Origin of the sequence: Yersinia kristensenii (assembly GCF_900460525.1) — a bacterium.
Classification (GTDB): Bacteria; Pseudomonadota; Gammaproteobacteria; order Enterobacterales; family Enterobacteriaceae; genus Yersinia; species Yersinia kristensenii.
This window is the reverse complement of the sequence record NZ_UHIY01000001.1, coordinates 1,382,326-1,613,011: the sequence shown is the minus strand read 5'-3', so window position 1 is coordinate 1,613,011 and position 230,686 is coordinate 1,382,326. Positions and strand designations below refer to the sequence as shown.

Genomic DNA, 230,686 nt, shown 5'->3' with positions numbered 1-230,686 from the left:
CAAATCAGAAGCATACATTTCTGGCTTGCCACTGTTCGGCGGTAAATCACCGCGCAGGGCAACAATATGGCGAATACCACTATTCCAATAATCGGTGGCAATCTCACGTAATTGAGTCGGAGAAGCATCAATGCAGGTCAGATGCGGCGCGGCTTCAAGGCCAGTGCGCTCTTTAATCCCCTTGATGATGCTGTGGGTACGGTCGCGCTCACCGGAGTTAGCACCATAAGTCACTGAGACAAACTTCGGCTTCAGCGTGCTCAGACGGTCAATAGAGCTCCACAGGGTGTCTTCCATCTCGCTGGTACGCGGCGGGAAAAATTCAAAAGAAACATTAATCTGGCCTTGCAGCTCTGCCAAACTTTGATTCAGCGCTTCCCGCTGGTTTGCGTGGAAAAAACTCATACCCTGTTACTCCATTGCCTGTTGTCATCATTTTGATGACTTATGTTTGTTATCTGTCATTTTTATAAGCGTCTATACGTTTAGACGTCTAAATAGAAAATGACCGAAGTTGGCTAAAGAGTCAACTTTTAAATAAGTTTAGAGCGATGATTAATATTCACACGCAATGTGCGGAAAATTCATGTGCTTTGGGTCCAGGAGGGAATATGGCGGTTGCGCCTCCCCTGTGGCGGGCAGAGGAGGCGAATAAGTGCGAGTTACAGCAGTTGAGCTAAGCGGTTTAAATCTGACTGAATAGCACCCGCAGTCACATCACGTCCAGCGCCAGGGCCGCGGATGACCAATGGGTTGTCGCGATACCAACGGCTCTCAATGGCAAAAACGTTATCGCACGGCAGCAAAGAAGCCAATGGATGGTCAGCACGTACCGCTTCAACGCCCACCCGCGCCTTACCATTAGCATCAAAGCGCGCGACGTAACGTAACACCAGACCCATTTCATTCGCGGCTTCTAAGCGCTGAATCATTTGCTGATTCAATGCCTCGCCATTTTCAAAGAATTGATCCACGGAACCAACATCGGCACCCGCAGGTACCAGCGATTCCACCCGCACCTGATTCGGTTCAATGTCGTAACCGGCTTCACGGGCTAAAATCACCAGCTTGCGCATCACATCTTGGCCGGAGAGATCCACGCGCGGATCAGGTTCTGTCAGGCCCTGCTGCCAAGCTTGATCCACCAGCTCGGTAAAGGGCACCGTGCCATCAAATTGCAGGAATAACCAAGACAGAGTGCCGGAGAAAATACCGCTGATCGCCAGAATACTGTCGCCACTATCACGCAGGTCGCGGACTGTGTGGTTCACTGGCAAACCCGCTCCCACCGTGGCGTTATACAGCCAGTGGCGGCCTGTTTTGGAAAAAGCATCACGGATTTGGCGGTAGTTATTGCTGCTGGAAGCGCCGGCTAATTTATTGGCGCTAATAACGTGGAAACCGTAGCTGGCGAAGTCCAAATATTGCTCGGCCAGTGATTCACTGGCGGTCACATCCAGCACCACCAAATCATCAAATGGGTGCGCGCGCATCCACAAGAACAGTGACTCTTCATCCTGTTCTTGGGCTTCGTCATCATAAAATGCTAACGTCCGGCTGGCATCCAGCCCGTCATAACTCAACAGACTGCGGCGGCTATCCACGACACCGGCTAGCACGAACTCAAAACCACTGCGCGCCGAGATATTTTTTTGCTCGCGGGAGAACAGTTCCAACCAACGCGCGCCAATATTGCCTTTGCCGAACAGCATCAAGCCAATGCGTTTTTCGGCGCGGAATAATGACTGATGCAGCCCCTGAATCAGGTGCTCAGTCGGCCCAAGACGCAGCACGGCGACCATGCTGATGCCATCTTCAGCTTGCCAGATAAACTCGACCGGCTGATCTTTCAGCTGTTGGTAGAAACGGTGGCTGTGCAGTGGGTTCTTACTGACCCCCGCCCCCACCAACGCTACCAAGGCCAACCCCTCACGCAGAGATAATTTCCCCGGTAACGTGGCATCTTCCAGCACTCTTAGCGCGCTATCGACCACTTCTGAGGTATAGCAAAGTTGCAATAAGTTACGATCAGGGTGAATACCGGTCGCCAATGGCTTGATTTGCGCGCGTTTGAGCAGTAAATCGATCTCTTTCTGCGCCAGCGAGAAATCATGGTGACTGGCAATCTGTAATTCGATTAGGCAAACATCATCATGGCTGGTGACAATTTTGGCACCCGAGCCTGAAGCCAGCACCCGCTCAATTCGGGTTGAACCTTGTTCTGGTTGATAGCTGCAACGCAGTTGCAAATCAATATCACTGCCGGAAACCGGCTGTAATGTGCGGGTATGCAGCACCGGTGCCGCCAGGCGGGCCAGTTCACTGGCTTCATCCAAGCGCAATAAGGGCAGCAAACAAGCATCTTTCACTTTGCGCGGGTCTGCACTGTATACCCCCGCCACGTCACTCCAAATAGTAACGCGTTCGACTCCCGCCAACGCCCCGACCTGAGTGGCCGAGTAGTCACTGCCGTTACGCCCCAACAACACGGTTTCGCCGGTGTTATTGCGCGAGATAAACCCAGTGACCACCAGACGTTGGTGGGGATACTGCGCCATCAATTGTTGCAACAACGGATAAGAACGGCCTTCGTCGATTTGTGGCTGCGCCGCACGTTCAGCACGTAAGAAGCTGCGAGCATCAAGCCAGGTAGCTGCCATATCGAGTTTGTTCAATACCGCAGACATCAAGCGAGCAGACCAAATCTCACCATGGCCGACCACTTCAGCATAAATTGCATCGTCGACTTTGTTATCTAACAGGCCCGCCAGGCGTTCCAAATCATGGATAAACTCACTAATCAACGGTTCAGCCATTTCTGGCGATAATAAACCGCTAATCAGGTCATGTTGATAACGACGCAAATTCTGCTGTACCTGATGGGCAGAAAGACGATCACTCTGGCTGAGTTTCAACCAACTAATCAATTGGTTAGTGGTGCTACCTGCCGCAGATACCACCATGAGATCGCCGGGATGGCTATAGTTGGCCATAATATTGGCCACCCGCAGGTAACACTTCACATCCGCAAGACTACTGCCACCAAATTTATGCAGTTGACGGCCAGTCACCGCCGCTGCTACCGCTGTTGCATTCATACTTACCTCAGTCTCTCGCCAACCGGAAAGCATTGTCCAAATCGGCAATCAAATCTTCGCTGTCTTCGATACCCACGGAAATTCGCAATAAACTATCAGTAATACCTGCGGCAGTGCGCGCTTCTGGCGCCATACCAGCATGGGTCATGGTGGCGGCATGGGAAATCAGGCTTTCAACGCCCCCCAAGGATTCTGCCAAGGTAAACAATTCAAGGGCAGAGAGGAAACGGCGCAATACCTGTTCATCACCATCCAGCTCAAAACTGAGCATCGCACCAAAACCAGACTGCTGACGGCAAGCAATTTCGTGGCCGGGATGTTGTGGCAGAGAAGGATGATACAGCTTTTTCACTAAAGGCTGCTGCTGTAAATAGCGAACAATTTCATCTGCGTTGCGCTGCTGTTGAGCCATACGTGGGGATAATGTGCGTAACCCGCGTAATAACAAGTAGCTATCGAATGCAGCGCCAGTCACGCCAATATTGTTCGCCCACCATGCCAACTCAACTGCCAGCTCAGGATCTTTGGCAATGACCGCGCCGGCGACCACATCTGAATGGCCATTCAGATATTTGGTACAGGAATGAACCACCAGATCCGCGCCTAAAGCCAGCGGCTGCTGCAACGCTGGGCTAAGGAAAGTGTTATCGCACACGGTTAATGCGCCGACGGCATGGGCGGCTTTGCAGATAGCGGCAATATCCACCACTCGTAACAGCGGGTTACTCGGGGTTTCAATCAATACCAGTTTAGGTTTTTCGGCCAGCGCCTGACTCAGCGCCACTTCATCGCCCTGGTCAACAAATAGCACCCGATATGCACCGCGCTTGCTTAAACTATCGAATAAACGGTAGCTGCCGCCGTAACAATCGTGGGGAGCCACCAGTAAATCGCCCGGTTTAAGGAAGGTGGTACAAACCAAATGAATCGCCGACATCCCGCTGCTGGTCATTACCGCACCCGCGCCCCCTTCCAGCTCAGCTAATGCGCGCTGCACCACATCACGCGTCGGGTTGCCGCGACGTGAATAGTCATGGGTACGTGGCTGATTAAAATCGATAAAATTATAGGTACTGGAGAGGTGAATCGGGGGGACAACGCAGCCGTATTGCTCGTCATCGTTCAACCCGCTACGGACTGCTATTGTTGCCTGTTTACGCGTCATATTGATTTCCACCAGCCGGATATCGAGAAAATGTTACGTCAGAGTAGACGCACAAATTACGGACGTCAATACATCTGGACATCTAAACTTCTTTGCGTATAGATTGAGCAATGGGATAATAACCGCTAAAATTATAGAGGTTTTAGATATCCTCATGATGTCAGTCAGGTTTCAGTAGTGCTTTGTTTAATCGCAAAGATGATAGAGAAAGGTAATAGCTATCAATAAATAGCAAAAAAGGTTATTTCAGTGACATTAGTCTAGTAAAATCGACATTTATTTAGTGAGAACAGTGAAGATCGGGCATAATTAGCCGGTTTTCAGAATTTAGTATTTTTCCGACAAATTTAAGGTGTCCCATGGCTGAGTGGAACGGCGAGTATGTCAGCCCTTACGCTGAACACGGTAAGAAAAGCGAACAGGTCAAAAAAATCACGGTGTCCATTCCGCTGAAGGTGTTAAAAATCCTCACCGATGAACGGACCCGCCGTCAGGTGAACAACCTGCGCCACGCCACCAACAGTGAATTGTTGTGTGAGGCTTTTTTGCATGCATTTACCGGTCAGCCGCTGCCGAATGACGAAGATCTGCGTAAAGAGCGCAGTGATGAAATCCCGGAAGCCGCGAAGATTTTAATGCGTGAGTTGGGTGTTGATCCCGATACTTGGGAATATTGATTTCCCACAGCAGCTCAGTTTACTCAGAACATAAACCGGGCTGTAGAAATGAAAAAAGGCGCCTAAGGCGCCTTTTTCGTCTGACGGGCAATTACGCTTTGGTAGTACCCGGCACGCTGAAACGCTTGTTAAAGCGGTCAACACGGCCACCGGTCGCAACATCACGCTGCTTGCCAGTGTAGAACGGGTGGCATTCGCCGCACACGTCCAGATTCAGGTCATGACCAACAGTTGAGTTGATCTTGATAACGTTACCGCAAGAGCAAGAAGCAGTAACTAAATCGTATTTAGGGTGGATACCTTTTTTCATGGAAAACCTCTATATTTAGGCCGTGTCGCTATCCAGCCCTACTCCGCCAGACACCACACGATTGATAAATAACAATTTATCGTTAACGAATAGTTGATTACTAACGAACAATCGCCGATAAAATAAACAACGGTTGTTAGCAGAATTTGATATCGAATTATATCAAAGGTGGCAAATAATACAGAATTCGACCAAGCCGCGCAATCGAATCCGCACATTGTGTAGCATGCGGTGTAAACTGTTCAATCTTTATTTATATCCGTCATACTTCAAGTTGCCTATACGTTGGCTTGCTCAATAACCCGAATCGCTTACTTGTAGTTAATCTTACATAAATAAGCTCATCGGGGTTAATGAGCCTCGTCCTTGAGGCTCACCCTGCGGGCTAGCATAAATGCTGTTCAAATCGGTTCCCGACCGCTTTGTTACTCGCTTGCCGCCTTACTGCAACTCGAATTATTTAGGGTATAGGCCGATTGTACTTATTTAGACCAACTTTAGTTATCAGGATGAAAACACATGCCCGTTGTTCAAGTGGCGTTACCCGTACCGCTAACTCGCACTTTCGATTACCGCCTCGACAGCGCTATGGCCTGCCCGGTAGTCGGGGCCCGCGTCAGTGTGCCATTTGGTAAACGTAATGCCATTGGGATCGTGGTGGGCATCAGTGATACCAGCGCATTCCCCCTTGATCAACTCAAAGCCATTGATGCGGTTTTGGACAATGACAGCTTATTCCCACCTAGCTTGTGGCGTATTCTGTGTTGGGCAACGGAGTATTATCATTATCCGATAGGCGAAGTGCTGTTCCACGCGTTGCCCATTTTATTGCGCCAGGGAAAACCCGCGAAATCCGCACCCTTGTGGCAATGGTTTGCCACCGAACAGGGCCGCGCCACGCCGCCAGAAAGCTTAAAACGTGCTCCGAAGCAACAACAGGCCCTAGCTGCGTTATTACAAAAACCGGTTTATCGCCATCAAGTTAATGAAATGGCGTTAACTGAAAGCGCGTTGCAAACATTACGGAGCAAAGGGTTGATTGACTTGCGGGCGCAAGAAGTGGCGGCCACAGACTGGCGCAACGGCTTTTCGGTGTTGGGCGAACGCCTGCGGCTCAATACCGAGCAAGCCACTGCCGTCGGGGCTATTCGTAGTGAAGATACCCAGTTTGCCGCCTGGTTGCTGGCGGGGGTGACCGGCTCCGGTAAAACCGAAGTTTATCTCAGTGTGTTGGAAAATATTCTGGCGCAGGGTCGTCAGGCCCTGGTTTTAGTCCCTGAAATTGGCCTAACCCCGCAGACCATTGCCCGTTTTCGCGAGCGTTTTAATGCGCCGGTTGAGGTGCTCCATTCCGGTTTAAACGACAGCGAGCGCTTATCGGTCTGGCTACGAGCGCGTAACGGCGAAGCCGCGATTGTGATTGGGACTCGCTCTGCGTTGTTTACCCCATTCTCTCGGCTGGGCGTTATCATTATTGATGAAGAGCACGACAGCTCCTATAAACAGCAGGAAGGTTGGCGCTACCACGCCCGAGATTTAGCGGTGTTCCGCGCCCGTGAAGAAGGCATTCCTATTGTGATGGGGACGGCAACTCCTGCGCTGGAAACCTTACATAATGTGCAAATGGGTAAATATCGCCAGCTAACACTGTCAAAACGGGCGGGTAATGCCAAGCCAGCGGTGCAGCACTTACTGGATCTCAAGGGGCTGCCATTAAAAGTTGGCCTTTCTCAGCCGCTGCTAAAACGCATGAAAGCCCATTTGCAGGCTGACAACCAAGTGATTTTGTTTCTCAACCGCCGCGGTTATGCACCCGCGCTACTGTGCCATGAGTGTGGTTGGATTGCAGAATGCCAACGCTGTGACCACTATTACACCCTGCATCAGAATCACCGCCAATTGCGCTGCCATCATTGCGACAGCCAGCGCCCAGTGCCGCAACAATGTCCTAAATGCGGCTCGACCCATATGGTCTCGGTAGGTGTCGGTACCGAACAGTTGGAAAACGAATTAGCGCCTTTATTCCCAGACACCCCAATCACCCGCATTGACCGCGATACCACCAGCCGAAAAGGCTCGCTGGAGCAGCACCTGGCGGATGTGCATCAAGGAGGAGCGCGGATATTGATTGGTACCCAAATGTTAGCGAAAGGTCACCACTTCCCTGATGTCACTCTGGTGGCATTGCTGGATGTCGATGGCGCGCTGTTCTCGGCAGATTTCCGTTCTGCCGAGCGCTTTGCGCAGCTTTACACCCAAGTATCAGGCCGCGCAGGCCGCGCGGGTAAGCAAGGCGAAGTCATTTTACAAACTCACCACCCTGAGCATCCGCTGCTGCAAATTCTGCTGCAACAAGGCTACGATGCCTTTGCCAAACAAGCATTGGCGGAGCGAAAAAGTGTATTTTTACCCCCCTATACCAGTCATATCATTGTGCGTAGTGAAGACCACGATAACCAACAATCAGCGCTGTTTTTGCAACAATTACGCAATTTGTTGGAAGCCAGCCCACTGAAAGACGAGGCATTATGGATTATGGGGCCGGTTCCGGCATTGCAGGCTAAGCGCAGCGGGCGCTTCCGCTGGCAATTACTGTTGCAGCACCCTTCACGACAATTCTTGCAACGGCTGATTAAAACCTCTCAGCCACTTATCAATACTTTGCCGCAAGCACGGAAAGTGAAGTGGACATTGGATGTTGACCCAATAGACAGCTAATGGACGAGTGTCACCGTGATGTTAGCGGTAATGCCAATGATTTTGGGAGTGAAATCGCATCATAAAGCAATCGATTACCCCACTTTCTGCGAGTCAGTTCGAAAAAACCTACTTATGTCACACTTTTTATGCAAATTAGGTAACAAATTGCCCCCACGATCTGTATAGAATGACGGAAAGCCTGCATAAGCATTAGTGCTGACTCGGAGTCAGAGCAAGGAGAAAGGCGTTGGAACATAAGAAAGAATTCACGATGGCCACCATGAAGGACGTTGCCGAAATGGCCGGTGTTTCAACTGCGACGGTATCGCGCGCATTGATGAATCCGGAAAAGGTTTCAACAATGACTCGGCAAAAAGTGGAGCAAGCTGTTCTGGCTGTCGGTTATTCTCCCCATGCTTTATCTCGCAATATCAAACGTAACGAATCGCGCACTATTCTGGTTATTGTACCGGATATCAGCGACCCCTTTTTTGCTGACATCATCCAAGGCATTGAACATGCCGCTGCCCAACAAGGCTATCTGATATTAATTGGTGATTGCGCACAACAACCCCAGCAAGAGCGTAGCTTCGTTAACCTGATTATCACCAAGCAGATTGATGGCATGTTGTTGCTAGGCTCCAATCTACCTTTCGATGCCAGCAAGGAAGAACAACGTAATTTACCGCCGATGGTGATGGCAAATGAGTTTGCACCCGAGTTAGAACTGCCCACCGTCCATATTGATAACCTTACCGCGGCCTATGAAGCGGTAGAATATCTGATTAGATTGGGTCACCAGCGCATTGCCTGTGTTGCGGGGCCTGAAAACTTTCCGCTATGCCAATATCGACTACAAGGCTATATCCAGGCGCTACGCCGTAATGGTATCGAGGTCGACAGCAACTATATTATACGCGGTGATTTTAGCTATGAAGCGGGTGTTGATACCTTTATCAAGCTGATGGACCTGCCAGAACCCCCTACCGCAATATTCTGTCACAATGATGTCATGGCGATAGGCGCGATGTGGCAAGCGAAGAAAATGGGCCTGCGCATCCCGCAGGATGTCTCTGTCGTCGGCTTCGACGACTTAAAATTGTCACAGTATTGCGATCCCCCCTTGACCACCGTGGCACAACCACGTTATGAAATTGGTCGGCAAGCCATGTTACTATTACTCGAACAGTTACAAGGGCATCCAGTACAGAGTGGCTCCCGCTTGTTAAATACCGAATTAATTGTCAGGGAAAGTACTGCTGCGCCTAAACGCTAGGCAAATATTCAGGGGTTCAGTAACATGACGGGCTTATTCCATCATCACGACGCAGCGAAACGATAGTGGCACAAAGAGATTATGTAAGCCGAGGGCGCTCAGGAGCGCGGCGCAAAAGCACCAGCCGGAAAAAACGCAGTGCTCCAGCAGTATCCAAAACCGTGATGGCACTGGCCGTCGCGCTATTAGTGGTATTTGTTGGTGGCCTTTATTTCATCACCCACAATAAGCCGGGCGAGCTTCCGTTACTGCCCAGCCATGATCCGCGTACCGGCAATGGCTTGCCGCCGAAACCCGAAGAACGCTGGCGTTATATTAAAGAGCTGGAAAACCGTCAGATTGGCGTCCCAACACCTACAGAGCCCTCTGCTGGTGGCGAAGTCAATTCTAAAACGCAACTGACCAATGAGCAGCGCCAATTGCTTGAGCAGATGCAGGCGGATATGCGGCAGCAGCCAACCCAGCTGTCAGAGGTGCCGTATAATGAAGGGATGCAGGTGCCACGCTCCGCTGTGACCATCAAACCCCCGGTCACCAATATGCAGCAGCCATTAACGCCACCACGTCAGACGGTTGCGCCAGTGCCAGCACCGCAGACACAAGTGCAGCCACCGGTCACGACACCACCGCGCACTCAGCAACTGGTGACTCCAGTCGCGCCAGCAGTGACACCGCCGAAACCGGAAAAAGAGAAAGAAAAAGCGCAACGCTGGATGGTGCAATGTGGTTCATTTAAAGCCGCAGATCAGGCGGAATCTATTCGCGCCCAATTGGCGTTCGAAGGGATAGAAAGCCGCATTACCGCCGGTGGTGGCTGGAATCGCGTGGTACTCGGCCCTTACAGCACTAAGGCTGCGGCAGATAAAGCCTTACAGCGTTTGAAAGGTGCGGGCCAATCAGGATGCATCCCCCTCGCAGTTGGGGGTTGAAAAGCAGTAATCCTCCCCCATTTATAATCTCAATATACCCCGTGTTGTTTTGCTGCAAGGCAATACGGGGACTCATTCAGTCCGCAACGAGGGTCCGCTCGTGACAACAATTGTAAGTGTACGCCGTAATGGTCATGTAGTTATCGGTGGTGATGGCCAGGTCACTCTGGGCAATACCGTAATGAAAGGCAACGCCAAGAAAGTACGCCGCCTTTATCACGATAACGTCATTGCAGGTTTTGCTGGCGGTACTGCCGACGCCTTTACGCTATTTGAGCTATTTGAGCGAAAACTGGAGATGCACCAGGGCCACCTGACTAAAGCGGCGGTTGAATTAGCCAAAGATTGGCGCACTGACCGCATGTTACGCAAACTCGAGGCGCTGTTGGCTGTCGCGGATAAAACCGCATCACTCATCATCACCGGTAATGGCGATGTGGTTCAGCCTGAAGATGACCTGATTGCTATCGGTTCCGGCGGGCCTTATGCCCAGTCTGCCGCGCGCGCACTGCTAGAAAATACTGAATTGGGTGCGCGGGATATCGTGGAAAAATCACTGAGCATTGCGGGGGATATTTGTATCTACACCAACCGCTTCCAAACCATTGAAGAATTAACGTACGAAACGTTATCAACACATAAAGCGTAAGGATAGAGTGACATGTCTGAAATGACTCCCCGCGAGATTGTCAGCGAACTTGATAGCTATATCATCGGCCAAGATAAAGCTAAACGTGCAGTGGCCATTGCCCTGCGTAACCGCTGGCGTCGGATGCAGCTTAACGAAGAGCTGCGCCACGAAGTTACTCCTAAAAATATTCTGATGATCGGCCCGACCGGTGTGGGTAAAACAGAAATTGCCCGCCGCCTGGCAAAATTAGCCAACGCGCCGTTTATCAAAGTAGAAGCCACCAAGTTCACCGAAGTTGGCTATGTTGGTAAAGAAGTGGATTCTATTATCCGCGATCTAACCGATGCAGCAGTGAAAATGGTTCGTCATCAATCCATTGAGAAAATGCGTTATCGGGCGGAAGAATTAGCCGAAGAACGTATTCTGGATGTGCTGATCCCACCGGCCAAGAATAACTGGGGCCAACCGGACGAAACCCAAGAGCCATCCGCGACTCGTCAGGCTTTCCGCAAAAAGCTGCGCGAAGGTCAACTTGACGACAAAGAGATTGAAATCGATCTGGCAGCATCACCGGTCGGTGTTGAAATTATGGCTCCTCCGGGTATGGAAGAGATGACTAACCAGCTGCAATCGATGTTCCAGAACATTGCTGGTCAGAAACAAAAACCGCGTAAAATCAAAATCAAAGAAGCATTTAAACTGCTGATTGAGGAAGAAGGCGCGAAGTTAGTCAATCCGGAAGAGCTGAAACAGCAGGCGATTGATGCGGTTGAGCAACACGGCATCGTGTTCATCGACGAAATCGATAAAATCTGTAAACGTGGCCAGACTTCAGGCCCGGATGTGTCCCGTGAGGGGGTACAGCGTGACTTGCTGCCATTAGTTGAAGGCTGCACTGTATCAACCAAACACGGCATGGTGAAAACAGACCATATCCTGTTTATTGCCTCCGGTGCATTCCAGGTCTCCAGCCCATCCGATCTTATCCCGGAATTGCAAGGTCGCTTGCCAATCCGTGTAGAATTGCAGGCGCTGACCACCGATGATTTTGAGCGCATCTTGACTGAGCCGAGTGCTTCGTTGACTGAACAGTACAAAGCACTGATGGCAACTGAAGGGGTGACGGTTGAGTTTACCCGTGAAGGTATTCGCAAAATCGCGGAAGCGGCATGGCAGGTTAATGAGCGCACCGAGAATATTGGCGCACGTCGCTTGCATACCGTGTTGGAACGTCTGATGGAAGATATCTCTTATGACGCAAGCGAAAGTAATGGTCAGTCCATCACTATTGACGCGGCATATGTGGGTAAACATCTGGATGAACTGGTAGCTGATGAAGATTTGAGTCGTTTTATCCTATAATTCGCTTTATAAGCCTTTGCTGGATAAAATAGTTCGCCAAATTAATATTGAGTGGGAGGCGATGCCTCCCACTCTTATTTTTATTAACTCGCCGATATGGGCGGACCAGACTCCTATAAAATGAAGCAGAAAATGAGCCTATCAACTAATACCAGCCAGACCCAGGCTTGGCTGGAAAGCCTGCGGCCAAGAACACTGCCACTGGCCTTTGCCTCTATCGTTACCGGTTCAGCGTTGGCTGTCTGGCTCGATAGTTTTAAGCCCGCTGTCGCCTTGCTCGCCTTATTAACCGCTGGCCTACTGCAAATTTTGTCCAATCTCGCCAATGATTATGGCGATGCTATCAAGGGCAGTGATACCGAAGAACGTATCGGGCCATTGCGCGGCATGCAAAAAGGGATGATTACGCGTCAGCAAATGAAGGTTGCGCTGATAATCACTGTTAGCCTGACCGTCATTTCGGGTATCGCGCTCATTGCCGTGGCCTGCGAAAAACCCAGCGACATTTTAGGTTTTTTACTGCTGGGGCTGATGGCCATTGTAGCTGCAATTACCTACACTGTGGGTAGCAAACCCTATGGTTATATGGGGTTGGGTGATATTTCAGTGTTGGTTTTCTTCGGCTGGCTGAGTGTCGCCGGGACTTACTATCTTCAAGCCGGGCACTTTGACAGTATCGTTATGCTACCCGCCACCGCCTGTGGTTTACTGGCGACAGCCGTTTTAAATATTAATAATTTGCGTGATATCGAAAATGATAGAGCCAATGGCAAAAACACACTGGCAGTGCGTTTAGGCCCGGTGGTTGCTCGTTATTATCATGCCCTGCTGATCGCGGCAGCTATCTTCTGTCTGGCATTATTCAATATTCTGTATCTGCATAATTGGGCGGGTTGGCTCTTTATTCTGGCGGTTCCCTTGCTGGTCAAGCACGCGCTATTTGTGCTGCGTGAACCCACCGCAGCGGGTATGCGCCCTATGCTCGAGCATATGGTCAAAGCTGCGTTGCTGACCAATATTCTGTTTGCTATCGGCCTGGTGCTCAGTTAACCCCTCCGATTTCTTTCTCCGGGCAACAGTTGATAACCCTGCCCGGAGAAATTTAACAATTGATGATTTTGCCAACAGCGGCCAGAAAGGGATATACTTAACATCCCAGCCGCAACCAGACGTTAATCCTATGAAATATGATACTTCCGAACTCTGTGACATCTATCATGAAGAGGTCAATGTGGTAGAACCCCTGTTCTCCAATTTTGGCGGACGCACTTCATTTGGTGGCAAGATTACTACTGTAAAATGTTTCGAAGATAACGGCTTGTTGTTTGACCTACTGGAAGAAAATGGTCTTGGCCGTGTGTTAGTTGTCGATGGCGGTGGCTCAGTACGCCGTGCATTAATCAACGCCGAACTTGCTGATTTAGCATTAAAAAATGAGTGGGAAGGTATTGTTGTTTATGGTGCCGTGCGCCAGGTAGATGATTTGGCGGAATTGGATATTGGTATCCAGGCGATGGCAGCGATTCCAGTCGGTGCTGCAGATGAAGGGATTGGTGAGAGTGATATCCGCGTTAACTTTGGCGGTGTGACATTCTTCTCCGGTGACCACTTGTACGCCGACAACACCGGGATCATCTTGTCAGAAGAACCTTTGGATATTGAATAATATCTCTCTGGTTTATCGACTATACCCTGAATAATTCGAGTTGCAGGAAGACCGGTATAGAAAGGGCGATATCAATATCGCCCTTGTTGCCTTTCGTACTCGAAGAAGCTGCGTAACTAGCGGCTTTCAGCAATATATTGTTGATGCTTTAAGCCCACTGGCACTCAGACTTCTTCCATCTTTCCCAACAGAGCACGCAGACGATCCTGCCAAACATGCTGTTCTTGTTTCAATTGCTCATTTTCGCGCACTAGCGCTTCACGGCCACCTGCCGCTTCCTGAACTTCTTGGGACAAGGTGTTATTCTTCTCTTTCAGCTCTTCAATTTCCATCTGTAACAAAGTGATGGTATCAATCGCCTGCTGAACTTTAACTTCCAATTTCTCAAATACTTCAAATGACATTCTTCGGTCCCCTTATGAGTCGCAAGGCGTACATCTTTTGGTCGCAGTTATCATTTCTCACTTCAGTTACCGCGTAAACCGCAGTCACTATCGGCAAATGAAACTGCTGTGAATACTTATCGCGCTATATATCCATCGAACAACTATAACAAGCGCTATGTTTTAGGCGTCCCATCACACAGGTGACGCAATATGATAAAAACGATAGTCTTAGGCGATGCCCTTGTAGAGCGATTGTATGTAGCCAGTCTCCCCCTGTCTAGCGCCATACCGGTACAAACCACACTCTGTAGCAATTTCGTGTCAGTAACTATCAGTGAATACCGAAAAACTATCAGTGAATACCGAAAAAACATCAGCAAAAACCGAAAAATCCCTACGACCTATCCTGCTAAGTTATACACAGCTTTAACAACTGGGAAAGAAAGCACTGGTCTGATCACACTTTCAAAGTCCCTTAACATCCGCAAATAACGCGAAATCGCTCATTTTTATGACACACCACACACATTTCGATTTCGCTATTTCTCGTTTGTGCTCGTTAACGATAAATTTACATCACCCCCTCCGTACTCCGGAGGGCAAAAATAAGAAATACCCTATAAATCTCTGTCTCTAGGACATCTACTATGAGCCAAACCGCTAGTTCGACCTTGAAGGGCCAATGTATCGCGGAGTTTCTCGGTACTGCTCTACTTATCTTTTTTGGTGTGGGCTGTGTCGCTGCATTAAAATTGGCAGGGGCCAGTTTTGGGCAGTGGGAAATTAGTATCATTTGGGGCCTGGGTGTTGCCATGGCTATTTATCTCACAGCAGCAATTTCAGGTGCTCACCTTAATCCAGCAGTGACTATCGCCTTATGGCTATTTGCCTGCTTTGATCGCAGTAAAGTTATTCCCTACATTTTGGCACAGATTGCCGGTGCATTTTGTGCTGCGGCCTTAGTGTTCGGCCTCTACTACAATCTGTTCATCGATTTTGAACAAACTCATCAGATAGCACGCGGCAGTGTGGAAAGCCTGAATCTGGCCGGTATTTTCTCTACTTATCCAAATCCACACATTTCTGTTTTCCAGGCTTTCTTGGTTGAAACCGTCATAACCGCTATTTTGATGTGTCTTATCTTGGCGCTGACTGACGACGGTAACGGTATTCCACGCGGCCCACTGGCACCACTGCTGATTGGTATTTTGATTGCCGTTATCGGCGGCTCAATGGGGCCACTGACCGGGTTCGCATTAAACCCAGCGCGTGACTTTGGTCCAAAACTATTCGCTTATTTTGCAGGTTGGGGCGAAATCGCCTTCACTGGTGGGCGTGATATTCCTTACTTCTTAGTCCCTATCTTCGGGCCAATCGTCGGCGCATTGGTGGGTGCATTCGGTTATCGTGCTCTGATTGGTCGCCATTTGCCATGCGATGTGTGTGCCATTGATGATGAAGAAACCACGGTTACGACCACAGAACGCAAAGCGTAAATATTAGATACTGTCACTTAAAAAGTAGGCTAACTATGACAACTGAAAATACTACTCAAAAGAAATACATTGTCGCGCTTGATCAGGGTACCACCAGCTCCAGAGCAGTGGTGCTGGACCACGATGCCAATATCGTGAGTGTTTCTCAGCGTGAATTTACCCAAATCTACCCGAAAGCGGGGTGGGTTGAGCATGACCCAATGGAAATCTGGGCCACACAAAGCTCCACCTTGGTTGAAGTACTCGCCAAAGCCGGCATCAGTTCTGACGAAATCGCCGGTATCGGTATTACCAACCAACGTGAAACCACCATTGTTTGGGACAAGGCCACTGGCAAACCGGTGTATAACGCCATTGTTTGGCAATGCCGCCGTACCGCTGAAATCTGCGAGAAACTGAAAAAAGAGGGGCTGGAAGAGTACATTCGCCACAATACCGGGCTGGTGGTTGACCCTTACTTCTCCGGCACCAAAGTGAAGTGGATCCTGGATAACGTAGAAGGCGCTCGTGACCGTGCTGAGCGCGGCGAGTTGCTGTTTGGTACCGTAGACACCTGGCTGGTGTGGAACATGACACAAGGCCGTGTACACGTCACGGATTACACCAACGCATCACGTACCATGATGTTTAATATTCGCACCAAAGAGTGGGACGAACGCATGTTGAAAGCGCTGAATATCCCGCGCGCCATGCTGCCAGAAGTTCGCCCATCCTCAGAAATTTACGGCCAGACCAACATTGGGGGCAAAGGCGGGACGCGTATCCCTATTGCCGGTATCGCCGGTGACCAACAAGCCGCGCTGTTCGGCCAGCTTTGTGTCCAACCGGGCATGGCCAAAAATACTTACGGAACAGGCTGCTTCCTGCTGATGAACACCGGCACAGAAGCGGTTCAATCCAACCATGGCTTACTGACCACCATTGCCTGCGGCCCACGCGGCGAAGTCAACTATGCGCTGGAAGGCGCGGTATTTATTGGCGGCGCATCCATCCAATGGCTGCGTGACGAGCTGAAACTGATCAGCGATGCCACCGACTCCGAGTATTTCGCCACCAAAGTAAAAGACAGCAACGGCGTGTATGTGGTGCCTGCTTTCACTGGGTTAGGAGCTCCTTATTGGGACCCGTATGCCCGTGGTGCGATTTTCGGTCTGACCCGTGGTGTCAACAGTAACCATATTATCCGTGCAACTCTCGAATCCATTGCTTATCAAACTCGTGATGTACTGGATGCTATGCAAGCGGATTCCGGTGCGCGCCTGAAGTCACTGCGTGTTGATGGCGGGGCGGTCGCAAACAACTTCCTGATGCAATTCCAAGCCGACATTCTGGGCACGCGTGTTGAGCGTCCGGCAGTGCGTGAAAGCACGGCGCTGGGTGCCGCATTCCTCGCAGGTCTGGCGACGGGCTTCTGGAATGATTTGGATGAAGTGAAAAGTAAAGCAACTATCGAGCGCGAATTCCGTCCAGGGATCGAAACCACCGAGCGTGACTTCCGCTATAAAGGCTGGAAGAAAGCGGTGGCCCGTGCTCAAGCTTGGGAAGATCACGAAGAATAACGGCCCGCCGGTAAAATCGAGTCTGTTTTAAGCTATCTATAACGCGCCATCATCCCCCGACGGCGCGTTTTTTATTGTGAAAAATCTCATCACACCCAAAGACACCCTACGGCTTCACGCCACAAAGATGATAGAATTCCCGCTTACATTCTTCTTCTATTACCCTAAATAGTTCGAGTTGCAGGAAAGCGGCAAACGAGAGAAGCGCCAGGAGCTTACATTAAGTAAGTCATTGGGGTGACAAATCTGTCGGGAGCAGTTGTGAACACTGCTTGCAGCGGCCTCGGAAAGACGAGGCCCAAGGATGGGCCGAATCATGAGCCCAACACATATGCAGCTTGAAGTATGACGGGGATACAGGTCTAACCATGAAACGTGAATTAGCCATCGAGTTTTCTCGTGTCACTGAAGCTGCTGCGCTGGCAGGCTATAAGTGGCTGGGTCGGGGCGATAAAAATGCTGCCGACGGCGCTGCTGTTCGGGCCATGCGTATTATGCTCAATCAGGTCAATATTGATGGGCAAATTGTTATCGGCGAAGGTGAAATCGATGAAGCCCCGATGTTGTTTATTGGTGAGCACGTCGGTACTGGCCAAGGCGATGCAGTTGATATCGCCGTTGACCCTATTGAAGGTACCCGCATGACGGCAATGGGTCAGGCCAATGCACTGGCCGTGCTGGCGGTGGGAGATAAAGGCACATTTTTACATGCGCCTGATATGTATATGGAAAAACTGGTAGTTGGGCCCGGAGCTAAAGGAGCAATCGACCTAAACCTGCCGCTGGAACTCAACTTGCGCAATGTTGCCATCAAGTTGAATAAACCGCTGACTGACTTAACTGTTATCACGCTAGCCAAACCGCGCCATGACGGTATTATCGCCGAAATGCAGCAACTTGGGGTCAAAGTGTTTGCTATTCCCGATGGCGACGTCGCGGCCTCTATTTTAACCTGTATGCCAGAAAGTGATGTGGATGTGATGTACTGCATCGGCGGCGCGCCGGAAGGGGTAATTTCTGCGGCGGTGATCCGCGCATTGGACGGCGATATGCAAGGCCGTTTATTACCGCGCCATCAAGTCAAAGGTGATAACCAAGACAACCGCCGCATCGGCGAACAAGAACTGGCGCGCTGCAAATCAATGGGCATCGAAGCCGGTAAAGTGCTGTTATTGGGTGATATGGCCCGTAATGATAATGTGATTTTCTCAGCCACTGGGATTACCAAAGGTGACTTGCTGGAAGGCATTTATCGCAAAGGAAACATGGCGACCACCGAGACACTGCTGATTCGCGGTAAATCCCGCACTATCCGCCGTATCCGCTCGACTCATTTCCTTGATCGCAAAGACCCGGCATTGCATGAGTTCTTACTGTAACTCGGCTCACCAATTCTTTAGCAAAAAATAAAAATATTGCCGGCTGATAAGATTAAACGAAGGGGAAGCGTGCCGTTGGGGTCGTAGCGACGCCAGTCACCGGAGCGCCCCTAGGTACGTTAGCCCCTTCGCTCACAAAAGATTTATCATCTTTTAGCGGTTAAACACGGTGTTCTTGCGGTTGCATCCGGTGAGATAGCGGCCACCAGCACAACAAAATCAACACCGCCATGGCAAACATCAACAGCCCCAAGCTGAATTGTCCTGTTTGTGGCAGCATGGCTGATAACCAAGTCACCAGGCCTGACCCGACATTCTGTAGCCCGCCAACCAATGCCCCCGCCGCACCGGCCAGATAAGGGAAAGGCTCCATCGCCCCGGTGGTAGCTAGCGGGAACAACATCCCGGCACCAAAAAAGAACAGCGCAGCCGGTATCACCAGCGTCCAAATATTCATAATGCCAAACCAGCCGGGTATCCACATCATCAAGCCAGCCAACAGACAGCTGATCACCGAGTGCCACATCAGGTTATGGAAAGTTTTACTGTCACGGCCGGCATACCACGCGCCAAAGAATGCCGCTGGAATCGGCAGGATAAATAAAATGCTAACCGTCACCCCGCTCAGCCCCAGCACGCCGCCCATCAATACGCCCGCACTGGCCTCAAACACCGCAATACCCGCCAATGCACCAATCAACATCACCAAATAACAGCTAAAAGCGCGGTCAGATAACAATAAGCGGAAACTGGCGAGCATTCGCCGTTTTTCGGTTTGTTGCGGGCGAGTCTCCGGTAACCAACGGAATATGCAAAATGCCACCCCGCTACATAAAAAGAGCAGAAAAGCGTAGCTTGCGCGCCAGCCAAACAGACTGCCCAGCACCCCACCGATAACCGGAGCCAGGAGGGGGCTGACCAAAATCCCCATATTTAACATGCTATTAGCGTAACGCAGTGCTGTGCCCGCATATAAATCCCGCGGCATAGTTCGCGCCATCACCCCCGCAACTCCCGTCCCCATGCCCTGCAAAGCACTGGCCGCGACCAGTAGGGGCAAGCTATTGGCCAGCCAGGCCCCCAATGCGCCCAACATGAATATCATCATGCCCGCCAGAATGACGGGGCGACGCCCAATGCGATCAGACAATGGGCCATAAATCAGTTGCGAGAAGCCATAAGTCAGCAGATAGGCCGCCATCACGCGCTGCACCGCACCGGTACGCACTGATAAATCGCGGGCGATATCCGCGATAACAGGGACATAAATGGTTTGTGCCATTTGACCGACGGCCACCAGCAGAATCAACATCACCAACAGGTGTAAATTCTCTATTTTTCTCATAATCTTAGTTAGTTGTTAGCTGGACTTCATGCCACATCAACTTGGCCGTTAAACGCGGTATTGTGTGACACACCTCACTATTGATGCATAAGCTAACAAATTCATATTTTTTAGCGAGCCAGCACGACATATTGCAAAATGGCTAACTGGCAGATAAAAACACCATTCCCGTAAAGTTAACTGTCCAGATGTGTCTTTCCCGCTCTCGAATAACACCGTAGCGCTCATGGCGTCATGAGATAACATTTAATCGATAATATTTTCTATTAAGATCCCCTAAAATACCGCCAGCACTTTAGGACTACTTCGATAAGTATTTGAATAAAGGGAGTCAGAATTATGGCTGAATGGGTTAGTGGCAAAATTACTCACATTGAGCACTGGACCGACTCGTTGTTCAGTATTCGGGTCAATGCGCCAATTGATCCCTTTACCGCCGGTCAATTTGCCAAGCTGGCATTAGATATCAACGGCGAGCGGGTACAACGGGCCTATTCCTACGTCAATGCGCCAAGTGACGACAACCTGGAGTTCTATCTGGTCACCGTACCAGAGGGGAAACTCAGCCCACGACTTGACCAACTGGCGGTGGGTGGCGAAGTGATGGTGACCAAGCAAGCGGCGGGCTTCTTTGTACTGGAAGAAATTCCGGATTGCGACACGTTATGGATGCTAGCAACGGGTACCGCCATTGGTCCGTATCTGTCTATTTTGCAGGAAGGGCGCGATTTAGATCGCTTTAAAAATCTGGTGTTGGTTCATGCTGCACGCTTTGCCCGCGACCTCAGCTATCTGCCATTGATGCAGCAACTTGAGCAACGTTATAACGGCAAACTACGGATTCAGACAGTTGTCAGCCGCGAAGAGTCGCCAGGGTCATTGACCGGCAGGGTTCCGGCACTGATTGAAAATGGCTCTCTGGAAACCGCTGTCGGCTTGAAAATTGACGCGCAAGATAGCCATGTCATGCTGTGCGGTAACCCGCAAATGGTACGAGATACCCAGCAATTGCTGAAAGAACAGCGTGAAATGCGTAAACATTTACGCCGCAAACCGGGGCATATGACCAGCGAGCAATATTGGTAATAAACAGTATTAGCAACAAACAGTCTTGGTAAAACTAACCTACTAATAGTAAAGGGCCATATGGCCCTTTTTGCTTTATCAAACTCTGTTCACTGTGGTGTTTTATCAGCCAGAAACTTCACTGGCACCGCTTCTGGGCCAAAACGATTGTCACCCTCGGTACCGAGAAATGCGCCGCAATCAATAAACATCATGACAATAATTAGTGTGGGAATAAACCGCCCAACACCCCATTGCCAGATGGGTGTTAGCATCTCCCAGTTACCCGCCATCAGCATCCAAGCTAACACCACCAATAGCGCCCACCAACCGGCTTTATTGCGGTCATGTAGCCGTTTGACGACCACGGTTGCCGTGGGCCACAGTAAAAAAACAATAGCAAAAGCGGCGGTCTGAGTGGAAAGCCAATTCTGCCCTGCCAATGTAAAGATAACCAGCATTGCCAGTAACCACAGCCCAATCCAGATCCAAAAATCACGCCGCCCGATACGGCCTTTTAACGAGAAACACCACTGCTGTATTGTCATCAATAACCAGATCCATTTAACTGATATATGTAAAGTTGGTATATACAATAGAGTAACCCAACGCCACAACTAACCTATACTCTTTGCAGTGAATTTTGACAATCACCCCCAATTACCGCTTTAATCCCCTACACAAACTGCAAACAACGGCATAAGTCATGAGAAAAGAAATAATCGCAATGCTGACAATACTGCTGCTAATAGCAACAGTTAGCCGCGCTCATGCCGACCCGGACGCTGGCGATGATCAGCAGGCAGAAAACACTCAGCCAACGGCTCCTTATCTGCTTTCCGGCGCGCCAACCTTTGATTTAACCCTGGTTAAATTCCGTGAAAGTTATAACCACGCCAACCCGACACTGCCTATCAGTGAGTTTCACGCCATCATCGTAAAAGATGATGTGCCGCCGCTGACCCGTGCTGCCAGTAAGATTAACGAGAATCTCTATGCTTCAACCGCATTGGAGAAAGGTACGGGTAAGATTAAAACCTTACAAATTACCTATTTGCCAATCAAAGGGAGCGAGGAGAAAGCGGCTCGGCTGCTAGCGGTTAATTACATGGCAGCCCTGATGCGCCAGTTTGAACCCACACTCACACTCGAACAAAGTGTCAGCAATGTGCAACAATTGCTGACGCAAGGCAAAGGTTCGCCTTTCTTCGCTCATCCTGTTGGCGCAATTCGCTATGTTGTGGCAGATAATGGCGAAAAAGGGCTTACCTTCGCTGTTGAACCGATTAAGCTGTCACTATCTGAAGCATAATCTCGCCGCAATTAATGACGAAAAGCAAAGCCATTGCCGCTAATCATCTCTATACTGTTGGACAGGTAAACTGCCTGTCGGGCAGTCATTATTATTGACCCTCGCGTCCCCTTGTTGGAGGAAGAAACATGCGTCATCCATTAGTTATGGGTAACTGGAAGCTGAACGGTAGCACTCACATGGTTAACGAGCTTATCGCTGGCCTGCGTAAAGAACTGAGCACTGTTGACGGCTGTGGCGTTGCTATTGCCCCACCGGCTATCTATCTGAATCAAGCTAAACATGAGCTGTCAGGTAGCCGCATCGCGCTGGGCGCACAAAACGTGGATGTGAATCTGTCCGGCGCATTCACCGGCGAAACTTCTGCTGAAATGCTGAAAGATGTTGGTGCTCAATACATCATCATCGGCCACTCTGAGCGCCGTACTTATCACAACGAAAGTGATGAATTCATCGCGAAGAAATTTGGCGTACTGAAAGAAATCGGCCTAATCCCAGTATTGTGCATCGGTGAAACTGAAGCAGAAAACGAAGCAGGTCAAACTGAAGCGGTCTGCGCCAAACAACTGGACGCCGTGCTGAATACCTTGGGTGTGAAAGCATTCGAAGGTGCGGTTATCGCTTATGAGCCAATCTGGGCTATCGGTACCGGCAAATCAGCTACTCCAGCACAGGCACAAGCGGTTCACAAATTTATTCGTGACCATATTGCCAAGCTTGATGCCGCGGTTGCAGCACAAGTTATCATTCAGTACGGCGGTTCCGTGAATGATAAAAATGCAGCAGAACTGTTCACCCAGCCTGATATCGATGGCGCGCTGGTTGGCGGTGCATCACTGAAAGCGGATGCATTCGCCGTTATCGTGAAAGCCGCTGCAAAAGCTAAAAAAGCCTAATTCAGGTTCTAAGCTACCGATTAAGCTGGGGCAGATGATGCTCCGGCTTTTTTATTATCTGGCTGTTTAAAAATTTTCTCATATAAATCGATTCCATCCGTTCCTACCGAACCAAAGAATTTACTTATCTGAGCTTTCTGGCGTATCTGACTAGACAGCCTTATTTGTTCTTCACAATCTGCAATCTCTTCCTCCTTATAAAGACTGAGATCGTATTTTATATATGTCTTCTTCTGAGTATCGAGAAAATGGATAAAATTACTGCCTTCAAATTTAATCACATTACAGGCGTGACCTTCTGTCACCCATGGCAATATGCTCCATAAAGCTGGACGTTTAATCACAAGAACACCATATAAGGCTTCATCACGCTGATAGCTTTGTAGCTGAGTCACCAACTGAGTAACCGATTTTTTTTCATAAATAAGCCGGTCCATATTTCCTTTAACATCAGCCCCCCTTAGATATGGCAATGCTAGATGTAGCTTATTTTGCTCTAATGTATCGATAACCGCTGTAGCACAAGAAGCACAGTTAGTTTGACCAAAACCATGGATACCAAATAACGCCAGCAAAGCGGCCAATGGCCGTAGCCATAAAGGTGCTTTACCATCACAATTCACTTTATCTAATAAATAGTCTGATAAGTAATTTTCCAGACTTAGGGGTGATTCTCCATTTTTATCAACAGGATAACTTTTCGGTCTTAAAGCGTCTTCAACTTGCCTGTTTATTATTTTAGGTGGTGTATAGCTCTCAGTAATACCTGCTGAACCGATATCCCATTCATCATTTTCATATATAATTGACGCGTTACTATGCAGTGATTCAAAACTGCCACTGCGCGATAAAGATCTTAATGGCGGAGTGTGTGAATCCCCCGAAACTTGCCCGCCCCCTGAATCCGTACCAGACATGCTACTAATATTCATAATCTTTTCCCCTGACTCACTAAGTTTTATTATTCCGCCACGATTCAATAACGCATTTGACACGCGCTGGCGAATTAGGCGGTTTTTATCTGTAAGAAAGAGAAGAATTATAAAAATAATCAGAGGGTTAAAATGGCTAATAAAACAAAGCGCCCGTAAGCATTCACTGACGGGCGCTATCGTTTCTTATTTGATTGCGGACTTCTTTATCGCTGACTTCTTTATCTCTTACTGATTTCGTCAAACACGCCGCCAGTCGCGAAGTGCACCTGCTGGGCTTTGGTCCAGCCACCGAACACATCATCAATGGTAAACAATTTTAGTTGCGGGAACTCTTTGGCAAACTTGGCAGCCACAGCCGGATCACGTGGACGATAGTAATTCTTGGCGGCAATAGTTTGGCCTTCTGGTGAATACAGGTATTTTAAATAAGCATCAGCCACTTCACGGGTGCCGCGCTTATCAACCACTTTATCCACCACCGAAACCGTCGGCTCAGCTAAAATAGACACACTCGGCGTAATGATATCAAACTGGTCTTTACCCACTTCATTCACCGCCAGCAGAGCTTCATTTTCCCAGGCAATCAATACATCGCCAATCCCACGCTCGACGAAGGTATTAGTCGCCCCGCGCGCGCCAGAATCCAAAACTTCCACATTTTTATACAACTGTTTGACAAATTCTTGTGCCTTGGCCTGGTCGTTATTGTTGTGCTCTAACGCATAGCCCCATGCCGCCAAGTAGTTCCAGCGCGCACCACCGGAGGTTTTCGGGTTAGGCGTAATGACCGAAATACCCGGCTTCACTAAATCTGACCAATCATGAATCTGTTTTGGGTTCCCTTTACGCACCAGGAAGACGATAGTTGAAGTATAAGGCGCGGAGTTATCAGGCAGGCGCTTAATCCAGTCTTTATCAATACGACCACGTTCAGCAATAGCATCGACGTCATAAGCTAAAGCCAGGGTCACGACATCAGCTTCAATACCATTAATCACCGAGGTCGCCTGTTTACCAGAACCGCCATGTGATTGGCGCACCGTCACCTTATCACCCGTTTTCTCTTGCCAATATTTGCTAAATGCTTGGTTATAATCTTGATAAAATTCACGTGTCGGATCATATGACACATTCAGCAATTGAACATCTTTTGCCATGGCACCTGATGCCAGCAGCAGTAATGAAAGACCTACACCCCATTTACGCATTGACCCGCTCCCCAGAATTGTTGTTATTAACTTAATTAGTTGGCTTGATACTGAGCGTGCCAGAAACTTTCCGGTCAATTAAAGAATAAAAAAGTTTTTATTATATCAATACGGAATATATGAGTGACTGAAAATAAAAAACCCCCGCAATTGCGAGGGTTTAGCGATCAAACGAATAGCTGTTTTAGAACAATTTCTTCGCAGTATCGTACCAATCTTCTTTAAATTTACTTTTCTTATTTTCTGGCGCGATACAAACGGAGATTAATTCATGCACCATCTTCTCGTTTTGTACCCCAACGCAGAAGCCGCCGCGCGAATAATCATGATTTTCCAACAGCAGATCAACAGCATAAGCGCCCATACGGGAAGCTAGAATACGGTCATAGGGAACTGGTGCACCACCGCGCTGGATATGGCCCAAGACAGTACCACGGGTTTCGCGACCGGTTTCTTTCTCAATGTATTTAGCCAGCTCGTCGATATTGTCCAGTTTTTCAGTAATTGCCACAATTGCGTGCTTTTTACCTTTCTCGATGCCCGCTTTGATTTCAGCAACCAAATCTTCACGTTTGAATTCAACTTCAGGGATAGCAATAAACTCGCAGCCCCCGGCAATAGCAGCCGCCAGTGTCAGATCACCACAATACCGGCCCATCACTTCGACGATAGAAATACGCTGATGCGAAGAAGAGGTATCCCGTAAGCGGTCAATTGCTTCCACCACGGTACCCAGTGCGGTGAAGAAACCGATGGTATAGTCAGTCCCAGCCACATCGTTATCGATAGTGCCCGGCAAGCCGATACAGTGAATTCCACCTTCTTTGGTGAGTAAGTCTGCACCCGCATAAGAACCGTCACCACCGATAACTACCAGGCCATCAATACCACGGTCTTTCATATTCTGTAGGGCGATTTTACGTTTTTCTGGATCTCGAAATTCAGGGAAACGCGCAGAACCCAAGAAAGTACCGCCGCGGTTAATCATATCTGACACGCTATAGCGGTCCAGCTTCCTCATTCGATTCTCAAACAAGCCAAGGTAGCCATCTTCAATACCGTAAACTTCTAATCCTGCTGACAAAGCTGCACGAACAACCCCACGAATGGCTGCATTCATACCTGGCGCATCACCGCCGCTTGTTAGTACACCGATTTTCTTGACCATGACTACCTCTGAACTTGTAGATGCGATTTTTTAAAATTCTTTATTTGCCGATTATGTCTTGCACAGGCGAACAGTACAGAAAATCAGCTTGATGAGCTTAATATTGAATATTATAGCAAAAACACCAAGCTGAATTGATTCAAGTCATACCATTTAGCGGTATTTTCTTCATGGCTGAACCATAATGTAACCACAGTTTACCTGTAGTTGATGTAGTAATAGTTAATGTAGCAATAACGGATGAATAAATTATAACTCCCAATGCGCATGGCGTTCTTTGGGTACCACAGCAGTAGGGTCTTGATGGATAAGCACATCTGCGCCAGGAAAACGGTGCAATAATGCCCGCTCCACTTGATCAGCCAAAATATGCGCCTCCATCAACGGCATCATATCCTCCATTTCAAGATGAAGTTGAATAAAGCGTGTTGGCCCCGACTGGCGAGTACGCAAGTCATGAGCGCCAATCACACCCGGCCATGACGTCACAATATTGATAATTTCCTGCCGCTCATCATCTGGCAAAGCGCGATCCAGCAAAGCTTGCACCGCTTCATAACCCATACGCAATGCGCTATAGAGAATATAAACCCCAATCCCCAATGCAAACAACGCATCCGCACGATGAAAGCCATACCAACTTAATGCTAATGCAATAAGAATAGCACCATTCATCATGACGTCAGATTGATAGTGCAACATATCGGCACGAATGGCCTGACTCTGAGTTTTTCGTACCACCCAGCGCTGAAAAGTGACTAATATCATTGTACTGAATAATGCAATTAACGTTACCCAAATACCTATACCAGGATCTTGCAGCGGCGTCGGTGATGCCAAATGTTGGAAACCCGTCAGGAACAGAAATAATGCCGAGCCGGAAATAAACATACTTTGCGCCAGCGCAGCCAGCGACTCCGCTTTACCATGGCCAAAAGTATGTTCTTCATCAGCCGGTTGCAGCGAGTAACGCACCACAAAAAGATTGGTTAAAGAGGCAGCCAGATCCACCAGTGAGTCAACTAACGCAGCCAACAAACTCACTGATCCGGTATGCCACCAGGCAAAAATTTTAATTATCAGTAAGATTGATGCCAGCACAGTGGCGCTGAGCGCAGCAGCTTTTACCAGGCGCGCATATTGCGGATCCATAACTCATTCCGAATAATATTCAGGGGTTATGAGTATAACGGAAAAGAGACAAAAAAAAGCCCTCCATCATGGAGGGCGAAAGACAGGGATGGTGTCTATGGCAAGGAAAACAGGGTATTACAGGGTACTACTTACTTCTGGGCAGAAGAGGGTTGTGCTGCTGGCGCCTGCTGCATTTGTTCAATACGCTGCTGGTGCTTTTGGTTCAAGACAGCTTTTTGCTCTGGAGTGAGCAAGTTAAACATTTGGTTACGAACTTTGGCCATTTCGACCTGACGATCAATCTGGTCTTTGGACATTTTCTCGGCCTGCGCTCTTACCGCAGCTTCGTCGAATTTATCCGCGGTGACCAACTTGTGCATGGCTTCGCGTTCAGCCAGATTGACGCGTGGTTGCTCTTGGCGAGACTGACGCATCAGGTCACGCATTTGCTGGCGTTGCTGTTCTGTCAGATTGACGCCATCAAACATGTTATGGTGACCACGGCCATCTTTCTTGTTCATCATCGCACCGTCACCGTGGCACCAGCCATCAGTGGCCCCGGCCTTATCGGCAGCGAAGGCGGCTTGAGAGCCGATAACTAACATTGACGCCATGATTAACGTTGCTACTTTAGTTACTTTGCGCATCATTTAACTCCTGGATTCTGTTTGCTAAGCGGTTTACTGCTCTGCGATTCAATAAGGAGCAGTCTACGGGCCCGGCTGCAAACTAGCGTCAGTGGATGTAAAACTGGAGTCAGGGCATGTAAAGCTAAGTAAAGTCATGGAATACCGGCAGTTGATAACGTATTTTGCGTCAAGAGGAGAAACAATCATGCATAAAATCCTATTAGTTGATGATGACCGTGAACTGACAGCGCTGTTGAAAGAATTACTGGAAATGGAAGGTTTTAATGTTGTTGTTGCTCACGATGGCGAACAGGCATTGAACCTGCTAGATAGCTCTATCGACTTGTTATTACTCGATATTATGATGCCGCGCAAAAACGGCATCGAAACCTTGAAAGAGTTACGCCAGCACCACCAGACCCCGGTGATTATGCTGACAGCTCGGGGTAGTGAGCTGGATCGGGTACTCGGTCTGGAGCTGGGTGCGGACGATTATCTGGCGAAGCCCTTTAATGACCGTGAGCTGGTAGCCCGCATTCGAGCTATTTTACGCCGCTCGAATTGGAGTGAGCAGCAGCAAAATGTCGACCAAGGCGCGCCAATACTGGATGTTGATTGCCTGCAATTGAACCCAGGCCGTCAGGAAGCCAGCTTTGAGGGCCAATCGCTGGAATTAACCGGCACGGAATTTACCTTACTCTACCTGTTGGCTCAGCATCTCGGCCAAGTGGTCTCGCGCGAACATCTCAGCCAGGAAGTGTTGGGGAAACGATTAACACCTTTTGACCGTGCCATTGATATGCATATTTCAAACTTGCGCCGCAAGTTGCCGGATCGCAAAGACGGGCTACCTTGGTTTAAAACGCTGCGCGGTCGCGGGTATCTGATGGTCTCGGAAACATGATTAACAGTTTAACGACGCGAATTTTTGCGATTTTTTGGTTTACCCTGGCGCTGGTATTGATGCTGGTGCTGATGTTGCCAAAACTTGACTCGCGTCAAATGACCACCTTGCTCGACAGCGAACAGCGTCAGGGAACGATGCTGGAGCAACATATTGAAGCCGAATTGGCCAATGACCCGGCCAATGATCTCATGTGGTGGCGCAGACTTTATCGCGCCATCGAAAAGTGGGCACCTCCCGGCCAGCATTTAGTATTAGTGACCACCGAGGGCCGCGTTATTGGTGCCCAGCGCCACGAAATGCAAATGGTGCGTAATTTTATCGGCCAGTCGGATAACTCCGATCAACCGAAAAAGAAAAAATATGGCCGCGTTGAGATGGTCGGCCCCTTCTCCATCCGTGATGGCGAAGATAACTATCAACTTTATCTGCTGCGCCCAGCGAGTAGCCCACAATCTGATTTTATCAATTTGATGTTTGACCGGCCGCTGCTGCTCTTGATTGCGACTATGTTGATCAGCGCGCCACTGCTGTTATGGCTAGCATGGAGTTTGGCAAAACCGGCGCGTAAGTTGAAAAATGCCGCTGACGACGTAGCGCGTGGCAACCTGAAACAGCACCCTGAGTTGGAATCCGGCCCACAAGAGTTTTTAGCCACCGGTGCCAGTTTCAACCAGATGATCAGTGCGCTCGACCGAATGGTGGTGGCCCAACAACGGCTGATTTCTGATATCTCCCATGAGTTACGAACGCCACTAACCCGCTTGCAACTGGCCACTGCGCTGATGCGCCGCCGCCATGGCGAGGGGAAAGAACTGGAGCGTATCGAAATGGAAGCGCAGCGGTTAGATAGCATGATCAATGATTTGCTGGTGTTATCTCGCAGTCAGCATAAAAACGAGCTACATCGCGAGCCGATTAAGGCCAATGAACTTTGGTCTGAAGTGCTGGAAGACGCGCAGTTCGAAGCTGAACAAATGGGGAAAACACTGGAAGTGACCGCCCCTCCAGGGCCATGGACCTTATTTGGCAACCCGGCAGCCCTCGACAGTGCGCTGGAGAATATCGTGCGTAATGCGCTGCGTTATTCCCATCATCACATTGCCGTGGCGTTCAGCTCGGATAATCAGGGGATAACTATCACTGTCGATGATGATGGGCCAGGTGTCAGCCCAGATGACCGTGAACAGATATTCCGACCATTCTACCGCACCGATGAAGCACGAGATCGCGAATCCGGCGGGACAGGTTTGGGGCTGGCGATTGTAGAAACGGCGGTTAATCAGCATCGTGGTTGGGTAAGAGCCGAAGACAGCCCATTAGGGGGCCTGCGCCTGATTATCTGGTTGCCGCTGCATCCACTTAAATCTTAATGAAATAAAAGGCTTAGCTGCCCGATCTTGTAGGATCGGGCAGATCACCGGCGGCCTATTTCTGGCTTTCTTTCTCCAGCAAATATTTTTTGCGCTCAACCCCCCAGCGATAGCCTGACAATGCGCCATCCTGACGAATGACTCGATGGCAGGGAATCGCGACCGCCAATATATTGGCAGCACAAGCACCCGCCACCGCGCGCACCGCTTTTGGCGAACCGATTTTAGTGGCAATATCGGCATAACTGGCGGTCTCGCCTGCCGGTATTTCCCGCAATGCCTGCCAAACCCGTTGCTGGAAAGCTGTGCCACGGATATCCAAGGGCAAATCCAGCCCAAGCTTAGGGGCCTCTACCAAGCCCACCACCTGCGCGAACCATTGTTCGAACTCGGCATCCCCACCAATTAACTCAGCCTGTGGAAACTTATCCTGCAATTGCTGCACCAGCAGGGCCGGTGAGTCGCCTAATAAAATGGCGCATATTCCCAGTTCACTTTTCGCCATTAAGATAGCCCCGAGAGAACTTTCCCCCACAGCAAAACGCAGTGTGACATCGCGGCCACCTTGGCGGTAGCGGGTCGGCGTCATGCCCAACAACTGATTGGATTGCTCATAAAAACGGCCATTGGAGTTGTATCCAGCGTCAAAGATGGCGTCAGTCACCGAGCCTTCACCCGCCAATTGGGTGCGGACTCGTGCACTACGGGTCGCGGTGGCATACGCCTTGGGCGTTAATCCGGTAATAGATTTAAATAATCGATGGAAATGAAAAGTGCTGAGATTAAGCTCTGCCGCCAATTCACTGAGTTTGAGCGGTACTTCAGCTTGCTCAATTAAACGACATGCTTGGCTAATTTTTTCTACGTGCTGCTGCGCTTGGGATAGCTGCGTGGGGCGGCAGCGTTTACAGGGCCGAAAACCAGCAAGTTCAGCGGCGACATTATCAGCAAAGAATTCAATGTGTTCTGCTTTCGCCTGACGGGAAGAACACGAAGGCCGACAATACACACCGGTGGTTTTCACCGCATAAACAAACTGACCATCAGCGGTTTTATCACGATTAACAACGGCGGCCCAGCGTGGATCTGACGAGTTGTCTATTATGCCCCGAACTGATGTCATGATGAATACTCCATGAATACTAACTGTGGCGATCAGCATATAAAATCACCACATTTGGCGCTCTCCGCTCCTTGCTTTCAAATTTTTATTTTATCGCCCCATTTATTTTACAGTTCTATGTTGTGGCCGACAAAAATGGGTAACCGCTGCACAGAAGCGGGGTTTCTGATATCCTGCGCCCCTCATTATTGGGGGACATATGCTTAATATCGTTTTATTTGAACCCGAAATCCCGCCGAACACCGGCAATATTATCCGGCTATGTGCAAATACGGGTTGCCAGCTCCATCTGATAAAGCCTTTAGGTTTCACCTGGGATGACAAACGCTTGCGCCGTGCGGGTCTTGATTACCATGAGTTTGCCAACATCAAACATCACCATGATTATCAAGCATTCCTCGACAGTGAAAAGCTTGATGGCGCGCAATCTACCGGTGCAAATGCTGCCCGCTTATTTGCCCTGACCACCAAAGGGACACCCGCCCACAGTGCCGTCGAGTATCAGCTAAATGATTATCTGCTGTTTGGCCCAGAAACTCGCGGCTTACCGCCCAATGTTCTGGAGGCATTGCCTGCCCAACAGAAAATCAGAATTCCAATGCTAGCCGCAAGCCGCAGCATGAACCTGTCAAATGCCGTATCCGTGGTGGTGTATGAAGCCTGGCGGCAATTAGGTTATCCGGGTGCGTTACTGAAAGAGTAGTTGTTTTAGCCGAAATATGCCGACGGCTGGCAACTCAATAAAAAGGTGTATCCCCAAAGGCATTGGAGTTGCAGGTAGGCGGCAAGTGAACGAGTCCCGATGAGCTTACACGAGTAAGTGATTCAGGTGACAAATCTGTACGGAGCAGATTTGAACGCTGCTTGCAGCGGCCTCGCAGAGGCGAGGCCCATGGACGGGCCGAGTAATGAACGTAGCCAACAACCCTGCGGCTTCAAGGACAAAGGGGATTAGATGCCGTCGCCGTACTCAAACCCGTGGCTAACCCCATTGAAATGCTGATCCATATCCAATGAAGGCTTATCACTCTCTGGCTTGCCGACAATGCGAGCGGGGACACCGGCGGCTGTGGTGTGGGGCGGCACGGCTTGCAACACCACTGACCCGGCACCAATTTTGGCACCACGTCCGACCTCAATATTCCCCAGAATTTTTGCACCCGCACCAATCATTACACCTTCGCGAATCTTCGGATGACGGTCACCGCTGGTTTTACCGGTCCCACCCAAAGTGACGGATTGTAGAATGGAAACATCATTTTCAACCACGGCGGTTTCACCAATGACAATTCCGGTGGCGTGGTCCAGCATGATGCCGCAACCAATGGTTGCCGCTGGGTGGATATCTACACCAAAAGCGACAGATACTTGATTTTGCAGGTAAATAGCCAGTGCTTTACGATCCTGTGCCCATAGCCAATGGCCAATACGGTAAGCTTGTAAAGCATGAAAACCTTTCAGATACAGCAACGGCGTGGAGTATTTATCCACCGCGGGGTCGCGCAATCGCACCGCCAGAATATCGCGAGCAGCAGAGATAATCATCTGTTCATCAGCACGATAAGCATCTTCAACCACCTCACGGATGGCGATCGCGGGCATGATAGGATTGGCCAGTTTATTCGCCAGAATATAGCTCAGCGCACTGCCTAAATTCTCATGCTTCAGTAATGTCGCGTGAAAAAAACTTGCCAGCATCGGTTCACACTCGGCCAGTGCTCTCGCTTCTGATTTAATGCTACTCCAAACCAGCTCTAACTCTTCTGACGACATTGCATACTCCTGCCCATAAACAAGCAGCTTCGGGGAACGACCGAAGCAACTGACACCCTAATTCCTTGACGCGGCAACGCCAGGGATTGTGGTTATACCCTTCATACTTCAAGCTGCATGTGCGTTGGCTGCTTTCGCTACTCAAATTATTTGGGGTATATATATTTATTATTTTATGACCGCTGAACAACCTAAATGCCGCTTTTTTCATCTTTTTTGGTCCGACCCAGTAAGGTCAGCGCCGCTTCACGGGCATTCTTGTGGCTGTACAACACCTGATAAATTTGTTCAGTAATAGGCATTTCAACACCGTAGCGCTGTGCCAGCGCCAGAACTTCCTTGGTGTTGCGATAACCTTCGACCACTTGACCAATTTTATCCTGTGCTTCTTGTACGCCCAACCCCTGCCCAAGCATGATGCCAAACCGACGATTACGAGATTGGTTATCTGTGCAGGTTAGCACCAAATCCCCTAACCCCGCCATGCCCATAAAGGTGGAGGGGTCAGCGCCTAATGCCGCGCCCAAGCGGGTCATTTCCGCCAAGCCACGGGTTATCAATGCGGTTCGCGCATTGGCACCAAAACCAATACCATCGGACATCCCAGCGCCAATCGCAATCACGTTTTTAACCGCACCACCGAGTTGGACCCCGATAAAATCAGGATTGCTGTATACCCGGAAACTTTTGCCACAGTGCAACAACTGTTGCAGGTCTTCACTAAATTGCGCATCGGTCGATGCCAGTGCAATTGCAGTAGGTAAACCAGCAGCCAACTCTTTGGCAAAAGTCGGGCCAGAAACCACTGCTAGCGGAATACTCTCGCCCAGCACTTCCCGCGCTACATCCGCCAGCAAACGGCCTGTTTCTGCCTCAAGCCCTTTGGTCGCCCAAACAATACGCGCATCTGGCCGTAAATGTGGTTTGAGCTGATTTAATACTGCGCCGAAGACATGACTGGGCACCACCACCAGCACATCACGGCTGGCCGCCAGCGCACACGCCAAGTCGGTTTCCAGTAACAGAGTGTCGGGAAAAGGGACATCGGGCAGGAAAGCTTGGTTACAACGGTCTTGTTGCAGAGTTTGAATATGCTTAGGGTCGTGGCCCCATAACACAACTTGATGGCCATTACGCGCCAGCGTAATGGCTAATGCGGTGCCGTAAGATCCGGCACCGATTACAGTCATTGAAGCATGGGTGGTGTTCATCAGGCATCCTGACGTTGTTCAGCACCTTCAACTTCACCTTCAGCCTGCTGTTGCAGATAGTTCATGAACAGGGCATCAAAGTTAACCGGTGCCAAATTCAGCTGTGGGAAAGTACCGCGAGATACCAAGCTGGTGATGCATTCACGCGCATACGGGAACAAAATGTTCGGGCAGTATGCACCTAAGCAATGCGCCAGTTGGGTGCCATCGATACCAGCGATGGAGAAGATGCCGCCCTGCTGTACTTCACACAGGAATGCAGTTTCTTCGCCCAAAGAAGCCGTGACAGTCACACGCAGTACCACTTCATACACATCTTCAGCCAGCTGACTGGAAGCAGTATCAAGATCAAGTTTAACTTCTGGCTGCCAATCCTGCTGGAAAACCTGCGGAGCATTAGGTGCTTCGAAAGAGATATCTTTGGTGTAGATACGTTGGATCTGGAAAGCCATCTCGGTGTTATTTTGTTCTGACATGTGTATAGATACCCTAAAGTTAGACGTCCTTATTAAACAGCACTTCCGCCGTGGGCTCTTTCCATTAAAATCATGGGGCCCACTGACGAGTTAAAGCAGTGGGTCGAGCCCACCGCGCGCATCCAGGGCATGTAAATCATCACAGCCACCGATATGCTGCCCATCAATAAATACCTGAGGCACCGTCGTCCGGCCGCTACGAGTCATCATCTCTTCACGTTTGGCCGGGTCATTATCAATTGCGATTTCATGAAAAGCAGCACCTTTGCTGTTCAGCAGTGCTTTAGCACGATGGCAAAACGGGCAGGTTGCTTTGGTATAAATCTCAATCTTCGCCATGGATACACCTCAAATTTACATTTCATTGATATAGCGATTTTTATAACAATTACTTGCCGCGCGCCAGTGGCAGATTCTCACCACTCCAGCCAGAGATGCCGTCTTTCAAGGTAAGCACTCGCTCAAAACCGGCTTTATTCAGCAGCTCAGCGGAAGCACGGGAGGTCGTCCCTGTGGCACAAACTACAATAATAGGCTGTGCTTTGTGCTTTTCCAATTCAGCCAGATTGCCGCTTTTAATATCACTTGGCAGTAAATTAATAGAGCTGGCGATATGACCTTTGCGGTAATCATCACGTGTGCGGATATCAACCACCACCGCATCTTCTTTGTTAATCAGACGCGTCGCTTCACCACGAGTGATTTCTTTCACTTTTGACAGCGAACTTTTGAAAGTGGTGAAAATTACGGCGACGAACAACGCCACCCAAGCCAAACTCAAAACCGGATGCTGGCTAATGAATTGCATAATTTCTTGCAACATGGGGGTAAAAACTCCCGTTAGTTAGGGGATAATATTCAAGGTCACAGAGTATACCTGCGCGTTGCGGCAAATACAGCCAATATGCAAGTGCCATTGCAGAAACTGCGAACAATCTCTGGAAGTTTTGTCGTCTCTTTGATGATTTTTACGCAAAACCCCACACCAATGTTGATCTCTTTGGGCTATTTTTAACCGGTTCTGTAGTAAATTACCGCCTTTCTAATAAGAAAGAGGTTCTGCAATGTCGAGCACTAAAAAACCGCTGGTTCTGACTATTCTGGATGGCTATGGCTACCGTGAAGAACAGCAAGATAATGCCATTCTGAATGCCAATACACCGGTTATGGACCGTTTATGGCAACAACAGCCTCATACATTGATTGCCGCTTCAGGTCTGGATGTCGGTTTACCCGATGGGCAAATGGGTAACTCTGAAGTCGGTCATGTCAATCTGGGGGCTGGCCGTATTGTTTATCAGGATTTGACCCGTCTCGACAAAGAAATCAAAGAGGGTGACTTTTTCACGAACCCAACGCTGACCGCAGCCATTGATAACGCGGTTAAAACGGGCAAAGCGGTTCATATTATGGGCCTGCTGTCTGCTGGTGGTGTCCATAGCCACGAAGAACATATTCTGGCAATGGTTGAACTGGCGGCCAAACGTGGTGCGACTGCTATTTACCTGCATGCATTCCTTGATGGACGTGATACCCCGCCGCGCAGTGCTGAATCCTCACTGAAACGATTCACTGAAAAATTTGCCGAATTGGGTAAAGGCCGCATCGCATCTATTATTGGCCGTTATTATGCTATGGACCGCGATAACCGCTGGGATCGGGTACAACTGGCCTACGATTTGTTGACTCAGGCAAAAGGCGCATTCACAGCCGATAACGCAGTTGCTGGCCTACAAGCTGCCTATGCCCGTGATGAAAATGACGAATTTGTCAAACCAACCGTAATTAAAGCCGCGGGCGAAGCTGATGCTGCCATGAATGATGGTGATGCATTAATCTTCATGAATTTCCGTGCAGACCGCGCTCGCCAAATTACCCGTACCTTTGTGAATGCCGACTTTGACGGCTTCAAACGCGATAAAGTGGTTAACTTCGGCGATTTCGTGATGCTAACGGAATATGCGGCTGATATTAAAGTCGCTTGTGCTTATCCACCGGCATCACTGACCAATACTTTCGGTGAATGGTTGATGAAGCATGACAAAACACAGTTGCGCATTTCTGAAACTGAAAAATATGCTCATGTGACTTTCTTCTACAACGGCGGCGTGGAAGAGCCCTTTAAAGGTGAAGATCGCATTCTGATTAACTCACCGAAAGTGGCAACCTATGACCTGCAACCGGAAATGAGTTCAGCAGAATTGACTGAAAAATTGGTCGGTGCTATCGCCAGCGGTAAATATGATGTGATCATTTGTAACTATCCGAATGGCGATATGGTCGGCCATACCGGTGATTATGATGCCGCGGTGAAAGCAGTAGAAACTCTGGATAATTGCATTGAACAAGTCGTTGCCGCAGTGAAGGCTGTTGATGGGCAATTGCTTATCACCGCCGACCACGGCAACGCTGAGCAGATGAGTGACCCAGCGACCGGCCAGGCACACACCGCCCATACCAGCCTGCCTGTGCCACTGATTTATGTCGGTAATAAAGAGGTTAAAGCCCTCTCTGGTGGCAAACTTTCCGACATCGCACCCACCATGCTGTCACTGATGGAAATGGAAATCCCGCAAGAGATGACTGGTAAGCCGCTGTTCATCGTGGAATAATCCTTCGTTATGAAGGAAAAGGCGTCATTTGCTATATCAATGGTTACGGAAGATAGCATCAACGGCAATACAGGGAGCTCCTCTGCATTGCCGAATAGGTTGGTGCCTCGCCCGTGGTCAGCACTGTACGCCAGCGTTTTTTGCGCTGGCGTATTGCTGTTTCCATTATCCAGCTATGCCGCTGATGCCCCTGCTGCTGCCTCTTCTACTATAAAAACAGCAGAGAGCAAAAGTCAGTTGAAAACACTTCAGCAAGATATCGCTGAGAAAGAAAAAAGTGTTCAGCAACAAAAACAGCAACGCAGCGCCTTGCTCGACCAGTTGAAACAACAGGAAAATACCATTGCTCAGGCTAGCCGCAGCCTACGTGAAACCCAAGGTACCCTGACTGAACTGGACAAAGAAATCTCCAGCCTTACCGCCTCGATTGGCAAGCTACAAAGTAAACAATCTCAGCAACAAGATATCCTGTCAAAACAGCTGGATGCGGCCTTTAAACAAGGTCAGCACAGTGGCTTACAGCTTATTTTAAGTGGTGAAGAGAGCCAGCGCAGTGAGCGAATTTTGGCTTATTTCAGTTATCTCAATGAAGCCCGCCAGAAATCCATTGAAGCACTGGAGCAGACCCGCACCAATCTCTCTGCTGAGAAAAAAGTGCTGGAGCAAAAGAAAAACCAGCAAAAAACCTTATTGGATGAGCAGAAAACTCAGCAGCAAAAGCTGGAAGAAGCGCGGACTGCGCGCAAGAAAACGCTAACGTCGTTGGAAGCCTCGCTGGAAAAAGATCAGCAAGGTCTGGCGGAGCTAAAACTGAACGAATCCCGTTTGCGCGATCAAATCGCCAAAGCCGAACGCGAAGCCAAAGCCCGTGCAGAGCGGGAAGCTAAAGAAGCAGCCCGCGTACGCCAACAAGTTAAAGCCAAAGAACAGCAAGCCAAGAAAACCGGCTCTAGCTATAAACCCAGTGAAAGTGAGCGCTCATTAATGGCGCGAACTGGCGGTCTGGGTCGCCCGGACGGCCAAGCTATGTGGCCAGTTAGGGGGAATGTAACTCACCGCTTCGGCGAGGCCTTGCAAGGTGAGCTCCGTTGGAAAGGCATGGTTATTTCCGCGCCAGAAGGCAGCGAAGTCAAAGCGATTGCGGATGGCCGGGTGCTACTGGCGGACTGGCTACAGGGCTATGGACTGGTCGTTGTCGTTGAGCACGGCAAAGGGGATATGAGTTTATATGGCTACAACCAAAGCGCTCTGGTTAATGTCGGTGCTCAGGTAAAAGCCGGCCAACCCATTGCGCTCGTTGGCACCAGTGGCGGTCAGGGTGAACCTTCACTCTATTTCGAAATCCGCCGTCAGGGACAAGCGGTTAACCCACAACCTTGGTTAGGAAGATAGAGAACAACGTTAGGGAACACCTATTGCGCTATTTCAATACACGTCGGTTTATCATAGTAAGCACCCTACTCATCGCCAATGCCGTACAGGCGGGCAAACTTTCAATCGTTATTGATGACTTTGGTTATCGCCCGCAGAACGAAAACAAGGTGTTACAGATGCCGCTGCCAATTTCAGTGGCTATCTTACCTAATGCCCCCTATGCCAAAGAGATGGCCATCAAAGCCCATAATCAAGGGCGTGAAATTCTGATTCACCTGCCGATGGCCCCGCTGAGCAAGCAACCGCTGGAGCGCGATACATTACAGCCATCAATGAGCAGTGAAGAAGTCCAGCGAATCATTCGCCAGGCGGTGAGTAATGTTCCTTACGCCACCGGCATGAATAATCACATGGGCAGCGCGATGACTTCCAGCTTTCCGGGCATGCAGAAAGTGATGCAAGCGCTGGAACACTATCAGCTCTATTTCCTTGATAGCATGACGATTGGCAACAGCCAGGCCAGTAAAGCGGCCGAAGGTACTGGCGTCAAAGTGATTAAGCGCAAAGTTTTTTTGGATGATTCACAAAATGAAGCCGCGATTCGCCAACAATTTAACCGCGCAGTAGAATTAGCCCGTCGTAATGGTTCGGCCATTGCCATTGGGCACCCGCATCCAGCGACCATTAAAGTGCTGCAACAAATGTTGCCTCAATTACCTGCGGATATTGTTTTGGTCAGACCTAGCGCGCTGCTGAATGAACCAGTACGCAATAATAGCGGCAGCAGCACTGTCTCACCGGGCAAATCAAAACCGCGTGACCCGACCAAAGGCGCGCGCTTGAAAGCTATCAAGCAATGCAACGCGAAAACCAGTTATGTTCCGGAAAAAATCTACGCCGATAAGATGTTTATTGTGTTAGGTGAGAGCTTGATGCAAAGCCCGGCAGTAACATTTGTTAAGAAGCATTGGCAGCAATATTTCCCGCCAGCCGTGCCCGTGACCCCAGTTGAGAAACCGCCTGTCGAGAAACCTAAAGCTGAAAATCCGTAAAAATGAGGCAGTCATCACCTGACTGCCCAGACTGCTGACAAAGTCAAATGAAGGGGAAACGTGCCGTTGGGGTCGTAGTCGCGTAAGCGACCGGAGCGCCCCTAGGTGCGGTCAACCCTTCACTCACTGAGCTTATTATAAATCGCTTTGTCATTCACCTCCGCAGTCATTACCTGACTGCCCCACTTTCATTCCTGCAACTTAAAGCACAAAAGGCAATACCCAAAGTCATTGGAGCTGCAGGTAGGCGGCTAGCAAACTCATCCCGATGAGCCTATTTATTTTAAGGTCAATAGGTAGTAAGTGATTCGGGTGCGCGCGCAGCCAACCCCCCTGCAACTTCAAGGCCGAAGGGTATTTTAATCCCAGTTTAATATGACCTTACCTGATTTCCCCGAGCGCATAGCATCAAACCCCTGCTGGAACTCATCGATGGAGAAACGGTGGGTGATAATGGGGGTTAAATCTAAACCAGATTGAATCAATGCCGCCATTTTGTACCAGGTTTCGAACATCTCACGGCCATAAATCCCTTTGATAAACAGCCCTTTGAAAATCACCTGATTCCAGTCGATAGACATATCCGATGGCGGTATCCCCAGCATTGCAATACGCCCACCGTGATTCATTGAGCTGAGCAATGTACGGAAAGCTGGCGGCGCACCGGACATTTCCAGACCGACATCAAACCCTTCAGTCATGCCCAGCTCAGCCATCACATCATTCAGGTTCTCTTTGCTGACATTAACTGCGCGGGTAACTCCCATTTTACGCGCCAGATCTAGACGGTACTCATTCACATCAGTGATAACAACATGGCGAGCACCGACATGTTTACAGACCGCTGCGGCCATGATACCAATCGGCCCCGCACCGGAAACCAGCACATCTTCCCCAACTAAATCAAAAGATAAAGCGGTATGCACGGCATTACCGAAGGGGTCAAAAATAGCAGCGAGTTCATCAGAAATATTGTCAGGAATTTTGAACGCGTTAAAGGCCGGAATCACCAGATATTCGGCAAAAGAACCCGGACGGTTTACGCCGACACCCACAGTATTGCGACAAAGATGGGTTCGCCCACCACGGCAGTTACGGCAATGCCCACAGGTAATATGACCTTCGCCAGACACCCGGTCACCTATATTAAAACCTTTAACTTCCTGACCGATAGCCACAACTTCACCGACATATTCGTGACCAACGACCATAGGAACAGGAATAGTTTTTTGTGACCATTCATCCCAGTTATAGATATGCACGTCAGTGCCACAAATCGCCGTTTTACGAATTTTGATCATGATGTCATTGTGACCCAGCTCCGGCTGCGGCACATCGGTCATCCAAATACCTTCTTCTGCTTTTAGTTTGGATAGTGCTTTCATAGACAATGCTTTCATCAAAATCCCTTACGCAATAACGTTAAGCTGTTTGCCAATACGGATGAAGGCTTCAACAGCCCGCTCAACCTGCTCTGGCGTATGGTCTGCTGACATCTGAGTGCGGATGCGCGCCTGACCTTTCGGCACCACCGGATAGAAGAAACCAGTGACGTAAATACCTTCTTTCAGCAATGCATTGGCAAATTCTTGCGCCAGTGTCGCGTCACCGAGCATCACAGGAATGATGGCATGATCAGCACCGGCCAAGGTGAATCCGGCGGCACTCATTTTCTCGCGGAATAAACGGGCATTCGCCCATAAGCGATCGCGCAGTTCAGCGCCGTCTTCCAATAGCGATAACACTTCAATAGAAGCCGATACTATTGCTGGAGCCAATGAGTTTGAGAACAAATAAGGCCGTGAGCGCTGGCGCAACCACTCAACCACTTCTTTACGGCCGGCGGTATAACCGCCCGATGCCCCACCCAGCGCCTTGCCTAAAGTGCCAGTGATGATATCAACGCGATCCATTACTTCGCAGTATTCATGAGTACCACGGCCATTTTCTCCCACAAAGCCCACCGCATGGGAGTCGTCGACCATCACTAGCGCCTGATACTCATCCGCCAGGTCGCAAACTCCTTTCAGGTTGGCAATCACGCCATCCATGGAAAACACGCCGTCGGTGGCGATCATGATATGGCGCGCGCCATCTGCTTTGGCTTGTTCTAGCTGGGCTTTCAGTTCGCTCATATCATTATTGGCGTAGCGGTAGCGCTTGGCTTTACATAACCGCACACCATCAATGATTGAAGCATGATTCAGCGCATCGGAAATAATGGCATCTTCTGGCCCCAACAGGGTTTCAAACAAACCGCCGTTGGCATCGAAACAGGAGGAATAAAGAATGGCATCTTCCATACCGAGGAAACTGGCCAGCTTCTGTTCCAGCTCTTTATGGGCATCTTGAGTGCCACAGATAAACCGCACCGAGGCCATACCAAAGCCATGAGTATCCATGCCTTTTTTAGCCGCCGCGATCAGCCGAGGGTGGTTTGCCAATCCTAAATAATTGTTGGCGCAGAAATTAATCACATGGCGGCCATCCGCCACAGCAATATCAGCTTGCTGCGCGGAAGTAATTATCCGCTCATTTTTATACAGCCCTTCAGCACGGGTTGTTTTGAGTTGTTGTTCTAATTGCTGATAAAAGGCATTTCTATCAAAAGGCAGGGACATGCGGTTATCTCCAGAATGAGCATTTTCACCCTACATTTTACTGCCTGATGGGTAAACTGACGAGAAACCTTGTCTTATATTGTAAAAAATGCAGCACATATCACGGTGAACATTCCTAAAGCCGCATAGAAACAGAGAGATTAACCCCCTTCCGGCTGTGCGCTATCCTATGAAATGTTATGATAACGGCAAATAGAGTGTGGGGCATTGTGCCCGACCAAGAAGATTAACAAGGGTGAACCTGATGATTATCGTCACTGGCGGCGCCGGTTTCATTGGCAGCAACATCGTTAAGGCACTGAATAACATCGGATATAAAGATATTCTGGTGGTGGATAACCTCAAAGACGGCACCAAATTCGTCAATCTGGTTGATCTGGATATCGCCGATTACATGGATAAAGAAGATTTTGTTGCCAGCATTGTTGCTGGTGATGACATGGGTGATATCGACGCGATTTTCCACGAAGGTGCCTGTTCTTCCACCACCGAGTGGGATGGCAAGTACATGATGGATAACAACTATCAGTATTCTAAAGATATCCTGCACTTCTGTCTGGATCGCAGTATTCCGTTCCTGTATGCCTCTTCTGCTGCTACCTACGGCGGGCGTACTGATAATTTCATTGAAGATCGTCAGTATGAACAACCACTTAACGTTTATGGCTACTCCAAATTCCTGTTTGATCAATATGTGCGCGAAATTTTGCCAGAAGCTGATTCACAGATTTGCGGGTTCCGTTATTTCAACGTTTATGGCCCACGCGAAGGCCATAAAGGCAGCATGGCGAGTGTGGCTTTCCATCTGAATAACCAGATCAATGCGGGCGAAAACCCTAAATTGTTCTCCGGCAGTGAAAACTTCAAACGCGACTTTATTTATGTCGGCGATGTCGCTGACGTTAACCTGTGGTTCTGGAAAAACGGCGTATCCGGCATTTTCAACTGCGGTACAGGCCGTGCGGAATCTTTCCAGGCAGTTGCCGATGCGGTGGTGGATTTCCATCAAAGCGGGCCAGTGGAATACATTGAATTCCCAGAAAAACTGAAAGGCCGCTATCAGGCATACACGCAAGCTGACCTCACTAATTTGCGTGCTGCGGGTTATGACAAGCCGTTCAAAACCGTCGCCGAGGGCGTCAAAGAATACCTGGCCTGGCTCAATCGCTCAGTCTAAATAACTTGCTGCAAGGAATTGATAAACGGTATGAAAATACTGGTCATCGGCCCTTCTTGGGTTGGCGATATGATGATGTCGCAAAGTCTTTACCGCACCCTGAAGGCCGAATATCCGGCAGCAGAAATTGATGTGATGGCACCCGCATGGTGCCGTCCGCTTTTGGCTAGAATGCCAGAGGTTCGCCATGCAGTCCCGATGCCATTAGGCCATGGGGTTTTTGCTTTCGAGGAGCGCCGCCGCTTGGGTCTGGCCTTGCGTGAAACAGGCTATGATCGCGCTTACGTGTTACCAAACTCGTTTAAATCTGCCCTAATACCTTATTTTTCAGGGATTAAACAGCGAACTGGCTGGCGCGGTGAAATGCGTTATTTTTTGCTCAATGATATGCGTATTCTGGATAAGCAAGCTTTCCCAATGATGGTTCAGCGCTATGTTGCATTGGCCTACGATAAAGAGCGTATTCACTCAGCCAGCGATTTACCGCAACCTTTGCTTCGGCCACAATTACAGGTTCAGGATGAAGAAATTGCCGAGATTACGGCATCATTCAACTTGACGGATAACCGCCCAATTGTTGGTTTCTGCCCTGGCGCAGAGTTTGGCCCAGCAAAACGCTGGCCACACTACCATTATGCCACCCTAGCCCAGAAACTGATTGATACCGGCTATCAAGTCATCTTGTTAGGTTCAGCCAAAGATAATGAAGCTGGCGAAGAAATCCGCCAGGCGCTAAACGAAAGCGCCCGCGAATATTGCCTCAATTTTGCCGGCCAGACCTCGCTGGATCAAGCCGTGGTCATGATTGCCGCCTGTAACGCCGTGGTCAGTAATGACTCCGGTTTAATGCATGTCGCAGCCGCATTAAATAAGCCGTTAGTAGCTTTATATGGCCCAAGCAGCCCGGATTTCACTCCGCCACTGTCTGACAAAGCCACTGTCATTCGCCTGATTACTGGCTATCACAAAGTGCGTAAAGGTGACAGTGCGCAGGGTTATCATCAGAGTTTAATTGATATCCAACCTGAACAAGTAATGGCTGCTCTTGAGAAGCAGCTCTCGGCACAAACCTGTTCAGAGAAAGAGGCTGATTAATGCATGTATTGATCGTTAAAACCTCTTCAATGGGTGATGTTTTACATACCTTGCCCGCGCTGACTGATGCCATGAATACCATTCCCGGTATTCGTTTTGATTGGGTGGTAGAAGAAGGTTTCAACCAAATTCCCAGTTGGCATCCGGCGGTGGATAAAGTTATTCCGGTTGCCATTCGCCGTTGGCGAAAAAATTGGTTCGGCAGCGATACCCGGCAAGAGCGTTGTGATTTTAAACGTGTGGTACAACAGCGCAGCTATGATCTGGTGATCGATGCTCAGGGGCTAATTAAAAGTGCGGCCTTGATTACCCGCATCGCTAAAGGGATAAAACATGGCCCGGACAGCAAAAGCGCCCGTGAGCCATTTGCTAGCTGGTTTTACAATTGCCGCCATCATATTGATATCAAACAACATGCTGTCGAACGCATCCGCCAGCTGTTTGCGAAGAGTCTCGGCTACAATAAGCCAGAAAGTTATGGCGATTATGCTATCGCATCGCGTTTTTTAAACCACTTACCAGCCGATGCTGGCCAATATCTGGTTTTCTTACATGCAACGACCCGCGACAGCAAACACTGGCCTGAGAACCATTGGCTAAAACTGATCGAGTTAGTTGCTCCGACCGGTTTAAAAATAAAATTACCCTGGGGGGCGGAACATGAGTATCAACGTGCTTTGCGGTTAGCGGAGCATTTTTCTCATGTTGAGGTCTTACCTAAACTCAGTCTCCAGCAGGTGGCTGAGGTGCTGGCAGGTGCAAAAGCGGTGGTTTCCGTTGATACCGGTCTTAGTCATCTGACCGCCGCACTGGATCGCCCCAACATCACTTTGTTCGGCCCAACGGACCCTGGTTTGATTGGTGGCTATGGCAAAAACCAGATTGCGGTAATCTCCGAGCAAAAAAGTATGGATACCATTACGGCTGAAAGCATTATGACGCAATTGGAACCGCTTATTTCATAAGCAATTATTATTCCTCGTCAAGTTATGCCCGCTTAGAAGATCCGTTAGTCCACATTGATTGTGTAATAACAGCCAGCGCTGGTAATTATCAGCGCTGGCTGTTATCAGAACTGATTATGGTAAGAATGAATTGTGGTAAGAACTAATTATTGCCAGCATTTGGATAGTTAAACATCGTTAATCTGTTATTCAAGTTATTAACGGAGCCCATTAATTCACTTTTTGCTAATAACAGCCCATTGATTTCTCGATGTTCTTAATTAATGACTCAATACCATTCCAATAAAACTTAAATTTGCTGAGTTCGTGATAAACCGCTAAATAACAAAGTATTATCGGTTGAAAATATCACCATTGAATAAGCTGAGGATATCTACCACTACCGCATTCACTTCATCTTCGTGTAATGAAAACCATTCTCATTTTTAAACAAGAAAAATCAATTTCCTCTCTCTCATTTGTTGAAAGTTTATATTCTTTTTTATGAATCACCTGACTCTACTCGGGTTATCAAGCAGCCCCAGTGGAAAAGAGCCTTTCTTGCTCAAATATGGTATTATTCTTAATAATCCATATAAATGAAATTGATAGAATGTTGCTGCGTTTATATCAGGTATTACTCTACCTTATTCAACCTCTGATTTGGCTACGGTTGCTGTTGCGTAGCCGTAAAGCCCCCGCTTATCGCAAGCGCTGGGGGGAACGCTATGGTTTTTGTGCCGGTAAAGTTGTTGCTGGCGGTATTATGCTGCATTCAGTTTCAGTCGGTGAAACGCTGGCCGCAATCCCCTTAGTCCGGGCATTGCGCCATCGCTACCCGTCATTGCCCATTACCGTGACTACCATGACGCCCACCGGCTCTGAGCGTGTTCAATCCGCTTTCGGTAAAGATGTTCACCACGTTTATCTGCCCTACGATCTTCCCGGCTCTGTGAACCGTTTTCTTGACCAGGTGAATCCTAAGCTGGTCATCATCATGGAAACTGAACTGTGGCCGAACCTTATCAATGCGCTACATCGCCGCAAGATACCGCTGGTGATAGCCAATGCGCGCCTTTCTGCGCGCTCTGCCGCTGGCTATAAGAAAATCGGTAGTTTTATTCGTAATATGCTGCAACGGATCACTCTGATTGCCGCGCAAAATCAAGAAGATGGCGATCGTTTTATTGAATTGGGCCTTCGTCGTTCACAGCTTACAGTCACCGGCAGTCTGAAATTCGATATTTCTGTCACCCCTGAATTAGCCGCCCGAGCCATCACCCTACGCCGCCAATGGGCACCACATCGCCCTGTCTGGATAGCGACCAGTACCCATGACGGCGAAGAAACTATCTTGCTGGAAGCCCATCGCCAATTATTACAACACTTCCCGACATTATTGCTTATTCTGGTACCGCGCCATCCAGAACGATTCCCAAAAGCCGTTGAATTAACACAAAAAGCCGGGCTGAGTTATACATTGCGTAGTAAAGGCGAAGTGCCTTCGAGTAGCACACAAGTGGTGATCGGCGATACCATGGGCGAGCTAATGCTGCTGTATGGCATCGCTGATTTAGCTTTTGTTGGCGGTAGCCTGGTTGAGCGCGGCGGCCATAATCCATTGGAGGCAGCAGCGCATGCTATCCCAGTGTTGATGGGGCCACATACCTTTAATTTTAAAGACATTTGCGCCAAGCTGGAGCAGGCGGAAGGGCTGATTACTGTCACTGATACCCTGTCGCTGGTGAAAGAAATCACCATGCTGCTAACTGATGAAGATTGCCGCCTCTATTATGGCCGCCATGCAGTTGATGTATTGCATGAAAACCAAGGCGCGCTACAACGGCTATTGCACTTGCTGGAGCCTTATCTACCGCAACGGAGCCACTAAATGAGTGTCAGAAAACGCCTGTCAGTGGTGATGATTGCTAAAAATGAAGCCTCACTACTGGCGGACTGTTTGGCATCCGTTATCTGGGCTGATGAAATAGTGGTATTGGATTCAGGCAGTGAAGATGAAACCGTTGCCCTGGCCACCCAATATGGCGCAAAAGTCTACAGCAACACCGAATGGCCGGGTTATGGTAAACAGCGGCAATTAGCCCAGCAATATGCCACTGGCGATTATATTCTAATGCTGGATGCTGATGAGCGAGTGACTCCCGAGCTAAAAACCGCGATTGAAAGCGTGTTATTAGCGCCAGAAGAAGGCGCGGTTTATAGCTGTGCGCGGCGGAATCTATTTTTAGGCCGTTTTATGCGCCATAGCGGCTGGTATCCCGACAGAGTGATCCGGTTATATCCACGCGAACAATACCGTTACAACGATGATTTAGTTCATGAATCACTTGATAGCGGCTCCGCTAAAGTTATCCTGCTAGCAGGGGATTTACTGCATCTGACCTGCCGCGACTTTTTCACCTTTCAACGAAAACAACTTAACTATGCGCAAGCTTGGGCGAATCAGCGCCATCAACAAGGCAAAAGTTGCAGTTATTTTTCAATTCTCAGCCATACTCTCGGGGCGTTCTGTAAGACATGGTTATTACGTGCCGGTTTCCTCGATGGTAAACAAGGGCTATTGCTGGCGGTAGTCAACGCGCAATATACCTTTAATAAATATGCGGCTCTGTGGGCATTGAGCCATCAATATCAGAAAAGCGAGAATTCATGACCACCAAAGCCATCTATCCGGGGACCTTTGATCCTATTACCAATGGGCATTTGGACTTAGTCACCCGCGCCTCAGAAATGTTTAGTCATGTTATCTTGGCTATCGCCGACAGTTCCAGCAAAAAACCGATGTTTACCTTGGACGAACGGGTCGCCTTAGCAAAACAAGTGACTGCGCCACTGAAGAATGTAGAAGTCTTGGGCTTCAGTGAACTGATGGCGGAGTTTGCCAAAAAAAATAACGCGAATATTTTGGTGCGGGGTTTACGCTCGGTATCAGATTTCGAATATGAATGGCAACTGGCCAATATGAACCGCCACCTAATGCCAAAACTGGAAAGTGTATTTCTGATGCCATCAGAAAAATGGTCATTTATCTCTTCGTCATTAGTGAAGGAAGTGGCACGCCACGGTGGTGACATCTCGCCATTCCTTCCTGAGCCCGTAACCGTAGCGCTGATGGCTAAACTGGCCTGATTATCTATTTAAATACTATATAGCCAAAATAATGCGCGTTGCGGGTAGGCAGCATGTGAACGAGCCCCGATGAGCTTACTCATGGTCAACTACATAAGTCAGTGATTCGGGTACATGAGCGCAACAACCCCCCTGCGGTATCAAGTACAAAGGTATAGGTTAATGCTGGCAGTGGCGGCAAAAAAACGTGCTACGCTGCCCATGCTTAGCAATTTCAATTACATTCCCACAGCACCGACATAACTCACCTGCCCGCCCATATACCTGTAATTCTTGCGCAAAATAACCCGGTTTGCCATCTGACTGTAAAAAGTCGCGCAATGTAGTACCACCCTGCTCAATAGAGTGCAATAACACGGCTTTGATTGTTGCCACCAACTGTGTGACCTCGGCTTCGGTTAATGAACCAGCTGCGCGCTCCGGCAGAATACCCGCAGTGAATAGCGATTCACTGGCATAGATGTTACCCACCCCGACTACCACTTTATTATCCATTAGCCACTGTTTCACTACCGTACGTTTGTTACGTGACTTTTCAAACAGATACTCAGCGGTAAATTCATTACTCAGAGGTTCTGGCCCTAAGTGTGCGAGTACGCTACTGGTTTCAAGGTCTTTTGCCCATAACCAGGCACCAAAACGGCGCGGATCGGTATAACGCAGGATTTTGCCATTACTGATAACCAAATCGACGTGATCATGTTTTTCCGCTTCGGTTTCTTCCGACAAAATGCGCAAGCTACCTGACATCCCTAGATGGACGATAATCCAGCCTGTTTTCAGCTCTATCAGTAAATATTTAGCTCGGCGTTGGACACTGAGTACCTGCTGGTCACTGAGTGCCAGGATTTCATCAGACACTGGCCAGCGTAAGCGGGCATTTCTGACCACCGCATAAAGAATAGTCTGGCCGACAAGATAAGGTTCGATCCCGCGTCGGCTGGTTTCAACTTCTGGTAATTCAGGCATGCGCTCTCCCTCAACGTGTCTCACTGGACTTTATATAATAAAAAACCCGGCCGAGGCCGGGTTTTCTTAATCCACCAAAATTAAAACTACTTAATTTTAGCTTCTTTGTAGATCACGTGTTGACGGACAACTGGATCGAATTTCTTCAATTCCAATTTTTCCGGCTTAGTACGCTTGTTCTTCGTGGTGGTATAGAAGTGACCAGTACCAGCAGAAGAAACCAGCTTGATCTTCTCGCGAACACCTTTAGCCATGATTCAGTTCCTTAATACTTCTCACCGCGGGCACGAATTTCGGCCAAGACCGTTTCAATACCCTTCTTATCAATAACACGCATACCTTTAGCAGATACACGCAGAGTTACAAAGCGCTTCTCGCCCTCAACCCAAAAACGGTGAGAGTGAAGGTTCGGCAGAAAACGGCGTTTGGTCGCGTTCATTGCGTGGGAACGGTTGTTACCGCTCACCGGGCGCTTGCCAGTAACTTGGCAGACTCGGGACATGTCTATTCTCCAAAAATCAAATCAGCTCGAGCTTCGTATAGGATTTGGCCGCCTCGTCAGGCTTTAGAGCCCATCTCAGCAAATTCACTGAGAAGACTCACTGTCATCAGGTCAGAAACCCCTGTCACCAGGCTATAAACCTGTTGAGATAGGCTCTTCACGCCAAACCCAAGATTCTCAAAGGTGGCGTAGTATACGCTCTGAAGCGTAAGTGCTCAAGTCCCGAACAGCTAAAGATCCCGAAAGGATCAATTATTATTTCTCTAAAGCCATCCGCGTTCGGCAAATGAGACACATTCACCCCGTCCAACCACCAAATGATCGAGCACTCGAATATCTAATAATGAACAGGCTTTTATCACCTGCGTAGTCATCAAACGGTCAGCTTGGCTCGGTTCAGCCTTACCCGACGGATGATTATGCGCCAGAATCAGCGCGGCGGCATTAACCTTCAACGCTTCACGCACAATTTCCCTCGGATGGACTTCAACACTACCGATGGTACCAGTAAACATCTCCTCATGGCGAATAACACGATGCTGGTTATCCAAAAACATTACTAAAAAAACCTCTCTTTCACGGTGGGAAAGGATATTTTGTAGAAATTTTTGTGTGATATCGGCATTAAGCAGGGCACTTTCCCGCATCAGATGAGATGAAAAGCAGCGACCAGCCAGTTCTGCGATAGCCTGAATCTGACTATATTTCGACACACCTATTCCCTTTTTGGCACATAACACCTGATAATCCGCCGAGATAAGCTCATGAAGTGAGCCAAACTCCTCAATCAAATATTCAGCCATTCTCATTACATGCATGCCCGGGATACCCGTGCGCAAAAAAATAGCGAGTAATTCGGCGTCAGTCAGTACCGCTGCGCCATATTTCAGTAGTTTTTCTCTTGGGGCGATATGCCCATACCACTCATCCATTTCTTAGCTCCTGTTTATCCCTGAACAGCACAAGCAGCATGACAGAAGGCTTTATGAGCCGCGACTCCATGGTGAGTAGCATGCGTAACGCCTCGCAAATTTGATGATTGATGGCATCAGGAGATGCCCTGATAGCTAATCTACCCGGCGATTATGCTAAAATATCGCCTCTTATGACTTTCATTCGGACAATCATGATGACGGGACTTTCCGGCGAACATCTTTCTGGTAAAAAGATTGTGCTCGGGATTAGCGGAGGTATTGCCGCATATAAATCTCCAGAGCTGGTACGCCGCTTACGCGACAGAGGTGCAGAGGTGCGAGTGGTGATGACCCACGCGGCCAAAGCATTCATTACGCCACTCACGTTGCAGGCAGTCTCGGGCTATCCCGTCTCTGATGATTTACTCGACCCTGCGGCAGAAGCGGCGATGGGCCATATTGAGCTGGGTAAATGGGCTGATTTAGTGATAATGGCCCCCGCTACAGCAGATTTACTGGCACGAGTGGCCGCCGGTATGGCGAATGACTTGCTAACAACAGTTTGCCTGGCAACGGCATCGCCTGTTGCTGCCGTGCCCGCTATGAATCAACAGATGTATCGCGCAGCCGCTACCCAAGCAAATCTACAAACGCTAGCCAATCGTGGAATGCTATTGTGGGGGCCTGATAGCGGCAGCCAGGCTTGTGGGGATGTTGGCCCAGGCAGAATGCTGGACCCTTTGGAAATTGTCGCGCTGGCGCATGATCATTTTGCTGCAAAACAAGACCTGAAACATTTGAGTGTCATGATTACAGCGGGGCCGACGCGTGAAGCCCTTGATCCGGTGCGCTTTATCAGCAATCAAAGTTCGGGGAAAATGGGTTTCGCGATTGCTCAAGCAGCCGCAGCCCGAGGGGCAAAAGTCACTCTAATTGCCGGGCCAGTGAACCTTCCCACGCCTGCTGCTGTAAATCGCATTGATGTTGTCAGCGCGCTAGAAATGCAGCAAACAGTTCAGAGCTTAGCCGCCCAGCAGAATATTTTTATTTCTTGTGCTGCGGTAGCGGATTACCGCGCCGAGCAAGTTTCTGACGAGAAAATAAAGAAACAGGGTGACGAAATTACCCTTAAGTTAGTGAAAAACCCGGATATTGTCGCCGGGGTGGCTTCGATGGCTAAAAAACGTCCATTTGTTGTTGGATTTGCTGCCGAAACCCAGAATGTGGAAGAATACGCGCGACAAAAACTAGCGCGGAAGAATCTGGATCTTATTTGCGCTAATGATGTATCGCTCGCAGAGCATGGTTTTAACAGTGATACCAATGCCTTGCACCTTTTTTGGCCGGCTGGAGAGAAACGTTTACCGCTCAGCGATAAACACCTCCTCAGTCAGCGTTTAATAGACGAGATTGTCAGCCGTTATGATGAAAAAAATCGACATTAAAATTCTGGACCCACGTGTTGGCAAAGAATTCCCTTTACCGACATATGCTACAGAAGGTTCTGCCGGACTGGATTTACGTGCTTGTCTGGACGAAGCAGTTGATTTACTGCCAGGGCAAACTACATTGTTACCCACTGGTTTAGCGATACATATCGGTGATAATGCCCTGGCTGCGGTCATTCTGCCGCGCTCGGGTTTGGGACATAAACACGGGGTGGTATTGGGTAATTTGGTCGGGTTAATTGATTCTGATTATCAAGGCCAGTTGATGGTGTCAGTCTGGAATCGTGGTCAACAGCCTTTTACCATCGAACCCGGCGAACGGATCGCACAAATGGTATTTGTTCCCGTAGTACAAGCAGAATTCAATTTGGTTGAAGATTTTGACCTTACTGAACGTGGTACCGGTGGTTTTGGTCATTCTGGGCGCCAATAACCTACCCTAGACCCTGATACCGTAAAAAAGCTATCACATAAGCCGCCGGAGCTTGGTATCCAGTGCGGCCGGTATTTGGGTTTTTGTTATTAAGTCATTTTTAGCAAGGGTCTACTCGGACATGGCAGAAAAAGAAAATACGAAAAGGAATAGGCGCGAGGAAATTTTGCAGGCTTTAGCGCAAATGCTGGAATCCAGCGATGGCAGCCAACGCATTACTACCGCGAAACTCGCCGCAAATGTGGGAGTTTCGGAAGCCGCGCTTTATCGTCATTTCCCCAGCAAAACGCGGATGTTTGATAGCCTGATCGAGTTTATTGAAGACAGTCTGATGTCCCGCATTAATCTGATTCTGCAAGATGAAAAAGAGACGTTTAATCGCCTCCGGCTGATCCTGTTGCTGATATTAGGCTTTGCGGAGCGTAATCCAGGACTAACTCGCATCATGACCGGGCATGCACTGATGTTCGAGCAAGACCGCTTACAAGGGCGAATTAACCAATTGTTTGAACGAATTGAAGTACAGCTACGTCAGGTTCTGCGTGAGAAAAAACTGCGTGATGGGCAAGGTTTTATTCATGATGAAGCGCTATTGGCAACACAGCTATTAGCATTTTGTGAAGGGATGCTTTCACGTTTTGTTCGCTCAGAATTCCGCTACCGGCCGACGCAAGAGTTTGATTCCCGCTGGCCTTTGATTGTGGCTCAGTTACAATAAGCTGCAAAATCGCTTTGATAATCATATAAAAAGGGCCAAACGGCCCTTTTTATATTTTCATAATTTAGGAAATCCTAAACACCATATTGCTCACGATATTGGCGCACCGCCGTCAGATGAACGGCCATTTCCGGTTTCTCCTCCAGATAACGGATCACATCATTCAGCGTCACAATCGCGATAACTTTACAGTGATAATCATGTTCAACTTCCTGAATCGCAGAGATCTCACCACGACCACGTTCTTGACGATCTAATGAAATCATCACACCAGCCAGAGTAGCGCCCTGCGCATTGATAATCTCCATTGATTCACGAATCGCAGTACCAGCAGTTATCACATCATCTACTAGCATAACTCGGCCTTTTAACGGGCTCCCCACCAAGCTGCCACCTTCACCGTGATTTTTGGCTTCTTTACGGTTAAAGCAGTAAGGTAGATCACGATCATGATGCTCAGCCAATGCTACGGCGGTGGTGGTGGCAATAGGAATGCCCTTATATGCTGGCCCGAATAAAAGATCAAACTCCACACCACAATCCATTAATGCCGCAGCGTAGAAACGCCCGAGTTTTGCCAGATCAAGCCCGGTATTAAACAACCCTGCATTAAAGAAATAGGGGCTAATCCGCCCAGACTTCAGGGTAAATTCGCCAAACTTCAACACCTGCTTGTTAAGCGCAAACTCGATAAAATCGCGCTGATAGGCTTTCATTGGTACGTCTCCTCTAGATTGTGGCTATTGTCATTAATTACTTTGTTGAATAATTTGGTGCCCAAATTGCAGGCAAAAAAAAGGCGACTAGCAAGTCGCCTTTCTCAATTATTGTTCTAACGCCGCCTTCTGCGCCAGGAAGATAGTTTCTATCCCTCCCCGAGCCAGTTCCAACAACGCCAGCAACTCTTCGTGACTGAACGGCTCGCCTTCTGCGGTGCCTTGCACCTCAATCATCCGGCCATCTTCCATCATCACCACATTCATATCAGTTTCTGCGGCAGAATCTTCTATATATTCCAAATCACAAAGGGCTTCGCCTTTCACGATACCAACAGAAACCGCAGCAACCAGCCCTTTCATCGGGTTCGCTTTCAATTTACCCGCCGCAACCAATTTATTCAGCGCATCGGCCAAAGCCACACAGGCACCACTGATTGAGGCAGTACGTGTGCCACCATCAGCCTGTAAAACATCGCAGTCTAACGTAATGGTGAACTCACCTAATTTCTTCAAATCAACTGCCGCACGCAAAGAACGAGCAATTAGGCGCTGAATTTCTAAAGTGCGACCCCCTTGTTTGCCTTTTGCGGCTTCGCGCGCATTACGGCTGTGAGTCGAGCGCGGCAACATGCCATATTCAGCTGTTATCCAACCCTGGCCTTGGCCTTTCAGAAAGCGCGGAACACCCTCTTCGACCGTGGCGGTGCACAATACTTTGGTATCGCCAAACTCAACCAACACGGAACCTTCCGCGTGTTTCGTGTAATTACGGGTTAGGGTCAATGGGCGGACTTGTTGTGCTGCTCGGCCTGCTGGGCGCATGGGGCTTTCTCCGGCTTTAAATCAATATTGGTCGCGCATTATACGGCCTTAGCGATGTAATGCCTATCCTGCCTGCGCCTCGGAGGCTATAATCCCTGCATCTTTTCTTGAAAACGGGTACGCAACGATGATCCGCAGCATGACCGCTTACGCTCGGCGTGACATTAAGGGTGAATGGGGTAGCGCAGCCTGGGAGCTGCGTTCCGTTAACCAACGCTATTTAGAAACTTATATTCGCTTACCTGAACAATTTCGCAGCCTGGAACCGGTTATTCGCGAACGTATCCGCAGCCGTCTGACCCGTGGCAAAATTGAGTGCAGCTTGCGCTTTGAACTAGATGCTAATGCACAAAGCTCTTTGATCCTTAATGAGAAATTGGCAAAGCAGTTAGTTGAAGCGGGTCAGTGGGTCAAGATGCAAAGCGATGAAGGCGAGATTAATCCGGTGGATATTCTGCGCTGGCCGGGTGTTATGGCCGCAGAAGAACAGGATCTGGATGCTATCAGTACTGAGCTAATGCAGGCACTGGATATTGTGTTGGACGACTTTATTGTTTCCCGCGAAACTGAAGGGGCAGCACTGAAAGCACTTATCGAACAGCGGTTGGATGGTGTTAGTGCGGAAGTGGTTAAAGTCCGTGCACATATGCCAAATATCTTGCAGTGGCAGCGTGAGCGTTTGCTCAACAAACTGGAAGAAGCCCAGGTCCAGTTAGAAAACACTCGCTTGGAGCAGGAGTTGGTGTTGATGGCACAACGTGTCGATGTTGCTGAAGAGTTGGATCGGCTTGAAGCGCATGTCAAAGAAACACACAATATTCTGAAGAAGAAAGAGGCTGTTGGCCGCCGCCTTGATTTTATGATGCAAGAATTCAACCGCGAATCGAATACGCTAGCATCAAAATCTATCAATGCCGAAGTCACCAATTCAGCCATTGAGCTGAAAGTGCTTATCGAGCAAATGCGCGAGCAGATTCAGAATATCGAGTAACTTCTTTTATTCACTAGTTTAACTAAAACCCGGAGAAATCCGGGCTTTTTCTTACACTACCTGCGCCAAATGAAGCAGTGGAAAAGCCCTTCCCTCACCGTCCAATTCTGAGCGACCGATTTTTACAAATCCGTATTTCAAGTAAAAAGCTAAGGCAGCGGGGTTTTGTTCATTCACATCCACACTGAGTTTTCCCTTTAAATGCTGAGCATGATCCAACAGCGCTTTACCAAAACCATTACCGTGATAGATGGGAGCAATGAACAACATTTCCACTTTATTACCATCGAGGCCAATAAACCCTGCCGCCTCTCTGCTACTTTCAAATAACCAAACTTCTAACCCAGGCAAATAAATATCCCGCACTTGCGGCAAATAAAATTGAATATCAGTCTCAGTTAGAAACAAATGTGTTTCCCTTACTGCCTTTTCCCAAACCTCAACTAAGCGCGGAATGTCTTCGGATATTGCTCTTCTTATCATTAATATCTCAAACTTTCATATCTCATCTGTGTAGGATAATTATCACTGATCATTGAAAGCTTAAACAAGCCACGCCTGATTTTAAACAACATGGAGCATTCGTTGTTTTTCCTCCGTCATCTAAAGTATGTTGAACAAATAGAGTCAGTTGCCCATACTTTCCAACAATTTCTGCGGAGAAATTATGATTGCCACAACCACTTTACTGATGTTTTCCGGTGCTTGTGTAGCGCTTGCAGCAACACCTGGGCCGGATATGCTGCTGATTACTTCCCGCAGTATCAGCCAAGGGAGAGCGGCAGGTTTTGCCTCACTTGCAGGTGTCCAGTTGGGAACTTATTGCCACACTTTAGCGGCAGCATTAGGGCTTTCACAACTTTTCATATTAGTACCAATAGCTTACGATACGGTGCGTATACTCGGTGCCTGCTATTTACTCTATTTGGCATGGAAAACATTCACCTCAGCCCACGGCGTGACGACAAAAGCAGCGTTATCTCCTGCTCCGGTACATAAGGCCTTCCGACAAGGATTATTCACCAATTTGTTGAATCCCAAGATGGCTCTATTTGTACTGGCACTGTTCCCACAATTTATTACTCCCCAGTCAGGTTCCGTTATTGTGCAAATGCTGTTATTGGCAACCATCCTCAATGCTATTGGTTTTATTATTAATGGTAGCCTGATTTTAGTGGTCAGTAATATGCGTAACCGCTTTAAAACCAGGGCGTTTTCAGCCCGTTGGCCAAACTATTTACTAAGCGGAGTCTTTACTGGATTAGCGTGTAAATTGCTTTTCGATAGCCGCAAATAAAACTAGTGTCGGAATAATGTGAGTAAACAAGGAAAAGGATATGCAGTTAACTGTGCTTGTTGATAACAACACCCTAATAGACAAATATCTTATAGCTGAGCCAGGTGTCTGTTATCATATTGAAATTGACGGTGAAAATTTTCTTTTTGATACAGGTTACTCTGACGTTTTTCTATGTAATGCGGCAATTTTGGGCATTGATATCAGCGATATCAACAGTGTGATTCTTTCCCATGGTCATAACGACCATAGCTGGGGTTTAACCCATCTGGTGCAATACCTTGACCGAAAAAATCACCATAGTGAGCAGAAAATAAAACTTGTGGCTCACCCCAATGCTTTTGCCCCTAAATACTACGAAAATAAATCAATAGGTGCTCATTTTCCGGCTGATGGCTATCCCACCTTTCTCGAGCGAATTGATCAGTCTGGTGTTTATTACCTTACTGATAATTTGCTTTTTTTAGGTGAGATAGAACGTAGTAACGATTTTGAAGGGCGACATCCTATAGGGAAAACTATCAATTGTTGTGGCCATGACGTTGACGACTTTGTCATAGATGACAGCGCGATAGTTTATACCAGCCCGGAGGGTATCGTAATTATTACTGGTTGTTCTCACTCAGGGGTCTGCAATATTATTGATTATGCGATTAAAGTGACCGGTGATAAACGTGTTCGAGCTGTTATTGGCGGGTTTCATCTATTAAATACAGAAACATCTACCCTCACCAGAACATCGAACTATTTCAAGCAACTCAACCCACAAGCACTCTATCCCTGCCACTGTACTGACCTAAAAGCCAAAATAGCATTGGCCGGTGCGGTTGATATAAAGGAGGTAGGGGTTGGAATGGTACTTAAATTTTAAATAACAACCAATTAGCCTTGGGATTGCCGCCGTCATGAGTGACGGCAGCACTGTTCCCTAATTGGGTTGAGATGATCATGACCACTCTTAAAATGAAATACTCACATTACTTACCACTGACATTCTTTCATTATCAACTTGATAAAAAAACACTGACCTTTCTTTAAATGCCCCAATAAAGGGTTTCTCATCTTTTCGTTCTCCTTTTAGGATTTAGCCTAAATGAACATAACAATATAAAAAATAGTGTCTTTTATTTTTTTCATGCTTAACTTTTATCACAACCTAAAAGTAAAAAGAGCATTTAATATGATTATCGCTACCATCTACGGTTTGGTATGAATAAATTACACATATACTTTATTCGGTGGGCGCTCTGGATAGAGTCATGCTCTACAGGTCAGGATGATTATCATCACTGGGAAGGTTAGGAATAGAGCATTCTGAGTTTCTGGCGAAGTTAAGTAATAGACTTATATACACTTTTAGGGGGTCGCATATGTTCGAAGACCAAGACACGTCGATCCTCAATACTTACTTTGGTACTCACAGTCCATTTTGGCGGCTTGCTTTTGATAGCCAAGCTTTAGAGTTGTCTGCAATTAAAGGGACAACAAATATCGCAATACCCCTTAATTCAGTTCAAACAATGAAAATCCGGGGCTTAACGGGAATTACTGCTAGTTTAGATATTAAAATTGATATTTATGGCCACCCTCTTCATTTACATCTTGTCGGTCGCAAAATTAATGAGAAAGAATGGGGAGGAACAGCATCAGCTTATGCTGATACTGAATCTGTAGCGCGTGATTTGGTCATGAGCCTTTCCTTTGCAGAGCAGGTCGTTTCTGAAGCCAACTCAGTGATTGTTATTCTTGATAAAGATGGTTGCGTACAACGATTTAACCACCTTAGCGAAGAATATACCGGTAAGAAAGAACAAGATATTATTGGTAAAAATGTCTACGACTTATTTATGACAGTCAAGGAAGGGGCGTCGTCACGGAAAAATATTGAGGGCTTTTTTCAGCGCGGTGCATCTTATGAGGTAGAGCGTTGGGTTAATACCGTAAAAGGAAAGCGCCTATTTTTATTCCGCAATAAATTTGTTCACAGTGGTAGTGGTAAAAACGAGCGCTATCTCATCTGTTCTGGCACTGATATTACCAAAGAAAGACGCGCTCAAGAACGCCTTAGGATTCTGGCTAATACCGATATGATTACTGGTTTACCTAATCGCCATGCTATTCATGAACGCATAAACAGCGTAATCCAAACCCGTGGGGATACTTCAGTAGGTATTATTTATCTCGACCTCGATAACTTCAAAAAAGTGAACGACCATTACGGCCATATGTTTGGTGATCGATTACTGAAAGATGTCTCGTTGGCAATTTTAAGTTGCCTGGGTGATAACGAAATGCTTGCCCGGCTAGGAGGTGATGAGTTTATTGTTTTGGTCGAAAGCGCCACCATGAACTTGCTTGAAACAACTACACAGAGAATTCTCAATCGGATGAAATTACCTTTCCGGGTTGGATTAATCGAGGTATATACCGGTTGTTCAATTGGTATTGCACTATGCCCTGAGCATGGTGACACACTGGAAAATATTATTCGTAGCGCAGATACCGCTATGTACACAGCAAAAGAACATGGAAAACAGACCTATTCAATTTTCTCGCAGCAGATGAATAAAAAAGTATCTGAGTATGTTTGGCTCGATACCAATTTGCGTAAAGGTTTAGAACAGCATCAATTACAGGTCTATTACCAACCAAAAATATCGACCAAAACAGGAAAAGTACACAGTGTAGAAGCACTCGTCAGATGGTTATCGCCTGAGCGAGGTTTAATCTCTCCTCTGGAGTTTATCTCTTATGCCGAAGAGTCCGGGCTTATCAAGCCGCTGGGTAAATGGGTACTGCAAACGTCGATGCAACAAGCCGTCGAGTGGAGAAAACGCGGGGTTAATCTACGAGTTGCAGTCAATGTTTCTGCCCGGCAATTGATGGATGATACTATCGTTACCAGCTTTATTGAGTCTCTTGAAGCCAGCGAACTGGAATCTAGCTTGGTCGATGTTGAATTAACGGAAAGTTGCTTAATTGATAACGAAGACGCCGCTATCAATATAATGAAACAGCTCCGCCACTTAGGTGTTCAAATTCACTTAGATGATTTTGGTACTGGTTATTCTTCACTATCTCAGTTAGCGCGCATCCCTATTGATGCCATTAAGCTGGATCAAAGTTTTGTTCGCCAAATTGATACTAATCCCATTTCACAATCTCTAGTACGAGCTATTATCGTTGTCGCCGAGGCACTTAACATGCAAGTGATTGCCGAAGGAGTAGAAACTAAAGAGGAAGAGGAATTTCTGGATTCTATTGGAATTGATGAAAAACAGGGATTTCTTTATGCTAAGCCAATGCCCGCAGATGAACTGGAGCATTGGCTGGTAACAAAACACCCTCACCTTTCACTGGATTAGGTGCAAAAACTATATAGCTTTCGACGCTCCCGAAGCATGTCTGTCTTGCAACATAACCAGCCGTTCAATATAGGCGATATCTTTCGGCTCAATAGACAATGCAGAATCAACCCAATCTTCTGTAATATCCATTAATTCAGAACGCGTTAATTGTAGAACACGCTGTCGCACTCGAATCATAGCTCGTATACCATTTAGCTTAGGCTTGATTGTGTCTATAAACGTGCGTGTTGCAAGATAAGCATCCCCCGGCTGAAATAACTTATCGATTAATCCCCGGCTCTCATACCATTCTGCAGCATGAGATTCGCCTGTCCAAATCAGTTGCTCTGCGACTTTCATACCCGCTTTTCTGGCAACCAGCGAATATCCCCCCATACCCGGAAATAAATTAAATGCAATTTCCGGAAATCCCATTCTGGCGGTCGTTTGTGCTAATACAAAATGATGAGCTAATGCCGCTTCAAATCCCCCTCCCAATGCGCTTCCTTCAATCATTGCAATAGAGATGGCACCAGTATCAAACCCACGAGAAGCTGCATGAACACAATCTACGCAAGCACGCGCATAGGCCATTAACGCTTCCCGTTTACGATTTCTGATCATTTGGGCGAAAAAGTTTAAATCCCCCCCTACATTAAAAATATTGGGCACCACCGAACCTGTTACCCAAAAATCGATAGGTAATGTTGATTCTTTAGCGGCCTGCGCTAGTGTCATAATATTTTCAATTAACTCAAGATTAAAACAAGGACGAGGATGAGCACGCAACAACATCCACATGGTATTGCGGCTTTCTTCGTAATAAGCCGATATTTGAGATAAATGGCCAGCTTCAGTAAAAGAACGGCAACTAGGGAGATTAATCATGTTCATATTCTATCCTATAGGTGAGTTAAACACAGATGGTGCTATCGCCTTAGCCTTCTTGAGGAAGTGCTAAATTTGCCTTAATGGTGGCAATTTAAGCGGGCAGATAAATAGTGAGTCACCCAATGGATAAATGATGAAAAAAGCAGTAAAAATTTAAACAACCGGAATATTTAAGGCACTATTAGAGAATAAGTGGAATATATATTTTCAAGAAGATCGAATTTCAGATGAAAAAAATCTATCAATATGGATAAAATGCTGGCTAAATTTTTAGCCCTGACGGATTTCTTATGCTGCAGATTCTGCACTTTCTTTTGGCACTGATTGCTATTGCAGTATTGGCTTTACTGGCTAGCCATGACCGCAAAAACATTAAACTTCGTTATATTTTTCAGTTACTAATAATAGAAATCTTACTGGCATATTTCTTTTTACACTCAAAAAGTGGGTTAGGCGCGATAAAATATTTTGCTGGATTATTCGAATCCTTGATGAAGTTTGCTTCAGTTGGCACCAGCTTTGTTTTTGGTGGAATGAATGAGCAAGGCCTGGCATTTATATTTTTGAATGTTCTTTGTCCAATTATTTTCGTATCTGCATTGATTGGTATTTTACAACATTTTCGCATATTACCGCTCATCATACGGATTGTCGGCACTTTGTTATCCAAAGTAAATGGTATGGGCAAACTGGAGTCTTTTAACGCCGTAAGCACATTAATTCTGGGTCAGTCAGAGAATTTCATTGCCTATAAAGGCATTATTGCCGATATCTCGCCGCGCAGAATGTACACCATGGCGGCCACTGCAATGTCGACTGTCTCCATGTCGATTGTCAGTGCTTATATGACCATGCTCGATCCAAAGTTTGTAGTAACAGCACTCATACTAAATATGTTTAGCACTTTTATTATACTTTCTATTATTAACCCTTACCCTGTCACGGAAGAACCAGAATTAAAGCTAAATAAGCTTCATGAAGATCAAAGTTTTTTTGAAATGCTTGGAGAATATATTCTAGCTGGTTTTAAAATCGCGATGATTATAGCCGCAATGTTAATCGGGTTTATTGCTATAATTTCAGCTATTAATGCTTTATTTAGTACCTTATTCAACATCAGTTTCCAAGGCGTACTGGGGTATCTATTTTATCCACTAGCTCTATTGATTGGCATCCCCGCTCAAGATGCTTTGCATGCTGGGAGTATTATGGCTACCAAACTGGTGGCGAATGAGTTCGTTGCCATGATTGAGCTGAAAAAAGTTGCCGCCGAAATGTCACCAAGAGGTTTGGGTATTCTTTCTGTATTTTTAGTCTCTTTTGCTAATTTTGCCTCTATTGGGATTGTAGCGGGTGCTATTAAAGGGCTGAATGAGCAGCAAGGTAATGTAGTTTCACGATTCGGATTAAAGCTAGTATATGGTTCAACTTTAGTTAGCTTACTTTCTGCTGCTATTGCCGGGCTGGTCTTGTAACAAAAACACGGTTTAGCCCCATAAAATTAGCGATACTACAGGCCTTTTATTTCCCATCGAGAGATAAAGGGCCTAAAAGCTCAAACTCAATATTTGCCGTTAGAAATCAACACATACGATAGTATCAACACGCATAACAGACTCTTGCGCAAACTGCTGTTTATACCGGGAACGCAGTGCTTCTATTGCATTTTCTTTGTCATCTTTATGGATAAGCATTAACGCTTTACTGTTTTCTTTAGTCACATTGCCATCATTTCCCAACCATTGCCCTTTAGCATCAATAACTGTCAAGCCATCTTTGAAGCGGCTGGTTACATCATTATCAACAAAAGACTGCCATTCAGTGGTAGAAATAACTGGGCCATGAGGGCGGCTCAAACCGAAGAAGAGAGTTGTTTGTGTCATCGGTTCACCTTTAATACAGGAGGGAAATGTTACTTTCACCGGTACTGTATTGGCTTGATCTGTTCTATCAATGCAACCACTCAGCAATGCTCCGATAGCTACCATACCAATCAAGAACACAGCCCGATATTGGCGCAAATCAACACACTTACCCATGAAAAATCCCACTGAAATAAAAGATAAAATAGAGATAAAAACTACCACTCGATGAGTTACTCTGCAATCAAGTAGAATATTCATCAAATGACCTGTTAGCTCTCCCGCCTAATCTTAACAATTGACTCACCCCCCTAAAAAAACTAATGAACAAAAAACCAGTTATTATTTTTTTATTTAAAAATATCAACAAGATAATTTATATTTTAATTAGATTAAATAATCTGAAATGTGTGACTTAGAAAATCTCAGTCGCGACGTTTTTGCTTAGTGACTAAGCTGCTACCTATGCTGCCCTTAATAAATTATATTCAATATGCTACTCAGTGTTCTTTATATTATCGGTATCACCGCTGAAGCCATGACCGGAGCACTGGCTGCAGGCCGACGTCAGATGGATATGTTTGGCGTCATTATCATTGCATCTGCAACTGCTATCGGTGGCGGCTCGGTCAGAGATATGCTACTGGGCCACTATCCGCTTGGGTGGGTTAAGCACCCTGAATATATTGTGATTGTCGCCGTTGCTGCGATCATCACAACTTGGATGGCTCCATTAATGAAACATTTGCGCCATTTATTTTTAGTGCTTGATGCCATCGGACTGATTGTTTTTTCTATTATTGGCGCACAAATCGCCCTCGATATGGGTCATAGTACGATTATTGCGGCTATAGCTGCTGTGATTACTGGCGTATTTGGCGGTGTCCTGCGTGATATGTTCTGTAATTGCATTCCATTGGTGTTTCAGAAAGAAATTTATGCTGGTATCTCGTTTGCTGCTGCATGGATCTACATAGCGCTGCAGCAATACACGCCGCTATCCCATAACTGGGTTATTATTCTTACACTGGTCACAGGGCTAAGCGCACGGTTGCTGGCACTGAGATTCCGCCTTGGCCTGCCCGTATTCAAATATGAACATTCAGAACATTAAGCTCATCCCAGATGATTACTCTTCGGGCCGAAATCCTGTAATACCCTGTTGCGATAAGAAATCAGCCATCATTTGGATTTCTGGATGATGTAAAAAATGATTAATTTGTTTTGCTCGCACCGCCCCAATACCTGATATTAAGCGCCATTCGGTAATACTCCGTTGCTGTAAAGAGTACCACTGAGAATCAATAGGTATTTCCTGTGGGAATCCCAAAGCCTGTAACCATTGAGGAAAAGGCTGTTGCCTGGCGAGTTGAAATTGCAGATAAATCTTTTCTGCTCGAACTTGCCCAATACCAGGAACTGCCGCAATCTGCTCTATAGACAGTGATAACCAATCGACCAGGCTATTAATAAGCCCATGATGGACAAGCTCTCGCCAAAGCCCACTTCCCACATTCTGCATATCTAACCCGTTAGCGCCGCTAAGCCATGCTAAGCGAGCCAGAAATTGAGGTTTGCACTCAACAGATAAAAGACGAAAGCAACTTAATTGATGGAACTTATTTGCGGCCGGTGGGGTAATTTCGTCCCGCTGACTTACTCGCCAGACAACATTATCCAATCGTGGAATACCCAGCCCAGCCAATGTGATAGTGACTTGGTCACCCGGCACAATATCCCACTGTTTCCAACGAGCAATAGACCCAACATTGACTCGACGAATCCATTTGTCATCAATTTTTACCGGAACAACCTGTAAAATAGCGGTAACTTTACCAGTACGACCAACTGTAAAATGGATATCTTTGATTTCAGTTATTTGCTGGGGAGGTGGATATTTCCATGCCACAGACCAGTTTCCTGGTGTTGCGTGCCAATAGCGCCCTGCGGGTTCATCGTCTTGACGGATAACCACACCATCAGTCACAAAAGGTAGCGGCATTTCAAACCAGAGCTTTCGCCAGTGAGCAACATCGCTACCGGAAAAGACGGATTCGCTGTAATAAGCAGTTAAAGGAAAACCCATTTCTTTTAATAATTCGGTTTTTTCCCTCATACCTTTTGGCCCATCCGGCCATGCCCAAATAAAAATACCCAGTTTGGCCAGCAATGGGGTTGCAGATTTGCGCATCAGTGCACCTGCAACAGAAGCTCGAGCATTGACACCTCCCGATTGCGCTTGTTGGTGCCCCTCCATCTGTAAGAACAATTCTCCCTGTAGAGTTAACAAAGGAGGTGCTGCGGCAATATATTGAGGAATAGCAGAAATAAACGGTGCTTTATCCGTCCAGTCCTGACCTTTCAAGCCATTTCCCCGGCTCAGAATTTGAGTTAAGTTTCCAGCTTGATACACCAGTGTGACCGCAACGCCATCTATTTTAGGTTGTACCCAGAGATTTTTCCGCCCCGCCATCCAATCAATAAGTGCAGTTTCATCTTTAAGCTTTTTTAAGCCGGTGTGAGCAACAGGATGAGGACTCTTCCCGTTACCGGCTATCAACGTACTATTCTTCTTATCCGGGAGCCCATGGCATGATCGCCACCCATGCAATTTGTCCTGCAATTGATCGTAAACATTATCAGGAAGTAGGCTAATACCTTGCTGGTGATATGCCACATCCCACAGAAAGAGCTGCTTCTCCAGAAGATTAATTTCGCCTGACATTCTTTCTTCTGACCATTTAGTGCACACAGACTCCGCTCTGACCCCCCCATTTATAAAACCAACAATAAGCAGGATTAGTATTTTCAATTTTTTGTGCATTCGTCAGTACCTCCCTTTGCTGGCAGGCAGTAAAACCTGAAATAGCTCGCCCGTCGAAGAGGGAAAAACTTAAATGCGTAGGTGACCGAATAATACTTTTACGCTTGCTGCAACAAGCTGGAATTACGCAATGCTCCCCGCAAAATCATAAAAACGTGCTGTTTATGGGAGAAACATTGAGGTGAAATGTGTTGTAACGCTGCATGACGCGTTACAGCCGTGTATACTGTGCGGAGATTCACACTTCTGCTTTCTACATATCAACCTAATCAACTGAAACGTCATCATGGTTCAAGGCACGCTATACATAGTTTCTGCACCTAGTGGGGCAGGGAAATCAAGCCTGATTCAGGCTTTGTTAAAAACACAACCTTTGTACGACACGCAGGTTTCTGTTTCTCATACCACACGTGCTATACGTCCAGGGGAGAATCACGGCGAGCATTACTTCTTTGTTTCTAAGGAAGAGTTTTGCCGGATGATTGATGACGATGCTTTTCTTGAGCATGCCAAAGTTTTTGAAAATTACTATGGCACCTCACGTCTGGCGATTGAGCAGATTCTCGCAACCGGCGTCGACGTGTTTTTAGATATCGACTGGCAAGGCGCACAGCAAATCCGTGCAAAAATGCCGACCGCGCGCAGTATTTTTATTTTGCCTCCATCCAAAGAAGAATTGGATCGCCGCTTACGTGGCCGTGGGCAGGATAGCGAAGAGGTTATTGCAAAGCGAATGGCGCAAGCTGTCGCAGAGATGACCCATTACGCAGAATATGATTATTTAATCGTAAATGATGATTTCAATCTGGCATTGTCTGATCTGAAAACCATTATTCGCGCCGAACGACTGCGTTTAGGCCGCCAGAAACAGCGGCATGACGCTTTAATCACCAAATTATTGGCAGACTGAACAGAGTTTCAGTATCATGCCCAGTCATTTCGTCACCTGTGGAGTAGCAGAATTATGGCACGCGTAACTGTTCAAGACGCTGTAGAGAAAATTGGTAACCGTTTTGACCTGGTGTTGGTCGCTGCTCGTCGGGCACGTCAAATCCAGTCCGGCGGTAAAGACGCACTGGTTCCAGAAGAAAACGATAAAGTTACTGTGATTGCGCTGCGCGAAATCGAAGAAGGCCTGATTACAAATCAGATTCTCGATGTACGTGAACGCCAAGAACAGCAAGAGCAGGAAGCCGCAGAGATCCAAGCGGTAACCGCGATTGCTGAAGGTCGTCGTTAATTAGACAGCGAGTCTACTTTGTACCTGTTTGAAAGCCTGAATCTGCTGATTCAACGTTACCTGCCAGAGGAGCAGATTAAGCGCCTCAAACAGGCATACCTTGTCGCACGTGATGCTCACGAGGGTCAGACACGCTCCAGTGGTGAGCCCTATATCACTCACCCGGTTGCTGTGGCCTGTATTCTTGCGGAGATGCGGCTCGATTACGAAACCTTAATGGCGGCGCTGTTACATGACGTCATTGAAGACACACCAGCTACCTATCAAGATATGGAGCAGTTGTTCGGGAAAAGCGTAGCCGAACTGGTCGAGGGTGTTTCTAAACTCGATAAACTGAACTTCCGCGATAAGAAAGAAGCCCAGGCGGAGAATTTCCGCAAAATGATCATGGCGATGGTGCAGGATATCCGCGTCATTTTGATCAAACTGGCTGACCGCACCCATAACATGCGAACGTTGGGTTCCTTACGCCCGGATAAACGTCGCCGTATTGCCCGCGAAACCCTTGAAATATATAGCCCACTGGCACACCGATTGGGTATTCACCATTTAAAAACTGAGCTGGAAGAGCTAGGTTTTGAAGCGCTTTATCCTAATCGCTACCGCGTGATTAAAGAAGTGGTGAAAGCCGCACGCGGTAACCGCAAAGAGATGATCCAAAAAATCTTGGCGGAGATTGAAGGGCGTCTGACAGAAGCAGGAATACCTTGCCGCGTCAGTGGTCGAGAAAAGCATCTCTATTCCATCTATTGCAAGATGAACCTGAAGGAGCAGCGTTTTCACTCCATCATGGATATCTATGCCTTTCGGGTTATCGTTAAAGAAGTTGATACTTGCTATCGCGTGCTGGGGCAAGCTCATAGCCTGTATAAACCCCGCCCTGGCCGAGTAAAAGACTATATTGCCATCCCTAAGGCTAACGGCTATCAATCATTGCATACCTCATTAATCGGCCCTCATGGGGTTCCGGTAGAGGTACAAATCCGTACTGAAGATATGGATCAGATGGCCGAAATGGGGGTTGCGGCACACTGGGCTTATAAAGAGCAAGGTGAGTCCGGTACTACCGCACAGATCCGCGCTCAGCGCTGGATGCAAAGCTTGCTGGAATTACAGCAAAGCGCGGGCAGCTCGTTTGAATTTATTGAAAGTGTAAAATCTGATTTGTTCCCTGATGAGATTTACGTTTTCACCCCGGAAGGGCGCATTGTTGAATTGCCTGCCGGTGCAACGCCTGTCGATTTTGCTTATGCCGTGCATACCGATATTGGTCATGCCTGTGTCGGCGCACGCGTTGATCGCCAGCCCTATCCGCTTTCTCAGTCACTAAGCAGTGGCCAAACTGTTGAGATCATTACCGCTCCGGGTGCACGACCAAATGCCGCCTGGCTGAATTTTGTTGTCAGCTCGAAAGCTCGCGCCAAAATTCGTCAATTGCTGAAAAACCTTAAACGTGATGAATCGGTAAGCCTTGGCCGCCGATTATTGAATCATGCTTTAGGTAATGGTCGAAAACTGTCTGATATTTCTGAAGAAAATATCAAACATGAACTGGATCGTATGAAGTTGGCGACGCTGGATGACTTGTTGGCAGAAATCGGGTTGGGTAACGCAATGAGTGTGGTGGTGGCGAAAAACCTATTGGGTGACCCCTCCACCTTGGCGAGTTCTGGTACCCGTAACCTGGCAATTAAAGGTGCTGATGGTGTCCTGATTACCTTTGCCAAGTGCTGCCGTCCAATTCCAGGTGACCCAATTATCGCCCATATAAGCCCCGGCAAAGGTTTGGTCATTCATCATGAATCCTGCCGTAATATCCGTGGCTACCAAAAAGAGCCAGAGAAGTTTATGGCGGTTGAATGGGACCAAGAGACTGAGCAAGAGTTTATTGCTGAAATTAAAGTCGATATGTTCAACCAGCAAGGTGCCTTGGCCAATCTGACTGCGGCAATTAATGCGGCCGAATCGAATATTCAGAGCCTGAATACTGAAGAGAAAGATGGCCGGGTATACAGTGCCTTTATTCGCCTGACTACTCGTGACCGAGTCCATCTGGCTAACATTATGCGTAAAATTCGTATCATGCCAGATGTGGTCAAAGTCAGCCGCAACCGTAATTAACGCCTATGAATCCTCAACGCTATGCGCGGATTTGTGAAATGCTTGCTACCAGGCAGCCGGACCTGACGGTTTGTCTGGAGCAAGTACATAAACCTCATAATGTCTCCGCGATTATTCGCACTGCTGATGCCGTCGGTATTCATCAGATTCACGCGATTTGGCCTACCCCTGAAATGTACACGCGACTCTCTTCGGCGGCCGGTAGCAACAGTTGGGTTCAGGTAAAAACACATTCTGATATTACCGAAGCCATAACTCATCTAAAATCGCAAGGTATGCAAATACTCGCGACTCATCTATCTGATAAAGCAGTTGATTTTCGTGAAATCGATTATACTCGTCCCACCTGTATTTTAATGGGGCAGGAAAAAACAGGGATATCTAAAGAAGCTTTGGCAATGGCGGATAAAGATATCATTATTCCGATGATCGGGATGGTGCAATCCCTGAATGTATCAGTCGCTTCAGCACTCATTTTATATGAAGCCCAACGGCAGCGGCAAAATGCCGGTATGTATCGGCGAACACAAAGTGTTTTGTCAGAGGATGAGCAACAGCGGCTATTATTCGAAGGTGGCTACCCGGTGCTGGCGCAAGTGGCTAAACGCAAAGGGCTTCCCCGGCCTCATATTGATGAGCAGGGCCAAGTTATCGCTGATGAGCAATGGTGGTCCGCCATGCAATCCAGGAGTCTTAAATGAAAGGCCGCCTACTGGATGCCGTGCCTCTCAGTACACTTTCCGGGGTTGGCGCAAGTCAGGCTGGGAAACTGGCTAAGATGGGCCTGGAAACTATTCAAGACCTGCTGCTTCACCTTCCGCTACGTTACGAAGATCGCACACGACTATACCGAATTGGCGATTTGTTGCCTGGCCTTTCCGTCACTGTTGAAGGTGAAGTTCTCCGTTCTGATATCAGTTTTGGTCGCCGCCGCATGATGACCTGCCAAATCAGTGACGGTAGCGGTGTGCTCACCCTGCGCTTTTTCAACTTCAATGCCGCGATGAAAAATAGCTTATCACCGGGTAAACATGTGATTGCCTATGGTGAAGCTAAACGGGGTAATACTGGCCCTGAAATCATTCACCCAGAATATCGGGTGCATGGCGAAAATATCGGTGTTGAATTACAAGAGTCATTGACCCCCGTTTACCCCACTACGGAAGGTATTCGTCAGGCGACTTTGCGTAAACTTATTGATCAAGCTCTGGCGATGCTGGATTCCAGCGTCATTGCCGAATTGTTACCTATTGAATTGAGCCGCTCGCTGATTAGCCTGCCAGAAGCCATTCATACTTTGCATAGCCCACCAGCAGATATTCAACTAGCCGATCTAGAACAGGGCAAGCATCCCGCGCAGCGGCGGTTGATAATGGAAGAACTGCTAGCCCACAACCTCAGCATGTTGGCGGTCAGGGCAGGAGCACAAAGCTATCGGGCGCTTTCCTTATTGCCCGAAGAACAACTTAAACAACGTTTTCTTGCAGCACTGCCTTTCACACCAACCCATGCCCAACAGCGGGTTGTCGCGGAAATCGAACAAGATATGACCCATGATTTCCCTATGATGCGGTTGATTCAAGGAGATGTCGGCTCGGGTAAAACATTGGTTGCCGCACTGGCCGCACTGCGTGCTATTGCCCACGGTAAGCAGGTCGCGTTGATGGCTCCCACTGAGTTACTGGCTGAACAGCATGCCAATACTTTTCGTCAATGGCTGGAGCCGTTAGGTTTACAAGTCGGCTGGCTGGCTGGGAAACAAAAAGGCAAAGCACGGCTGGCACAGCAAGAAGCGGTTGCCAGCGGTCAGGTTTCTATGGTCGTGGGTACTCACGCCATGTTTCAGGAACAAGTACAATTTTCTGGATTAGCACTGGTTATTATTGATGAGCAGCATCGTTTTGGTGTTCATCAGCGGCTCGCATTATGGGAAAAGGGCGAAGAGCAAGGCTTCCACCCACACCAGTTGATTATGACGGCAACCCCCATCCCCCGAACGCTGGCCATGACGGCTTATGCTGATCTCGATACCTCGGTCATTGACGAACTTCCCCCAGGTAGAACCCCAGTCACGACAGTGGCAATTCCAGATACTCGCCGCAGTGATGTCATTCAACGGGTCAAAAATGCCTGTTTGGAAGAGGGCCGCCAAGCTTATTGGGTCTGCACCTTGATTGAAGAATCTGAGCTACTAGAAGCCCAAGCCGCGGAAGTCACCTGTGAGGAGCTGAAAATCGCCTTGCCGGAGATTAAAGTCGGTTTGGTGCACGGCCGGATGAAAGGGCCAGAAAAACAGGCGGTTATGCTGGCTTTCAAACAGGGTGAATTGCAATTATTGGTGGCCACCACAGTGATTGAAGTTGGGGTTGATGTCCCGAATGCCAGTTTGATGATTATCGATAATCCGGAGCGGTTAGGGTTAGCGCAATTGCACCAGTTACGTGGCCGTGTGGGCCGCGGAGCCGTCGCTTCACACTGTGTTCTGCTGTATAAAACACCGCTGAGTAAAACGGCTCAGATGCGCTTGCAAGTGCTGCGTGACAGTAATGACGGTTTTGTTATCGCCCAGCGGGATTTAGAAATACGTGGCCCCGGCGAATTATTAGGGACGCGCCAAACCGGCAGTGCCGAGTTTAAAGTGGCTGATTTACTGCGTGATCAGGCCATGATTCCAGAAGTGCAAAGAGTAGCTCGCCACCTGCATCAACAATATCCCGAACATGCACAGGCATTAATAGAACGCTGGCTACCAGAGCGAACGCGTTATACCAATGCTTGATGATTAAAGGGCGGTTTTATCCGCCCCTTAAGACTATTACCTTACAACTGAATTATCCCACTACCGCAGGGAAGATTGGTAGTAACAGATAAAGCTTAATCACGATCACATTGACGATATCAATAAAGAACGCACCGACCATTGGCACCACTAAGAAAGCTAAATGTGATGGACCGAAACGGTCAGTAATGGCCTGCATATTCGCAATGGCCGTCGGCGTCGCACCTAAACCAAAACCACAATGGCCCGCCGCTAACACTGCCGCATCATAGTTTTTACCCATCAACCGATAAGTGACGAAGATAGCGTACAGCGCCATCGCCAATGCCTGTACCGACAAGATAACCAACATCGGCAATGCCAGTGAAGCCAGCTCCCACAGTTTCAGGCTCATCAAAGCCATTGCCAGGAACAGTGACAAACTGACATTCCCCAACACCGAAACTGCGCGATCAAAGACTTTATAGAAGCCGATGACCGCGAGCGTGTTACTGAGAATAACTCCGACGAATAACACACAAACAAAGGTCGGTAATTCAAACATCGAGCCCAGTAACGCACCAGAAATTACTTGGCCAGCCATCAGGCAAATTGCAATCATGGCGATGGTTTCGACCAGTACCAATGAAGTTATCATGCGGCCCGCAGAAGGCTTTTCAAAAGCGGAAGGTACTTCGCTGTCCTCTGGGGTGCCATCTGGTGTGGAAGAGTGTTTGACCAGATAGCGAGCAACCGGGCCACCAATCAATCCGCCGAGCACTAAGCCAAATGTTGCACAGGCCATAGCAACTTCAGTTGCATTTTCAAAACCATAGCGTTCAGCAAACACTTTACTCCATGCTGCACCGGTACCGTGTCCACCTGACAACGTAATTGAACCGGCCAATAAGCCCATTAGCGGATCCAATCCCATCAGCTTCGCGAGAGCAATGCCAATCGCGTTCTGCATCAGTAGCAAGCCAACGACCACAAAGACAAACACACTCAAGGCCTTGCCACCGGCGCGCAAACTCGCCAAGTTAGCATTCAGGCCAATTGTTGCAAAGAATGCCAACATCAAGGGGTCTTTCAGCGACATATCAAAACTGATTTCCCAACCGAGGGTCTTTTGCATCAGTAGCATCATGAAAGCCACCAGCAGACCACCCGCTACCGGTTCTGGAATAGTGTATTTTTTTAGAAAAGGGACTGTTTGTACGAGTTTTCGGCCTAACAATAAAACCAGACAGGCCGCGACTAGCGTGCCATAGGTATCGAGATGAAACATCTTGGTACTCCATGCGATTAAAATATCGAATAAAAATATGACGTTAGACAATTCCTTAATAAACGCCAAAGCAGTAAGAGGGGGATTAGAAAAAAAAATGCTCTTAATTACAAGTTTAGTAAAAGAAAAATATGAACTAGCGCCAAACAAGAATATTTAAGAAAATACGGCGCAACCGATTGCTTTTGTGAAGCGGATCATTAAAATGCCCTCTTTGCCGATCCGGGAATGCCACTCCATGTCTACGCAATCCGCCGAACTTGATGCTCCACAGCAGACAACAACTCGCCCCAGCGAACTCATTTACCGTTTAGAAGACCGCCCGCCACTCGCCCAAACTCTGTTTGCCGCATGCCAACATTTATTGGCTATGTTTGTCGCGGTGATAACCCCCGGCCTGTTAATTTGTCAGGCGTTGGGGCTGCCAGCGGAAGATACCCAGCGCATTATCAGCATGTCACTGTTTGCCTCCGGCCTGGCGTCGCTGCTGCAAATTAAAACCTGGGGGCCGATTGGCTCTGGCCTGTTATCCATTCAGGGCACCAGTTTTAACTTTGTTGCTCCGCTGATTATGGGCGGTTTGGCGTTGAAAAATGGTGGGGCTGATATCCCGACCATGATGGCGGCCTTGTTCGGCACCTTGATGGTTGCATCCTGTACCGAAATTATACTTTCCCGTTTCTTGCATCTGGCGCGCCGCATCATTACTCCATTGGTATCCGGTATTGTGGTGATGATTATCGGCCTGTCATTGATTCAAGTTGGGCTGACATCTATTGGTGGCGGTTATGGCGCGATGAGCGACCATACTTTTGGCGCACCTAAAAATCTGTTATTAGCCGGCTCCGTGCTGCTGGTGATTATTTTACTGAACCGCCAGCGCAACCCGTATCTACGAGTGGCCTCTCTAGTTATCGCCATGGCGGTGGGTTACCTGTTGGCATGGACGCTAGGCATGTTGCCTGAAAGCCGCCCAGTGGTAGACACCGCCCTGATTACCATCCCAACGCCGCTGTACTATGGTTTGTCTTTTGATTGGAACCTGCTGGTGCCGCTGATGCTTATCTTCATGGTGACCTCACTTGAAACCATCGGGGATATCACCGCAACCTCGGATGTATCAGAGCAACCGGTTCGTGGCCCGTTGTACATGAAACGCCTGAAGGGCGGTGTGTTAGCAAATGGCTTGAACTCCATGCTTTCCGCCGTGTTCAACACCTTCCCTAACTCCTGCTTCGGCCAAAATAATGGGGTTATCCAGTTGACCGGTGTTGCCAGCCGCTATGTCGGTTTTGTGGTCGCACTGATGCTGATTGTTCTGGGGCTATTCCCTGCTGTAGCTGGGTTTGTGCAACATATTCCAGAACCTGTACTGGGCGGTGCAACTCTCGTGATGTTCGGCACGATTGCGGCTTCCGGAGTGCGGATCGTTTCTCGCGAAACCCTTAATCGCCGCGCGATTATGATTATGGCGTTGTCATTGGCGGTCGGTATGGGTGTGGCACAGCAACCACTGATTCTGCAATTTGCACCTGACTGGATTAAAACCCTACTTTCTTCTGGAATTGCAGCTGGCGGTATTACTGCCATCGTACTTAACTTACTCTTCCCAGAAGAAAAATAATCTTCACGCTAATACGTCACTGAAATGGCCGGTCGTAAACGACACCGGCCATTTTTTTATGCTCCAATAACTGATTGTCTATTGAGCTAATGGACAATTTGCGGCATAAACAGAGTTCCGTATACAGACAGGCGTGGAAATACCGGATGAAATTTCTCGGGAAAGTGCTGCTAACGTTATTACTGCTATTAGTACTGTCTATAGTGCTGTGCTATGTATTGCTTCAGACTAGCTGGGCTGCTGGTTGGTTAAGCCGTTGGGTCAGTGATAACAGCGAATATCGCCTTTCTCTGGGGAAAATAGACCACTCATGGTCACAACCTGGGCAAGTCAGCTTGACTGATATCACGCTCGGGCGGGCCAATCAGCCTGCGTTTCTTATTGCCCAGCAGGCCGTATTGGGTCTGAGCTGGCAGCAACTGACCGAGCCTCGCCATCTTCTCAGCCTTAATTTGCAAAATGGTAGTTTAACTCTCAATAACAGCACATCACCGCTACCCTTGCAGGCTGATACTTTAAGGCTGACCAATATGGCGCTCAATACCACTATTGAGCCGCAAAATCAGGCAGGTCAGTGGACAGTGGCTGGGCAACAAGTTAATGGCGGCCTGATCCCTTGGCAACCAATGCCCGGTAATAGTCTGGGTGAAAATGCCCAATTTCAGTTCAGCGCGGGTTCTTTGAGCATCAATGGCATCACAGCTGAAAAACTGTATTTGCAAGGCTCAATACAGAAAAACACACTTACTTTGAATAACTTCGGGGCTGATATCGCGCAAGGGGAGCTGACTGGCAATGCCAGTCAATCCGCTGATGGAAGTTGGCTGGTCGGAAGCTTACGCTTGAGTAATATTCGTCTACAAACCTCGGCAGCATTAGAAGATGTCTGGAATACATTTTTACAACTTCCGCCCATTACGCTGAAACGCTTTGATTTAATTGATGCGCGGGTTGAAGGGAAAAATTGGGCGTTTAATGACTTAGATCTCACCCTTAAAAACATCACGTTTAAGCAAGGTGACTGGCAAAGTGATGATGGGGAATTATCCCTTAATGCCGGTGACATTATTAAAGGTAATATTCATCTGATTGACCCTATCGCGACATTAGCATTATCACCAGCAGGGATAGCAATTAATCAGTTCTCCACTCGTTGGCAAGATGGTCTATTAAGAACCCAGGGGAACTGGGCGCGGGATACCCACCGCCTACAACTCGATGAGCTGACACTGGTGGCTCTGGTTTATACCCTTCCCACTGACTGGAAGCAGCAATGGCAACAAACACTGCCAAACTGGTTGTCTGAGGTCTATATCAGCAAGTTAAGTGCTAACCGTAACTTGTTGATTGATATCAGCCCAGATTTCCCGTTCCAAATTACGTCACTGGATGCCGCGGGGACTCATTTACTGCTCGCCAAAAATCATCAATGGGGAGTATGGTCTGGTTCATTGATGTTGAATGCCGGGAATGCGACCTTTAATAAAAACGATGTCCGCCGCCCATCATTAGCTCTGAGCGCTAATGAGCAACAAATTACAGTGAGTGATTTAAGTGCTTTCACTCCAGAAGGATTACTGGAAGCCAACACCACTATGGACCAAACTCCAGCCAGAACTTTCTCCCTCGCACTGACTGGCCGCTCTGTCGACCTTAACATTTTACAAAACTGGGGCTGGCCAACATTACCGTTGCAAGGGTTGGGTAATTTGAAATTACAGATAAAAGGTAATTTGGCAGCAGATAAACCATTGAAACCTACCCTTAATGGCTCTCTGCAAGCCACTGATAGCCACGGGCAGCAAGTTAATCAGGTGATGCAGCACGGCGAGGTACATGGCGTAGCGGGGCAATAAGGGCGGTTAATACTGCCTTGCCAAATTGCCATTGAGTCACAACCGCCGATTACGTTAAATATTTTATGTAATCGGCGCAGTAGACTATTCCTACATAAGCGGGAAAGAACCTGAGTATTCAAAGAAGCTTTGAGGGACATAATTATTTATCTTCTTCTCATAACAATATTCTATGATCTGCTTTTTACTGGTAACTCCAGCCTTGTTATAGATACTTTGGATTATATTGCAGACTGACCTAGGTGATAAATGGAGTTTTTTAGCAATATCTTTACTTGAAAATGAATGTAAAACATAAAACAATATTTCCCACTCTCTTTTAGAAAATGATTCAGATGGAGGCGTAAATATAAGCGAAGTTGGAACTTTTATTTTATTTAAATGCATCAGAATGATATTTGGCACTGGCCTTGCGTGAAAAATAAGCCCCTGAGCTATGCCATGTTCATCTATTAACGGATATTTATCACAAAAATAAGGTTGAAAATAAGACTGCCGTTCAAATGCATGTATTTCGATCGTAGTAGCTCGCTCTTGCGATAATATAGCTTGGCGGTCATGTTCTTGAAATTCAGCTTGAAACTCTGCTGTAGGGGCAGGAAGTTCCCCATCTAACCGCCCTTCCACATTAAATTTATCAGGCAGCCCTAATAACTCACCAAATCTATTATTAGCATATACAAATGTTGATTTACTATCCTTTACCCCCCAAGCTTCTGAGCTATTTTCCCAAAATGGTATTAACATTTTAACTGAATCTAATAACGATTTATCCATCGTTTTATCCTCCTAGACTTTCCTTATTCTTCGAATAATGCTACATCCGCGGTAATCAATAAATCTACTGGGCCATATCTCTTGCGGAGTAATGCCAATAGCGTCGGCGATAATCATTTCCCCCTTTGGCCACGGGCGTGTCAGTGCGTTAGCCAATGTTCCAGGGGAAAGCCCGCTCTCTCGGGATAATGCTGAGAGAGAACCTTTCTTTTTGCGTATAGCGGCCAATATTTCTTGTCTATGCCAATCCTTATTCATCTTAACTCCCCTCTTTAATAAAAATCATAAATATCACTAAAAATGACAATCTGATAATTAAACAATATTATTAATAACACTCTAACCAAGATAGAATGACAATTAAAATCTAAAATAAAATGGTAGCGGCGAGTAATTAAATAACGATTACTACATATCGTCCAGTGTATTATTTACTCTATTTACTCAGAGGTGACATTAAGAAATAATTTAAGAAAGAAACCTGAAATCTTATAGCGCTAGAAATAAAAGAATGACTGCCATTATATTAATAAAAATAAACGGTGTGGAACTAACAACTGAAATATATGTGATGACATTCTGAAAGATTACAACATTAAATAAGTATAAATTCACAATTCACTATTATCACTTATCGCGTTACCCGCTCATCAGCTATTAATGAACGGGTAAGCGATAATTAGTTAACCCCATCACTCCCTGTTTCGACAGGTAGAACCATGTAAGTTCCTGAGAATACAGCGCCAGCATCTTCATCACCAAATAAATTCACGTCTAGCTGCACTCTGGCACGGCGGCCACGAGCTAACCTATCCAGATCCCCACTGAGTGAACTTAGCTCTGCAACCGCTCGTGGTCGCCCGGTGACCGGGGAACTGTAGCGAATATGAGCATCAGCAAGAATAATTGTGCCGCCCAAATGACGTTCACGCAGTAATAACCAAATCAACCCCCAGCCCGTTAACGTCGCTAACGAGAAAAGACTACCAGCAAATAAAGTATGATGAGGGTTCTGATTACCCGCCTCTGGCATTGTGGTCACAAACCGCTGGCCCGTATATTGACTGATGCGCACACCCATTTTTTCGCTGAGTGGGATATGGTCGTACCAAGCCTGCTGTAACTGGCCACACCAATCAGGGCGATGCAAGATATCATCCATGGTCACCACCGGCTTAATCATTAAGAAGTGGCGAACAGGTGTAGTCTGCGGAGCCGTTATCTCCCCCTGGCTGACAAAACCTAACTTAGCGAAGAAATCGACCGCATCTTCACGAGCACTACACACTACCCGCTTGACCCCTTCCTGGCGCGCCACTGACTCCAACGTCATTGCGACTAACGTCCCTAAACCCTTGGCACGAACCGTGGGGTCCACAGCCAGAAATCGAATAGCGGCCTCATTATCAGCATTTATATATAAACGGCCAATAGCGACAGGCTTTCCCTGTTCATCCACCACCATTTGGTGATGGGCCATCGCGTCATAAGCATCTTTTTCAGAGCCGATCGGTTGATGCAGCGGCTTGCGTAACATTTCCCAACGGAATTGATAATAATCTTTAAGTTCTTGTTCTGTTGTGGGCACACGCAAGTGATACATAGGAGCATTCTCTCTTTAAAATTATCAATAAAATAACCTTCAATCTTGGGCGATATCCCTGTCTCTATACTTGCAACCAGAAAGTCACTGGGCCATCGTTGACGAGGCTAACTTTCATATCCGCTGCAAATCTTCCCGTTTCAGTTTTTACACCACGCTCGCTACACTGGGCAACAAAATACTCATAAAGCCGCGCAGCTTCTGTGGGAACTGCACCACGTGAAAAGCTCGGTCTCATACCTTTTTGCGTATCAGCCACTAACGTAAATTGTGAAACCACCAGCACACTGCCCCCAGTTTGCTGGACATTCAGGTTCATTTTGTCGTTCTCATCACCAAAAACCCGGTAACCCAGAACCTTTTCACATAAGCGCTGCGCTTTTTGCTCGGTATCATCTTGCTCGACACCGAGTAATACCAACAAACCAGGGCCAATTTCACCCACAACCTTACCATCAACCACGACATTGGCGCTGAGCGCCCGTTGAATCAACGCAATCATAATGCCTTACATCTCCTGACTCTGGCTTTCCTCAATATTCGCTTTATCTCGCTGAGCACGATATTCCCCCAAGGTGACGGTTATTTCCGCCCCCAGCAACACAATGCACCAACTCCAGTAAACCCAGAGGAATAAGATAGGGATAACGGCCAGCACCCCGTAAATCAGCTGATAAGACGGAAACAGGGTGATGTACATTGTGAACCCTTTCTTACCTAACTCGAAAAGTAATGCGGCAATCAGCGCGCCAATAACAGCATCTCGGGCCGGTACCCGAACCGTTGGCACCACACTGTACAATAACCAAAACGAAACCCAAGAAATCAGTAACGGAAATAACCGCAGTGTTTCGTCGATCATGCTGTCTACCTGGGCATTTGCCAGCCATTGCAATGACAGCAGATACGAGCTGATCACCATACTGGCCCCGACGAGAATCGGCCCTAACGTCAGCACCATCCAATAAACAGCAAATGAAAATACCAATGACCGGTGAACTTTACTGCGCCAGATAATGTTGAGCACACTGTCGACAGAGTAAATCAGCAGTAGCGCGGTCACAATCAAGCCGCAAGTGCCCACGACTGTCATGCGATTTGAGTTCGCCACAAATTGCTCAAGATAATTTTGAATGATGTCGCCAGTGGCAGGCATAAAATTAGCGAATATGAAGGCTTTCAATTTTATGCTGATATCAGCAAACATCGGAAAAGCCGCAAACAGGGCAAAAATCACAGTTATCAAGGGCACCAGAGACAGCAATGATACATAGGCCAAATGCCCAGCCAGCATTGTTAAGCCGTCTTTATCAATTCGGGTGTAAAGCATTCGCCCGAACGTAATACTGGGTTTTAAAGATGCAGATAAGCGAAAACGTAGAAAACTCGCCATATTTATCTCTCAGTCAACACAGTTAAGCTCGGTGATGGGCCAGCTTAAGGCTAACCCACTAATGGCTCGAGTAAGAACTTATCAGGAAAAATAAGCAGGAATAACCTTTCGGTCAGTGACATGAATACCGGTAATGCCCTCGATTCTAGCCGCAACAATATTCGCCTCAACATCATCAAAAAACACAGCTTGTTCCGCGGGGATATTTTCCGCGCTCAATACATGTTGATAAATTCTGGCTTCAGGTTTGCGCATTCCCAAATCTTGGGACAAATACAGATGATCAGCAGCAGCGGCAACTTCAGGGTAGTGCTGTGGCCAGTAATTGCAATGCAGGCGATTAGTATTAGATAACACCACTACCCGGTGCCCTTCGGCCCGTAACTTTTGCATGATCGCAATAACTTCAGGGCGTAAAGCCACAAATACCGCCTGCCAACCTTCAGCAAACTGTTCGAAACTCAACGATAGCCCCATCTCGTCACTCAGCTGGCGGGCAAAATCCTCATCGCTGATTTCACCGCGCTCATGCTGCTGGAAGACATCTCCCATCGTAAAGCGCTCACTCAGTGTCGCCAACGGGACACTGCTTAATTTACTCCATACGCCCAACACACGTTTGAAGTCGATATCAACAATCACATTCCCTAGATCAAAGATATACAGCATGGCGCTCTCCCAATTAGATGGTGGGTTTTACTGTAACGGGAAAAAAGAAAACTGAATAGAGAGAGGGACAAAAAGGAGGGGTCAGTCAGGAAAAATAATATTTTTATAACAATGGCAAAAAAATAGGATGTATCCTCAAAAACCTTGGAGTTGCAACAAGGCAGCAAGTGAACTTATCCCGATGAGCTTACTCAGGTAAGTGATTCGGGTTAGTGAGCGAAGCTAACACAGTTGCAGCTTCAAGGACGAAAGGGATAGAACTCAGGGCGCTGCTAGCGCCCTAAGTATCAGTAGAACCAAGAAGAATTAACCTTCTTTAGGACCACGACCTGCACGCTTACGATCGTTTTCCGTCAAATGGCGCTTACGGATACGGATCGATTGCGGGGTAACTTCAACCAATTCATCGTCATCAATGAATTCCAGAGCCTGTTCCAGAGTTTTCTTCAGGAAAGGAACCAGAGTGGTTGCTTCGTCAGTACCCGATGCACGCATGTTGGTCAGCTGCTTACCAGTCAAACAGTTTACAGTCAGGTCATTAGAACGTGAGTGAATACCGATGATTTGGCCTTCATACACTTCTGTACCGTGACCGATGAACAGTTTGCCGCGGTCTTGCAGTTTGAACAATGCAAACGCAACAGCTTTACCCTGACCGTTAGAAATCAGCACGCCGTTTTGACGTTGGCCGATCTCGCCTGGACGCACATCATCATAATGACTGAATGTGGAGTACAGCAGACCAGTACCTGAAGTCATGGTCATGAATTCAGTACGGAAGCCAATCAGGCCACGGCTTGGGATCATATAATCCAGACGAATACGACCTTTGCCGTCCGGAACCATGTCCTTCACATCGCCTTTACGTTCACCCATGGCTTGCATGACTGAACCCTGGTGCTGTTCTTCGATATCCAAAGTTACGCTTTCAAATGGTTCTTGATTGCGGCCGTCGATAACACGGTTGATTACTTTAGGACGAGATACAGCCAGCTCGAAACCTTCGCGACGCATGTTTTCGATCAGAACCGACAGGTGAAGCTCACCACGGCCAGATACGCGGAACGCATCAGAATCTTCAGTTTCTTCAACACGCAATGCTACGTTATGAATCAGCTCTTTGTTCAGACGGTCAAGAATTTGACGTGAAGTCACATACTTACCTTCTTTACCACAGAACGGAGAGGTGTTAACGCAGAAATACATGGTAACGGTGGGTTCATCAACAGACAGTGCTGGCAATGCTTCAACAGCATTAACGTCACAGATAGTGTCGGAGATGTTCAACTCACCCAGACCGGTGATAGCCACGATGTCGCCAGCTTCAGCTTCGGTAGCTTCGATACGCTCCAGACCCATGTGAGTCAGAACTTTACCGACTTTACCGTTACGCGTCTTACCTTCACTATCAATGATAGTGACTTGCTGGTTTGGCTTAACTTTACCGCGTTTGATACGACCGATGCCGATAACACCAACATAGTTGTTGTAATCCAGCTGAGAGATCTGCATCTGGAACGGAGCTTCAAGCTCAACTTGTGGTGCAGATACATGGTCAACGATAGCTTGATACAACGGAGTCATGTCTGCCGCCATATCATTGTGGTCTTCACCCGCAATACCCATCAATGCTGATGCATAAATGATAGGGAAGTCCAGTTGTTCGTCAGTTGCATCCAGGTTGACGAACAGGTCAAACACCTGATCCACAACCCAGTCAGGACGTGCGCCCGGACGGTCAACTTTGTTGATTACCACGATTGGTTTCAGACCGTTAGCAAAAGCTTTTTTGGTCACGAAACGGGTCTGCGGCATCGGGCCATCCATTGCGTCGACGACCAGCAGCACAGAGTCAACCATAGACATTACACGCTCAACTTCACCGCCGAAATCGGCGTGTCCTGGAGTATCCACGATGTTGATGCGGTAGTCTTTCCATTTAATGGCAGTATTTTTCGCGAGGATAGTTATCCCACGCTCTTTCTCCAAATCGTTGGAGTCCATTACACGTTCAGTTGCTTCAGTACGTTCACCGAAAGTACCAGATTGTTGTAGCAACTTATCAACCAGGGTAGTTTTCCCATGGTCAACGTGCGCAATAATGGCGATGTTACGCAGATTCTCGATCACAGCTTTTTTGCCTCAGGCATTTAGAAATAGCGCGCTATTGTACACGTATTAGGCGAGGGACTAAACAAGATCACAAACTTCTCTTATAAACAACCTAACGGCGGTGTGTTTGTGATCCCTTTCACGGTGCAAAAATAGCCTCTCGGCCCACTCTTGCACCAATACGGTGCCCAACGGCGCAAATGAAGCATCAAAATAGTGCAATATAACTATCCTGGTGCATACTGAATATCAGCAGACCCCTATGATATGGCATAAACGGGGGGTTTGGAAAGTTGGCATAGATTTCGCAATGCATTCTAGCATGAATAACTGAACACCATATACCCAAGGGTGTTGTAAACCTCAGTACACACGGTAATCGTTCCACGACGACGACTATGACAAATCCAGGAGATATAAGTATGTCCGCTGAACATGTTTTGACGATGCTGAATGAGCACGAAGTGAAATTTGTTGATTTGCGCTTCACCGATACTAAAGGGAAAGAACAGCACATCACTATTCCAGCTCATCAGGTCAACGCTGACTTCTTCGAAGAAGGCAAAATGTTTGATGGCTCCTCGATTGGTGGCTGGAAAGGCATTAACGAATCCGACATGGTACTGATGCCAGATGCCAGCACCGCTGTTATGGACCCGTTCTTCGAAGATTCCACACTGATTATCCGTTGTGACATTCTCGAGCCAGGCACCCTGCAAGGTTATGACCGCGACCCGCGCTCTATCTCCAAACGCGCAGAAGAATTCCTAAAATCTTCTGGTATCGCAGATACCGTGTTGTTTGGGCCTGAGCCAGAATTCTTCCTGTTCGACGACGTTCGTTTTGGTAGCAGCATCCGTGGTTCCCACGTCGCTATCGACGATATCGAAGGCGCATGGAACTCCAGCACCAAATACGAAGGCGGCAACAAAGGCCACCGTCCAGCAGTAAAAGGCGGTTACTTCCCTGTTCCTCCGGTCGATTCTTCACAGGATTTGCGTTCTACCATGTGTTTAACCATGGAAGAAATGGGTCTTGTTGTTGAAGCGCACCACCATGAAGTGGCAACAGCCGGTCAGAACGAAGTGGCGACTCGCTTCAATACCATGACCAAGAAAGCTGACGAAATTCAGATTTACAAATATGTGGTGCACAACGTGGCACATGCGTTTGGTAAAACAGCGACTTTCATGCCAAAACCTATGTTCGGTGATAATGGTTCAGGCATGCACTGCCATATGTCTTTGTCTAAGAACGGCACTAACTTGTTCGCCGGTGACAAATATGCTGGCCTGTCTGAAATGGCGCTGTTCTATATCGGCGGTATCATCAAGCACGCAAAAGCTATTAACGCCTTGGCTAACCCAACGACTAACTCTTACAAACGCTTGGTCCCTGGCTACGAAGCACCGGTCATGCTGGCATACTCTGCCCGTAACCGTTCAGCGTCTATCCGTATCCCTGTCGTTGCCAGTCCGAAAGCGCGTCGTATTGAAGCACGCTTCCCAGACCCAGCAGCTAACCCGTACCTGTGCTTCGCAGCACTGCTGATGGCTGGCCTTGATGGCATCATCAACAAAATTCACCCTGGTGATGCGATGGATAAAAACCTGTATGACTTGCCACCGGAAGAAGAAGCTGAAATTCCAAAAGTTGCAGGTTCACTGGACGAAGCAATGGCTGCACTGAACGAAGACCGCGAGTTCCTGACCCGTGGTGGCGTGTTCACTGACGATGCTATCGATGCTTACATCGAGCTGCGTAAAGAAGAAATGGACCGCGTTCGTATGACCCCGCATCCAGTTGAATTCGAACTGTACTACAGCGTTTAATTGTTTTTAGTTTTTTGTTGCCGTGGAAACTTTTGGCCCATTTCATAATGGGCTTTTTTCTCCACTTTTCGTTTCTTACCTCTGGCTCAGTGGTGACTGAACTAGAATAAAATACAACCCAAAATAATTCGAGTTGCAAGAAGGCGGCAAGCGAGAGAATCCTGATGAGCTTACATTAGTAAGTGATTCGGGTGATTGAACGCAGCCAACGCATATGCGGCTTGAAGTATGACGGGTTAGGAGTCTGCGTAATGGCAACAGGCACGCTGCCCGATGCTGGGCAGATCCTTAATTCTCTCATTAATAGTATTCTGCTATTAGATGATGATTTGGCTATCCATTATGCCAATCCCGCCGCCCAGCAACTGCTGGCGCAAAGCTCCCGTAAACTTTTTGGTACACCTTTACCCGATTTATTAGGTTATTTTTCCCTCAATATCGATTTGATGCGGGAAAGTCTCCATACGGGGCAAGGTTTTACCGATAATGAAGTGACATTAGTGGTTGATGGCCGTGCGCATATTTTATCGCTGACCGCACAGTCATTACCGGAAGGTTTTATATTGCTGGAAATGGCACCGATGGATAACCAACGTCGGCTGAGCCAAGAACAGCTACAGCATGCGCAACAAATCGCTGCCCGTGATTTGGTTCGTGGGTTGGCACACGAGATTAAAAACCCGCTGGGTGGCTTACGCGGTGCGGCACAATTATTATCAAAAGCCCTGCCCGATCCGGCGTTGCTGGAATATACCAAAGTCATCATTGAGCAAGCAGACCGCTTACGCAATTTGGTTGACCGCTTATTAGGCCCTCAACGGCCCGGTCAACATGTAACACAAAGCATTCATCAGGTTGCTGAACGGGTTTGCCAACTTGTCTCTCTGGAAAAGCCGGATAACGTGATGTTAATCCGTGACTATGACCCCAGTTTGCCGGAGTTGGCGCATGATCCCGACCAAATTGAACAAGTGCTACTGAATATCACCCGCAATGCATTACAAGCTTTAGGTGAAGCTGGCGGCACCATTACACTGCGCACTCGCACCGCATTTCAGATAACACTGCATGGTGTGCGCTACCGTTTGGCCGCGCGAATTGATATTGAAGATGATGGCCCTGGAGTACCAACGCAATTACAAGATACCGTCTTCTACCCGATGGTCAGTGGTCGCGAGGGAGGAACGGGTCTTGGCCTATCAATTGCCCGCAGTCTAATTGACCAACATTCGGGTAAAATTGAATTTAACAGTTGGCCGGGACACACCGAATTTTCGGTTTACCTGCCTATTCGCCAGTGAGGTTTCTATGCAACGAGGGATAGTCTGGATCGTCGATGACGATAGCTCCATCCGCTGGGTGCTTGAACGCGCACTGACTGGAGCGGGTCTGAACTGTGTAACATTTGATTCCGGTAATCAGGTGTTGGATGCATTGGCAACACAAACTCCGGATGTGTTGTTATCGGATATTCGTATGCCCGGTATGGATGGATTGGCACTGCTGAAACAGATTAAACAGCGCCACCCGATGCTCCCGGTCATCATAATGACGGCACATTCTGATTTAGATGCGGCAGTCAGCGCCTATCAGCAAGGGGCCTTTGATTACCTGCCCAAACCCTTTGATATTGATGAGGCTGTCGCGCTGGTTGAACGGGCGATTAGCCATTATCAAGAACAGCAACAACCGCCCCGTAGCCAGCCTGCAAGTGGCCCAACCGCCGATATCATTGGTGAAGCACCGGCGATGCAGGACGTTTTCCGCATCATTGGGCGGTTATCTCGCTCCTCTATCAGCGTGCTGATTAACGGCGAATCGGGTACGGGCAAAGAGTTAGTGGCCCATGCACTACATCGCCATAGTCCACGGGCTAAAGCACCTTTCATCGCGCTGAATATGGCGGCGATTCCGAAAGACTTAATTGAGTCCGAGCTGTTCGGCCACGAAAAAGGGGCCTTTACCGGTGCCAATCAGGTGCGTCAGGGCCGTTTTGAACAAGCCGATGGCGGCACACTGTTTTTAGATGAAATTGGTGATATGCCACTCGATGTGCAAACTCGCCTATTGCGAGTTTTGGCTGATGGCCAGTTTTATCGAGTTGGCGGTTACGCGCCAGTCAAAGTGGATGTTCGCATCATTGCCGCAACCCATCAAAATCTCGAGCTGCGGGTTCAGGAAGGGAAATTCCGTGAGGATTTATTCCATCGTCTGAATGTCATTCGAGTGCATTTACCGCCACTGCGTGAGCGTCGTGAGGATATTCCGCGCCTGGCACGCTACTTCTTGCAAGTGGCCGCTAAAGAGTTAGGGGTGGAAGCCAAGATTCTGCATCCTGAAACTGAAGTCGCGCTAACTCGCCTCCCCTGGCAGGGTAACGTTCGCCAACTGGAAAATACCTGTCGTTGGCTGACGGTGATGGCGGCTGGGCAAGAAGTACTGGTGCAAGATTTACCTTCCGAGCTGTTTGAAAGCAGTACCCCGGATATTTCTGGTCAACGCACACCGGACAGTTGGGCGACACTGTTGGCACAATGGGCGGATCGCGCATTACGTTCTGGTCATCAGGATTTGTTGTCAGAAGCGCAGCCAGAAATGGAGCGCACATTGTTAACCACGGCACTCCGTCACACTCAAGGGCATAAACAAGAAGCTGCACGCCTGTTGGGCTGGGGCCGCAATACCTTAACGCGTAAGTTGAAAGAGTTGGGAATGGAGTGAATTTTATTTGAAAGTCACCCTCATCACTGAGGGTGACATCATTAGATCACTCGGGAGAACTGTTGCCGACGCGCTTGTTTGCGTAAATAGATATCAAAGCACATACAGATATTTCGAATGAGTAAGCGCCCACGCGGTGTCACACGAATGCCATCATCATCCCGCTCCACCAGCCCGTCTTGTTCAAAGGGGGCCAATAGCTCAAAATCTTCGGCAAAATAATCCGCGAAACGAATACCATAATGCTGTTCAATTGGCTGATAACTGATTTGGAAATTACAAATCAGCGTTTTAATCACGTCACGGCGCAAGCAATCATCTTCAGTCATGGTCAGGCCACGCCACAATGCATTGCCTCGTTGTTCGACAACGGCATAATAAGTCTTCAAATCTTTTTCGTTTTGCGCGTAACTGTCACCTAGCATACTGATGGCAGAAACCCCTAACCCGAGCAAATCACTCTCACCTTGGGTGGTATAACCTTGGAAATTACGATGTAATTTCCCTTCCCGCTGGGCAATCGCTAACTCATCATCTGGCCGGGCGAAGTGATCCATCCCGATAAACTGATAGCCAGATTCGGTTAAAAAACTGATGGTATGCTGCAGAATATCCAGCCGTTGTTCGGCTGTGGGCAAATCAGCATCTTTGATTTTGCGCTGTGCAGCAAACAGGCTTGGCAGATGGGCATAATTGAAAACACTCAGGCGGTCGGGGCTAAGTTCAGCCACCCGCTTGAGGGTAAACGCAAAGCTTTCTGGCGTCTGCTTTGGCAAACCATAAATCAAATCAATGTTGGTTGAGTTAAAACCGAGGGCTTTAGCGCGAGCAATCAGTGCGAAGATAAAGTCTTCATCTTGCTCACGATTAACCAGCCGTTGAACTTCTTTATTGAAATCCTGTACCCCCATGCTCAGGCGGTTAAACCCCTCAGCACGCAGGTGATCGAGCACATCGAGCTCAATTTCACGCGGATCGACTTCAATTGACTGCTCAGCCCCGGGCAGAAAATCAAAGTTTTCACGCAATAGATTCATCAAATGACTGATTTGTGTTTTATTCAGATAAGTGGGTGTCCCACCGCCCCAGTGCATTTGGCTAACCTGACGCCCGGCAAACAACGCGGCGCGCTGGCGGATCTCTTTTTCCAAGACCGCCAGATATTCATCAGCTTTATGCTGCTGGCGCGTCACCAGCTTATTACAGCCACAGAAGTAGCAAAGTTTATGACAAAACGGGATATGCACATACAGCGACAAAGGCCGCTGTGGGTAACGTTTCACCGCCTGCTGAAAAGCAGATTCATGATAATCTTCACTAAATTCAAGGGCTGTAGGGTACGAGGTATAGCGCGGCCCTGAATAATTATATTTTTGAATCAGGGACAGATCCCAAACTATGGCGTTTTCAGACATGTTCATTCCTTCCGATATTTTCGCTTACCGGGCCGATTAGGGGGCAGATGTTTTCGTTGTCTGGCCGCAGTAGCGCTGCGCAACCGCTTTCTTCGTTGCGACAGCCGCCATAGTTTACCCAATAACCACAATAGATAACATGTAAGTAGTAGGGCTATTATTGGGATCACCCACTTCATAGTTTAAAATACGTCTTTTGGGTTACCGCTCTTCAGTAATTTTAGAATGTCTTCCGGCTTTTCTTCTTTCTCTTCTTCTTCGTCGTCGCCCAGTTCAATACCCAGTTGCTCCATCAGGGCATCAATACGGTCCAACGTCAGGTCAACATAAGCCTGGTCTTCTTTGCTCAATACTTCGTCGTTATCGAGTCTATCCAGCAATGTATCCAGACGCTCATCATTTTCCAGCTTAGTCAGCTCTTCTTCCGGCGTCAGACGTGGCTTAGCTTCGACTTTTGCCACTGGCTTAGTGGTTGGCTTAGCTTTTATCTTACTGTCCACCACCAGAGGCACAGGCACTTTGCTGCCAATACGTGGATCTTTCTCTTGAGTCTCGGTTTGGCCTTTCTTATTGCTGCCCTCGACATTGGTTCTCGCACCAGAGCGATTGCCGCTGTGTCTTTTCTGACGTTTACGCTCGCGGGCTTCAATATCAAGCTCTACACGGGTCTTTTTATGACGCTTTGGCGTTGCGGTGCCTTTCGGGGCCGCACGGTCAGCGCGTGGTGCTTTATTGGGTTGTTTCATAACCTGTGCTCTTAAATGAGTATGGGATCGGATTAAGTATATACCCGTCACCTTTCAAGTTGCAGATGCCCTCACTTGCCGCTTTGCTGCATCTTGAAATTTATTCGGTATAGGATTGGGCGGAATCTAGCAGAAAGAAGAGAAAGAAAAAAGGCGGCAGATTAACCTGTCGCCTTTTTTCGCACCTTCTGCGGAAGGATATCCTTACAGCGCATTCCCTGCACTTACATAACGTCCCGGTTTCTCCCTCCTGCAATTCGCTCTCCTTGCCATCCCTCCAACCCTGAAGGCGACTCACCTGGCGCTCCGGCCTGTGTCCCTGATCATCCCTGGCTCACAGTATATCCATTACATTTCTTAAGCATAGGCCACTCTCCCTGAGTGTTTATGCTCCTTGCCAGCACATCCCGCACTGTTCAAAACAAAACCAGTTATTTGTTTTTATTCATAAAATAATGATAAAAAAAATTAACCGCTAATAATTGTAGCCTAGTTTTAATAAAATTTTTCTTAACAATCATTCAATGATAAGCAATTAATTGCCCCTACAATGACCACCCACTCACAAAACTGTTATTTCATCAGAAAAAATAAATAGGGTGCGTCATGAAGCCACTTCAACCCCAAGTCGAAAGGGGATAAAAGATAAACCCCCTTTTTTTGGCCCGATGCAGTTATAATCGCTCCATGTAAGCTATCTCTCACGGAGACGACAAATTTTGACTATCAGAAATTATAACTATCACATGACTCACTTCGTCATCAGTGCTCCGGATATTCGCCATCTGCCACGTGATGAAGGTATTGAGGTGGCATTCGCTGGCCGCTCAAATGCAGGAAAATCAAGCGCTCTCAATACGTTGACCAACCAGAAAAGCCTGGCTCGAACCAGTAAAACACCCGGCCGAACTCAACTGATTAACTTATTTGAAGTGGTTGATGGTATCCGTCTGGTCGACTTGCCGGGGTATGGTTATGCCGAAGTTCCGGAAGAGATGAAACTCAAGTGGCAACGCGCACTGGGCGAATACTTACAGAAGCGTAACTGCCTGAAAGGGTTGGTTGTTTTGATGGATATTCGCCATCCGTTGAAAGATTTAGACCAACAGATGATTACCTGGGCTGTCGCCGTCGGTACCCCAGTGATGTTGTTGCTGACCAAAGCAGATAAACTGGCATCTGGCGCTCGCAAAGCCCAACTGAACATGGTGCGGGAAGCCATCATTCCATTTATGGGTGATATTCAGGTTGAAGCTTTCTCATCATTGAAAAAGATTGGTGTCGATAAATTACGCGAAAAACTGGATACGTGGTTCAGCGAGATCCCGCCGGAAGTGATGATTGACGACGAAGGCGAATAATTGATTGTAAAAGCAGCCCGTAAGGGCTGTTACTTCAGGGGATAATGCCCTGCTCTCGAATCTTCACTGCAAATTTCTCTAATAAAAACCCACCAACAGCCCTTTCCTATCCGTCAATGGCCTGCCTATTTTCTGACAAAGACCCAATAAAAAACGCCCCAGCCAATAAATGACTGGGGCGGCTAATATACAGCCAAATCCGATTACGTGAAGTAAAAGGTCTGAAAGATAGAACATCTTACCTCTGTACCCTACGTCTGTAACTCTACATCATTTTTTCGCAGGGCAAAAGAATTTTTTGTTGTATAGTTACACAAATTGGCACGATTCAGCTTGCATCATCCCCGCATTATCGCCCACAAATGTAGCTTAATTACATAAAATGCTTTATTTATCACCACTTACCCGCATAGGTTGCCTTCATAGATAAATAGTTAGTGCGCTTGATCCCAGTTATCACCCACACCAACATCCACTTTTAATGGCACCGCCAGTTGCATACTCTGTTCCATCAACTCACGAATTTTCTGCTCAGCGCTTTCTAATACACTTTCATGCACCTCAAACACCAATTCATCGTGTACCTGCATGATGACCCGCACCAAAGGCTCAGGTTCTTGCTGTAACCAGGCATCGACTGCAATCATTGCGCGCTTAATAATATCAGCGGCAGTGCCTTGCATCGGCGCATTGATAGCTTCACGTTCAGCTGCCTTACGGCGCGTAGCATTGCGTGAATGAATATCAGGTAGATAGAGACGACGACCATCCAAGGTCGTGACATAACCTTGCTCAGCGGCCTGCTTGCGCGTGCGTTCCATATATTCCAACACACCAGGGTAGCGCTCAAAATAGAGATCCATATAGCGCTGTGCTTCCCCACGAGGAATATTCAGTTGCCGCGCTAAACCAAATGCGCTCATGCCATAAATCAAGCCAAAGTTAATGGCTTTAGCACTACGGCGTTGGTCGTTTGTCACTTTTTCCAATGGCAAACCAAAGACTTCAGCCGCCGTCGCGCGGTGGATATCCTTCCCGGCAGCAAATGCAGTCAACAACCCTTGGTCTTGCGACAAATGGGCCATGATGCGCAACTCAATCTGTGAGTAGTCCGCCGCCATGATGCGGTAACCTTTGGGCGCAATAAAAGCCTGACGTATACGACGCCCTTCTTCATTTCGCACCGGAATGTTTTGCAGGTTAGGATCACGGGAAGATAAACGCCCAGTCGCCGTGACAGCCTGATGATAAGAAGTATGAACTCGCCCAGAAATCGGGTTAATCATCAACGGCAATTTATCGGTATAAGTACTTTTCAGCTTCGCCAAGCCACGATACTCAAGAATCACTTTCGGCAGAGGGTAATCCAGCGCCAACTCAGCCAGCACCTCTTCGTTGGTTGAAGCTGCGCCTCCAGGTGTTTTCTTCAAGATAGGCAATTTTTGTTTTTCATACAAAATGGCCTGTAGCTGCTTAGGTGAGGCGAGATTGAAAGGCTCTTCAGCCAATTCATGAGCTTGTTTTTCCAACTCATCAAGACGAATAGTCAGCTCTTTGGAGTGTGCTGCCAATATATTCTGGTCAATCAATACACCAGTCCGCTCAATACGGGACAATATTGGTAGCAGCGGCATCTCAATTTCTTGGAATACCCGCTTTAGCCCCTCACTTTGTTGTAGTTTAGGCCACAACACTAAATGCAACTGTAAGGTGACATCTGCATCTTCTGCCGCATAAGGCCCAGCTTGCTCTAACGCAATTTGGTTGAAAGTAAGTTGATTTTTGCCTTTGCCGGCAATCTCTTCAAAGGTAATGGTCTTATGATTGAGATAGCGCTCCGCCAAGCTATCCATATCATGTCGGCCAGCAACACTGTCTAAAACATAAGATTCCAGCATAGTATCGAAAGCAATACCACGCAGCTCAATGTCATAACGCGCCAACATGCTTTGGTCAAACTTAAGATTCTGCCCGACTTTCAGGGCCTTTTCATCTTCCAGCAAGGGTTTAAGCTGAGCCAGAACCCAATTTCTATCCAGCTGGGTAGGGGCATCCAGATAATCATGAGCTACAGGCAAATAAGCCGCCTCACCCGGTGCCACGGCAAAAGAAAAACCAATTAAATTACTGCTAAGGGTATCAAGGCCGTCAGTTTCAGTATCAAAAGCAAAAACCTCCGCGTTTTTAAGCCGTTCAATCCAGTCGCTTAAAGACTTCTCATCCAAGATGGTTTGATAATTTTCTTGCGAGAGCACTGCGGTAACTTCAACCGCAGGGGATGATTCTGCTGCCACGAAAACTTTATTGCTGCTCTGCGCTGTTGGCCGGTCTTTTTTACCGTCTAGCCATTTTCCTGCTTCGACATCCGCCAGCCAGCGCTTAAATTCATAGCGGCTGAATAATTGATATAACTGATCATCATCTGGCGCAGTGACTTTCAGCTCATCACAAGTCACATCCAGTTCAACATCCGTTTTAATCGTGGCTAATTTATAGGAGAGATAAGCAACATCTTTATTCTGCTCCAATTTAGCTGACATCGTTTTCGCACCACGGAATGTTAGCGAGGATATTTTATCCAAATTACTGAATAGCGCATCCAACCCACCCAGACCTTGTAATAAAGCCTGTGCAGTTTTCTCACCAACGCCCGGCACTCCGGGAATATTATCTGAGGAATCCCCCATCAGGGCGAGAAAATCAATAATCAGCTCAGGGGGAACGCCATATTTTTCGCACACTTCCTGTGGCCCTAAAATAGCGTTATTCATTGTATTGATGAGAGTGATATTCGGCGTAACTAATTGCGCCATATCTTTATCACCAGTACTAATTAATACAGCATGACCTGCTTTTTCAGCTTCTTGTGCCAAAGTGCCAATAACATCGTCAGCCTCAACGCCAGAGACGACCAATAAAGGTAGCCCCATCGCCTTAACCATTTGGTGAAGTGGCTCAATTTGAGCGCGTAAATCATCCGGCATAGGGGGTCGGTGAGACTTATATTCTGCGAAAAGCTCATCGCGGAATGTTTTACCTTTAGCATCAAAAACGACGGCTACATGGCTTGGACGATATTGCAGCAACAGACTGCGCAACATGTTCAACACGCCATACATCGCGCCCGTTGGCTCACCGCTGCCGTTGGTCAGTGGCGGGAAAGCATGGTAAGCACGATAGAGGTAAGAGGAACCGTCAACGAGGATCAATGGGTTTTCTGCAATCTGGGCCATAGAGTTTCTTCATCTTTATTCAGCAAGGTCTGATGCTAAGAATGCCATAGCTGGCAGCAAGAGACGAATCTTAGCGTCTATTCTTGTGCGAAAGAGAGCATTTTTACATTGTGATCTTAAAGATCTAACTTGTGGATAAGTTTGTGAATAAAAGCATGATCAGGTTATATTTTTCGATCTGTTTTTTTTAGTTTATTATTTTAGGTTATAAAAATCAGTAAGTTATAGTTATTATTTTTTTACTTCACTGTCACGATTTATTTATCTAAATTGTGGATATTAGTTATTCAGTTACCATCATAAGGTCAGTAAATTTTACTTATGGGAAATTTATCGACACCGTTTTTTTATTACACGATGTAAACTCATTTTCTGTTTTTTGCACCCTGAATATGAGCTATAACCTATCATTAAAATAGATGAGTTAACCCAAAAAAACATCAGAATAAATAAGGCCAACACTCAGTCGCATAACTATCACATTAGATAATGGGACATTTTCATAGCAGAGGTAGAAAAACTTGAAGGGTACAAATATTAGGTGAGTGAAAAAGGGGCTAATAAAATTCAGCCCCCTTTTTTATACGATTACTTTTGAGTCAGCAGGAACTTAACAACATCCGCATACTGTTTAACATAGATATCCATTGAGCTGGTATCCATACCATCGTTCTTAATCATATATTTGCCATTAACAAACATTGCTGGCACACCACGTAATTGCAAATCTTCAGCGGCTTTTTGCTGCTGAACAACCAGTGATTTAACCACAAAGCTGTTTAATGCGGCGTCATAGTCTTCACCACTCACTCCTGCTTTGATGAATACATTACGGATGTCACCAGGTGTTTGTACAGTTTGTGTTTTCTGTACACCTTCAAACATCAATGGAGTAACTTTGTCCTCAACACCCAACGCCATAGCGACAGCCCATGCTTGAGTCAGTTCCTTGCCCAATGGGCCGAGGAAATCAACATGGTAACGGGTCATTTTAGTCCCTTCTGGCAATGCTTTTTTGACTGCCTGAGGAACATGATAAACCTCTTCAAACTGGTAGCAGTGCGGGCAATAGAAAGAGAAAAACTCTAAAACTTGAGGCTCACCGGTTAATGGTTTGTTTAACGTTTGATACTGGGTGCCATCAGTAAATTGTGCTGCCGATGCACTGAATGCCATCAGCATGCCAACAAGTGCTAACCATACATTTTTCATACTATAACAATCTCCATTATCTTAGCTTTAGTACATTGGCATCAGCTGCAAAGGGGGTGCCTGCAACAGCTTAACCTGTTCCGTAAATGAAGCAGTCTGTTGTAACCAGAAATCAGACTCCGCCATCCACGGAAAACTTTTAGGAAATGCCGGGTCTTGCCAACGCCTGGCGACCCATGCAAGGTAATAAACCATCCGCATCGCGCGTAACGGTTCAATGAGTGCAAGCTCACGCTGATCAAAATCAGCAAACTCACTATAGGCTTCAAGCAAAATATCCAGTTGGATTAATTGCTCACTACGTTCACCGTGTAACAACATCCAAAGATCCTGAACCGCAGGGCCATTTCGGGCATCATCCAAATCAACAAACATCGGCCCATCACGCCACAAAATATTCCCTGGGTGACAATCGCCATGTAACCGCAATGGCCGCCAATCAGTATGCCAATACTGCTTGATGGTGCTAATCAGCAGGTCAGTTGCCGCCAGAAATCTATCCCGCTGCTTTGCTGGCACTAATTCACTACTGGCCAGTAACTGACGCGGTTCGGTTAGATACTCCTCAATACCTATCGTTGAACGAGCAACAAAAAGAGTGTCACTACCCACCTGATGAATTCGGCCTAAATAACGCCCAACCCATTCTAATTGGTCAAGATTATCTATTTCATACTGCCGCCCGCCAACACTCGGAAAAACAGTAAAGAAAAAGCCACCGTGAGTATGCAAGGTGCGCCCGTTTAGCTGCAATGGGGCTATCACCGGGATTTCCGCTTCAGCCAAATCCAGCGAGAACTGATGCTCCTCTATGATTTGCTCACTGCTCCAGCGCTCAGGACGATAAAACTTCACCACGTACCGTTTACGATCTTCATCCATAAACTGATAAACGCGGTTCTCGTAGCTGTTAAGCGCGGTTAGCCCTGAATCCACCCGTAGTCCTACCCCTTCAAGGGCATCCATAATCAAGTCAGGAGACAAGGTCTGAAAATTAAAAGCAGAGCTGTTCATAACAACATTCAGTCTTTATAAGTGACAGCGGCGTGCTGAGAATAATAAATAGTATCATCAAAGCCCCTATCTCCGCAGACAGGAGTATGACTAATCTTTAATGATGCCACGAGCACGCAATATGGCAGTCTTAAAGTCTTCTTCGTAATCTTTTTTCAGACCAGGAATCACTTCCGTTGATGCTGATCCTCGCATTTTTAGATGATAAATAAGAATATCGTCCGTGAGCTCTGAAAGCCCACCTTCAAAACCGGCCTCATCTGATAGTTTTTGTAAAAACTGCACCAGATTTAAATCGGGCTCTTGCTGCCAGGCTGGATGTAAAAGCTCAATCAGTTCATTAACACGATGACATTTCATAGCAAATTTATCCTATTCAAAAATATGCAGACAAAGTAGCAGGGATATTCACACAGGGAAAGAGAGCCTATTGTCAATAAAAGTAAATCCTGACCCGCCATGCTATTTAAAGATACAATTCGTCTGTCAGTTGAATGTAGCGGAGTGGTAGAAATGCAGCCCAATATTACAGGTGTTATTCTTGCAGGAGGCCGTTCTTCCCGAATGGGGGGGAATGATAAAGGACTTATTCTTCTTCACAATAAGCCGTTGTTTCAACATGTCATTGATAGATTAAAACCTCAGGTTAACGATCTACTTATTAATTCAAATCGTAATCAAGAGATCTACCAACAAAGTGGAATTCCTGTCATTAACGATATCATTACTGGCTTTGTAGGGCCATTGGCGGGTATGCATACAGGATTGAGCTATTCAGCTACGGAATGGGTGGTATTTGCTCCTTGTGACGTTCCAGCGCTTCCAAGCAATTTAGTGTCTCAACTTTGGCAAGGAAAACAGCAAGCACTGGCGGCTTATGTTCACGATGGCGAGCGACCACACCCGACATTAGCGCTAATACATGTTAGCCTGAAATCACTGCTTGCGGAATATTTAGCAAAAGGCGATCGCAAGCTAATGATATTTATGGAGAGTGTTAATGCTCAATCGGTAATATTCAAAGGGCAAGGAGACCAATTCAGTAACCTGAATACCCCCACCGACTGCGATTTATGGGAACAAAGTAAAAGAGGGGAGTTATGAGCCGAAAAATATCGCCACTATTAGGGATTGCCGCATACAGTGGTACAGGAAAAACAACATTACTCAAAAGCCTAATTCCTTTATTACAACAGCGCCAAATCCGAGTGGGTTTGATCAAACATACACATCATAATATGGAAATTGATACGCCAGGTAAGGATAGTTATGAATTACGCAAGGCTGGCGCCAACCAGACGTTAGTTGCCAGTGATTGCCGCTGGGCATTAATGACAGAAACACCGGAACAAAAACCGTTGGATCTGCACTATCTTGCCAGCAGATTAGATACCTCCACTATCGATTTAATCTTGGTTGAAGGTTTTAAACATGAGCCCATCAATAAAATCGCTCTATATAGAGAAGCCGTGGGCAAACCATTCTCAAACTTAATTGATGAATATGTTATCGCTTTAGCAAGTGATAAGCCGATTGCTACTGATGTCGTACAACTGGATATTAATCAACCAGAACAGATTGCAGACTTTATTTGTAGCTGGTTAGAGAAAACCAGAATGACGGAGGAAAGTGCTTAATCAGCACTATTACTTATATTAATTTTCATCCGAACTAAACGCAAAAAGGCCACCCGCAGGGTAGCCTTCTCATCTATTCGGCGCTTCAAATATAAAACCCACGCTAAATTCCATGTAAAAACCTATTTCTGCAGTTTTTATATTCTTCACATAGCAAAAACCCCACGCTTTTGGCATGGGGTCTCGGCTTTATTTGATGCCTGGCAGTGTCCTACTCTCGCATGGGGAGACCCCACACTACCATCGGCGCTACGGCGTTTCACTTCTGAGTTCGGCATGGAGTCAGGTGGGTCCACCGCGCTATGGCCGCCAGGCAAATTCTGTCTAAACTAACCCGCTCAGTATCTCTACCTCGCCAGTCAGCCCAATCTCGGAACTTCGCTGAAAATATCAATCAATCTCTCAAATACAAAACACCTTTGGTGTTGTAAGGTTAAGCCTCACGGATCATTAGTACTGGTTAGCTCAATGCATCGCTGCACTTACACACCCAGCCTATCAACGTCATAGTCTTTAACGTTCCTTCAGGGGGCTTAAAGCCCCAGGGAAGACTCATCTCGAGGCAAGTTTCCCGCTTAGATGCTTTCAGCGGTTATCTCTTCCGAATTTAGCTACCGGGCAATGCCATTGGCATGACAACCCGAACACCAGTGATTCGTCCACTCCGGTCCTCTCGTACTAGGAGCAGCCCCTCTCAATCTTCCAACGCCCACGGCAGATAGGGACCGAACTGTCTCACGACGTTCTAAACCCAGCTCGCGTACCACTTTAAATGGCGAACAGCCATACCCTTGGGACCTACTTCAGCCCCAGGATGTGATGAGCCGACATCGAGGTGCCAAACACCGCCGTCGATATGAACTCTTGGGCGGTATCAGCCTGTTATCCCCGGAGTACCTTTTATCCGTTGAGCGATGGCCCTTCCATTCAGAACCACCGGATCACTAAGACCTACTTTCGTACCTGCTCGAGCCGTCACTCTCGCAGTCAAGCTAGCTTATGCCTTTGCACTAACCTCACGATGTCCGACCGTGATTAGCTAACCTTCGTGCTCCTCCGTTACTCTTTGGGAGGAGACCGCCCCAGTCAAACTACCCACCAGACACTGTCCTCACCCCGGATCACGGGGCCGAGTTAGAACATCAAACATTAAAGGGTGGTATTTCAAGGTTGGCTCCATGCAGACTGGCGTCCACACTTCAATGCCTCCCACCTATCCTACACATCAAGGCTCAATGTTCAGTGTCAAGCTATAGTAAAGGTTCACGGGGTCTTTCCGTCTTGCCGCGGGTACACTGCATCTTCACAGCGAGTTCAATTTCACTGAGTCTCGGGTGGAGACAGCCTGGCCATCATTACGCCATTCGTGCAGGTCGGAACTTACCCGACAAGGAATTTCGCTACCTTAGGACCGTTATAGTTACGGCCGCCGTTTACTGGGGCTTCGATCAAGAGCTTCGCCTTGCGGCTGACCCCATCAATTAACCTTCCAGCACCGGGCAGGCGTCACACCGTATACGTCCACTTTCGTGTTTGCACAGTGCTGTGTTTTTATTAAACAGTTGCAGCCAGCTGGTATCTGCGACTGGCTTCAGCTCCGGGAGCAAGTCCCTTTACCTAATGCCAGCGTGCCTTCTCCCGAAGTTACGGCACCATTTTGCCTAGTTCCTTCACCCGAGTTCTCTCAAGCGCCTGAGTATTCTCTACCTGACCACCTGTGTCGGTTTGGGGTACGATTTAATGTTACCTGATGCTTAGAGGCTTTTCCTGGAAGCTTGGCATCAACTACTTCATCACCGTAGTGACTCGTCATCACACCTCAGCGTTGATAAGCAACCGGATTTACCAAGTCACTCCGCCTACATGCTTAAACCGGGACAACCGTCGCCCGGCTAGCCTAGCCTTCTCCGTCCCCCCTTCGCAGTAACACCAAGTACAGGAATATTAACCTGTTTCCCATCGACTACGCTTTTCAGCCTCGCCTTAGGGGTCGACTCACCCTGCCCCGATTAACGTTGGACAGGAACCCTTGGTCTTCCGGCGTGCGGGTTTTTCACCCGCATTATCGTTACTTATGTCAGCATTCGCACTTCTGATACCTCCAGCAACCCTCACAGGTCACCTTCAACGGCTTACAGAACGCTCCCCTACCCAACAACGCCTAAGCGTCGCTGCCGCAGCTTCGGTGCATGGTTTAGCCCCGTTACATCTTCCGCGCAGGCCGACTCGACCAGTGAGCTATTACGCTTTCTTTAAATGATGGCTGCTTCTAAGCCAACATCCTGGCTGTCTATGCCTTCCCACATCGTTTCCCACTTAACCATGACTTTGGGACCTTAGCTGGCGGTCTGGGTTGTTTCCCTCTTCACGACGGACGTTAGCACCCGCCGTGTGTCTCCCGTGATAACATTCTTCGGTATTCGGAGTTTGCATCGGTTTGGTAAGCCGGGATGGCCCCCTAGCCGAAACAGTGCTCTACCCCCGAAGATGAGTTCACGAGGCGCTACCTAAATAGCTTTCGGGGAGAACCAGCTATCTCCCGGTTTGATTGGCCTTTCACCCCCAGCCACAAGTCATCCGCTAATTTTTCAACATTAGTCGGTTCGGTCCTCCAGTTAGTGTTACCCAACCTTCAACCTGCCCATGGCTAGATCACCGGGTTTCGGGTCTATACCTTGCAACTAGACGCCCAGTTAAGACTCGGTTTCCCTACGGCTCCCCTATTCGGTTAACCTTGCTACAAAATATAAGTCGCTGACCCATTATACAAAAGGTACGCAGTCACCCAACAAAGTAGGCTCCCACTGCTTGTACGTACACGGTTTCAGGTTCTATTTCACTCCCCTCGCCGGGGTTCTTTTCGCCTTTCCCTCACGGTACTGGTTCACTATCGGTCAGTCAGGAGTATTTAGCCTTGGAGGATGGTCCCCCCATATTCAGACAGGATGTCACGTGTCCCGCCCTACTCATCGAGTTCACAGCAAGTGTGTTTTTGTGTACGGGAGTATCACCCTGTACCCTGCGACTTTCCAGACGCTTCCACTAACACACAAACTGATTCAGACTCTGGGCTCCTCCCCGTTCGCTCGCCGCTACTGGGGGAATCTCGGTTGATTTCTTTTCCTCGGGGTACTTAGATGTTTCAGTTCCCCCGGTTCGCCTTGCATGGCTATGTATTCACCATGCAATAGTGCAACGAATTGCACTGGGTTTCCCCATTCGGGTATCGTCGGTTATAACGGTTCATATCACCTTACCGACGCTTTTCGCAGATTAGCACGCCCTTCATCGCCTCTGACTGCCTAGGCATCCACCGTGTACGCTTAGTCGCTTAACCTCACAACCCGAAGGTGTTTCTTCTTTATTGGTGTGGCTACGAACACACTCTGCGTTGTTGTGCAGTGCGCGCAATCCTCATGAACATAGCGTTCACTCCGGTTGCTGTGCGCTGTACGCCTTGCTGAGTATCTTCTCGCTCACACTGCAACAATGATAAACACATTGGCATTGCGATTATTTGAGAGACTCTAATACAGGTTAATCCTTACCTCAGTACATCTACGGAGAGATAAGTTTCAGCTGTATTGTTTCAATTTTCAGCTTGTTCCAGATTGTTAAAGAGCAATATCTTAAACACGACTCGTTAAAGTCATCTTTAAGATATTCAGGTGATAATGTCTTTCACACATTATCGGAATGGCGTCCCCAAGGGGATTCGAACCCCTGTTACAGCCGTGAAAGGGCAGTGTCCTAGGCCTCTAGACGATGGGGACACAAAAATTTCTACTAAATCACAGATTCAGTATTTTTGTGTAAAGGTGAGAATGTGGTGACACACTCGAACGACTGATGCAGTGAAATCTCAATATCGAGGTTTTACAACACAAGTCATCACCCTCATCAACAGGTGCTCTTGCTCATTGACATTTATCAGACAATCTGTGTGGACACTGCGCAATGCGTATCGTTAGGTAAGGAGGTGATCCAACCGCAGGTTCCCCTACGGTTACCTTGTTACGACTTCACCCCAGTCATGAATCACAAAGTGGTAAGCGCCCTCCCGAAGGTTAAGCTACCTACTTCTTTTGCAACCCACTCCCATGGTGTGACGGGCGGTGTGTACAAGGCCCGGGAACGTATTCACCGTAGCATTCTGATCTACGATTACTAGCGATTCCGACTTCATGGAGTCGAGTTGCAGACTCCAATCCGGACTACGACAGACTTTATGTGGTCCGCTTGCTCTCGCGAGTTCGCTTCACTTTGTATCTGCCATTGTAGCACGTGTGTAGCCCTACTCGTAAGGGCCATGATGACTTGACGTCATCCCCACCTTCCTCCGGTTTGTCACCGGCAGTCTCCCTTGAGTTCCCACCATTACGTGCTGGCAACAAAGGATAAGGGTTGCGCTCGTTGCGGGACTTAACCCAACATTTCACAACACGAGCTGACGACAGCCATGCAGCACCTGTCTCACAGTTCCCGAAGGCACCGAAGCATCTCTGCTAAGTTCTGTGGATGTCAAGAGTAGGTAAGGTTCTTCGCGTTGCATCGAATTAAACCACATGCTCCACCGCTTGTGCGGGCCCCCGTCAATTCATTTGAGTTTTAACCTTGCGGCCGTACTCCCCAGGCGGTCGACTTAACGCGTTAGCTCCGGAAGCCACGCCTCAAGGGCACAACCTCCAAGTCGACATCGTTTACAGCGTGGACTACCAGGGTATCTAATCCTGTTTGCTCCCCACGCTTTCGCACCTGAGCGTCAGTCTTTGTCCAGGGGGCCGCCTTCGCCACCGGTATTCCTCCAGATCTCTACGCATTTCACCGCTACACCTGGAATTCTACCCCCCTCTACAAGACTCTAGCTTGCCAGTTTCAAATGCAGTTCCCACGTTAAGCGCGGGGATTTCACATCTGACTTAACAAACCGCCTGCGTGCGCTTTACGCCCAGTAATTCCGATTAACGCTTGCACCCTCCGTATTACCGCGGCTGCTGGCACGGAGTTAGCCGGTGCTTCTTCTGCGAGTAACGTCAATGCTCAGTGCTATTAACACTGAACCCTTCCTCCTCGCTGAAAGTGCTTTACAACCCGAAGGCCTTCTTCACACACGCGGCATGGCTGCATCAGGCTTGCGCCCATTGTGCAATATTCCCCACTGCTGCCTCCCGTAGGAGTCTGGACCGTGTCTCAGTTCCAGTGTGGCTGGTCATCCTCTCAGACCAGCTAGGGATCGTCGCCTAGGTGAGCCATTACCCCACCTACTAGCTAATCCCATCTGGGCACATCCGATGGCGTGAGGCCCGAAGGTCCCCCACTTTGCTCTTGCGAGGTCATGCGGTATTAGCTACCGTTTCCAGTAGTTATCCCCCTCCATCAGGCAGTTTCCCAGACATTACTCACCCGTCCGCCGCTCGCCGGCAAAGTAGTAAACTACTTCCCGCTGCCGCTCGACTTGCATGTGTTAGGCCTGCCGCCAGCGTTCAATCTGAGCCATGATCAAACTCTTCAATTTAAGATTTGTTTGATTTGCTATGAGTTAACATAGCGATGCTCAAAGATTACTTTCTGCAAATATGCATTCGAACCGAAGTTCAAATGTGTACTGCTTTGGTCACTCTTCAAGACTTTGATATTTCTTCTGCCTGCCGAAACAGGCTTCGATATCGTCTTGCGAGTGCCCACACAGATTGTCTGATAAATTGTTAAAGAGCGTTCGTTACCCGTTTGCCTTTCGGCGAATCTTACGGTAACGCGGGAGGCAGATAATACGCTTTCCCGCTGAAGAGTCAAGGATTTATTTGTTTTCTTTCGAAGTCAAAATCATTCTTTTCTCTTCCTGACCTGGCGAAGTGTGTTTCGTTGTTCCCGGTCAGTGGAGGCGCATTATAGGGAGTTCCTGACAGCCTGCAACCCCTAATTTGAAAAAACTTTTCAACCGTGTTTTTTTTCAACAAAAATGGGGCAAAAGGCCAGATTTTAAACAATTATTAAGCTAAACATTCAGTACCCGAGTTAAACAGTAGAGTAAAATAGAAGTATAAGAAGACAAATAGGACAAAACACCATGCAACTAAATACCCAACAGCAGGCCGCCCAGCGCAATCTTTCGTATCTGCTAGCTGAAAAAATTGGCCAGCGTATTCTTGCTGGGGAATATGAAGCGAGCAGTATATTGCCTGGCGAGATAGAGTTGGGGGAGCAATTTGGTGTTAGCCGTACCGCAGTCCGTGAAGCTGTAAAGATGCTCGCCGCAAAAGGGATGTTATTACCACGCCCGCGTATCGGCACCCGAGTTATGCCGCAAACTAATTGGAACTTCCTTGACCAAGAATTACTGACCTGGTGGATGACCAAAGAAAATTTCAATCAAGTTATGCAACACTTCCTTATATTAAGGCGGTCACTCGAACCTCAAGCCTGTTCTCTGGCTGCTATCAATGCCAGCGAAAGACAGAAAGCCCTGTTAGCATCGTTGATGACAGAAATGCGAGAGCTGCATGCCCATTTTAATCGTGAGAGATGGATTCAAGTGGATGCCCAGTTTCATCAACTCATTTATGAAGCCAGCGGTAATCCATTTTTGACGTCTTTCGCTAATTTGTTCAGCTCGGTTTATCACAGTTATTTTCGTTCGATTACCGGCGATGAAGTGATTAAGCTGCAACACCATCAAAATATTGTCGATACAATTCTGGCCGGTGATAGCCTGGGTGCGTTAGTCGCTTGTCAGGTTTTATTAAAAGAGAAAGACTAACGGCCAAATGTTGTTTATATCTATATATAGAAAGAGTGGGTTCTCATACCTACCCAATAGAATCAGGACGGACAATGATAAAATCTGCGCGCAGCATGGCGGGCCTCCCTTGGATAGCCGCCATGGCTTTCTTTATGCAGGCTTTGGATGCCACCATACTGAATACGGCACTCCCTTCAATCGCGGAAAGCCTTAACCGATCGCCACTCACAATGCAGTCGGCCATTATCAGCTATACCCTGACAGTGGCAATGTTGATTCCGGTGAGTGGTTGGCTGGCGGATCGCTTCGGAACTCGGCGAGTTTTCATTTTGGCCGTTTCATTATTTACGCTGGGGTCATTACTGTGCGCACTTTCCGGCTCTTTGCCATTTTTGGTGGCTTCTCGTGTTATTCAAGGGGTGGGTGGCGCAATGATGATGCCCGTCGCCAGATTGGCACTTATCCGGGCTTATCCGCGCAGTGAGTTATTACCAGTATTAAACTTCGTGACCATTCCGGGATTAATTGGCCCAGTCATGGGGCCGTTATTAGGTGGATTACTGGTGACCTACGCCACATGGCATTGGATTTTTATTCTTAATATTCCTATCGGCTTGTTGGGCATCTTTTATGCCCGTAAATATATGCCGGACTTCACCATGCCCAAACGCGCCTTCGATATCATCGGCTTCCTGCTGTTCGGTAGCAGCTTAGTCTTGATATCTGTGAGTCTGGAAATCATGGGGCGCCCCGATATTGCCCGCTATTTGCCCGCCACTGTCCTGTTGGCCGGCTTATTGATGCTGCTCTTCTATATATTCCATGCCAAAGGCCATCCAAATCCATTGATTGGTTTGCCGCTGTTTAAAACCCGAACTTTCTCCGTTGGGATTGCCGGTAACGTGGCCTCGCGTTTAGGGACGGGCTGTGTTCCTTTCCTAATGCCACTGATGTTGCAGGTTGGATTTGGCTATTCCGCTATTATTGCCGGTTGCATGATGGCACCCACTGCCATTGGTTCAATGATGGCAAAATCAACCGTGACTCAAGTTTTACGCTCTTTGGGTTATCGCACGGTATTGGTCGGTGTTACGGCCATTATCGGGGTGTTGATTGCCTTGTTTGCATTTCAATCGCCGGGTATGTCGCCTTGGATGATGATATTGCCCTTGTTTGTGTTGGGTATGGCGATGTCGACACAATTCACCGCAATGAACACCATTACTTTGGCTGATTTAACCGATAACAATGCCAGCTCGGGTAACAGTGTTTTGGCGGTCACCCAGCAACTGGCGATTAGCTTTGGCGTTGCTATTAGCGCGGTGGTCTTGCGGTTTTACGATGGGTTGTCGGTTGGGAATAATATTGACCACTTCCACTACACCTTTATTACCATGGGTGCGGTGACATTGCTGTCATCCGTGGTGTTCTTATTACTCAAACCTAAAGATGGCGATAACTTAATTCAGGGCCGGAATGTGAAAAAAGTGACTCAGCCCGCAGAGAGTGAAGTTTAGCGGGTTGCGACCGACCCGCGCTCAATAAGCTCGGGAGTGAGAATCAGAACTTGTGGTTCCGCTTCCGGGTTATTCAGCCTATAAATAAGTGTATCAATGGCCAGTTCGCCGAGGGAATCTTTAGGCTGATGAATAGTCGTCAATGGTGGCGTCATATATTGTGCAATTTCAATATCATCATAACCAATGACTGCCATATCTTGCGGAATTGATAACCCAGCTTGATGCAAAGCCTGATAAACCCCAACCGCCATAGCATCATTACCGGTAAACACCGCTTCAGGGGGCTGCGGCAATGCAAGTAGCTGTTTCATCGCCACCAAACCACCGCCAAATTCAAAATCACTCGCTACTTCATAACCTGAAAGCACCGGCAGACCCGCACGTTCCATAGCTTGGCGGTATCCTTCCAGACGTTCTTTAGCGGGGGTTTTATCTTGTGGGCCCGCAATACAGGCAATGCGAGTATATCCTCTGGCAATCAAATACGAGGTTGCCATTTCCCCGCCTAATAAAGAGTTATCCTGAATGACGTCATTTACCCCTTCGAAAGGAGCCCAGTCCATCATAATGATTGGGAGGGAAGGATAACAACGCAGAATATCTTGTGACGGGCGGTGACTTTCAGTGCACATCAGTAGCAAACCATCGACACGTTTTTGCATCAACGTTTCAATACTGCGACTCATGCGATCAATATCGCCCTCGGTATTACACAAAATCAAACTGTAGCCGCGCTCATAGCAACTGCGCTCCACGCCACGCACCACTTCGGCATAAAACGGGTTGCTACTGGCGGTGACTAACATGCCGATAGTCCGAGTTTCATTGAGTTTTAAACTACGCGCCAATGCAGACGGGGCATAGTTTAGTTGCTTGATGACAGCCAGCACTTTGTCGCGAATAGGGTCGCTAACAAAGCGGTTTTTATTAATAACATGCGAGACAGTTGAGGTTGATACGCCCGCTAAACGGGCGACATCTTTCATGGTGGCCAAAGTTATACCCGGTCTTGTAAGAAACTGTCGATCTCGGCCCGCCATGGAATGGAAGGTTGTGCGCCAGAGCGCGTCACCGCAATAGCCGCTGCAGCATGAGCAAAACGAACCGCTAAGTCCATCGATTGGCCTTCCAATAAAGCGGTCAGTAATGCGCCATTAAATGTATCACCGGCGGCAATAGTATCTACGGCATTCACTTTGAACCCAGCAACCAATTTGCCCTGGCCTCGCTCACTGAGCCACACACCACGGCTGCCCAAAGTAATAATGACGGTCGCAATACCTTTATCATGCAAAATTTGCGCGGCTCTCGCTGCGTCATCATCTTGCTCAATATGAATACCGGTTAAGCGCTCAGCTTCGGTTTCATTTGGGGTAATCATATCCACCAGCGTTAACAGCTCATCGGGCAGTTCGCGGGCGGGGGCTGGGTTGAGGATAACCTGAGTTTGATGCTGTTTCGCCAGTTTTGCGGCGGCGATAACGGTCTCAAGTGGTGATTCCAATTGCATTAATAATGCATCTGCGCCGATAACCTGCTGCTGGTAGCGGCCAAGATATTCAGGTGTTACCGCCGAGTTTGCACCGGCATGAATACCAATAACGTTTTCACCTTCACTATTCACAAAAATCAGCGCTACACCGGTCGTGCTGCCCGCGATAGCTTCGATTGGCTGGGTATCAATATTATCGCTGGCTAACTGCTGGCGCACCCGATCACCAATATCATCTTCACCCACACAGGCTATAAACGCGATATTTGCCCCACTACGGCCAGCAGCAACGGCCTGATTAGCCCCTTTGCCACCGAAAGCAACTTTATATTGCTCCCCGACCACTGTTTCACCCGGACGTGGAAACTGCTCAATATTCAGAATATGGTCGGCATTGATGCTGCCCAAGACCACCAGTTTACCTGTTTCCATCGTATTTATTCCTTTGTACTTGAAGTTGCAGGGGGTTAGCAGCATTCACTTGCGGCCTACCTGCAACTCCAATTACCTTGGGTATATTGAATAACAACTGACGAGTGAATGAGTTTATTATTTGGTGACTAGCTTCAAGTCTACCGGGATGACGGCCTGTACTTTCTCGCCTTTCAATACTTTATCTGCGGTTTGTACACCAATAACACCAATCTGGTCTGGGCGTTGAGCAATAGTTGCGCCCATTTTGCCACTCTCGACAGCTTTAATACCATCGTCAGTGCCATCAAAACCAACCACTAGCACATCAGTTTTGCCCGCAGTCTGCAAGGCACGCAGTGCACCCAGCGCCATTTCGTCATTCTGAGCAAAGACTGCCTGAACATCTGGGTGAGCGGTCAACAAGTTTTGCATGACGTTCAAACCTTTTGTCCGGTCAAAATCTGCAGGCTGGCTAGCCAACAATTGGAATTTGTTTTTTTCCATTGATTGCTTGAAGCCTTCGCCACGCTCACGAGCAGCAGATGCGCCAGCAATCCCTTCCAATTGAATCACTTTAGCATCGCTACCGACTTTCTTCGCAATGAAGTCGCCAGCCATTTTGCCGCCGAAACGGTTATCAGAGGCCACATGGCTCACCACAGTACCGGCGTTAGCCAGACGGTCGAGAGTAATGACGGGAATATTGGCCTGATTGGCCATTTTAACCGCGTTACCCACCGCATCGGAGTCAGTTGGGTTGATCAACAGCAATTTAGTGCCGCGCACCGTTAAGTCTTGCACGTTAGCCAGTTCTTTAGCCGGGTTGTTTTGAGAATCCAAAATCACCAGGTTGTAACCCAGTTTATCCGCTTCTTTTTGTGCGCCGTCTTTCATTGAAACAAAGAACGGGTTATTCAGCGTGGAAACAACCAACGCAATGGTGTCTTTTGCCAGCGCGTTAGCACTTACGGTAGCGCTCAATGCAACAACAGAGATCAATGTAGCCAGTTTCTTCATTTTCATGGTCGCAATTCCTGTAGGGAGAGAGGTTATTTGCTGCTTTTATTGTCTACCAGCACCGCCAGCAGGATAACCACTGCTTTGACGATCATTTGGTAGTAAGAGGAGACACCCAATAAATTCAAACCGTTATTTAAAAAGCCGAGGATTAATGCGCCGATCAGGGTGCCGACAATCCGCCCTTTCCCCCCAGCGAGGCTGGTACCCCCCAGAACCACGGCTGCGATTGCATCCAGTTCATAACCGGTACCGGCTGTAGGTTGTGCTGATGATAAGCGAGCAACTTCGATAATTCCTGCCAATGCCGCTAACAATCCACAGAGTGAATAAACAATAATTTTAACTTTATCAACACTGATACCAGAGAGGCGAGTTGCCGATTCATTCCCCCCCAACGCATAGATATAACGGCCCAGTCGTGTGTGATGCAGCATGTACCAGGCCGCGATAAAGACAATCGCCATCAACCAGATAGGGGTCGGCACACCAAATGGACGGCCAATACCGAACCAACCAAAAGTGTCTCCAACATCAGTAAAACCAGTATTTATCGGGCTACCATTGGTATAAACCATGGTGACACCACGCAGTAATAGCATCATCACCAAGGTGGCAATAAAGGCCTGCACTTTACCCTTAGCGACAATCACCCCGGTGATGCCGCCGATAAACGCCCCCAGAGCCAGTGCGGCCCCTACTGCCACCAGTGCATTAACTTCCAACCCGACAATCGAAGCTGCCACCGCGCCAGTCAGCGCCAGTAATGACCCTACCGACAGGTCAATACCTGAGGTCAGAATAACCAGTGTCATCCCAACGGCCATAATGGCGTTGACGGAAGTCTGCTGGAGAATGTTAAACATGTTATTAAGGGTAAAAAAGTTCGGGCTTAGTGACGAAACCACAGCAATCAGCACCAGCAGCGCAATCAGTGATTTTTGTTCTAATAACCATTCTTTACTGAACCAGCGCTTTGTATTGATAGTCTGGGAACTCATATCTGATTACTCCTGCTCTACTCGTCATATTTCAAGCTGCATGTGCGTTGGCTTCCTTCGTTCACCCCAGTCACTTACCTGTGTAAGCTCCAGGGGATTTACTCTGTTGCCGCCTTCCTGCAACTCGAATTATTGAGAGTCTAAATAATTTATTTTTCCAATAAATCGCGCTTGCCGACGGCCGCAGCCATCAACACTTCTTGGGTAGCCTGTTCAATAGAAAACTCGCCGCTTAACTGGCCTTCATGCATCACAATGATGCGGTCGCTCATGCCCAGCACTTCCGGCATTTCCGAGGAAACCAGAATGATGCTCAGCCCTTCTTGTTTGAATTGGTTAATTAACTGGTAGATTTCTTTTTTGGCCCCGACATCCACCCCACGAGTGGGTTCATCAAGGATCAAAACTTTCGGCCGAGTCATTAGACCCCGAGCGATAGCCACTTTTTGCTGATTACCACCGGACAGCAAACCAATCGGCTGTTCCATGGAAGGCGTTTTGATATTAAATAAACGAATGAAATCCGCCACCGCCTGCTGTTCATCAGCATGCTTGAGCGATCCCCCTGAACGGCTGAAATAACGCAATGCAGTCAAAGACATATTTTCTTTAACTGACATGCCGAGCACTAAGCCATCGCGCTTACGATCTTCAGAAATGTACACAATGCCGTTTGCTAAACCATCCTGCGGTGAATGAGTCACGACTTCACGGCCATCCAACATAACAAAGCCAGATTTACGCGGCAGCGCACCATAGATGATTTTCATCAGCTCAGTGCGGCCAGCGCCCATCAAACCCGCCACACCCAGAATTTCGCCACTGTAGAGGGTGAAATTGACATTTGTCACCCCTGGGCCACATAGCTGTTTGACCTGTAAGCGTTTTTCACCACGCGGTAAATTTAGGCGCGGATATTGCTCTTCCAGCTTACGGCCTACCATCATCTCAATCAGTGAGTTTTCGGTCAGCGTGTTAACCGGTTTTTCGGCGATAAACTGCCCATCACGGAACACCGTGACGTCATCGCAAATCTCAAAGATTTCTTTTAAGCGGTGGGAGATATAAACAATGCCACGGCCTTCCGCTTTCAACTCTTTAATAACATTAAATAAAGAGGCCGTTTCAGTGTCGGTCAGGGCATCGGTTGGTTCATCCATAATGATGACTTTGGATTCAAAGCTCAGCACTTTGGCGATTTCCACCATTTGCTGATCACCAATGGAAAGCTCGCCCACCAGCCGATGGCTGCTGTAGCTGATATTTAAGCGCGCCAGCAATAAATCAGCTTCGGCATACATTTTTTTCCAATCAATGCTGCCAAAGCGATTAACAAACTCGCGCCCTAAAAAGATATTTTCTGCGATGGTTAACTGTGGGATCAGGTTAAGTTCCTGATGAATAATGCCAATCCCCGCTTCCTGTGAGTCTTTCGGGCCATTAAACACCACTTCTTTACCCAAGAAATGTTGGCTGCCAGCATCTTTGTTATAGATACCGGTCAGCACTTTCATCATGGTCGATTTTCCGGCCCCATTTTCGCCTACCAGTGCCATCACCCTGCCGGGATAGACACTCAGCGCAGCACCCGAGAGTGCTTTGACGCCGGGAAAGGCTTTATCAATCCCTTTCAGTTGCAGCAAAGGTTGCATAAACGCCTCAGAAAGTTACGCCGGAGCAGAGAATGATGTTAGCAAAGGGGGAACATTCCCCGCTACGAATCACTGCCCGGCTTTGTTTGGTTTGCTCTTTAAAAGCCTCATGGCTGATATAGTGCAAAGCAATTTGGTTTCCCTGGTGTTGCTCAAGTTGTGATAGTTGTGCGAGTAACGTTTCATGGAGTTGCGGGTTATTTTTAATAATCTCCTCCGCCAAGACGGCACTCTCAACCTGCATTTCTTGTGTTACCACCTCAAAAACCTGGAGGAACCCAGGGACGCCTCGAGTCAGTGCCAAATCGATACGTGTGGTGGTTGCCGGTATTGGCAGCCCCGCATCACCTATCACAATCTGATCGGTATGGCCCAGGCGGGAGATAACAGCAGAAATATCAGAATTCAGTAATGCGCCTTTTTTCATTTTCGACTCCAACAGCGAAACGTTTCGCTGATACTGAGTTTAGAAAAATGACCGCAGAAGGCAAACCCAATTTGGTGAAATTGTGATCACCATCGAAACGTTTCGCTGAACAAATGAAAAGCGGGGATGATGAATGTGAAAAAGGCCGTTATGTTTAACGGCCTTGAAGGTTATTGATAAATCTATTTTGTCACGGGCGGCTGCACCGACGGGCGCTCCGACGGCTTACGCACTTGTATTTGACACTAAGAGGGACCCATTCGGCACATTTCCCCGCGTATCAACTTTGTCAGCAGCCTTTGAGCTAAATCTCTACCTGAGTTCCCAATTCAATCACCCTATTCGGCGGGATTTCAAACTGATCGGCAGCGCGCAGCGCATTACGGCTGAGGGCAATAAACAGCTTGCCGCGCAAGAACATATACCATGGCCGCTTGGTCAGAATGAGTGACTCGTGAGACATAAAGAATGAAGTCTCCATCATCTGGCAAGGTAAGCCTTCCAAACCACAGCGATGGAAAATCTCTTCCACATTTGGGGTTTCATGCCAACCATAACTCGCCACAACCCGCCAGAACGTCGGCGAGAGCTGCTCGATGGTCACGCGATTAACATTATGGACATACGGCGCATCTTCAGTTCTCAGTGTCAGTAAGACCACTCGCTCATGTAATACTTTGTTATGTTTGAGGTTATGTAGCAATGCGAACGGAATAACATTCATCGCCCGCGACATATAGACCGCGGTGCCGGGAACACGAACCGGAGGTGACTTCTCCAATGAAGCAATCATCGCTTCCAGTGAATTGCCGTGTTCATGCATACGGCGCAACAAGCTGAAACGCTCGCTTTTCCAGGTGGTCATGATGATAAACATCACCAGCCCCAATGACAGTGGCAACCAACCACCGGAGAACAATTTCAGGGCGTTGGCAGAGAACATGGGAATATCAATAATCAATAAGAGCACTAACAGGCAACCAACAAAAGCTCGGTTCCAGTGCCAGTTTTTCAGCGCTACGGTACAGAACAGAACACTGGTGATGACCATGGTACCGGTTACGGCAATACCGTAAGCGGCCGCCAAATTACTGGAGCGTTCGAATCCGACAATCACCAATACCACCGCCAGATACAGCGTCCAGTTAATCACCGGGATATATATCTGCCCTGATTCCATTTCTGAGGTATGAATAATGCGCATCGGCGGTAAATAACCTAAACGAACCGCCTGTCGGGTCAGTGAGAATACACCGGAGATGACAGCCTGCGAGGCAATAACGGTCGCCAATGTCGCCAATATTAATAGTGGAATCAATGCCCAGTCGGGGGCGAGCAGGAAGAAGGGGTTTTTGATGGCTTCCGGATTTTTCAGTAATAACGCGCCCTGGCCAAAATAATTTAGCACCAATGAGGGCAGCACCACGGTAAACCATGCTAACCGAATAGGAAATTTACCAAAATGCCCCATATCTGCATATAAGGCTTCCACCCCGGTAATAGCTAAAACTACCGCACCAAGGGCAAAAAATGAAACAGACTTATATTCAGTGAAGAAGCTTATCGCCCATTTCGGATTCAATGCAGCCAGCACTTCTGGATTCGCGATAATACTGCGTAACCCCAGCAGCGCCAAGGTCAGGAACCAAACCAACATCACCGGGGCAAACAATTTACCGACGCTGCCAGTCCCGTGTTTTTGAATCACAAATAACAGGGTTAAAACGGCAATAGAGCAAGGGACAATATAAGGATCAAGTGCAGGTGCGGCTATTTCTAGCCCTTCGATGGCCGACATAACCGATATTGCCGGGGTGATGACCACCTCACCATAAAAGAAACTGCCACCAATTAAGCCGAGGATCACCAAAATGGAAGTGGCTCTGGAAGACGTATTACGCCCAGCCAAAGACATTAAGGTTAAAATCCCCCCTTCACCGGCGTTATCCGCGCGCATGACATAGGTCAGATATTTAACCGAGACAATCAGAATTAACATCCAGAAAATCAGTGATAAAAACCCAAATACCACATCCGGACGGACATCAAAACCGTAATGACCAGAAAAACACTCTCTCAAGGTATAGAGTGGGCTAGTACCAATATCACCGTAAACGACCCCGATTGCTGCCAGGGTTACCGCCGATAAAGATTGTTTTTTATGTTCTGTGCTCATAATTGAATTCTTTTTGCTAGAACATCCATAACCTGATGTGTACGTTTAAGAACCGCAATAACCGGCTCTGTGTCCCTTGACGGCCACCAAAAGGCGCACAGTATGCACCATTTCAATAGATTGCCTACTCTTAAATCAAGCACAAGAAAGAGCAAAAGTAGATCGACTACAAATAGCTGATGATATAAAAATATTACTAATCAAAGATCTATCCCATTAAGAAAAAGAGGATTTATTTCCGCTGATCAGGTAAAAATTAATCAACTAATGGACATATAGAGCAATTATGGCGCAATCATCACAATTAGCAGAAAGAATCTCCCGCTTAAGCAGTGCCCTTGAGAGTGGGCTGTATGAAAGACAGGAGGCTATCCGCTTGTGTTTGTTGGCCGCCCTCAGCGGCGAGAGTGTATTCCTGCTCGGCCCGCCGGGGATTGCCAAAAGCCTGATTGCCCGCCGCCTAAAATTCGCTTTCCGAAACGCCCGGGCATTTGAATATCTGATGACCCGTTTTTCTACACCGGAAGAAGTATTTGGTCCACTTTCAATCCAAGCATTGAAAGAAGAAGGGCGCTATCAGCGTATGACTGGCGGCTATTTACCCGAGGCTGAAATTGTTTTCCTGGATGAAATTTGGAAAGCAGGCCCAGCTATTCTGAATACTTTGCTGACCGCCATTAATGAACGGCGCTTTCGTAATGGTGATCGGGAAGACAGTATCCCGATGCGTTTATTGGTGACGGCCTCTAATGAGTTGCCGGATGCGGACAGCAGTCTGGAAGCGCTTTATGACCGAATGCTGATCCGCCTGTGGCTGGATCGCGTGCAAGAAAAACAGAACTTCCGCTCATTGCTACTCAGCCGTCAAAATGAAAATCACAATCCAGTCGCTGAAAACCTCAGTATCACTGATGACGAGTTTTATCAGTGGCAGCCGTTGATAGACAAAATAACCCTACCAGATAACTGTTTTGAGCTTATTTTTCAGCTACGTCAACAGCTCAGTGCGCAAGAACAAGCGCCGTATGTCTCTGACCGCCGTTGGAAAAAAGCCCTACGTTTACTGCAAGCTAGCGCCTTTTTCAGTGGTCGGGATGAAATAACCCCCATCGACTTAATCTTGCTGAAAGATTGCTTATGGCATGACCTGAGTTCGCTTAAATTGCTACAAAAACAGCTTGAACAGTTGCTAACGGAGCAGGGATATCAGCAGCAAAGCCTATTAATGAAGCTCCAGCATATTCATGGCCAATGGTTGAAGCACCAGCAGCAGCAAAGTGACCATCAAGCGCTGACAGTGACCAAGCAAAGCGGAATGTTCAGCCGTAAAGCGCAATATTCCCTGCCAGAGCATCTCACAGATAGCACCCTGACCCTGTTTCTGCAAAAACCGCTTAGTTTGCATGACATTCAGGTCAATCATCTGCAAATAGAGAAAGAAGCACTGGCTCAATGGTTGAATAAAGGGGGCGTTTTACGCGCCAAATTAAATGGGGTCGGGTATGCCCAATCTATTGATGCCGAAATTGACGATCAACTGCATATCACGGTACTGGATGTAAGCCGCCAACCATCAATATTGTCACAACCCGGAGCGGCTACCGCCAGTGTGCCGCCCGAGTTACTGATAAAGTTGGCAGAACTGGAAAATAGCCTGGCGGAGCAACGGCGCTTATTCAGTCAGCATCAACCTTGTTTATTCACGCCGTCCTCTTGGTTGGCGAAAATAGAAGCCAGCTTGTTGAATGTGGCAGAGCAAGTGAAACAGCTACAACAAAAACTACGCGGGTATTAGTCAATGCTCAGCCTGGCAACATTGGATTTGCTGCTATCGATAAGCGAAAGTGAGCTTATCGAAGAGATGGTGGTGGGGTTATTGGTATCACCGCAGTTAGCCATATTCTTTGAAAAATTCCCGCGCATTAAACGGGCATTAATGAAGGATATCCCCGGCTGGAAGCAAAACTTGCAACAGCGTATTCGGGAGGCGAAAGTCCCCACGAGTCTGGCAAATGAGTTTGCCCTGTATCAACAGAGCCTGTTGGAGACCAATCCGTTATTTTATGCCCATCTCCCGGAGATTGTGGCGCAGCTGCAACAATGGCATTCCCCTTTCGCCGCCCAAGCTAAATCATTGCTACAAACCGCTGATTTAGAAAAAAATCCCCAAACTGGCGATAGCTTTCAAACCCTCTTTTTACAGCGCTGGCGCGTCAGCCTAACCTTACAGACCATCACTATTCATCATCAATTGCTTGAGCAAGAACGGGAGCAACTTTTAGCTGAGTTACAACAACGGCTGGCACTCAGTGGTGCTTTGGAACCGATCCTGGCGACTAATGATGGCGCGGCTGGGCGACTTTGGGATATGAGTCAGGGCCACTTACAGCGCGGTGATTATCAGTTATTGCTGCAATATGGCGATTTTCTGCAACAACAGCCGGAATTACAGCAACTCGCGGAGCAACTGGGCCGCAGCCGCAGTGCTAAAGCACAACCCACTCCCAATGCCCGTTTTGAACCTTACACCGTGATGGTGCGGCAACCTGATACCGTGCCAGAGGAAGTCAGTGGCATTCATCAGAGCAATGATATTCTGCGATTACTGCCGACCGAGCTAGTGATGTTGGGAATGAGTGAATTGGAGTTTGAGTTTTATCGCCGCCTACTGGAGCGGCGTTTACTCACTTATCGCTTACAAGGTGATAATTGGCAGGAGAAAACCTTGCAGCGCCCGGTCAGCCTTAAAAACCATGACGAACAACCCCGTGGCCCTTTTATTGTCTGTGTCGATACCTCGGGTTCAATGGGGGAATTTAACGAGCAATGTGCTAAAGCATTCTGTTTAGCGCTGCTCCGTATTGCGCTGGAGGATAATCGCCGCTGTTACATCATGTTATTCGCCACGGAAATCATTCACTACGAACTCTCATCAGCCAGTGGTATTGAGCAGGCGATACGTTTTCTCAGCCAACATTTTCGTGGTGGTACCGATCTGGCGGCTTGTTTAGCCAGTACCCTCAATAAAATGGAAGAGAGGGATTGGTATGATGCGGATGCCGTGATTATTTCCGATTTCATTGCCCAGCGTTTACCCGAGGAATTGATTAGAAAGATTAAAATCCAGCAGCAAGCCCATCACCACCGGTTCCATGCCGTGGCGATGTCTGCCTATGGTAAGCCCGGTATCATGCGGATTTTCGATCATATCTGGCGCTTTGATACCGGGTTGAAAAGCCGCTTAATACGCCGCTGGAAACGCTAACAAATAGAACTAATTAAGCAACCCCGCACCGACGTTAATTGACAGCCCCAAGATCGTCATATTGAAAATAAAAGACAATACTGACTGCAATAATACGACGCGGCGGATGTCTGACGTGCCGGTCGAAACATCTGCAGTTTGCGAAGCCACACCAATAGTGAATGAAAAATAAAGAAAATCCCAATAGGAAGGCTCAGTAACCTCTTTGGGGAAAATTAACGGGAGAACAGCATCAGACTCATCACGGGACTGATAAAACAAATGGGCGTAATGCATAGTAAAAGCGGTTGGCAATAATAGCCACGAAACCAATAACGTCATTCCCGTGAGCACTAAATGAAATGCTTTAGCCGACCCAGATAACTGGTTTGCCGTACTTAACTCAAACAGGATAACCAGAATACTTGCCAGACACGCCATACTGACAATACTCAGCACCATAGTGGCACTTTCATCCTGTTTACGAGCTATTAGTCTGATTTTTTTCGGATCATTTCGCAATAATTGCAGCCATAAAAACAACAAATAGAGCCACGCAAATATATTCCAACTCACCATCAGACGCAGCAATACAGTGAAATGTGATGGCAACAGAAAGTAAGTGATTATTCCAGCACCAACGGATAACAATAATCTTGGACGAGCATGTGAATAATGTCTAAGTGGGTGAAATCGAACCATAACGTCAGCAGCCTTATAGGTGAAACATCTTACTATTATGCCACCTACAGCATAGATGAAAGAACCCGCTCATGTTTATGATGTTAAAAACCCGCTATAGCTGCATAAGCCATAACGGGTTGAAATAATAAAAAGATAATCAGGGATGTTTACAGCAGGCCTTCAACCTTCGCGCTAATTTCTGGCCCCCACACACCACACTGAACCTGACCAATATGCTGTTGTTGCAGCAATAACATCACTAAACGGGACTGGCCGATACCGCCGCCGATTGTTTGTGGCATTTCGCCTTGTAGCAGTGATTGGTGCCATTCCAATTTCAAACGATCTTCATCAGATGTCAGAGCCAACTGGCGTTTCAATGCTTCTGCATCGACACGGATTCCCATGGATGAAATTTCAAAAGCATCTTCCAGCACCGGGTTCCAAACAATAATGTCGCCGTTTAGCCCAGCAAAACCTTCCGCGCTCGGAGAGGTCCAGTCATCATAATCTGGCGCACGAACATCATGAGATTGACCATCAGCCAATTTACCGCCGATACCAATCAAGAATACTGCACCCAATTCTTTAGCAATAGCGCGTTCACGGCCCTTTGCATCAAGGTCAGGGAATTTAGCGCGCAAGCTTTCACTGTGGATAAAATGAATCTGTTCTGGCAAGAAAGGTTTGATACCAAATTCAGCACTGACCGCCGCTTCAGTTTCTTTAATCGCAGTGTAGATTTTGTTAACAGTGGATTTCAGGTAAGCCAGGTTGCGTTCACCACCCCCCATTACGCGCTCCCAATCCCACTGATCAACATACACTGAATGAATAGCACTAAGACGATCTTCATCAGGGCGCAATGCTTTCATATGGGTGTAAATCCCTTGATCAGCACCAAAATCAAAGCGGCCTAAAGTCTTACGTTTCCATTTAGCTAATGAATGAACAACTTCAAAGGTCGCATCTGGCAAAGTTTTTACTTTTACCTGAACCGCTTTCTCTGAACCAGAAAGGTTATCTTGAGTACCATCGCCAACACGGCTCAGGATAGGTGCCTGTACTTCAATCAGACCCAGTTGCTGTTCTAATTGACGGGAAAAGAAAGATTTTACGAAGCTGATCTGCTGTTGTTTTTGAATAAATTGTTTTTTCATTGTCGTTTTCTCAATTCGTTGCTGTCGATTATGCAAATTGTTTATTGTGCCGTTTGGCTTGTCATCGATTAAGCAACAGAATAGGGGTTAAATTCAATATCCAACAAACAATATTGCTATTTCACTTTTAATCATTCATTTTTATGGGTCTATAATTAGATAATCGATAAAAAAAGGCGGGTAATATGGGTGAAATTTATCAAATCGATAATCTCGATCGCGGCATCCTGAACGCATTAATGGAAAATGCGCGCACACCTTACGCAGAATTAGCAAAAAATTTTGGTGTAAGTCCAGGGACAATTCATGTCCGTGTTGAGAAAATGCGCCAGGCGGGAATTATCACCGCAGCCTGCGTTCACGTTAATCCAAAACAGCTGGGTTATGACGTGTGCTGCTTTATCGGCATCATTTTGAAAAGTGCCAAAGATTACCCGTCCGCACTGAAAAAACTGGAGAGCTTAGAAGAAGTTGTAGAAGCCTATTACACCACAGGCCATTACAGCATCTTTATTAAGGTCATGTGTAAATCGATAGATGCACTGCAACAAGTACTTATCAACAAGATCCAGACGATTGATGAGATCCAGTCAACAGAGACACTTATTTCCCTGCAAAACCCCATCATGCGTACCATCGTGCCCTGAGCACTAAATAACTATACCCACATTATCCACAGGTAGATCCCAGCTGATTCACAGCGTACAATACTGGTTCATTACTTCGGTTGGGTTCTTTATGGCTGACATTACCTTGATCAGTGGCAGTACACTTGGCAGTGCTGAATATGTTGCTGAACATTTAGCTGAGAAATTAGAAGAGGCGGGTTTCTCGACAGAAACATTGCATGGCCCTGAATTGGACGAGCTAACTCTGGATGGTTTGTGGCTAATCATCACTTCCACCCATGGTGCCGGTGATTTGCCAGACAATCTTCAGCCTTTATTAGAACAAATAGAAGAGCAGAAACCGAATCTCTCTCAGGTTCGCTTTGGTGCTGTTGGTTTGGGCAGTTCAGAATATGACACTTTCTGTGGTGCGGTCAGAAAATTGGATCAGCAATTGATCGCTCAGGGAGCATTGCGTGTAGGTGATATTTTAGAAATTGACGTCATCCAACATGAAATTCCTGAGGACCCGGCAGAGATTTGGGTTAAAAATTGGATTGATTTGCTCTAATTTGCTTAAAGATCACGCGATCGAATGTGGATAAGTAAGCTTAAAAGCAGGTAATAAGCAGTACATATCCACATAACAACCTTAGTGACTAAAAGTGCCTGTGCATAACATGCCATTTAGATCCCAGCTTATACGCAATAGGATCACCGATCATTCACAGCAAACGATCCTCCTTAATATTATGATCTTTAATGTGAATATTCACTTATCCACAGAGGATCATGATCCTAATAAGAGATCTAATAAAGAGATCTTTAAATAAAAAGATCTTCTTTTAATTAAGGGCGATCCTAAGCTACTTGGTCGATCGTCTAAACTTGAGTATAATCCCCCACCCCAGGGCAAATACAGAAATTCGCATAACGGCGAGGTGCAGTACCATGTTTTATCCAGATCAATTTGACGTCATCATCATTGGTGGTGGCCATGCCGGCACGGAAGCTGCGATGGCAGCAGCACGCATGGGACGTCAGACCTTATTGCTGACGCACAATATCGACACACTGGGACAAATGTCTTGTAACCCAGCGATTGGCGGTATTGGTAAGGGGCATTTGGTAAAAGAGATCGATGCTCTGGGCGGCTTAATGGCAATGGCAACTGACCAGGCCGGTATTCAGTTTAGGATACTAAACGCCAGCAAAGGGCCTGCGGTAAGAGCGACTCGAGCGCAGGCTGACCGCGTCCTGTATCGCCAGGCAGTACGTACCGCATTGGAAAACCAGCCTAACTTGATGATCTTCCAGCAACCTGTTGAAGATCTGATAGTTGAGAACGATCGTGTGGTCGGTGCTGTGACCAAAATGGGGTTAAAATTCCGTGCTAAAGCCGTGGTATTAACCGTCGGCACCTTCCTGGACGGGAAAATTCATATTGGCCTTGAGAACTACAGCGGTGGCCGTGCGGGTGATCCGCCATCCATCTCATTGTCACAACGCTTGCGTGAACTACCGCTGCGAGTTAATCGCCTTAAAACCGGTACTCCGCCACGAATTGATGCGCGCACCATCGATTTTAGCCAATTAGCACCTCAGCTTGGCGATACGCCAATTCCAGTATTCTCTTTCCTGGGAAATGCGGATCAGCACCCTGAGCAGATGGCGTGCCATATCACGTATACCAATGAAAAAACGCATGATGTGATCCGCAATAACTTGGATCGCAGCCCGATGTATGCCGGGATCATCGAAGGGATTGGCCCACGTTACTGCCCATCGATCGAAGACAAAGTCATGCGCTTTGCCGATCGTAATTCACATCAGATCTTCCTTGAACCAGAAGGCCTGACCAGTAATGAAATCTATCCAAACGGCATTTCTACCAGTTTGCCTTTTGATGTCCAGATGCAGATAGTCCGGTCAATGAAAGGGCTTGAAAATGCACGAATCATTCGGCCGGGTTATGCCATTGAATATGATTTCTTTGATCCCCGCGATTTGAAACCCACTTTGGAAAGCAAATATATCCAGGGCTTATTCTTTGCCGGACAAATCAATGGTACCACTGGCTATGAAGAAGCAGCAGCTCAAGGGCTGCTTGCAGGCCTCAATGCGGGCCGTTTCGCCAATGATGATGATGGGTGGTCACCTCGCCGCGATGAAGCTTACCTTGGCGTGCTGGTGGATGATTTAAGCACTCTCGGCACCAAAGAGCCATACCGCATGTTTACCTCACGAGCGGAATATCGTCTGATGCTGCGTGAAGACAACGCGGATTTGCGCTTGACTGAAATGGGCCGCAAATTAGGGCTGGTCGATGATGCTCGTTGGGCACACTTTAGCCAGAAAATTGAACAAATTGAAAAAGAACGTCAGCGCCTACGTGATATATGGGTTCATCCTCATTCTGAAAATGTAGCTGAAATCAATGCATTGCTGAAAGCCCCACTGTCAAAAGAAGCCAATGGGGAAGAACTATTACGCCGCCCTGAAATTGACTATCGCTTGTTAACGACTTTGCCTTCATTTGGCCCGGCATTAACTGATCCGCAAGCTGCTGATCAAGTTGAAATTCAGGTTAAATATCAAGGCTATATTGCTCGTCAGCAGGAAGAAATCGAAAAACAGCTGCGCAATGAGAATACATTGCTGCCCGCTGATTTAGATTATCGCCAAGTCTCTGGTTTATCGAACGAAGTTATCGCTAAACTGAATGATCACAAACCTAATTCTATCGGCCAGGCCTCACGTATTTCAGGTATTACACCTGCGGCAATTTCCATTTTGCTGGTTTGGCTGAAAAAACAGGGTTTGCTACGCCGTAGCGCGTAACTATTCAACATTTGCCTGAACTGCGAGAGATCAGCAGTCAGGCAGATTTAGCTGTTTTGCAGACAGTAACTAAATTTCAAACCACTAGCTCGGCTAGATTATCACTCCGTATATCGGCTCATTACATGCTGACAGAGGTTTTTTAGTCAGAGGATATTGTTGTGTTAAAAAAATTAGACTCCTTGCTGAACGCAGCAGGTATTGCGTTACCCGATCAGCAAAAACACCAATTGGTCGGCTATGTGGAACTGCTTGATAAGTGGAACAAAGCTTATAATCTGACTTCTGTTCGTGACCCAATGCAAATGTTGGTACGACATATCCTGGATAGCATTGTCGTTAACCCACACTTGCAAGGTAACCGTTTTATTGATGTTGGCACGGGGCCTGGGCTTCCTGGGATACCTTTAGCCATTGTGCGCCCCGATGCGCACTTCGTATTACTCGACAGCTTGGGTAAACGCGTTCGCTTTTTACGGCAAGTACAGCATGAGTTAGGGCTAAGCAATATCGAGCCGGTACAAAGTCGAGTTGAGGACTTTGCCGCAAAACCGCCATTTGATGGTGTAATAAGCCGTGCATTTGCATCCCTACAAGATATGCTGTCTTGGTGTCATCATCTGCCAGCCAAGCCCGAAGGGCGTTTTTATGCGCTAAAAGGGGTAAGGCCAGATGATGAATTAGCGATATTGCCTGAAGGAATAGTTTTGGAGTCGGTGGTTAGATTGCAGATACCAGAGTTAGACGGTGAACGTCATTTGGTTATTCTTAAGTCAAACTAACTTTGCTATTTATCAAAAAAATGTAATAAATCCTTAATGAAAGTAGGGGGTTTATCTTATTTAGTCCTTTTAATATAGGCGAATATTTATTCGCTAATGTTCATGCGGGAAGATTATATTTCACGTATTGTTTACAAAAACATCGTCTGCGGATGATCAAATTATATTGAAAGCGACCAAATAGTCACTTTGAGCATTATTTTACCGAAGAGATTATGTTTTTTATGTATCCAAACTGTTGCCAGGTTATTATCTGAAATGTCAACGGTAAGTTTTTACTAAGTAGATAAGTTGTTTGATAATGGTTTAAATTTAACATTATGATTTGTAAAAGGTTTTAATGGCTCTTTTGGTTAAAGACAAAGTAAAGCTTTATAGGATATAAATCAGTTAGTTTTAAGTTTTGTGATCTGTTGCACGATTTATTGATAATGGCTGGAATCGTCAGACAATTAAATATGTGCTTTATTCCGAGGCTTTTCTTGTGAAAATAGCGCGAAAGAAGAAAATTTAAATAATTGTTCACCTTTTCGCTACTTATCGATTGAATTCGTTTGAGTGGCCCGTATAATTTGCTCGTTTTTTGCTGCTTGACTCAATGGGGTAAAAGGCAGTTTTATACCTCACTCAGCATACCTTTAGTGTGGTTTGGAGAGAACAAACGTCATGCCTGTATCCCTTTACAGTGGGAAAATTGCACGAAAGTTGCTGTTGTTGCAGTTAATGACTTTTGTTGTTCTCAGTGCTGTTTTTGGTTTTAAAAGCCTGGAATGGAGTGCTTCTGCTCTGGCAGGAGGATTGGCAGCCTGGTTGCCCAGTGCCATTTTTATGTTGTTTGCTTGCCGCCATCAAGTAAAAACAGCTGCTCCAGGTCGTGTTGCGTGGTCGTTTGCCATTGGCGAAGGGTTAAAAGTTATCATGACGATAATTTTGCTGATTGTGGCATTAGGGCTGTTTAAAGCAGCGTTTGCGCCACTCGGTTTAACCTATTTAGCGGTGCTGATTGTGCAGATATTGGCACCGGCCGTGATAAGCGGCTACCGTACTTAACAGTTATCGTATTCGACGGTCACCGTATTTAACTACAAAAAGGGTAAGAGGCATCATGTCTGCATCAGGAGAAATCTCTACTCCAAGGGACTACATAGGGCACCACCTGAATAACCTTCAGTTGGACCTGCGTACCTTTGAGTTGGTCAATCCCCACTCACCTGGCCCTGCAACGTTCTGGACGTTGAACATTGACTCTTTGTTCTTCTCTGTCGTGCTGGGGTTAGCTTTTCTGTTTGTGTTCCGCAAAGTTGCGGCAGGTGCCACCAGTGGCGTGCCTGGTAAATTACAGACGGCTGTTGAGTTAATTATCGGTTTTGTCGATAACAGCGTACGGGATATGTACCACGGCAAAAGTAAAGTCATCGCACCATTAGCCCTAACTGTGTTTGTTTGGGTTTTATTGATGAACATGATGGACTTACTGCCAATCGATTTACTGCCTTACATCGGTGAACATGTCTTTGGGTTACCAGCGCTGCGCGTGGTACCGACTGCTGACGTAAGTATTACCTTGTCCATGGCATTGGGTGTCTTCATCCTGATCCTGTTCTATAGCATTAAAATGAAAGGTGTAGGCGGCTTCGTAAAAGAATTAACGATGCAGCCGTTCAATCACCCGATATTCATTCCAGTGAACTTAATTCTGGAAGGTGTCAGCCTGCTGTCCAAACCGGTTTCACTCGGTCTGCGACTGTTCGGCAACATGTATGCGGGTGAGTTGATCTTCATCCTGATTGCTGGTCTGTTGCCGTGGTGGTCACAGTGGATGCTCAGTTTACCTTGGGCTATCTTCCACATACTGATTATTACGCTACAAGCCTTTATCTTCATGGTTCTGACGATTGTCTATCTGTCGATGGCGTCCGAAGAGCACTGATTTTCTTATAACACTACTGCGTTTTAACTGAAATAAACTGGAGACTGTCATGGAAAACCTGAATATGGATCTGCTGTACATGGCTGCCGCTATAATGATGGGTTTAGCGGCAATCGGTGCTGCGATCGGTATCGGCATCCTGGGTGGTAAATTTTTGGAAGGCGCTGCACGTCAGCCTGACCTGATTCCTCTGCTGCGTACACAGTTCTTTATCGTCATGGGTCTGGTTGACGCCATCCCTATGATCGCTGTTGGTCTGGGTCTGTACGTGATGTTTGCTGTCGCGTAAGTAGAGTTTTCTCTACTGTGAACTACACCAAACTATTAACTTTTAAAGAGGCATTGTGCTGTGAATCTTAACGCAACAATCCTCGGCCAGGCCATCGCGTTTGTCCTGTTTGTCCTGTTTTGTATGAAGTATATATGGCCGCCGATTATGGCTGCCATCGAGAAGCGTCAAAAAGAAATTGCTGACGGTCTCTCTTCTGCAGAACGTGCCAAAAAAGATTTGGACTTAGCGCAAGCCAATGCGACCGACCAACTGAAGAAGGCCAAAGCAGAAGCACAGGTGATTATTGAGCAGGCGAGTAAACGCAAAGCTCAAATCCTTGATGAAGCTAAAGCAGAGGCTGAACAGGAACGTAACAAAATCGTGGCGCAAGCGCAGGCAGAGATCGACGCCGAACGTAAGCGTGCTCGTGAAGAGTTGCGTAAGCAAGTCGCGATGTTGGCTATAGCTGGCGCCGAGAAGATCATCGAACGTTCCGTGGATGAAGCTGCTAACAGCGACATCGTTGATAAACTGGTCGCTGAACTGTAAGGAGGGAGGGGCTGATGTCTGAATTTGTAACTGTAGCTCGCCCCTACGCCAAAGCAGCTTTTGACTTTGCTGTTGAGCACCAGGTGGTTGAACGTTGGCAAGATATGCTGGCGTTTACTGCCCAAGTGACGCGCAATGAACAAATCGCTGAATTGCTTTCTGGTGCTGTAGCGCCAGAAACAATGTCTAAGACGTTTATTGCAGTCTGTGGTGATCAGCTCGATGAACCCGCACAGAACTTCATTCGAGTTATGGCGGAGAATGGCCGTTTACTGGTTCTTCCTGAGGTACTACAGCAGTTTATTCAACTGCGTGCCTCGCTGGAGTCGACCGTCGACGTTGAAGTGAGCTCTGCGAGCCCATTGAACGACGAACAGCTGGCGAAAATTGCCGCTGCGATGGAAAAACGTCTATCACGCAAAGTTAAGCTGAATTGCAAAATCGATAAGTCCGTAATGGCCGGCGTAGTAATACGTGCAGGCGATATGGTGATAGATGGCAGCGTTCGCGGTCGTCTAGAACGCCTGGCGGACGTCTTGCAGTCTTAAGGGGACTGGAGCATATGCAACTGAATTCCACCGAAATCAGCGAACTGATCAAGCAGCGCATTGCTCAGTTCAATGTGGTGAGCGAAGCTCACAATGAAGGTACTATTGTTTCCGTTAGTGACGGGATCATTCGCGTACACGGTTTGGCCGAGGTTATGCAGGGCGAGATGATCGCACTGCCAGGCAATCGTTACGCAATCGCACTGAACTTGGAGCGCGACTCCGTAGGTGCTGTAGTTATGGGTCCGTACGCCGATCTTGCCGAAGGCATGAAGGTTAAATGTACTGGCCGCATCCTGGAAGTTCCAGTCGGTCGTGGCCTGTTGGGTCGCGTCGTCAATACTCTGGGTGAACCTATTGATGGTAAAGGTCCGGTAGAAAACGATGGCTTCTCAGCTGTTGAAGCTATCGCACCTGGCGTTATCGAACGTCAATCCGTTGATGAACCTGTTCAGACCGGCTATAAGTCTGTCGATGCCATGATTCCAATCGGTCGTGGTCAGCGTGAATTGATCATCGGTGACCGTCAGACAGGTAAAACTGCTCTGGCGATTGATGCGATCATCAACCAGCGCGATTCAGGCATTAAATGTGTGTATGTTGCTATCGGCCAGAAAGCCTCTACTGTTGCAAACGTAGTGCGTAAACTGGAAGAGCATGGCGCATTGGCTAACACCATTGTGGTTGTCGCTACTGCCTCAGAATCAGCAGCATTGCAATACCTGGCACCTTACTCTGGTTGTGCCATGGGTGAATATTTCCGCGACCGCGGTGAAGATGCGCTGATTATTTATGATGACCTGTCTAAACAGGCTGTTGCATATCGTCAAATCTCCTTGCTGCTCCGTCGTCCACCAGGTCGTGAAGCTTATCCTGGCGACGTATTCTACCTCCACTCCCGTTTGTTGGAGCGTGCTGCGCGTGTTAACGCCGATTACGTTGAAGCCTTTACCAAGGGTGAAGTGAAAGGTAAAACCGGTTCTTTGACCGCATTACCAATCATTGAAACTCAAGCAGGGGATGTTTCCGCGTTTGTTCCGACCAACGTAATTTCTATTACCGATGGTCAGATCTTCCTGGAATCCAGCCTGTTTAACGCCGGTATTCGTCCTGCGGTTAACCCGGGTATCTCCGTATCTCGTGTGGGTGGTGCAGCGCAGACCAAGATCATGAAAAAACTGTCCGGTGGTATTCGTACCGCTCTGGCACAGTATCGTGAACTTGCTGCGTTCTCCCAGTTCGCATCCGATTTGGATGATGCAACACGTAAACAGCTGAGCCATGGTCAGAAAGTGACCGAGCTTCTGAAACAGAAACAATACGCACCGATGTCTGTTGCGCAGCAGTCTCTGGTTCTGTTCGCAGCTGAACGTGGTTATCTGGGTGATATCGAGTTGGCGAAGGTAGGTAGCTTTGAAGCTGCACTGTTGGCATTTGCTGACCGTGAGCATGCCGAGCTTCTGCAACAAATCAACCAAACTGGCGCGTATAACGATGAAATCGAGGCCAAGCTGAAAGGCATCCTTGATACATTTAAGGCAACCCAGTCCTGGTAACGCTATACGGTCCTGCTTTTCGTTAGGAAAGCAGGCCGTCTGGCAATGAGGAGAAGCAGAAATGGCCGGCGCAAAAGAGATACGTTCCAAGATCGCCAGCGTGCAAAACACGCAAAAGATCACCAAAGCCATGGAGATGGTCGCCGCCTCCAAAATGCGTAAATCGCAGGAACGCATGGCGGCTAGCCGTCCTTATGCAGAAACAATGCGTAGTGTGATTGGTCACCTCGCGTTAGGTAATCTGGAATATAAACATCCGTACCTGGAAGAGCGTGACGTTAAGCGCGTTGGGTATCTGGTGGTTTCTACAGATCGTGGCTTGTGCGGTGGTTTGAACATTAACCTGTTCAAAAGACTGTTGGCTGAGATGAAAGGTTGGTCTGAAAAAGGCGTTGAATGTGATTTAGCGCTGATCGGGTCAAAAGCAGCTTCTTTCTTTGGTTCCGTGGGCGGCAAGATTGTTGCTCAGGTGACTGGCATGGGGGATAACCCTTCTCTGTCAGAGCTTATCGGGCCAGTGAAAGTGATGTTGCAAGCCTATGATGAAGGTCGTTTGGATAAACTGTATATCGTTAATAACAAGTTTATCAATACGATGTCTCAGGAACCACGGATCATGCAGCTGTTACCCCTTCCGCCAGCGGAAGACGGTGAGCTGAAGAGAAAATCCTGGGATTACCTGTATGAACCCGATCCAAAAGCACTGCTGGATACTCTCCTGCGTCGCTATGTGGAATCGCAAGTTTATCAGGGCGTCGTTGAAAACCTGGCTAGCGAACAGGCCGCGCGAATGGTAGCGATGAAAGCCGCCACCGATAACGGCGGCAGTCTGATCAAAGAGCTGCAGTTGGTTTACAACAAAGCTCGTCAGGCCAGCATCACTCAGGAACTCACCGAAATCGTCGGGGGAGCCTCCGCGGTTTAACCAGGTTATTACCCTAAATAGTTCAGATTGCGGGAAGGCGGCAACTGAGCAAATCCCCAGGCGCTTGCTTAGAGTAAGTTACTAGGGTGAGAGAAGGCAGCCAACGCCCCAGCAATTTGGAATATGACGGGTAAACGTATTACGTAGAGGATTCAAGATGGCTACTGGAAAGATTATCCAGGTAATCGGCGCCGTAGTGGACGTCGAATTCCCCCAAGACGCTGTACCAAAAGTGTACAACGCCCTTGAGGTTGAAGGCGCAGCTGAGAAGCTCGTGCTGGAAGTTCAGCAACAGCTGGGCGGTGGTGTTGTTCGTTGTATCGCAATGGGCTCTTCCGATGGTTTGAGCCGCGGGTTGAAAGTTATCAACCTGGAACACCCAATTGAAGTGCCGGTGGGTAAATCAACTCTGGGCCGTATCATGAACGTATTGGGTGATCCAATCGACATGAAAGGGCCTATCGGTGAAGAAGAGCGTTGGGCAATCCACCGTGAAGCGCCTTCTTACGAAGAGCTTGCCAGCTCGCAAGACTTGTTAGAAACCGGTATCAAGGTAATGGATTTGATTTGTCCGTTCGCTAAGGGCGGTAAAGTCGGTCTGTTCGGTGGTGCGGGTGTTGGTAAAACAGTAAACATGATGGAGCTGATTCGTAACATTGCGATTGAGCACTCAGGTTATTCTGTATTTGCTGGTGTGGGTGAGCGTACTCGTGAGGGTAACGACTTCTACCACGAGATGACTGACTCCAACGTTTTGGACAAAGTATCCTTGGTTTATGGCCAGATGAATGAGCCACCAGGTAACCGTCTGCGCGTTGCACTGACCGGCCTGACCATGGCGGAGAAATTCCGTGATGAAGGTCGTGACGTATTGCTGTTCATCGATAACATCTATCGCTATACCTTGGCTGGTACGGAAGTATCCGCACTGTTGGGTCGTATGCCATCTGCGGTAGGCTACCAGCCAACGCTGGCAGAAGAAATGGGTGTGTTGCAGGAACGTATTACTTCCACTAAGACGGGTTCAATCACTTCTGTTCAGGCCGTTTACGTGCCAGCGGATGACTTGACTGACCCATCTCCAGCAACCACCTTTGCTCACTTGGATGCAACCGTCGTTCTGAGCCGTCAAATCGCCTCTCTGGGTATTTACCCAGCGGTTGACCCGCTCGACTCCACCAGCCGTCAGCTTGATCCGCTGGTTGTTGGTCAGGAGCACTACGATGTAGCGCGTGGCGTGCAGTCTATTCTGCAACGTTACCAGGAACTGAAAGATATCATCGCGATTTTGGGTATGGACGAGTTGTCAGAAGATGACAAACTGGTTGTATCCCGTGCGCGTAAAATCCAGCGCTTCCTGTCTCAACCGTTCTTCGTGGCAGAAGTCTTTACCGGTTCACCGGGCAAGTTCGTATCGCTGAAAGATACCATTCGTGGTTTCAAAGGCATCATGAACGGCGACTATGACCACCTGCCGGAGCAGGCGTTCTACATGGTTGGCACCATTGAAGAAGCAGTGGAAAAAGCCAAGAAACTGTAACGCTGTTGACTGGAGGGTGACATGGCTGCAATGACTTACCATCTGGATGTTGTGAGCGCAGAGAAGAAAATGTTCTCAGGCGTAGTACAAAAAATTCAGGTGACGGGTAGTGAAGGTGAACTGGGTATTTTCCCTGGTCATGCCCCGCTGCTCACTGCCATTAAGCCTGGCATGATACGCATCGTTAAGCAGTTCGGTGAGGAAGAGTTTATTTATCTTTCTGGCGGCATCCTTGAGGTGCAACCGAGTGTGGTGATCGTATTGGCTGACACTGCTATTCGCGGAACTGATCTGGACGAAGCTAAGGCGCTGGAATCTAAGCGTAAAGCTGAAGACCATATCAATAATTCCCACGGTGATGTCGACTATGCTCAGGCATCCGCTGAATTGGCGAAGGCGATTGCAAAACTACGTGTAATCGAGCTGACCAGGAAAGCGATGTGATTTTACAGTGGTGGGTTTTTATTAACCCACTGATATGTAAAATTATTATATATTCAAAGTGATTGGGATTGTCGGTGGCCAGCGAAAATCGCTAACCTCTTGCTATTTCAAATACGAAGAATATAAAGAACGATAGAATGCCAGTCAGTAAAACTGATTGGCATTTTTTTTTACTTTTACATTCAATAAAACCGACTTTCTGTCCTCTTTCGCCTTTGGGCGCAGTCATTTAACCTACCTCTCCTGTATTTAATTAATCCTACGCTAAACTGAAAGCGTTTCTTTCTGAAAACTCTTGTTTCTTGGCGTAAAATAAGTAGTTAATTATCTGAATAGGTGAGAGTGTTTTGATAAAAACAGGTCAGAAAACGTCGCTGATCGCAGACACTTTTGACTACATTTTTTTATTACCTGCTCAATTGCTGCAACCCTTTAACTATGCGGGTTGAGTACGTTTTTCGCTGAGAAATATGTAGTAATTATTTCGCTAAACAGGTTTACTTCCGTCTATTAATTTGGAGTTATCAGGTTGCTTATGTCTAACAGCTCAATGAGTGTAGTCATCCTTGCCGCGGGTAAGGGGACACGTATGTATTCCGACCTTCCTAAGGTATTACACCCACTGGCAGGTAAGCCGATGGTTCAGCATGTTATTGATGCTGCCATGAAGTTGGGTGCTCAACACGTTCATCTGGTTTATGGGCACGGTGGTGAGTTGTTGAAAAAAACACTGACTGACCCGGCACTGAATTGGGTACTGCAAGCCGAACAGTTGGGTACCGGGCATGCGATGCAACAAGCTGCACCCTATTTTTCTGATGATGAAGATGTCCTGATGCTGTACGGAGATGTGCCGTTGATCTCCGTTGATACTCTTGAGCGCCTATTGGCAGCCAAGCCACAGGGCGGTATTGGCTTGTTGACGGTGAAGTTGGATAACCCTAGCGGTTACGGGCGCATTGTTCGTGAGAATGGCGATGTGGTGGGGATTGTTGAGCATAAAGATGCCAGCGATGCCCAACGCGAGATCAATGAAATCAATACTGGGATATTGGTTGCTAATGGCCGTGATCTCAAGCGCTGGTTATCATTGTTAGACAACAATAATGCCCAGGGTGAATTTTATATCACCGATATTATTGCTCTGGCCCATGCTGATGGTAAGAAAATAGTTGCAGTGCACCCAACTCGCCTGAGTGAAGTGGAAGGAATCAATAACCGCCTGCAATTAGCCACTCTTGAGCGTGTCTATCAGTCAGAACAAGCTGAAAAGCTGTTATTAGCCGGGGTGATGTTACTGGATCCTGCGCGCTTTGATTTGCGCGGAGAATTAACACATGGCCGTGACATCACTATTGATACCAATGTCATTATTGAAGGTCATGTGGTTTTAGGTGATCGGGTTCGTATTGGTACCGGATGTGTACTGAAAAACTGTGTCATTGGCGATGATTCAGAAATCAGTCCATACAGTGTGTTGGAAGACTCTCGTTTGGATGCTGGTTGTACTGTTGGGCCATTTGCCCGCTTGCGACCGGGTGCTGAGTTAGCAGAAGGTGCACATGTCGGTAACTTTGTTGAAATCAAGAAAGCCCGTTTGGGTAAAGGTTCTAAAGCTGGACACCTCTCTTATTTAGGTGATGCTGAGATTGGCTCTGGCGTAAATATCGGCGCAGGAACCATAACCTGCAACTATGATGGAGCCAATAAGTTTAAAACTATTATTGGCGATGATGTCTTTGTTGGATCTGATACTCAACTGGTCGCTCCTGTCACTGTGGCAAAGGGTGCAACTATTGCTGCTGGTACTACTGTCACCCGCGATATTGCCGAAAATGAGTTAGTTCTTAGCCGTGTTAAGCAAGTCCATGTACAGGGCTGGCAGCGTCCGGTTAAGAAAAAATAAGCCATATCCGCCATACTTCAAGTTGCATGTGCATGGCTACTTTCCTGCAACTCGAATGATTTAGGGTATATAAAACAGCCTCTTCAATATCATTTTTTTGTTGAAGGGCTGTTTTTTGAATGAATGTTTTGCCCTGTATTTTTGGCTTATCCATTTGTGGCGAGAATACAGAACAAAACATAATAATCCCCAACTCTACAGGCTCGGGGAACCCGGAAAATCCGGAAATTCAGGTCACTGACATCGACAAGGTTCTAAAAGAACCTTACATAGGAATAAAACAGATGTGTGGAATTGTTGGCGCAGTAGCGCAACGTGATATCGCTGAGATTCTGATCGAAGGTTTACGTCGTCTTGAATACCGTGGCTATGACTCAGCTGGTTTGGCTGTAGTGGATGCCGACAGTAATCTGACTCGTTTACGTCGAGTGGGTAAAGTTCAGGCGCTATCTGATGCGGCCGAAAGCCAAGATTTACATGGTGGAACTGGGATTGCACATACCCGTTGGGCCACTCATGGTGAGCCATCAGAGGCTAATGCGCACCCCCATGTTTCGGACTATATCTCCGTTGTTCATAACGGCATTATCGAAAATCACGAACCTTTGCGTGAATTATTGATTGGCCGTGGCTATAGTTTCAGTTCTGAAACTGATACTGAAGTTATTGCTCATCTGGTGCATTGGGAGCTACAACAGGGCGGTTCATTACTGGAAGTGGTTAAGCGAGTGATCCCGCAATTGCGTGGTGCTTACGGCACTGTTGTGATGGATAGCCGTGACCCAAGCCGTTTGATAGCCGCACGTTCAGGTAGCCCACTGGTTATTGGCTGTGGTGTGGGTGAAAACTTTATTGCCTCTGACCAACTGGCTTTGTTGCCAGTCACCCGTCGCTTTATCTTCCTGGAAGAGGGTGATGTGGTTGAAGTCACTCGCCGTAGCATCGCCATTTTTGATAAGCAGGGTAATGCTATTGAACGCCCTGAAATTGAATCTCAGGTGCAATATGATGCCGGTGATAAAGGTGTTTACCGCCATTACATGCAGAAAGAAATTTATGAACAGCCAATGGCAATTAAGAACACGCTAGAAGGCCGTTTAAACCACGGTGCGATTGATTTATCCGAGCTTGGCCCTAAGGCCGATGCTTTGTTGGCTGATGTCCAGCATATTCAAATCATCGCCTGCGGTACTTCTTACAACTCAGGCATGGTTTCGCGTTATTGGTTTGAATCATTAGCCGGTGTACCTTGCGATGTAGAAATTGCCTCCGAATTCCGCTACCGCAAATCTGCTGTGCGCCCTAATAGCCTGCTGATCACCTTGTCACAATCTGGTGAAACCGCCGATACACTGGCTGCCCTGCGTTTATCCAAAGAGTTAGGATATTTAGGTTCGCTGGCAATTTGTAATGTCGCCGGTTCTTCGCTGGTGCGTGAATCAGATTTAGCCTTGATGACTAAAGCCGGTACCGAGATTGGTGTGGCCTCAACCAAAGCCTTTACCACTCAGTTGACTGTGTTATTGATGCTGGTGGGGCGTATCGGCAAGCTGAAAGGCGCTGATGCCAGTTTAGAGCACGACATTGTTCATGCACTACAGGCTTTACCTGCGCGTATTGAGCAGATGCTGTCTCTGGATAAGACCATAGAAGCACTGGCTGAAGGTTTCTCTGATAAGCACAATGCACTGTTCCTTGGGCGTGGTGATCAATACCCGATTGCGATGGAAGGGGCGCTGAAACTGAAAGAGATTTCTTATATTCATGCCGAAGCTTATGCAGCGGGTGAATTGAAGCACGGCCCACTGGCATTGATTGATGCTGACATGCCGGTCATCGTGGTTGCGCCAAATAATGAATTGTTGGAAAAACTGAAATCTAACATTGAAGAAGTGCGCGCGCGCGGCGGTTTGCTGTATGTGTTTGCCGATCAAGATGCTGGCTTCACGGATAGCGAAGGCATGAAAATCATTCAGCTACCGCATGTAGAAGAGATTATTGCCCCTATCTTCTACACCGTGCCGCTACAATTGCTGGCTTATCATGTTGCGCTGATTAAAGGTACTGACGTGGATCAGCCGCGTAACCTGGCTAAATCAGTGACAGTTGAATAATCTGCGATAAAAATAGCATCAATAAAAGCCGGCATGTTGTCGGCTTTTTTGTTTTTATAGGCCCGTCATGAAGGGTCATTTTTGCGCAAAAAATAAACCACCAATAGGGCATGTTAGAACAAGTAAAGTGAGTTTTTTACGAAATAAAGGATAAAGCAATTGCCATAAATCGATGTTAATTTATTGATATTAAATGTATTTATTTAACCCCTTCTTGTTTGTCATATAACTGTAATATTCCGTACATTTTTCTGTCATTAAACTGTCCTATTTTCCCTCCTGCACCATACTTAATCTGATGAAAACATTTTAGAGTTAATTCTAATATCCCATTAGGAGGGATTATGAAACTGATGCGTACCACCGTAGCCAGCATTGTGGCAGCGACTTTATCTATGACCACTGTGTCCGCGTTCGCTGCTGCAAGCCTGACAGGTGCAGGTGCGACATTCCCCGCGCCGGTGTATGCCAAGTGGGCAGATTCTTATCAGAAAGAAACAGGTAACAAAGTTAACTATCAGGGGATCGGTTCTTCAGGCGGCGTAAAACAAATTATTGCTAATACTGTTGATTTCGGTGCTTCTGATGCGCCATTGACCGACGACAAACTGGCCGCTGAAGGTTTGTTCCAGTTCCCAACAGTGATTGGCGGTGTAGTCTTGGCCGTGAATATCCCTGACATCAAATCCGGTGAACTGACATTAGACGGTAAAACACTGGGCGATATTTATCTGGGTAATGTGAAGAAATGGAATGATCCGGCTATCACTAAATTGAACCCGGGCGTTAAATTGCCAGATCAAAATATTGCTGTGGTGCGTCGTGCTGACGGTTCCGGCACTTCATTTGTGTTCACCAGCTACCTGGCTAAAGTGAACGCCGAATGGAAAGAAAAAGTAGGTGCAGGGTCGACTGTTAACTAGCCGACTGGTTTGGGTGGCAAAGGTAACGACGGTATCGCCGCCTTTGTACAGCGCCTACCGGGTTCTATTGGCTATGTAGAATATGCTTACGCCAAACAGAATAACCTGGCTTACACCAAACTCATTTCTGCGGATGGCAAACCTGTTAGCCCAACCGAGCACAGCTTTAGCTCTGCGGCGAAAGGTGTGGATTGGAGCAAGACATTTGCTCAAGATTTGACCAATCAAAAAGGTGATGATGTCTGGCCAATTACATCAACAACTTTCATCTTGGTACATAAAGAACAGAAAAATGCGGCTAACGGCGTTGAAGTATTGAAGTTCTTTGATTGGGGTTACACACACGGCGCTAAGCAAGCCAACGAGCTGGATTATGCAACATTGCCAGCTGAAGTTGTTGAGCAAGTCCGTGCTGCCTGGAAAACTCAGATTAAAGACAGCAGCGGTAAGCCAATCTTCTGATTTACTGGCAACAAGCGGTTTATGAAATATTGATTCACAATATATACCCTAAATAATTCGAGTTGCAGGTAGGCGGCAATTGAGATAATCCCCGGGAACTTACTCAAGTAAGTGACTGGGGTGAGCGAAAGCAGCCAACACCCCTGCAGCTTGAAGTATTAGGGGTAGGATGAGAAGAGAGTCTATGGCTGCGAACAAGCCGACAATCAAAGCACCGAGTCAATACGGTGACATCATTTTCAGTGCGCTGGTTAAACTGGCTGCGCTGATTACCCTATTTCTGTTGGGCGGCATTATCGTTTCATTGATTATTGCTTCCTGGCCAAGCATTGAGAAATTTGGTTGGGCTTTCCTGTGGACCAAAGAGTGGGATGCGCCGGCAGAACAGTTTGGTGCATTAGTACCGATTTACGGCACGGTTGTGACCTCGGTTATCGCCCTACTCATTGCTGTTCCGGTCAGTTTTGGTATTGCCCTATTCTTAACGGAACTAGCCCCGAACTGGTTAAAACGCCCACTGGGTGTGGCGATTGAATTGTTGGCCGCGATCCCCAGTATTGTTTACGGGATGTGGGGTTTGTTTGTCTTCGCCCCGTTATTTGCTCGCTATTTCCAAGAGCCGGTCGGCAATGTGATGTCCGGCATCCCGATTGTGGGCGTATTGTTCTCAGGCCCGGCTTTTGGTATCGGTATTTTGGCCGCCGGTGTCATTTTGGCCATCATGATTATTCCTTACATTGCAGCAGTCATGCGCGATGTCTTCGAACAAACCCCGGTGATGATGAAAGAGTCGGCCTATGGTATTGGCTGCACCACCTGGGAAGTGATGTGGCGCATTGTGCTGCCTTATACCAAAAATGGTGTCATTGGTGGCGTGATGTTGGGTCTGGGCCGTGCGTTGGGTGAAACCATGGCAGTAACCTTTATTATCGGTAACACCTACCAGCTCGACAGCTTCTCGCTGTTTATGCCGGGCAACAGTATTACCTCCGCATTGGCGAATGAGTTTGCCGAAGCTGAATCTGGCTTACATACCGCCGCGTTGATGGAACTGGGCCTGATCTTATTCGTCATTACCTTTATTGTACTGGCTTTATCTAAGTTAATGATTTTGCGTCTGGCTAAGAAAGAGGGGCGCTAAGATGGCGACGATGGATATGCAAAGTGATGCGACGCTGATGGAAACCCGCCGTAAAAAGCAGTCCTGGCGTCGTCAAAAGAACCGCATTGCTTTATTGCTTTCAATGGCAACCATGGCGTTTGGTCTGTTCTGGTTAGTGTGGATTTTATTCTCCACTGTGACCAAAGGTATCGATGGTATGTCTTTGGCGTTGTTTACCGAAATGACACCGCCACCCAATACCGCTGGTGGTGGTTTGGCTAACGCCATTGCGGGGAGTGGATTATTAATTTTGTGGGCAACCGTCATTGGTACCCCATTAGGGATTATGGCGGGGATTTACCTGGCCGAGTATGGCCGTAAATCTTGGCTGGCGGAAATTACCCGCTTTATAAATGACATTTTGTTATCAGCGCCTTCTATTGTTGTTGGCCTGTTTGTTTACACCATCGTGGTTGCCAAGATGGAGCACTTCTCCGGTTGGGCTGGGGTGATTGCGCTGGCGCTGTTACAAGTCCCCATCGTTATTCGCACCACTGAAAACATGCTGAAGCTGGTACCGGATAGCTTGCGCGAAGCGGCTTATGCATTGGGAACACCAAAATGGCGCATGATATCGGCCATTACCTTAAAAGCGTCTATCTCCGGTATTTTGACGGGTATCTTGTTGGCAGTAGCGCGTATTGCCGGTGAAACCGCACCTTTGCTGTTCACCTCGCTCTCCAACCAGTTCTGGAGCACCGATCTGAGTCGGCCAATCGCTAACTTACCGGTCACCATCTTTAAATTTGCCATGAGCCCGTTTGCCGAATGGCAGCAACTGGCATGGGCTGGGGTACTTTTGATAACCCTGTGTGTACTGTTACTGAATATTCTGGCTCGCGTTATTTTCGCTAAGAAAAAGTATTAATCGGCTGAAAAAAGCCCTTAATTAGCAAAGAAAAACCCGATTCGCCAATAAATTCCAAAATGCGGCTACGGCGGCATTGGCTAAAAGAGAGAAGTCTTGATGAGTATGGCTACTGACATCAACAACAGCAAAATTCAGGTTCGCGATCTGAACTTCTACTACGGCAAATTTCATGCGCTGAAGAATATTTCGCTGGATATTGCCAAAAACCAGGTCACAGCATTCATCGGCCCATCAGGCTGCGGTAAATCAACACTGCTGCGTACATTCAATAAAATGTATCAGTTGTATCCGGATCAGCGTGCTGAAGGTGATATTTTGCTGGATGGGCAGAATATCCTGACGGATAAACAAGATATTGCGTTGTTGAGAGCAAAAGTTGGCATGGTTTTCCAAAAGCCAACCCCATTCCCAATGTCGATTTACGATAACATCGCCTTTGGTGTGAAGCTGTTTGAGAACCTATCTCGCGCCGATATGGATGAACGTGTGCAGTGGGCGCTGACCAAAGCGGCTTTGTGGAATGAGACCAAAGATAAACTGCACCAGAGCGGATACAGTTTGTCGGGTGGCCAGCAGCAGCGTTTATGCATCGCCCGTGGTATCGCTATTCGCCCAGATGTGTTGTTGCTTGATGAGCCTTGCTCAGCACTTGACCCTATCTCGACCGGCCGTATTGAAGAGCTTATCAGTGAGTTGAAATCTGACTATACGGTGGTGATTGTGACACACAATATGCAGCAAGCGGCTCGCTGTTCAGATCACACGGCATTTATGTATCTGGGCGAGTTAATTGAATTCAGTGATACCGATACCCTGTTTACCGCGCCGCAGCAGAAACAGACAGAAGATTATATTACTGGTCGCTATGGCTGAGGGGCCTATCCCCGTCATACTTCAAGCTGCATGTGCGTTGGCTGCTTTCGTTCACCCCAGTCACTTACTTGAGTAAGCTCCTGGGGATTCGCTCAATTGCCGCCTTCCTGCAACTCGAATTATTTAGGGTATATAGTAATTTTGCCTATTTACATGTACGGGAAGTATTATGGATAACTTGAATCTGAATAAACATATTTCTGGCCAGTTCAATGCAGAACTTGAACATATTCGCACCCAAGTATTGACCATGGGCGGGCTGGTGGAACAACAATTATCTGACGCGATCACCGCCATGCACAATCAGGACGGTGAGTTGGCAAAACAGGTCATTGCTGGCGATAAGAAAGTTAATATGATGGAAGTGGCCATTGATGAAGCTTGTGTGCGCATCATTGCCAAACGTCAGCCGACGGCGAGTGATTTACGTCTGGTGATGGCGATTATCAAGACGATTTCTGAGCTGGAACGCATTGGCGATGTGGCGGATAAAATTTGCCGTACTGCGCTGGAAAAATTCTCCCATCAACACCAGCCTTTACTGGTCAGCTTGGAGTCTTTAGGGCGCCACACGGTACAGATGTTGCATGATGTACTGGATGCCTTTGCCCGCATGGATTTGGATGAAGCTATCCGAATTTATCGCGAAGATAAGAAAGTTGATCAGGAATATGAAGGCATTGTGCGCCAGTTGATGACGTACATGATGGAAGATCCGCGCACTATCCCTAGTGTGCTAACAGCATTATTTTGCGCCCGTTCGATTGAACGTATTGGTGACCGCTGCCAGAATATTTGCGAATTTATCTTCTACTTTGTTAAAGGTCAGGATTTCCGTCATTTAGGTGGCGATGATTTAGAAAAACTGCTTTCTAATAAAGTTGAAAAGTGACTGATTCCCCCCAATCAGATTAAGCATTCCTGCTTGATTGGGGATTATTTTTTATAAATTATCGCTCCCGCCGTTACTCTCATCTTATTGGATTATTAAGCTAATTCATTCTCGTTTTATCTCTGTTTATATTTAATCACCCATTGATTGACATAATAAAACTGTATTGTGTTGCTTTGTGGATATATATTTAAATGGTTTTGTTGTTCAGAGGAAATATAACTTCCTTTATGAGGAAGTTATATTTCCCGACTGCAATGCAATAGTGATTTTAATATTTATCTGCATAAGTTTATACCCTAAATAATGCGAGTTGCAGGAAGGCGGCAAGCGAGAGAGTCCCGATGAGCTTACATCAGTAAGTGATTCGGGTGATTGAACGTAGCCAACGCACATGCAGCTTGAAGTATGATGGGTATATATGATTTTTAATATGCGTTTACATTGGGCGGGATAAGTGAACATATGTCTGTATATGCCAAAGAATGTGGCTCTTAGCCTGTTGTGGGTTGTCTGGGGTGCCTGTTTAGTTAGCTATATAGTCTACAATTTATTTTTTTATCTTCTTCTTGCTCCTACTTTATTCCTCATTTTTATTCTGATAAATATTATGTTTAAAAAGAAAACAAGTAGTCATGACAAGGTGTCTATTATGGCCAGTTCCTCTCTACAATCTTCGGCTCCATTATCGGGTTCGCCATCAGACTCCACGAAGACAAATACGATTATCGCTGTGGGGACAAAATTAAAAGGTAATATTAATCTTGATGGTGACATTCAAATTTATGGTGTTGTCATCGGTGATATCATCGTTAATGAAGGCACACTAAGATTGATGCGCAGTGGTCATATCGAAGGGAATTTAACCGCTCCTCACATTACAGTTGATGGGCGGGTCGAAGGTGTTTGTGTTTCTGATAATTTGGAAGTTTTGGAGAATGGTCGGTTAAACGGCATTGTAAAAGGTAGTAATTTCTCCATCAAAAAAGGCGGTGTTTTCATTGGTCAGTCAGAGATTGCCGAAGAGTCTGCGGGTCTGGCAAAGACTAAAGTTAAACCCACTGCTACGAGTCATCACGAAAAGGTAAAAGCAGACGAAATTCCAACGGAATAGTATAAAGCAGTAGATAACGCTACTGAACTGATGGTTACTCATACGCGCTAGAAATACGATTTGGCCGGGAATTCACGGCCATAATCACCCATTTTCCCCGCCCATGATTTCACTTTTTCTTTCAATATAAGCAAACTTATCCCCTGAGATGATTTAGTTATAAATATATCGTTTTATATTATTTCCTGACCTAACGTTGACTTGATAGCTTACGTGTATCGCAACATCTCAATCATCTTAGGAGCTTTCAATGAAGCAATCTCTAACCACCAAAAAAAGCGTTATGGCACTCACGCTGTTAGCCGGTCTGGCCACACTTTCTGGCGCTGCTCACGCAGATAAACTGGATGATATTAAACAGGCTGGTGTGGTGCGGATTGCTGTTTTCGATAGCAACCCACCATTTGGTTATATCGACCCACAGACTAAAAAGCTGGTGGGATATGATGTCGATGTGGCGAATGCAATCGCGAAAGATTTAGGTGTAAAAGTCGAACTGCGAGCCACTAACCCTGCTAACCGTATTCCGTTACTGACATCTAAAAAAGTGGATCTGATTGCTGCCAACTTCACTATTACGGATGACCGGGCCAAGGAAGTGAATTTCAGCTTGCCGTACTTTGCGACGGGTCAGAAGTTTATTGCTCATAAAGGTGTGCTGAAAACGCCAGAAGACATCGCTGGGTTGCGTATCGGCGCGGATAAAGGCACGGTACAGGAAATAACCTTACGTGATCGTTATCCAACGGCGAAAGTCATTTCCTATGATGATACTCCGGTAGCATTTACGGCTTTGCGCAATGGTAATGTCCAAGCTATCACTCAGGATGATGCGAAATTAGTCGGGCTGTTGGGTAACCTGCCTGCGGCACAAAAAGCAGATTTTGAAATCTCGCCATTCAGTATTACTAAAGAATATCAAGGCGTTGGTATTCCTAAAGGGGAAGATCGCTTAACTGCTCAAGTGAACGAGACACTGGTTAAACTGGAAAAAGATGGCGAAGCAGCGAAAATTTATGACCGCTGGTTCGGGCCAGAAACTAAAGCAGCTCAACCACGTGGCGATTTCAAATTTGCACCATTGGATCAACAGCCTAAAGCATGATTCAATAGTCAATTGAGAACACCAAAAGCCCTGCATTGTTGTGATGCAGGGCTATTTGCTTTCATGCAGATACGGGTTTAAGGAAATATGAATCTACATCACCTCACTGACTGGCTGCTGGCCCCGCAATATCTTGGCTGGCTGTGGCATGGTTTTCTGCTGACGTTGTGGATTTCTGCCTGCACAGTGGTGGCCTCTACACTATTGGGTTTTTTACTGGCGGCGGCCAGAGACAGCGAACTCAAAGGGTTGCAATGGTTTGCGATTGGTTACAGCACGCTATTTCGTAATACGCCGCTGCTTATCCAGTTGTTCTTTTGGTATTTTGCTGCCAGTCAATTTCTGCCCGCATCCTGGATACCGTGGCTTAATACTCCCCATGAAATCACCGTTTTCGGGCTTACTCTCGGCTGGCCTTCTTTTGAGTTTTTGGCCGGTTTCATCGGCTTGACCTTCTATTCCACGGCATTTATTGCGGAAGAGTTGCGCTCAGGGATCAGCGGGGTTGCCAAGGGGCAAAAATATGCTGCCCACGCATTGGGGCTGACAGGTTGGCAGTCTATGCGCCATGTTGTATTGCCGCAGGCGTTAAAAATCGCCATGCCGCCGTTACTTGGCCAATATATGAATATTATTAAAAACTCGTCATTAGCGATGGCTATTGGTGTGGCCGAGCTTTCTTATGCCTCCCGCCAGGTTGAAACGGAAACATTGCGGACATTCCAGGCTTTTGGTGTGGCAACGGTGTTGTATATCGCGATTATTGCGTTGATTGAGGCCTGGGGTATGTGGCGTCAGCAGCGAACCGCCGTTAAGGGGCACTGAGATGGATTTTACAATTATTGCCGATAACTGGACTTATCTGTTGTGGGGCACATTTCCTGATGGCCCGTTAGGCGGGGCAGCATTAACCTTGCTGATCAGCCTGTTAGCTGGCGTGGCTTCGGCTATTTTAGGCACGGTACTGGGTGTGGTGCTGGCGATGTCCAGTGGTGTTTGGGCCGGAATATTAGCCGCATTTTTAGGTTTTTTTCGCGCTATTCCCGTGATTATGTTGATTTTTTGGACCTATTTTCTACTACCCATTGTCTTTGGTGTGGATATACCGGAAATCACCACCGTGGTGTGTGCGCTGGCGCTGATTGCCTCGGCTTATCTGGCTCATGCGGTGAAAGCAGGGATTATGGCGATTGGGGCGGGGCAGTGGCAGGCGGGCTTGTCATTGGGCTTCAATCGTTGGCAAGTTTTGTGGTTTGTAGTGTTGCCGCAGGCCTTGCGCATGATGGTGCCATCATTTATTAATCAATGGATTTCTTTGATTAAGGATACTTCGTTGGCGTATATCGTCGGGGTCAATGAACTGACGTTTTTGGCCACTCAGGTTAATAACCGCAGCATGGTTTACCCGATGGAAGTATTTCTGTTTGTGGCATTGGTCTATTTCGTTTTATGTTTGGCACTGGACTTACTGGCAAACGGCCTTAACCGCCGCTTCAGTCCCCAACATGCCATTAATAAGCAAAGCGCCATTAAACGTTCATGGCGCTGGTGGCGAAATAAACCTGTATTACCAGCAAGTTAAGATTGGGTAATCTGCCAGCCTCTGGCGCGCCATAAGTCGGGTAGTTGCCGCATATCATCAAACATGGTGACTAATGGGTGGTGAATCGGCTGATTGTGCGGATCGGCACAGTAATAATACACCGGTATCCCGGCCGCTATTCCGGCATGGGTGCCGGCGGCTGAGTCTTCAATCAAAATACAGCGCTCGGCCGCGACCTTCATCTCTTCTGCTGCATGATAAATCAATGCGGGATCGGGCTTCCAACATTGGATGTCGTAGCCGCTATAGAGTCTTTCTGCAAAGAAAGGCAGTAAGCCAGTCAAGCCCAGAGAGTGCTGCATTTTGCTCACCGGCCCATTGGACACCACGCAAACCGGTAGTGCTATTTGTTCTAACAATGTTTTTGCACCAGCGATAGGTTGTAATTCGGCATCAAATAAGCGAGCAACTTCATCGCGATAAAGTTTCTCTAGCTTTTCTATTGGCTCATCCAGGCCGTTTTCTTTACTCACCAGCGCGACAATTTCATTGAGCTTCACGCCCTTAAAACGCTTAATCACCTCTTCCAGTGACAGGTGAATATCATAATGGGCAAACATCACGACATAGGCCCGGCAACACAGCACTTCACTGTCGACCAAGGTTCCGTCGCAATCGAACATGATGCATTCAATATTACTCACTTATTTCTCCCTTTAATCATACCAACCCTCTTTATCCCACTTTAACTATCCTGCCCCAGAATGCGATACATAATTACCCTGCTAGCAATATTACTCATATCAACTGAATAAAATTCAATAAGTTGAATAATAAGTGGTTAATATTAAGTCACTTGTTGCGCAACAGGGTAGATAAAAAATAGCCAAATAGAGTGTGATCTCGCTCTAAACAACTGTTTTTTGTTATAGGATATCCCCAACTGTCACTCCCTTCTGTGGAACTTCTCGAATGAGTAAACCAAACCTTGATACTGAGCAGGGGCTGCTCGAACGTGTTTTTAAACTAAAGCAACATGGCACCACCGCGCGTACTGAGCTTATTGCGGGTATAACCACTTTCCTGACCATGGTCTATATCGTGTTCGTTAACCCACAGATTTTAGGGGTTGCGGGCATGGATGTGCAGGCCGTCTTTGTCACCACCTGTCTGATTGCTGCTTTCGGCAGTATCTTTATGGGGCTATTGGCAAACTTACCGGTCGCTCTGGCACCGGCGATGGGGCTTAATGCTTTCTTCGCTTTTGTGGTGGTTGGCGCGATGGGTATTTCATGGCAAGTTGGCATGGGTGCTATTTTCTGGGGCGCAATCGGTTTCCTTTTGCTCACTATTTTCCGCATCCGTTACTGGATGATAGCTAACATTCCACTGAGTTTGCGGGTGGGGATTACCAGCGGTATCGGCCTATTTATTGCCATGATGGGGCTGAAAAATGCCGGTATCGTGGTCGCCAATCCGGACACATTAGTTGCGGTCGGGAATCTGACCTCTCACAGTGTGCTGTTGGGGGCATTGGGCTTCTTTATCATTGCGGTTCTGGCATCACGCAATATTCATGCTGCGGTGCTGGTGTCGATTGTCGTGACGACATTAATCGGCTGGGCGTTGGGTGATGTGCATTATTCGGGCATTTTCTCCATGCCGCCCAGTGTGACCTCCGTGGTTGGGCAGGTCGATTTAGCCGGTGCGCTGAATATTAGTATGGCGGGGATCATATTCTCCTTTATGTTGGTTAACCTGTTTGATTCATCCGGTACATTGATTGGTGTGACGGATAAAGCGGGTTTAACTGACCATAAAGGGAAGTTTCCGCGCATGAAACAAGCGCTGTATGTGGACAGTATCAGTTCTGTTGCCGGTGCGTTTATTGGTACGTCGTCAGTGACGGCTTATATTGAAAGCTCCTCCGGTGTTTCTGTCGGTGGCCGTACCGGCTTAACCGCCGTAGTGGTCGGGATCCTCTTCCTGTTGGTGATATTTATTTCTCCACTGGCTGGGATGGTACCTGCCTATGCAGCGGCGGGCGCACTGATTTATGTTGGCGTGCTGATGACATCCAGCTTGGCCCGTGTGAAATGGGATGACTTGACCGAAGCGGTTCCCGCCTTTGTCACCGCAGTGATGATGCCGTTTAGCTTCTCCATTACTGAAGGGATCGCGCTGGGCTTTATTTCTTATTGCCTGATGAAATTGGGTACCGGTCGCTGGGGTGAGATCAGCCCATGCGTGGTAGTGGTTGCGCTACTGTTTGTGCTGAAAATTGCGTTTGTTGATCACTAATTGCTTTATGTTGAAATGGCCCACTCTCACTACTGAGAGTAGGCCATTTTATTGAATGTCGTATTACTTCAACTGATCGCTGATTTGCTCCAGTGCTTTGGTCGCACATTGCGCATCCAAATGTCCGCCGGGCGCACCAGCAACACCGACCGCACCGACGACTTCATCTCCAGCCTTCACTGGCACACCGCCACCTAATAGCAAGAAACCAGGAATATCTTTCAGATTATTAGCCGCAGGTGTTTTCTGACTGTTTTCCATCACTTGCCCACTTGGGGTTTTGGTCGACAGCGCGGTAAAGGCTTTTTGTTCACTGGCTTTTACCGTGTGTGGGCCAGCATTATCAGCACGCAGCACAGTTTTGATGATACCAGCGCGATCCACAACGGTAACCGCGACGTTATAGCCATCAGCCTGGCAAACGGCGAGAGTGCGGCTGGCCAAATCGGTAGCCAGTGCCAAAGAGATATTGTGTTCAGTATTCAGGCCCGCAGCAGAGGCTTGAGTTATCAGGCCGATGAATAAGGCGGAGGTCAGGGCAATAGGCTTGATCATATAAAATCCTTATTGTTAGCGAAGTGAATTCCTCACAGTGATGCTATCCTACGGCGGAAAGTGGTGAAAAAACATTCGTCCTATTACCCGTTTTACTAGGTACTTCTACCTATCCCCTGCACACTTGACGCCGCAGGGGTGTTAGCTGCGTTCGCGCACCCGAATCACTTACTTATGTAAGCTCATCGGGATGAGTTCACAGGCTGCCTACCTGCAACGCCAATTGCCTTGGGGATTATTGGCGGACTTGACGCCGCAGGGGTGTTAGCTGCGTTCGCGCACCCGAATCACTTACTTATGTAAGCTCATCGGGATGAGTTCACAGGCTGCCTACCTGCAACGCCAATTGCCTTGGGGATTATTGGCGCACTTGACGCCGCAGGGGTGTTAGCTGCGTTAGCGCACCCGAATCACTTACTTATGTAGGCTCATCGGGATGAGTTCACTGGCTGCCTACCTGTAACGCCAATTGCTTTGGGGATTATTGGCGCACTTGACGCCGCAGGGGTGTTAGCTGCGTTCGCGCACCCGAATCACTTACTTATGTAAGCTCATCGGGATGAGTTCACTGGCTGCCTACCTGTAACGCCAATTGCTTTGGGGATTATTGGGCGGATAAGTGATAGTGATGAATCAGTGAGGCCAGCGAGTTGACCTCTAACTTGGCAAAAATATTGGCGCGGTGGGCCTCGACGGTTCGCGGAGAAATAGACAAGATATGGGCGATCTGCTTGCTGGTTTCCCCTTGAATAATCAGGGTGGCGACTTCCCGTTCACGAGCAGAGAGTTGGTTGAATAACTGTTGATAGCTTGCCTGCCGCTTATAAACCACCAACGCCTGTTCATGTTGATCCAGCGCCATGCTGATGGTTTCAATCAATACATCGGCATCAATCGGTTTAGTCAAAAATTCTAGAGCCCCGCCTTTAAAGGCCCGGCGGCATAACTCAACATTGCCATGCCCCGTCATAATGATGACCGGGAGGGAGCTATCACTCTCTTGGATGGCTTCTAATATCGCCATACCACTTTTACCCGGCATGCGGATGTCCAGCAACACACAACTCGGCTGGGTAACCGTCAAATTATCGAGAAATATCTGGCCGTTACTGAACGCCTTAATCTCCCAACCCATGGTCGAGAGTAACGCGGACAACGCAGCACGAACACCCTCATCATCATCAATCAGATAAATGTGTTTTGTCATGTGTACTCCCGGTCATCAGAGGAAAAGTCAGGATAAAGCAAGCACCGCCATGTTCATTGTTTCTCGCTTTTATGTCGCCACCCATACGTTGTACCAATGTTTCACACAGGGTAAGCCCTAATCCCAGCCCACTCTCTCGGGTGGTATAGAAGGGGCTGAACAAGTTGTCTAATTGCTGATGATTAAGCCCTGGGCCATTATCTTCAATCTTAATAACCCATTGTTTAAGTGTGATATTTATGGTGAAAATGACTGTCGGGGCCGGTGTCTGTTGGATAGCTTGAACCGCATTACTGAGCAAATTATGAAAAACCTGTTCCAGCCATAAAGGGTCACTTTGGAGTGTGGGCAGATTGACGGGAATAATATTGATGATTTTGACATTCGCCGCGGTTATTTCCTGGTGCAACAACACATTAACCCGCCGCCAGATATCAGCCACCACGACCGGTTGTAAATTTATCTGCCCGCGGCTGAGTAAGGTTCGCAGCCGATCCAGCAAAGCAGCAATACGCTTGATTTGCTCGACAGAAGCCACCAGCAACGGAGCGACGTTCTCATCCTGCGGCGGTAATAGCCGTAGTGCGGTTTGGTTATAGGTCAATGTCGCGGTGAGCGGCTGGTTTAATTCATGGGCGATGCCGGTTGCAATTTCTCCCATAGCATTGAGTCTGGCCTGGTCAGCAAATTTGGCGCGTTGATCAGCATGTAAACGGTGCTGAGCCAATTGCTGCCAGCGGTGCCAACTGTATAAGGCAGCGGCTGTCATCAGCGAAAGCAGTAGGGCGGTCAACCAAGGTAAATCACGCCAAACCGGGGTGGCATGGCCTATTAAAGTGAAAGATTGTGCCCCTTCTCCCACCGGTTTTTGCCACTGCCAGAAACTTTCAGGTGCTGAATGGCCCAAAATCGCGAGTTGATGCTGCTGATAGCGCAATATTAAGCTATCAAAATGAGGCGGTAAGCCCACTATTTGCAGTAATTTCTGGGCATTAACCTGCAAACCACTGCCGTTGTATGAGTTAGCCAACCGGTAATCTCCCTCCTGAATATGCAAGGTAAGTTGGCCGGGTCGAGATGGGTCTGCCGGTGTTTGATTGATTGCGACTAACTGTGGAAAATGGCGTTGTAATTGCACCAATTGAGCCGGTTCCAGAGCCAAAAATAAAATGGCTTGCTGCTGGGCCAATTGTTGGCTTAGTTCGCGGTGAATGGTGCGAAACTCCGTTTCTCGCTCGGTTTGCTGCGTATTCAACCCGTACCAGCCTAGCCAGAGAGTGGATATCAGGGTCAGGAGGAACCAGACAGTGATTTTAACGGCCATGGGTGAGTAGCATCCGCAAAGATAAAGTGGCTATTGATAACATGGGGCGTGATACGGAGGAAACCCCCAAGACCGCAGGCTATGGGGGTTTTGTAACCATAGAGGGTTATTTCACCCGAACACGCTCAATGTAAGTGGCAAATGCAGCAAGCTGTTTGGCCAGAAAATCCAGTGTTACCTGATCGGTCAGCTCTTTGGTTTGTTCATCGACTTTGCTTTGAATCACCCCGCCCATAAATTCGGGCTTATTCATTACCATCGCATCAAGGAATACCAAAATTTGGCGCAAATGATACTGGCAACGCGCGCCACCAATCGGCCCCATGGAGCTGGTCTGAATTGCCACTGGTTTGTTAGCCAGCGGTTGGTTAGGTAAACGGGATAGCCAGTCGATGGCGTTCTTCAACCCTCCGGGGACGGAATAGTTATATTCCGGTGTCACGATAATCACCCCATCGGCCTGACGAATCTGCTCAGCAATGGCCTCAATCGTGGTCGGGAACCCATCTTCCTGTTGTACATCGGCGTCATAAAGTGGAATGTCGCGAATAGTAGGCAGTGCTTCGATACTCACACCGGCTGGTGCTAATTTAGGCAGCGCACGTGCCACCATGGCATTGTAGGAACCATTACGCAGGCTACCCAAAAGGGTAACAATTTTAAGGGGTTGCTGTGACATGACTGACTCCCGTTTAGTTAATGTGTAACACTGATCTCTCACCAGAGTAGGACAAACTTGAGTAACGTGCTACTCCTTAAAATTTAACTTAAATGGGTGTCATCTGCGGATTTGTTACATTGAAATTGTGATCGGAGGAGAGGAACGGAGAAATCGTCCGCTGCTGTTATCAAGTCTATGCATAAAGTGCCGTTAATAGATCAGGAGCTATCCAGCTCTCTTACATTGAGCGACACGATAATGCTAAAAACCACTCAAGCCCGATTTACCTTACTCGTTAGTGCGTTTTTCATTTTTTTGCTAATAATCACGGTGGTGGTTATTCAGCTTTTTGTCACACCACAACTCAAACAATCTGAAAGCACCATTGTTGGCAACAGTGTCGACCAAATCGCGACGGCAATAACGGCGCAAATGAATAAAGTGGAGGCACAAGCCCGCAGTATTACGCAGGCGGTTGCCATCATGGACAGTAATACCATTGACCAATTATTGCCGGGGTTAGTGGATCAATACGGTGACAGTAATGTCTTTGGTGGTGGGATTTGGCCATTACCCCATAAACGTGAGCAAGGAGTGATTAAATTCAGCACTTTCTTTGCCCGTAATGGGGAAAATAAGTTAACGGTAAACACCCATTGGAACTCGCCAGAGTCGCAAAATTATTTTGAGCAACCTTGGTATAAAGAGGGTTTAAATGCCCCGAAAGGCTTCTGTGCCTGGGCTAAAGCCTATCAGGATGATGCCAGTCCGCAGCCAAGAACTAACTGCGCAATGGCGATTTATAAAGGCGACGAGATCTATGGTGTTTCTACCATTGACGTCACTTTAGGCTTCTTTAACCGCCTGGTTAAAGATATGGAACAGAAGGTCAATGGCACCATTCTGATTGTCGAAGCTGATGGCAAGATTGTGGGGAGCAGCGCCCTGGCTGATGGCAAAGCAGAATTAAAAAATCTATCAGACTTCGCCAGCAGTTCGCCAATGGCGGCAGAAACTCAGCGATTATTGCCGCAAATGAAAGACCAGAAATTACTGGAAAATGAATTTGACGTCGATGGCACCTCTCACACTCTGTTTATCCGCCCCATCGCCAATAGCCCGTGGTATTTGGTCACTGATCTGCCCACCAGCTTGTTGGTCAAACAGAGTCACAGCATTTTGTTGCATCTGGGGTTAGTGCAGATTCCTATCATGTTGTTATTGCTGTTGTTCTTGGTGTTTTCTATCCGCGTCTTTATGAAACGGCTGGCGGCATTGAAACAAAACATCATGGCTTTATCTGCGGGTGGTGCTGATTTAACCCAGCGTTTACCACAAAGTAGTAGCCCGGAGTTCAATGCTATTAACCAGAGTTTCAACGATTTTATCGACTATTTGCAGCAAATGATGCGACAAGTCGGCGAAAGCAGCTTGGCCATTGCTTCGGCATCGCGTCAAATTGCCAGCGGCAATCTGGATTTATCAGCTCGTACTGAAGATCAAGCCAGTTCAATTGAAGAAACTGCGGCTTCAATGGATGAGTTGACCAGTACCGTGAAACAAAATGCGGATAACGCCAGCCATGCCAACAAACTGGCGATGGATGCTTCCTCTGTGGCAGTGAAAGGTAGCACTGTAGTGAAGAAAGTGGTGGACACCATGGGGTCAATCAACCATTCATCGAAGAAAATTGTCGATATTATTAGTGTAATTGACAGCATTGCTTTCCAAACTAATATTCTGGCACTGAATGCGGCAGTCGAGGCCGCGAGAGCCGGTGAGCAGGGGCGTGGTTTTGCTGTAGTGGCCTCTGAAGTGCGTAATCTGGCACAGCGCTCGGCAACTTCTGCCCGAGAAATTAAAAAGCTGATTGAAGACTCGGTGTCTGATATCACGATTGGTACTCGCTTGGTGGCTGATGCGGGCACCACGATGGATGATCTGATGAGCGGAGTGTCCAATGTGGCGTCATTAATGAATGAGATTATGTCATCCAGCCAAGAGCAAAGTCTGGGTATCGAGCAGGTTAATCTGGCGATTAATCAGTTAGATAACTCAACGCAGCAAAATGCGGCGCTGGTGGAGCAAGTGGCGGCAGCGGCGCAAGCTATGCAGGATCAAACCGTGCAGTTGGAGAGTGTGATTAGCGGCTTTAAGGTTTAATTCGCGACTGTGACTTTTTGAAAAACGAGTGAGTGTGTGAAGGGGTGATCGTACCTAGGGGCGCTTCGGTGGCTTACGCACTTGTATTTGAAACTAAGAGCGATCCCAACGGCACGTTTCCCCTTCATTTGAACTTGTTCGCCGTCTGAACCCCTTTTGCTAGCCGAAAGGGGTTTTTATTTATTCACGGCGAATTTTACTGGCAAATAAATTACCCAGCGATTGAATTAACTGCACGGTGATAATTAATACAATCGCGGTAGTGACAGTGACAAAAGTATCAAAGCGCTGGTAGCCATAAGTAATAGCTAAATCACCAATTCCGCCACCACCGACTGTACCCGCCATGGCAGTGGCACCAATCAAACCAATGGTGGCGGTGGTCAGCGCCAATATTAATGACGACAGTGCTTCAGGCAGTAAAAAATACCAAATGGCTTGTAGCGGTGTTGCCCCCATTGATTTTGCTGCTTCCAGAATTCCGGGATTAACGTCCAGCAGGGAGTTTTCCACCAAGCGGCCAATATACGGCGCGATAAAAATAATCAGCGGTACAATCGCCCCTGGCGTTCCTATGGTAGTGTTCACAATGAGGCGGGTGAGCGGGATAATCGCGACCATCAGAATAATAAACGGCAATGATCGGATGATATTGATAATGGGGTTAAGAATATTATAAAAAACCCTATTCTTAATTAACCCACCCGGCCGAGTCACTACCAGTAAAACCCCCAAAGGAATACCAATAAGAGAACCGATCACCAATGAAATACTGACCATAACCAGAGTATCGTGTAGCGCCTGGATAAATTGGTCTAATGTAATTGCGGTTTCGATCATCAATTTATTTCCTGTATATCAATTCCTGTTCCCGCCAGATAATTAACGGCGCTATCAATGATGTGATTCTCGCCGGTTAATAACAGCACCATATGACCTAGCGTGGTGTCCTGTATCTCTGACATGTTGGCAAACAGAATATTGATGCCAATATCATATTGCTTGATGAGTTGGTTGATCACCGGCTGTGTCGCTATTGCCCCGATAAACGCCAGGCGAAATTGGCGACCTGCATGGCTGTTATCCAATAATTTTTTCACACTCTCGGGCAAGCTGTCTTTGATGACGGTGCGAACAAAGTTAATTGTCGTGGGGTGGGTTGGATGACCAAAAACCGTCAATACTGAACCTTGTTCAATGACTTGACCGTTTTCCATGACCGCTACCTTATTACAGATCTTTTGAATGACTGACATTTCATGGGTAATCAGCAACACCGTAATATTGTATTGTTGATTAATTTTCTTCAGTAATAACAAAATCTGAGCGGTGGTTTGCGGGTCGAGTGACGATGTAGCCTCATCACACAGCAGAATAGAGGGATTAGTTGCCAGCGCCCGAGCAATGCCCACTCGCTGTTTTTGTCCTCCGGATAACTCGTTCGGAAAATTGTGACTTTTATCCCCCAACCCGACGAAGTCCAGCAGCTCCGCAACACGTTCTTGAATGAATTTTTTGTTTTTCCCCAATAAAATAAGTGGCATGGCGACGTTTTTAAAAACAGTCTTTGATTCCAATAAATTAAAATTCTGGAATATCATGCCAATATTTTTTTTCAATAAACGAAGCTGTTCCTGACTAAAGTCATGCAGGTTTTTACCATCAATAATCACATTGCCGGCGCTCGGGCTTTCCAGTGAATTGACCATGCGTAATAGGGTACTTTTCCCCGCGCCACTGTAGCCGATGATGCCAAATATATCACCGTCCTCGACGGTTAAATTGACATCATTAAGAGCCTGTAGTTTGATACCTTTACGTTCAAAGGTCTTGGAAATATGCTGAAGTTCAATCATCTGTTAATCCATTAGTTTAGATAATCAGGTAGCATATAACCCGTGTATTTTTCGTTATCCAGAATATATTTTTTAAATTCAGGGGAGTGATATCCTGCAATAATATCCTTGGCAAACTCGGCGTCTTTATTTTTACCGGCAACGGTCACCACGTTAACAAACTGAGAGGTGGGTTTTTCAAGTTGCAGCGCTGAAGTGAGTTTTATCCCATTAGACACAGCAAAGTTACCTTGGATTGCGCCATAGTCTACATCGGGTAATGCCCTGACTTGCTGCGCATTATCCATTTCTTTGATCACCAAATGATACGGATTTTCTGCAATATCTTTTTGCGAGAAAGTGGCTGGATCAATTTTTTCTTTCAGCTTTATCCAGCCAATAGATTGCAGTAAGAGCGCGGCTCGGTATTCATTGGAGGGCTGATTCGGGACTGAAATCCATGCGCCATCTTTGGGCTTGTCTTCTTTATTGTGCTTATTAGAATAGAGGCCCATCGGGGGCGTGGGGACTTGTACAATACCTGTGTTATCAATGCGTAATCGGTCATTTATGGCTTGCAGATAAACCGGGTGTTGCATGATATTGCCATCAATTTCTCCAGTGCTGACTGCATTATTGACCTGGATTCCATCATTGAAATCTTTATATTCAATCTTGTAACCTTTACTTATTAGATAAGGTGCCACGCCTTTCTCAAATTGCTCTTTATAAGGGCCAGGGTTAAATCCTAACTTAATGACTTTCTTCTCCTCACTATGGGCATTCAGTGAGGTTAAAATAATTAAACCAAATAAGGATATTGCCAGCGAACGTATTCTCATCATTATTTCCCTGTGGAATAAATATTAATTCAGACTCTAAAGAGGAATTTATTCACAAGGTTGCAGGCTATTAGGTTATCCGTAAACGAAGAATATAGACTTAACTTATCTATTATCGATATATAGGATAATGATATGGCTATATCAAGAGAATATAATGAGAAGAAGTGTTAATGAGTGGATAAGCAACCCGCTGTACGGCGCACAGCGGGTTGTCTGATATAAACCGGAGGTTTAGCCCTGAATCAGATTAGGGATCTTCACCGCAGGATTAACATCAGCTTCATAGTCCACACCATCAACAGCAAAACCGAACAGATTTAAGAACTCGGTTTTATAGCCGGTGAAGTCGGTCAACTGATAAATATTGTCGTTGGTCACCTGGTCCCACAACTGCTTAACCTGGCTTTGTACTTCAGGAGCCAATTCTTTGTAATCAGCACGTAGGCGGCCATCTTGGTCCAGGTGCGGCGCGTTGCCACACAAGCTGTCTTTATACAGCGCATAAACCTGCTCGATACAGCCCTCATGAGTGCCTTTTTCTTTCATCACTTTGAATAACAATGACAAATACAGTGGCATCATTGGGATCGCAGAGCTGGCCTGAGTCACCACTGCTTTCAGCACAGAAACACGGGCATCACCGCCGCCGTGGGCAGATAGGCTATCGCGGATCGCCAGAACTTTTTGGTCCAAGTCCTTCTTGGCCGCGCCAATAGAGCCATTCCAATAGATATCATGAGTGATTTTTTCACCCAGATAGGTGAAAGCGGTTGTTTGTGCGCCTTCAGCCAACACGCCCGCTTCCAGCAGTGCATCAATCCACATCTGCCAGTCTTCACCACCCATGACGGCGACTGTGTTGTCGATTTCTTCTTGAGTGGCCGGTTGCAACACGGCCTCTTTGATAACTTCTTTATCAGTATCAAGGCTGCGGAATTTAACTTCATGCCCGATAGGTTTCAGTGTGGAGTTAAACACTTGGCCGGTCTTCGGGTGAGTACGACGTGGCGAAGCCAAACTGTAGATAACCTGATCAACTTGACCCAAGTCTTGTTTGATGGTTTCAATCGTCAGGCGCTTAATCTCATCGGAAAAAGCATCGCCATTGATGCTCTTCGCGTACAAGCCTTTTTGCTCAGCGAATTTGTGGAACGCGGCGCTGTTGTACCAACCCGAGGTTCCCGGCTTGCCTTCTTCGCCCGGACGCTCAAAGAAAACGCCCAGTGTATCGGCACCACAACCAAATGCTGCTGTAATGCGGGCTGCCAGCCCGTATCCAGTTGACGCACCAATCACTAATACTCGTTTTGGGCCGTTAGCGATTGTACCTTCTGCTGTGACATAGTCGATTTGCTTTTTGACGTTGGCTTCGCAGCCTGTCGGATGTGCAGTCACACAGATAAAGCCGCGTACACGTGGTTTTATAATCATGGATACCTCAGTTTATGAATAAAGTTAAGTGTTCGAGCTACCGTCGATTCAGACTCATAGAGCCAGATTATCAAAATTAGCGATAATCTGCTCCAGCTCTATGGCATCACACTCATTTTCCGATACAAAAACTGGAGAAAATTCGCCCCAGTAAGTCATCTGAGCTAAATTCGCCGGTAATTTCACTCAATGACTGTTGCGCTAAACGCAGTTCCTCCGCCAGTAGTTCACCGGCGTAAGCGCTTACTAACTGTTCATGACCCTGCACCAGATGTTGTGCGGCCGTTTCCAGTGCTTGCAAATGGCGACGGCGTGCGAGGAAGCCGCCTTCGGTGTTGCTGGTAAAGCCCATACTTTGCTTGAGATGATTGCGCAGCAGGTCAATACCTTCACCGGTACGTGCGGATAAGCGAATAAGTGAGTGACCATTTACTTCGGTTAAACCCAAGGTCTCACCGGTAATATCAGCTTTATTGCGCACCACAGTGATGGGGAGCGTAGCAGGTAACCGCGCCATAAACTCTGGCCAGATCGCCGCCGGTTCAGTGGCCTCCGTGGTGGTGCCATCAACCATAAATAGCACGCGGTCAGCCTGTTCTATCTCATGCCAGGCACGTTCGATACCAATACGTTCAACTTCGTCATTGGCTTCACGTAGGCCTGCAGTATCAATGATATGCAACGGCATCCCATCGATATGAATATGTTCCCGCAATACATCACGGGTAGTGCCCGCAATATCGGTCACAATCGCTGCTTCTCGTCCTGCTAACGCATTGAGTAAACTGGATTTGCCAGCATTCGGGCGGCCAGCAATGACCACTTTCATCCCTTCACGTAATAAACTGCCTTGCCGGGCTTCAGTGCGTACTTGTTCCAGATCTGCCATTACGCCATTTAACTGGCCTTCAATTTTGCCATCAGAGAGGAAATCAATTTCCTCATCAGGAAAGTCGATGGCAGCTTCGACATAGATTCGCAAGTGAGTGAGTGCTTCCACCAATTTGTGGATTCGCACTGAAAATGCGCCCTGTAATGAGTTTACCGCCGAACGTGCAGCTTGTTCTGAACTGGCGTCGATCAGGTCGGCAATGGCTTCTGCTTGAGCTAAATCTAGCTTATCGTTCAGGAACGCCCGTTCAGAGAATTCACCCGGACGGGCAATGCGCAGTCCGGGCAGGGCCAGAATACGTTTTAACAGTAAATCCAGTATAACCGGCCCACCGTGACCTTGTAGTTCCAGCACGTCCTCGCCAGTGAAAGAATTCGGGCCGGGGAAGTAAAGAGCGATACCTTGATCCAACGTACTGCCATCTGCATCCTTAAATGGCAGATAATCGGCATAGCGTGGTTTAGGTAATTTACCCAAAACTGCCTCCGCGACCGCTGCGGCAGCACGACCAGAAACACGTAAAATACCCACGCCACCACGGCCAGGAGGCGTTGCTTGTGCCACGATAGTATCAGTGGTGCTCATGGTTATCTCTCTCTTTAAAAGAATAAGGCGGTCATATAGCTATGACCGCCTTATATACCTTTCTTAATTGCAGTCGCAGCTGTGGTGAGCTGCTCTCCCAATCACTAACGTATGTCAGTGACTGGGGGATTTATCATATTAAGACTGTTTCTTCTTATCGCGGCTGTGTAAACCACGTTTTTCCAGACCACGATAAATCAACTGTTGCTGCAGGATGGTCACCAGGTTACTGACAATATAGTACAGTACCAGACCCGCTGGGAACCACAGGAAGAACACAGTGAAGATAACCGGCATGAAGGTCATGATCTTCTGCTGCATCGGGTCAGTCACGGTAGTCGGTGACATCTTCTGAATGAAGTACATGGTGATACCCATCAGAATTGGCAGAATGTAGTACGGGTCTTGTGCTGACAAGTCATGAATCCACAAGATGAACGGCGCATGGCGCAACTCAACGGAACTCATCAACATGTAGTACAACGCCAGGAAGATTGGCATCTGAATGACCAGCGGTAAGCAGCCACCCAGTGGGTTAACTTTCTCAGCTTTGTACAACGCCATCATTTCCTGACTCATACGTTGCTTATCGTCGCCGATACGCTCACGCATAGCAGCCAGTTTAGGCTGTAGCAAACGCATTTTCGCCATCGAGGTATATTGCGCTTTAGTCAGCGGGTACATGATACCGCGCACGATAAAGGTAATAACGATGATGGAGAAGCCCCAGTTACCGACAAAGCTGTGGATGAATTTCAACAGTTTGAACAGTGGCTGAGAAATAAACCATAACCAACCATAGTCAACAGTCAGGTCCAGATGTGGCGCGATAGCCGCCATTTTGTCCTGAATTTCCGGGCCAACCCACAAGGTGGCACCCAGTTGTTTCTGCTCACCCGGCTGAATCACGACAGGCGCACCTTTAAAGCCGATGGCAGCCAGACCGTTACCTAAGTCAGCGGAGTAGAAAGTGTTGGTTTCGTTAGCCGCTGGAATCCACGCTGTTGCAAAATACTGCTGCAACATAGCAACCCAACCGCCTTTGGTCGTGATATCCAGGCTCTTATCTTCGATATCACTAAAACTGTATTTTTTATATTTAGTTTCATCAGAAGAGTAAGCCGCACCACGATAAGTATGCAGCGCGAAGTTATTGCTGCCGGTATCACGGTGTTTAGGCAAGTTGATACTTTGCTTTAATTGGCCAAACAGCGTCAGCTCCAGCGGGGCAGCAGAGGCGTTTTTCACGTGATAATCCACGCCAATGGCGTAATCATTACGTTTCAGCACAAACGTCTTGGTAAAGACGGAGCCATCTTTGCCGGTGAAGGTCAATGGAATACGCAGTTCGTCCTGGCCATCAGCTAATACAAAGCTGGTTTGAGGCACTTCGAATAGCGGGCGTTCACCGTTAGCTGGATTATCCGGGCCGCTTTTACCTGTCAGGCCACTTTGCGCCTGATAAATGAACGCTGGGGTGGTTTCCAGTAATTCGAAAGTTTTATCTGAACCCAGAGCATCCGGGTAAGCCAGCAGGTTAGCCTGCTCGATGTCACCGCCACGGGTATTAATGGTCAGAGACAGCACATCAGTTTTTACAGTAATCAGTTGGCCCTGACCACTGCCTGGCACGGCCTGGCTTGCTTTATCACCGGTAGCAGTATTCGCAGTCTGTTGCGTGGTCTGAGCGGCTGGTTGTGGATTGTTGTCCACTTGCCAGGCTTGCCAGATCATGAAAGACACGAACAGCAGAGCGATGAGTAGAAGATTGCGTTGCGAATCCATCGTTAGTGTTCTCTGTTATCGTCGGGTTTCGGCGGCACGGGATCATCGCCACCTGGGTTCAAAGGGTGGCATTTTAATACGCGTTTCAGTGTTAACCAACTGCCTTTTATCATCCCAAACCGGCGCAATGCCTCAATTCCGTAATGAGAACATGTCGGATGGAAACGACAACGCGGCCCCAGCAACGGACTTATCACGAGCTGATAGCCCCTGATTAGCCCGATCAGGATGCGGGAGCCTGGCGACAGTGGCGACGCCATAATTTTTCCAAAGCTTCTGTCAACGCACGGTTATCGAGGTCAGCCACACCCTTTTTCACCAAAACGACAAAATCCATAGACGGTAACGTATGCTGATGTAACCGGAAGCTTTCGCGGGTTAAGCGCTTGATCCGATTACGTTCATGAGCACGTTTGACATGTTTTTTGGCGACGGTAAGACCGATGCGGGGATGCCCCAGCTCGTTCAGGCGGCCGAGGATGGTGATTTGCGGCGTGCCAGCCCGTTGTGGCTGCTGGAAGACGAACGTAAAATGACTGGGAGTTAACAAACGTAACTCCCTAGGAAATGCTAGCTTAACCATTGATATGGTTAGCTTTTATTACTTAGAAACAGTCAGACGAGTACGGCTTTTCGCACGACGGCGAGCCAGAACTTGACGACCATTTTTGGTGGCCATACGAGCACGGAAACCGTGGCTACGGTTGCGCTTCAATACGGACGGTTGGAAAGTGCGTTTCATAGCGATTTCTACCTAAACTTAAAATAATTACTGATTCAGTAAACGCGTTTGGCTGCTCGGAGTGAAGACACCGACGCCTCAATCGCAACATATAAAGAAGCGGGATTGTAATAATTGTACAGTCCTGAGTCAATTGACATTGCGCACGCCCGCACAGAAGTTTTCTGTATGGGAGTTTACCAAGAGCCTGTCCGTGTTCACCGCTGGTTTCTTTTTGGCCGAGACCATTAAGAGAACAGGCATCACACGTAGGGCTGAGGATTATACGGACTCCCTGATAAAGCGCAAGGATCGCGGTGAGATCCTTTGTAGATTAATGAGGATCAAGGTTGGGATAAGGGGAAAGTAATTCCAGTATATTCCGAAATACTCCGGGATCGTGCACGATGACGGCAGGAAAAGTGATGTGCTAGGTTACACTGCCGATAGAAGTTGTGGCCTGTGGATAAAAAGGATCTAATCTGTGAGGAAGGGGAGGATCTATTGCTGCTTTTGCGCTATGATCCGCCTTTCCGATCACATCCGCTACTCTGAGATCACTACTCCGGGATCGTGGGGGGGTGTGAGTCGTAAAACAACCGAAAAACGGTTCGCATGTCACTTTGGCTTGCTACAGGCCATATTGGCGTGTGTCAAAAACGATGAGTTACAAAAAATCCTGATTTCTTTCTTTTATTGATCTTGTTCGAGTGGAGTCCGCCGTGTCACTTTCGCTTTGGCAGCAGTGTCTTGCCCGATTGCAGGATGAGTTACCTGCCACAGAATTTAGTATGTGGATACGCCCCCTACAGGCGGAACTGAGTGACAATACTCTGGCGCTTTACGCACCTAATCGTTTTGTACTGGACTGGGTCCGTGATAAGTACTTAAACAATATCAATGGCTTGCTTAATGATTTCTGTGGCGGTGAGGTTCCTTTACTGCGTTTTGAAGTTGGGAGTAAACCCGCGGTCAGAGCAGTACACAGTCATCCAGTTACAGCCAGCGTTAGCGCGCCTGTTGCTCCGGTTACCCGCAGCGCACCTGTACGCCCGAGTTGGGACAGTTCGCCTGCTCAACCTGAACATTCTTATCGTTCGAATGTGAACCCTAAACACACATTTGATAACTTCGTTGAAGGTAAATCTAACCAACTGGCCCGCGCAGCGGCACGTCAGGTCGCGGATAATCCGGGTGGCGCGTATAATCCATTATTCCTCTATGGCGGCACAGGTTTGGGTAAAACTCACCTATTACATGCTGTAGGGAATGGCATTATCGCCCGTAAAGCTAACGCCAAAGTGGTTTATATGCACTCAGAGCGTTTTGTGCAAGACATGGTAAAAGCCTTGCAGAACAACGCAATAGAAGAGTTTAAGCGCTATTATCGTTCGGTTGATGCGTTATTAATCGATGATATTCAGTTCTTTGCCAATAAAGAGCGTTCCCAAGAAGAGTTTTTCCACACCTTTAATGCTTTGCTGGAAGGTAATCAGCAGATCATTTTGACATCAGATCGCTATCCAAAAGAGATTAATGGGGTAGAAGATCGTTTGAAATCGCGTTTTGGCTGGGGCCTAACGGTGGCGATTGAGCCGCCGGAGCTGGAAACCCGGGTCGCGATTTTGATGAAAAAAGCGGATGAAAATAATATTCGCTTACCCGGTGAGGTTGCGTTCTTTATTGCCAAGCGTCTGCGTTCCAATGTGCGTGAGCTGGAAGGGGCATTGAATCGTGTGATCGCCAATGCCAATTTTACTGGTCGGGCAATCACTATTGATTTTGTTCGTGAAGCTCTGCGCGATTTACTGGCATTGCAGGAAAAGCTGGTCACTATCGATAATATTCAAAAAACCGTCGCAGAATATTATAAAATTAAGGTCGCTGACCTACTCTCTAAACGGCGTTCCCGTTCGGTAGCCCGCCCGCGCCAAATGGCAATGGCGTTGGCGAAAGAGTTAACCAACCACAGCCTGCCTGAAATCGGCGATGCGTTTGGTGGCCGCGACCATACCACGGTGTTGCATGCTTGCCGCAAAATTGAACAATTGCGTGAAGAAAGTCACGACATCAAAGAAGATTTCTCTAACTTAATCAGAACATTATCCTCCTAGCGCTATGAAATTTATCATTGAACGTGAGCATCTGCTAAAACCGCTGCAACAGGTCAGTAGCCCGCTGGGTGGACGCCCTACGTTACCTATTTTGGGTAACTTGTTGCTGCAAGTCACCGAAGGCTCTTTGTTGCTGACCGGTACCGATCTTGAAATGGAGATGGTGGCGCGCGTGGCGCTGTCTCAGCCTCATGAGCAGGGTGCAACCACTGTGCCGGCACGGAAGTTTTTTGATATCTGGCGTGGTTTGCCGGAAGGCGCCCAGATTACTGTCGCACTCGATGGTGACCGCCTCTTGGTGCGTTCTGGTCGTAGCCGCTTCTCACTGTCGACCTTGCCAGCGGCAGACTTCCCGAATCTGGATGACTGGCAAAGTGAAGTTGAATTCACTTTACCGCAGGCAACGTTGAAGCGTTTGATTGAGTCCACTCAGTTCTCGATGGCTCATCAGGACGTGCGCTATTACTTGAACGGTATGTTGTTTGAGACTGAAGGCGAAGAGTTGCGCACTGTCGCAACCGATGGTCATCGGTTGGCGGTTTGTGCTATGCCTATTGGCCAGACATTACCGTCACATTCGGTTATTGTGCCGCGTAAAGGCGTGATGGAGTTGGTCAGGTTACTGGATGGTGGTGACACACCACTGCGCTTGCAAATTGGCAGTAACAATATTCGTGCGCATGTGGGTGATTTCATTTTTACCTCCAAGCTGGTTGATGGCCGCTTCCCTGATTATCGCCGCGTATTGCCGAAAAATCCGGACAAAACACTGAAAGCAAGTTGTGATTTGCTGAAACAAGCCTTTGCTCGTGCGGCGATTTTGTCCAACGAGAAGTTTCGTGGTGTGCGGCTTTATGTTAGTCAAAATCAGCTTAAAATCACCGCGAATAACCCTGAACAGGAAGAAGCGGAAGAGATCCTCGATGTTAGCTACGATGGGGCAGAAATGGAGATCGGTTTCAACGTCAGCTATGTGCTTGATGTGCTGAATGCACTCAAGTGCGAAGATGTCAGTCTGTTACTGACCGACTCGGTCTCCAGTGTGCAGATTGAAGACGGTGCCAGTCAGGCTGCGGCTTATGTTGTTATGCCAATGCGTCTGTGATCTATAGCGGGCTATTTTACTTGCTCCTTTTCGCTTGGGCAGTGCTGGTGCTCCTCACGTACTCGGTTTTATAAAGCCAAGTGTACGCTCCGGGTACTGTGCACTGGCTGCACGCAAATGGCCCACGCCGATAACGCCCTTGATGGTTATGGTTCGATAATGAAAGTAGCAGCATGGCTCTGACGCGTTTACTGATAAAAGATTTTCGCAATATCGAATCGGCAGACTTGGCACTGGCGTCGGGGTTTAATTTTTTAGTCGGCCCCAATGGCAGCGGTAAAACCAGCGTGTTGGAGGCGATTTATACCTTAGGTCATGGCCGCGCTTTTCGTAGTTTACAGGCGGGACGAGTGATTCGTCACGAATGTGCCGGGTTTATATTACATGGTCGGGTTGATGCTAATGAGCGTGAATCGTCCGTGGGGTTGAGCAAAAGCCGACAAGGTGATACCAAAGTGCGCATTGATGGCACTGATGGTCATAAAGTGGCTGAATTGGCGCAATTGCTGCCAATGCAACTGATTACCCCTGAGGGGTTTACATTATTGAATGGCGGGCCAAAATTTCGGCGTGCCTTTTTAGACTGGGGTTGCTTTCATAATGAACCCGGTTTTTTTATGGCCTGGAGCAATCTGAAAAGATTACTTAAGCAGCGCAACGCCGCGCTGCGCCAGGTGAGTCGCTATGCGCAAATCCGGGCCTGGGATCAGGAAATTATCCCGCTGGCTGAGCGTATTAGTGAGTGGCGGGCGGCATACAGTGACGCCATTGCGGCAGATATTTCAGCCACATGCGCGCTGTTCCTGCCAGAGTTCGCCCTGAGTTTCTCTTTCCAGCGTGGCTGGGATAAAGAGAGTGACTATGGTGAGTTGTTGGAACGCCAGTTTGAGCGTGACAGAGCGCTAACCTATACCGCCGTCGGGCCACATAAAGCGGATTTTCGCATTCGGGCCGATGGTACGCCGGTAGAAGATTTGCTATCGCGTGGTCAGCTAAAATTGCTGATGTGCGCACTGCGGTTAGCGCAGGGTGAGTTTCTCACCCGACAGAGCGGGCGGCGTTGCCTGTATCTGCTTGACGATTTTGCTTCCGAACTAGACACCGGCCGTCGTCGTTTATTGGCCGAGCGTTTAAAAGCTACTCAGGCACAGGTTTTTGTCAGCGCAGTGAGTGCTGAGCAAGTGGCCGACATGGTAGGTGAAAAGGGCAAGATGTTCCGCGTGGAACATGGCAAAATAGAGGTTCAACCACAGGATTAAAAATGAGCGAGAAACGTTGATGTCGAATACTTATGACTCCTCAAGTATCAAGGTATTAAAAGGGCTGGATGCGGTTCGTAAGCGTCCGGGCATGTATATCGGTGATACTGATGACGGTACCGGTCTGCACCACATGGTATTCGAGGTTGTGGACAACGCTATCGACGAAGCCCTCGCTGGCCACTGTAAAGAAATTATTGTCACTATCCATTCGGATAACTCGGTTTCCGTACAGGATGATGGCCGTGGTATCCCAACCGGTATGCATGACGAGGAAGGGGTGTCGGCAGCTGAGGTCATCATGACCGTGTTGCATGCTGGCGGTAAATTTGACGATAACTCGTATAAAGTTTCCGGCGGTTTGCACGGCGTGGGTGTATCCGTTGTTAACGCCTTGTCTGAAAAACTGGAACTGGTGATTCGCCGTGAAGGTAAAGTTCACGAGCAGACTTACAAAATGGGTGTGCCGCAGGCACCACTGAAAGTGGTGGGTGAAACCGATCAGACCGGGACAACCGTGCGTTTCTGGCCGAGTTTCCAGACTTTCACCAATAACACCGAATTCCAGTATGAAATCTTGGCTAAACGTCTGCGCGAGTTGTCATTCCTGAACTCCGGGGTTTCAATCAAACTGAAAGACAAACGTAACGATAGAGAAGACCATTTTCATTATGAAGGTGGGATTCGGGCGTTTGTTGAGTACCTGAGCAAAAATAAAAACCCAATCCACCCGAAAGTGTTCTATTTCTCCACCGTGAAAGACGATATCGGTGTGGAAGTGGCATTACAGTGGAACGACGGTTTCCAGGAAAATATTTACTGCTTCACCAACAATATTCCACAGCGCGATGGGGGGACTCACTTAGTGGGGTTCCGTACGGCGATGACCCGTACCCTGAACAGCTACATGGGTAAAGAAGGCTACAGTAAAAAAGCGAAAATCAGTGCCACCGGTGATGATGCCCGTGAAGGCTTGATTGCCGTGGTTTCCGTCAAAGTACCAGACCCTAAATTCTCCTCACAGACCAAAGATAAACTGGTCTCCTCTGAGGTGAAAACGGCGGTCGAAACGCTAATGAACGAGAAGCTGGTTGAGTATTTGCTGGAAAACCCAACCGACGCCAAAATTGTCGTGGGCAAGATTATTGATGCTGCCCGTGCTCGTGAAGCGGCACGTAAAGCCCGTGAAATGACGCGCCGTAAAGGGGCGCTGGACTTGGCTGGTTTGCCAGGCAAACTGGCTGACTGTCAGGAACGCGACCCTGCATTGTCCGAACTCTACTTAGTGGAAGGGGACTCCGCGGGCGGCTCAGCTAAACAGGGTCGTAACCGTAAAAATCAGGCCATTTTGCCGCTGAAAGGTAAAATCCTGAACGTTGAGAAAGCGCGCTTTGACAAAATGCTCTCTTCACAAGAAGTGGCAACGCTGATTACCGCGCTAGGTTGTGGCATTGGCCGGGATGAATATAATCCGGACAAATTGCGCTATCACAATATCATTATCATGACCGATGCCGATGTGGATGGTTCTCACATCCGTACGTTATTGTTGACCTTCTTCTATCGTCAGATGCCGGAAATTATTGAGCGTGGTCATGTGTTTATCGCTCAGCCGCCACTGTATAAAGTGAAAAAAGGTAAGCAAGAGCAATACATCAAAGATGATGATGCGATGGAGCAGTATCAGATGACTCTGGCACTGGATGGTGCGGCCTTGCATATCAATGCTGATGCGCCACCACTGGTAGGCGAACATCTGGAGAAACTGGTTGCCGAGCACTACAGCGTCCAGAAAACTATCGCCCGTATGGAGCGCCGTTATCCGCGTGCTTTGCTGAATAACCTGATTTATCAACCAACCTTGCAAGAAGAGGATTTGACCGATAAAGAGGTTGTTACGCAATGGATTGATTCGCTGGTGGTTATGCTGAACGAGAAAGAACAGCATGGCAGTAGCTACAGTTCAGTAGTGCGCGAAAACCGTGAACGCCAGCTATTTGAGCCGGTATTGCGGATTCGTACCCACGGTGTTGATACTGATTACGATCTGGACTTCGATTTCATCCACGGTGGTGAATACCGCAAGATTTGCCTGTTAGGCGACAAATTGCGTGGCTTAATTGATGACGGTGCCTTTGTTGAACGTGGTGAGCGCCGTGTGCCAGTTTCAAGTTTCGAAGAGGCTCTGGACTGGTTAGTGAAAGAGTCTCGTCGTGGTTTGGCAATCCAGCGTTATAAAGGTCTGGGTGAAATGAACCCAGAACAATTGTGGGAAACCACCATGGACCCAACCAGCCGCCGTATGCTGCGGGTGATGGTGAAAGATGCCATTGCCGCAGACCAACTGTTCACCACTCTGATGGGAGATGCGGTTGAACCTCGCCGTGCCTTTATCGAAGAGAATGCGTTGCGTGCAGCGAATATCGATATCTAATCAGAGAAGTTATTGACTCAGTAATTTATAGGTCAGATAGAAAAGTCCAGAACAGGAAACTGCTTCTGGGCTTTTTTTTGCCTTGAAGAACGTAATCTTGCGAGTTTTACCTTATTGGTGTTTGTGCCGTACCAAGACACGGACTTACTAGCATTTCAGCGCTGAATCGCGTTAGCATGGAGTATTCGCCAAATAAATGTGAGGGTCTATGGCTATTGAATTAATTGCTATCGATATGGACGGTACGTTGTTGAATACACAGCATGAAATCACTCTAAGGGTAAAGCAGGCTATTGATGCCGCTCGAGCAAAAGGGGTCTGTGTAGTACTGGCGACGGGGCGGCCTTATATCGGGATCCGACGTTATTTACGCGAACTGAATATGGAAAACAGTAGCGATTACTGCATCAGTAATAACGGCGCATTAGTACAAAAAGCGGCCACGGGAGAGTGTATTTTGCAGGAAACTCTCAATTTTGAGGATTATCTCTATTTCGAAGCTTTGTCACGAGAAATGGGGGTCAGTTTTCAGGCTTTTGATTTTGATACTTTATATACCCCCAACAAAGACATCAGCAAATATACCCTACATGAAGTGTTCATTACCGGTATTCCATTGAAATACCGGGCGGTAGAAGAAATGGACCCCACTTTGCGCTTCCCGAAAGTGATGATGATTGATGAGCCAGAAAAACTGGACCGTGCATTGGAGATGATGCCCGCTGAAGCTTTTGAGCGTTTCACTATTATGAAAAGTGCGCCTTTTTACCTGGAGATTTTGAGTAAACGAGTCGATAAGGGAACGGGGGTGAAGATGTTGGCTGACCATTTAGGCATTGCGCAGGAAAATGTGATGGCACTGGGCGATCAAGGTAATGATATTGCCATGGTGAATTACGCCGGTGTGGGTGTTGCAATGGGAAATGCTATTCCCGAACTGAAAGAGATAGCGCAGTTTGTGACGGGCAGCAATATTGAAGATGGTGTCGCGCTAGCCATTGAGAAATATGTACTTTGATTTTCTCTATAGTGGCCATCATTTTCTAGTTTAGAGATAGCGGGGCGGTTGTACCGATAGCCGTTCCGACCCATTCAGTACATTTCCCCGCTTATTATCAGTCAGGATAGACTCAATATAGGCCCTTCATCATGTGGTCGAGTACAGTTAATGGGTATTTTTCAAGTCGGCGACTTCACGGCGTAATTTAATGATCTCTACCGCAAGTTCCTGACACAGCATGGCATTCATTAGGTGGTCTTGCGCATGAACCATAATTAAATTGACGGGAATTTTACCGCAACCTTCATCAGCGCCAATCAGCTGAGTCTGAATATGGTGTGCTTCGCGTGCCGCGTTGGTTGCTGCAACCAGCAATTCATCGGCTTTTTCCCATTCCCCTTGGCGAGCTGCGCGCAGTGCTTCCATTGAATTTGAACGTGATTCCCCGGCATGAATAATCAGTTCCATTACTGTCATTTCCAAATCCATATCTACTCCTGTTGTGACTTAATATTATTTTAATAACTTAGAAAGCAGGAGCCATTTTCTGGCTCCCGCTATTATTACATTAATCGTACTTTAGGTTTATTTACCACCATACTTCTGCTTGAACACCAAAGGATAATTGGTCTTTCTTCTCATCATTGAATGTCCAGTTATCAATTTGACTATCCAGTACTTTTAAGTAAGTGCTGTAAAAACGAATTTCTGGGCGAGAATTCAACAAGCTGGTTCCTACTTTAAAGGTATGGAACAGCGTAGTTTTATAACCTGACTCATGATAGTCGTTATTTTGTGCTTTATTGACTTGATCAAAATAGGCTAATTCAACACCGGTTTGATTATATTCGCTCCAAATATAGGATGGACGTACGACTGCGCGAATACTGTGGAAGTCAGTCCCTGACAAGGTGTTGTAGTCATACAAATTATTACCTTGGCTATAAACCAAGGTATTTGCCATGATCACGTTTGGCAACAGATAAGCTTCTCCTTGTGAGATCAAACGGAATGCCGTACCACCATCTTGATCACCGTAGTAATATTTTCCACGACCAAAGTCTGGATTGGCGTCGGATACATTCATAAAGCCGGCGGCGATGGAGTTGTTGGCAATCTGGAAGGCAAATTCGTTAAATGCGCCCCGATCAAAGTTTTGGCGTAATACGGTGGTTGCTAACCAGGCATCTTTCACATCAAAGAAGTCATGGTCTCTTTCATTCTGTTTGTTATCACTGGTTTTATTCGCCAGATTATAACGACCACGGAAAGTCAGAGTGGCTTTATCCCACAGCGGAATATCATGATAATTAAAATCAAGCGAGTTGGTATTCACATCATCGGTAAGGTTGCAATTCGCCGAACCGTTGGTGTTACGCGCACAATTTCGAAGGTCCTGGCGGTTAAGCGCGATATCCAACTTTCCTGTGCCAACCGGTAGATTCTCTACGCCAACACCGCTGGCGCTGTTTTCTTTATGTGCTTTCCAATCAAGCATTTGCAACTCATATTGTTGCAATGCATGTCGGCCAACCCATAAGTTAGCTTCCGGCACTCCGGGAATAAATCCGGTGGTTGTCAGGTACATATCCGAGAATTTTAATAAGTCATCGCCGCCATCATTAAACCAACTGTCATTGTTGCGCTGGCCAACATTACCATCCATTGTGACAACGGCTTTCGCTGTTTTACCGTCTTTGTTGTAAACCCTTTGGCTGAGTGTTAAGTCAAACCAGCCGCTATGTTCGTTCCCAAAACGACCTAAAGAACCAATGGCCCAAGACTTTGGCCCCCCGCGTGGGGTGGTTGCCCAACCGGAGCGGAAATAACCTGTATAGTTGAAGCCAAAGTCATCTTTAATATATCGACTGATTTCATCTAATGTTAGGGCCGCATTCTGGACTTCAGGTTGTCCGTTAACGGCACCTGCGGTTGCTGGTATTTGTTGCTGAACCAGCACGCGATCATTCTTATTTACCGGTTTTGCCGATACTTCTGCTGTGTTATTAGTTTTATATTGTTGTAATTCTGAACGTGTTTTTTGTAATTCTTGTTCGTTTTCACTGAGTTTTTTTTCTAATAATGCAAGGCGTTGTTCAACAGATAATGGTGCAGCCATAGTAGAATAAGATAAACAGGCAGCAATAATACCAAGGACAATCTTATTTCTTGAATAATAGCGGGGCATGTCATTCTCCAGACACAGTGTTCTAAGGTTGTGTTATCACAACCTTAGAAATTTATTTAAATTTGGGTTTTATATATTATTTTTATTGAGTTATTTTTTATTTAATCGCCATCCTCTAATAGTTTTAGTGTTAATAAATATTATTGGGCTTGGTGGGTTTGATGAAAATGACGCACTGCACCTAATAATCCTGAATTATTCTTGTGTGTAGTAATATCAATAACCGTATCTTTGATATCAAACCAATTAAGTTGAGCTTTCAATTCATCCAGGAATGTTTCTCTTTCCGTAATACCTCCACCAATAAAAATATGTGTCGGATCGAAAAGATGAACAAGATTATATATTCCAGCACAAATATCATTATAAAAAGCATCTACCAGGCGTCGGGAAATGAGGCAGCCGTTGTCATAACCACGGAATATCTCCTCTCCCGTCACTGATTCAACCGGGCGATTTACCCTCTCGGCATAACGTCTGCGTAATACCAACAACGTGGATACTTCATTCATGGTATAGCTGCCGGGGCGCTCCGCTCCAGGTTGTGAACTGAACATATAGCCAAATTCACCTGCTCGGAAATGCCCACCACGCACCAGATTGCCATTAGCGAAGATACCGCCGCCAATACCTGTGCCAATCGTCAGGCAGAGAAAATCATCTAGCTGCTGCGCTTTACCTTGCCATTTCTCTGCCAGTAATGCGCAATTTGCATCATTTTCGATACTTACAGGTAAGCCACAGCGCTGTTCCAGCCAGATTTTTAGGTTAAAGTTATCAAATCGGCGAATAGCCCCACCCATAGAAATCAATCCGGTGAACGGGTTGACGTGCCCAGGGGCGCTGATGGCGATACCTTCGTAACCGTGTTGAAGGTCAAGCCAGCGCAGCATTTCCTGTAGTATCTGGTCGCCATTGCTCTCCTGTATTGCGGCTTTACCTTGCACCAGGATATTGCCATCAGATGAGACAATACCCATTTTTAGCGACGTACCGCCAATATCGAATGCAGCTATTTTCATTGCTCTCTCTCCTGATATTTTACGCGACTATGCATTCTCTGCGTTTTTCATCTGGACTTTGTTGGATACCATCACAAATGGCAAATAAATCAGTGTAGAAACAGCCAGACATAAAATACCGACACCGAGCGCCAGCCAATTTCCTCCTGTGCCCAAGAAGGGTATTAGTGGCCCTGGTGTTGTCCAAGGGAGAGCATAAGCTACCGGTGGAATAATATTCATTGATACAAAGAAATAGCCAATTAATGAATTAACTGCAGGTACCATAATAAATGGAATAATCAATACTGGGTTTAGGACAATAGGTAACCCGAAAATAATAGGCTCGTTAATGTTAAATAAACCGGGGACAATCGATAACTTAGCAATATCCCGATACTCTGGACGGCGAGAGGCAATGAAAATGGCAAGGATTAAGCCAAGTGTCATGCCTGAGCCACCGTAGTTGGCAAAGGTGTCGTAAATACTTCCCCAAGTTGTTGGGTAAGGTGCGCCCCATGTGGTGCCATGGGTTGCTGCGTAAGATAGGTTTTCCAAATTGGCTTCTGAGAAAATAGCTTCGCGGATAGCAGCCACAGTATTAGGGCCATGAATGCCGAGTATCCATAGGAAGTTACTGACGACACCAATAATCACCACAGCAAAGATATTAGTCCCCATATGCTTGAGGGGGGCCTGAATGAGAGAGTAAATCAGGTCATTTAGCCCAAGCGGAGATATCATGGAAATCAGGTAACTCAGTACCGAGAAGAAAATCATCACGGCAAAAACAGGAATTAATACTTTAAATGATCGAGCAACCGCCGGTGGTACCTGTGCTGGCATGGTAATCGTTGCTCGGGGTGAGCGTGCCAATCGACAGAAAATTTCCCCGGTTATCAGCGCGACAATAATGGCGACGAAGAGCCCTTGGGCACCCATAAACTTCATAGTGATATACGCCTGACCGCCAATCATTTCATAAGGGGTATAGACAATAAAGAAAGCCCCAATAGCGGTTAGGCCACATAACAGATCATCTTGTTTAAAACTAATGGCAAGGTTTCTCGCCACCAAAAAGACAATCAGTATTGCCATTATATTCACCGACCCCTGCATCACCGGTGAAAATACGGCTTGGGCGCTGGCGATATTAGGGAAAATTTTCCCCAGGAAAAGCATTTTGGCGATGAAGCCATCGGGTGAAAGAATGGCAAAGTTAATTAATATAATAAACGAACTCGCCATGACGAGTGGGAAAGATAAAATAAAAGCATCGCGAATAGCAGCAATATGCCTTTGCGAATTTAATTTTATTGCGATAGGAACGAGAATTTTCTCCATTCCTCTCTCGAAGGATGCCATAAAACTCATTATTATGCCTTATTAAAAATACACCCTGGTATTTTGAAGTGATAATAACTCCAATAATTTAGGGCATAGGTTAGAGGCGCAGGTAAAATTACCTGCGCACAATTATTTAATAGATGTTTTAATTAATTGATTACTGAATAGCAGCCAATGCTGTTTCTAATACAGCTTTACCATTCATTGAACCATAGTCTTTCATATCGATAACTAAGACAGGAATTCGGCCATTAACAACCTCTTCCACCTCTGCCTTTTGATAGCGTACCTGTGGCCCAAGCATAACGATATCAATACTACCCACTTTATCTTTAGCATCGGAAATTGATAGTGCTTCAATATCAACTTCTAAACCTATAGATTTGGCATGATCTTGCATTCTTTTAACGAGCATGCTGGTTGACATTCCAGCAGCACATACAAGTAATATTTTTTTCATAATTATTCTCTAAAATAATGATGAGCTGAGAAACCGCGATTAATAATATAGCGGATTAACCTTGGGATAAAATATCACCGTTACTGGCAATAACATCTTTATACCAATAAAAACTTTTCTTTTTATAACGCGTTAGTGATTTTTCATTTTGTTCATCACGATCAACGTAAACAAATCCATAGCGTTTTTGATAACCGTTTAACCAACTCAGAAGATCAGTAAAGCTCCAGGTACAATATCCAATGACATCAACACCGTCAGTGATGGCTTGTTGCACCGCTAATGCATGGTCGCGCAAATAGGCAATACGGTGATCATCATTAATTTCACCCGCTTCGGTTAATGTGTCATATTCGCCCAAACCATTTTCAGTAATCATCACTGGCAGCTGATAACGGCTGGCAATACGGCGCAGACCAATGCGTAAACCAATTGGGTCGATATCCCAGTCCCAGTTAGTTTTTTCCAAGAATTCATTGCATACGTGCTTATAAACACCCGGCTCACCAGAATATTTTGCACTGTCTTTTTTCCCGTTGGTATTCATTGCTTGTATACCAACACCGTCTATCGGATTAAAAGCATTTGTCATGGTGCGATAATAATTCACCCCCATAAAATCCGGTTTACCTTGTTTAAGCAGCTCAGTATCTTCTGGTTGCGTCTCTGGGGCTAAACCTTGCGCTTCTAACCAATTCCACACTAATGGAGGATATTCACCACGGGCATAGACATCCATCCAGAAATGCGCACCGAATTCTTCCGCATTTTCAGCCGCGAGCACATTTTTAGGATCGGCATTCACGGAGTAATTAGGCCCGTAAGCAAAGCTTGGCCCGATTTTCCCCACCATACCAAGCGCTCTAAAGGCGGCAATTGCCGCAGCATTGGCTAAATTGGCGTGGTGGTTAGCTTGATACATCCGTTTTTCATCAGATACACCCGGTGGATGCAGTGCTGTTTTATAGCCATGCCCAATAAAGACATTTTGTTCATTCAGTGTGACCCAGTACTTCACGCGGTTACCGTAATGCTTAAAGACGGTCACGGCATAATGAGCAAAGTCTTCAACGACTTTTCTCGATTCCCAGCCACCATAGGCATCTTGCAGTGCCTGAGGGATATCCCAATGATAAAGTGTGACTACCGGCTCGATATTGTGCTTGATGAGCTCATTAATTAAATCGTCATAAAATTGCAGGCCGGCTTGGTTGATAGCTCCACTACCTTCAGGAAAAATACGGCTCCAGGCAATCGAAAAACGATAAGCTGAAAGGCCTTGCTCTGCCATCAGGGCAACATCTTCTTTGTAACGATGATAATGGTCTACGGCAACATCACCGGTGGTATTCTCAAAAGTTTTACCTGGAATACGAACAAACTTATCCCAAACTGAAGCACCTTTACCGTCCAGATCCCAAGCCCCCTCGACCTGATAGGCTGCGGATGCTGAACCCCACAGGAAATTATTGGGAAAAGACTTTAATTTTTTATGCTCCATTATTTCATACCTTTTGCTGAGTCATTTGGGTACCACAAGAGTGGAGGCTAAATTACGTTGATGCTATTCTCAAAACCGTTAACTTGATCACTTTATTTTATATTACAATGTGTTCAGTTATTCCCTCAAAAAAGAACTACCTTGTCAGTCACATGTTAGATTAAATAACCAACTCACTGTTATTTAATGAAAAAAACAAAAACAAACAATAATAAAAGAGGTGCATAAGTGGTTTATGCTGAAGTTGTTAAATGTCTTAGAGATCGCATTAATTCACTCGAATATAAGGTCGGTGATATTTTTCCATCTGAGCAGAAATTAGCACTTACGCTGAATATTTCGCGTAATACTTTGCGTAAAGCAATGACCGTTCTTGTTGATGAAGGACTGCTTGAGAAGCGGCATGGTTCGGGTACTTATATAAGAAATAAAAACATTCAACCTAATATTAGTGCATTAAAAAGTTTCTCAGAGAATGCGCAGCAGGCGGGGAAAAATTGCACCAGTAAAGTGCTTAAATTTATGGTAATAAAATCAAATGCAGATATTTCTGCTCAATTAAGAATAAATCTAGGTGATCAGGTTTATTATATTAGGCGATTACGGTTTATTGAGGATAAACCGGTGCAATTAGAAGATACCTGGATGTCCGTGGCATTATTCCCTGATTTATCTTTGCGGGATATGGTTAATTCAAAGTTTGCTTATATAGAAATGAATTGTGGAATGACAATTGCTGGATGCTATGAAACCTTTATGCCGGTTATTCCTGATAAAGAAGTGGCAAATTTACTTAACATTAGTCTTCGTGAACCTGCGTTGCAGCTAACTACACAAGCCATTGATATAAATGGAGTTCATCTTGATTATTCATTATTAACATCTAATGTTCATGAATTTAGAGTGAAGTATTTCTGGCCTCGGCAGCGCCCTGATAATAGATAGTTTTAGGGCTGATTTTGCAGAGTTAGATACTCTCTATAATTAAAAGGTAAATATGGGCCGATAAATTCTCTTTCGGCCCTAAATAATAACTGTCGGTCTATTCTAGAATTCCTTTTACTATTTGCACATCTTGAATGCCTAGCCCGGTTAAATCTGCCAAGGTGATTTGCTGCTCATTATCGCGGAAAGAGGTATTCTGCGCTAAAGCTATACCGATTTCAGTCAAGGTGTGATTGGTCAAAAGTTGTTGTTGAAATGCTGATGAGATTTCACCAAATTCAGTGCATTGATCCCGTGAATCCACCAATATTTTATCGGCTTTTGCGACCAACTCAGGGGTCAGTTCGTGCTTACCCGCGCCATCAGCACCGACTGCCGTAATGTGAGTTCCCGGTTGAATATCCGCCGCCTGTAAAATAGCCTCTCGACTGGGTGTGGTGGTCACAATAAACTGGCAATGACGGCCTAGCACCGCGGCATCCAAGGTGACATTGACCTCAAAACCCTCCGCCTGAGCATATTGGCGATATTCCTCTAATGCTGTTTCACTGCGGCCCCAAACCCATAGCTGACGGCATGGAATGACACTTTTCAGGTACATCAGGTGCAGCCGTGCTTGCATGCCGGTGCCGATGATACCCACTGCACTGATATGTTTTGGGGTGCATAGCTCAGCAACAATTCGCCCAGCCAATGCTGTGCGCAGCGCGGTCAACCAACCCTCATCCAGTAATAGAGCTTGCGGCTCGCCGGTTTGGGCAGAAAACGCCATCATCAGCCCTTGATTACTGGCTAAACCTTGAGCGGGATTATCATAAAAGCCCCCCGAAACTTTCACGACAAATTGGCTATCGCCCTGCAAATAGCCACTTTTAATACAGCAATCGCCATTGGCCTGTTCAAACAGCAAATGCTGTACCGGAGGCATTTGCACCTGTTTCTGGCTAAAAGCAATAAAACCTTGTTTAAGCAGTAACGTGATGGCATCAGCATCGAACTTGTCGAGAATCTGCTGTTTATTCAGAATAATCATTCGCTGACCGCTCCCAAGTATTTTTCCAGCACGATATTCTTCCCACACAAGACCACCGCAATTTTTTTGCCTTGCCAAAGCGGCGCTAATTTCAGTGCGGCCGCGAGTGCGACACCGGCAGCGCCTTCAATCATCCAGCGGTCAGTGCGGGCAATCAAACGCATCGCATCTTTGATTTCTTGCTCACTCACCAGCACTTTTTGGTCAATTAATTGCTGGCAAAGGGCGAAGGTTATCGCCCCCGGTTCAACCCCGCCAGCAGTGCCATCAGACAGTGTTTCTTGCTCCGCCACTTCCTGAATTTGACCATTTTCCAGACTGGTATACATACTGGTGGCATTGGCGGGCCAACAGCCAATAATGTGAGTTTTATCAGAGAGTTTCTTTAGCACAGTTGCAATGCCGGAAATCAGCCCACCGCCACCGACGGCCACAAAGACAGCATCAAGATTCGGCTGCTGTTCAACCATTTCCATGCCGCAAGTCCCTTGTCCGGCGATAACTTGCTTATCGTTATAAGGCGAGATATAGATTTTGCCCTGCTGCGCCGCCGCGCTATCCGCCGCTTGTTCAGCCTTTAATGCATCTCCTGGAATCAGTTCAATCTCTCCGCCCAGTGCGCGAATAGCCTCTAATTTGATTGCCGCCGCCTGCTCCGGTGCATAAATAGTGGCCTTAACCCCCGCCAGTTTTGCTGCCAATGCCATGGCTTGCCCGTGATTACCGGTCGAAGCGGTGATCACCCCCTGCTGGCGCTGTTCGTCAGTTAATAAACGCAGTTTGTTACTGGCTCCGCGAAATTTAAAGGAACCAGTATGTTGTAGATGCTCACATTTGAGATAGATTTCGCAACCACTGTGCTGGGACAGCAATGGGCTATATTCCAGCGGCGTCACTCTCACTTGTGGGCGTAATACCTGATGGGCTTCTTTAATAGCATCAAATAATGTGTTCATATTAATTCCTTTAAATTTTTGTATTTTTTATATTTTTCAGTTGGTTATAAACAGTAGCGCGAGCGATGTTAAGGATCTTTGCGACATAGCCAGCGGCATTTTTGCCGTTAAATGCCCCCTGCTGATAAAGCGCCTCAATCAATTTTCGGCGGTTAACATTGTTTAATGTCGCCAGTGTGAGTTTTTGTTGTTGCAGCCAGTGGTGGGTGTAGGTATTGATGCGCTCCTGCCAGTCATCTTGGAACAGCACATCAGGTTGTGGTTGCAATTGATGGCCTGACAGGAATATATCCAGCGCTGCTTTGGCGCTTTCAAAGACAGTAATATCCAGATTGATGCACAGTAGCCCGACAGGTTGCCCATTGTCATCCCGCAGCACAGTGCTGATAGAGCGCAGTTGGCGACCATCCCAGTTGCGCTTTTGGTAAGGGCCAATCACCTGCGAGTGTTGATCAAATTGCAGGTCGCTGAGGTTGGAGTCTTCCCCCAATTCCCGCTGTGAATAGTTGTTCGCGATATAAACCAGCGTTTGACTGGCTAAGTCGTGGAGGGCAACTTCCGCATAAGGAGAAAAAAGTGTGGCTATCGCATCGGCAATGGGCTGGTATCGGCTAAGCATAGGGAACTTTTGTTTAGAATAAAAAATCTATATTAGACTTTTTATTCTAAAACGCGACAGTTTATTGTTGACTGGCTTTTACAGTAATAAGAAATGAGGGTGATATAATTCAGTGTAATGAATCATTATCAGCGTAATCGCGTCCGGAGCCCGCATGGCCTTACAGGAACAGCAACTCACCTTTGATCCCAGAGGTCATCAGCTTACCAATATCAATGTTTGGACGCCGGATAGCCAATGGCTGGCCTATGATGTGCGGCCTAATGGCAGTACGTTTAGTGGTTTAACCATTGAGCGGGTAAATTGTATAACCGGCGATATTGAGGTCATTTATCGTGCTCAGCAGGGCGCGCATGTTGGTGTGGTGACGGTGAGCCCTGATAAACCCGCTCGCTATGTATTTATCCACGGCCCGGAGCACCCAGATAGTCACTGGCATTATGATTTCCATCACCGTCGCGGGGTGATTGTCACTGAGCCAGACAGAGAATTGGCGGTAACGCTGGATGCGATGGACATCACTGCACCCTTTACTCCCGGCGCATTGCGCGGAGGCAGCCATGTGCATGTTTTCAGCCCTGACGGCAGCCGACTGAGTTTTACTTATAATGACCATGTGTTGCATGAGCTAGACCCCGTATTGGATTGCCGCAATGTCGGAGTTGCCCTACCTTTGCAGGGGGTTAATCCGCCCAAGCAACATCCGCGTGAATATGATGGTAGCCATTTCTGTGTGTTAGTGACTCGAACGACCCCTAAGCCCCTGGCGGGAAGTGACCAAATAAACCGGGCTTATGAAGAGAGTTGGGTGGGCACTCAGGGCTATCTGAAAGCTGACGGCACTCGCCAGCGTTGGGCATTGGCATTTATTGGTGACACACTTTCGGCGCAGGGTGAAAAAATCCCGGAAGTCTTTATGGCTGATTTACCGGAGCATGACCGAGATTACGCCCGTGCCGGAACTGCGCCACTTGAGGGAACGCCAACTACCTTGCCCGCGCCACCAGCAGGTGTCAGCCAGCGGCGGATAACCTTCACGGCCGACAAGCGTTTTCCTGGGTTGGCGACCAGTCCACGGCATTGGCTGCGCACTTCACCTGACGGCAGTGCCATTGCTTGTTTAATGAAAGATGACCAGGGTGTGGTGCAGTTGTGGTTGGTTTCACCGAATGGTGGCGAACCACGGCAACTGACCTTCACGGAGCAGGGGATTCAGTCGGCGTTTAGTTGGCATCCACAAGGGCACAGCCTGGCATTTGTGTGTGATAACAGTGTGATGCAGTGTGATAGTACCACCGGCCGGTTACAGCGATTGACGACTCGGAGTGCTATTGCACCACTGGCGGACGCCGTGGTGTTTTCGCCCGATGGTGCCAAAGTGGCTTTTATGCGGGAAATAGATGGATTGGCGCAACTATTTACAGTGGATGTTGGCTAGATCATGGTAGTGGGGTGGCAGCAGGAGGAACGGTTGGCGGATTCTGTGCTTCTGACTGACGAATGCGCTCACGCGGGGAATTAGCCATTTTGTCTTCGCTATCAGAACGCAAATAATCATATGGTAAGAGCAGGGTGTCCATCACCGCAGAGAAAGGCAGATCCACCGCCAACAAGGGGCGCAGCGCCCAACCGGTATTATCATCTTTGAGCATCGCCACATTGGCAGACGTGCCGGAGTAATAGCCCTGGCTGCTGCTGGTGTGCGTCATAATACTGGAACAACCACTGGACAACAGCAGCGAACAGCCGGTAACAAAAGGGATAACTGTATTTTTCATTATTTTATTCAGCTCTCATTCTACCGGGAGTAACAAGTTACCGCGATAAACCAACAAACAGTGTCAGGTATTGACATGATTTTTACACTACCTTACAGACAGTTCCTATGGTCAAAGATTCAATCTTGTGGCTTAAGTCGACCTAAGTGTAAGTTATAACAGCGCATTTATCGAATAATTAGACTAATAAACATCTTATTGGGATTTTTCCCGCAAAAATTTTTTTTGTTTTGCTCTTGAAAAGAAAAATACCGGGCCCACTTTATTATCAGGTCAGAGAGAATACGCCGATAGGGTATTCGGGCCATAAGCCTGTCCACAGTGGAAGGCTTAATACAAAATATGATGACACCCTTGCTAATATATTTAGGAGGCAGTTTTTATGCGTAATTCCGAGCTTGCACCACTGTATCGTTCAGCTATCGGTTTCGACCGGTTGTTCAATCTTTTAGAATCTGGCCAGAACCAAAATAATGGCGGTTATCCTCCTTATAACGTCGAGTTAGTCGACGAAAATAACTACCGCATCGCGATCGCGGTAGCTGGCTTTGCTGAGCAAGAATTGGAGATTGTCACACAGGATAACCTGTTGATTGTCCGTGGTTCTCATGCTAGTGAACCGGCGCAGCGCACCTATTTGTATCAAGGTATCGCTGAACGTAACTTCGAGCGTAAATTCCAGTTGGCGGAGCACATTAAAATTAAAGGTGCCAATTTAGTGAATGGTTTGTTGTATATCGACCTTGAGCGTCTGGTGCCGGAAAGTTTAAAACCACGCCGTATTGAAATTAAGTAATTTGCTTAACGGTGTAAGTTAGTTTCATTATTTAACGGAGTTTTGCCCGCCGTAATCGGGGGCTGACCGGTCACGGATTGATAGCGAGGATCATATAACGCCAGTATTCTGCGTTATGGTTTTTTATATCGCTAATTTGTGACTGTTTATTATCTTATCTCGCTTCTCAGAAGGAGTTATATTTATGCGTAATTATGATTTGTCACCTTTACTTCGTCAGTGGATTGGTTTTGATAAATTAGCTAACTCAATGCAGGGCGGTCAGGATTCTCAGGGGTTCCCGCCATACAATATTGAGAAAACTGACGATAACCATTATCGCATCTCACTGGCATTAGCCGGTTTTAAACAGAGCGAACTGGATATTGAAGTGGAAGGCCCGCGTTTGACTGTTCGCGGTAAGCCAGCACCGGCTGAAAAACAGGTTGAATACCTGCATCAAGGCTTGGTTCATAAAGAGTTCTCATTGACCTTTACGCTGGCAGAGCATTTGAATGTTGATAATGCTCAATTCGAAAACGGTTTGCTGCACATTGATCTGTTGCGCCAAGTGCCAGAAGCGCTGCAACCACAGCGTATTAGTATTGGCAGCGCCGCTCCACAAGAGCGCCAGGTATTAGATAATCCGGCTGCAACTGAGCAATCTGAACAGCAGTAATAATGATGACCGGTACCCCACTCCGGGGTATCGGTAAAGATTACCCTCTCCTTGTTTTGTCCTTTTAGTATTAAGCTTTTCCGTGTTTGTTTTTTCACCGGAGAGTTTCCTCGCTCTCCGGTGCATTTTGTGGTGTATCCCACATTCACTTTCCTCCCCTTCTGACAAAATCCACACTAACAGTAAGAATTTAAGGCCATGTATGACCCAAATGATATTCCACATGGCCGACCAGTTTTTAAACTTAGGCAAGGAAGTGATTTATGAGTGCTATCGCCCTTACCGTCAGTATGTTGGCGCTGGTCGCCGTATTGGGGTTATGGATCGGTAATTGGAAAATCTATGGTGTGGGGTTAGGTATCGGCGGGGTGTTATTTGGCGGCATTATCGTGGGCCATTTTGCACAAACTTATCAATTAGTTCTCAATGGGGACATGCTGCACTTCATTCAGGAATTTGGTCTTATTCTGTTTGTTTACACCATTGGTATTCAGGTTGGGCCAGGGTTCTTCTCCTCATTGCGGGTCTCGGGGTTGCGGCTTAATTGCTTTGCTATCTTGATGGTGATTGTCGGTGGGTTAGTGACCGCGATTATCCATAAATTATTTGCCGTGCCGCTGCCTATCATTTTGGGCATATTTTCAGGTGCGGTCACTAACACCCCGGCACTTGGGGCGGCACAGCAAATCCTCACTGATTTAGGCTCGCCACCGCAATTGGTCAGCCAAATGGGGATGGGTTATGCCATGGCCTATCCATTCGGCATTTGCGGTATTTTGCTGGTGATGTGGCTGATTCGTTTATTCTTTAAAATCAATGTCGATCGCGAAGCAAAAGAGTTTGATAGCAGTCACGGGCAGAACCGCGAGTTGCTACAAACCATGAATGTGGCGGTGCGTAACCCCAATCTGCATGGGCTATCCGTACAAGATGTGCCACTGCTCAACAGTGATGAAGTGGTCTGTTCCCGCTTGAAACGCGGTGATTTACTGATGGTGCCGTTGCCAGCCACAGTGATTGAGCTGGGCGATTATCTGCATTTGGTCGGGCAGCGCGAAGCTTTGGAGAAAGTACGGCTGGTGGTCGGGGAAGAGGTGGATGTCACCTTATCGACCGCCGGTACGGTATTGCAAACTGCCCGGGTGGTGGTGACCAATGAGGCGGTGCTGGGTAAGAAAATCCGCGACCTTAATCTGAAGCAAAAGTATGACGTGGCCATTACCCGTTTAAACCGTGCCGGGATTGAACTGGTTGCCAGTAATAGCGCCAGCTTACAATTCGGTGACATTCTTAATCTGGTTGGCCGCCCAGAATCTATTGAGGCGGTATCTGCTGTCGTCGGTAACGCACAACAGAAACTACAACAAGTTCAGATGCTTCCGGTGTTTATCGGCGTGGGGCTAGGGGTGTTGTTAGGGTCAATTCCACTGTTTATTCCGGGGTTCCCTGCCGCTTTGCGTCTGGGTTTAGCGGGTGGCCCGCTGGTGGTCGCGCTTATTCTGGGGCGTATTGGCAGCATCGGAAAGCTGTATTGGTTTATGCCGCCGAGTGCCAACCTGGCCCTGCGTGAGCTAGGAATTGTGTTGTTTTTATCAGTGGTCGGGCTGAAGTCTGGCGGTGATTTTATCAACACTCTGGTGAATGGTGACGGACTGGCGTGGATTGGCTACGGTGCGATGATTACCGGGATACCATTACTGACGGTGGGGATTTTAGCGCGTATGTTGGCTAAGATGAACTACCTGACATTGTGCGGCATGTTAGCCGGTTCAATGACTGATCCACCGGCGCTGGCCTTTGCCAATGGCCTGCATCCGACCAGTGGTGCAGCAGCACTGTCTTATGCAACAGTTTACCCGCTGGCGATGTTCTTACGCATTATGTCGCCGCAGATACTTGCCGTGCTGTTCTGGACACTGTAATGGATGAACGATTCTCATGCGTATATGGTGTTAATACAGTGAGAACAGGCAGATCGTAAAGACGCCGTAAACCCTTCCCTGGGGGCTCGAGCCGCGCCATCCGTGGCGCGGACGCTTTACTCTTCTGCCTATCTTCACCGTATAGAAACTAAGGTGATATTTTCCAAAGGAATAGCAAGATATGTAATTTTCTGCTTAATAATCACTTCGCTTCCTGAAACGCCAGCTCAACCTCTTCGGCTAAAATCGCTACACCTTTTTCGATATCTTCCGGTGCTGGGACATAATTCATCCGCATGCACTGATGGGTATGTGGCCAGTCATATTCCAGACCGGGGAAGAAGTAGTGGCCCGGCACCATCAACACCCCGCGCTTTTTCAAGCGTTGATATAGCAGCTCGGTGCTGATCGGCAAATCTTTAAACCACAACCAGAGGAATATCGCCCCTTCCGGTTTGTGGATCAAGCAGCGCTCCGGCGGTAAGTATTTGCGCAGGATAGCAATAGTTTGCTGTACCCGCTCAAAGTAGAATGGCTGGATGACCTCTTTGGATAAACGTAGCAAATCCCCACGCGCAATCATTTCGGCGGCAATAGCTGGCCCCATGCTGCCCGGTGATAAGCTGATAATGCCATTCATGTTGGTCAGCGCCGCAATGACTTTCTCATCGGCAATCACAATCCCGCAGCGCGAACCTGGCAGACCCAGCTTCGACAAGCTCATGCATAGAATGATATTCGGGTTCCACAGTGGAGTCGCATCGGTAAAGATAATGCCGGGGAATGGCACGCCATAAGCGTTATCAATCAATAACGGAATACCGCGTTGCTGAGCAATAGAATCAAGGCCGATTAACTCATCGTCAGTAATCACATTCCCGGTCGGGTTAGTGGGCCGCGAGACGCATATCAGGCCAATATCATCGGTAATATTGAGATGCTCAAAATCGACGTGATATTTGAATTGTCCTTCGGGCAGTAGCTCAATATTGGGCTTGGCGGAGACGAATAAATCTTCGTCGAGCCCCGCGTCTGCATATCCGAGATACTCGGGTGCCAGTGGGAATAATACCCGCCGACGGGTGCCATCGGCATAGCGGCCAGCGAAGAGATTAAATAAGTAGAAAAACGCGCTTTGACTACCATTTGTCAGTGCAATATTCTGTGGCTCAATTTGCCAACCCAGCTCATCTTGCAGCATTGTTGCCAATGCTTTCAGCAGTAAATCTTTACCTTGTGGCCCATCGTAATTGCACAACGCCTCGGTCAGTTTCCCGCTTTCCAGCATGTCCTGACAAAGTTGTTGAAAGTAAGCATCCATCTCAGGAATATGTGCCGGATTACCTCCGCCAAGCATGATAGAACCTGGGGTTCTCAGGCCGTCGTTGAGGTCGTCCATCAATCTGGTAATGCCCGCGTAGCGGGTGAATTTGTCGCCGAAAAGTGAAAACTTCATAAATGAAAATTTATTGTTATCCGTAAGTGAACAACTACCATACTCGCAGATAAAAACGGACGCAATGCGGAAAGGTTTCTTCCTGCCGCGTGAAAATATCGGCAGGAAGTGTTATTGCAAAATAATATACTAAATCACTCTTTTTTGTCTCCCACCCAAACCACTAAGACTTTATCACCTTGATGTTGGCGGCTAAAAGCATAGTAATCAGCGGTTTGTTGAGATTGCTGCACGCCAGCACCGATGGCCGGATGGCGAGCGCGGAACTGACTGACTTTTTGCCAGTGCGCCAACAGCGCGCCTTTTTCACCCGTCAGCTCATCCCAGTTCATATCCGAGCGAGTTCCCTGCAAGGGGTCAGAGCCGGTTGGGCCGAATTCTCGCCCGCTTTCATCACCATAGAAAATTTGCACCGCCCCTGGAGCCAGCAGTAGCAGATCGCCCGCGCGTTGTTGTTTCACCAATGACTGTTGCGCGTCATCTTTAAAAAAGAGCCGAGTATCATGGGATGAAATGTAGCTCAATACATTGAAATCTTGCAGTTTATCCGCCATTTGCTGATAAGTGCCGTCAATGGATGAGAAGCACGTCAGCGCCTGTTTAGCTTGATCCTGAAAATCAAAATTAATCATGGCATCGAAGCCATTTTGGTAATAATCACTTTTCATCACCCCGTGGCCCCAAGCTTCTCCCGTCATCCAGAATGGCAAGTCGTCCAGCGCTTGATCGGGGTGAGCCGCTTTCCACTCGGCCAGAGCGGCTGCGCTTTGCTGCTTAAGTTGTTGCCAGGCGGGCTTCTCGACATGTTTGGCGGTATCAACACGAAAACCGTCAATACCATAATCGCGAACCCATTGGCTTAACCAATAAGTAAGGTAATCACGCGGTGTGGCACCGGCAATTTCCCGTGCGGCAGTATCCGGTTTATGGCGGTAAAACACCGGTAAACCACTGGGTTGTGTGGATTCTGTTTTGATGTCCGGCAGGAAAGCCAGCGACATGGTCAGGTCGTCATAACCGGGGGAGTCATAATCGCCAATATCCGTACGGATCCACTTATTACCCCACCAGTTGTCCCAGGCGGCTTTATCACTGAAATTGATATAATCATTAAAACTATGCCAGTTTTGCCCTTTGCCCGGGGTCCAGTCAGTCCAATTTTTACCCAGTGTTTTTTCTATCTGGTCGCCATGCAGATACAGCGCACCGAACTGGTAGCTCTGCATATCCGCCAGAGTGGCATATCCCACATGATTCATCACCACATCAAATAGAATGCGAATGCCGCGCTTATGGGCTTGCTCAACCAGTTTATGCAAATCTTGTTCGGTGCCCATATTGGCATCCAAACGTGACCAATCCAGGCCGTAATAACCATGATAGGCATAATGTGGGAAATCACCCTTGGTACCGCCGCCAACCCAGCCATGAATTTGCTCCAGCGGGGAGGTTATCCACAATGCATTGACGCCAAGTTGTTGCAGGTAATCAAGTTTTTCGGTAAGACCGGCCAAATCTCCGCCGTGGAAAGTGCCTATTTCCTCCATACCATCACCATGGCGACCATAGCTGTGGTCATTGTCGGGGTTGCCGTTTTTAAAGCGATCCGTCAGGGCAAAATAAACCGTGGCATTTTGCCAACTAAATGGCGCAGCTTGCTGGGTTTGGGCTGATTCTAATAACAGTAAACCCCCGCTCTCAGGAGTGGGTTGCAGAGTGATTTTACCGAGGGAAACTTTCGTGGTTTGGCCGGAGTAGAAATCCCGCACCATTTCACCTTCCGCGAAGGTTTTACTGACGTCAATCGTCACCGGTTTGCCGTCCCAGCGCTGGCAACTGTGTGTCACAACTTTGACGGTTTCCGCCACCGGTTCTTTGATGCTCAAAGTGAGGGTGGGGGTGCCGCTGCGGGTATCAATCCGCACCTGATATTGGCCATCGCGGAACAGCTTCCACTGGATATCGGCCTGATTCTGGCAAGGTTGCAGCGAAAATGTCTGATTTAATTTTACTGGGCCGGTCGGCTGCCAACACTGTTTATCTTGGTGAAATTTAAGAAGATACTCCCCTTTTGTCAAAGCGCTACTACTCAGGAAAACGCCACTATCTTGTTCAGTAAACGCCGGGAAATGGGGGAGTGACCAGTTCGCCATCACTGCTGGTGACAAAACCAGTAGCAAAGGGAACGTAAGATATTTCATAACGCGTTTTCCTTGAGTCTGAGAAACGTATAAAGTTTTATGAATATCAGAGTGCCAGACGGCGAAGAAATAGCCTCATCCCTAGGGTATTTTTATAGGGAGGAGGGCAGCGGAGGATAAGTTTTTGACACTTTTAGTTGACGGTTTTTTAGCCTAAACTACAATGTATACATTGTAATTTTCAGTGCGGAGAGAAAAATGAGCGTTATGTCAGTCAGAATACCTGATGAGCTTGCTAACCAATTGTCGTTACTGGCAGAAGCTACCGGGCGTACCAAGTCTTATTTGGCCGGACAGGCAATTCAGGATTTTCTGGATCGTGAGGCATGGCAAATTACAGAAATAAAACAAGCTATTATCGAAGCGGATCAGCAAGATTTTTTCTCTGAAAATGAGATGAGTACACTTTTTAAAAAAATGGGTGTGGCCATTCAGGATAAGGATAAATAATGAATGTGAAATGGCTAAGGAAAGCTGCTGCAAACTTACAACACGAGTATCAGTGGTTATATGAGCGAAACCCTATCGCGGCGCAAAATTTTGTCAATGAAATCCATAAATTAACTTCATTATTAACCACTCAACCTTCAATGGGGCGCGTAGGAAGAGTAATGGGCACACGGGAATTAGTTTTGCATAACTTCCCTTATTTACTGCCTTATCGAGTCAAAAGTGGGGAAATTCAAATACTCCGTATATTTCATACTTATCGAGAACCACCCAAAGTCAGAGGAGGGTGATAAATGGCCTGCTAGCAGGCCAGTGGGGGTGTTTAAGCTTTCTGTAAAACCTGCGGGTTGACGCAGTTTTCTGTGACGGTGCCAGTCAGCGCAGCAATCAGGTTATCCACAGCGCAGGCGGCCATGTTGTAGCGAGTTTCGTGGGTGGCGGAACCAATATGCGGCACAGCCACCACATTAGGTAATTTGAGTAATGGTGAATCCGCCGGTAGAGGTTCTTGTTCAAACACATCCAGCCCAGCACCATGAATCGTGCCCTCTTGTAGGGCGGCAATCAGTGCTTGTTCATCCACTACTGGCCCACGGCCTGCATTGATCAAGATGGCGCTGGATTTCATTTTAGCCAGCTGTTCACGACCAATCATATGATAAGTCTGCTCGGTCATCGGCAAAGTAATGCAGAGGAAATCGACTTCAGCCAGCAATGTATCGAGTGAGCAGCGGCGAGCACCAAAGCGCTTTTCAGCTTCTTCATGTGGGCGGCGGCTGGTGTACAGCACCGGCATGCTGAAACCAAAATGCGCCCGCTGGGCTAGCGCCATGCCAATCCGGCCCATGCCGAGAATACCCATAGTTTTATGATGAACATCGACGCCAAACCAGTCATCACCAATGCTATCTTGCCACTCACCGGCTTTCACGCGCTCCGCCAGCTCGACCACCCGACGAGCGGTGGAAAGCACCAGGGTCATCATGGTGTCAGCCACTGTTTCGGTCAGCACTGTCGGCGTGTGCATTAATACGATCCCGCGCTGGCTCAGTGCATCTACAGCAAAATTATCATAACCGACGGAAATGGTTGAAGCAGCGCGCAGCCGTGGTGCTAATTGCAAGAAAGCCTGGTCGATTTTACCGCCAGAACCGATAAGCCCTTCCGCCTGTTGCAGTGCAGCCAATAGCTCTGGCTGATTATCTGAAGATAAACCCTCAAAACTGTTTACGGTAAAATGTTGCTCTAAACGCTGATGCAGATCAGCGGGAATACTTTTGTACAGCACAATAGACGGCTTCATCGCAAGCTCCAATGATTTACCCTTCGTACTTGAAGCCGCAGGGGGTGGGCTTCACCCGTATCACTTATTTGTAGTTGACCTTACATAAATAAGCTCATCGGGATTTGCTCACTTACCGCCTACCTGCAACCTCAATGACTTTGGGTAAATAGGATTAAGATTTAAAGCCAGAATAACAGCAAAGGCCGGTGCGGGATCAAGCGCTAATCACCCTTATAATGTTACGACTAATGAAAAAACCAACCTGTTTGAGCAGGTTGGCTTCAATCATTTGTTATGCTTCGTGGCTGGCGGCGCTGTTAACTGAAAGCGTCGGCGAGCGAATGGCGGCGCAACGTAGCGCGGTGATAATCGCCAGTGCTGGGGCAATGGCATACAGAGTAAATAGCCAGTGAGCGGTGTTTTCAGCGCCCGCGACCCCGCCGGGGAAGTTGAGACCAGAAAGGTTGGCCACCATTCCGGCTATTGCCGCCCCCACTGCGGTGGCAAACATCTGTACCGTGGTAATCGAGGCCCCGGCGATATCTTTATCTTCTTCAGCAGCTACTTGCAGAATGCGAGTCAGCAGATGCGGCCAGCCAAAACCAATACCGAAACCCACTAATGTCAGCGCAATGGCGATAGGCCTCATCTGCGGCCACCCCCCTAATGAGCTTATCGGCATCAGAATGGCGAGCGCAATGATCCCTACCAGTACAATGATTGGGCCGCTGATAATCGCCCAACGAATACCTGATTTCTTCCAGCCAGCACTCATTACCTCAGAAATTGTCCAGCCCGCCGCCATCGTGGCCGCGATATAGCCAGAAATTAGCGGTGATTGACCATGCAAGGTTTGTAAGAAGTAAGGGACAAAAATCTCGCAGGTAATGCCGATCGCCAGTAACGAGATGGTGATATAGAGCGCCGCCAAGGGGGAATTTAAGCGTAATGCGCCTTTTGGCAGTAAACGTGAGGTGGCGCGGGATTCTATGCGCAATAACAGCACCAACAGTAAGACCGCCAACACGATGCCCAGCAGATTCGTCAGACCGCTACTGGCAATACTGCTGGCGGAAATTGTCAGGACAATTGCGGTTAATAGCACCAACTGGGTTATCGGTAATGCTGAGGTGACGGCGGTGCTGGATCGCCCCTTAGGCAGAATGCGCCAGGTAAAAATGGCATAAATCAGTGTCACGGGTAGCAACGTCCAGAAGGCAAATCGCCAGGCGTTCATCTCCGCGAATATCCCACCAATAGCGGGGCCAATCAGTGTTGCCACCCCCCACATTCCTGAAATGAGCGCCATTGCTCTGGGCCACAATGATTGTGGAAATACTAGATTAATCATGGCGTAAGAGAGTGCGAACAGAAACCCACCGCCCAGCCCCTGCACGGTTCGGCCAACCAGCATCAGCGGCATGTTGGGTGCCATGGCACATAAGGCACTGCCCAGCATAAAGGTCAGTGAGGCAAACAAATACGCGCTACGTGCGCCGTAACCACTGAGTAAACGGGCAGAAAGTGCGGAACCGAGGATTGACGCGGTGACAAACAGGGTGGTGTTCCAGGCATATAAATTCAGACCATTAATTTCGAGCACCACCGACGGTAAAATCGTGGTGGCGATATAAATATTGATGGCGTGTAACACTACGCCGCCTGACAGGGCTATGGCAAAAGCCGCGTTCTTGCCGGAGAACAAATCACTCCAACGGCTTGCATCATTCATTATCACGTTTTCCATCCTGCCAGAAATCTGGTTGTTGAGTTGGTGTTGTGGTTACGATAAAATTAAACAAGATAATTCTTGGAATAACTTAGGCCAGTCATCGATAATAAGTCAAGTATAAGCTTGTAAAATGTTATACTGGCTATCATTCGTTAAAAATAGAAAACACACCCATGATAGCGGGGGAAGATATGAGTATCGACCATTCTACCAGCCAACCACAGTCTGTTGCTGAGCGTCTGTTGATGTTGCTGAAGACTCGCGGCCCCTTGCAAGCTACCGATGCGGGCAAGATCCTCGGCACTACGGGGGAAGCAGCACGGCAACAATTTGTAAAATTGGCTAAAGATGGGCTGGTTGTAGCCGTCGCACAGGCCAAAGGTGTGGGGCGGCCTATCCAACTTTGGCAGCTCACCGATGCAGGAAATGCCCGTTTTCCGGATACTCACGGCGAGTTAACGGTGCAATTATTACGAATGGTGCGCACAAAATTAGGTCAAGAAGCGCTTAATTTACTGATAGATACCCGTGAGCAGGAAACGCGCGAACTGTATTGCCAGGCGATGAAAGGGGCCAATAGTATTGATGAACGGGTGGAGCGGCTGGTGGCGATCCGCTCTCAGGAAGGGTATATGGCGGAGTGCCAAACTCAGGCCGACGGTTCGATATTACTGATTGAAAACCATTGCCCTATTTGTGCTGCGGCAACGACCTGTCAGGGATTCTGTCGAGCGGAATTAGATGTTTTTCGGGAAGTATTACAAGCACCGGTCGAGCGAACTGAGCACATACTTTCGGGCTCACGCCGTTGTGTATATCGTGTTGCAGTCGAATAAGGATGAAATAACCCTGTGCCAGCATGAATCCCGACACAGGGCAGATTTAGAGTTCACCTTTATATATGAAACCCAGTTTATTTTTAACCATGGCTGAGGGTTGTGAAATAACATTGGAACTGAGGGTTTTTTTCCCCTTTTCTTTCAGATAGCGCGCTAATTCTCTGACAGCTGCGGTGCCAGCCCCCCGAACGCTGCCATTTTGATGAGGGTTTAATACATACTGTGGGTGAGTGACCGAGAAATTAATATAGCTTTCTTCACCATTAGCATCATTTAATGAGGCTAATAGGCTAACAATCTTTCCCTTGAGTTTAACCACGACAAATTGATAGTCACTAGAATTATCCGTTAACATAAGATACAGCATTTTACTGGTTATCCTGGCGGCATAGATTGTTCTATCGCGGCTCGTTAATGGTGTCCCGTTATTATCTGCTTGATATTGAACCTGATTATAAAATTGACGCCAGTCATTAATAACCTCGGCTATTTCCTCGGTTAAATTTGTCGCGACATGTTGGTCGCCACCGGGAATGACCGCTATTTCAAAATATAAGTCTTCGGGTCTAACCCATTCGCCATTATCCATAATCAGTGGTGTAGGCGGGTGCACGGGATGAATATAGTTTTCTAAGGGTAAAATATAATCACCCAGTGGTAGACTTTGCGCTGTTTGAGGAGAGGCAAAAGTCTCTTGATTTTCATTGTGCATAAAATAGCGGGCATAATTTAATAATGCATAATCGAAGGCCTCCTCCAATAGAGTGGTCAATGGGCTAAGCCCCAAATCAGATATAGCTTCCTGTACTCTTTCAACCAATCTGGACTCTGTTACTTGGTCAGATCCCGCATAGCCAGTGGTACCATGCTCACTAATACTTTGTAAAACTTGGGTTAAATGCTCGGTTGTCCAATCCAATAAGTTTTCGCCAAAAAGCAATGTAAAATCAGCCAGTAGAATAGACAGCCGGGACCCACAGCGCATTCCTGTTTGACGAGGATAGCGGGCGGCGATAATTGCCTCCACCGAGGTTTTACAGGTTTTTGCCACTGCCGGTAAAGTCACCGCCTGATTATGTAGGTGAGTATCGAGATGGGCTAAGACCAACATTGATGGCGTCGGTTTATCTAATGAAATGCTGGTGGTTTGTACCGCAGCAAGGGGCTTTGCTGAACCGGCCACGACCTGTGTTTTCCCCTCCCCATCGTGGTGAGAAAACTCATTCGCTCCTACCAGTTTATCAAGTTGATTACAGCGGCCCTGAACCACCAAATTATAAATTGCCAGCAAGGGAATACCCACACAGCCGGCGATCCCTAAAGCTCCGCGTTTATCGCGATGAGAATGCTTATTTATCGCCATTATAGTTTTATTCAGTATTAATGGCTGGATATCCTCGGGTATGTTTCCCCGGTCATTATCGGGAATACCATTAATGATGTGTAAATCAGCTAAGTTTCCAGAGGAATATTGAGTGTTAATCCAGAATGGAGTATTGAGGGGGGCGGTTCCTTCAGCTTCAAGGTATTGAAATTCCAATTTTTGGTCATTGAATTTAAACAATAAAGATAAATTGTCGGCGTTATCACTTATTCTCATATTAATAAGTTTACTTTTTTCTGTGGCGTAGAAAAACAGATCTTTCCCAACCACGATGATCTGTGGATAGTCAAAAAATCCCACGCCAAAATTGCTCTCATTATTAATGTCGAAATTCATTAATATAAGTTTATTTATTTCACCAAATTCTGAATCGTATTTTCCTAATGTGCTATTTAATTCGATTTTATTTTCTTTAATCACCACGCAATCTTGTATGCAAAAACCAGGGGAGTCGCGAATTTTAATAGCGCTAATCTGGCCTGCCATGCCCATTTTTTTTAGCCACGCTAAGTCAACTGATTCGGTTAGATTGTAATGAGGTGAATTAAAATGATCATTTTTATAAATAGTAACCTGTGTCTCCGCTGGGATCTTAATGGAAGATATTCTGTCATTGAGATGACTATCTTTCCTATTATAAAGGTCGATAGCTCCCGGTGCTGTCAGACAAAAAGACTCACCCTGGAAATTATCTTCAGCATAGAAACATGTTGGCGCTGATATTATTTCCTTGAAATATAATGGTTCTCCTGTCGATTCTTCCGGGACGATATTTTTTGACTTAGCACTCTCTGAATAAAGTATGGCGAGTAAATAGAGAAATAATGATTTATTCATATTGACTCCATAACGTATATTAAATAATAAAATTTAAAGTTCATCATGCTCAAAGCCCAGCTTTTGTTTCACTCTGGCAGAGGGGTGAGAAAGCACATCTGAATGGATAAATTTGACCCCTTTGCTTTTAAGATAATGGGCTAACCCGTGAACTGCCGCAGTGCCCGCCCCGCGGATACTGCCTTCGGCATCTGCTTTTATAATGAATGTTGGTAAAGTCAATGAGTTTGCCAAATAATAATGTCCTTCCAGCGGTTCATTATTTATGTGATATTTTTCCGCTTCCAGCATATGAATAATTTGTCCATTAACTTTCACGATGACAAATAAATATCCCGGTGTGTTTTCTTCTAAGTGAGTTTTCAATGAATTGCTCGTAATACGTGCAGAGTAAATAATTCTATCTGCGGCGGTCACTGGAATTCTGGTCTCTTGATGGGTTTCCTTATCTTTCGTTAACATCGTGCCATAGGTTAGGGTGTGATATTTTTCGTACCATTCATTGATAACCTCCAGGGAAGCTGCGCGTAGCTCCCTCTCTTCTTCTTGATGTTCTCCTGAGATAATTTCTATTTGAAAAGCCAATGAATCTGATGTTTCCCATTCACCATTTCTGCGAATACGCACCGGCACGGGCTCTGTCATGGGGACATAGGTATCCAGGGACAGCACATAGTGCCCTAAAGGGAGGTTTTGAGCTGCCGAGGGCGTGGTATCTTCACCATTTGTCTGTAAGTAATAGTGGGCAAGTTCCCTTTCTGCATAATGAAATGAGCGAGTGATTTGATTGATAGCCTCAGTTCGCCCGAGTTCTCTCACGCCCCTTCTTATTCCCTGCATCAGCCGTAGTTCTGTTCCGGTATCAATCCCGGCATACCCAGTGCTGTCTGCATCAATAGCGCTATCTAATACCTGACGTAAGCGCTCTATCGACCAATCACGCAAACTACTCCCAAACAGTAAGGTAAAATCGGCCAGTAGCCGCGATAGCCAGGAGCCACAGGCTGGCCCATCTAACTGGCGCGGAAAGCGGCTGCTCACTAAATTTTCCAGCGGAATATGACAAGCTTTTGCTACAGCGGGCAGAGTTAAGCTCTGTTGGTGCAATGAAGGGAGGTCGATATGGGTTAATCTCAGTGTATCAGACTGCTTTTCTGTTTTTGCTGGGAGCGGTTTTAAGGCTGTTGCTGAACCTGCGATTAGCTGCATTTTCGCTTTATCTTGACCAGAAAAAAATGACTTAATACTGGCCCAGGCCGACTCCACCTGATTACAACGCCCATGTACGACTATATTGTAAAGGGCCAAAGGGCCGGATAACAGACAGCCCATAATACCTGCGACTTCCCGTTTGGTTCGGTGGTCATCACTCATTGTGACCAACAGATGGCGATTCATCACTAAGGGGCCGTTGAGAATATTGTTATAAATAGCCAGGTCGGGGAAAACCGCGAGATTATTTTTCCGCTCGGCGTTAAAAATAAGAGTGGGTGATAAGGTGCCCTGGTGAGCAGAATGACTTTCCAGATAATTTATTGCTAATCCTTCATTTGAAACCTCGAAAATGAAGGCAATGGCCGTGCTATCTGGCTGAAGTTTATAATTAATTTGCTGACTATTTATATCAGAGGCAAGAATATACATTTCATCTTCATCAATAGTAATGTCGACGTTATCTTCCAGATTTAAATTGAATGTGGAATAACGATTTAATTCAAAATTAAATAATGCCACTTTATTTTGGTTGTCTTGAATAGCTATTGTGGAAAATAGATCATTCAAAGGAATAACCATTTTACTCGATATTGTGCAATTTTCTTCACAGATTAATAAACTTCTTTTTTCTGCGGTCATTTCTAATTTGTTCTGGTTAATATTTGGAACACTATGATTCAGTTGGTAGGGACAGAATTCCTCATCGATTAAGTTATGGTAATAATGTGAACATTCAGTATTATTTTTTACTGGTGAAGTAGCATAATCAAAAGGTATCTCCAATTCAGAATGAACTAATGGAGATAGTGATATACATAGGAAAAATAACAAATTACGGTTTTTATGCATAATAACTCCGTGTCATTATTGTGCTATATTATTAAGGTGGTTTTAAAACGATAAGTTCAAAGGCTACTATAGAGAGTAGAAAATGAATAAGCTCTTCAATTATCTCTTTATTTGTTTTTTATTCTTTTATAGGGGCGATACTTTTTATTAAGAGCGTTATATTAAATGTATCAAGTGCGAGTGATGAATATTTAATTTAATTAAAGGATGCTAGAATATTTGATGATTTATTTACTAATAGCGCTGCCACTGCATAGTTAAAATAACGCTTTTAGTTTCTGCATTGTAGGCCCGCTCGGTGACAATAAAACCTTGCTTACGATAAAAGTGATAAGCCCGATGATTTTTTTGATAAACCTCCAAAGTTAGCGCTTTATAGTGTTGCTGGATGCTATCCATCAGTATTTTCCCCACCCCTTTACCATAATAGGATTGGTCAACAAACAATGCGCCTACCAGTTGTTCTTCAAGGATACTAATAAACCCGACTATAGTGTTTTCCCCGTCAGCGGGGTCCGATGGGACTTCCTGTGGTAAATATACCCAAGTCCGTGCCGCCGGAAGATAGGTATCTCGCACCAACGAGGCGCTCTCGTGCCAGTATTGTTCGGCAATAAAAGGATGCGCCGCAATCGTGCTGCTCAACCACAATTGCATGACGGCATCAAGATCGTCCGGTTGGTAAGCTCTTATCATTCTACTACGTTATCCGGGTGGCAAAAACAGCTCGCCAGATGATCGTTCACCAGACCACTGGCCTGCATAAAGGCATAGCAAATGGTGGAGCCGATAAACTTAAAACCTCGTTTCTTGAGTGCTTTTGACATCGCATCAGAAATTGGCGTCATTGCCGGGCATTCAGCCAAACACCACCAGTGGTTAATTTGGGGTTTACCGTCGACGAAACTCCAAATAAAACGCGAAAAATCTTCGCCGTTAGCTTCCATTGCCAGATAGGCCTGCGCATTGGTGATAATGGCCTGAATTTTACCGCGGTGGCGGATAATACCGCTGTCCAGCACCAGTTTTTCTACATCGTCCGGCCCCATTTTTGCCACACGCACGGGATCAAAGTTATGGAAGCATTTGCGATAGTGTTCGCGTTTTTTCAACACGGTTATCCACGAAAGCCCGGCTTGTTGGCCTTCAAGGCACAGCATTTCGAATAATGCCTGGCTATCAGTGCGTGGAATTCCCCATTCAGTATCATGATAAGCCAGATAGAGCGGATCAGTCGTTACCCAGCCGCAGCGTTGTAGGCTCATAACTCGTCTTCCTTTTATTGTTTGTCTCAGTCTCCGTGGAGATGATCGCGGTTCATGGGCTGATTAGCAACCTATCGACAGATTCTTTACCGTGGCGGGTATCGCGCAGAATTATCCGTTGGAATCCCATTAAAGACCCGTTTTATCGATAAATCCGCTTTGATTGTTGCATCTTTCCGGATTCTGGCTGTATATCTTACGGTCAACGGGTATACTGGCCCATTCCATTTTAATCCACTTGTATCGCGTGCGAATCCAACATGCAAAAGTTTGATACCAAGACCTTTCAGGGCCTGATCCTGACGTTACAGGACTATTGGGCGCGCCAAGGCTGCACCATTGTTCAACCACTGGACATGGAAGTCGGCGCGGGTACCTCCCACCCAATGACCTGCCTGCGCGCACTTGGCCCAGAGCCAATCGCTGCCGCTTATGTACAACCTTCACGCCGTCCGACCGATGGTCGCTACGGTGAGAACCCGAACCGCCTGCAACACTATTACCAGTTCCAGGTGATTATAAAACCTTCACCAGACAACATTCAGGAACTCTATTTAGGTTCATTGAAGGAGCTGGGCCTCGACCCGCTGATCCACGACATTCGCTTTGTCGAGGACAACTGGGAGAACCCAACGCTGGGTGCTTGGGGCCTGGGCTGGGAAGTGTGGCTGAACGGCATGGAAGTGACTCAGTTCACTTACTTCCAGCAAGTGGGGGGTTTGGAGTGTAAACCGGTCACCGGCGAAATTACTTATGGTCTGGAACGTCTCGCTATGTACATTCAGGGCGTCGACAGTGTTTATGACCTGATTTGGTGTGACGGCCCACTGGGCAAAACCACTTACGGTGATATTTACCATCAAAATGAAGTGGAGCAATCCACCTATAACTTTGAATACGCCGATGTGGACTTCCTGTTCTCCTGCTTTGAGCAGTATGAGAAAGAAGCTCAGTCATTGTTGGCGCTGGAAGTCCCGCTACCGCTGCCGGCTTATGAGCGCATTTTGAAAGCGGGCCACACGTTTAACTTGCTCGACGCCCGTAAAGCCATCTCGGTGACTGAGCGTCAGCGCTATATTCTGCGCATTCGTACGCTGACCAAAGCTGTTGCCGAGGCTTATTATGCCTCCCGCGAAGCATTGGGCTTCCCTATGTGCAAAAAGAATCAGAACTAAGAGGCTGTCATGACTCAACAGACTTTCCTGGTGGAAATCGGCACGGAAGAGCTGCCGCCGAAGGCTCTTCGTTCTCTGGCCGAATCTTTTGCTGCCAATTTTACGGCTGAACTCGATAGCGCCAACTTGCCTCATGGCGAGGTTATTTGGTATGCCGCACCGCGCCGTTTAGCGTTAAAAGTCATTAATTTAAGTGCTTCTCAGGCTGATCGTGAAGTCGAAAAACGCGGCCCGGCAATTGCGCAAGCGTTTGATGCTGAAGGTAAACCAAGCAAAGCGGCAGAAGGTTGGGCGCGCGGTTGTGGTATTACGGTCGATCAAGCAGAGCGTCTGATCACTGATAAAGGTGAATGGCTGCTGTATCGCGCCCATGTAAAAGGGCAATCAGCACAATTATTGCTGGCGGGGATGGTGAGTACTGCGCTGAGCAAATTGCCTATTCCTAAATTGATGCGTTGGGGTGATAAAGAAACCCAATTCGTTCGCCCGGTTCATACCGTGACCCTGCTGTTAGGTTCTGAAGTGATTCCTGGCACCGTGTTGGGTATCGATTCAGACCGAATTATTCGTGGTCACCGCTTTATGGGTGAATCCGAGTTTGCGCTCGATAATGCTGATCAATACCCGCAAGTCTTGCTGGAGCGCGGTAAAGTTATCGCTGATTATGAATTGCGCAAAGCTATCATTAAGCGTGATGCAGAATTGGCGGCACAGAAGATTGGCGGTGTTGCTGATCTGAGTGAAAGCTTGCTGGAAGAAGTCGCGTCACTGGTGGAATGGCCGGTGGTATTGACTGCCAAGTTTGAAGAGAAATTCCTGGCGGTTCCTGCGGAAGCACTGGTGTACACCATGAAGGGTGACCAGAAATATTTCCCAGTTTACGACACTGCCGGTAACTTGCTGCCAAACTTCATCTTTGTTGCCAATATTGAATCGAAAGATCCGCAACAGATTATTTCGGGTAACGAGAAAGTGGTGCGCCCACGTCTGGCGGATGCTGAGTTCTTCTTTAATACTGACCGTAAAAAACGCTTGGAAGACAATTTACCGCGTCTGGAAACCGTGCTGTTCCAACAGCAATTGGGCACCCTGCGCGATAAAACTGATCGTATTCAAGCGCTGGCCGGTTGGGTTGCAGCACAAATTGGTGCAGATGTTAACCATGCTACTCGCGCTGGTTTATTGTCCAAGTGTGACCTGATGACCAATATGGTGTTCGAATTCACTGACACCCAAGGTGTGATGGGGATGCATTATGCCCGTCACGATGGTGAAGCTGAAGACGTTGCGGTTGCACTGAATGAACAATATCAGCCACGTTTTGCGGGCGATGATTTGCCGTCAAATCCGGTTGCTTGTGCATTGGCTATTGCCGATAAAATGGACACGCTGGCCGGGATTTTCGGTATCGGTCAACATCCTAAAGGCGATAAAGACCCATTTGCTCTGCGCCGCGCGGCGTTGGGTGTATTGCGTATTATCGTCGAGAAGAATTTGCCGCTGGATCTGCAAACGCTGACTGAAGAGGCCGTGCGCCTGTATGGTAGCAAGCTAACCAACACCAAAGTGGTCGATGAAGTGATTGAGTTCATGCTGGGCCGCTTCCGCGCCTGGTATCAGGATGAAGGTCATAGCGTTGATACCATTCAGGCAGTATTGGCTCGCCGCCCAACCAAACCAGCTGATTTTGATGCTCGGGTGAAAGCGGTGACTTATTTCCGCACACTAGACGCGGCTGCGGCATTGGCTGCGGCGAACAAACGTGTGTCGAATATTCTGGCGAAATCCACAGATACCCTGAATGATCACGTTCATGCTTCCGTGCTAAAAGAACCGGCGGAACTGAAGCTGGCCACGCATTTGGTGGTATTGCGCGATAAGCTGGAGCCGGTATTTGCTGCGGGTCAATATCAGGAAGCACTGGTCGAGCTGGCCGCTCTGCGGGAAACAGTCGATGAGTTCTTTGATAGTGTAATGGTGATGGACGAAAATGATGCAGTGCGGGTTAACCGTCTGACATTGCTGAGCAAGTTACGCGAACTGTTCTTACAGGTTGCTGATATTTCGCTGTTGCAATAATCCTGTACTCGATCGGCAATAGGGGAGCGTATTGCGCTCCCCTTAGCTATTCTTAACGCTGGAGTTGGGCGATAAGAATAGAATTTTGTGAAAATAAGTACTTACTACAGGAGTAGTTTCACATGACTTTTGCACTGAATACAACCCGATATTCACGTTGGTTAGCGCCAGTACTGGCGTTGCTGGTGGTGTTCCAATTGACCGCCTGCGGGGATAAAGAGCCAGAACAACGTAAGGCTTTTATTGATTATCTGCAAAACACCGTGATGCGCAGTGGGATGAAACTGCCAACACTGAGTGAAGATCAAAAACAGAAGTTTGGCCCTTATGTCAGCGATTACGCGATTTTAGTGACTTTTTCACAGCAACTCAGTAAATCTGTGGATGCTAGCTTGAGCCCCGCTATTGCGCAAATCAATGAGATTCGTATGGCGCAGGACTATCTTAATAAGCGTGATGCATTGCAGCAGTCAGCGGGTGCGCTGAATCTGCTGGTACAGCAGATTCGTACCGCCAAAACACAGGCAGATGCCGCTGTAGCCGCGTTGAAGCAGCCAGATGACTTGAAGGTCGTTTTCAATAAAGCTTTTGATAACATTGTGACTCAACCTACCAATGTGCTCATTCCGGCGGTTCCAGTTGTTTCTGCCTTTGTGCAGGATCTGGCGCAGGTCGGTGATTTCCTGCAACAGCAGGGGACGCAAGTGACCTTCAATAATGGCGGTGTTCAATTCCAGACTGCGCAGCAAGCAGCACAATACAACGCGATGATGGCTAATTTGGTCGCTAAGTACCCGGCGATGATGGCGGCGCAGAAGAGTGTCATGAGTGTTATTCAGTGATGGTTTTGGTTGATTTGATTTGGTGATCGGTTCGGTTGTTAAAGCAACTGAGTTTACTTAACCTGCGATGAACCAACCGGCAAAGGGGCCATAAGCGTGGCCCCTTGTGCAATCCCGCGCTTGCGCACGAATCGCCTGCCCACTGCGTGGGTGCCCTCGATTCATCATTACGCTGGCGGGACGGCTTTACGCGGGTCCTTCCGCGTGACGCCTAAATCCGGCGTCCATGCCGGATTTCCCTTGCTACATTCTTCACTCGGCGGCTCAAATGTGCTTTTAAACTTCAAAACCTAAAGACTATGGTTTTGATTTTCTCTTTTGACCTTGAGCGCAATCAGAAATATTGCCGACAAGGATGGAGGGCCGAGTGAGCGGCCATGGACGGCCGCGAAAAGCGCGCTGGCTCGTCAGCCCGAAAGACGTAGACGGTTTACCCATAGGGCAATATTTCGCGCAAGCCGCAGGTGCAGGAGGGCCGGCTTGCCCTCCTGCTCGGTTGAGGCGGCAAAGCCAGCAATGAAAACAAATCGAATATCAACCGAAACCCGCTCCGGCCGTGAGCAATGATGAACTAATATCAACCGAAACAGTGACTCAGCCAGCTCTAACAACTGAACCTCATCTCTGAATAAATTTTACCTGAAACCCGCTCCAATAATGTGCCCCCTTCCCCCTGTTATTTTATTACACATTTCTACCGAGAGTTGAGTCTGAGAGGTTATTAGCAGGGTGAATGTCTCATCCTTCCTCTACGAACAAAAATAACTTGTGATTAACATCACATTTTCAAAACAAAGGGTCGCCACGAAAGTGTGATATGAATCACTATATTGGCCGCTTGAAGCTTAAAAATTCTCCGTTGTGGCTTTCTTACACCCAAATAGTGTGACATCAATCAACAAATCCACCCCTGTAGTGGGGGTTTTAGTGTGATATTCGTCACATGCCAGGGGTGAGCTACGCGTGAGTAAAGGAGCATGCTAAAGTTTGTTTTGCATACAGCGGGTTTGTATTCAATAACACCGGCGGGTTTTGCAGAACTGCCTCAACAAAACAATTATATCGCGCTCTTATTGTTAGCGCGTACCAATAGGGGTGTTTTATGTTTTCACCAGATGCAAAGGTCAGAGTTCAAAATTTTGGCCGATTCCTCAGTAACATGGTTATGCCCAACATCGGCGCATTTATCGCCTGGGGTATTATCACCGCACTGTTTATCCCAACGGGCTGGCTGCCGAATGAAACGCTAGCCAAACTGGTTGGCCCGATGATCACCTACCTGTTACCACTGCTGATCGGTTTTACCGGTGGCCGTTTGGTCGGTGGTGACCGCGGTGGTGTGGTGGGTGCTATCACCACCATGGGGGTTATCGTTGGTGCTGATATGCCAATGTTCCTCGGTGCAATGATTGCAGGGCCATTGGGTGGCTGGGCAATCAAACACTTTGACCGCTGGGTTGAAGGTAAAATCAAAAGCGGCTTTGAGATGCTGGTTAACAACTTCTCAGCCGGTATTATCGGGATGCTGCTGGCTATTCTAGCCTTTATGGCGATTGGCCCCTTGGTAGAAGTGTTGTCTAAAGCACTGGCTGCTGGCGTGCACATCATGGTGCAGAATAACCTGCTGCCACTGACGTCAATCTTTGTTGAACCGGCCAAAATCCTGTTCCTGAATAACGCTATCAACCACGGTATCTTCTCACCGCTGGGTATCCAGCAGGCGACTGAAACCGGTAAGTCTATCTTCTTCCTGATTGAAGCTAACCCAGGCCCTGGTTTGGGTGTGTTAATGGCTTATATGTTCTTCGGCAAAGGTAACGCCAAGCAATCTGCTGGCGGCGCGGCTATCATCCACTTCTTCGGTGGTATCCACGAAATCTATTTCCCATACGTTTTGATGAACCCACGTTTATTGCTGGCGGTGATTCTGGGCGGTATGACTGGCGTGTTTACGCTGACTCTGTTGAATGGCGGCCTGGTATCTCCAGCGTCTCCGGGTTCTATCCTGGCAGTATTGGCAATGACACCAAAAGGGGCTTATTTTGCCAACATTGCGGCGGTTGCTGCTGCGTTTGCGGTGTCCTTCGTGGTGTCAGCTATCTTGCTGAAAACGTCTAAAGCCAAAGACGAAGAAGAAGACAGCCTGGAAGATGCAACTCGCCGTATGCAAGACATGAAAGCGCAATCTAAAGGCGCACAAGCAGCCAATGCAGCAGCGGCTGCGGGTGACTTGAGCACTGTGCGGAAAATCATTGTTGCCTGTGATGCCGGTATGGGTTCCAGTGCGATGGGTGCCGGTGTGTTGCGTAAGAAAGTGCAAGATGCGGGCCTGAAGCACATCTCGGTCACGAACTGCGCCATCAATAACTTGCCGGAAGATGTTGATTTAGTTATCACGCACCGTGATTTGACTGAGCGAGCAATGCGTCATGCACCGCAAGCACAGCATATCTCGCTGACTAACTTCCTCGACAGCCAGCTGTATACCAACCTGACGGCACGTTTAGTCGAAGTGAGTAACGCGACGGCGACCACACAAAAAGTGATTGAAACGCTGGATGATAGCTTTGAGCCATCAGAAGCCAACCTGTTCAAACTGAGTGCGGGAAATATTTTTCTCAATCAACATGCTACAGATAAAGAGCAAGCTATTCGCTTCGCCGGTGAGCAGTTGGTAAAAGGCGGTTATGTCGAGCCAGAATATGTTGAAGCGATGTTGGAACGTGAAAAACTGAGCTCCACTTATCTGGGCGAATCTATCGCCGTACCACACGGCACCATTGAAGCTAAAGACCGCGTACTGAAGACCGGTGTGGTGTTCTGCCAATACCCTGAGGGTGTACGTTTTGGCGAAGAAGAAGACGAAGTGGCGCGCTTGGTGATTGGTATTGCCGCCCGTAACAATGAGCATATTCATGTGATTACCAGCCTGACCAACGCGCTGGATGATGACTCTGTCATTGAGCGCTTAAGTAAAACGACTGACGTACAAGAAGTGTTGGACTTATTAGGCGGTAAAAAATAGCTTGGCGGTAAAAAGTCACTGGGTGGAAAAGTCACCCAGTTGTAACTGAACATACTTTACATAATTCGAGTTGCAGGAAGGCGGCAAGCGAATAACAAATTGGTCAGGAACCGATTTGAACAGCATTTATGCTAGCCCGCAGGGTGAGCCTCATTAATCCCGATGAGTTGACTCGAGTCAATGATTCGGGTTGGAGATAGCAGCCAACGCACATGCAGCTTGAAGTATGACGAGTATAGGGCCGTGGGGAGTACGCGGCCCTTTCACAGCCACACAGTTAAAGGTAACGAATATGAAAGCATTACATTTTGGCGCAGGTAACATTGGCCGGGGCTTCATTGGTAAACTTCTTGCTGATGCCGGTGCACAACTCACTTTCGCCGATGTGAACCAGCCGTTGTTGGATGAACTGAATAAGCGTAAGAGTTATCAGGTTAATGTGGTGGGTGAGCAAGCCCGTGTTGAAGAAGTGAAAAATGTTAGCGCAGTGAACAGTGGTAGCCCGGAAGTGGTGGCACTGATTGCTGATGCTGATATTGTCACCACCGCGGTTGGCCCACAAATTTTAGCTCGCATCGCCGGCACCGTGGCACAAGGTTTGGTGACCCGTCATCAACAAGGTAATACCCGCCCACTGAATATTATTGCCTGTGAGAATATGGTGCGCGGCACCAGCCAGTTAAAACAACATGTTTTTGCTGCCTTGCCAGAAAGTGAGCAGGCGTGGGTGGAGCAACATGTTGGTTTTGTTGATTCTGCGGTAGACCGCATCGTGCCGCCATCAGAAGCGGGCAGCACTGATATTCTGGCCGTGACCGTAGAAACATTCAGCGAGTGGATTGTTGATGGTACCCAGTTTAAAGGGCAGCCACCGCAAATCGCCGGTATGGAACTGACTGACAACCTGATGGCCTTCGTGGAGCGCAAACTCTTCACGCTGAACACCGGGCATGCCATTACCGCCTATTTGGGCCAGCTTGCCGGGCACCAAACCATTCGTGATGCCATTCTTGATCCCGCCGTTCGCCAGACAGTAAAGGGCGCGATGGAAGAGAGCGGCGCAGTGCTGATCAAGCGCTATGCTTTTGATCCGCAGAAACATGCGGCTTATATCGATAAGATTCTCTCCCGTTTCGAAAACCCTTACCTGCATGACGATGTTGAGCGCGTTGGCCGTCAGCCATTGCGTAAATTGAGTGCCGGTGACCGATTGATCAAGCCGCTGTTGGGGACGTTGGAATATCAATTGCCACATAATAACCTGGTGACCGGCATTGCTGCCGCAATGAGTTATCGCAGTGAGCAAGATCCGCAAGCGCAGGAACTGGTTGAATTACTGGCTAAATTAGGGCCAAAAGCCACTCTTGCTCAAATTTCCGGTCTGCCAGCTGATAGCGAGGTTGTGGAACAGGCGGTGAGTGTGTATAACGCCATGCAGGACAAGCTGGCGCACTAATTCCGTTTCGTTAGGGGATATACCCTAAATAGTTCAAGTTGCAGGAAGGCGGCAAGCAGAGGATCCCGATGAGCTTACTGTTGTTAGTGATTCGGGTGATTGAATGTAGCCAACGCACATGCGGCTTGAAGTATGACGGGGATAAATACCGTGTCGGATTACGCGGTATTTATCCTTTGATAGCCTGATAATCTGCAACCCCAGTGACAAACAATGATTGAAAAAACACAGGCATTTGAGAATCGGGTACTTGAACATCTGAACGCGGGGAAGACCGTTCGGAGTTTCTTGATGGCTGCTGTCGACTTATTGGCAGAAGCATTAAACATTCTCGTGGTGCAGGTTTTTCGTAAAGATGACTATGCGGTGAAATATGCCGTGGAGCCATTGCTGGTCGGGGATGGGCCGTTGGGTGAGCTATCAGTACGATTGAAGTTGGTTTATGCTTTGGGCGTCATAACCCGGCATGAGTATGAAGATGCCGAGCTATTAATGGCGCTGCGTGAAGAGCTAAACCATGATGGCACCGAGTATCGCTTTACCGATGACGAAATCCTCGGGCCATTTGGTGAATTGCATTGTGTGGCTGAATTGCCACCAGTTCCGACATTCTTACGCCCGGATGAAGCAGATGCTTCGCTGATTGCCATGCAACGCCAGCGTTATCAGCAAATGGTGCGCTCCACCATGGTGCTATCGATTACTGAATTACTCTCCCGTATCAGTCAAAAACAAGTTTCTAAGCTCTCACCACTCGGCCACGCCTAATTATGCTAGTGCGGTTAACCACTCATCTGCCAATAGCCAGAGTGCGGTGATTGCCATTAAGCCGCCCATCACACCATTAAATAGCCGCAACTTCCAATTGACGCGCAGCGCATGACGCAATTGATCACCCATCACCGCCCAAACCGCCACACAAGGCAGATTTAATAGAGCGAAACCACCGACAATCAGCAAAGTATGGCTCAGTGTTGCGCCTTCACGTGGAGTGAATAAGATGGCGACATTCATTGCCATCAACCAAGCTTTTGGATTAATTGCTTGAAATAATGCCCCCTGAATAAACCCCATTGGCTGCTCGCTGTCGCGCGCATTGGGGGTGCCGGAATTAAAAATCTTCCAGGATAACCACAGTAAATAACCGCCGCCCAATGTCACCAATGGCAAGCGAACCACGCCCACCCAACTGAGGATAAAGGCCAGCAGTGTGGTCATTAACGCGCATTGCAGCGCACAACCAAAGGTAATCCCCAGCATCATCGGGAAAGTGCGGCGCAAGCCAAAATTAACGCCGGATGCTGCCAACAACAGATTGTTCGGGCCGGGCGTGATCGACATGACGGTGACGTAACTGATGAAAGCGCTGTCTAACATAATATAAACCCCGATTTTCTTATTTTTCAAAAAGCGTATGACCAAGAGATTTAGCATAAACATCAATCCGTGATGGCGTCAGAAGCAGAAGTTATCTATTGTTATGGGTACAGTTTAAGTGTATCCAAACTGTACCCATCGATCCTGTGGAGAACTGTCACCATGTCCCTTGTTATGAATGAAATTCGCTACTTACAAGTGGCAGACAATTTGGCGCAAGCCATTAAAAATGGCAGTCTTCTGGCGGGGAGCCGTCTGCCTTCGGTGCGGAGTTACGCGCAGAGTCATCAGGTGAGTATCAATACTGTGGTCGCCGCGTATCGCACATTGGAAGACCGTGGCCTGATTGAGGCTCGCCCGCAGTCGGGTTTTTATGTCTGTAGCCCATCAACCGCCGTGGTGCCAACCGCCACAGTGGGGAAGCCGGTAGATGAAGTGCTGGATTTGATTGATACAGTCTTTGCCGCACAACAAAACCCGCACTTTACCAATATCTCGTTGGCCTGCCCGCAGACTGGCGATTTCTATCCCAGCGCCAAACTGGGCCGCATTATGGCTTCTTTGTTACGCCGTCAGCCGCAGTTGATCAGTCAATATGCGCTGCCCCCCGGTAACCAGCGCCTACGCCAGCAAATAGCTCGCCGCGCGATGACGTTGGGTATGTTGGCGGATCCGGCAGATATCACCATTACCCATGGATGTATGGAGGCGCTGCAATTAGCGCTCCGGGTGACCACCAAGCCGGGCGATTGTGTCGGGCTGGAGTCGCCGACTTATTTCTATCTGATGCCCTTATTAGCTAGCCTTGGCTTGAAAGCCGTGGAGATTCCGACTGACCCGCAGCAAGGGCTCTCATTGGATGTGTTGGAATTATTGCTGAAAGAAGGGCGGCTGAATGCACTGATTGCTATGCCGACGGTGCAAAATCCCATGGGTTATACCATGCCCCTCACTGCGAAAAAACGATTGGCGCAGTTGATGAACGATCATCAAGTGCCATTAATTGAAGATGGTTTATATGCCGAAATTCAATTTGGCTCGACGTTATCTCCGGCAGTTAAAGCATTCGATCGTGACGGCTGGATACTGTTTTGTTCCAGCTTCACCAAAACGCTGGCACCGGATTTCCGTATTGGTTGGATTGATGGGGGCCGCTTCGCAGAAGCGTTGCACAAGCTAAAAGCGGTATCGTCGATGGCGGAGCCGATGCTGTTGTCGGAAACACTGGCACTGTTCCTTGAGTCTGGCGGCTATGACCACCATCTGCGCAGTTTGCGCCGCCGTTATGCGCAGCAGGTTCAGCAAGCTCAACAACTGATTACCCGCTATTTTCCGCGGGGAACTACAGTGACACAGCCGGCTGGTGGGTTTGTATTTTGGGTCGAATTCCCTGATAGCGTCGATACTGTCGCGCTGTTTCATCAATTGCTGCAAGAGCAGATTTGCTTGACGCCGGGGACGCTTTATTCACCCAGTGGCCGGTATCGCAATGCATTTCGCCTATCGTGCTGTTATCCATTCAATAGCCGCTATACTGGGGCGCTGGAGCGGTTAGGGGCGGTTGCATGTGAAATTAGCGGTTTACCCGCCGGAATGCAGTGGCAACCAGTACAGGAGGCTGCTGCCGAAAGGCCTACATCCTGATACACTATCCATCTTGATGCACAATCAGTGCTATCTTATCTCCAACTTTAGCGAAATATCGTGCCCATCAGCGGCATGTACGGGCCAATACTATGAAAGAACATGCAGAAATCAAACGTCTAAGCGATATGCTGGATGCGCTGAACCATAAAGATCCGGCTGTTATACAGCAGGGTAATATGGAGTTAATCGCACAGCATATGAAAGAAAAAGAGAAACTGGCTGCTGAAATACAGCGTTTGAAAGAAGTGCGGGTTAAAAACCTGAGTGCTGAAGCCCAAAAGCTGGCGCAACTGCCATTCAGCCGAGCGATTACCAAGAAAGAGCAAGCGGATATGGGCACTTTGAAGAAAGCAGTGCGCGGCATTGTGGTGGTTCACCCAATGACAGCATTAGGTCGCGAGATGGGCCTGAAAGAAGTGACTGGTTACGCCAAAAAAGCGTTCTGATTGCGACTTTCGATAAAGCCGGGTGTGTGGCATAGCCACTGCCCGGTTTTTGCGGATTTGTATGACTCTTGATATATGCTAAGCATATCTCCCATATAAGTTTGCCGTCCTTGGCAATATTGTTTTGACTGACTATTCTCCTTGTCTGTACTCGAAATAAATAATCAGAAAGTTTCCCAATTATCCTGCTGATCATTACGGCTAGCGTCTGGGGCCGGGCGCGGTGTGGCTACACGTGAGGCGCTAGTATTGCTTTGAACAGTTTCAACTTCTGCTTCGGACAGCCGGAATACCGCGACCGCTTGCTCCAGTAAGATGGCTTGTTCAGCCAGTGAGTCAGCAGCTGCGGCCGATTCTTCCACCAATGCGGCGTTTTGTTGAGTGGTGCTGTCCATTTCGGAAATAGCCTGGCTGACTTGGGTGATACCCCGGCTTTGTTCATCAGAGGCCGAGGCGATTTCTGCCATAATATCGCGCACATGGGTGACGGAGCGGACGATATCTTCCATAGTTTGACCCGCATTTTGTACCAGCGAGGTACCAGCATTGACTTGAGATACCGACTCGCCAATCAACCCTTCAATTTCTTTCGCCGCTTGTGCACTACGCTGCGCCAAATTACGCACTTCACTGGCGACCACGGCAAAGCCCCGGCCTTGCTCACCGGCGCGTGCTGCTTCAACTGCGGCATTCAGTGCCAAAATATTGGTCTGGAAAGCAATGCTATTAATCACTGAGGTGATTTCAGAAATGCGTTTAGAGCTGCCGGAGATATCATTCATGGTGCGCACCACATCATTAACCAGCTTGCCACCTTGTTGCGCAGTTTGTGATGCCTCGGTGGCCAGTTGATTAGCGTGGTGAGCATTATCGGCATTCTGTTTAACCGTGGCATTCAATTGCTCCATACTGGCGGCAGTTTCTTCTACGGCGGCGGCTTGTTGTTCCGTGCGGGAGGATAAATCAGTATTGCCCGCGGCAATCTCGCCGGAAGCATGAGACACCTGACTGACGCCGATACGAATTTCATCAATCATGGCGCGCAGGTTTTCATTCATCCGGGCGACGGTATTCATCAGCAGGCCCAGTTCATCGGTACGAGTTGATGTGGTCTCTGCGGTTAAATCGCCGTTAGCAATGCGTTCAGCCATCGCCAGTGTGGTGCGCAGTGGCACGGTAATCTGGCGGGTCATGCGCCATGAAATCAGTAAGCCAAATAGCAAAGCGGCAATGACAGTAATAGTTAACTGCAATTGTGCATTATCGATTTCGTCGTGGGTGCCTTGCAGTTCTTGGGTGAACAGGTGGGTCGCCAACTTATTCAATTCATTGGCATTATCTTCCATCACTTTACCGACTTCCAACTCTTGTTGATAAGCCGGTAAATAGGCCAGAACATTGTCTTTATAGGCGCTGAGGCTGGAGATAACCGGGGCTAATAACTTTTGTTGGTCAGCGGATAACACTGGCATGAAAGCATTCGCCGCACTGTTGGCAATATTGATCGAGGTTATCAACGAAGATTCTGCATCTTGGTTGCGATCCAGCAATAAACCCCGCGCGTTATAGCGCACGGTCATCAACTTTTGGTTCATTTCCGCCAGTAGAATCTGGGTGTTGGTATCTGCGCCCTCATTGAGCAAGCTTTGCTGTAACTCATTGAGATTCTTTTGAGTTTCAGAGATATTCCAGCTTTTACGCACATCGTCTTTATGGGCTACTGCATTCACAAAGTTACTTTGTTGTTGCAGATATTCTTCTACCACATCGGAAATACTACTGATCGTTTTACGGTTATCTGCCGACCAGCCAAGTGTTTCACTTTGGTCTAATAGACTTTTTATCTTATTGATATGTTCTGAGTTTTCTTCGATATATTTCAAATCATAGGTGCGTTCATATAGCGCGCGATTATATTTTGCCTGGTTGGCTTCATCATTAATTTTGTAACTCAAGTCGACTTTATAAGCATGTTCTTCAATGACGGAGAAATGATAGGCAGTGGTACCCGCGATGATCCCAACTAACAACAACATCAGGAAAAAGCTTAATCCCAGCTTTTTACCGACTTTCACGTTTTCAAAATTACCAAAAATTTTGCTAAATCCTGCCATGTTCTGCTCCGTTATACGGTGTTTCTGATGCAAATTAATCAGTGTAGGTGAATAGGGGTAGGTCTAATTATTAGAATAATGATGGAGGGCTGGGCGTGAGGTCGCCTTGGCAAGAGTGCTTTTTCTCACGTTTTTGTCGCGATATTTAGGGCTGATGATTCATAGATTCATGCCATAAATGTCAGTATCCCTCTTGTGCAATCTATCGGCAGAAATTGGCGAAACTTTAGCAAAAAAAATGCCAGCAAGAGGGCCTTGCTGGCATGGTTTTCGGCTTTATACTCTGCGGACTTGAAGCCGCAGAATGGCTAGCTGAGAATTACTTAGCTTGAGCGAAACGAGCGGCTGCTTCGTCCCAGTTAACCACGTTCCAGAATGCTTTGATGTAGTCTGGGCGGCGGTTTTGGAATTTCAGATAGTAAGCATGTTCCCACACATCCAGGCCAACAATCGGGAAGCCAGACGCGCCAGAAACCGCTTCGCCCATCAGCGGGCTGTCTTGGTTAGCAGTAGAAACAACAGCCAGTTTGCCATCGTCTTTCAGAACCAGCCAAGCCCAACCTGAACCGAAACGCGTTGCCGCAGCTTGTTCAAATTTTTCTTTGAAGCTGTCAACACTGCCGAAGTCGCGTTCAATCGCGGCTTTCAGGTCACCGGTCAGAGTGGTGCCCAGTTTCAGGCCTTTCCAGAACAAGCTGTGGTTAGCATGGCCGCCAGCGTTATTACGCATAAAGGTGCGTTTTTCTGCCGGAACTTTGTCCAGATCTTTGATCAGATCTTCAACACTGAATTTAGCCAGCTCAGGGAAGCTCTCCAACACCGTATTTGCATTGTTAACATAGGTTTGGTGGTGTTTGGTATGATGGATTTCCATCGTCTGCTTATCGAAGTGGGGTTCTAAAGCATCATAAGCATAAGGCAGGGATGGCAGTGAGTAACTCATAATCATCGTCTCCGTAGGTGTAGGGCGGCGCAAAAAAGTAAGCACCGCGTAAGCATTCGGATCATTATAGTTAATTAAATGATATTGAAAATGATTATCAATGCCGTACAAATTGTGTGGTTTTTATGTGTTAATCCGCTGCGGGTGGGTATATACCGTTGCGCGACCGGGTTTACTGAAACCAACCAAGGTGAGATTACAGCGCTCAGCGACTTCCACCGCTAAGGTTGTGGCAGCTGAAACAGCAAATAAAATTTCGGCACCGCACATGGCGGCTTTCTGTACCATCTCATAGCTGGCGCGGCTGGAAACCAGCACTGCACCTTGCCGCCACGGCTGTTTAGCTCGAATCCCGAGCAGCTTATCCAGTGCGACATGGCGGCCCACATCTTCGCAGCCACCTAATAATTCCCCTTGAGGATTAATCCAGGCGGCGGCATGGGTGCAGCCGGTCAGTTGGCCCACGGTTTGCACCTGTTTGAGTTGTGCAAGTGCATGGTCTAAATGATTAAAATCAAAAGATTGCGTGAACGGCAAGGGCGTAATTGGGCGGAAAATATCGTCCAGTTGCTCAATACCACAGACACCACACCCAGTGCGGCCAGCCATCGCCCGGCGGCGTTCTTTTAAACCGACAAAACGGCGGCTGGATAACTCAATGTTAACTTCTATGCCATTACAGCCAGGATTAACATCAATGGCGTAGATTTCTTGCGGCGTACTAATAATTCCCTCTGATAACGAAAACCCCAGCGCGAAAGCCTCTAAATCCTTGGGGGTGGCCATCATCACCACATGAGAAATGCCGTTGTACACCAGAGCTACCGGTACTTCCTCTGCCAACCAATCCAACTGCGGCTCGGCCATTTGATGGCGCTGTAGCACGTTAAGCTGTCGGGCGCCGCAAATTCCGGTTGAAAGGTCAATATCTGAAGGTTTGATCTGGCTCACTATGCGGCCCTGAAAGTTATAACCCATAATCACAATGTGGTAACATTCACATTAAGAATGGTATGGGTATGATTCCATTTCAATAGGAATGTATCCCACACCGATAAAGGTGATATCGCTTTAGCGATTTTAGCGCTTCTGGTTTTGTTGAGGGAAGCGCGAACTGAATTTTAAATTCATACAATGTGACAATGAATGAAGGAGAGACCCATGCAGGTCAGCAGAAGGCAGTTCTTTAAGATCTGCGCTGGCGGTATGGCAGGAACCACGGTCGCGGCACTCGGCTTTACGCCGTCAGTGGCGCTAGCGGAAACGCGCAATTATAAGTTGCTGCGCGCCCGTGAAACGCGGAATACCTGCACATATTGCTCCGTCGGTTGCGGGCTTTTGATGTATAGCCTCGGCGATGGTGCTAAAAACGCCAAAGAGAGTATTTTCCACATTGAAGGGGACCCAGATCATCCGGTAAACCGTGGTGCACTGTGCCCTAAAGGTGCGGGGCTGGTGGATTTCATTCACAGTGAAAGCCGCTTGAAATACCCAGAATATCGCGCGCCAGGTTCAGATAAATGGCAGCGAATCACTTGGAATGATGCATTTGACCGCATTGCCAAGCTGATGAAAGAAGACCGGGATGCTAATTTCATTAAGACCAACGATGCGGGTGTGACCGTCAACCGTTGGCTGAGTACCGGTATGTTGTGTGCTTCGGCATCCAGTAATGAAACGGGTTATTTGACCCAGAAATTTAGTCGCGCTCTCGGCATGCTTGCCGTAGACAACCAAGCACGTGTCTGACACGGACCAACGGTAGCAAGTCTTGCTCCAACATTTGGTCGCGGTGCGATGACCAACCACTGGGTTGACATCAAGAACGCAGACTTAATTATCGTCATGGGCGGTAATGCGGCAGAAGCGCATCCGGTGGGGTTCCGCTGGGCGATGGAAGCCAAAATCCACAACAATGCCAAGCTGCTGGTGATAGACCCGCGCTTTACTCGTACTGCTTCGGTGGCGGACTTCTATACGCCGATCCGATCCGGTAGCGATATCGCGTTCCTGTCCGGCGTGTTGTTGTATCTGATGACCAACAACAAAATTAATCGCGAATATGTCGAAGCTTATACCAACGCCAGCTTGCTGGTGCGGGAAGACTATACTTTCGACGATGGTTTGTTCAGTGGTTATGACGCCGAAAACCGCAAATACGATAAAACCAGCTGGAATTACCAGTTGGATGAAAACGGCTTTGCGAAACGCGACGTCACCTTGCAAGATCCGCGCTGTGTGTGGAACTTGCTGAAAGAACACGTCAGCCGTTACACGCCGGATGTGGTCTCCAACATTTGCGGTACGCCAAAAGCCGATTTCTTGCAGGTTTGCGAATATCTCGCCGAAACCAGTGTGTCCAATAAAACCGCCACATTCCTGTATGCGCTGGGCTGGACACAGCACTCAGTTGGTGCGCAGAACATCCGCACTATGGCGATGATTCAGTTGTTGCTCGGCAATATGGGCATGGCAGGGGGCGGGATTAACGCCTTGCGCGGTCACTCTAATATTCAGGGCTTAACTGACCTGGGCTTGCTGTCGCAAAGCTTGCCGGGCTACCTGAACTTGCCGTCAGAAAAACAGCCGGATATTGATATTTACCTGAAGGCCAACACGCCGAAAACCCTGTTGCCGGGCCAAGTTAACTACTGGAGCAATTACCCGAAATTCTTCGTCAGCCTGATGAAAAGTTTCTACGGTGACAACGCCCAGAAAGAGAACGGCTGGGGCTACGATTGGTTACCGAAGTGGGATAAAGGCTACGACGTATTGCAGTATTTCGAGATGATGTCGCAGGGCAAAGTGAATGGCTATATTTGCCAGGGCTTTAACCCAGTTGCTTCATTCCCGAATAAAAACAAAGTAGTGGCCTCACTGTCGAAACTGAAGTTCCTGATCACGATTGACCCGCTCAATACGGAAACCTCGAATTTCTGGCAAAACCACGGTGAATTTAACGATGTCGATCCATCGAAAATTCAAACCGAGGTATTCCGCTTGCCATCCAGTTGTTTTGCTGAAGAAAACGGTTCCATCGTTAACTCTAGCCGCTGGCTGCAATGGCACTGGAAAGGTGCGGATTCACCGGGCGAAGCATTGAACGACGGTGCCATTTTGGCGGGTATCTTTAGTCGTCTACGTGATATGTACCGCCGGGAAGGGGGTGCAGTGCCAGAACAGGTGCTCAATATGACTTGGGATTACCTGACGCCAGATAATCCAGAGCCAGAAGAAGTGGCACAGGAAAGCAATGGTAAAGCGCTGGCCGATATCACCGATGCCGATGGCAAAGTGCTGGTCAAAAAAGGCGAGCAGCTCAGCACCTTTGCTCACTTGCGCGATGACGGCACCACCGCCAGTGGTTGTTGGATTTTTGCCGGTAGCTGGACTCCAGCCGGTAACCAAATGGCACGGCGCGATAATGCTGACCCATCCGGTTTGGGCAATACCTTGGGCTGGGCATGGGCATGGCCGCTTAACCGCCGCATTCTATACAACCGCGCGTCTGCTGACCCACAGGGTAAACCTTGGGATCCGAAACGCCAGCTGTTGGAATGGGATGGAGCTAAATGGGGGGGCGTGGATATTCCCGATTACAGCGCCGCCGCACCGGGCAGTGATGTTGGGCCATTTATCATGCAGCCAGAGGGCATGGGCCGTCTGTTTGCCATCGACAAAATGGCAGAAGGGCCGTTCCCGGAACATTATGAGCCGTTCGAAACGCCGCTGGGCACCAACCCACTGCATCCGAATGTGATATCCAACCCAGCCGCACGCGTCTTTAAAGACGATTTGGCTGCCATGGGTTCTCATGAGCAGTTCCCGTATGTCGGTACCACTTATCGTCTGACCGAGCATTTCCATTACTGGACTAAGCATGCGCTGCTCAATGCTATCGCGCAGCCAGAACAGTTTATCGAGATTGGCGAGAAACTGGCGGCGAAAAAAGGCATTAAGCAGGGTGATACCGTGAAAGTCAGTTCCAACCGCGGCTATATCAAAGCCAAGGCGGTGGTGACCAAACGTATTCGCACGCTGAATGTTCATGGGCAAGAAGTTGACACTATTGGTATCCCGATCCACTGGGGTTATGAAGGGGTAGCGAAAAAAGGCTTTATTGCCAATACCCTGACACCCTTTGTCGGTGATGCTAATACGCAAACGCCAGAGTTCAAGGCGTTCCTGGTCAACGTGGAAAAGGTGTAACGGAGATAACCTATGTCACTGCAAACTCAAGACATTATCCGGCGCTCCGGCACCAACTCCCTTACGCCGCCGCCACAGGCACGTAATCATCAGGAAGAGGTGGCCAAGCTTATCGACGTCACCACCTGTATCGGCTGTAAAGCTTGTCAGGTGGCGTGTTCGGAATGGAACGATATCCGTGATGAAGTGGGTCATAACGTCGGGGTGTATGACAACCCCGCTGATTTGACCGCCAAGTCATGGACGGTGATGCGCTTCTCTGAAGTTGAAGACGAAGAGAGCGGCAAGCTGGAGTGGCTGATCCGTAAGGATGGCTGCATGCATTGCGCGGATCCGGGCTGTTTGAAAGCCTGCCCGTCAGAAGGCGCTATCATTCAGTATGCGAATGGCATCGTCGATTTCCAATCAGAACACTGTATCGGCTGTGGCTACTGTATCGCCGGTTGCCCATTTGACGTGCCGCGCATGAATAAAGACGACAACCGGGTGTACAAATGTACTCTGTGCGTCGATCGTGTCGGTGTGGGTCAGGAACCGGCTTGTGTGAAAACCTGCCCGACCGGGGCGATTCACTTTGGTACTAAAGAGGCGATGAAAGAAGTGGCCGCAGGCCGGGTTAGTGAGTTGAAAACGCGTGGCTTTGATAACGCCGGGTTATATGACCCAGCGGGTGTTGGGGGCACTCACGTGATGTATGTTCTACATCATGCTGATAAACCTCAGCTTTATCATGGCTTGCCGGAGAACCCGACCATCAGCCCGACAGTCACTTTCTGGAAAGGTATCTGGAAACCACTGGCGGCGATCGGCTTTGCTGCGACCTTTGCCGCCAGTATCTTCCATTATGTGGGCGTCGGCCCGAACCGGGTTGAGGAAGAGGAGGACGAAGACGATAAATCGGATTCCACCCCTTCTGATACGGCATCCAAGGCTCCTGAGCCAACCACCGCTGAACACTCAGACGACGGGGAGACGCGGAAATGAAAAAAGAAAAGCGGATCCAGCGCTACAGTGCGCCGGAGCGAATCAACCACTGGATAGTGGCCTTTTGTTTTATGTTGGCCGCCATCAGTGGTTTGGGGTTCTTCTTCCCGTCATTCAACTGGCTGATGAATATTTTTGGTACGCCGCAGTTGGCGCGCATCCTTCACCCCTTCGCGGGGGTGATTATGTTCGCCGCCTTCCTGATCATGTTTTTCCGTTACTGGAAACATAACTTGATCAACAAGGAAGACCTGGAGTGGGCTAAAAATATCCATAAAATCGCCATGAATGAGGAAGTGGGTGACACGGGGCGCTATAATTTTGGTCAGAAATGCGTATTCTGGGCTGCTATTATCAGCCTGGTGTTATTGCTGGCCAGTGGCGTGGTGATTTGGCGACCTTACTTTGCGCCCTCCTTCCCGATCCCACTGATTCGCCTGGCGCTGCTGGTGCATTCGCTGGCGGCGGTAGGATTGATTATTGTCATTATGGTGCATATCTATGCCGCCCTGTGGGTGAAAGGCACGATTACCGCGATGGTGGAAGGTTGGGTACCGGCAGCATGGGCTAAAAAGCACCATCCGCGTTGGTATCGTGAAGTTAACGCCAAAAGGCAACTTCAGAACAAACAGGAAGAGAAACCCTGATGAGTATTCGCATTGTCCCTAAAGATCAATTAGGAAAACAGAGCGAAAAAGGCACGACGGCGGGGAATATCCCGCCGTTACTTTTCGCGAATTTAAAAAGCCTGTATACCCGGCGTACCGAGCGTTTGCAGCAGCTAGCGCTGGATAATCCGCTGGCGGACTATCTGGATTTTGCGGCTAAAATTACACAGGCGCAGCAAAAAGCACTGCATGACCACCCGCTGGTGTTGGACATGCAAGCGGAGTTGGCGCAATCCGCGGCCAGTGGTAAACCGCCGCTGGATTTAAGCGTTTTTCCCCGTACTGACCACTGGCGCAAGCTATTGTCAGCGCTCATTGCCGAGCTACGCCCTGATGCGCCCGACCCTATTGCAGCGGTGCTGGATAATCTGGATAAGGCATCGGTACATGAGCTGGAGTTGGACGCCGATGCGCTGTTAAACCGCGAATTTGCCAATGTAGGTAGCGAAAAAGCGCCCTTTATCTGGGCGGCGCTATCCTTGTATTGGACGCAAATGGCCAGCCAAATCCCCGGTAAAGCGCGGGCTGAGTATGGTGAACATCGCCAATTTTGCCCGGTATGCGGCAGTATTCCTGTCTCCAGTGTGGTACACATTGGCACCCACAGCGGTTTGCGTTATTTACACTGCAATTTGTGTGAGAGCGAGTGGCATGTGGTGCGGATTAAATGCAGTAATTGCGAGCAAACTCGTGATTTGAACTACTGGTCGCTGGACAGCGAATTGGCTGCTGTGAAAGCAGAAAGTTGTGGCGATTGTGGCACTTACCTGAAAATCTTATATCAAGAAAAAGACCCGATGGTCGAAGCAGTTGCCGACGATTTAGCCTCGCTGATTCTCGATGCCAAGATGGAAGGTGAAGGTTTTGCCCGCAGCAGTATTAATCCGTTCGTGTTTCCAGGTGAATAACTTTTTTCGAGTCAATAGGGTCGCGAGTGAATAAGTTCCCCGGGGAGTCAACTTCCCGGTGAGTCATATATAATATGAGTTCCCGTAGCATTTAATAACCCCCGCTGAGTGACTATGAGCGCAGAATCCCATCATCTTTACAGCCAGTTACCCGCCATAGACAGCTTGTTGCGGTCGTCAGAAATGGCCCCTTTGCTTGACGAATATGGCGCAGCTCTGTTAACTGAAACCCTGCGTTTGATGCAGGCTGAGGCCCGTGAATATATTGGTCAATTCCATACATTGGCTGATTGGTGCGCAGACTGGCCAGCGGCTTTACGTCAGCGATTAAATCAACGTCAACCCGCATTGAAACCCGTTTTTAACCTCTCCGGCACGGTTTTACACACCAATTTAGGGCGAGCGCCTTTAGCGGAATCCGCTATTGCTGCGGTGACTGACGCCATGCGTGGCGCGGTTACCCTCGAATATTCTCTGAGTAATGCCGTTCGCGGTCATCGTGATCGCGCGGTGGCCGATTTGCTCTGCGAACTGACCGGGGCGGAAGATGCCTGCATCGTCAATAATAATGCTGCTGCGGTGTTTTTGATGCTGACAGTCATGGTGGCTGGGAAGCAAGTCGTGGTTTCTCGTGGCGAGTTGGTCGAAATTGGCGGTGCTTTTCGCATTCCGGATGTGATGCGTCAGGCCGGTTGTGAGCTGGTTGAAGTCGGCACCACCAACCGCACCCACCTGAAAGATTACCACCAGGCTATTAATGAACACACCGGCCTGCTGATGAAAGTGCACACCAGCAATTACAGCATTGAGGGTTTTACGGCCTCAGTGACGGAGCAACAATTGGCGGCTTTGGGGCATGAATTTGCTATCCCGACCGCGACAGATCTGGGCAGCGGTTCGCTGGTGGATATGACCCGCTACGGCTTACCGGCTGAACCGATGCCACAGCAATTGATCGCGGCGGGTGTCGATTTGGTAACTTTCTCGGGTGATAAACTGCTTGGAGGCCCACAGGCGGGGATCATTCTCGGTAAAAAACAGTGGATTGAGCAATTGCAGCAGCATCCGCTCAAGCGGGTATTGCGGGCCGATAAAATGACATTGGCGGCGCTGGACGCTACTTTACGTCTCTATCAGCAGCCCGACCGCTTGAGTGAGTTATTACCGACCCTGCGGCTACTGACGCGCTCGGCGCAGAATATTGCCGAGAGCGCACAGCGGGTGTTGGCTGCACTCAATGGCAGCTATGGTGCGGATTTTACACTGGCTGCTGAGCCATGTTGGTCGCAGATTGGCAGTGGTTCATTACCTGTAGACCGTTTACCCAGTTGGGCGGTAACATTTATGCCTAAAGAGGGCAGTGGAAGTGCGCTGGAAGCACTCACAGCACGCTGGCGTGGATTGGCTAAACCCGTCATTGGCCGCGTCGCTGATGGGCGTTTATGGTTGGATTTGCGCTGTTTGGAGGATGAAACGGCGTTGCTCAGGGAGCTGGCACCATGATTATTGCAACTGCGGGACATGTCGACCACGGTAAAACTACGCTTTTACAGGCGATTACTGGGGTCAATGCTGACCGCTTGCCGGAAGAAAAGCAGCGCGGAATGACCATTGACTTGGGCTATGCCTATTGGCCACAACCGGATGACAGTATCATTGGGTTTATTGATGTTCCCGGACATGAGAAATTTCTTGCCAATATGTTGGCTGGCGTGGGCGGCATTGATCACGCTTTGCTGGTGGTGGCGTGTGATGATGGCGTAATGGCGCAAACTCGCGAGCATCTGGCGATTTTACGGCTGACGGGCCACCCGACATTGACGGTCGCACTGACTAAAGCTGACCGAGCATCTGGCGAGCGGATTGAGCAAGTCCGCCAGCAAGTGATGGCTGAACTGTCAGCTCAAGGCTGGCCAGCAGAGCAAGTCACTCTGTTTGTCACGGCAGCGACAGCCGATCGCGGTATCAGCGAATTGCGCGAGCATCTGGCGCAATGTCATCAGCAAGATGAAAATAATAGCCGGCTACAGCGGCGTTTTAGGCTGGCGATTGACCGCGCATTCAGTGTGAAAGGTGCCGGTTTAGTGGTCACAGGGACGGCGTTAGCGGGTAAAGTCGCGGTGGGCGATACCCTATGGCTCACTGGCAGCGATTGTCCGGTGCGGGTTCGGGGCATCCACGCTCAAAACCAAGATACGCAGCAAGCACAAGCGGGGCAGCGCATTGCGCTGAATATCACTGGCGATATTAGCAAACAACAAATCGATCGCGGCGACTGGCTATTAGCGCAACAGCCACCAGAATCCGTTGATCGGGTTTTGGTTATTGTCGATGCCGATGAACCGATACAGCATTGGCAACCGCTGCATTTGCATCATGCTGCCAGCCATATTACCGGGCGCTTTTCACTGCTTAACAGTTCTCAGCAGGAGGGCGATAAACCCCAATGGATATTGGCTGAGATATTGCTGGATACCCCTCTGTGGCTGGCTGAGAATGATCGGCTGATCCTACGGGATATCGCCGCGAAAAAGACCTTGGGTGCTGCACGGGTCATCCACCTGGCGGTGCCAAAACGCGGTAAGCGGCAACCGGCATTTTTGGCGTGGTTAACCGCGTTAGCGCAGGCGAAGTCAGACAGTGAAGTGCTGGGGCTGCATTTGGCGCAAGGGCCGCTCTCTGTGGGTAAGTTCAGTTGGGCGCGCCAGCTGAGTAGCCATGATATGGCTGCATTATTAACCGGTACTGACTGCGTTATTGCCGGTGATATTGCATTGTCTAGCCCTCATGCCCAACAAGCGCAACAAACCTTATTGCATGTTTTATGCCTTTATCATCAGCAACATAATGATCAGTTAGGGTTAGGTCGGGCGCGTTTGCGGCGCATGGCATTGCCGACACTGGATGAAACTTTAGTGTTTCGTTTGATTGATGATTTGCTGACACAGGGCGCGCTAAAGAATACTCGCGGCTGGCTGCACCTGCCCGAACATGGATTAGGATTTACCGAGCAAGAACAAGCACGATGGCAACAGGTTGCCCCCTATTTCTCTGACGATCCCTGGTGGGTGCGTGATTTAGCCACAGAGTTAGTCATGGATGAAGGCGAGATGCGCAGCTTATTACGCAAAGCCGCGCAACTGGGCTACATCACGGCAATTGTCCCTGACCGCTACTATCTGAGCCAACGTATTGAGCAGTTTGCTGATTTAATTCGTGAGCTGGACGCCAGTCAAGGCAGTGCCAGTGCAGCGGATTTCCGCGACAAATTGGGCATTGGCCGCAAACTGGCGATTCAAATCCTTGAATTCTTTGACCGCAGTGGGTTTACCCGCCGCCGGGGTAATGACCATTTCCTGCGCGACAGGGGGCTGTTTTCTGCTGTGAATTGAGCTTCTGAGCGAGGCGTGCATTAAGTCTGTTTAACAGATATTAAGTGACACGCCTCGGCAATATTACTCTGTAGCCAATGAATCTGGCTGGCGACGGATAAAAATCATCACCAAACCTAGCCACAGCAACCCACTGATTAAGTTGAACAGATTGAAGATTCCGCTGTTGCCCCACAGATACGCCACTTTGGCGAATTCAATCCCCAAGGTGAAGACCATCATACTGATCATCCCCATGGCGGCCGACACTGTGCCTTTACTGATGTCACTGGCAAACAGCGTCAAGCGCACCAAGCCAGCATTCGCCAGGCCAATACCAAAGGCATACAGACTTAACCCGGCCGTCATCCACAAATAAGCATGAGATGAATAGAGGGTCGAGCCAGCGGCAATCATCAGGCCAATAATCATTGGGCCTGCGCCATAGCGGATAAGCTGCGGAATACTTTTTTTGCCGCTCAGTCTCGCCAGTGTTAGGTTACCGATAATCAGTGCGCCGAAAATGGGCACCTGCAACACGCCGTATTCCACCGTCGATAATTTCTCACCGCTGATCAGAATCACCGGCGATTGCGCAATCCATGCCAGCAGAGGCAAGCTGGCAAAGCCCAACGCCAGCGATCCGCACAGGAAACGGCGGTTAGCGAGCACTTGCTTATAATCGTGCCACATCGCCCCTACCGACAGTTTTTCCCCTTTGCGCGAGGCGGTTTCTGGCATTGCCCGCCATAATCCAGCAAATGAAATCGCACCCAGCACCGCAAATATCACAAACATGGATTGCCACGGGGCGACATGTATCAAGGCGGCACCAGCCAGGGGGCCGAGTAGCGGGGCAATTAATGCCACATTTGCCATCAGCGCGGTGATTTTAATACAGACCGCTTCTTCAAATGATTCCTGAATAGTGGCGTAGCCGACAGCACCGATAAAGCACAGGCCGATCCCTTGCAGGAAGCGCATGGCGATAAACTGTTCAATAGACGTGACCAATAATATGGCAAGGCACGTCACCACAAAAAATGCGACGCCAACCAGCATCACCGGGCGACGCCCACGGCGATCCGATAATGGCCCCAGCAGCCATTGCAAGAACATCCCGCCAGCCAGATAAGCTGTCATGGAAGTCGGAACCCACTCAACGCTGGCATTAAAATCGGCGACCACCGCCAGCATACCGGGCTGAATCATATCGTTGGCGATATAGGTGGCAAATTCGAATAATACCAAACACAGGGGAAATAAAAGCGCCCGTCGACCTAAGCGCGTCGCGGGTGAAAATGAAGTTTGCATAAGTTAAGCTATTAATAATAAACATAAAAAAGGGAACTGCTCAGGCAGGATGTACAGTCAGAGCATGTTAGGACGGCTATTTTGCCGTCAATATAACGTTATGGCAACAATTACCCTTCGTGCTTGATGCCGTTTCATTTACTTTGGGTATCAGCCGAATTTACGTTATTGTTTGCAGCCTGATTATTGGCGTCCTAAATAACTAGGCGCTTTTAAGTATAAAAACAGGTGATAGAGAGTATGCATGACCAATAAGATTGGCTGGATTGATAACTTGCGCGCCGTCGCCTGCATTATGGTGGTCATGATCCATGCCACGACTTATTACGTCACCCGTGGTGCGCAGGTAGGAGAAGTGAATTGGGACATTGCCAACTTGCTGAATTCGGCCTCTCGAGCTTGCGTGCCTTTGTTCTTTATGATCTCCGGTTATCTATTTTTTGGTGAAAAAAGCGCGCAGAAAAAGCATTTTACCCGCATAGGGCTATGCTTGTTGTTCTACAGTTTGATTGCGCTGATTTATATTTCGACGCTGACCCCCATCAATGGTTGGGCGGCGCTGAACAATATCCTGCAAAAACCGGTGTTTTATCATTTATGGTTTTTCTACGCCATTATCGTGGTTTATCTGGTTTCACCGCTGATTAATGTTAAACCGGTATCAGGCCGCTATCTGGCGGTGGTCATTCTGTTGTTGGCGGTGGTGGCTAACCCACAGACCAGTCAATACACCGTTGGCGACTTCCATTTATTGCCGATAAATCTCTATATCTACGGCGATACTTTCTATTACTTATTGTATGCGCTGCTGGGGCGGGCCATTGGTATGCTCGATACTCGGGGGCGGGGTATCAGTTGGGGCGCGGCATTGTTGTTCATTATGAGTGTGGTATTCATTGCTATCTCAACGGAGAAACAGACGCGAATCAATGGCAGCTTTGCGGATACATTCTATATGTACTGCGGCCCGTTGGTTTTTGTTGCGGCGGTATCACTGCTGGTGTGGTTTAAAAATTGCCTGAATCAGCCTATTGCCTGGTTGAGTTGGCTGGCCGGGCATTCACTGGCGATTTACGGTTTCCATGCGCTTATTATTCATTTTATCCGCACCCATCATTATGATTTTACAGACTATCCGGTGCTGGATATTTTCTATGTCTTCGCGCTAGCACTGGCACTGAGCACCTTACTGTCCATGGGATTACAGCGCATTGACCGGCGGCGATTAGTCAGTTAACTGTGGCCTGCCGCGCTGTTGCGCGCGTCGAAGCTGGCGGGCGGAGGAAAAACCCGCCGCCAGTGCTGCTTTCTCCAGATTAAGCCCCTCTTGCAGGCGGACTTCAGCCACGGCTACCCGTAATTGCTCGTGAAATTCGCGCACACTGATCCCAACATGTTCGCGGAATAATCGGGTTAAATGACGGCTACTAACATGGGCTTTCTGTGCAACCTGAAGCAGCGACCACTCCTCTTGGGGGGCTGCGGACATCACATCCTGCGCTCGGTGTACCGCCGGATGGAGATGGTTGCGGTAACGTAACCACGGCGAAAGTTGCGGGTCATCCCCCGAGCGGCGGAAATAAACCACCATCTCCCGCGCGACTTCCAGCGCGGTTTGCGGGCTGCAATAGCGGCTGATCAGATGCAAAGAGAGATCAATACCGGCGGTAATCCCCGCACTGGTATAGACCCCGCGATCTTCAACAAAAATACGGTTTTCTTTGGTTTGGGCCGCCGGAGCTTGTTGGCGCAACCGTTCAAGCACATGATGATGAGTGGTGCATTGATAGCCATCCAATAGCCCGGCTTGCGCTGCCAACAACGCCCCGGAACAGACACAAACCAGAATCGTTTTTTGTTGTTTAATCGCGACTGTCTGCTGTTGTAGCCAGTGGCGAGCTATTGCTGCAGTCTCGGTCGCAAAATAGTGGCGTGAATCACTCACACCCGGCACTACCAGTAAACTGCCTTCCGGTAAGCTGTCTGGTAGCGGCTGCAACTGGCCCAACATCATCTCAGTGGATGACATCACTTGTGGCAAGGGGCTGATATAACAAAGATTAAACGCCCCTGCCAGCCGTAGCGTTTCAGCCGGGCCGGTTAAATCTAGTGACAACACGCCAGGCAGCAAGAGAAAATAGACATTTCGTCGCATTGTTAATTCACCGTTACCGGTTGATATATCCCCTTTTGACGATAGGGACATAAGGCTCTCTGGTTAGATATCATTTATTGCATGATTCATCCAGAGCATGCAATGTTTCCGCGACGGTACGAACAGCAGCAAACCGGTCGATGAGCACGGTTTCGGTGCGTAATTTTAATTCAGCACTGCTCAGGACGATGCCATTAGGTTGAGTCATAGGGAACGTCAATGTGGCATCCGTGACAAAAGTGACTTGATAACCTAAATCCGACGCCACGCGCGCAGTGGTTTCACAGCATTGTTCAGTGCGCATGCCCGCAATAATCAGGTGATTTATTTGCCGCTCTTTCAGCCATTGATCCAGCCCGGAATCGGTCAGCGCATTATGCACCCGTTTTTGCACGGTGACATCCGCCTGATGGGACACCAGAGACATGGGTTTCACATAGCCAGAAGCCAGTGAAAACGGGCCTTCAGGAGCAACATGGAAGACATCTACTAGCGCAACGCCCCGCTGTTTACAGCCTGTAATCAGCTGGTTCAGAGCCGCAGAGAAAGCGGGTAAATCATCTTGCTGCCAAAAAGACTTATGTTCGAATGATTGTTGAACATCAATGATCAGTAATGCGCTGTTAGTCATTTCCGGCCCTCCGCCGTAGGGGTATGGCTCCATTATTGGCGGGTTTTGAGCTGAGTGAAATGCCAAATCCGGCCATCATAGGGAATAAAAGGGACCAGATTTTACTTCCGCCCCAAGTAGATTAAAAAGTTAATGAAAAAAGACTCATTAAAACAGTTTATTGGCCGAAAACACTGATTAAGGAAAAATGTTATTCACGATAAGACGATATACATTGGAATGGAATAAACCATGCAAGACCTTAATAACGCGATGTTGATAAAGAAAAATAATCAGTTAAATAACATCCTAGTGGCAATAGCATTTTTGTTTAGTGCTGGAGTGAGTGAAGCGGCAATAAGTCTGGATAGAACACGGATTATTTTCAACAGTACCGACACATCAGCCAGTATTGTTTTGCAAAATAAAAGCGCGACATCGCCTTATTTGGCGCAATCCTGGTTGGAAAATACAGCCGGGCAAAAAGTAGATAGCCCATTGTCTGTATTACCCCCGATACAACGGATTGATGCGGGTCAGAAAACTTTGGTGCGCATTATCTCGCTACCAGATGTTAAGCAGTTAGCCACCGATCGTGAAACTTTGTTCTATTTTAATGTGCGGGAAATACCGCCGAAGAGTGAAATGACTGATGCGGTACAAATAGCTATTCAAAGCAAAATAAAACTATTTTATCGGCCAGAGGCGATTAAAGCGGATTATAAGGCTATCTGGCAGGAGAAATTACAGTTTAGCCAGAAAATAGAATCTCTTAAAATTCATAATCCTACACCATATTACGTCACGCTAGGGCATTTAAATCGGGATAATCGCGGTAACTTCCCCGGTTTTGACAGTGTCATGATTGCGCCATTTAGCACTGAGTCCATTAAGACTCCCGGATATAATGGTGACTATTATAGCATCGGCTATATGGATGATTTTGGCCAGATGATCATTCGCCATGTTAACTGCTCGATAGGTCATTGCCAGATTCAGGCTGTGGAAAAGAAATAATCCTCTCTACAACCTGTTATGCGTTATAACCTGAACTTTAGCTTATTTACACAATTTATCTTATTCACATAATGGCAGTAATTGCTGATAAAGCTTTTTAAAGGTGACACGACGAGCGGCATAATTCTGATGGCGCTGTGCATCTGGCAAATGTGTTTGCTCCAGTGGCAGTGCAGGTAATAAATCAGCTAATGGAATATCCGGATTGAGGGCAATTTGGGCTAATCGGGCGGCACCTAAAGCAGGGCCGACATCACCGCCAGTTCGATACTCCAGTGTTTGGCCGCTAATATCTGCCAGCATTTGCCGCCAATATGGGCTTCGCGCTCCGCCACCAATTAAGGTGACCGATTTGGGTTGTAACCCGCTGGCATGCAGAGCATCCATTCCGTCAGCTAAAGCAAATCCTACTCCCTCCAATACCGCACGGGCTAAATCTGCCCGGCCATGTTCATGGGTAAAGCCCCAGAAAGCCCCTTTAGCATTCGGATTATTATGAGGAGTTCGTTCGCCAGAAAGATAGGGCAAAAACCACACTGGCGTGGCAGCTTGCGGCGTATTTTCGACTTCATCAATCAGCGCAGGGACACTCTCGGCTCCTGTGAGTTGGCAAGCCCAATCAAGACATGATGCGGCGCTCAACATTACTGACATCAGGTGCCAGGTACTCGGTAAAGCATGGCAAAAGCTGTGCACGGCACTGGCCGGATTACTCAAGAAGCCATCACTGACCGCAAAATAGACGCCGGATGTGCCTAGCGACAACATCGCCTGCCCGGTTTGATACAAGCCAACCCCGATTGCACCGGCGGCATTATCCCCTCCGCCAGCAACTACCGGAACTGGGTTGAGGCCCCAGCGGCGCGCAATATCCGCACTGACATGGCCGGTAATCTGGCTACCCTCTAAGAGGGCGGGCATGTGCTGGCGATTTAGGCCGCAGGCCGCCAGCATTTCATCACTCCAATCGCGTTTTGCTACATCGAGCCACATTGTTCCAGCGGCATCGGACATATCACTAGCAAAATCGCCACTGATTAGAAAACGTAAATAATCTTTTGGTAACAACACCTTATCAATGTGCTTAAATATATCTGGCTCATTCTCCGCCAGCCATTTTAGCTTCGGTGCGGTAAAGCCCGGCATCATAAGATTACCGGTAATTTGGCGGGATTCCGCTACCGCTTTTTCCAGCGCCTGGCATTGGACAAAACTGCGGCCATCATTCCATAAAATGGCTGGGCGCAGCACTCGATGCTGTTTATCCAGCAAGGTTGCACCGTGCATTTGGCCGGTCAGTCCGAGGGCTTTTACTTGTTTTAAATCATGGTCTGCGGCTAAGGTTTGCATTGCTTGATCAGCGGCTT

At 47.7% G+C, this 230,686-nt stretch carries 199 protein-coding genes, 1 tRNA gene, 3 rRNA genes and 2 pseudogenes (2 of these 205 running past the window's edge); 107 read left to right on the top strand and 98 right to left on the bottom strand.

The annotated features are described in order from the left end of the window. From metF to metB, 3 genes are all read right to left on the bottom strand, one after another. Positions 1 to 405 carry the 5' portion of a methylenetetrahydrofolate reductase gene (gene metF / locus DX162_RS07495; RefSeq protein ID WP_004392252.1) on the bottom strand. 480 nt of this gene lie to the left of the window's left edge, so 405 of the gene's 885 nt are visible here — the first part of the coding sequence; the start codon lies at positions 403 to 405; its stop codon lies beyond the left edge, outside the window. Between the two features lie 257 nt (positions 406 to 662). Continuing rightward, positions 663 to 3,098: a bifunctional aspartate kinase/homoserine dehydrogenase II gene (locus DX162_RS07490; protein ID WP_004392251.1), complete on the bottom strand. Its 2,436-nt coding sequence runs from the start codon at positions 3,096 to 3,098 to the stop codon at positions 663 to 665. Positions 3,099 to 3,105: 7 nt separating this feature from the next. Next, positions 3,106 to 4,263 (bottom strand): cystathionine gamma-synthase, encoded by a 1,158-nt coding sequence (metB, locus tag DX162_RS07485; RefSeq protein ID WP_032820706.1) that lies wholly within the window; start codon positions 4,261 to 4,263, stop codon positions 3,106 to 3,108. 359 nt (positions 4,264 to 4,622) lie between these two features. Here metB and metJ point away from each other — a divergent pair, with 359 nt between their 5' ends. Then, a complete protein-coding gene (metJ, locus tag DX162_RS07480; protein ID WP_004392248.1) occupies positions 4,623 to 4,940 on the top strand; it encodes a met regulon transcriptional regulator MetJ in 318 nt (105 codons plus the stop codon). A gap of 91 nt (positions 4,941 to 5,031) precedes the next feature. Here metJ and rpmE read toward each other — a convergent pair whose 3' ends face one another. Beyond that, positions 5,032 to 5,250, bottom strand: a complete 219-nt coding sequence (gene rpmE / locus DX162_RS07475; RefSeq protein WP_004392247.1) for a 50S ribosomal protein L31 — start codon at positions 5,248 to 5,250, stop codon at positions 5,032 to 5,034. A 519-nt stretch (positions 5,251 to 5,769) separates the two neighbouring features. On the opposite strand from rpmE, the gene priA reads away from it, so the two are divergent. From priA to rraA, 7 genes are all read left to right on the top strand, one after another. Next, complete coding sequence (gene priA / locus DX162_RS07470) at positions 5,770 to 7,968, top strand: primosomal protein N' (RefSeq protein ID WP_004392245.1); 2,199 nt, start codon at positions 5,770 to 5,772, stop codon at positions 7,966 to 7,968. Between the two features lie 229 nt (positions 7,969 to 8,197). Further along, positions 8,198 to 9,226, top strand: coding sequence for a DNA-binding transcriptional regulator CytR (gene cytR, locus DX162_RS07465; protein WP_032820704.1), 1,029 nt, complete (start codon positions 8,198 to 8,200; stop codon positions 9,224 to 9,226). Positions 9,227 to 9,291: 65 nt separating this feature from the next. Beyond that, the gene (ftsN, locus tag DX162_RS07460; protein ID WP_004392243.1) at positions 9,292 to 10,155 is read left to right on the top strand and encodes a cell division protein FtsN; all 864 of its coding nucleotides are present in this window, start codon (positions 9,292 to 9,294) and stop codon (positions 10,153 to 10,155) included. A 100-nt stretch (positions 10,156 to 10,255) separates the two neighbouring features. After that, positions 10,256 to 10,804: an ATP-dependent protease subunit HslV gene (gene hslV, locus DX162_RS07455; RefSeq protein WP_004392242.1), complete on the top strand. Its 549-nt coding sequence runs from the start codon at positions 10,256 to 10,258 to the stop codon at positions 10,802 to 10,804. A 12-nt stretch (positions 10,805 to 10,816) separates the two neighbouring features. Continuing rightward, positions 10,817 to 12,148 carry an HslU--HslV peptidase ATPase subunit gene (gene hslU, locus DX162_RS07450; RefSeq protein WP_004392241.1) on the top strand — a complete coding sequence of 444 codons (1,332 nt, stop codon included), beginning with the start codon at positions 10,817 to 10,819 and terminating at the stop codon, positions 12,146 to 12,148. Positions 12,149 to 12,280: 132 nt separating this feature from the next. After that, positions 12,281 to 13,198 (top strand): 1,4-dihydroxy-2-naphthoate polyprenyltransferase, encoded by a 918-nt coding sequence (locus tag DX162_RS07445; RefSeq protein WP_032820721.1) that lies wholly within the window; start codon positions 12,281 to 12,283, stop codon positions 13,196 to 13,198. A 130-nt stretch (positions 13,199 to 13,328) separates the two neighbouring features. Beyond that, positions 13,329 to 13,814, top strand: coding sequence for a ribonuclease E activity regulator RraA (gene rraA / locus DX162_RS07440; RefSeq protein ID WP_004392239.1), 486 nt, complete (start codon positions 13,329 to 13,331; stop codon positions 13,812 to 13,814). 164 nt (positions 13,815 to 13,978) lie between these two features. Here rraA and zapB read toward each other — a convergent pair whose 3' ends face one another. Further along, entirely contained in the window at positions 13,979 to 14,218 is a 240-nt protein-coding gene (gene zapB / locus DX162_RS07435) for a septal ring assembly protein ZapB (protein WP_004392238.1), read from the bottom strand. Positions 14,219 to 14,847: 629 nt separating this feature from the next. Here zapB and DX162_RS07425 point away from each other — a divergent pair. The 3 genes from DX162_RS07425 to glpX all read left to right on the top strand — a co-directional run bounded on the left by DX162_RS07425 (position 14,848) and on the right by glpX (position 18,634). Beyond that, complete coding sequence (locus DX162_RS07425; protein ID WP_004392237.1) at positions 14,848 to 15,696, top strand: MIP/aquaporin family protein; 849 nt, start codon at positions 14,848 to 14,850, stop codon at positions 15,694 to 15,696. 35 nt (positions 15,697 to 15,731) lie between these two features. Beyond that, positions 15,732 to 17,255: a glycerol kinase GlpK gene (gene glpK, locus DX162_RS07420; protein ID WP_004392236.1), complete on the top strand. Its 1,524-nt coding sequence runs from the start codon at positions 15,732 to 15,734 to the stop codon at positions 17,253 to 17,255. Positions 17,256 to 17,623: 368 nt separating this feature from the next. Further along, a complete protein-coding gene (glpX, locus tag DX162_RS07410; protein WP_004392235.1) occupies positions 17,624 to 18,634 on the top strand; it encodes a class II fructose-bisphosphatase in 1,011 nt (336 codons plus the stop codon). Between the two features lie 160 nt (positions 18,635 to 18,794). Here glpX and emrD read toward each other — a convergent pair whose 3' ends face one another. Next, positions 18,795 to 19,979: a multidrug efflux MFS transporter EmrD gene (gene emrD, locus DX162_RS07405; protein ID WP_004392234.1), complete on the bottom strand. Its 1,185-nt coding sequence runs from the start codon at positions 19,977 to 19,979 to the stop codon at positions 18,795 to 18,797. A gap of 339 nt (positions 19,980 to 20,318) precedes the next feature. On the opposite strand from emrD, the gene fpr reads away from it, so the two are divergent. Next, positions 20,319 to 21,065, top strand: a complete 747-nt coding sequence (gene fpr / locus DX162_RS07400) for a ferredoxin--NADP(+) reductase (RefSeq protein WP_004392233.1) — start codon at positions 20,319 to 20,321, stop codon at positions 21,063 to 21,065. 89 nt (positions 21,066 to 21,154) lie between these two features. Here fpr and DX162_RS07395 read toward each other — a convergent pair whose 3' ends face one another. Then, entirely contained in the window at positions 21,155 to 21,592 is a 438-nt protein-coding gene (locus DX162_RS07395; protein WP_004392232.1) for a DUF805 domain-containing protein, read from the bottom strand. Positions 21,593 to 21,750: 158 nt separating this feature from the next. Here DX162_RS07395 and DX162_RS07390 point away from each other — a divergent pair, with 158 nt between their 5' ends. Further along, the gene (locus tag DX162_RS07390) at positions 21,751 to 22,356 is read left to right on the top strand and encodes a DUF1454 family protein (protein ID WP_004392230.1); all 606 of its coding nucleotides are present in this window, start codon (positions 21,751 to 21,753) and stop codon (positions 22,354 to 22,356) included. Positions 22,357 to 22,484: 128 nt separating this feature from the next. After that, positions 22,485 to 23,252, top strand: coding sequence for a triose-phosphate isomerase (gene tpiA / locus DX162_RS07385; protein WP_004392229.1), 768 nt, complete (start codon positions 22,485 to 22,487; stop codon positions 23,250 to 23,252). A gap of 20 nt (positions 23,253 to 23,272) precedes the next feature. On the opposite strand, the gene DX162_RS07380 is transcribed toward tpiA, so the two are convergent. The 5 genes from DX162_RS07380 to cpxP all read right to left on the bottom strand — a co-directional run bounded on the left by DX162_RS07380 (position 23,273) and on the right by cpxP (position 28,344). Further along, positions 23,273 to 24,184 (bottom strand): toxin glutamine deamidase domain-containing protein, encoded by a 912-nt coding sequence (locus tag DX162_RS07380; protein ID WP_050413827.1) that lies wholly within the window; start codon positions 24,182 to 24,184, stop codon positions 23,273 to 23,275. Between the two features lie 221 nt (positions 24,185 to 24,405). After that, positions 24,406 to 25,395, bottom strand: coding sequence for a sulfate ABC transporter substrate-binding protein (locus tag DX162_RS07375; RefSeq protein WP_004392227.1), 990 nt, complete (start codon positions 25,393 to 25,395; stop codon positions 24,406 to 24,408). Positions 25,396 to 25,579: 184 nt separating this feature from the next. Then, a complete protein-coding gene (gene pfkA / locus DX162_RS07370) occupies positions 25,580 to 26,563 on the bottom strand; it encodes a 6-phosphofructokinase (RefSeq protein WP_004392226.1) in 984 nt (327 codons plus the stop codon). Between the two features lie 249 nt (positions 26,564 to 26,812). After that, the gene (fieF, locus tag DX162_RS07365) at positions 26,813 to 27,715 is read right to left on the bottom strand and encodes a CDF family cation-efflux transporter FieF (protein WP_004392225.1); all 903 of its coding nucleotides are present in this window, start codon (positions 27,713 to 27,715) and stop codon (positions 26,813 to 26,815) included. A gap of 131 nt (positions 27,716 to 27,846) precedes the next feature. Then, positions 27,847 to 28,344 carry a cell-envelope stress modulator CpxP gene (gene cpxP / locus DX162_RS07360; RefSeq protein WP_032820701.1) on the bottom strand — a complete coding sequence of 166 codons (498 nt, stop codon included), beginning with the start codon at positions 28,342 to 28,344 and terminating at the stop codon, positions 27,847 to 27,849. 187 nt (positions 28,345 to 28,531) lie between these two features. Between cpxP and cpxR the strand changes: the two genes are divergently transcribed. Both cpxR and cpxA read left to right on the top strand, forming a co-directional pair. Continuing rightward, positions 28,532 to 29,230 (top strand): envelope stress response regulator transcription factor CpxR, encoded by a 699-nt coding sequence (cpxR, locus tag DX162_RS07355; RefSeq protein ID WP_004392223.1) that lies wholly within the window; start codon positions 28,532 to 28,534, stop codon positions 29,228 to 29,230. Continuing rightward, positions 29,227 to 30,603 (top strand): envelope stress sensor histidine kinase CpxA, encoded by a 1,377-nt coding sequence (gene cpxA / locus DX162_RS07350; RefSeq protein WP_032820699.1) that lies wholly within the window; start codon positions 29,227 to 29,229, stop codon positions 30,601 to 30,603. The genes cpxR and cpxA overlap by 4 nt, the downstream gene beginning before the upstream one ends. Before the next feature lie 55 nt (positions 30,604 to 30,658). Here cpxA and ada read toward each other — a convergent pair whose 3' ends face one another. Beyond that, positions 30,659 to 31,705, bottom strand: coding sequence for a bifunctional DNA-binding transcriptional regulator/O6-methylguanine-DNA methyltransferase Ada (gene ada, locus DX162_RS07345; protein ID WP_098081270.1), 1,047 nt, complete (start codon positions 31,703 to 31,705; stop codon positions 30,659 to 30,661). Between the two features lie 220 nt (positions 31,706 to 31,925). Here ada and trmL point away from each other — a divergent pair, with 220 nt between their 5' ends. Further along, positions 31,926 to 32,429, top strand: a complete 504-nt coding sequence (gene trmL, locus DX162_RS07340) for a tRNA (uridine(34)/cytosine(34)/5-carboxymethylaminomethyluridine(34)-2'-O)-methyltransferase TrmL (RefSeq protein ID WP_004392220.1) — start codon at positions 31,926 to 31,928, stop codon at positions 32,427 to 32,429. Positions 32,430 to 32,677: 248 nt separating this feature from the next. Here trmL and cysE read toward each other — a convergent pair whose 3' ends face one another. The 5 genes from cysE to DX162_RS07315 all read right to left on the bottom strand — a co-directional run bounded on the left by cysE (position 32,678) and on the right by DX162_RS07315 (position 36,009). After that, positions 32,678 to 33,499: a serine O-acetyltransferase gene (gene cysE / locus DX162_RS07335; protein ID WP_004392219.1), complete on the bottom strand. Its 822-nt coding sequence runs from the start codon at positions 33,497 to 33,499 to the stop codon at positions 32,678 to 32,680. Between the two features lie 191 nt (positions 33,500 to 33,690). Beyond that, positions 33,691 to 34,710 (bottom strand): NAD(P)H-dependent glycerol-3-phosphate dehydrogenase, encoded by a 1,020-nt coding sequence (gpsA, locus tag DX162_RS07330; RefSeq protein ID WP_004392099.1) that lies wholly within the window; start codon positions 34,708 to 34,710, stop codon positions 33,691 to 33,693. After that, positions 34,710 to 35,186, bottom strand: a complete 477-nt coding sequence (gene secB, locus DX162_RS07325; RefSeq protein WP_032820633.1) for a protein-export chaperone SecB — start codon at positions 35,184 to 35,186, stop codon at positions 34,710 to 34,712. Before secB ends, gpsA begins: the two co-directional genes overlap by 1 nt. A gap of 90 nt (positions 35,187 to 35,276) precedes the next feature. Next, positions 35,277 to 35,525, bottom strand: a complete 249-nt coding sequence (grxC, locus tag DX162_RS07320; RefSeq protein ID WP_004392098.1) for a glutaredoxin 3 — start codon at positions 35,523 to 35,525, stop codon at positions 35,277 to 35,279. Between the two features lie 49 nt (positions 35,526 to 35,574). Continuing rightward, entirely contained in the window at positions 35,575 to 36,009 is a 435-nt protein-coding gene (locus DX162_RS07315; RefSeq protein WP_004392097.1) for a rhodanese-like domain-containing protein, read from the bottom strand. A 241-nt stretch (positions 36,010 to 36,250) separates the two neighbouring features. Here DX162_RS07315 and gpmM point away from each other — a divergent pair, with 241 nt between their 5' ends. From gpmM to DX162_RS07300, 3 genes are read left to right on the top strand one after another with little or no spacing between them, the layout of a single operon-like run. Next, complete coding sequence (gene gpmM / locus DX162_RS07310) at positions 36,251 to 37,798, top strand: 2,3-bisphosphoglycerate-independent phosphoglycerate mutase (protein ID WP_049560944.1); 1,548 nt, start codon at positions 36,251 to 36,253, stop codon at positions 37,796 to 37,798. A gap of 9 nt (positions 37,799 to 37,807) precedes the next feature. Continuing rightward, positions 37,808 to 39,190 (top strand): murein hydrolase activator EnvC, encoded by a 1,383-nt coding sequence (envC, locus tag DX162_RS07305; protein ID WP_032820632.1) that lies wholly within the window; start codon positions 37,808 to 37,810, stop codon positions 39,188 to 39,190. 23 nt (positions 39,191 to 39,213) lie between these two features. Beyond that, complete coding sequence (locus tag DX162_RS07300; RefSeq protein WP_004392093.1) at positions 39,214 to 40,224, top strand: divergent polysaccharide deacetylase family protein; 1,011 nt, start codon at positions 39,214 to 39,216, stop codon at positions 40,222 to 40,224. Positions 40,225 to 40,583: 359 nt separating this feature from the next. Here the strand turns inward: DX162_RS07300 and tdh are convergent, their stop codons facing one another. Together tdh and kbl are read right to left on the bottom strand one after the other, a co-directional pair. Beyond that, positions 40,584 to 41,609: an L-threonine 3-dehydrogenase gene (tdh, locus tag DX162_RS07295; RefSeq protein ID WP_032820634.1), complete on the bottom strand. Its 1,026-nt coding sequence runs from the start codon at positions 41,607 to 41,609 to the stop codon at positions 40,584 to 40,586. Between the two features lie 24 nt (positions 41,610 to 41,633). Then, positions 41,634 to 42,845, bottom strand: coding sequence for a glycine C-acetyltransferase (kbl, locus tag DX162_RS07290; RefSeq protein ID WP_004392091.1), 1,212 nt, complete (start codon positions 42,843 to 42,845; stop codon positions 41,634 to 41,636). Positions 42,846 to 43,089: 244 nt separating this feature from the next. Between kbl and rfaD the strand changes: the two genes are divergently transcribed. The 6 genes from rfaD (at position 43,090) to coaD (ending at position 49,211) form a co-directional block, all read left to right on the top strand. Further along, complete coding sequence (gene rfaD, locus DX162_RS07285) at positions 43,090 to 44,022, top strand: ADP-glyceromanno-heptose 6-epimerase (RefSeq protein WP_032820631.1); 933 nt, start codon at positions 43,090 to 43,092, stop codon at positions 44,020 to 44,022. A 30-nt stretch (positions 44,023 to 44,052) separates the two neighbouring features. After that, complete coding sequence (gene rfaF / locus DX162_RS07280) at positions 44,053 to 45,117, top strand: ADP-heptose--LPS heptosyltransferase RfaF (protein ID WP_004392089.1); 1,065 nt, start codon at positions 44,053 to 44,055, stop codon at positions 45,115 to 45,117. Beyond that, entirely contained in the window at positions 45,117 to 46,082 is a 966-nt protein-coding gene (gene rfaC, locus DX162_RS07275; RefSeq protein WP_032820630.1) for a lipopolysaccharide heptosyltransferase RfaC, read from the top strand. The genes rfaF and rfaC overlap by 1 nt, the downstream gene beginning before the upstream one ends. Before the next feature lie 592 nt (positions 46,083 to 46,674). Continuing rightward, positions 46,675 to 47,952 carry a lipid IV(A) 3-deoxy-D-manno-octulosonic acid transferase gene (waaA, locus tag DX162_RS07270; RefSeq protein ID WP_004392088.1) on the top strand — a complete coding sequence of 426 codons (1,278 nt, stop codon included), beginning with the start codon at positions 46,675 to 46,677 and terminating at the stop codon, positions 47,950 to 47,952. Next, positions 47,953 to 48,735 carry a glycosyltransferase family 2 protein gene (locus tag DX162_RS07265; RefSeq protein ID WP_004392087.1) on the top strand — a complete coding sequence of 261 codons (783 nt, stop codon included), beginning with the start codon at positions 47,953 to 47,955 and terminating at the stop codon, positions 48,733 to 48,735. Then, on the top strand, positions 48,732 to 49,211 hold the full coding sequence (gene coaD / locus DX162_RS07260) for a pantetheine-phosphate adenylyltransferase (protein WP_032820629.1): 480 nt from the start codon (positions 48,732 to 48,734) through the stop codon (positions 49,209 to 49,211). The genes DX162_RS07265 and coaD overlap by 4 nt, the downstream gene beginning before the upstream one ends. 159 nt (positions 49,212 to 49,370) lie before the next feature. Here the strand turns inward: coaD and mutM are convergent, their stop codons facing one another. From mutM to radC, 4 genes are all read right to left on the bottom strand, one after another. Continuing rightward, positions 49,371 to 50,180: a bifunctional DNA-formamidopyrimidine glycosylase/DNA-(apurinic or apyrimidinic site) lyase gene (mutM, locus tag DX162_RS07255; protein ID WP_004392085.1), complete on the bottom strand. Its 810-nt coding sequence runs from the start codon at positions 50,178 to 50,180 to the stop codon at positions 49,371 to 49,373. 86 nt (positions 50,181 to 50,266) lie between these two features. Then, positions 50,267 to 50,434, bottom strand: a complete 168-nt coding sequence (gene rpmG / locus DX162_RS07250; protein WP_004392084.1) for a 50S ribosomal protein L33 — start codon at positions 50,432 to 50,434, stop codon at positions 50,267 to 50,269. 11 nt (positions 50,435 to 50,445) lie between these two features. After that, entirely contained in the window at positions 50,446 to 50,682 is a 237-nt protein-coding gene (gene rpmB / locus DX162_RS07245; protein ID WP_005164747.1) for a 50S ribosomal protein L28, read from the bottom strand. Between the two features lie 263 nt (positions 50,683 to 50,945). Beyond that, the gene (gene radC / locus DX162_RS07235) at positions 50,946 to 51,614 is read right to left on the bottom strand and encodes a RadC family protein (RefSeq protein WP_049560974.1); all 669 of its coding nucleotides are present in this window, start codon (positions 51,612 to 51,614) and stop codon (positions 50,946 to 50,948) included. Between the two features lie 194 nt (positions 51,615 to 51,808). Here radC and coaBC point away from each other — a divergent pair, with 194 nt between their 5' ends. The 3 genes from coaBC to slmA all read left to right on the top strand — a co-directional run bounded on the left by coaBC (position 51,809) and on the right by slmA (position 54,195). Next, entirely contained in the window at positions 51,809 to 53,041 is a 1,233-nt protein-coding gene (coaBC, locus tag DX162_RS07230) for a bifunctional phosphopantothenoylcysteine decarboxylase/phosphopantothenate--cysteine ligase CoaBC (protein WP_004392081.1), read from the top strand. After that, positions 53,019 to 53,477 carry a dUTP diphosphatase gene (dut, locus tag DX162_RS07225; RefSeq protein ID WP_032820628.1) on the top strand — a complete coding sequence of 153 codons (459 nt, stop codon included), beginning with the start codon at positions 53,019 to 53,021 and terminating at the stop codon, positions 53,475 to 53,477. Before coaBC ends, dut begins: the two co-directional genes overlap by 23 nt. A 121-nt stretch (positions 53,478 to 53,598) precedes the next feature. Continuing rightward, on the top strand, positions 53,599 to 54,195 hold the full coding sequence (gene slmA, locus DX162_RS07220; RefSeq protein WP_004392079.1) for a nucleoid occlusion factor SlmA: 597 nt from the start codon (positions 53,599 to 53,601) through the stop codon (positions 54,193 to 54,195). Between the two features lie 74 nt (positions 54,196 to 54,269). On the opposite strand, the gene pyrE is transcribed toward slmA, so the two are convergent. Continuing rightward, a complete protein-coding gene (pyrE, locus tag DX162_RS07215) occupies positions 54,270 to 54,911 on the bottom strand; it encodes an orotate phosphoribosyltransferase (protein WP_004392078.1) in 642 nt (213 codons plus the stop codon). Positions 54,912 to 55,019: 108 nt separating this feature from the next. Further along, positions 55,020 to 55,736 carry a ribonuclease PH gene (rph, locus tag DX162_RS07210; RefSeq protein ID WP_004392077.1) on the bottom strand — a complete coding sequence of 239 codons (717 nt, stop codon included), beginning with the start codon at positions 55,734 to 55,736 and terminating at the stop codon, positions 55,020 to 55,022. A 127-nt stretch (positions 55,737 to 55,863) separates the two neighbouring features. Here rph and DX162_RS07205 point away from each other — a divergent pair, with 127 nt between their 5' ends. Continuing rightward, positions 55,864 to 56,727: a YicC/YloC family endoribonuclease gene (locus DX162_RS07205; protein ID WP_004392076.1), complete on the top strand. Its 864-nt coding sequence runs from the start codon at positions 55,864 to 55,866 to the stop codon at positions 56,725 to 56,727. 51 nt (positions 56,728 to 56,778) lie between these two features. Here the strand turns inward: DX162_RS07205 and DX162_RS07200 are convergent, their stop codons facing one another. After that, complete coding sequence (locus tag DX162_RS07200) at positions 56,779 to 57,216, bottom strand: GNAT family N-acetyltransferase (RefSeq protein WP_211206599.1); 438 nt, start codon at positions 57,214 to 57,216, stop codon at positions 56,779 to 56,781. Between the two features lie 178 nt (positions 57,217 to 57,394). On the opposite strand from DX162_RS07200, the gene DX162_RS07195 reads away from it, so the two are divergent. The 3 genes from DX162_RS07195 (at position 57,395) to pdeR (ending at position 61,389) form a co-directional block, all read left to right on the top strand. Next, positions 57,395 to 58,024 (top strand): LysE family translocator, encoded by a 630-nt coding sequence (locus tag DX162_RS07195; protein ID WP_004392074.1) that lies wholly within the window; start codon positions 57,395 to 57,397, stop codon positions 58,022 to 58,024. Between the two features lie 40 nt (positions 58,025 to 58,064). Continuing rightward, positions 58,065 to 58,895, top strand: a complete 831-nt coding sequence (locus DX162_RS07190; RefSeq protein ID WP_004392073.1) for an MBL fold metallo-hydrolase — start codon at positions 58,065 to 58,067, stop codon at positions 58,893 to 58,895. Between the two features lie 499 nt (positions 58,896 to 59,394). Continuing rightward, positions 59,395 to 61,389 carry a cyclic di-GMP phosphodiesterase gene (gene pdeR / locus DX162_RS07185; protein WP_032820625.1) on the top strand — a complete coding sequence of 665 codons (1,995 nt, stop codon included), beginning with the start codon at positions 59,395 to 59,397 and terminating at the stop codon, positions 61,387 to 61,389. 9 nt (positions 61,390 to 61,398) lie between these two features. On the opposite strand, the gene DX162_RS07180 is transcribed toward pdeR, so the two are convergent. Further along, entirely contained in the window at positions 61,399 to 62,265 is an 867-nt protein-coding gene (locus DX162_RS07180) for a crotonase/enoyl-CoA hydratase family protein (protein WP_004392070.1), read from the bottom strand. A gap of 287 nt (positions 62,266 to 62,552) precedes the next feature. Here DX162_RS07180 and DX162_RS07175 point away from each other — a divergent pair, with 287 nt between their 5' ends. Next, positions 62,553 to 63,737: a NupC/NupG family nucleoside CNT transporter gene (locus tag DX162_RS07175; RefSeq protein WP_004392069.1), complete on the top strand. Its 1,185-nt coding sequence runs from the start codon at positions 62,553 to 62,555 to the stop codon at positions 63,735 to 63,737. Between the two features lie 99 nt (positions 63,738 to 63,836). Here the strand turns inward: DX162_RS07175 and DX162_RS07170 are convergent, their stop codons facing one another. Then, entirely contained in the window at positions 63,837 to 64,301 is a 465-nt protein-coding gene (locus tag DX162_RS07170; RefSeq protein ID WP_032820623.1) for a DUF3574 domain-containing protein, read from the bottom strand. Between the two features lie 316 nt (positions 64,302 to 64,617). Between DX162_RS07170 and DX162_RS07165 the strand changes: the two genes are divergently transcribed. Further along, entirely contained in the window at positions 64,618 to 65,238 is a 621-nt protein-coding gene (locus tag DX162_RS07165; protein WP_004392065.1) for a trimeric intracellular cation channel family protein, read from the top strand. A gap of 15 nt (positions 65,239 to 65,253) precedes the next feature. Here DX162_RS07165 and ligB read toward each other — a convergent pair whose 3' ends face one another. After that, positions 65,254 to 66,948 (bottom strand): NAD-dependent DNA ligase LigB, encoded by a 1,695-nt coding sequence (gene ligB, locus DX162_RS07160; RefSeq protein ID WP_098081029.1) that lies wholly within the window; start codon positions 66,946 to 66,948, stop codon positions 65,254 to 65,256. Between the two features lie 286 nt (positions 66,949 to 67,234). Here ligB and gmk point away from each other — a divergent pair, with 286 nt between their 5' ends. The 5 genes from gmk to recG are packed head-to-tail and all read left to right on the top strand — an operon-like array spanning position 67,235 to position 73,088. Continuing rightward, entirely contained in the window at positions 67,235 to 67,858 is a 624-nt protein-coding gene (gmk, locus tag DX162_RS07155) for a guanylate kinase (protein WP_004392062.1), read from the top strand. Positions 67,859 to 67,912: 54 nt separating this feature from the next. Further along, positions 67,913 to 68,188, top strand: coding sequence for a DNA-directed RNA polymerase subunit omega (gene rpoZ, locus DX162_RS07150; RefSeq protein ID WP_004392061.1), 276 nt, complete (start codon positions 67,913 to 67,915; stop codon positions 68,186 to 68,188). 18 nt (positions 68,189 to 68,206) lie between these two features. Continuing rightward, entirely contained in the window at positions 68,207 to 70,309 is a 2,103-nt protein-coding gene (gene spoT / locus DX162_RS07145) for a bifunctional GTP diphosphokinase/guanosine-3',5'-bis pyrophosphate 3'-pyrophosphohydrolase (RefSeq protein ID WP_004392060.1), read from the top strand. A gap of 5 nt (positions 70,310 to 70,314) precedes the next feature. Further along, positions 70,315 to 71,010: a tRNA (guanosine(18)-2'-O)-methyltransferase TrmH gene (gene trmH / locus DX162_RS07140; protein ID WP_004392059.1), complete on the top strand. Its 696-nt coding sequence runs from the start codon at positions 70,315 to 70,317 to the stop codon at positions 71,008 to 71,010. Further along, positions 71,007 to 73,088 (top strand): ATP-dependent DNA helicase RecG, encoded by a 2,082-nt coding sequence (recG, locus tag DX162_RS07135; protein WP_032820621.1) that lies wholly within the window; start codon positions 71,007 to 71,009, stop codon positions 73,086 to 73,088. The genes trmH and recG overlap by 4 nt, the downstream gene beginning before the upstream one ends. 52 nt (positions 73,089 to 73,140) lie before the next feature. Here the strand turns inward: recG and gltS are convergent, their stop codons facing one another. After that, positions 73,141 to 74,355, bottom strand: coding sequence for a sodium/glutamate symporter (gltS, locus tag DX162_RS07130; RefSeq protein WP_049562889.1), 1,215 nt, complete (start codon positions 74,353 to 74,355; stop codon positions 73,141 to 73,143). A 238-nt stretch (positions 74,356 to 74,593) separates the two neighbouring features. Here gltS and DX162_RS07125 point away from each other — a divergent pair, with 238 nt between their 5' ends. Both DX162_RS07125 and DX162_RS07120 read left to right on the top strand, forming a co-directional pair. Next, positions 74,594 to 75,979 carry a uracil-xanthine permease family protein gene (locus DX162_RS07125; RefSeq protein WP_004392056.1) on the top strand — a complete coding sequence of 462 codons (1,386 nt, stop codon included), beginning with the start codon at positions 74,594 to 74,596 and terminating at the stop codon, positions 75,977 to 75,979. Positions 75,980 to 76,125: 146 nt separating this feature from the next. Then, on the top strand, positions 76,126 to 77,835 hold the full coding sequence (locus tag DX162_RS07120; protein ID WP_004392055.1) for an AsmA family protein: 1,710 nt from the start codon (positions 76,126 to 76,128) through the stop codon (positions 77,833 to 77,835). 90 nt (positions 77,836 to 77,925) lie between these two features. Here the strand turns inward: DX162_RS07120 and DX162_RS07115 are convergent, their stop codons facing one another. From DX162_RS07115 to typA, 7 genes are all read right to left on the bottom strand, one after another. Further along, positions 77,926 to 78,612, bottom strand: a complete 687-nt coding sequence (locus DX162_RS07115; protein WP_004392054.1) for a helix-turn-helix transcriptional regulator — start codon at positions 78,610 to 78,612, stop codon at positions 77,926 to 77,928. Between the two features lie 12 nt (positions 78,613 to 78,624). Further along, positions 78,625 to 78,870 (bottom strand): helix-turn-helix domain-containing protein, encoded by a 246-nt coding sequence (locus tag DX162_RS07110; RefSeq protein ID WP_032820620.1) that lies wholly within the window; start codon positions 78,868 to 78,870, stop codon positions 78,625 to 78,627. A 421-nt stretch (positions 78,871 to 79,291) separates the two neighbouring features. Then, complete coding sequence (fabY, locus tag DX162_RS07105) at positions 79,292 to 80,215, bottom strand: fatty acid biosynthesis protein FabY (RefSeq protein ID WP_004392053.1); 924 nt, start codon at positions 80,213 to 80,215, stop codon at positions 79,292 to 79,294. Positions 80,216 to 80,279: 64 nt separating this feature from the next. Beyond that, a complete protein-coding gene (gene dtd / locus DX162_RS07100; RefSeq protein ID WP_004392052.1) occupies positions 80,280 to 80,717 on the bottom strand; it encodes a D-aminoacyl-tRNA deacylase in 438 nt (145 codons plus the stop codon). Positions 80,718 to 80,723: 6 nt separating this feature from the next. Then, entirely contained in the window at positions 80,724 to 81,608 is an 885-nt protein-coding gene (locus tag DX162_RS07095) for a virulence factor BrkB family protein (RefSeq protein WP_032820618.1), read from the bottom strand. 81 nt (positions 81,609 to 81,689) lie between these two features. Further along, positions 81,690 to 82,277, bottom strand: coding sequence for a glucose-1-phosphatase (gene yihX, locus DX162_RS07090; RefSeq protein ID WP_004392050.1), 588 nt, complete (start codon positions 82,275 to 82,277; stop codon positions 81,690 to 81,692). A gap of 306 nt (positions 82,278 to 82,583) precedes the next feature. Continuing rightward, on the bottom strand, positions 82,584 to 84,407 hold the full coding sequence (typA, locus tag DX162_RS07085) for a ribosome-dependent GTPase TypA (RefSeq protein ID WP_004392049.1): 1,824 nt from the start codon (positions 84,405 to 84,407) through the stop codon (positions 82,584 to 82,586). Between the two features lie 404 nt (positions 84,408 to 84,811). On the opposite strand from typA, the gene glnA reads away from it, so the two are divergent. The 3 genes from glnA (at position 84,812) to glnG (ending at position 88,942) form a co-directional block, all read left to right on the top strand. Further along, complete coding sequence (gene glnA, locus DX162_RS07080) at positions 84,812 to 86,221, top strand: glutamate--ammonia ligase (protein ID WP_004392048.1); 1,410 nt, start codon at positions 84,812 to 84,814, stop codon at positions 86,219 to 86,221. Between the two features lie 251 nt (positions 86,222 to 86,472). Beyond that, positions 86,473 to 87,522, top strand: coding sequence for a nitrogen regulation protein NR(II) (gene glnL, locus DX162_RS07070; RefSeq protein ID WP_032820617.1), 1,050 nt, complete (start codon positions 86,473 to 86,475; stop codon positions 87,520 to 87,522). 7 nt (positions 87,523 to 87,529) lie between these two features. Further along, on the top strand, positions 87,530 to 88,942 hold the full coding sequence (gene glnG / locus DX162_RS07065; protein ID WP_004392046.1) for a nitrogen regulation protein NR(I): 1,413 nt from the start codon (positions 87,530 to 87,532) through the stop codon (positions 88,940 to 88,942). Between the two features lie 41 nt (positions 88,943 to 88,983). Here glnG and hemN read toward each other — a convergent pair whose 3' ends face one another. Further along, positions 88,984 to 90,357 (bottom strand): oxygen-independent coproporphyrinogen III oxidase, encoded by a 1,374-nt coding sequence (hemN, locus tag DX162_RS07060; RefSeq protein ID WP_032820616.1) that lies wholly within the window; start codon positions 90,355 to 90,357, stop codon positions 88,984 to 88,986. Between the two features lie 182 nt (positions 90,358 to 90,539). Beyond that, complete coding sequence (yihI, locus tag DX162_RS07050) at positions 90,540 to 91,103, bottom strand: Der GTPase-activating protein YihI (protein ID WP_004392044.1); 564 nt, start codon at positions 91,101 to 91,103, stop codon at positions 90,540 to 90,542. A gap of 719 nt (positions 91,104 to 91,822) precedes the next feature. Between yihI and yihA the strand changes: the two genes are divergently transcribed. Further along, entirely contained in the window at positions 91,823 to 92,464 is a 642-nt protein-coding gene (yihA, locus tag DX162_RS07040) for a ribosome biogenesis GTP-binding protein YihA/YsxC (RefSeq protein WP_032820615.1), read from the top strand. Positions 92,465 to 92,656: 192 nt separating this feature from the next. On the opposite strand, the pseudogene spfP reads toward yihA, so the two are convergent. The 5 genes and pseudogenes from spfP to DX162_RS07020 form a co-directional block, all read right to left on the bottom strand. Further along, a pseudogene (gene spfP, locus DX162_RS23025) lies at positions 92,657 to 92,701 on the bottom strand (small protein SpfP); the annotation flags it as partial. Positions 92,702 to 92,898: 197 nt separating this feature from the next. Further along, entirely contained in the window at positions 92,899 to 95,697 is a 2,799-nt protein-coding gene (gene polA / locus DX162_RS07035) for a DNA polymerase I (RefSeq protein WP_004392042.1), read from the bottom strand. 588 nt (positions 95,698 to 96,285) lie between these two features. Continuing rightward, entirely contained in the window at positions 96,286 to 96,909 is a 624-nt protein-coding gene (gene dsbA, locus DX162_RS07030) for a thiol:disulfide interchange protein DsbA (RefSeq protein WP_032820613.1), read from the bottom strand. Between the two features lie 27 nt (positions 96,910 to 96,936). Continuing rightward, positions 96,937 to 97,923 carry a serine/threonine protein kinase gene (locus tag DX162_RS07025; protein ID WP_004392039.1) on the bottom strand — a complete coding sequence of 329 codons (987 nt, stop codon included), beginning with the start codon at positions 97,921 to 97,923 and terminating at the stop codon, positions 96,937 to 96,939. A 90-nt stretch (positions 97,924 to 98,013) separates the two neighbouring features. Then, positions 98,014 to 98,283, bottom strand: coding sequence for a YihD family protein (locus tag DX162_RS07020; protein ID WP_004392038.1), 270 nt, complete (start codon positions 98,281 to 98,283; stop codon positions 98,014 to 98,016). 153 nt (positions 98,284 to 98,436) lie between these two features. On the opposite strand from DX162_RS07020, the gene mobA reads away from it, so the two are divergent. Both mobA and mobB read left to right on the top strand, forming a co-directional pair. Beyond that, positions 98,437 to 99,027, top strand: a complete 591-nt coding sequence (gene mobA, locus DX162_RS07015) for a molybdenum cofactor guanylyltransferase MobA (protein WP_172460427.1) — start codon at positions 98,437 to 98,439, stop codon at positions 99,025 to 99,027. Continuing rightward, positions 99,024 to 99,560 carry a molybdopterin-guanine dinucleotide biosynthesis protein MobB gene (gene mobB, locus DX162_RS07010; RefSeq protein ID WP_032820612.1) on the top strand — a complete coding sequence of 179 codons (537 nt, stop codon included), beginning with the start codon at positions 99,024 to 99,026 and terminating at the stop codon, positions 99,558 to 99,560. The genes mobA and mobB overlap by 4 nt, the downstream gene beginning before the upstream one ends. Positions 99,561 to 99,758: 198 nt before the next feature. Here mobB and rrf read toward each other — a convergent pair. The 4 genes from rrf to DX162_RS06990 all read right to left on the bottom strand — a co-directional run bounded on the left by rrf (position 99,759) and on the right by DX162_RS06990 (position 105,075). Next, positions 99,759 to 99,874: ribosomal RNA gene (rrf, locus tag DX162_RS07005) — 5S ribosomal RNA — on the bottom strand. Positions 99,875 to 99,989: 115 nt separating this feature from the next. Continuing rightward, positions 99,990 to 102,897 (bottom strand): 23S ribosomal RNA (locus tag DX162_RS07000). A 360-nt stretch (positions 102,898 to 103,257) separates the two neighbouring features. Then, positions 103,258 to 103,333, bottom strand: a tRNA-Glu gene (locus DX162_RS06995). Positions 103,334 to 103,532: 199 nt separating this feature from the next. Next, positions 103,533 to 105,075: ribosomal RNA gene (locus DX162_RS06990) — 16S ribosomal RNA — on the bottom strand. The 16S, 23S and 5S rRNA genes sit together here with 1 tRNA gene alongside, the layout of an rRNA operon. Positions 105,076 to 105,627: 552 nt before the next feature. Between DX162_RS06990 and DX162_RS06980 the strand changes: the two genes are divergently transcribed. Beyond that, positions 105,628 to 106,317, top strand: a complete 690-nt coding sequence (locus tag DX162_RS06980; protein ID WP_004393077.1) for a FadR/GntR family transcriptional regulator — start codon at positions 105,628 to 105,630, stop codon at positions 106,315 to 106,317. A 74-nt stretch (positions 106,318 to 106,391) separates the two neighbouring features. Further along, positions 106,392 to 107,816, top strand: a complete 1,425-nt coding sequence (mdtD, locus tag DX162_RS06975) for a multidrug transporter subunit MdtD (protein WP_004393076.1) — start codon at positions 106,392 to 106,394, stop codon at positions 107,814 to 107,816. On the opposite strand, the gene rbsR is transcribed toward mdtD, so the two are convergent. From rbsR to kup, 7 genes are all read right to left on the bottom strand, one after another. Then, a complete protein-coding gene (gene rbsR, locus DX162_RS06970) occupies positions 107,813 to 108,814 on the bottom strand; it encodes a ribose operon transcriptional repressor RbsR (protein ID WP_032821108.1) in 1,002 nt (333 codons plus the stop codon). The two genes, mdtD and rbsR, sit on opposite strands and share 4 nt — an antisense overlap. Before the next feature lie 2 nt (positions 108,815 to 108,816). Continuing rightward, the gene (gene rbsK, locus DX162_RS06965) at positions 108,817 to 109,743 is read right to left on the bottom strand and encodes a ribokinase (RefSeq protein WP_004393075.1); all 927 of its coding nucleotides are present in this window, start codon (positions 109,741 to 109,743) and stop codon (positions 108,817 to 108,819) included. Positions 109,744 to 109,860: 117 nt separating this feature from the next. After that, positions 109,861 to 110,748 carry a ribose ABC transporter substrate-binding protein RbsB gene (rbsB, locus tag DX162_RS06960; protein ID WP_004393074.1) on the bottom strand — a complete coding sequence of 296 codons (888 nt, stop codon included), beginning with the start codon at positions 110,746 to 110,748 and terminating at the stop codon, positions 109,861 to 109,863. A gap of 26 nt (positions 110,749 to 110,774) precedes the next feature. After that, positions 110,775 to 111,743 (bottom strand): ribose ABC transporter permease, encoded by a 969-nt coding sequence (gene rbsC / locus DX162_RS06955; RefSeq protein WP_004393072.1) that lies wholly within the window; start codon positions 111,741 to 111,743, stop codon positions 110,775 to 110,777. 149 nt (positions 111,744 to 111,892) lie between these two features. After that, complete coding sequence (rbsA, locus tag DX162_RS06950; RefSeq protein ID WP_004393070.1) at positions 111,893 to 113,395, bottom strand: ribose ABC transporter ATP-binding protein RbsA; 1,503 nt, start codon at positions 113,393 to 113,395, stop codon at positions 111,893 to 111,895. Between the two features lie 7 nt (positions 113,396 to 113,402). Then, on the bottom strand, positions 113,403 to 113,822 hold the full coding sequence (gene rbsD / locus DX162_RS06945) for a D-ribose pyranase (RefSeq protein ID WP_004393068.1): 420 nt from the start codon (positions 113,820 to 113,822) through the stop codon (positions 113,403 to 113,405). Positions 113,823 to 114,126: 304 nt separating this feature from the next. Then, positions 114,127 to 115,998, bottom strand: a complete 1,872-nt coding sequence (gene kup / locus DX162_RS06940) for a low affinity potassium transporter Kup (RefSeq protein WP_004393066.1) — start codon at positions 115,996 to 115,998, stop codon at positions 114,127 to 114,129. A gap of 286 nt (positions 115,999 to 116,284) precedes the next feature. Between kup and ravA the strand changes: the two genes are divergently transcribed. Continuing rightward, the gene (gene ravA, locus DX162_RS06935; RefSeq protein ID WP_004393064.1) at positions 116,285 to 117,793 is read left to right on the top strand and encodes an ATPase RavA; all 1,509 of its coding nucleotides are present in this window, start codon (positions 116,285 to 116,287) and stop codon (positions 117,791 to 117,793) included. Between the two features lie 3 nt (positions 117,794 to 117,796). Beyond that, positions 117,797 to 119,263 (top strand): ATPase RavA stimulator ViaA, encoded by a 1,467-nt coding sequence (gene viaA, locus DX162_RS06930; RefSeq protein WP_004393061.1) that lies wholly within the window; start codon positions 117,797 to 117,799, stop codon positions 119,261 to 119,263. A 9-nt stretch (positions 119,264 to 119,272) separates the two neighbouring features. Here viaA and DX162_RS06925 read toward each other — a convergent pair whose 3' ends face one another. Both DX162_RS06925 and asnA read right to left on the bottom strand, forming a co-directional pair. Beyond that, positions 119,273 to 119,944, bottom strand: a complete 672-nt coding sequence (locus DX162_RS06925) for a DUF1345 domain-containing protein (RefSeq protein ID WP_098081032.1) — start codon at positions 119,942 to 119,944, stop codon at positions 119,273 to 119,275. A 149-nt stretch (positions 119,945 to 120,093) separates the two neighbouring features. Beyond that, positions 120,094 to 121,086 carry an aspartate--ammonia ligase gene (gene asnA, locus DX162_RS06920; protein ID WP_004393057.1) on the bottom strand — a complete coding sequence of 331 codons (993 nt, stop codon included), beginning with the start codon at positions 121,084 to 121,086 and terminating at the stop codon, positions 120,094 to 120,096. A gap of 185 nt (positions 121,087 to 121,271) precedes the next feature. On the opposite strand from asnA, the gene asnC reads away from it, so the two are divergent. The 24 genes and pseudogenes from asnC (at position 121,272) to DX162_RS06785 (ending at position 146,084) form a co-directional block, all read left to right on the top strand. Then, positions 121,272 to 121,733 (top strand): transcriptional regulator AsnC, encoded by a 462-nt coding sequence (gene asnC / locus DX162_RS06915; protein WP_004393055.1) that lies wholly within the window; start codon positions 121,272 to 121,274, stop codon positions 121,731 to 121,733. Between the two features lie 91 nt (positions 121,734 to 121,824). Beyond that, positions 121,825 to 122,265, top strand: coding sequence for an FMN-binding protein MioC (gene mioC, locus DX162_RS06910; protein WP_004393050.1), 441 nt, complete (start codon positions 121,825 to 121,827; stop codon positions 122,263 to 122,265). A gap of 380 nt (positions 122,266 to 122,645) precedes the next feature. Further along, positions 122,646 to 124,535 carry a tRNA uridine-5-carboxymethylaminomethyl(34) synthesis enzyme MnmG gene (gene mnmG / locus DX162_RS06900; RefSeq protein ID WP_004393049.1) on the top strand — a complete coding sequence of 630 codons (1,890 nt, stop codon included), beginning with the start codon at positions 122,646 to 122,648 and terminating at the stop codon, positions 124,533 to 124,535. Positions 124,536 to 124,696: 161 nt separating this feature from the next. Next, the gene (rsmG, locus tag DX162_RS06895) at positions 124,697 to 125,317 is read left to right on the top strand and encodes a 16S rRNA (guanine(527)-N(7))-methyltransferase RsmG (protein ID WP_049558396.1); all 621 of its coding nucleotides are present in this window, start codon (positions 124,697 to 124,699) and stop codon (positions 125,315 to 125,317) included. A 666-nt stretch (positions 125,318 to 125,983) separates the two neighbouring features. Then, a complete protein-coding gene (gene atpI / locus DX162_RS06890) occupies positions 125,984 to 126,367 on the top strand; it encodes a F0F1 ATP synthase subunit I (protein ID WP_004393047.1) in 384 nt (127 codons plus the stop codon). 55 nt (positions 126,368 to 126,422) lie between these two features. Then, positions 126,423 to 127,247: a F0F1 ATP synthase subunit A gene (gene atpB / locus DX162_RS06885; protein ID WP_005161179.1), complete on the top strand. Its 825-nt coding sequence runs from the start codon at positions 126,423 to 126,425 to the stop codon at positions 127,245 to 127,247. Positions 127,248 to 127,296: 49 nt separating this feature from the next. Then, positions 127,297 to 127,536, top strand: coding sequence for a F0F1 ATP synthase subunit C (gene atpE, locus DX162_RS06880; protein WP_004393045.1), 240 nt, complete (start codon positions 127,297 to 127,299; stop codon positions 127,534 to 127,536). 60 nt (positions 127,537 to 127,596) lie between these two features. Further along, on the top strand, positions 127,597 to 128,067 hold the full coding sequence (gene atpF, locus DX162_RS06875) for a F0F1 ATP synthase subunit B (protein ID WP_004393038.1): 471 nt from the start codon (positions 127,597 to 127,599) through the stop codon (positions 128,065 to 128,067). Between the two features lie 14 nt (positions 128,068 to 128,081). Continuing rightward, a complete protein-coding gene (gene atpH / locus DX162_RS06870; RefSeq protein WP_004393034.1) occupies positions 128,082 to 128,615 on the top strand; it encodes a F0F1 ATP synthase subunit delta in 534 nt (177 codons plus the stop codon). A gap of 14 nt (positions 128,616 to 128,629) precedes the next feature. Continuing rightward, complete coding sequence (atpA, locus tag DX162_RS06865; protein WP_004393033.1) at positions 128,630 to 130,171, top strand: F0F1 ATP synthase subunit alpha; 1,542 nt, start codon at positions 128,630 to 128,632, stop codon at positions 130,169 to 130,171. A 61-nt stretch (positions 130,172 to 130,232) separates the two neighbouring features. Next, entirely contained in the window at positions 130,233 to 131,096 is an 864-nt protein-coding gene (gene atpG, locus DX162_RS06860; protein ID WP_004393031.1) for a F0F1 ATP synthase subunit gamma, read from the top strand. A 157-nt stretch (positions 131,097 to 131,253) separates the two neighbouring features. Continuing rightward, the gene (gene atpD, locus DX162_RS06855) at positions 131,254 to 132,636 is read left to right on the top strand and encodes a F0F1 ATP synthase subunit beta (protein WP_032816366.1); all 1,383 of its coding nucleotides are present in this window, start codon (positions 131,254 to 131,256) and stop codon (positions 132,634 to 132,636) included. 21 nt (positions 132,637 to 132,657) lie between these two features. Then, positions 132,658 to 133,080, top strand: coding sequence for a F0F1 ATP synthase subunit epsilon (locus DX162_RS06850; RefSeq protein ID WP_004393020.1), 423 nt, complete (start codon positions 132,658 to 132,660; stop codon positions 133,078 to 133,080). A 535-nt stretch (positions 133,081 to 133,615) separates the two neighbouring features. Continuing rightward, on the top strand, positions 133,616 to 134,986 hold the full coding sequence (gene glmU, locus DX162_RS06845) for a bifunctional UDP-N-acetylglucosamine diphosphorylase/glucosamine-1-phosphate N-acetyltransferase GlmU (RefSeq protein WP_032821107.1): 1,371 nt from the start codon (positions 133,616 to 133,618) through the stop codon (positions 134,984 to 134,986). Between the two features lie 284 nt (positions 134,987 to 135,270). Further along, positions 135,271 to 137,100 (top strand): glutamine--fructose-6-phosphate transaminase (isomerizing), encoded by a 1,830-nt coding sequence (glmS, locus tag DX162_RS06835; RefSeq protein WP_032821103.1) that lies wholly within the window; start codon positions 135,271 to 135,273, stop codon positions 137,098 to 137,100. A gap of 344 nt (positions 137,101 to 137,444) precedes the next feature. Continuing rightward, positions 137,445 to 138,485 (top strand): annotated as a pseudogene (gene pstS / locus DX162_RS06830) (phosphate ABC transporter substrate-binding protein PstS). Between the two features lie 184 nt (positions 138,486 to 138,669). After that, a complete protein-coding gene (pstC, locus tag DX162_RS06825) occupies positions 138,670 to 139,626 on the top strand; it encodes a phosphate ABC transporter permease PstC (RefSeq protein ID WP_004393015.1) in 957 nt (318 codons plus the stop codon). Position 139,627: 1 nt separating this feature from the next. Beyond that, a complete protein-coding gene (pstA, locus tag DX162_RS06820) occupies positions 139,628 to 140,515 on the top strand; it encodes a phosphate ABC transporter permease PstA (RefSeq protein ID WP_004393014.1) in 888 nt (295 codons plus the stop codon). A 99-nt stretch (positions 140,516 to 140,614) separates the two neighbouring features. Beyond that, on the top strand, positions 140,615 to 141,391 hold the full coding sequence (pstB, locus tag DX162_RS06815; RefSeq protein ID WP_004713904.1) for a phosphate ABC transporter ATP-binding protein PstB: 777 nt from the start codon (positions 140,615 to 140,617) through the stop codon (positions 141,389 to 141,391). A 169-nt stretch (positions 141,392 to 141,560) separates the two neighbouring features. After that, complete coding sequence (gene phoU, locus DX162_RS06810) at positions 141,561 to 142,283, top strand: phosphate signaling complex protein PhoU (RefSeq protein ID WP_004393667.1); 723 nt, start codon at positions 141,561 to 141,563, stop codon at positions 142,281 to 142,283. 502 nt (positions 142,284 to 142,785) lie between these two features. Further along, complete coding sequence (locus DX162_RS06800) at positions 142,786 to 143,397, top strand: bactofilin family protein (RefSeq protein ID WP_032821298.1); 612 nt, start codon at positions 142,786 to 142,788, stop codon at positions 143,395 to 143,397. A 250-nt stretch (positions 143,398 to 143,647) separates the two neighbouring features. Continuing rightward, positions 143,648 to 144,502: an ABC transporter substrate-binding protein gene (locus DX162_RS06795; protein ID WP_004393611.1), complete on the top strand. Its 855-nt coding sequence runs from the start codon at positions 143,648 to 143,650 to the stop codon at positions 144,500 to 144,502. Between the two features lie 87 nt (positions 144,503 to 144,589). Continuing rightward, on the top strand, positions 144,590 to 145,327 hold the full coding sequence (locus tag DX162_RS06790; RefSeq protein ID WP_004393610.1) for an amino acid ABC transporter permease: 738 nt from the start codon (positions 144,590 to 144,592) through the stop codon (positions 145,325 to 145,327). A gap of 1 nt (position 145,328) precedes the next feature. After that, positions 145,329 to 146,084 carry an amino acid ABC transporter permease gene (locus tag DX162_RS06785; protein ID WP_004393609.1) on the top strand — a complete coding sequence of 252 codons (756 nt, stop codon included), beginning with the start codon at positions 145,329 to 145,331 and terminating at the stop codon, positions 146,082 to 146,084. Here the strand turns inward: DX162_RS06785 and yieH are convergent. After that, positions 146,081 to 146,749: a 6-phosphogluconate phosphatase gene (gene yieH / locus DX162_RS06780; protein ID WP_032821297.1), complete on the bottom strand. Its 669-nt coding sequence runs from the start codon at positions 146,747 to 146,749 to the stop codon at positions 146,081 to 146,083. The two genes, DX162_RS06785 and yieH, sit on opposite strands and share 4 nt — an antisense overlap. 268 nt (positions 146,750 to 147,017) lie before the next feature. On the opposite strand from yieH, the gene DX162_RS06775 reads away from it, so the two are divergent. Continuing rightward, positions 147,018 to 148,346: an NCS2 family permease gene (locus DX162_RS06775; RefSeq protein ID WP_004393608.1), complete on the top strand. Its 1,329-nt coding sequence runs from the start codon at positions 147,018 to 147,020 to the stop codon at positions 148,344 to 148,346. A 63-nt stretch (positions 148,347 to 148,409) separates the two neighbouring features. Here DX162_RS06775 and DX162_RS06770 read toward each other — a convergent pair whose 3' ends face one another. The 4 genes from DX162_RS06770 to DX162_RS06755 all read right to left on the bottom strand — a co-directional run bounded on the left by DX162_RS06770 (position 148,410) and on the right by DX162_RS06755 (position 152,111). Further along, positions 148,410 to 148,901 carry a GlcG/HbpS family heme-binding protein gene (locus DX162_RS06770; RefSeq protein WP_004393607.1) on the bottom strand — a complete coding sequence of 164 codons (492 nt, stop codon included), beginning with the start codon at positions 148,899 to 148,901 and terminating at the stop codon, positions 148,410 to 148,412. 604 nt (positions 148,902 to 149,505) lie between these two features. Beyond that, entirely contained in the window at positions 149,506 to 150,108 is a 603-nt protein-coding gene (locus tag DX162_RS06765; protein ID WP_032821270.1) for a response regulator transcription factor, read from the bottom strand. Beyond that, the gene (locus DX162_RS06760) at positions 150,083 to 151,432 is read right to left on the bottom strand and encodes a sensor histidine kinase (RefSeq protein ID WP_004393532.1); all 1,350 of its coding nucleotides are present in this window, start codon (positions 151,430 to 151,432) and stop codon (positions 150,083 to 150,085) included. Before DX162_RS06760 ends, DX162_RS06765 begins: the two co-directional genes overlap by 26 nt. Before the next feature lie 106 nt (positions 151,433 to 151,538). Beyond that, on the bottom strand, positions 151,539 to 152,111 hold the full coding sequence (locus DX162_RS06755; RefSeq protein WP_004393533.1) for an NADPH-dependent FMN reductase: 573 nt from the start codon (positions 152,109 to 152,111) through the stop codon (positions 151,539 to 151,541). Positions 152,112 to 152,351: 240 nt separating this feature from the next. Here DX162_RS06755 and DX162_RS06750 point away from each other — a divergent pair, with 240 nt between their 5' ends. Then, positions 152,352 to 154,256 carry a methyl-accepting chemotaxis protein gene (locus tag DX162_RS06750; RefSeq protein ID WP_004393534.1) on the top strand — a complete coding sequence of 635 codons (1,905 nt, stop codon included), beginning with the start codon at positions 152,352 to 152,354 and terminating at the stop codon, positions 154,254 to 154,256. 180 nt (positions 154,257 to 154,436) lie between these two features. Here DX162_RS06750 and DX162_RS06745 read toward each other — a convergent pair whose 3' ends face one another. From DX162_RS06745 to rpmH, 9 genes are all read right to left on the bottom strand, one after another. Then, entirely contained in the window at positions 154,437 to 155,096 is a 660-nt protein-coding gene (locus tag DX162_RS06745) for a methionine ABC transporter permease (protein WP_004393535.1), read from the bottom strand. Next, a complete protein-coding gene (locus DX162_RS06740; RefSeq protein WP_098081035.1) occupies positions 155,096 to 156,112 on the bottom strand; it encodes a methionine ABC transporter ATP-binding protein in 1,017 nt (338 codons plus the stop codon). Before DX162_RS06740 ends, DX162_RS06745 begins: the two co-directional genes overlap by 1 nt. Before the next feature lie 11 nt (positions 156,113 to 156,123). Continuing rightward, positions 156,124 to 156,933, bottom strand: coding sequence for a MetQ/NlpA family ABC transporter substrate-binding protein (locus DX162_RS06735; RefSeq protein ID WP_032821271.1), 810 nt, complete (start codon positions 156,931 to 156,933; stop codon positions 156,124 to 156,126). Positions 156,934 to 157,167: 234 nt separating this feature from the next. Continuing rightward, positions 157,168 to 158,367, bottom strand: a complete 1,200-nt coding sequence (gene fabV, locus DX162_RS06730) for an enoyl-ACP reductase FabV (RefSeq protein ID WP_004393538.1) — start codon at positions 158,365 to 158,367, stop codon at positions 157,168 to 157,170. 112 nt (positions 158,368 to 158,479) lie between these two features. After that, positions 158,480 to 159,844, bottom strand: a complete 1,365-nt coding sequence (mnmE, locus tag DX162_RS06725; protein WP_004393540.1) for a tRNA uridine-5-carboxymethylaminomethyl(34) synthesis GTPase MnmE — start codon at positions 159,842 to 159,844, stop codon at positions 158,480 to 158,482. A 138-nt stretch (positions 159,845 to 159,982) separates the two neighbouring features. Continuing rightward, entirely contained in the window at positions 159,983 to 161,629 is a 1,647-nt protein-coding gene (gene yidC / locus DX162_RS06720; RefSeq protein ID WP_005161105.1) for a membrane protein insertase YidC, read from the bottom strand. 2 nt (positions 161,630 to 161,631) lie between these two features. Then, positions 161,632 to 161,889, bottom strand: a complete 258-nt coding sequence (yidD, locus tag DX162_RS06715) for a membrane protein insertion efficiency factor YidD (protein WP_032906726.1) — start codon at positions 161,887 to 161,889, stop codon at positions 161,632 to 161,634. After that, positions 161,853 to 162,212, bottom strand: a complete 360-nt coding sequence (gene rnpA / locus DX162_RS06710) for a ribonuclease P protein component (protein ID WP_025380108.1) — start codon at positions 162,210 to 162,212, stop codon at positions 161,853 to 161,855. The genes yidD and rnpA overlap by 37 nt, the downstream gene beginning before the upstream one ends. 18 nt (positions 162,213 to 162,230) lie before the next feature. Further along, the gene (gene rpmH / locus DX162_RS06705; RefSeq protein ID WP_004393543.1) at positions 162,231 to 162,371 is read right to left on the bottom strand and encodes a 50S ribosomal protein L34; all 141 of its coding nucleotides are present in this window, start codon (positions 162,369 to 162,371) and stop codon (positions 162,231 to 162,233) included. A 701-nt stretch (positions 162,372 to 163,072) separates the two neighbouring features. Between rpmH and dnaA the strand changes: the two genes are divergently transcribed. The 5 genes from dnaA (at position 163,073) to yidA (ending at position 170,280) form a co-directional block, all read left to right on the top strand. Then, positions 163,073 to 164,464, top strand: a complete 1,392-nt coding sequence (gene dnaA / locus DX162_RS06695) for a chromosomal replication initiator protein DnaA (RefSeq protein ID WP_004393544.1) — start codon at positions 163,073 to 163,075, stop codon at positions 164,462 to 164,464. Positions 164,465 to 164,468: 4 nt separating this feature from the next. Further along, positions 164,469 to 165,569 (top strand): DNA polymerase III subunit beta, encoded by a 1,101-nt coding sequence (gene dnaN / locus DX162_RS06690; RefSeq protein ID WP_004393545.1) that lies wholly within the window; start codon positions 164,469 to 164,471, stop codon positions 165,567 to 165,569. A 173-nt stretch (positions 165,570 to 165,742) separates the two neighbouring features. Next, the gene (recF, locus tag DX162_RS06680) at positions 165,743 to 166,828 is read left to right on the top strand and encodes a DNA replication/repair protein RecF (protein WP_038637665.1); all 1,086 of its coding nucleotides are present in this window, start codon (positions 165,743 to 165,745) and stop codon (positions 166,826 to 166,828) included. A gap of 19 nt (positions 166,829 to 166,847) precedes the next feature. Then, positions 166,848 to 169,262 (top strand): DNA topoisomerase (ATP-hydrolyzing) subunit B, encoded by a 2,415-nt coding sequence (gene gyrB, locus DX162_RS06675; protein WP_004392955.1) that lies wholly within the window; start codon positions 166,848 to 166,850, stop codon positions 169,260 to 169,262. Positions 169,263 to 169,470: 208 nt separating this feature from the next. Continuing rightward, on the top strand, positions 169,471 to 170,280 hold the full coding sequence (gene yidA / locus DX162_RS06670; protein WP_004392956.1) for a sugar-phosphatase: 810 nt from the start codon (positions 169,471 to 169,473) through the stop codon (positions 170,278 to 170,280). A gap of 147 nt (positions 170,281 to 170,427) precedes the next feature. Here yidA and DX162_RS06665 read toward each other — a convergent pair whose 3' ends face one another. The 6 genes from DX162_RS06665 to DX162_RS06640 form a co-directional block, all read right to left on the bottom strand. Continuing rightward, complete coding sequence (locus DX162_RS06665; protein WP_004392957.1) at positions 170,428 to 170,751, bottom strand: PTS lactose/cellobiose transporter subunit IIA; 324 nt, start codon at positions 170,749 to 170,751, stop codon at positions 170,428 to 170,430. Between the two features lie 100 nt (positions 170,752 to 170,851). Further along, complete coding sequence (locus DX162_RS06660) at positions 170,852 to 172,450, bottom strand: carbohydrate porin (protein WP_004392958.1); 1,599 nt, start codon at positions 172,448 to 172,450, stop codon at positions 170,852 to 170,854. 140 nt (positions 172,451 to 172,590) lie between these two features. Next, on the bottom strand, positions 172,591 to 173,472 hold the full coding sequence (locus DX162_RS06655) for an ROK family protein (protein WP_004392960.1): 882 nt from the start codon (positions 173,470 to 173,472) through the stop codon (positions 172,591 to 172,593). A gap of 27 nt (positions 173,473 to 173,499) precedes the next feature. Then, positions 173,500 to 174,825, bottom strand: coding sequence for a PTS sugar transporter subunit IIC (locus tag DX162_RS06650; protein WP_032821088.1), 1,326 nt, complete (start codon positions 174,823 to 174,825; stop codon positions 173,500 to 173,502). Positions 174,826 to 174,955: 130 nt separating this feature from the next. Next, positions 174,956 to 175,258: a PTS sugar transporter subunit IIB gene (locus DX162_RS06645; RefSeq protein WP_032821089.1), complete on the bottom strand. Its 303-nt coding sequence runs from the start codon at positions 175,256 to 175,258 to the stop codon at positions 174,956 to 174,958. A 55-nt stretch (positions 175,259 to 175,313) separates the two neighbouring features. After that, entirely contained in the window at positions 175,314 to 176,759 is a 1,446-nt protein-coding gene (locus DX162_RS06640; protein WP_004392967.1) for a glycoside hydrolase family 1 protein, read from the bottom strand. A 228-nt stretch (positions 176,760 to 176,987) separates the two neighbouring features. On the opposite strand from DX162_RS06640, the gene DX162_RS06635 reads away from it, so the two are divergent. After that, a complete protein-coding gene (locus DX162_RS06635; protein ID WP_004392968.1) occupies positions 176,988 to 177,704 on the top strand; it encodes a GntR family transcriptional regulator in 717 nt (238 codons plus the stop codon). A gap of 97 nt (positions 177,705 to 177,801) precedes the next feature. Here the strand turns inward: DX162_RS06635 and DX162_RS06630 are convergent, their stop codons facing one another. The 3 genes from DX162_RS06630 to DX162_RS06620 are packed head-to-tail and all read right to left on the bottom strand — an operon-like array spanning position 177,802 to position 180,312. After that, a complete protein-coding gene (locus tag DX162_RS06630) occupies positions 177,802 to 178,737 on the bottom strand; it encodes an ornithine cyclodeaminase family protein (protein WP_032821090.1) in 936 nt (311 codons plus the stop codon). Further along, positions 178,734 to 179,693 carry a threonine/serine dehydratase gene (locus DX162_RS06625; protein ID WP_004392976.1) on the bottom strand — a complete coding sequence of 320 codons (960 nt, stop codon included), beginning with the start codon at positions 179,691 to 179,693 and terminating at the stop codon, positions 178,734 to 178,736. Before DX162_RS06625 ends, DX162_RS06630 begins: the two co-directional genes overlap by 4 nt. 10 nt (positions 179,694 to 179,703) lie before the next feature. Further along, positions 179,704 to 180,312 carry a helix-turn-helix transcriptional regulator gene (locus tag DX162_RS06620; protein ID WP_004392978.1) on the bottom strand — a complete coding sequence of 203 codons (609 nt, stop codon included), beginning with the start codon at positions 180,310 to 180,312 and terminating at the stop codon, positions 179,704 to 179,706. A 154-nt stretch (positions 180,313 to 180,466) separates the two neighbouring features. Between DX162_RS06620 and DX162_RS06615 the strand changes: the two genes are divergently transcribed. Continuing rightward, positions 180,467 to 181,750, top strand: a complete 1,284-nt coding sequence (locus tag DX162_RS06615; protein ID WP_004392980.1) for a YidR family protein — start codon at positions 180,467 to 180,469, stop codon at positions 181,748 to 181,750. Position 181,751: 1 nt separating this feature from the next. On the opposite strand, the gene DX162_RS06610 is transcribed toward DX162_RS06615, so the two are convergent. Next, positions 181,752 to 182,090 (bottom strand): YceK/YidQ family lipoprotein, encoded by a 339-nt coding sequence (locus tag DX162_RS06610; protein WP_004392981.1) that lies wholly within the window; start codon positions 182,088 to 182,090, stop codon positions 181,752 to 181,754. 382 nt (positions 182,091 to 182,472) lie between these two features. Here DX162_RS06610 and ibpA point away from each other — a divergent pair, with 382 nt between their 5' ends. The 3 genes from ibpA to DX162_RS06595 all read left to right on the top strand — a co-directional run bounded on the left by ibpA (position 182,473) and on the right by DX162_RS06595 (position 185,466). After that, positions 182,473 to 182,886 (top strand): small heat shock chaperone IbpA, encoded by a 414-nt coding sequence (ibpA, locus tag DX162_RS06605; RefSeq protein WP_004392982.1) that lies wholly within the window; start codon positions 182,473 to 182,475, stop codon positions 182,884 to 182,886. A gap of 184 nt (positions 182,887 to 183,070) precedes the next feature. Continuing rightward, positions 183,071 to 183,544: a small heat shock chaperone IbpB gene (ibpB, locus tag DX162_RS06600; protein ID WP_004392984.1), complete on the top strand. Its 474-nt coding sequence runs from the start codon at positions 183,071 to 183,073 to the stop codon at positions 183,542 to 183,544. Between the two features lie 263 nt (positions 183,545 to 183,807). Further along, positions 183,808 to 185,466, top strand: a complete 1,659-nt coding sequence (locus DX162_RS06595) for a putative transporter (RefSeq protein WP_004392987.1) — start codon at positions 183,808 to 183,810, stop codon at positions 185,464 to 185,466. Between the two features lie 202 nt (positions 185,467 to 185,668). Here the strand turns inward: DX162_RS06595 and DX162_RS06590 are convergent, their stop codons facing one another. Both DX162_RS06590 and DX162_RS06585 read right to left on the bottom strand, forming a co-directional pair. Next, a complete protein-coding gene (locus DX162_RS06590; RefSeq protein WP_004392988.1) occupies positions 185,669 to 186,922 on the bottom strand; it encodes a valine--pyruvate transaminase in 1,254 nt (417 codons plus the stop codon). A 134-nt stretch (positions 186,923 to 187,056) separates the two neighbouring features. Continuing rightward, entirely contained in the window at positions 187,057 to 189,123 is a 2,067-nt protein-coding gene (locus DX162_RS06585; RefSeq protein ID WP_004392990.1) for an alpha-amylase, read from the bottom strand. 198 nt (positions 189,124 to 189,321) lie between these two features. On the opposite strand from DX162_RS06585, the gene DX162_RS06580 reads away from it, so the two are divergent. Together DX162_RS06580 and DX162_RS06575 are read left to right on the top strand one after the other, a co-directional pair. Beyond that, positions 189,322 to 189,573: a CopG family ribbon-helix-helix protein gene (locus DX162_RS06580; RefSeq protein WP_032821091.1), complete on the top strand. Its 252-nt coding sequence runs from the start codon at positions 189,322 to 189,324 to the stop codon at positions 189,571 to 189,573. Continuing rightward, entirely contained in the window at positions 189,573 to 189,863 is a 291-nt protein-coding gene (locus DX162_RS06575) for a type II toxin-antitoxin system RelE/ParE family toxin (RefSeq protein ID WP_032821092.1), read from the top strand. Before DX162_RS06580 ends, DX162_RS06575 begins: the two co-directional genes overlap by 1 nt. A gap of 32 nt (positions 189,864 to 189,895) precedes the next feature. On the opposite strand, the gene ghrB is transcribed toward DX162_RS06575, so the two are convergent. Beyond that, on the bottom strand, positions 189,896 to 190,876 hold the full coding sequence (gene ghrB, locus DX162_RS06570) for a glyoxylate/hydroxypyruvate reductase GhrB (RefSeq protein ID WP_004392992.1): 981 nt from the start codon (positions 190,874 to 190,876) through the stop codon (positions 189,896 to 189,898). Positions 190,877 to 191,150: 274 nt separating this feature from the next. Further along, positions 191,151 to 192,590: an MFS transporter gene (locus tag DX162_RS06565; RefSeq protein WP_032821094.1), complete on the bottom strand. Its 1,440-nt coding sequence runs from the start codon at positions 192,588 to 192,590 to the stop codon at positions 191,151 to 191,153. A 191-nt stretch (positions 192,591 to 192,781) separates the two neighbouring features. Here DX162_RS06565 and DX162_RS06560 point away from each other — a divergent pair, with 191 nt between their 5' ends. Continuing rightward, positions 192,782 to 193,426 (top strand): helix-turn-helix transcriptional regulator, encoded by a 645-nt coding sequence (locus DX162_RS06560; protein WP_032821095.1) that lies wholly within the window; start codon positions 192,782 to 192,784, stop codon positions 193,424 to 193,426. A 46-nt stretch (positions 193,427 to 193,472) separates the two neighbouring features. Here the strand turns inward: DX162_RS06560 and DX162_RS06555 are convergent, their stop codons facing one another. The 4 genes from DX162_RS06555 to DX162_RS06540 all read right to left on the bottom strand — a co-directional run bounded on the left by DX162_RS06555 (position 193,473) and on the right by DX162_RS06540 (position 198,979). Continuing rightward, positions 193,473 to 195,650, bottom strand: a complete 2,178-nt coding sequence (locus DX162_RS06555; protein WP_032821097.1) for a beta/gamma crystallin domain-containing protein — start codon at positions 195,648 to 195,650, stop codon at positions 193,473 to 193,475. Positions 195,651 to 195,683: 33 nt separating this feature from the next. Further along, entirely contained in the window at positions 195,684 to 197,714 is a 2,031-nt protein-coding gene (locus tag DX162_RS06550; protein ID WP_032821098.1) for a GNAT family N-acetyltransferase, read from the bottom strand. A 234-nt stretch (positions 197,715 to 197,948) separates the two neighbouring features. Then, a complete protein-coding gene (locus DX162_RS06545; RefSeq protein ID WP_032821099.1) occupies positions 197,949 to 198,410 on the bottom strand; it encodes an N-acetyltransferase in 462 nt (153 codons plus the stop codon). Then, the gene (locus DX162_RS06540) at positions 198,407 to 198,979 is read right to left on the bottom strand and encodes a DNA-3-methyladenine glycosylase I (RefSeq protein WP_004393002.1); all 573 of its coding nucleotides are present in this window, start codon (positions 198,977 to 198,979) and stop codon (positions 198,407 to 198,409) included. Before DX162_RS06540 ends, DX162_RS06545 begins: the two co-directional genes overlap by 4 nt. Before the next feature lie 260 nt (positions 198,980 to 199,239). Here DX162_RS06540 and glyQ point away from each other — a divergent pair, with 260 nt between their 5' ends. From glyQ to DX162_RS06500, 6 genes are all read left to right on the top strand, one after another. Continuing rightward, positions 199,240 to 200,154, top strand: coding sequence for a glycine--tRNA ligase subunit alpha (glyQ, locus tag DX162_RS06535; RefSeq protein WP_004393008.1), 915 nt, complete (start codon positions 199,240 to 199,242; stop codon positions 200,152 to 200,154). A gap of 9 nt (positions 200,155 to 200,163) precedes the next feature. Continuing rightward, positions 200,164 to 202,233, top strand: coding sequence for a glycine--tRNA ligase subunit beta (glyS, locus tag DX162_RS06530; RefSeq protein ID WP_004393009.1), 2,070 nt, complete (start codon positions 200,164 to 200,166; stop codon positions 202,231 to 202,233). Between the two features lie 122 nt (positions 202,234 to 202,355). After that, positions 202,356 to 203,075 (top strand): DUF3053 domain-containing protein, encoded by a 720-nt coding sequence (locus DX162_RS06525; protein WP_004393010.1) that lies wholly within the window; start codon positions 202,356 to 202,358, stop codon positions 203,073 to 203,075. A gap of 1,102 nt (positions 203,076 to 204,177) precedes the next feature. Beyond that, the gene (locus DX162_RS06515) at positions 204,178 to 206,100 is read left to right on the top strand and encodes a PTS mannitol transporter subunit IICBA (protein ID WP_049558545.1); all 1,923 of its coding nucleotides are present in this window, start codon (positions 204,178 to 204,180) and stop codon (positions 206,098 to 206,100) included. A 292-nt stretch (positions 206,101 to 206,392) separates the two neighbouring features. Beyond that, entirely contained in the window at positions 206,393 to 207,556 is a 1,164-nt protein-coding gene (locus tag DX162_RS06505; RefSeq protein WP_004391131.1) for a mannitol-1-phosphate 5-dehydrogenase, read from the top strand. 213 nt (positions 207,557 to 207,769) lie between these two features. Beyond that, positions 207,770 to 208,324, top strand: coding sequence for an MltR family transcriptional regulator (locus DX162_RS06500; RefSeq protein WP_004391133.1), 555 nt, complete (start codon positions 207,770 to 207,772; stop codon positions 208,322 to 208,324). On the opposite strand, the gene DX162_RS06495 is transcribed toward DX162_RS06500, so the two are convergent. Then, positions 208,325 to 208,933, bottom strand: coding sequence for a LysE family translocator (locus DX162_RS06495; RefSeq protein ID WP_032820110.1), 609 nt, complete (start codon positions 208,931 to 208,933; stop codon positions 208,325 to 208,327). A 162-nt stretch (positions 208,934 to 209,095) separates the two neighbouring features. On the opposite strand from DX162_RS06495, the gene DX162_RS06490 reads away from it, so the two are divergent. Both DX162_RS06490 and DX162_RS06485 read left to right on the top strand, forming a co-directional pair. Further along, positions 209,096 to 210,577 (top strand): aminotransferase-like domain-containing protein, encoded by a 1,482-nt coding sequence (locus DX162_RS06490; RefSeq protein WP_032820076.1) that lies wholly within the window; start codon positions 209,096 to 209,098, stop codon positions 210,575 to 210,577. A 92-nt stretch (positions 210,578 to 210,669) separates the two neighbouring features. Further along, on the top strand, positions 210,670 to 211,026 hold the full coding sequence (locus tag DX162_RS06485) for a YibL family ribosome-associated protein (protein ID WP_004391136.1): 357 nt from the start codon (positions 210,670 to 210,672) through the stop codon (positions 211,024 to 211,026). Between the two features lie 164 nt (positions 211,027 to 211,190). On the opposite strand, the gene DX162_RS06480 is transcribed toward DX162_RS06485, so the two are convergent. From DX162_RS06480 to fdhD, 3 genes are all read right to left on the bottom strand, one after another. Then, positions 211,191 to 213,140 (bottom strand): methyl-accepting chemotaxis protein, encoded by a 1,950-nt coding sequence (locus DX162_RS06480; protein WP_004391139.1) that lies wholly within the window; start codon positions 213,138 to 213,140, stop codon positions 211,191 to 211,193. Positions 213,141 to 213,459: 319 nt separating this feature from the next. Next, a complete protein-coding gene (gene sodA / locus DX162_RS06475) occupies positions 213,460 to 214,083 on the bottom strand; it encodes a superoxide dismutase [Mn] (protein ID WP_013650637.1) in 624 nt (207 codons plus the stop codon). Between the two features lie 123 nt (positions 214,084 to 214,206). After that, positions 214,207 to 215,061, bottom strand: coding sequence for a formate dehydrogenase accessory sulfurtransferase FdhD (gene fdhD, locus DX162_RS06470; RefSeq protein WP_032820079.1), 855 nt, complete (start codon positions 215,059 to 215,061; stop codon positions 214,207 to 214,209). Between the two features lie 183 nt (positions 215,062 to 215,244). On the opposite strand from fdhD, the gene fdnG reads away from it, so the two are divergent. From fdnG to selB, 6 genes are all read left to right on the top strand, one after another. Further along, on the top strand, positions 215,245 to 218,292 hold the full coding sequence (fdnG, locus tag DX162_RS06465) for a formate dehydrogenase-N subunit alpha (RefSeq protein ID WP_115155848.1): 3,048 nt from the start codon (positions 215,245 to 215,247) through the stop codon (positions 218,290 to 218,292). Positions 218,293 to 218,304: 12 nt separating this feature from the next. Then, positions 218,305 to 219,276, top strand: a complete 972-nt coding sequence (fdxH, locus tag DX162_RS06460; RefSeq protein ID WP_004391144.1) for a formate dehydrogenase subunit beta — start codon at positions 218,305 to 218,307, stop codon at positions 219,274 to 219,276. Further along, a complete protein-coding gene (gene fdoI, locus DX162_RS06455) occupies positions 219,273 to 219,923 on the top strand; it encodes a formate dehydrogenase cytochrome b556 subunit (RefSeq protein ID WP_032820081.1) in 651 nt (216 codons plus the stop codon). The genes fdxH and fdoI overlap by 4 nt, the downstream gene beginning before the upstream one ends. Beyond that, on the top strand, positions 219,923 to 220,852 hold the full coding sequence (gene fdhE, locus DX162_RS06450; protein WP_004391145.1) for a formate dehydrogenase accessory protein FdhE: 930 nt from the start codon (positions 219,923 to 219,925) through the stop codon (positions 220,850 to 220,852). Before fdoI ends, fdhE begins: the two co-directional genes overlap by 1 nt. A 114-nt stretch (positions 220,853 to 220,966) precedes the next feature. Next, positions 220,967 to 222,355, top strand: coding sequence for an L-seryl-tRNA(Sec) selenium transferase (selA, locus tag DX162_RS06445; protein ID WP_004391146.1), 1,389 nt, complete (start codon positions 220,967 to 220,969; stop codon positions 222,353 to 222,355). Further along, positions 222,352 to 224,244: a selenocysteine-specific translation elongation factor gene (gene selB, locus DX162_RS06440; protein ID WP_032820082.1), complete on the top strand. Its 1,893-nt coding sequence runs from the start codon at positions 222,352 to 222,354 to the stop codon at positions 224,242 to 224,244. The genes selA and selB overlap by 4 nt, the downstream gene beginning before the upstream one ends. Before the next feature lie 63 nt (positions 224,245 to 224,307). On the opposite strand, the gene DX162_RS06435 is transcribed toward selB, so the two are convergent. After that, a complete protein-coding gene (locus DX162_RS06435; RefSeq protein WP_004391148.1) occupies positions 224,308 to 225,537 on the bottom strand; it encodes an MFS transporter in 1,230 nt (409 codons plus the stop codon). 244 nt (positions 225,538 to 225,781) lie between these two features. Here DX162_RS06435 and DX162_RS06430 point away from each other — a divergent pair, with 244 nt between their 5' ends. Continuing rightward, complete coding sequence (locus DX162_RS06430; RefSeq protein WP_004391149.1) at positions 225,782 to 226,774, top strand: acyltransferase; 993 nt, start codon at positions 225,782 to 225,784, stop codon at positions 226,772 to 226,774. On the opposite strand, the gene DX162_RS06425 is transcribed toward DX162_RS06430, so the two are convergent. Both DX162_RS06425 and DX162_RS06420 read right to left on the bottom strand, forming a co-directional pair. Further along, positions 226,763 to 227,692 (bottom strand): GlxA family transcriptional regulator, encoded by a 930-nt coding sequence (locus DX162_RS06425; protein ID WP_032820083.1) that lies wholly within the window; start codon positions 227,690 to 227,692, stop codon positions 226,763 to 226,765. The genes DX162_RS06430 and DX162_RS06425 overlap by 12 nt on opposite strands. Positions 227,693 to 227,762: 70 nt before the next feature. Continuing rightward, complete coding sequence (locus DX162_RS06420) at positions 227,763 to 228,323, bottom strand: isochorismatase family protein (protein WP_032820085.1); 561 nt, start codon at positions 228,321 to 228,323, stop codon at positions 227,763 to 227,765. 231 nt (positions 228,324 to 228,554) lie between these two features. On the opposite strand from DX162_RS06420, the gene DX162_RS06415 reads away from it, so the two are divergent. Next, positions 228,555 to 229,319, top strand: coding sequence for a fimbrial biogenesis chaperone (locus DX162_RS06415; protein WP_004391151.1), 765 nt, complete (start codon positions 228,555 to 228,557; stop codon positions 229,317 to 229,319). 60 nt (positions 229,320 to 229,379) lie between these two features. On the opposite strand, the gene xylB is transcribed toward DX162_RS06415, so the two are convergent. After that, on the bottom strand, positions 229,380 to 230,686 hold the 3' portion of the coding sequence (gene xylB, locus DX162_RS06410; protein WP_004391152.1) for a xylulokinase. 148 nt of this gene lie beyond the right edge of the window; the window shows 1,307 of its 1,455 coding nt (coding positions 149-1,455); the start codon falls outside the window, past its right edge; it ends in the stop codon at positions 229,380 to 229,382.

Excerpts from the sequence above, each read along its gene's own strand:
- DX162_RS07490 (WP_004392251.1), bottom strand. The coding sequence starts at position 3,098 with ATGAATGCAACAGCGGTAGCAGCGGCGGTGACTGGCCGTCAACTGCAT.
- metB (WP_032820706.1), bottom strand. The coding sequence starts at position 4,263 with ATGACGCGTAAACAGGCAACAATAGCAGTCCGTAGCGGGTTGAACGAT.
- metJ (WP_004392248.1), top strand. The coding sequence starts at position 4,623 with ATGGCTGAGTGGAACGGCGAGTATGTCAGCCCTTACGCTGAACACGGT.
- rpmE (WP_004392247.1), bottom strand. The coding sequence starts at position 5,250 with ATGAAAAAAGGTATCCACCCTAAATACGATTTAGTTACTGCTTCTTGC.
- priA (WP_004392245.1), top strand. The coding sequence starts at position 5,770 with ATGCCCGTTGTTCAAGTGGCGTTACCCGTACCGCTAACTCGCACTTTC.
- hslU (WP_004392241.1), top strand. The coding sequence starts at position 10,817 with ATGTCTGAAATGACTCCCCGCGAGATTGTCAGCGAACTTGATAGCTAT.
- DX162_RS07445 (WP_032820721.1), top strand. The coding sequence starts at position 12,281 with ATGAGCCTATCAACTAATACCAGCCAGACCCAGGCTTGGCTGGAAAGC.
- rraA (WP_004392239.1), top strand. The coding sequence starts at position 13,329 with ATGAAATATGATACTTCCGAACTCTGTGACATCTATCATGAAGAGGTC.
- zapB (WP_004392238.1), bottom strand. The coding sequence starts at position 14,218 with ATGTCATTTGAAGTATTTGAGAAATTGGAAGTTAAAGTTCAGCAGGCG.
- DX162_RS07425 (WP_004392237.1), top strand. The coding sequence starts at position 14,848 with ATGAGCCAAACCGCTAGTTCGACCTTGAAGGGCCAATGTATCGCGGAG.
- glpK (WP_004392236.1), top strand. The coding sequence starts at position 15,732 with ATGACAACTGAAAATACTACTCAAAAGAAATACATTGTCGCGCTTGAT.
- glpX (WP_004392235.1), top strand. The coding sequence starts at position 17,624 with ATGAAACGTGAATTAGCCATCGAGTTTTCTCGTGTCACTGAAGCTGCT.
- emrD (WP_004392234.1), bottom strand. The coding sequence starts at position 19,979 with ATGAGAAAAATAGAGAATTTACACCTGTTGGTGATGTTGATTCTGCTG.
- fpr (WP_004392233.1), top strand. The coding sequence starts at position 20,319 with ATGGCTGAATGGGTTAGTGGCAAAATTACTCACATTGAGCACTGGACC.
- DX162_RS07395 (WP_004392232.1), bottom strand. The coding sequence starts at position 21,592 with ATGACAATACAGCAGTGGTGTTTCTCGTTAAAAGGCCGTATCGGGCGG.
- DX162_RS07390 (WP_004392230.1), top strand. The coding sequence starts at position 21,751 with ATGAGAAAAGAAATAATCGCAATGCTGACAATACTGCTGCTAATAGCA.
- tpiA (WP_004392229.1), top strand. The coding sequence starts at position 22,485 with ATGCGTCATCCATTAGTTATGGGTAACTGGAAGCTGAACGGTAGCACT.
- DX162_RS07380 (WP_050413827.1), bottom strand. The coding sequence starts at position 24,184 with ATGAATATTAGTAGCATGTCTGGTACGGATTCAGGGGGCGGGCAAGTT.
- DX162_RS07375 (WP_004392227.1), bottom strand. The coding sequence starts at position 25,395 with ATGCGTAAATGGGGTGTAGGTCTTTCATTACTGCTGCTGGCATCAGGT.
- pfkA (WP_004392226.1), bottom strand. The coding sequence starts at position 26,563 with ATGGTCAAGAAAATCGGTGTACTAACAAGCGGCGGTGATGCGCCAGGT.
- fieF (WP_004392225.1), bottom strand. The coding sequence starts at position 27,715 with ATGGATCCGCAATATGCGCGCCTGGTAAAAGCTGCTGCGCTCAGCGCC.
- cpxP (WP_032820701.1), bottom strand. The coding sequence starts at position 28,344 with ATGCGCAAAGTAACTAAAGTAGCAACGTTAATCATGGCGTCAATGTTA.
- cpxR (WP_004392223.1), top strand. The coding sequence starts at position 28,532 with ATGCATAAAATCCTATTAGTTGATGATGACCGTGAACTGACAGCGCTG.
- cpxA (WP_032820699.1), top strand. The coding sequence starts at position 29,227 with ATGATTAACAGTTTAACGACGCGAATTTTTGCGATTTTTTGGTTTACC.
- trmL (WP_004392220.1), top strand. The coding sequence starts at position 31,926 with ATGCTTAATATCGTTTTATTTGAACCCGAAATCCCGCCGAACACCGGC.
- cysE (WP_004392219.1), bottom strand. The coding sequence starts at position 33,499 with ATGTCGTCAGAAGAGTTAGAGCTGGTTTGGAGTAGCATTAAATCAGAA.
- gpsA (WP_004392099.1), bottom strand. The coding sequence starts at position 34,710 with ATGAACACCACCCATGCTTCAATGACTGTAATCGGTGCCGGATCTTAC.
- secB (WP_032820633.1), bottom strand. The coding sequence starts at position 35,186 with ATGTCAGAACAAAATAACACCGAGATGGCTTTCCAGATCCAACGTATC.
- grxC (WP_004392098.1), bottom strand. The coding sequence starts at position 35,525 with ATGGCGAAGATTGAGATTTATACCAAAGCAACCTGCCCGTTTTGCCAT.
- DX162_RS07315 (WP_004392097.1), bottom strand. The coding sequence starts at position 36,009 with ATGTTGCAAGAAATTATGCAATTCATTAGCCAGCATCCGGTTTTGAGT.
- gpmM (WP_049560944.1), top strand. The coding sequence starts at position 36,251 with ATGTCGAGCACTAAAAAACCGCTGGTTCTGACTATTCTGGATGGCTAT.
- envC (WP_032820632.1), top strand. The coding sequence starts at position 37,808 with ATGAAGGAAAAGGCGTCATTTGCTATATCAATGGTTACGGAAGATAGC.
- tdh (WP_032820634.1), bottom strand. The coding sequence starts at position 41,609 with ATGAAAGCACTATCCAAACTAAAAGCAGAAGAAGGTATTTGGATGACC.
- kbl (WP_004392091.1), bottom strand. The coding sequence starts at position 42,845 with ATGTCCCTGCCTTTTGATAGAAATGCCTTTTATCAGCAATTAGAACAA.
- rfaD (WP_032820631.1), top strand. The coding sequence starts at position 43,090 with ATGATTATCGTCACTGGCGGCGCCGGTTTCATTGGCAGCAACATCGTT.
- rfaF (WP_004392089.1), top strand. The coding sequence starts at position 44,053 with ATGAAAATACTGGTCATCGGCCCTTCTTGGGTTGGCGATATGATGATG.
- rfaC (WP_032820630.1), top strand. The coding sequence starts at position 45,117 with ATGCATGTATTGATCGTTAAAACCTCTTCAATGGGTGATGTTTTACAT.
- waaA (WP_004392088.1), top strand. The coding sequence starts at position 46,675 with ATGTTGCTGCGTTTATATCAGGTATTACTCTACCTTATTCAACCTCTG.
- DX162_RS07265 (WP_004392087.1), top strand. The coding sequence starts at position 47,953 with ATGAGTGTCAGAAAACGCCTGTCAGTGGTGATGATTGCTAAAAATGAA.
- coaD (WP_032820629.1), top strand. The coding sequence starts at position 48,732 with ATGACCACCAAAGCCATCTATCCGGGGACCTTTGATCCTATTACCAAT.
- mutM (WP_004392085.1), bottom strand. The coding sequence starts at position 50,180 with ATGCCTGAATTACCAGAAGTTGAAACCAGCCGACGCGGGATCGAACCT.
- rpmG (WP_004392084.1), bottom strand. The coding sequence starts at position 50,434 with ATGGCTAAAGGTGTTCGCGAGAAGATCAAGCTGGTTTCTTCTGCTGGT.
- rpmB (WP_005164747.1), bottom strand. The coding sequence starts at position 50,682 with ATGTCCCGAGTCTGCCAAGTTACTGGCAAGCGCCCGGTGAGCGGTAAC.
- radC (WP_049560974.1), bottom strand. The coding sequence starts at position 51,614 with ATGGATGAGTGGTATGGGCATATCGCCCCAAGAGAAAAACTACTGAAA.
- coaBC (WP_004392081.1), top strand. The coding sequence starts at position 51,809 with ATGATGACGGGACTTTCCGGCGAACATCTTTCTGGTAAAAAGATTGTG.
- dut (WP_032820628.1), top strand. The coding sequence starts at position 53,019 with ATGATGAAAAAAATCGACATTAAAATTCTGGACCCACGTGTTGGCAAA.
- slmA (WP_004392079.1), top strand. The coding sequence starts at position 53,599 with ATGGCAGAAAAAGAAAATACGAAAAGGAATAGGCGCGAGGAAATTTTG.
- pyrE (WP_004392078.1), bottom strand. The coding sequence starts at position 54,911 with ATGAAAGCCTATCAGCGCGATTTTATCGAGTTTGCGCTTAACAAGCAG.
- rph (WP_004392077.1), bottom strand. The coding sequence starts at position 55,736 with ATGCGCCCAGCAGGCCGAGCAGCACAACAAGTCCGCCCATTGACCCTA.
- DX162_RS07205 (WP_004392076.1), top strand. The coding sequence starts at position 55,864 with ATGATCCGCAGCATGACCGCTTACGCTCGGCGTGACATTAAGGGTGAA.
- DX162_RS07195 (WP_004392074.1), top strand. The coding sequence starts at position 57,395 with ATGATTGCCACAACCACTTTACTGATGTTTTCCGGTGCTTGTGTAGCG.
- DX162_RS07190 (WP_004392073.1), top strand. The coding sequence starts at position 58,065 with ATGCAGTTAACTGTGCTTGTTGATAACAACACCCTAATAGACAAATAT.
- pdeR (WP_032820625.1), top strand. The coding sequence starts at position 59,395 with ATGTTCGAAGACCAAGACACGTCGATCCTCAATACTTACTTTGGTACT.
- DX162_RS07180 (WP_004392070.1), bottom strand. The coding sequence starts at position 62,265 with ATGAACATGATTAATCTCCCTAGTTGCCGTTCTTTTACTGAAGCTGGC.
- DX162_RS07175 (WP_004392069.1), top strand. The coding sequence starts at position 62,553 with ATGCTGCAGATTCTGCACTTTCTTTTGGCACTGATTGCTATTGCAGTA.
- DX162_RS07170 (WP_032820623.1), bottom strand. The coding sequence starts at position 64,301 with ATGGGTAAGTGTGTTGATTTGCGCCAATATCGGGCTGTGTTCTTGATT.
- DX162_RS07165 (WP_004392065.1), top strand. The coding sequence starts at position 64,618 with ATGCTACTCAGTGTTCTTTATATTATCGGTATCACCGCTGAAGCCATG.
- ligB (WP_098081029.1), bottom strand. The coding sequence starts at position 66,948 with ATGCACAAAAAATTGAAAATACTAATCCTGCTTATTGTTGGTTTTATA.
- gmk (WP_004392062.1), top strand. The coding sequence starts at position 67,235 with ATGGTTCAAGGCACGCTATACATAGTTTCTGCACCTAGTGGGGCAGGG.
- rpoZ (WP_004392061.1), top strand. The coding sequence starts at position 67,913 with ATGGCACGCGTAACTGTTCAAGACGCTGTAGAGAAAATTGGTAACCGT.
- trmH (WP_004392059.1), top strand. The coding sequence starts at position 70,315 with ATGAATCCTCAACGCTATGCGCGGATTTGTGAAATGCTTGCTACCAGG.
- recG (WP_032820621.1), top strand. The coding sequence starts at position 71,007 with ATGAAAGGCCGCCTACTGGATGCCGTGCCTCTCAGTACACTTTCCGGG.
- gltS (WP_049562889.1), bottom strand. The coding sequence starts at position 74,355 with ATGTTTCATCTCGATACCTATGGCACGCTAGTCGCGGCCTGTCTGGTT.
- DX162_RS07125 (WP_004392056.1), top strand. The coding sequence starts at position 74,594 with ATGTCTACGCAATCCGCCGAACTTGATGCTCCACAGCAGACAACAACT.
- DX162_RS07120 (WP_004392055.1), top strand. The coding sequence starts at position 76,126 with ATGAAATTTCTCGGGAAAGTGCTGCTAACGTTATTACTGCTATTAGTA.
- DX162_RS07115 (WP_004392054.1), bottom strand. The coding sequence starts at position 78,612 with ATGGATAAATCGTTATTAGATTCAGTTAAAATGTTAATACCATTTTGG.
- DX162_RS07110 (WP_032820620.1), bottom strand. The coding sequence starts at position 78,870 with ATGAATAAGGATTGGCATAGACAAGAAATATTGGCCGCTATACGCAAA.
- fabY (WP_004392053.1), bottom strand. The coding sequence starts at position 80,215 with ATGTATCACTTGCGTGTGCCCACAACAGAACAAGAACTTAAAGATTAT.
- dtd (WP_004392052.1), bottom strand. The coding sequence starts at position 80,717 with ATGATTGCGTTGATTCAACGGGCGCTCAGCGCCAATGTCGTGGTTGAT.
- DX162_RS07095 (WP_032820618.1), bottom strand. The coding sequence starts at position 81,608 with ATGGCGAGTTTTCTACGTTTTCGCTTATCTGCATCTTTAAAACCCAGT.
- yihX (WP_004392050.1), bottom strand. The coding sequence starts at position 82,277 with ATGCTGTATATCTTTGATCTAGGGAATGTGATTGTTGATATCGACTTC.
- glnA (WP_004392048.1), top strand. The coding sequence starts at position 84,812 with ATGTCCGCTGAACATGTTTTGACGATGCTGAATGAGCACGAAGTGAAA.
- glnL (WP_032820617.1), top strand. The coding sequence starts at position 86,473 with ATGGCAACAGGCACGCTGCCCGATGCTGGGCAGATCCTTAATTCTCTC.
- glnG (WP_004392046.1), top strand. The coding sequence starts at position 87,530 with ATGCAACGAGGGATAGTCTGGATCGTCGATGACGATAGCTCCATCCGC.
- hemN (WP_032820616.1), bottom strand. The coding sequence starts at position 90,357 with ATGTCTGAAAACGCCATAGTTTGGGATCTGTCCCTGATTCAAAAATAT.
- yihI (WP_004392044.1), bottom strand. The coding sequence starts at position 91,103 with ATGAAACAACCCAATAAAGCACCACGCGCTGACCGTGCGGCCCCGAAA.
- polA (WP_004392042.1), bottom strand. The coding sequence starts at position 95,697 with ATGGCCCAGATTGCAGAAAACCCATTGATCCTCGTTGACGGTTCCTCT.
- dsbA (WP_032820613.1), bottom strand. The coding sequence starts at position 96,909 with ATGAAAAATGTATGGTTAGCACTTGTTGGCATGCTGATGGCATTCAGT.
- DX162_RS07025 (WP_004392039.1), bottom strand. The coding sequence starts at position 97,923 with ATGAACAGCTCTGCTTTTAATTTTCAGACCTTGTCTCCTGACTTGATT.
- DX162_RS07020 (WP_004392038.1), bottom strand. The coding sequence starts at position 98,283 with ATGAAATGTCATCGTGTTAATGAACTGATTGAGCTTTTACATCCAGCC.
- mobA (WP_172460427.1), top strand. The coding sequence starts at position 98,437 with ATGCAGCCCAATATTACAGGTGTTATTCTTGCAGGAGGCCGTTCTTCC.
- mobB (WP_032820612.1), top strand. The coding sequence starts at position 99,024 with ATGAGCCGAAAAATATCGCCACTATTAGGGATTGCCGCATACAGTGGT.
- DX162_RS06980 (WP_004393077.1), top strand. The coding sequence starts at position 105,628 with ATGCAACTAAATACCCAACAGCAGGCCGCCCAGCGCAATCTTTCGTAT.
- mdtD (WP_004393076.1), top strand. The coding sequence starts at position 106,392 with ATGATAAAATCTGCGCGCAGCATGGCGGGCCTCCCTTGGATAGCCGCC.
- rbsK (WP_004393075.1), bottom strand. The coding sequence starts at position 109,743 with ATGGAAACAGGTAAACTGGTGGTCTTGGGCAGCATCAATGCCGACCAT.
- rbsB (WP_004393074.1), bottom strand. The coding sequence starts at position 110,748 with ATGAAAATGAAGAAACTGGCTACATTGATCTCTGTTGTTGCATTGAGC.
- rbsC (WP_004393072.1), bottom strand. The coding sequence starts at position 111,743 with ATGAGTTCCCAGACTATCAATACAAAGCGCTGGTTCAGTAAAGAATGG.
- rbsA (WP_004393070.1), bottom strand. The coding sequence starts at position 113,395 with ATGCAACCTTTGCTGCAACTGAAAGGGATTGATAAAGCCTTTCCCGGC.
- rbsD (WP_004393068.1), bottom strand. The coding sequence starts at position 113,822 with ATGAAAAAAGGCGCATTACTGAATTCTGATATTTCTGCTGTTATCTCC.
- kup (WP_004393066.1), bottom strand. The coding sequence starts at position 115,998 with ATGAGCACAGAACATAAAAAACAATCTTTATCGGCGGTAACCCTGGCA.
- ravA (WP_004393064.1), top strand. The coding sequence starts at position 116,285 with ATGGCGCAATCATCACAATTAGCAGAAAGAATCTCCCGCTTAAGCAGT.
- viaA (WP_004393061.1), top strand. The coding sequence starts at position 117,797 with ATGCTCAGCCTGGCAACATTGGATTTGCTGCTATCGATAAGCGAAAGT.
- DX162_RS06925 (WP_098081032.1), bottom strand. The coding sequence starts at position 119,944 with ATGGTTCGATTTCACCCACTTAGACATTATTCACATGCTCGTCCAAGA.
- asnA (WP_004393057.1), bottom strand. The coding sequence starts at position 121,086 with ATGAAAAAACAATTTATTCAAAAACAACAGCAGATCAGCTTCGTAAAA.
- asnC (WP_004393055.1), top strand. The coding sequence starts at position 121,272 with ATGGGTGAAATTTATCAAATCGATAATCTCGATCGCGGCATCCTGAAC.
- mioC (WP_004393050.1), top strand. The coding sequence starts at position 121,825 with ATGGCTGACATTACCTTGATCAGTGGCAGTACACTTGGCAGTGCTGAA.
- mnmG (WP_004393049.1), top strand. The coding sequence starts at position 122,646 with ATGTTTTATCCAGATCAATTTGACGTCATCATCATTGGTGGTGGCCAT.
- atpI (WP_004393047.1), top strand. The coding sequence starts at position 125,984 with ATGCCTGTATCCCTTTACAGTGGGAAAATTGCACGAAAGTTGCTGTTG.
- atpB (WP_005161179.1), top strand. The coding sequence starts at position 126,423 with ATGTCTGCATCAGGAGAAATCTCTACTCCAAGGGACTACATAGGGCAC.
- atpE (WP_004393045.1), top strand. The coding sequence starts at position 127,297 with ATGGAAAACCTGAATATGGATCTGCTGTACATGGCTGCCGCTATAATG.
- atpH (WP_004393034.1), top strand. The coding sequence starts at position 128,082 with ATGTCTGAATTTGTAACTGTAGCTCGCCCCTACGCCAAAGCAGCTTTT.
- atpA (WP_004393033.1), top strand. The coding sequence starts at position 128,630 with ATGCAACTGAATTCCACCGAAATCAGCGAACTGATCAAGCAGCGCATT.
- atpG (WP_004393031.1), top strand. The coding sequence starts at position 130,233 with ATGGCCGGCGCAAAAGAGATACGTTCCAAGATCGCCAGCGTGCAAAAC.
- atpD (WP_032816366.1), top strand. The coding sequence starts at position 131,254 with ATGGCTACTGGAAAGATTATCCAGGTAATCGGCGCCGTAGTGGACGTC.
- DX162_RS06850 (WP_004393020.1), top strand. The coding sequence starts at position 132,658 with ATGGCTGCAATGACTTACCATCTGGATGTTGTGAGCGCAGAGAAGAAA.
- glmU (WP_032821107.1), top strand. The coding sequence starts at position 133,616 with ATGTCTAACAGCTCAATGAGTGTAGTCATCCTTGCCGCGGGTAAGGGG.
- glmS (WP_032821103.1), top strand. The coding sequence starts at position 135,271 with ATGTGTGGAATTGTTGGCGCAGTAGCGCAACGTGATATCGCTGAGATT.
- pstC (WP_004393015.1), top strand. The coding sequence starts at position 138,670 with ATGGCTGCGAACAAGCCGACAATCAAAGCACCGAGTCAATACGGTGAC.
- pstA (WP_004393014.1), top strand. The coding sequence starts at position 139,628 with ATGGCGACGATGGATATGCAAAGTGATGCGACGCTGATGGAAACCCGC.
- pstB (WP_004713904.1), top strand. The coding sequence starts at position 140,615 with ATGAGTATGGCTACTGACATCAACAACAGCAAAATTCAGGTTCGCGAT.
- phoU (WP_004393667.1), top strand. The coding sequence starts at position 141,561 with ATGGATAACTTGAATCTGAATAAACATATTTCTGGCCAGTTCAATGCA.
- DX162_RS06795 (WP_004393611.1), top strand. The coding sequence starts at position 143,648 with ATGAAGCAATCTCTAACCACCAAAAAAAGCGTTATGGCACTCACGCTG.
- DX162_RS06790 (WP_004393610.1), top strand. The coding sequence starts at position 144,590 with ATGAATCTACATCACCTCACTGACTGGCTGCTGGCCCCGCAATATCTT.
- DX162_RS06785 (WP_004393609.1), top strand. The coding sequence starts at position 145,329 with ATGGATTTTACAATTATTGCCGATAACTGGACTTATCTGTTGTGGGGC.
- DX162_RS06775 (WP_004393608.1), top strand. The coding sequence starts at position 147,018 with ATGAGTAAACCAAACCTTGATACTGAGCAGGGGCTGCTCGAACGTGTT.
- DX162_RS06770 (WP_004393607.1), bottom strand. The coding sequence starts at position 148,901 with ATGATCAAGCCTATTGCCCTGACCTCCGCCTTATTCATCGGCCTGATA.
- DX162_RS06765 (WP_032821270.1), bottom strand. The coding sequence starts at position 150,108 with ATGACAAAACACATTTATCTGATTGATGATGATGAGGGTGTTCGTGCT.
- DX162_RS06760 (WP_004393532.1), bottom strand. The coding sequence starts at position 151,432 with ATGGCCGTTAAAATCACTGTCTGGTTCCTCCTGACCCTGATATCCACT.
- DX162_RS06755 (WP_004393533.1), bottom strand. The coding sequence starts at position 152,111 with ATGTCACAGCAACCCCTTAAAATTGTTACCCTTTTGGGTAGCCTGCGT.
- DX162_RS06750 (WP_004393534.1), top strand. The coding sequence starts at position 152,352 with ATGCTAAAAACCACTCAAGCCCGATTTACCTTACTCGTTAGTGCGTTT.
- DX162_RS06745 (WP_004393535.1), bottom strand. The coding sequence starts at position 155,096 with ATGATCGAAACCGCAATTACATTAGACCAATTTATCCAGGCGCTACAC.
- DX162_RS06740 (WP_098081035.1), bottom strand. The coding sequence starts at position 156,112 with ATGATTGAACTTCAGCATATTTCCAAGACCTTTGAACGTAAAGGTATC.
- DX162_RS06735 (WP_032821271.1), bottom strand. The coding sequence starts at position 156,933 with ATGAGAATACGTTCGCTGGCAATATCCTTATTTGGTTTAATTATTTTA.
- fabV (WP_004393538.1), bottom strand. The coding sequence starts at position 158,367 with ATGATTATAAAACCACGTGTACGCGGCTTTATCTGTGTGACTGCACAT.
- mnmE (WP_004393540.1), bottom strand. The coding sequence starts at position 159,844 with ATGAGCACCACTGATACTATCGTGGCACAAGCAACGCCTCCTGGCCGT.
- yidC (WP_005161105.1), bottom strand. The coding sequence starts at position 161,629 with ATGGATTCGCAACGCAATCTTCTACTCATCGCTCTGCTGTTCGTGTCT.
- yidD (WP_032906726.1), bottom strand. The coding sequence starts at position 161,889 with ATGGCGTCGCCACTGTCGCCAGGCTCCCGCATCCTGATCGGGCTAATC.
- rnpA (WP_025380108.1), bottom strand. The coding sequence starts at position 162,212 with ATGGTTAAGCTAGCATTTCCTAGGGAGTTACGTTTGTTAACTCCCAGT.
- rpmH (WP_004393543.1), bottom strand. The coding sequence starts at position 162,371 with ATGAAACGCACTTTCCAACCGTCCGTATTGAAGCGCAACCGTAGCCAC.
- dnaN (WP_004393545.1), top strand. The coding sequence starts at position 164,469 with ATGAAATTTATCATTGAACGTGAGCATCTGCTAAAACCGCTGCAACAG.
- recF (WP_038637665.1), top strand. The coding sequence starts at position 165,743 with ATGGCTCTGACGCGTTTACTGATAAAAGATTTTCGCAATATCGAATCG.
- gyrB (WP_004392955.1), top strand. The coding sequence starts at position 166,848 with ATGTCGAATACTTATGACTCCTCAAGTATCAAGGTATTAAAAGGGCTG.
- yidA (WP_004392956.1), top strand. The coding sequence starts at position 169,471 with ATGGCTATTGAATTAATTGCTATCGATATGGACGGTACGTTGTTGAAT.
- DX162_RS06665 (WP_004392957.1), bottom strand. The coding sequence starts at position 170,751 with ATGGATTTGGAAATGACAGTAATGGAACTGATTATTCATGCCGGGGAA.
- DX162_RS06660 (WP_004392958.1), bottom strand. The coding sequence starts at position 172,450 with ATGCCCCGCTATTATTCAAGAAATAAGATTGTCCTTGGTATTATTGCT.
- DX162_RS06655 (WP_004392960.1), bottom strand. The coding sequence starts at position 173,472 with ATGAAAATAGCTGCATTCGATATTGGCGGTACGTCGCTAAAAATGGGT.
- DX162_RS06650 (WP_032821088.1), bottom strand. The coding sequence starts at position 174,825 with ATGAGTTTTATGGCATCCTTCGAGAGAGGAATGGAGAAAATTCTCGTT.
- DX162_RS06645 (WP_032821089.1), bottom strand. The coding sequence starts at position 175,258 with ATGAAAAAAATATTACTTGTATGTGCTGCTGGAATGTCAACCAGCATG.
- DX162_RS06640 (WP_004392967.1), bottom strand. The coding sequence starts at position 176,759 with ATGGAGCATAAAAAATTAAAGTCTTTTCCCAATAATTTCCTGTGGGGT.
- DX162_RS06630 (WP_032821090.1), bottom strand. The coding sequence starts at position 178,737 with ATGATTATTCTGAATAAACAGCAGATTCTCGACAAGTTCGATGCTGAT.
- DX162_RS06625 (WP_004392976.1), bottom strand. The coding sequence starts at position 179,693 with ATGAACACATTATTTGATGCTATTAAAGAAGCCCATCAGGTATTACGC.
- DX162_RS06620 (WP_004392978.1), bottom strand. The coding sequence starts at position 180,312 with ATGCTTAGCCGATACCAGCCCATTGCCGATGCGATAGCCACACTTTTT.
- DX162_RS06615 (WP_004392980.1), top strand. The coding sequence starts at position 180,467 with ATGGCCTTACAGGAACAGCAACTCACCTTTGATCCCAGAGGTCATCAG.
- DX162_RS06610 (WP_004392981.1), bottom strand. The coding sequence starts at position 182,090 with ATGAAAAATACAGTTATCCCTTTTGTTACCGGCTGTTCGCTGCTGTTG.
- ibpA (WP_004392982.1), top strand. The coding sequence starts at position 182,473 with ATGCGTAATTCCGAGCTTGCACCACTGTATCGTTCAGCTATCGGTTTC.
- ibpB (WP_004392984.1), top strand. The coding sequence starts at position 183,071 with ATGCGTAATTATGATTTGTCACCTTTACTTCGTCAGTGGATTGGTTTT.
- DX162_RS06595 (WP_004392987.1), top strand. The coding sequence starts at position 183,808 with ATGAGTGCTATCGCCCTTACCGTCAGTATGTTGGCGCTGGTCGCCGTA.
- DX162_RS06590 (WP_004392988.1), bottom strand. The coding sequence starts at position 186,922 with ATGAAGTTTTCACTTTTCGGCGACAAATTCACCCGCTACGCGGGCATT.
- DX162_RS06585 (WP_004392990.1), bottom strand. The coding sequence starts at position 189,123 with ATGAAATATCTTACGTTCCCTTTGCTACTGGTTTTGTCACCAGCAGTG.
- DX162_RS06580 (WP_032821091.1), top strand. The coding sequence starts at position 189,322 with ATGAGCGTTATGTCAGTCAGAATACCTGATGAGCTTGCTAACCAATTG.
- DX162_RS06575 (WP_032821092.1), top strand. The coding sequence starts at position 189,573 with ATGAATGTGAAATGGCTAAGGAAAGCTGCTGCAAACTTACAACACGAG.
- ghrB (WP_004392992.1), bottom strand. The coding sequence starts at position 190,876 with ATGAAGCCGTCTATTGTGCTGTACAAAAGTATTCCCGCTGATCTGCAT.
- DX162_RS06565 (WP_032821094.1), bottom strand. The coding sequence starts at position 192,590 with ATGAATGATGCAAGCCGTTGGAGTGATTTGTTCTCCGGCAAGAACGCG.
- DX162_RS06560 (WP_032821095.1), top strand. The coding sequence starts at position 192,782 with ATGAGTATCGACCATTCTACCAGCCAACCACAGTCTGTTGCTGAGCGT.
- DX162_RS06555 (WP_032821097.1), bottom strand. The coding sequence starts at position 195,650 with ATGAATAAATCATTATTTCTCTATTTACTCGCCATACTTTATTCAGAG.
- DX162_RS06550 (WP_032821098.1), bottom strand. The coding sequence starts at position 197,714 with ATGCATAAAAACCGTAATTTGTTATTTTTCCTATGTATATCACTATCT.
- DX162_RS06545 (WP_032821099.1), bottom strand. The coding sequence starts at position 198,410 with ATGATAAGAGCTTACCAACCGGACGATCTTGATGCCGTCATGCAATTG.
- DX162_RS06540 (WP_004393002.1), bottom strand. The coding sequence starts at position 198,979 with ATGAGCCTACAACGCTGCGGCTGGGTAACGACTGATCCGCTCTATCTG.
- glyQ (WP_004393008.1), top strand. The coding sequence starts at position 199,240 with ATGCAAAAGTTTGATACCAAGACCTTTCAGGGCCTGATCCTGACGTTA.
- glyS (WP_004393009.1), top strand. The coding sequence starts at position 200,164 with ATGACTCAACAGACTTTCCTGGTGGAAATCGGCACGGAAGAGCTGCCG.
- DX162_RS06525 (WP_004393010.1), top strand. The coding sequence starts at position 202,356 with ATGACTTTTGCACTGAATACAACCCGATATTCACGTTGGTTAGCGCCA.
- DX162_RS06515 (WP_049558545.1), top strand. The coding sequence starts at position 204,178 with ATGTTTTCACCAGATGCAAAGGTCAGAGTTCAAAATTTTGGCCGATTC.
- DX162_RS06505 (WP_004391131.1), top strand. The coding sequence starts at position 206,393 with ATGAAAGCATTACATTTTGGCGCAGGTAACATTGGCCGGGGCTTCATT.
- DX162_RS06500 (WP_004391133.1), top strand. The coding sequence starts at position 207,770 with ATGATTGAAAAAACACAGGCATTTGAGAATCGGGTACTTGAACATCTG.
- DX162_RS06495 (WP_032820110.1), bottom strand. The coding sequence starts at position 208,933 with ATGTTAGACAGCGCTTTCATCAGTTACGTCACCGTCATGTCGATCACG.
- DX162_RS06490 (WP_032820076.1), top strand. The coding sequence starts at position 209,096 with ATGTCCCTTGTTATGAATGAAATTCGCTACTTACAAGTGGCAGACAAT.
- DX162_RS06485 (WP_004391136.1), top strand. The coding sequence starts at position 210,670 with ATGAAAGAACATGCAGAAATCAAACGTCTAAGCGATATGCTGGATGCG.
- DX162_RS06480 (WP_004391139.1), bottom strand. The coding sequence starts at position 213,140 with ATGGCAGGATTTAGCAAAATTTTTGGTAATTTTGAAAACGTGAAAGTC.
- sodA (WP_013650637.1), bottom strand. The coding sequence starts at position 214,083 with ATGAGTTACTCACTGCCATCCCTGCCTTATGCTTATGATGCTTTAGAA.
- fdhD (WP_032820079.1), bottom strand. The coding sequence starts at position 215,061 with ATGGGTTATAACTTTCAGGGCCGCATAGTGAGCCAGATCAAACCTTCA.
- fdxH (WP_004391144.1), top strand. The coding sequence starts at position 218,305 with ATGTCACTGCAAACTCAAGACATTATCCGGCGCTCCGGCACCAACTCC.
- fdoI (WP_032820081.1), top strand. The coding sequence starts at position 219,273 with ATGAAAAAAGAAAAGCGGATCCAGCGCTACAGTGCGCCGGAGCGAATC.
- fdhE (WP_004391145.1), top strand. The coding sequence starts at position 219,923 with ATGAGTATTCGCATTGTCCCTAAAGATCAATTAGGAAAACAGAGCGAA.
- selA (WP_004391146.1), top strand. The coding sequence starts at position 220,967 with ATGAGCGCAGAATCCCATCATCTTTACAGCCAGTTACCCGCCATAGAC.
- selB (WP_032820082.1), top strand. The coding sequence starts at position 222,352 with ATGATTATTGCAACTGCGGGACATGTCGACCACGGTAAAACTACGCTT.
- DX162_RS06435 (WP_004391148.1), bottom strand. The coding sequence starts at position 225,537 with ATGCAAACTTCATTTTCACCCGCGACGCGCTTAGGTCGACGGGCGCTT.
- DX162_RS06430 (WP_004391149.1), top strand. The coding sequence starts at position 225,782 with ATGACCAATAAGATTGGCTGGATTGATAACTTGCGCGCCGTCGCCTGC.
- DX162_RS06425 (WP_032820083.1), bottom strand. The coding sequence starts at position 227,692 with ATGCGACGAAATGTCTATTTTCTCTTGCTGCCTGGCGTGTTGTCACTA.
- DX162_RS06420 (WP_032820085.1), bottom strand. The coding sequence starts at position 228,323 with ATGACTAACAGCGCATTACTGATCATTGATGTTCAACAATCATTCGAA.
- DX162_RS06415 (WP_004391151.1), top strand. The coding sequence starts at position 228,555 with ATGCAAGACCTTAATAACGCGATGTTGATAAAGAAAAATAATCAGTTA.